The 228,298-nt window shown below is 65.5% G+C and carries 203 protein-coding genes, 4 tRNA genes, 4 pseudogenes and 3 riboswitches (1 of these 214 cut by a window edge); of the genes and pseudogenes, 104 read left to right on the top strand and 107 right to left on the bottom strand.

Annotation, left to right across the window (positions count from 1 at the left end; all coding sequences use genetic code 11):
- Window positions 1-399 (top strand): annotated as a pseudogene (locus DL238_RS16255) (hypothetical protein); the annotation flags it as partial.
- Complete coding sequence (locus tag DL238_RS16260; RefSeq protein WP_234030890.1) at window positions 396-776, top strand: family 43 glycosylhydrolase; 381 nt, start codon at window positions 396-398, stop codon at window positions 774-776. The pseudogene DL238_RS16255 and the gene DL238_RS16260, both read left to right, overlap by 4 nt.
- Before the next feature lie 17 nt (window positions 777-793).
- Here the strand turns inward: DL238_RS16260 and DL238_RS00010 are convergent, their stop codons facing one another.
- A complete protein-coding gene (locus DL238_RS00010; protein ID WP_115490393.1) occupies window positions 794-991 on the bottom strand; it encodes a hypothetical protein in 198 nt (65 codons plus the stop codon).
- Between the two features lie 65 nt (window positions 992-1,056).
- Window positions 1,057-15,063: an autotransporter-associated beta strand repeat-containing protein gene (locus tag DL238_RS00015; RefSeq protein WP_115490394.1), complete on the bottom strand. Its 14,007-nt coding sequence runs from the start codon at window positions 15,061-15,063 to the stop codon at window positions 1,057-1,059.
- Between the two features lie 256 nt (window positions 15,064-15,319).
- Between DL238_RS00015 and DL238_RS00020 the strand changes: the two genes are divergently transcribed.
- On the top strand, window positions 15,320-16,411 hold the full coding sequence (locus tag DL238_RS00020; protein WP_147290951.1) for a helix-turn-helix domain-containing protein: 1,092 nt from the start codon (window positions 15,320-15,322) through the stop codon (window positions 16,409-16,411).
- Between the two features lie 133 nt (window positions 16,412-16,544).
- Here the strand turns inward: DL238_RS00020 and DL238_RS00025 are convergent, their stop codons facing one another.
- A complete protein-coding gene (locus DL238_RS00025) occupies window positions 16,545-17,120 on the bottom strand; it encodes a class I SAM-dependent DNA methyltransferase (protein ID WP_115490396.1) in 576 nt (191 codons plus the stop codon).
- The gene (locus DL238_RS00030) at window positions 17,113-17,682 is read right to left on the bottom strand and encodes a PIG-L deacetylase family protein (protein WP_181883952.1); all 570 of its coding nucleotides are present in this window, start codon (window positions 17,680-17,682) and stop codon (window positions 17,113-17,115) included. Before DL238_RS00030 ends, DL238_RS00025 begins: the two co-directional genes overlap by 8 nt.
- On the opposite strand from DL238_RS00030, the pseudogene DL238_RS00035 reads away from it, so the two are divergent.
- Both DL238_RS00035 and DL238_RS00040 read left to right on the top strand, forming a co-directional pair.
- A pseudogene (locus DL238_RS00035) lies at window positions 17,624-18,248 on the top strand (zinc-binding dehydrogenase); the annotation flags it as partial. The gene DL238_RS00030 and the pseudogene DL238_RS00035 sit on opposite strands and share 59 nt — an antisense overlap.
- Window positions 18,245-19,042, top strand: coding sequence for an SDR family NAD(P)-dependent oxidoreductase (locus DL238_RS00040; protein ID WP_115490398.1), 798 nt, complete (start codon window positions 18,245-18,247; stop codon window positions 19,040-19,042). The pseudogene DL238_RS00035 and the gene DL238_RS00040, both read left to right, overlap by 4 nt.
- A gap of 16 nt (window positions 19,043-19,058) precedes the next feature.
- On the opposite strand, the gene DL238_RS00045 is transcribed toward DL238_RS00040, so the two are convergent.
- Window positions 19,059-19,841 carry a sulfotransferase family protein gene (locus tag DL238_RS00045; protein WP_199798022.1) on the bottom strand — a complete coding sequence of 261 codons (783 nt, stop codon included), beginning with the start codon at window positions 19,839-19,841 and terminating at the stop codon, window positions 19,059-19,061.
- Complete coding sequence (locus tag DL238_RS00050; RefSeq protein ID WP_234030893.1) at window positions 19,838-20,683, bottom strand: Crp/Fnr family transcriptional regulator; 846 nt, start codon at window positions 20,681-20,683, stop codon at window positions 19,838-19,840. Before DL238_RS00050 ends, DL238_RS00045 begins: the two co-directional genes overlap by 4 nt.
- Before the next feature lie 94 nt (window positions 20,684-20,777).
- On the opposite strand from DL238_RS00050, the gene DL238_RS00055 reads away from it, so the two are divergent.
- Window positions 20,778-21,914: a glycosyltransferase gene (locus DL238_RS00055; RefSeq protein WP_147290952.1), complete on the top strand. Its 1,137-nt coding sequence runs from the start codon at window positions 20,778-20,780 to the stop codon at window positions 21,912-21,914.
- Here the strand turns inward: DL238_RS00055 and DL238_RS00060 are convergent.
- From DL238_RS00060 to DL238_RS00075, 4 genes are all read right to left on the bottom strand, one after another.
- Complete coding sequence (locus DL238_RS00060) at window positions 21,806-22,759, bottom strand: galactosyltransferase-related protein (protein ID WP_115490401.1); 954 nt, start codon at window positions 22,757-22,759, stop codon at window positions 21,806-21,808. The genes DL238_RS00055 and DL238_RS00060 overlap by 109 nt on opposite strands.
- Window positions 22,756-23,913, bottom strand: a complete 1,158-nt coding sequence (locus DL238_RS00065) for a glycosyltransferase family protein (protein ID WP_115490402.1) — start codon at window positions 23,911-23,913, stop codon at window positions 22,756-22,758. The genes DL238_RS00060 and DL238_RS00065 overlap by 4 nt, the downstream gene beginning before the upstream one ends.
- Complete coding sequence (locus DL238_RS00070) at window positions 23,910-25,976, bottom strand: HAD-IIB family hydrolase (RefSeq protein ID WP_115490403.1); 2,067 nt, start codon at window positions 25,974-25,976, stop codon at window positions 23,910-23,912. The genes DL238_RS00065 and DL238_RS00070 overlap by 4 nt, the downstream gene beginning before the upstream one ends.
- 228 nt (window positions 25,977-26,204) lie before the next feature.
- Window positions 26,205-26,295, bottom strand: a tRNA-Ser gene (locus DL238_RS00075).
- An 83-nt stretch (window positions 26,296-26,378) separates the two neighbouring features.
- Between DL238_RS00075 and DL238_RS00080 the strand changes: the two genes are divergently transcribed.
- From DL238_RS00080 to DL238_RS00090, 3 genes are all read left to right on the top strand, one after another.
- On the top strand, window positions 26,379-26,783 hold the full coding sequence (locus tag DL238_RS00080; protein WP_115490404.1) for a metallopeptidase family protein: 405 nt from the start codon (window positions 26,379-26,381) through the stop codon (window positions 26,781-26,783).
- 103 nt (window positions 26,784-26,886) lie between these two features.
- Entirely contained in the window at window positions 26,887-27,948 is a 1,062-nt protein-coding gene (locus tag DL238_RS00085) for a peptidylprolyl isomerase (protein WP_115490405.1), read from the top strand.
- Entirely contained in the window at window positions 27,945-28,478 is a 534-nt protein-coding gene (locus DL238_RS00090; RefSeq protein WP_181883764.1) for a GNAT family N-acetyltransferase, read from the top strand. The genes DL238_RS00085 and DL238_RS00090 overlap by 4 nt, the downstream gene beginning before the upstream one ends.
- Here DL238_RS00090 and DL238_RS00095 read toward each other — a convergent pair.
- Window positions 28,475-30,568, bottom strand: coding sequence for a RelA/SpoT family protein (locus tag DL238_RS00095; protein ID WP_115490407.1), 2,094 nt, complete (start codon window positions 30,566-30,568; stop codon window positions 28,475-28,477). The two genes, DL238_RS00090 and DL238_RS00095, sit on opposite strands and share 4 nt — an antisense overlap.
- A gap of 186 nt (window positions 30,569-30,754) precedes the next feature.
- Window positions 30,755-32,674 (bottom strand): M1 family metallopeptidase, encoded by a 1,920-nt coding sequence (locus DL238_RS00100; protein WP_115490408.1) that lies wholly within the window; start codon window positions 32,672-32,674, stop codon window positions 30,755-30,757.
- A 164-nt stretch (window positions 32,675-32,838) separates the two neighbouring features.
- Between DL238_RS00100 and DL238_RS00105 the strand changes: the two genes are divergently transcribed.
- A complete protein-coding gene (locus tag DL238_RS00105; RefSeq protein ID WP_115490409.1) occupies window positions 32,839-33,723 on the top strand; it encodes a glycoside hydrolase family 16 protein in 885 nt (294 codons plus the stop codon).
- Here the strand turns inward: DL238_RS00105 and hemF are convergent, their stop codons facing one another.
- Complete coding sequence (hemF, locus tag DL238_RS00110) at window positions 33,724-34,578, bottom strand: oxygen-dependent coproporphyrinogen oxidase (RefSeq protein ID WP_181883765.1); 855 nt, start codon at window positions 34,576-34,578, stop codon at window positions 33,724-33,726. It abuts the gene before it with no gap.
- A gap of 71 nt (window positions 34,579-34,649) precedes the next feature.
- On the opposite strand from hemF, the gene pdeM reads away from it, so the two are divergent.
- The 6 genes from pdeM to DL238_RS00140 all read left to right on the top strand — a co-directional run bounded on the left by pdeM (window position 34,650) and on the right by DL238_RS00140 (window position 40,787).
- Entirely contained in the window at window positions 34,650-35,366 is a 717-nt protein-coding gene (gene pdeM, locus DL238_RS00115) for a ligase-associated DNA damage response endonuclease PdeM (protein ID WP_115490411.1), read from the top strand.
- 110 nt (window positions 35,367-35,476) lie between these two features.
- Entirely contained in the window at window positions 35,477-36,019 is a 543-nt protein-coding gene (infC, locus tag DL238_RS00120; protein WP_115490412.1) for a translation initiation factor IF-3, read from the top strand.
- A 113-nt stretch (window positions 36,020-36,132) separates the two neighbouring features.
- Window positions 36,133-36,714: a hypothetical protein gene (locus tag DL238_RS00125; RefSeq protein ID WP_234030894.1), complete on the top strand. Its 582-nt coding sequence runs from the start codon at window positions 36,133-36,135 to the stop codon at window positions 36,712-36,714.
- 61 nt (window positions 36,715-36,775) lie between these two features.
- Complete coding sequence (locus DL238_RS00130; protein WP_115490413.1) at window positions 36,776-38,185, top strand: SLC13 family permease; 1,410 nt, start codon at window positions 36,776-36,778, stop codon at window positions 38,183-38,185.
- A 159-nt stretch (window positions 38,186-38,344) separates the two neighbouring features.
- A complete protein-coding gene (locus DL238_RS00135; protein WP_115490414.1) occupies window positions 38,345-39,661 on the top strand; it encodes a cystathionine gamma-synthase family protein in 1,317 nt (438 codons plus the stop codon).
- Window positions 39,662-39,731: 70 nt separating this feature from the next.
- A complete protein-coding gene (locus DL238_RS00140; protein ID WP_115490415.1) occupies window positions 39,732-40,787 on the top strand; it encodes a serine hydrolase domain-containing protein in 1,056 nt (351 codons plus the stop codon).
- A gap of 35 nt (window positions 40,788-40,822) precedes the next feature.
- On the opposite strand, the gene DL238_RS00145 is transcribed toward DL238_RS00140, so the two are convergent.
- The 15 genes from DL238_RS00145 to hisB form a co-directional block, all read right to left on the bottom strand.
- A complete protein-coding gene (locus DL238_RS00145) occupies window positions 40,823-43,231 on the bottom strand; it encodes a TonB-dependent receptor (protein ID WP_115490416.1) in 2,409 nt (802 codons plus the stop codon).
- 102 nt (window positions 43,232-43,333) lie between these two features.
- Window positions 43,334-43,867 (bottom strand): J domain-containing protein, encoded by a 534-nt coding sequence (locus DL238_RS00150; RefSeq protein WP_115490417.1) that lies wholly within the window; start codon window positions 43,865-43,867, stop codon window positions 43,334-43,336.
- Window positions 43,868-44,019: 152 nt separating this feature from the next.
- On the bottom strand, window positions 44,020-44,529 hold the full coding sequence (pal, locus tag DL238_RS00155; protein ID WP_115490418.1) for a peptidoglycan-associated lipoprotein Pal: 510 nt from the start codon (window positions 44,527-44,529) through the stop codon (window positions 44,020-44,022).
- Window positions 44,530-44,604: 75 nt separating this feature from the next.
- Entirely contained in the window at window positions 44,605-46,032 is a 1,428-nt protein-coding gene (gene tolB / locus DL238_RS00160; RefSeq protein ID WP_115490419.1) for a Tol-Pal system beta propeller repeat protein TolB, read from the bottom strand.
- A 2-nt stretch (window positions 46,033-46,034) separates the two neighbouring features.
- On the bottom strand, window positions 46,035-46,886 hold the full coding sequence (locus tag DL238_RS00165) for an energy transducer TonB (RefSeq protein WP_115490420.1): 852 nt from the start codon (window positions 46,884-46,886) through the stop codon (window positions 46,035-46,037).
- A 13-nt stretch (window positions 46,887-46,899) separates the two neighbouring features.
- Window positions 46,900-47,343 (bottom strand): ExbD/TolR family protein, encoded by a 444-nt coding sequence (locus DL238_RS00170; RefSeq protein WP_115490421.1) that lies wholly within the window; start codon window positions 47,341-47,343, stop codon window positions 46,900-46,902.
- Window position 47,344: 1 nt separating this feature from the next.
- Window positions 47,345-48,064, bottom strand: a complete 720-nt coding sequence (gene tolQ / locus DL238_RS00175) for a protein TolQ (protein ID WP_181883766.1) — start codon at window positions 48,062-48,064, stop codon at window positions 47,345-47,347.
- Window positions 48,065-48,547, bottom strand: coding sequence for a YbgC/FadM family acyl-CoA thioesterase (locus tag DL238_RS00180; RefSeq protein ID WP_115490422.1), 483 nt, complete (start codon window positions 48,545-48,547; stop codon window positions 48,065-48,067).
- Between the two features lie 109 nt (window positions 48,548-48,656).
- Entirely contained in the window at window positions 48,657-49,031 is a 375-nt protein-coding gene (locus tag DL238_RS00185; protein ID WP_115490423.1) for a histidine triad nucleotide-binding protein, read from the bottom strand.
- Window positions 49,021-49,359 carry a phosphoribosyl-ATP diphosphatase gene (locus tag DL238_RS00190; RefSeq protein WP_115490424.1) on the bottom strand — a complete coding sequence of 113 codons (339 nt, stop codon included), beginning with the start codon at window positions 49,357-49,359 and terminating at the stop codon, window positions 49,021-49,023. The genes DL238_RS00185 and DL238_RS00190 overlap by 11 nt, the downstream gene beginning before the upstream one ends.
- A 31-nt stretch (window positions 49,360-49,390) precedes the next feature.
- Window positions 49,391-50,275, bottom strand: a complete 885-nt coding sequence (gene hisF, locus DL238_RS00195) for an imidazole glycerol phosphate synthase subunit HisF (RefSeq protein WP_115490425.1) — start codon at window positions 50,273-50,275, stop codon at window positions 49,391-49,393.
- Window positions 50,272-50,532, bottom strand: coding sequence for a hypothetical protein (locus tag DL238_RS00200; protein ID WP_115490426.1), 261 nt, complete (start codon window positions 50,530-50,532; stop codon window positions 50,272-50,274). Before DL238_RS00200 ends, hisF begins: the two co-directional genes overlap by 4 nt.
- Window positions 50,529-51,263, bottom strand: a complete 735-nt coding sequence (hisA, locus tag DL238_RS00205; RefSeq protein WP_115490427.1) for a 1-(5-phosphoribosyl)-5-[(5-phosphoribosylamino)methylideneamino]imidazole-4-carboxamide isomerase — start codon at window positions 51,261-51,263, stop codon at window positions 50,529-50,531. Before hisA ends, DL238_RS00200 begins: the two co-directional genes overlap by 4 nt.
- A gap of 122 nt (window positions 51,264-51,385) precedes the next feature.
- Entirely contained in the window at window positions 51,386-52,003 is a 618-nt protein-coding gene (gene hisH / locus DL238_RS00210; RefSeq protein ID WP_115492677.1) for an imidazole glycerol phosphate synthase subunit HisH, read from the bottom strand.
- Window positions 51,996-52,589, bottom strand: a complete 594-nt coding sequence (gene hisB / locus DL238_RS00215; protein ID WP_115490428.1) for an imidazoleglycerol-phosphate dehydratase HisB — start codon at window positions 52,587-52,589, stop codon at window positions 51,996-51,998. The genes hisH and hisB overlap by 8 nt, the downstream gene beginning before the upstream one ends.
- Before the next feature lie 86 nt (window positions 52,590-52,675).
- On the opposite strand from hisB, the gene DL238_RS00220 reads away from it, so the two are divergent.
- The 3 genes from DL238_RS00220 (at window position 52,676) to gmk (ending at window position 54,396) form a co-directional block, all read left to right on the top strand.
- Window positions 52,676-53,188, top strand: a complete 513-nt coding sequence (locus DL238_RS00220; RefSeq protein WP_115490429.1) for an SspB family protein — start codon at window positions 52,676-52,678, stop codon at window positions 53,186-53,188.
- Window positions 53,189-53,248: 60 nt separating this feature from the next.
- Entirely contained in the window at window positions 53,249-53,671 is a 423-nt protein-coding gene (locus DL238_RS00225) for a hypothetical protein (protein WP_115490430.1), read from the top strand.
- A 74-nt stretch (window positions 53,672-53,745) separates the two neighbouring features.
- On the top strand, window positions 53,746-54,396 hold the full coding sequence (gene gmk, locus DL238_RS00230; RefSeq protein ID WP_115490431.1) for a guanylate kinase: 651 nt from the start codon (window positions 53,746-53,748) through the stop codon (window positions 54,394-54,396).
- Between the two features lie 42 nt (window positions 54,397-54,438).
- Here gmk and DL238_RS15960 read toward each other — a convergent pair whose 3' ends face one another.
- The 6 genes from DL238_RS15960 to DL238_RS00255 all read right to left on the bottom strand — a co-directional run bounded on the left by DL238_RS15960 (window position 54,439) and on the right by DL238_RS00255 (window position 59,019).
- Window positions 54,439-54,606: a hypothetical protein gene (locus DL238_RS15960; protein WP_181883767.1), complete on the bottom strand. Its 168-nt coding sequence runs from the start codon at window positions 54,604-54,606 to the stop codon at window positions 54,439-54,441.
- Between the two features lie 55 nt (window positions 54,607-54,661).
- Window positions 54,662-54,910: a hypothetical protein gene (locus DL238_RS00235; protein WP_115490432.1), complete on the bottom strand. Its 249-nt coding sequence runs from the start codon at window positions 54,908-54,910 to the stop codon at window positions 54,662-54,664.
- Between the two features lie 14 nt (window positions 54,911-54,924).
- Window positions 54,925-55,197: a hypothetical protein gene (locus DL238_RS00240; protein WP_115490433.1), complete on the bottom strand. Its 273-nt coding sequence runs from the start codon at window positions 55,195-55,197 to the stop codon at window positions 54,925-54,927.
- A 417-nt stretch (window positions 55,198-55,614) separates the two neighbouring features.
- Window positions 55,615-56,418: an SDR family oxidoreductase gene (locus DL238_RS00245; RefSeq protein WP_115492678.1), complete on the bottom strand. Its 804-nt coding sequence runs from the start codon at window positions 56,416-56,418 to the stop codon at window positions 55,615-55,617.
- A 142-nt stretch (window positions 56,419-56,560) separates the two neighbouring features.
- Entirely contained in the window at window positions 56,561-57,700 is a 1,140-nt protein-coding gene (locus DL238_RS00250) for an acyl-CoA dehydrogenase family protein (RefSeq protein ID WP_115490434.1), read from the bottom strand.
- A gap of 140 nt (window positions 57,701-57,840) precedes the next feature.
- On the bottom strand, window positions 57,841-59,019 hold the full coding sequence (locus DL238_RS00255; RefSeq protein ID WP_115492679.1) for an acyl-CoA dehydrogenase family protein: 1,179 nt from the start codon (window positions 59,017-59,019) through the stop codon (window positions 57,841-57,843).
- A gap of 189 nt (window positions 59,020-59,208) precedes the next feature.
- Between DL238_RS00255 and DL238_RS00260 the strand changes: the two genes are divergently transcribed.
- The 4 genes from DL238_RS00260 to DL238_RS00275 all read left to right on the top strand — a co-directional run bounded on the left by DL238_RS00260 (window position 59,209) and on the right by DL238_RS00275 (window position 64,605).
- A complete protein-coding gene (locus DL238_RS00260) occupies window positions 59,209-60,660 on the top strand; it encodes an MFS transporter (protein ID WP_115490435.1) in 1,452 nt (483 codons plus the stop codon).
- An 80-nt stretch (window positions 60,661-60,740) separates the two neighbouring features.
- The gene (locus tag DL238_RS00265; protein WP_115490436.1) at window positions 60,741-62,057 is read left to right on the top strand and encodes an acyl-CoA dehydrogenase family protein; all 1,317 of its coding nucleotides are present in this window, start codon (window positions 60,741-60,743) and stop codon (window positions 62,055-62,057) included.
- A gap of 164 nt (window positions 62,058-62,221) precedes the next feature.
- Complete coding sequence (locus DL238_RS00270; protein ID WP_115490437.1) at window positions 62,222-63,307, top strand: Zn-dependent alcohol dehydrogenase; 1,086 nt, start codon at window positions 62,222-62,224, stop codon at window positions 63,305-63,307.
- 227 nt (window positions 63,308-63,534) lie between these two features.
- Entirely contained in the window at window positions 63,535-64,605 is a 1,071-nt protein-coding gene (locus DL238_RS00275; protein ID WP_115490438.1) for a phosphotransferase family protein, read from the top strand.
- Window positions 64,606-64,609: 4 nt separating this feature from the next.
- Here DL238_RS00275 and DL238_RS00280 read toward each other — a convergent pair whose 3' ends face one another.
- The gene (locus DL238_RS00280) at window positions 64,610-67,018 is read right to left on the bottom strand and encodes a S8 family peptidase (RefSeq protein WP_181883768.1); all 2,409 of its coding nucleotides are present in this window, start codon (window positions 67,016-67,018) and stop codon (window positions 64,610-64,612) included.
- 249 nt (window positions 67,019-67,267) lie between these two features.
- Between DL238_RS00280 and dapD the strand changes: the two genes are divergently transcribed.
- The 4 genes from dapD to DL238_RS00300 all read left to right on the top strand — a co-directional run bounded on the left by dapD (window position 67,268) and on the right by DL238_RS00300 (window position 68,978).
- Entirely contained in the window at window positions 67,268-68,089 is an 822-nt protein-coding gene (gene dapD / locus DL238_RS00285; protein ID WP_115490439.1) for a 2,3,4,5-tetrahydropyridine-2,6-dicarboxylate N-succinyltransferase, read from the top strand.
- A 72-nt stretch (window positions 68,090-68,161) separates the two neighbouring features.
- On the top strand, window positions 68,162-68,470 hold the full coding sequence (locus DL238_RS00290) for a hypothetical protein (protein WP_115490440.1): 309 nt from the start codon (window positions 68,162-68,164) through the stop codon (window positions 68,468-68,470).
- 75 nt (window positions 68,471-68,545) lie between these two features.
- Window positions 68,546-68,776 carry a hypervirulence associated TUDOR domain-containing protein gene (locus DL238_RS00295; protein WP_115490441.1) on the top strand — a complete coding sequence of 77 codons (231 nt, stop codon included), beginning with the start codon at window positions 68,546-68,548 and terminating at the stop codon, window positions 68,774-68,776.
- A 10-nt stretch (window positions 68,777-68,786) separates the two neighbouring features.
- On the top strand, window positions 68,787-68,978 hold the full coding sequence (locus tag DL238_RS00300; protein WP_115490442.1) for a DUF3008 family protein: 192 nt from the start codon (window positions 68,787-68,789) through the stop codon (window positions 68,976-68,978).
- A gap of 21 nt (window positions 68,979-68,999) precedes the next feature.
- Here DL238_RS00300 and DL238_RS00305 read toward each other — a convergent pair whose 3' ends face one another.
- Window positions 69,000-70,271 carry a dipeptidase gene (locus DL238_RS00305; RefSeq protein WP_115490443.1) on the bottom strand — a complete coding sequence of 424 codons (1,272 nt, stop codon included), beginning with the start codon at window positions 70,269-70,271 and terminating at the stop codon, window positions 69,000-69,002.
- Between the two features lie 124 nt (window positions 70,272-70,395).
- Here DL238_RS00305 and DL238_RS00310 point away from each other — a divergent pair, with 124 nt between their 5' ends.
- Window positions 70,396-70,833, top strand: coding sequence for a cupin domain-containing protein (locus DL238_RS00310; protein WP_115490444.1), 438 nt, complete (start codon window positions 70,396-70,398; stop codon window positions 70,831-70,833).
- Between the two features lie 10 nt (window positions 70,834-70,843).
- Window positions 70,844-71,245: a DoxX family protein gene (locus tag DL238_RS00315; protein ID WP_115490445.1), complete on the top strand. Its 402-nt coding sequence runs from the start codon at window positions 70,844-70,846 to the stop codon at window positions 71,243-71,245.
- On the opposite strand, the gene DL238_RS00320 is transcribed toward DL238_RS00315, so the two are convergent.
- The gene (locus DL238_RS00320; protein WP_115490446.1) at window positions 71,242-71,820 is read right to left on the bottom strand and encodes a YbhB/YbcL family Raf kinase inhibitor-like protein; all 579 of its coding nucleotides are present in this window, start codon (window positions 71,818-71,820) and stop codon (window positions 71,242-71,244) included. The genes DL238_RS00315 and DL238_RS00320 overlap by 4 nt on opposite strands.
- Before the next feature lie 200 nt (window positions 71,821-72,020).
- On the opposite strand from DL238_RS00320, the gene DL238_RS00325 reads away from it, so the two are divergent.
- Complete coding sequence (locus DL238_RS00325; protein ID WP_325048425.1) at window positions 72,021-73,439, top strand: S41 family peptidase; 1,419 nt, start codon at window positions 72,021-72,023, stop codon at window positions 73,437-73,439.
- A gap of 73 nt (window positions 73,440-73,512) precedes the next feature.
- On the opposite strand, the gene DL238_RS00330 is transcribed toward DL238_RS00325, so the two are convergent.
- Together DL238_RS00330 and DL238_RS00335 are read right to left on the bottom strand one after the other, a co-directional pair.
- The gene (locus tag DL238_RS00330; protein ID WP_115490448.1) at window positions 73,513-73,899 is read right to left on the bottom strand and encodes a response regulator; all 387 of its coding nucleotides are present in this window, start codon (window positions 73,897-73,899) and stop codon (window positions 73,513-73,515) included.
- Window positions 73,896-74,972 carry a PAS domain-containing protein gene (locus DL238_RS00335; RefSeq protein ID WP_115490449.1) on the bottom strand — a complete coding sequence of 359 codons (1,077 nt, stop codon included), beginning with the start codon at window positions 74,970-74,972 and terminating at the stop codon, window positions 73,896-73,898. The genes DL238_RS00330 and DL238_RS00335 overlap by 4 nt, the downstream gene beginning before the upstream one ends.
- Before the next feature lie 160 nt (window positions 74,973-75,132).
- Here DL238_RS00335 and DL238_RS00340 point away from each other — a divergent pair, with 160 nt between their 5' ends.
- Entirely contained in the window at window positions 75,133-75,477 is a 345-nt protein-coding gene (locus tag DL238_RS00340) for a DUF962 domain-containing protein (protein WP_115490450.1), read from the top strand.
- Window positions 75,478-75,489: 12 nt separating this feature from the next.
- On the opposite strand, the gene DL238_RS00345 is transcribed toward DL238_RS00340, so the two are convergent.
- Entirely contained in the window at window positions 75,490-75,927 is a 438-nt protein-coding gene (locus DL238_RS00345) for a COG3650 family protein (protein ID WP_115490451.1), read from the bottom strand.
- Between the two features lie 150 nt (window positions 75,928-76,077).
- Between DL238_RS00345 and DL238_RS00350 the strand changes: the two genes are divergently transcribed.
- Window positions 76,078-76,590, top strand: a complete 513-nt coding sequence (locus tag DL238_RS00350; protein ID WP_115490452.1) for a hypothetical protein — start codon at window positions 76,078-76,080, stop codon at window positions 76,588-76,590.
- A 71-nt stretch (window positions 76,591-76,661) separates the two neighbouring features.
- Here DL238_RS00350 and DL238_RS00355 read toward each other — a convergent pair whose 3' ends face one another.
- From DL238_RS00355 to DL238_RS00370, 4 genes are all read right to left on the bottom strand, one after another.
- Window positions 76,662-77,243: a fasciclin domain-containing protein gene (locus DL238_RS00355; protein WP_115490453.1), complete on the bottom strand. Its 582-nt coding sequence runs from the start codon at window positions 77,241-77,243 to the stop codon at window positions 76,662-76,664.
- A 140-nt stretch (window positions 77,244-77,383) separates the two neighbouring features.
- A complete protein-coding gene (locus tag DL238_RS00360) occupies window positions 77,384-77,836 on the bottom strand; it encodes a DUF3429 domain-containing protein (RefSeq protein WP_115490454.1) in 453 nt (150 codons plus the stop codon).
- A 6-nt stretch (window positions 77,837-77,842) separates the two neighbouring features.
- Entirely contained in the window at window positions 77,843-78,103 is a 261-nt protein-coding gene (locus DL238_RS00365; protein ID WP_115490455.1) for a hypothetical protein, read from the bottom strand.
- 84 nt (window positions 78,104-78,187) lie between these two features.
- Window positions 78,188-78,574, bottom strand: a complete 387-nt coding sequence (locus DL238_RS00370) for a DUF6491 family protein (RefSeq protein WP_115490456.1) — start codon at window positions 78,572-78,574, stop codon at window positions 78,188-78,190.
- 361 nt (window positions 78,575-78,935) lie between these two features.
- Between DL238_RS00370 and DL238_RS00375 the strand changes: the two genes are divergently transcribed.
- A complete protein-coding gene (locus tag DL238_RS00375) occupies window positions 78,936-79,385 on the top strand; it encodes a PRC-barrel domain containing protein (protein ID WP_115490457.1) in 450 nt (149 codons plus the stop codon).
- An 87-nt stretch (window positions 79,386-79,472) separates the two neighbouring features.
- Here DL238_RS00375 and DL238_RS00380 read toward each other — a convergent pair whose 3' ends face one another.
- The 3 genes from DL238_RS00380 to DL238_RS00390 form a co-directional block, all read right to left on the bottom strand.
- Window positions 79,473-79,679: a hypothetical protein gene (locus DL238_RS00380; RefSeq protein ID WP_115490458.1), complete on the bottom strand. Its 207-nt coding sequence runs from the start codon at window positions 79,677-79,679 to the stop codon at window positions 79,473-79,475.
- A 91-nt stretch (window positions 79,680-79,770) separates the two neighbouring features.
- A complete protein-coding gene (locus DL238_RS00385; RefSeq protein ID WP_115490459.1) occupies window positions 79,771-79,983 on the bottom strand; it encodes a cold-shock protein in 213 nt (70 codons plus the stop codon).
- A 416-nt stretch (window positions 79,984-80,399) separates the two neighbouring features.
- The gene (locus tag DL238_RS00390; RefSeq protein ID WP_115490460.1) at window positions 80,400-80,999 is read right to left on the bottom strand and encodes a hypothetical protein; all 600 of its coding nucleotides are present in this window, start codon (window positions 80,997-80,999) and stop codon (window positions 80,400-80,402) included.
- Window positions 81,000-81,151: 152 nt separating this feature from the next.
- Here DL238_RS00390 and DL238_RS16470 point away from each other — a divergent pair, with 152 nt between their 5' ends.
- The gene (locus tag DL238_RS16470) at window positions 81,152-81,283 is read left to right on the top strand and encodes a hypothetical protein (RefSeq protein WP_267897111.1); all 132 of its coding nucleotides are present in this window, start codon (window positions 81,152-81,154) and stop codon (window positions 81,281-81,283) included.
- A 51-nt stretch (window positions 81,284-81,334) separates the two neighbouring features.
- On the opposite strand, the gene DL238_RS00395 is transcribed toward DL238_RS16470, so the two are convergent.
- The 3 genes from DL238_RS00395 to DL238_RS00410 all read right to left on the bottom strand — a co-directional run bounded on the left by DL238_RS00395 (window position 81,335) and on the right by DL238_RS00410 (window position 82,488).
- On the bottom strand, window positions 81,335-81,625 hold the full coding sequence (locus tag DL238_RS00395) for a hypothetical protein (RefSeq protein ID WP_115490461.1): 291 nt from the start codon (window positions 81,623-81,625) through the stop codon (window positions 81,335-81,337).
- 323 nt (window positions 81,626-81,948) lie between these two features.
- Window positions 81,949-82,152, bottom strand: coding sequence for a hypothetical protein (locus DL238_RS00405; protein WP_115490463.1), 204 nt, complete (start codon window positions 82,150-82,152; stop codon window positions 81,949-81,951).
- A gap of 78 nt (window positions 82,153-82,230) precedes the next feature.
- The gene (locus DL238_RS00410; RefSeq protein WP_115490464.1) at window positions 82,231-82,488 is read right to left on the bottom strand and encodes a cold-shock protein; all 258 of its coding nucleotides are present in this window, start codon (window positions 82,486-82,488) and stop codon (window positions 82,231-82,233) included.
- A 375-nt stretch (window positions 82,489-82,863) separates the two neighbouring features.
- Between DL238_RS00410 and DL238_RS00415 the strand changes: the two genes are divergently transcribed.
- Window positions 82,864-83,313 (top strand): YaiI/YqxD family protein, encoded by a 450-nt coding sequence (locus DL238_RS00415; RefSeq protein WP_234031076.1) that lies wholly within the window; start codon window positions 82,864-82,866, stop codon window positions 83,311-83,313.
- 9 nt (window positions 83,314-83,322) lie between these two features.
- On the opposite strand, the gene DL238_RS15965 is transcribed toward DL238_RS00415, so the two are convergent.
- Entirely contained in the window at window positions 83,323-83,475 is a 153-nt protein-coding gene (locus DL238_RS15965; protein WP_181883769.1) for a hypothetical protein, read from the bottom strand.
- 175 nt (window positions 83,476-83,650) lie between these two features.
- On the opposite strand from DL238_RS15965, the gene DL238_RS00420 reads away from it, so the two are divergent.
- Complete coding sequence (locus tag DL238_RS00420; protein ID WP_181883770.1) at window positions 83,651-84,949, top strand: amidohydrolase family protein; 1,299 nt, start codon at window positions 83,651-83,653, stop codon at window positions 84,947-84,949.
- 28 nt (window positions 84,950-84,977) lie between these two features.
- Here the strand turns inward: DL238_RS00420 and DL238_RS00425 are convergent, their stop codons facing one another.
- Genes DL238_RS00425 through DL238_RS00435 form a run of 3 tightly spaced genes read right to left on the bottom strand, consistent with a single transcriptional unit; the run spans window position 84,978 to window position 86,186 of the window.
- A complete protein-coding gene (locus DL238_RS00425; protein WP_115490467.1) occupies window positions 84,978-85,331 on the bottom strand; it encodes a hypothetical protein in 354 nt (117 codons plus the stop codon).
- A complete protein-coding gene (locus tag DL238_RS00430; RefSeq protein ID WP_115490468.1) occupies window positions 85,328-85,933 on the bottom strand; it encodes a hypothetical protein in 606 nt (201 codons plus the stop codon). Before DL238_RS00430 ends, DL238_RS00425 begins: the two co-directional genes overlap by 4 nt.
- Window positions 85,934-85,979: 46 nt before the next feature.
- Complete coding sequence (locus DL238_RS00435) at window positions 85,980-86,186, bottom strand: DUF4287 domain-containing protein (protein ID WP_115490469.1); 207 nt, start codon at window positions 86,184-86,186, stop codon at window positions 85,980-85,982.
- A gap of 117 nt (window positions 86,187-86,303) precedes the next feature.
- On the opposite strand from DL238_RS00435, the pseudogene DL238_RS00440 reads away from it, so the two are divergent.
- The 3 genes and pseudogenes from DL238_RS00440 (at window position 86,304) to DL238_RS15875 (ending at window position 89,460) form a co-directional block, all read left to right on the top strand.
- A pseudogene (locus DL238_RS00440) lies at window positions 86,304-86,797 on the top strand (DUF188 domain-containing protein).
- A 117-nt stretch (window positions 86,798-86,914) separates the two neighbouring features.
- Complete coding sequence (locus DL238_RS00445) at window positions 86,915-88,633, top strand: zinc ribbon domain-containing protein (RefSeq protein ID WP_115490470.1); 1,719 nt, start codon at window positions 86,915-86,917, stop codon at window positions 88,631-88,633.
- Entirely contained in the window at window positions 88,633-89,460 is an 828-nt protein-coding gene (locus DL238_RS15875; RefSeq protein ID WP_147290953.1) for a hypothetical protein, read from the top strand. Before DL238_RS00445 ends, DL238_RS15875 begins: the two co-directional genes overlap by 1 nt.
- A 10-nt stretch (window positions 89,461-89,470) precedes the next feature.
- Here DL238_RS15875 and thiC read toward each other — a convergent pair whose 3' ends face one another.
- The gene (gene thiC / locus DL238_RS00450; protein WP_115490471.1) at window positions 89,471-91,366 is read right to left on the bottom strand and encodes a phosphomethylpyrimidine synthase ThiC; all 1,896 of its coding nucleotides are present in this window, start codon (window positions 91,364-91,366) and stop codon (window positions 89,471-89,473) included.
- A gap of 43 nt (window positions 91,367-91,409) precedes the next feature.
- A riboswitch (TPP riboswitch) is annotated at window positions 91,410-91,521 on the bottom strand.
- A gap of 26 nt (window positions 91,522-91,547) precedes the next feature.
- Window positions 91,548-92,657 (bottom strand): glycoside hydrolase family 5 protein, encoded by a 1,110-nt coding sequence (locus tag DL238_RS00455; protein WP_234030896.1) that lies wholly within the window; start codon window positions 92,655-92,657, stop codon window positions 91,548-91,550.
- A 105-nt stretch (window positions 92,658-92,762) separates the two neighbouring features.
- Here DL238_RS00455 and DL238_RS00460 point away from each other — a divergent pair, with 105 nt between their 5' ends.
- Window positions 92,763-93,473, top strand: coding sequence for a DUF6445 family protein (locus tag DL238_RS00460; protein ID WP_147290954.1), 711 nt, complete (start codon window positions 92,763-92,765; stop codon window positions 93,471-93,473).
- A 17-nt stretch (window positions 93,474-93,490) separates the two neighbouring features.
- Here DL238_RS00460 and DL238_RS00465 read toward each other — a convergent pair whose 3' ends face one another.
- On the bottom strand, window positions 93,491-93,676 hold the full coding sequence (locus DL238_RS00465) for a DUF1328 domain-containing protein (protein WP_115490473.1): 186 nt from the start codon (window positions 93,674-93,676) through the stop codon (window positions 93,491-93,493).
- 170 nt (window positions 93,677-93,846) lie between these two features.
- On the opposite strand from DL238_RS00465, the gene DL238_RS00470 reads away from it, so the two are divergent.
- A complete protein-coding gene (locus tag DL238_RS00470; protein WP_199801346.1) occupies window positions 93,847-95,478 on the top strand; it encodes an AbgT family transporter in 1,632 nt (543 codons plus the stop codon).
- A gap of 3 nt (window positions 95,479-95,481) precedes the next feature.
- On the opposite strand, the gene DL238_RS00475 is transcribed toward DL238_RS00470, so the two are convergent.
- The 3 genes from DL238_RS00475 to DL238_RS00485 form a co-directional block, all read right to left on the bottom strand.
- A complete protein-coding gene (locus DL238_RS00475) occupies window positions 95,482-95,889 on the bottom strand; it encodes a hypothetical protein (RefSeq protein ID WP_115490474.1) in 408 nt (135 codons plus the stop codon).
- 380 nt (window positions 95,890-96,269) lie between these two features.
- Window positions 96,270-98,090, bottom strand: coding sequence for a DUF885 domain-containing protein (locus tag DL238_RS00480; RefSeq protein ID WP_115490475.1), 1,821 nt, complete (start codon window positions 98,088-98,090; stop codon window positions 96,270-96,272).
- 121 nt (window positions 98,091-98,211) lie between these two features.
- Window positions 98,212-99,483: a metal-dependent hydrolase family protein gene (locus DL238_RS00485; protein WP_115490476.1), complete on the bottom strand. Its 1,272-nt coding sequence runs from the start codon at window positions 99,481-99,483 to the stop codon at window positions 98,212-98,214.
- Window positions 99,484-99,614: 131 nt separating this feature from the next.
- On the opposite strand from DL238_RS00485, the gene DL238_RS00490 reads away from it, so the two are divergent.
- The 3 genes from DL238_RS00490 (at window position 99,615) to DL238_RS00500 (ending at window position 102,610) form a co-directional block, all read left to right on the top strand.
- Window positions 99,615-101,675 (top strand): S9 family peptidase, encoded by a 2,061-nt coding sequence (locus DL238_RS00490; protein WP_115490477.1) that lies wholly within the window; start codon window positions 99,615-99,617, stop codon window positions 101,673-101,675.
- 183 nt (window positions 101,676-101,858) lie between these two features.
- Window positions 101,859-102,305 carry a hypothetical protein gene (locus DL238_RS00495; protein WP_115490478.1) on the top strand — a complete coding sequence of 149 codons (447 nt, stop codon included), beginning with the start codon at window positions 101,859-101,861 and terminating at the stop codon, window positions 102,303-102,305.
- Window positions 102,302-102,610 (top strand): transcriptional regulator, encoded by a 309-nt coding sequence (locus DL238_RS00500; RefSeq protein WP_115490479.1) that lies wholly within the window; start codon window positions 102,302-102,304, stop codon window positions 102,608-102,610. The genes DL238_RS00495 and DL238_RS00500 overlap by 4 nt, the downstream gene beginning before the upstream one ends.
- Window positions 102,611-102,637: 27 nt before the next feature.
- On the opposite strand, the gene DL238_RS00505 is transcribed toward DL238_RS00500, so the two are convergent.
- The gene (locus tag DL238_RS00505) at window positions 102,638-103,516 is read right to left on the bottom strand and encodes a MipA/OmpV family protein (RefSeq protein ID WP_115490480.1); all 879 of its coding nucleotides are present in this window, start codon (window positions 103,514-103,516) and stop codon (window positions 102,638-102,640) included.
- A 145-nt stretch (window positions 103,517-103,661) separates the two neighbouring features.
- Between DL238_RS00505 and DL238_RS00510 the strand changes: the two genes are divergently transcribed.
- From DL238_RS00510 to DL238_RS00545, 8 genes and pseudogenes are all read left to right on the top strand, one after another.
- Window positions 103,662-104,408 (top strand): DUF2059 domain-containing protein, encoded by a 747-nt coding sequence (locus DL238_RS00510; protein ID WP_181883771.1) that lies wholly within the window; start codon window positions 103,662-103,664, stop codon window positions 104,406-104,408.
- A gap of 43 nt (window positions 104,409-104,451) precedes the next feature.
- Window positions 104,452-105,678, top strand: coding sequence for a lycopene beta-cyclase CrtY (gene crtY, locus DL238_RS00515; protein ID WP_115490481.1), 1,227 nt, complete (start codon window positions 104,452-104,454; stop codon window positions 105,676-105,678).
- Complete coding sequence (locus DL238_RS00520; protein ID WP_115490482.1) at window positions 105,671-107,182, top strand: phytoene desaturase; 1,512 nt, start codon at window positions 105,671-105,673, stop codon at window positions 107,180-107,182. The genes crtY and DL238_RS00520 overlap by 8 nt, the downstream gene beginning before the upstream one ends.
- A 121-nt stretch (window positions 107,183-107,303) precedes the next feature.
- Window positions 107,304-107,513 (top strand): annotated as a pseudogene (locus DL238_RS16265) (endonuclease domain-containing protein); the annotation flags it as partial.
- Between the two features lie 156 nt (window positions 107,514-107,669).
- Window positions 107,670-108,251 carry an LOG family protein gene (locus tag DL238_RS00530; RefSeq protein ID WP_115490483.1) on the top strand — a complete coding sequence of 194 codons (582 nt, stop codon included), beginning with the start codon at window positions 107,670-107,672 and terminating at the stop codon, window positions 108,249-108,251.
- The gene (locus tag DL238_RS00535) at window positions 108,248-109,258 is read left to right on the top strand and encodes a phytoene/squalene synthase family protein (RefSeq protein ID WP_115490484.1); all 1,011 of its coding nucleotides are present in this window, start codon (window positions 108,248-108,250) and stop codon (window positions 109,256-109,258) included. The genes DL238_RS00530 and DL238_RS00535 overlap by 4 nt, the downstream gene beginning before the upstream one ends.
- A gap of 33 nt (window positions 109,259-109,291) precedes the next feature.
- Window positions 109,292-111,163: an acetyl/propionyl/methylcrotonyl-CoA carboxylase subunit alpha gene (locus DL238_RS00540; RefSeq protein ID WP_115490485.1), complete on the top strand. Its 1,872-nt coding sequence runs from the start codon at window positions 109,292-109,294 to the stop codon at window positions 111,161-111,163.
- A 91-nt stretch (window positions 111,164-111,254) separates the two neighbouring features.
- Window positions 111,255-112,883 (top strand): MFS transporter, encoded by a 1,629-nt coding sequence (locus DL238_RS00545; protein ID WP_115490486.1) that lies wholly within the window; start codon window positions 111,255-111,257, stop codon window positions 112,881-112,883.
- A 25-nt stretch (window positions 112,884-112,908) separates the two neighbouring features.
- Here the strand turns inward: DL238_RS00545 and DL238_RS00550 are convergent, their stop codons facing one another.
- A complete protein-coding gene (locus DL238_RS00550) occupies window positions 112,909-114,231 on the bottom strand; it encodes a multidrug effflux MFS transporter (RefSeq protein WP_181883772.1) in 1,323 nt (440 codons plus the stop codon).
- 66 nt (window positions 114,232-114,297) lie between these two features.
- On the opposite strand from DL238_RS00550, the gene dinB reads away from it, so the two are divergent.
- Window positions 114,298-115,452, top strand: a complete 1,155-nt coding sequence (dinB, locus tag DL238_RS00555) for a DNA polymerase IV (protein WP_115490487.1) — start codon at window positions 114,298-114,300, stop codon at window positions 115,450-115,452.
- On the opposite strand, the gene DL238_RS00560 is transcribed toward dinB, so the two are convergent.
- The 4 genes from DL238_RS00560 to DL238_RS00575 all read right to left on the bottom strand — a co-directional run bounded on the left by DL238_RS00560 (window position 115,449) and on the right by DL238_RS00575 (window position 118,182).
- Window positions 115,449-115,934, bottom strand: coding sequence for an NUDIX hydrolase (locus tag DL238_RS00560; RefSeq protein WP_234030897.1), 486 nt, complete (start codon window positions 115,932-115,934; stop codon window positions 115,449-115,451). The genes dinB and DL238_RS00560 overlap by 4 nt on opposite strands.
- Before the next feature lie 88 nt (window positions 115,935-116,022).
- Window positions 116,023-116,484 carry a Dps family protein gene (locus DL238_RS00565; RefSeq protein ID WP_115490488.1) on the bottom strand — a complete coding sequence of 154 codons (462 nt, stop codon included), beginning with the start codon at window positions 116,482-116,484 and terminating at the stop codon, window positions 116,023-116,025.
- A gap of 132 nt (window positions 116,485-116,616) precedes the next feature.
- A complete protein-coding gene (locus DL238_RS00570) occupies window positions 116,617-117,168 on the bottom strand; it encodes a TMEM165/GDT1 family protein (protein ID WP_115490489.1) in 552 nt (183 codons plus the stop codon).
- 21 nt (window positions 117,169-117,189) lie between these two features.
- Entirely contained in the window at window positions 117,190-118,182 is a 993-nt protein-coding gene (locus DL238_RS00575) for a GGDEF domain-containing protein (protein ID WP_115490490.1), read from the bottom strand.
- Between the two features lie 672 nt (window positions 118,183-118,854).
- Here DL238_RS00575 and ilvD point away from each other — a divergent pair.
- Genes ilvD through leuB form a run of 8 tightly spaced genes read left to right on the top strand, consistent with a single transcriptional unit; the run spans window position 118,855 to window position 128,211 of the window.
- A complete protein-coding gene (gene ilvD / locus DL238_RS00580) occupies window positions 118,855-120,531 on the top strand; it encodes a dihydroxy-acid dehydratase (RefSeq protein WP_115490491.1) in 1,677 nt (558 codons plus the stop codon).
- Window positions 120,532-120,556: 25 nt separating this feature from the next.
- Window positions 120,557-121,588 (top strand): ketol-acid reductoisomerase, encoded by a 1,032-nt coding sequence (gene ilvC / locus DL238_RS00585; RefSeq protein ID WP_115490492.1) that lies wholly within the window; start codon window positions 120,557-120,559, stop codon window positions 121,586-121,588.
- 30 nt (window positions 121,589-121,618) lie between these two features.
- Complete coding sequence (gene ilvG, locus DL238_RS00590) at window positions 121,619-123,334, top strand: acetolactate synthase 2 catalytic subunit (protein WP_115490493.1); 1,716 nt, start codon at window positions 121,619-121,621, stop codon at window positions 123,332-123,334.
- Window positions 123,331-123,609 (top strand): ACT domain-containing protein, encoded by a 279-nt coding sequence (locus DL238_RS00595; RefSeq protein ID WP_115490494.1) that lies wholly within the window; start codon window positions 123,331-123,333, stop codon window positions 123,607-123,609. Before ilvG ends, DL238_RS00595 begins: the two co-directional genes overlap by 4 nt.
- Window positions 123,593-125,152: a 2-isopropylmalate synthase gene (locus tag DL238_RS00600; RefSeq protein ID WP_115490495.1), complete on the top strand. Its 1,560-nt coding sequence runs from the start codon at window positions 123,593-123,595 to the stop codon at window positions 125,150-125,152. The genes DL238_RS00595 and DL238_RS00600 overlap by 17 nt, the downstream gene beginning before the upstream one ends.
- An 11-nt stretch (window positions 125,153-125,163) precedes the next feature.
- Entirely contained in the window at window positions 125,164-126,600 is a 1,437-nt protein-coding gene (gene leuC, locus DL238_RS00605; protein WP_115490496.1) for a 3-isopropylmalate dehydratase large subunit, read from the top strand.
- Entirely contained in the window at window positions 126,590-127,171 is a 582-nt protein-coding gene (gene leuD / locus DL238_RS00610; protein ID WP_115490497.1) for a 3-isopropylmalate dehydratase small subunit, read from the top strand. Before leuC ends, leuD begins: the two co-directional genes overlap by 11 nt.
- Entirely contained in the window at window positions 127,168-128,211 is a 1,044-nt protein-coding gene (gene leuB / locus DL238_RS00615) for a 3-isopropylmalate dehydrogenase (RefSeq protein ID WP_115490498.1), read from the top strand. The genes leuD and leuB overlap by 4 nt, the downstream gene beginning before the upstream one ends.
- A gap of 61 nt (window positions 128,212-128,272) precedes the next feature.
- Here leuB and DL238_RS00620 read toward each other — a convergent pair.
- Window positions 128,273-128,346, bottom strand: a tRNA-Gly gene (locus DL238_RS00620).
- 151 nt (window positions 128,347-128,497) lie between these two features.
- On the opposite strand from DL238_RS00620, the gene DL238_RS00625 reads away from it, so the two are divergent.
- The 11 genes from DL238_RS00625 to mmsB all read left to right on the top strand — a co-directional run bounded on the left by DL238_RS00625 (window position 128,498) and on the right by mmsB (window position 138,774).
- Window positions 128,498-130,003, top strand: coding sequence for a CoA-acylating methylmalonate-semialdehyde dehydrogenase (locus DL238_RS00625; protein WP_115490499.1), 1,506 nt, complete (start codon window positions 128,498-128,500; stop codon window positions 130,001-130,003).
- A gap of 29 nt (window positions 130,004-130,032) precedes the next feature.
- Entirely contained in the window at window positions 130,033-130,878 is an 846-nt protein-coding gene (gene proB / locus DL238_RS00630; RefSeq protein WP_115490500.1) for a glutamate 5-kinase, read from the top strand.
- 30 nt (window positions 130,879-130,908) lie between these two features.
- Entirely contained in the window at window positions 130,909-131,508 is a 600-nt protein-coding gene (locus DL238_RS00635) for a hypothetical protein (protein WP_115490501.1), read from the top strand.
- A gap of 4 nt (window positions 131,509-131,512) precedes the next feature.
- The gene (locus tag DL238_RS00640) at window positions 131,513-132,484 is read left to right on the top strand and encodes a polysaccharide deacetylase family protein (RefSeq protein ID WP_115490502.1); all 972 of its coding nucleotides are present in this window, start codon (window positions 131,513-131,515) and stop codon (window positions 132,482-132,484) included.
- Window positions 132,485-132,618: 134 nt separating this feature from the next.
- Window positions 132,619-133,401: a hypothetical protein gene (locus tag DL238_RS00645; RefSeq protein ID WP_147290956.1), complete on the top strand. Its 783-nt coding sequence runs from the start codon at window positions 132,619-132,621 to the stop codon at window positions 133,399-133,401.
- 150 nt (window positions 133,402-133,551) lie between these two features.
- On the top strand, window positions 133,552-134,187 hold the full coding sequence (locus tag DL238_RS00650) for a hypothetical protein (RefSeq protein WP_147290957.1): 636 nt from the start codon (window positions 133,552-133,554) through the stop codon (window positions 134,185-134,187).
- Window positions 134,188-134,268: 81 nt separating this feature from the next.
- Window positions 134,269-135,414 carry an acyl-CoA dehydrogenase family protein gene (locus DL238_RS00655; protein ID WP_115490505.1) on the top strand — a complete coding sequence of 382 codons (1,146 nt, stop codon included), beginning with the start codon at window positions 134,269-134,271 and terminating at the stop codon, window positions 135,412-135,414.
- Complete coding sequence (locus DL238_RS00660) at window positions 135,411-135,797, top strand: VOC family protein (protein ID WP_234030898.1); 387 nt, start codon at window positions 135,411-135,413, stop codon at window positions 135,795-135,797. Before DL238_RS00655 ends, DL238_RS00660 begins: the two co-directional genes overlap by 4 nt.
- The gene (locus tag DL238_RS00665) at window positions 135,794-136,840 is read left to right on the top strand and encodes an enoyl-CoA hydratase/isomerase family protein (RefSeq protein ID WP_115490507.1); all 1,047 of its coding nucleotides are present in this window, start codon (window positions 135,794-135,796) and stop codon (window positions 136,838-136,840) included. The genes DL238_RS00660 and DL238_RS00665 overlap by 4 nt, the downstream gene beginning before the upstream one ends.
- A 111-nt stretch (window positions 136,841-136,951) precedes the next feature.
- Entirely contained in the window at window positions 136,952-137,734 is a 783-nt protein-coding gene (locus tag DL238_RS00670) for an enoyl-CoA hydratase-related protein (protein ID WP_115490508.1), read from the top strand.
- A gap of 167 nt (window positions 137,735-137,901) precedes the next feature.
- Window positions 137,902-138,774, top strand: a complete 873-nt coding sequence (gene mmsB, locus DL238_RS00675) for a 3-hydroxyisobutyrate dehydrogenase (RefSeq protein WP_115490509.1) — start codon at window positions 137,902-137,904, stop codon at window positions 138,772-138,774.
- Window positions 138,775-138,925: 151 nt separating this feature from the next.
- On the opposite strand, the gene DL238_RS00680 is transcribed toward mmsB, so the two are convergent.
- From DL238_RS00680 to DL238_RS00735, 12 genes are all read right to left on the bottom strand, one after another.
- Window positions 138,926-139,651, bottom strand: coding sequence for an Nmad3 family putative nucleotide modification protein (locus DL238_RS00680; protein ID WP_115490510.1), 726 nt, complete (start codon window positions 139,649-139,651; stop codon window positions 138,926-138,928).
- 12 nt (window positions 139,652-139,663) lie between these two features.
- Window positions 139,664-141,265, bottom strand: a complete 1,602-nt coding sequence (gcvPB, locus tag DL238_RS00685) for an aminomethyl-transferring glycine dehydrogenase subunit GcvPB (protein WP_115490511.1) — start codon at window positions 141,263-141,265, stop codon at window positions 139,664-139,666.
- A complete protein-coding gene (gene gcvPA, locus DL238_RS00690) occupies window positions 141,262-142,629 on the bottom strand; it encodes an aminomethyl-transferring glycine dehydrogenase subunit GcvPA (protein ID WP_115490512.1) in 1,368 nt (455 codons plus the stop codon). The genes gcvPB and gcvPA overlap by 4 nt, the downstream gene beginning before the upstream one ends.
- Window positions 142,630-143,085 carry a hypothetical protein gene (locus tag DL238_RS00695; protein ID WP_147290958.1) on the bottom strand — a complete coding sequence of 152 codons (456 nt, stop codon included), beginning with the start codon at window positions 143,083-143,085 and terminating at the stop codon, window positions 142,630-142,632. It abuts the gene before it with no gap.
- Window positions 143,082-143,453: a glycine cleavage system protein GcvH gene (gene gcvH, locus DL238_RS00700; protein WP_115490514.1), complete on the bottom strand. Its 372-nt coding sequence runs from the start codon at window positions 143,451-143,453 to the stop codon at window positions 143,082-143,084. The genes DL238_RS00695 and gcvH overlap by 4 nt, the downstream gene beginning before the upstream one ends.
- A gap of 3 nt (window positions 143,454-143,456) precedes the next feature.
- The gene (gene gcvT / locus DL238_RS00705) at window positions 143,457-144,605 is read right to left on the bottom strand and encodes a glycine cleavage system aminomethyltransferase GcvT (RefSeq protein ID WP_115490515.1); all 1,149 of its coding nucleotides are present in this window, start codon (window positions 144,603-144,605) and stop codon (window positions 143,457-143,459) included.
- Window positions 144,606-144,658: 53 nt separating this feature from the next.
- Window positions 144,659-144,738: riboswitch (glycine riboswitch) on the bottom strand.
- Window positions 144,739-144,849, bottom strand: a riboswitch (glycine riboswitch).
- Between the two features lie 107 nt (window positions 144,850-144,956).
- Window positions 144,957-145,940 carry a phytanoyl-CoA dioxygenase family protein gene (locus DL238_RS00710; RefSeq protein WP_199798023.1) on the bottom strand — a complete coding sequence of 328 codons (984 nt, stop codon included), beginning with the start codon at window positions 145,938-145,940 and terminating at the stop codon, window positions 144,957-144,959.
- The gene (gene metH / locus DL238_RS00715) at window positions 145,940-148,636 is read right to left on the bottom strand and encodes a methionine synthase (RefSeq protein ID WP_115490516.1); all 2,697 of its coding nucleotides are present in this window, start codon (window positions 148,634-148,636) and stop codon (window positions 145,940-145,942) included. The genes DL238_RS00710 and metH overlap by 1 nt, the downstream gene beginning before the upstream one ends.
- A gap of 51 nt (window positions 148,637-148,687) precedes the next feature.
- The gene (locus tag DL238_RS00720) at window positions 148,688-149,743 is read right to left on the bottom strand and encodes a homocysteine S-methyltransferase family protein (RefSeq protein ID WP_115490517.1); all 1,056 of its coding nucleotides are present in this window, start codon (window positions 149,741-149,743) and stop codon (window positions 148,688-148,690) included.
- A complete protein-coding gene (gene metF / locus DL238_RS00725) occupies window positions 149,740-150,708 on the bottom strand; it encodes a methylenetetrahydrofolate reductase [NAD(P)H] (protein WP_115490518.1) in 969 nt (322 codons plus the stop codon). The genes DL238_RS00720 and metF overlap by 4 nt, the downstream gene beginning before the upstream one ends.
- Window positions 150,705-151,694, bottom strand: coding sequence for an ArsR/SmtB family transcription factor (locus DL238_RS00730; protein ID WP_115492687.1), 990 nt, complete (start codon window positions 151,692-151,694; stop codon window positions 150,705-150,707). The genes metF and DL238_RS00730 overlap by 4 nt, the downstream gene beginning before the upstream one ends.
- Before the next feature lie 108 nt (window positions 151,695-151,802).
- Complete coding sequence (locus DL238_RS00735) at window positions 151,803-152,411, bottom strand: flavin reductase family protein (protein ID WP_115490519.1); 609 nt, start codon at window positions 152,409-152,411, stop codon at window positions 151,803-151,805.
- Between the two features lie 97 nt (window positions 152,412-152,508).
- Here DL238_RS00735 and DL238_RS00740 point away from each other — a divergent pair, with 97 nt between their 5' ends.
- From DL238_RS00740 to fghA, 3 genes are read left to right on the top strand one after another with little or no spacing between them, the layout of a single operon-like run.
- Window positions 152,509-153,618 (top strand): S-(hydroxymethyl)glutathione dehydrogenase/class III alcohol dehydrogenase, encoded by a 1,110-nt coding sequence (locus DL238_RS00740; RefSeq protein ID WP_115490520.1) that lies wholly within the window; start codon window positions 152,509-152,511, stop codon window positions 153,616-153,618.
- Window positions 153,618-153,986, top strand: coding sequence for a cupin domain-containing protein (locus tag DL238_RS00745; RefSeq protein WP_115490521.1), 369 nt, complete (start codon window positions 153,618-153,620; stop codon window positions 153,984-153,986). The genes DL238_RS00740 and DL238_RS00745 overlap by 1 nt, the downstream gene beginning before the upstream one ends.
- Window position 153,987: 1 nt before the next feature.
- Window positions 153,988-154,827, top strand: coding sequence for an S-formylglutathione hydrolase (gene fghA / locus DL238_RS00750; RefSeq protein WP_115490522.1), 840 nt, complete (start codon window positions 153,988-153,990; stop codon window positions 154,825-154,827).
- Window positions 154,828-154,839: 12 nt separating this feature from the next.
- Here the strand turns inward: fghA and DL238_RS00755 are convergent, their stop codons facing one another.
- Both DL238_RS00755 and DL238_RS00760 read right to left on the bottom strand, forming a co-directional pair.
- Window positions 154,840-156,123, bottom strand: coding sequence for a sensor domain-containing diguanylate cyclase (locus DL238_RS00755; RefSeq protein ID WP_115490523.1), 1,284 nt, complete (start codon window positions 156,121-156,123; stop codon window positions 154,840-154,842).
- 246 nt (window positions 156,124-156,369) lie between these two features.
- Window positions 156,370-157,200, bottom strand: coding sequence for a hypothetical protein (locus DL238_RS00760; RefSeq protein WP_115490524.1), 831 nt, complete (start codon window positions 157,198-157,200; stop codon window positions 156,370-156,372).
- 95 nt (window positions 157,201-157,295) lie between these two features.
- Between DL238_RS00760 and DL238_RS00765 the strand changes: the two genes are divergently transcribed.
- Complete coding sequence (locus DL238_RS00765) at window positions 157,296-157,973, top strand: Fe2+-dependent dioxygenase (protein WP_115490525.1); 678 nt, start codon at window positions 157,296-157,298, stop codon at window positions 157,971-157,973.
- A 47-nt stretch (window positions 157,974-158,020) separates the two neighbouring features.
- Here the strand turns inward: DL238_RS00765 and DL238_RS00770 are convergent, their stop codons facing one another.
- The 5 genes from DL238_RS00770 to DL238_RS00790 all read right to left on the bottom strand — a co-directional run bounded on the left by DL238_RS00770 (window position 158,021) and on the right by DL238_RS00790 (window position 162,970).
- Complete coding sequence (locus DL238_RS00770; protein ID WP_115490526.1) at window positions 158,021-160,147, bottom strand: TonB-dependent receptor; 2,127 nt, start codon at window positions 160,145-160,147, stop codon at window positions 158,021-158,023.
- On the bottom strand, window positions 160,144-160,383 hold the full coding sequence (locus tag DL238_RS00775) for a hypothetical protein (RefSeq protein ID WP_115490527.1): 240 nt from the start codon (window positions 160,381-160,383) through the stop codon (window positions 160,144-160,146). Before DL238_RS00775 ends, DL238_RS00770 begins: the two co-directional genes overlap by 4 nt.
- Window positions 160,380-161,537 (bottom strand): PepSY-associated TM helix domain-containing protein, encoded by a 1,158-nt coding sequence (locus tag DL238_RS00780; protein WP_115490528.1) that lies wholly within the window; start codon window positions 161,535-161,537, stop codon window positions 160,380-160,382. Before DL238_RS00780 ends, DL238_RS00775 begins: the two co-directional genes overlap by 4 nt.
- Window positions 161,538-161,630: 93 nt before the next feature.
- On the bottom strand, window positions 161,631-162,704 hold the full coding sequence (locus DL238_RS00785; RefSeq protein WP_115490529.1) for a YeiH family protein: 1,074 nt from the start codon (window positions 162,702-162,704) through the stop codon (window positions 161,631-161,633).
- Complete coding sequence (locus DL238_RS00790) at window positions 162,701-162,970, bottom strand: DUF6356 family protein (protein ID WP_115490530.1); 270 nt, start codon at window positions 162,968-162,970, stop codon at window positions 162,701-162,703. Before DL238_RS00790 ends, DL238_RS00785 begins: the two co-directional genes overlap by 4 nt.
- Before the next feature lie 152 nt (window positions 162,971-163,122).
- Between DL238_RS00790 and DL238_RS00795 the strand changes: the two genes are divergently transcribed.
- Window positions 163,123-163,578, top strand: a complete 456-nt coding sequence (locus tag DL238_RS00795; protein WP_234030899.1) for an Lrp/AsnC family transcriptional regulator — start codon at window positions 163,123-163,125, stop codon at window positions 163,576-163,578.
- A gap of 263 nt (window positions 163,579-163,841) precedes the next feature.
- Window positions 163,842-165,908 (top strand): glycoside hydrolase family 97 protein, encoded by a 2,067-nt coding sequence (locus DL238_RS00800; RefSeq protein WP_115492688.1) that lies wholly within the window; start codon window positions 163,842-163,844, stop codon window positions 165,906-165,908.
- Between the two features lie 18 nt (window positions 165,909-165,926).
- Here DL238_RS00800 and DL238_RS00805 read toward each other — a convergent pair whose 3' ends face one another.
- On the bottom strand, window positions 165,927-167,618 hold the full coding sequence (locus DL238_RS00805; protein ID WP_325048427.1) for a sulfatase family protein: 1,692 nt from the start codon (window positions 167,616-167,618) through the stop codon (window positions 165,927-165,929).
- A gap of 2 nt (window positions 167,619-167,620) precedes the next feature.
- A complete protein-coding gene (gene bglX / locus DL238_RS00810; RefSeq protein WP_234030901.1) occupies window positions 167,621-169,876 on the bottom strand; it encodes a beta-glucosidase BglX in 2,256 nt (751 codons plus the stop codon).
- A gap of 281 nt (window positions 169,877-170,157) precedes the next feature.
- On the opposite strand from bglX, the gene DL238_RS00815 reads away from it, so the two are divergent.
- The gene (locus DL238_RS00815) at window positions 170,158-173,193 is read left to right on the top strand and encodes a TonB-dependent receptor (protein ID WP_115490534.1); all 3,036 of its coding nucleotides are present in this window, start codon (window positions 170,158-170,160) and stop codon (window positions 173,191-173,193) included.
- A 127-nt stretch (window positions 173,194-173,320) separates the two neighbouring features.
- Window positions 173,321-174,742 (top strand): glucoamylase family protein, encoded by a 1,422-nt coding sequence (locus DL238_RS00820; RefSeq protein WP_234030902.1) that lies wholly within the window; start codon window positions 173,321-173,323, stop codon window positions 174,740-174,742.
- On the opposite strand, the gene DL238_RS00825 is transcribed toward DL238_RS00820, so the two are convergent.
- The 5 genes from DL238_RS00825 to DL238_RS00845 form a co-directional block, all read right to left on the bottom strand.
- Window positions 174,717-175,661 (bottom strand): endonuclease/exonuclease/phosphatase family protein, encoded by a 945-nt coding sequence (locus tag DL238_RS00825; protein WP_147290960.1) that lies wholly within the window; start codon window positions 175,659-175,661, stop codon window positions 174,717-174,719. The two genes, DL238_RS00820 and DL238_RS00825, sit on opposite strands and share 26 nt — an antisense overlap.
- Complete coding sequence (locus DL238_RS00830; RefSeq protein WP_147290961.1) at window positions 175,658-176,410, bottom strand: carboxylesterase family protein; 753 nt, start codon at window positions 176,408-176,410, stop codon at window positions 175,658-175,660. Before DL238_RS00830 ends, DL238_RS00825 begins: the two co-directional genes overlap by 4 nt.
- An 82-nt stretch (window positions 176,411-176,492) precedes the next feature.
- Entirely contained in the window at window positions 176,493-177,515 is a 1,023-nt protein-coding gene (locus DL238_RS00835) for a LacI family DNA-binding transcriptional regulator (protein ID WP_115490538.1), read from the bottom strand.
- A gap of 281 nt (window positions 177,516-177,796) precedes the next feature.
- Complete coding sequence (locus tag DL238_RS00840) at window positions 177,797-178,894, bottom strand: DUF2817 domain-containing protein (RefSeq protein WP_181883773.1); 1,098 nt, start codon at window positions 178,892-178,894, stop codon at window positions 177,797-177,799.
- Between the two features lie 40 nt (window positions 178,895-178,934).
- The gene (locus tag DL238_RS00845; protein ID WP_115490540.1) at window positions 178,935-181,313 is read right to left on the bottom strand and encodes a TonB-dependent receptor; all 2,379 of its coding nucleotides are present in this window, start codon (window positions 181,311-181,313) and stop codon (window positions 178,935-178,937) included.
- 126 nt (window positions 181,314-181,439) lie between these two features.
- Here DL238_RS00845 and DL238_RS00850 point away from each other — a divergent pair, with 126 nt between their 5' ends.
- Both DL238_RS00850 and DL238_RS00855 read left to right on the top strand, forming a co-directional pair.
- The gene (locus DL238_RS00850; RefSeq protein WP_115490541.1) at window positions 181,440-182,216 is read left to right on the top strand and encodes a TetR/AcrR family transcriptional regulator; all 777 of its coding nucleotides are present in this window, start codon (window positions 181,440-181,442) and stop codon (window positions 182,214-182,216) included.
- Window positions 182,213-182,926: a cysteine hydrolase family protein gene (locus tag DL238_RS00855; protein WP_115490542.1), complete on the top strand. Its 714-nt coding sequence runs from the start codon at window positions 182,213-182,215 to the stop codon at window positions 182,924-182,926. The genes DL238_RS00850 and DL238_RS00855 overlap by 4 nt, the downstream gene beginning before the upstream one ends.
- A 420-nt stretch (window positions 182,927-183,346) precedes the next feature.
- Here the strand turns inward: DL238_RS00855 and nagE are convergent, their stop codons facing one another.
- The 3 genes from nagE to DL238_RS00870 form a co-directional block, all read right to left on the bottom strand.
- Window positions 183,347-185,047, bottom strand: coding sequence for an N-acetylglucosamine-specific PTS transporter subunit IIBC (gene nagE / locus DL238_RS00860; RefSeq protein WP_115490543.1), 1,701 nt, complete (start codon window positions 185,045-185,047; stop codon window positions 183,347-183,349).
- Window positions 185,044-187,602, bottom strand: coding sequence for a phosphoenolpyruvate--protein phosphotransferase (gene ptsP, locus DL238_RS00865; RefSeq protein ID WP_115490544.1), 2,559 nt, complete (start codon window positions 187,600-187,602; stop codon window positions 185,044-185,046). The genes nagE and ptsP overlap by 4 nt, the downstream gene beginning before the upstream one ends.
- Before the next feature lie 79 nt (window positions 187,603-187,681).
- Window positions 187,682-190,360: a TonB-dependent receptor gene (locus DL238_RS00870; RefSeq protein ID WP_199801345.1), complete on the bottom strand. Its 2,679-nt coding sequence runs from the start codon at window positions 190,358-190,360 to the stop codon at window positions 187,682-187,684.
- A 235-nt stretch (window positions 190,361-190,595) separates the two neighbouring features.
- Between DL238_RS00870 and DL238_RS00875 the strand changes: the two genes are divergently transcribed.
- From DL238_RS00875 to DL238_RS00890, 4 genes are read left to right on the top strand one after another with little or no spacing between them, the layout of a single operon-like run.
- A complete protein-coding gene (locus DL238_RS00875) occupies window positions 190,596-191,330 on the top strand; it encodes a GntR family transcriptional regulator (protein ID WP_234030903.1) in 735 nt (244 codons plus the stop codon).
- A 10-nt stretch (window positions 191,331-191,340) separates the two neighbouring features.
- Entirely contained in the window at window positions 191,341-192,369 is a 1,029-nt protein-coding gene (locus DL238_RS00880; protein ID WP_234030904.1) for an SIS domain-containing protein, read from the top strand.
- Complete coding sequence (gene nagA / locus DL238_RS00885; RefSeq protein ID WP_115490546.1) at window positions 192,366-193,511, top strand: N-acetylglucosamine-6-phosphate deacetylase; 1,146 nt, start codon at window positions 192,366-192,368, stop codon at window positions 193,509-193,511. Before DL238_RS00880 ends, nagA begins: the two co-directional genes overlap by 4 nt.
- Window positions 193,504-196,089, top strand: coding sequence for a family 20 glycosylhydrolase (locus tag DL238_RS00890; RefSeq protein WP_115490547.1), 2,586 nt, complete (start codon window positions 193,504-193,506; stop codon window positions 196,087-196,089). Before nagA ends, DL238_RS00890 begins: the two co-directional genes overlap by 8 nt.
- Before the next feature lie 274 nt (window positions 196,090-196,363).
- On the opposite strand, the gene DL238_RS00895 is transcribed toward DL238_RS00890, so the two are convergent.
- The 4 genes from DL238_RS00895 to DL238_RS00910 all read right to left on the bottom strand — a co-directional run bounded on the left by DL238_RS00895 (window position 196,364) and on the right by DL238_RS00910 (window position 202,259).
- The gene (locus DL238_RS00895) at window positions 196,364-200,263 is read right to left on the bottom strand and encodes a hypothetical protein (RefSeq protein ID WP_181883774.1); all 3,900 of its coding nucleotides are present in this window, start codon (window positions 200,261-200,263) and stop codon (window positions 196,364-196,366) included.
- 227 nt (window positions 200,264-200,490) lie between these two features.
- On the bottom strand, window positions 200,491-201,417 hold the full coding sequence (locus DL238_RS00900) for a helix-turn-helix domain-containing protein (RefSeq protein ID WP_115490549.1): 927 nt from the start codon (window positions 201,415-201,417) through the stop codon (window positions 200,491-200,493).
- A gap of 561 nt (window positions 201,418-201,978) precedes the next feature.
- Window positions 201,979-202,054, bottom strand: a tRNA-Thr gene (locus DL238_RS00905).
- 131 nt (window positions 202,055-202,185) lie between these two features.
- Window positions 202,186-202,259 (bottom strand) — tRNA-Cys (locus tag DL238_RS00910).
- Between the two features lie 148 nt (window positions 202,260-202,407).
- Here DL238_RS00910 and DL238_RS00915 point away from each other — a divergent pair.
- Window positions 202,408-203,181: an acyl-CoA thioesterase gene (locus DL238_RS00915; protein ID WP_234030905.1), complete on the top strand. Its 774-nt coding sequence runs from the start codon at window positions 202,408-202,410 to the stop codon at window positions 203,179-203,181.
- 364 nt (window positions 203,182-203,545) lie between these two features.
- Here DL238_RS00915 and DL238_RS00920 read toward each other — a convergent pair whose 3' ends face one another.
- Window positions 203,546-204,739 carry a crotonase/enoyl-CoA hydratase family protein gene (locus tag DL238_RS00920; RefSeq protein WP_115490550.1) on the bottom strand — a complete coding sequence of 398 codons (1,194 nt, stop codon included), beginning with the start codon at window positions 204,737-204,739 and terminating at the stop codon, window positions 203,546-203,548.
- Window positions 204,740-204,917: 178 nt separating this feature from the next.
- Window positions 204,918-206,129, bottom strand: coding sequence for an LL-diaminopimelate aminotransferase (locus DL238_RS00925; protein ID WP_234030906.1), 1,212 nt, complete (start codon window positions 206,127-206,129; stop codon window positions 204,918-204,920).
- 129 nt (window positions 206,130-206,258) lie between these two features.
- Here DL238_RS00925 and DL238_RS00930 point away from each other — a divergent pair, with 129 nt between their 5' ends.
- The 6 genes from DL238_RS00930 to DL238_RS00955 all read left to right on the top strand — a co-directional run bounded on the left by DL238_RS00930 (window position 206,259) and on the right by DL238_RS00955 (window position 212,683).
- On the top strand, window positions 206,259-208,151 hold the full coding sequence (locus DL238_RS00930; protein WP_115490551.1) for a PHA/PHB synthase family protein: 1,893 nt from the start codon (window positions 206,259-206,261) through the stop codon (window positions 208,149-208,151).
- Window positions 208,152-208,267: 116 nt separating this feature from the next.
- Window positions 208,268-209,140, top strand: coding sequence for a phasin family protein (phaP, locus tag DL238_RS00935; protein WP_115490552.1), 873 nt, complete (start codon window positions 208,268-208,270; stop codon window positions 209,138-209,140).
- A 254-nt stretch (window positions 209,141-209,394) separates the two neighbouring features.
- A complete protein-coding gene (gene clpS / locus DL238_RS00940; protein WP_115492693.1) occupies window positions 209,395-209,736 on the top strand; it encodes an ATP-dependent Clp protease adapter ClpS in 342 nt (113 codons plus the stop codon).
- Window positions 209,737-209,837: 101 nt separating this feature from the next.
- Window positions 209,838-211,061: an LptF/LptG family permease gene (locus DL238_RS00945; protein ID WP_115490553.1), complete on the top strand. Its 1,224-nt coding sequence runs from the start codon at window positions 209,838-209,840 to the stop codon at window positions 211,059-211,061.
- 9 nt (window positions 211,062-211,070) lie between these two features.
- Complete coding sequence (gene lptG, locus DL238_RS00950) at window positions 211,071-212,168, top strand: LPS export ABC transporter permease LptG (protein ID WP_115490554.1); 1,098 nt, start codon at window positions 211,071-211,073, stop codon at window positions 212,166-212,168.
- The gene (locus tag DL238_RS00955; protein WP_115490555.1) at window positions 212,165-212,683 is read left to right on the top strand and encodes a GNAT family N-acetyltransferase; all 519 of its coding nucleotides are present in this window, start codon (window positions 212,165-212,167) and stop codon (window positions 212,681-212,683) included. The genes lptG and DL238_RS00955 overlap by 4 nt, the downstream gene beginning before the upstream one ends.
- 16 nt (window positions 212,684-212,699) lie before the next feature.
- Here DL238_RS00955 and DL238_RS00960 read toward each other — a convergent pair whose 3' ends face one another.
- A complete protein-coding gene (locus tag DL238_RS00960; RefSeq protein WP_181883775.1) occupies window positions 212,700-213,839 on the bottom strand; it encodes a fatty acid desaturase family protein in 1,140 nt (379 codons plus the stop codon).
- A gap of 140 nt (window positions 213,840-213,979) precedes the next feature.
- On the opposite strand from DL238_RS00960, the gene DL238_RS00965 reads away from it, so the two are divergent.
- The 3 genes from DL238_RS00965 to DL238_RS00975 all read left to right on the top strand — a co-directional run bounded on the left by DL238_RS00965 (window position 213,980) and on the right by DL238_RS00975 (window position 216,797).
- Window positions 213,980-215,179 carry an N-acetyltransferase gene (locus tag DL238_RS00965; protein ID WP_115490556.1) on the top strand — a complete coding sequence of 400 codons (1,200 nt, stop codon included), beginning with the start codon at window positions 213,980-213,982 and terminating at the stop codon, window positions 215,177-215,179.
- Between the two features lie 77 nt (window positions 215,180-215,256).
- Complete coding sequence (locus tag DL238_RS00970) at window positions 215,257-215,682, top strand: response regulator transcription factor (RefSeq protein WP_115490557.1); 426 nt, start codon at window positions 215,257-215,259, stop codon at window positions 215,680-215,682.
- A 314-nt stretch (window positions 215,683-215,996) separates the two neighbouring features.
- Complete coding sequence (locus DL238_RS00975; protein ID WP_115490558.1) at window positions 215,997-216,797, top strand: response regulator; 801 nt, start codon at window positions 215,997-215,999, stop codon at window positions 216,795-216,797.
- A gap of 144 nt (window positions 216,798-216,941) precedes the next feature.
- Here the strand turns inward: DL238_RS00975 and DL238_RS00980 are convergent, their stop codons facing one another.
- The gene (locus DL238_RS00980; RefSeq protein ID WP_115490559.1) at window positions 216,942-218,561 is read right to left on the bottom strand and encodes a CHASE domain-containing protein; all 1,620 of its coding nucleotides are present in this window, start codon (window positions 218,559-218,561) and stop codon (window positions 216,942-216,944) included.
- 303 nt (window positions 218,562-218,864) lie between these two features.
- Here DL238_RS00980 and DL238_RS00985 point away from each other — a divergent pair, with 303 nt between their 5' ends.
- From DL238_RS00985 to DL238_RS00995, 3 genes are read left to right on the top strand one after another with little or no spacing between them, the layout of a single operon-like run.
- Complete coding sequence (locus DL238_RS00985; RefSeq protein ID WP_234030907.1) at window positions 218,865-219,014, top strand: NepR family anti-sigma factor; 150 nt, start codon at window positions 218,865-218,867, stop codon at window positions 219,012-219,014.
- Entirely contained in the window at window positions 219,011-219,631 is a 621-nt protein-coding gene (locus DL238_RS00990) for a sigma-70 family RNA polymerase sigma factor (RefSeq protein ID WP_115490561.1), read from the top strand. The genes DL238_RS00985 and DL238_RS00990 overlap by 4 nt, the downstream gene beginning before the upstream one ends.
- 33 nt (window positions 219,632-219,664) lie before the next feature.
- Window positions 219,665-220,939, top strand: coding sequence for an AI-2E family transporter (locus DL238_RS00995; protein WP_234030908.1), 1,275 nt, complete (start codon window positions 219,665-219,667; stop codon window positions 220,937-220,939).
- A gap of 60 nt (window positions 220,940-220,999) precedes the next feature.
- Here the strand turns inward: DL238_RS00995 and DL238_RS01000 are convergent, their stop codons facing one another.
- Complete coding sequence (locus DL238_RS01000) at window positions 221,000-221,614, bottom strand: superoxide dismutase (protein ID WP_115490562.1); 615 nt, start codon at window positions 221,612-221,614, stop codon at window positions 221,000-221,002.
- 32 nt (window positions 221,615-221,646) lie between these two features.
- Window positions 221,647-222,942 (bottom strand): dicarboxylate/amino acid:cation symporter, encoded by a 1,296-nt coding sequence (locus tag DL238_RS01005; RefSeq protein ID WP_234030909.1) that lies wholly within the window; start codon window positions 222,940-222,942, stop codon window positions 221,647-221,649.
- 93 nt (window positions 222,943-223,035) lie between these two features.
- Here DL238_RS01005 and glmM point away from each other — a divergent pair, with 93 nt between their 5' ends.
- The 3 genes from glmM to thiD all read left to right on the top strand — a co-directional run bounded on the left by glmM (window position 223,036) and on the right by thiD (window position 225,550).
- Entirely contained in the window at window positions 223,036-224,373 is a 1,338-nt protein-coding gene (gene glmM / locus DL238_RS01010; protein ID WP_115490564.1) for a phosphoglucosamine mutase, read from the top strand.
- A 15-nt stretch (window positions 224,374-224,388) separates the two neighbouring features.
- Complete coding sequence (locus tag DL238_RS01015; protein ID WP_115490565.1) at window positions 224,389-224,613, top strand: DUF1272 domain-containing protein; 225 nt, start codon at window positions 224,389-224,391, stop codon at window positions 224,611-224,613.
- Between the two features lie 112 nt (window positions 224,614-224,725).
- On the top strand, window positions 224,726-225,550 hold the full coding sequence (thiD, locus tag DL238_RS01020) for a bifunctional hydroxymethylpyrimidine kinase/phosphomethylpyrimidine kinase (protein ID WP_115490566.1): 825 nt from the start codon (window positions 224,726-224,728) through the stop codon (window positions 225,548-225,550).
- Here the strand turns inward: thiD and DL238_RS01025 are convergent.
- Window positions 225,547-226,437, bottom strand: a complete 891-nt coding sequence (locus DL238_RS01025) for an LOG family protein (RefSeq protein WP_115490567.1) — start codon at window positions 226,435-226,437, stop codon at window positions 225,547-225,549. The genes thiD and DL238_RS01025 overlap by 4 nt on opposite strands.
- A 190-nt stretch (window positions 226,438-226,627) precedes the next feature.
- On the opposite strand from DL238_RS01025, the gene DL238_RS01030 reads away from it, so the two are divergent.
- Window positions 226,628-226,960 (top strand): TIGR01244 family sulfur transferase, encoded by a 333-nt coding sequence (locus DL238_RS01030; protein ID WP_115490568.1) that lies wholly within the window; start codon window positions 226,628-226,630, stop codon window positions 226,958-226,960.
- Between the two features lie 155 nt (window positions 226,961-227,115).
- On the top strand, window positions 227,116-228,298 hold the beginning of the coding sequence (locus DL238_RS16275; protein WP_234030910.1) for a chemotaxis protein CheB. It continues 1,466 nt past the right edge of the window; only the first 1,183 of its 2,649 coding nucleotides appear in the window; its start codon is at window positions 227,116-227,118; its stop codon lies off the right edge, out of view.

Genomic DNA, 228,298 nt, shown 5'->3' on the forward strand with positions numbered 1-228,298 from the left:
ATCTTGGAATGCGAAAACTCACTTCTCGCCTTTCGTCCGGTTGATGCCGTTATGGCCATTCTAATCTCCGTATTTGCCGATCCTAGCAGCATGCCCAACAGGAGCAATCCAAAGCCTCTCTTGCCCTCCCCGATAGGGGCGTTGTTGTCGGACAATATAATCGCGCGGTTCGAAACGCCTTGGGACACGTTCAACCTCGATGCGACCAGCTTCCATCACTGCGGCGTCGATTACCTGTGCTGGGCGCAGCGCGAACCGGGGATCGAGACCAACTCCAACCTCTACCTCGCCCCGCTCGCCTCACCGACAACCTTTGCCGCCACCCCCGTCAGGCTGACCGTGCCGAAGCTCGCCTTGGGAAAACATAGGGCTTCAAGGTCAACGATGGCGCGGCGTTGATCGCGCATGGCGACAAGGTGTTTCTGGCCTATTCGGCCAGCGCGACCGACGATCGCTACGCCATGGGCCTGCTATGGGCGCAGGCCGATGCCGATCTCATGAACCCTGAAAGCTGGACCAAGTCGCAGGAGCCCGTGTTCGAGAGCGCACCGGAGCACTGCATCTTCGGCCCCGGCCACAACAGCTTCACCACCGACGAATGCGGGCGCGACGTGCTTGTCTACCATGCGCGCGACTATCAGGATATCGAAGGCGATCCGCTCCACGACCCCAACCGGCATGCGCGGGTGCAACGCTTCGCCCACGACGAGAACGGCTTTCCCGTCTTCGGCAAGCCGGCGCGCAGCGGCCCGCTGCGGCAGGACGATCTCGCCTGATCTGAGCGCTCTGGATACTATTCGTCGAAGCGCGTACCCTCCGCGCAGAGCGGGATCGACACGCCTTCGACGGTCTGCACGGTCGGTTTCAGGCCATCGTCTTCGTCGTAGAGCAGATGCTCCACCGCGACCGCACGGCGATATTCCGACCCCTCGACGCCATCGATCGTCAGCGCGCCGACCGTTGCTTTCGCCCTTACGCAACACCTGAGCAATTGAGGCAAAGACCGGGCCGCCCGTCGCCATTGCTCGGGCGGTCCCGGATCATGGCAGCACTCGGTTAGAAACGGATGCGTGCGTGCATTTCCACGGTTGCCTGTGTGGTACGATCGCCGAGGCGTGCGCCCGCGCTGGCACCGATCTCGAAGCGATCGTCCGGGCGGACATCGAAGCCCGCGCCGACTACGCCGACCGTTTCTTCGAGCGGTGCCCCGGTGATCTGGAACGCGCCCATATCGCCCGCAGCGCCAGCGAAGCGCATCTGGCTGACCGATCCCCGATCGCCCCAGTACCGCTCGATCCCGCCGGCAAGATAGGGCTCGAACGTGCCGCCCGCCACCTGAGTCACCGTGCTCAGGCGCAGCTGGGCCGTACCGTAGGTGACTTCGCGCGTCTCCTGCGCCACCTGCAGGCTCAGCGGACCCGCGCCGGTCTCATCGAAGCTGTCGCGTTCGATGCGGCTATTGGTCACTCCGACCATCGGCGCAAGGACGACATTCCCGCCCAGCGACGCGCGGTAGCCCGCGATCCCGCCAAGCGTGCGGCCCTTCAAGTCGATCTCCGCCTGCGCCATGAGCGGCAGGGCAGAGGCCACAGTCACCTGACGGGTGCTGTCGAGGTCGCTTTCCTGGTAGGAACCGAACAGGCCTGCAAAGACGGCGTCGCCCTCGTAGCCTAGGTAGCCGCCAAAATGCACGGCCGCGCCCTGCATGCTCGCCTGCAAGGACCGGACATCGTAGCGGGCGTCCGAATAGGCGCCGGCGATGCCCGCCTTGAACACTCCGTAACGCGCCTCCAGACCCCCGGCGAAGCCGCTCGAGTTGGAACGGAGGTCGCGGGTAGCCGCATCGCCACGTATCCTGGCATCGCCGCCGAAGCCCTGCATCCACATCGAGACCGACGAGATATCCCGAGCCGCCAGCGCATTGGCATCTCCCGGCTGGACAGGCGAGAGCGCGCGGGCCTGCGACGGCGCCTCGCCGTTGGTCTTCATCAGCGCCTTGCCGTAGATGCGCTGGGTCAACAGATCGCCGAAGCGCTGGCCCTCGATAAAGGCACCGGTGGTTCCATGGCCGAGGCTCTCGCCGCCCAGGCTGTCGAAAACGCGCCGCTGCTCGGCCGGAGCCAGATCGCCAAGCGGGAGGATCGCATCCGCGAAAGCATCGCCGATGTCGAGCTGACCCCGGCTGAAAGTGGTCGCCACCGCCATCTGGTTGGGTGTCCCGCCGCCGGCGAGATTGGCCCCGAAGTCGAACATCCGCCGCACTTCGAGTGCGACGCCGTTCTCGACCAGATCGTAGCGCAGGCGCCAGAACAGCTGCGGATCATCGCCCATCTGCGCGAAGCTGTCGCCGTTTGCGAAGGTGCCCGTAAGGCTGTTCCCCTGCACGATGGCGTAGCGCTGGACGGCGGGGAAGCTGGCGCTCGGAGAATCGCTGGCGACAGCGACCTCGGTGCCCGAGATGGTGATCGCGCCGCTGGCCACGAGCAGGTCGGCACCGCCACCCAACTCCGGCGAGCGGAAGTCGAACAGCGCGGTGCCGCCGGTAAGGTCGATCGTCTGCGCGGAGATCATCCCGATCGGCGCATCCTCGTATCCCGGCGAGAGCGTGCCTCCGGTCATCGTCAACGCGGATGCGAAGCTGCTGTTGCCTGACAGCGTGCCGCCCGAGATCAGCGCACCACCGCCGCTCTTACCGAAGAATTGCAGCGTACCGCCACGCACTTCGAGGTTGCCAGTCCAGCCCTGCTGGTCGCCCAGCAGCGTGAAGATCCCGCTGCCGGTCTTGGCGAGCGTGCCACCGCCGGTGAGTATACCGCCGAAGCCAGAGTCGAGCCCCGTGCCGCCCAGCGTCAGCTGTCCGGCGCCCAGATCGAGCGAACCGATGCCGTAAAGCGCAGCGATCGCCTCGGTCGCGCCGGCGAGGTCGAAGGCGGCATTCTCGGCCACCTGCACGCTCGCGCTGTCGGCAAGGCGCTCGCTCGCGCCGAGGCGCAGCGTGCCCGCATTGATGGCGACGATGTCCGCCGCCGAAGTCCCGCCGAGCACCGAGGTGCCGCGCGTCTGGAACAGCGTGCCGGTGCCCAGGTTCGCATCGACCTGCGCATCCTCCAGCTGGTATTCGGCCGCGGTGAGCGTGCCGGAGCCCGCCAGCGTGCCACCGATCAGCTGGAAGGCGCCGACCGTGTCGGAATGGCCCTTCAGGTCGAGCGTCGCGTCCTGAACGCTCACGAGGGTCGCGTCCGAAAGCACGTTGTCCGCGCCGAGCATCAGCGTGCCGCCGGTCACTCCGGTGATGCCGGTATAGGTGTTGGTGCCGATGAGCGTCATCGTGCCCGTCCCGGTCTTCACGAAGCCGCCGGTGCCGGACATGACGCCGGCAAAGGTCGTGTCGTCGCCGTTGAGCCCCGCGAACAGCACGTTCGCGCCAAGCGCGATCGTGGTGGCCGTGCTGCCGTCGAGCGCGCCGATCGCTTCATCGTCGGCGATCGCGAACGCCGCATCGCCGCGCAGGACGAGGGCCGAGGCATTGGAGATCGCCGAGCCGCCGCTGACGAGCAGCGTGCCGTCCAGCACTGCGATCGTGCCGGTGAGCCCTTCGTTGCGGCCCGCCAGCTCGAGCGTGCCTGCGCCGTTTACGATCAGGCCCGTCGTCGCGGTGACGCCTCCGATGCCGGCAACGATCCGCGCGGTGCTGCTCGCATCCGCCACGGTGATCGTGCTGGCAATGTCGCCCGCGCTGCTGGCAATGCCGGCGAACACGTTGGCGCTGGTGCCGTTCGCGCCGAGGTCGGGCGCGGCGTCACCGGCCGCATCGGCGAGAACATAGCCGTCGCTATCGAAGCGCAGTGCGCCGAAGCCGAGATAGCCCGCGCCCGCATCGACCGAGACCGTGCCGGCCGTCCCGCCGAACACGGCAGTAACGGGCGGGTTCGCAGTCCCCTGCCAGGAATTGTTGAGCGCGCCGGTGGCGCCGGTCCAGTTGGTCTTGCCCAGCGCGTTGCTCCACACGCCTGCACCGCCATCGACCATGCCGTTGCCGGAAGAGGCCGAGCCGTCCCAGTACTGCGTGCCGAGGGTGCCGACCTGCACGTTAAGGAACCGGCCGTTGCCGGTCGTATAGATGCGCGAGCCTGCCGCCGCATTGGCTAGGGCGTATTGGCCCAGCGCGATGCCGCCTTCGCCGCCCGTGTTGATCACGCGATAGGTGCCCGCACCCGCATTGCCGAGGTCGAAGGTCCCGCCGTCGATCACCGCGCTGCCTGCAAGGATCAGGTCGTTGGCGGAGCCGCCGACGACATCCGCCGTGCCGAGGTCGTAAAGGGCCGTTCCGCCGAGTCCGAAGATTCCGTCGATGGCGATGGTTGCCGCGCTGCCGGTGGTGCCGGGCGCGATCGATGCCCCGGCGAGGATCGTGACGTCGCCGCCAAAGGCTCCGGTGCCGGTAACCGCGCCGCCATTGGCGAGCAGGTCGCCGGCGATGGTGCCGTTGTTGATCAGCAAGCCGGCAGTGTGTTCGATCCGCGCGGCGAGTGTGCCCGCGACGAGGATCTCGCCGTTATTGGCGATCAGGTTCGCCGCCAGTATACGCGTATCGGCGATGGTCAGCCCCGCATTGCCGCCGGCGCCATCGGCGCCGAGCGAGGCGTTGAACAGCGTGCCCACCCCGGTCAGATCGCCGTCGGCCACGGCCAGCACCGCAGTGCCGGTATTGGCAATGTCCGAGCCATTCGAGGCAAGGTCGCCGCGCACCGCGAAGAGCCCCTCGCCTTCGTTGGAAAGCCGCCCGTTCAGCGCGCCCTGCGCGGTTATCGTGCCTTCGTTGATCACGAGCCCGGCCAGTGTGCCGGTGGAAGAAAGCGTGCCCCCCGTCTGGTTGGCGATGCCGTGGGTTGCAGAGATAGTGCCCGCGTTGACGATCGACCCTCCGCCGGAGTTCACCAGCGTGTCGACGTTCAGGATGCCGCTACCGGACAGCGAGATGGCACCCGCATTGGCGAGCATGCCCGCAATGTCGAGACGCCCGGCATCCACCAGCAGTTGCGCACCGGCGAGGTTGGAGACGTCGTTGCCGCCATTGCCGCCAAAGCTCACGACCTGCGTATTGTTGCCCGCGAGGCGAACGGTGCCTGCGTTGACGAAGGCTTCGTCGCCGCTCGCATCGGTGTCGGTATCGATGGTCGCGGCGCCTGCGAAGGTGATCGTCCCGGTGGCAAGATTCTGGATCGAACCATTGTCGATCAGCGAAGCGCCATCCGCGACATTGGTGATGCCGCCCAGTGACATCGAGTTGCCCGTGCCGATCAGCGCCGCGCCCGTGCCCAGCGAGAGGGTGGTCCCCTCTGCCGTGCCGAGCGAGGCGAAGGTCAGCCGCCCGGCGTTGCCGACAGTCAGCGTGCCGCCCTGCAAGACCAGATTGCCCGACACGGAAGCAGTGCCGCCGACCGTGATCGAACCTGCGACCTGCAGCAGGCTGCCCGCCTGACCGCCGAGGGCGAGCGTACCCTCGTTCTCGATCCCGCCGGTCACGATGCTGGTGTCGGCCAGCGTGGCACTGCCCGTGTTGGCGAGCGAAGCGAGTGTCCCGCTGCTCATGAGCGTGCCGGTATTGGCCGTTGCGCCCGCCGAGCCCGTGTTGCGGAAGATCGCGGCGTTTACCACCGAGCCCCCAAACGCACCGCTGTTGACGAGCGTACCCGCCTGCACCCCGACGGTGCCGGCGTAAGCGCTGTCGCCGGTCAGCGTCAGCGTTCCCTCGCCCAGCTTGGCAAGCGTTCCGCTGCCCGAGATCGCCCCGCCGAGCATCGCGTCGGTGGTGCCATTGTCCAGCGTGACCATACCGGCGAGGTCGATCGCATTGCCGATCGCGCGATCGCCGATGAAGCCGATCGCCGTGCCGTCGGTCGCCGCCAGCATGCCCGTGCCGAGCGCGCTGTCGCTGCCGAGCAGCAGCGCACCGCCGACCAGGCGCGTGCCGCCCGAATAGGTATTGTCGCCGGTAAGCGCGAAGGTCCCCGAGCCAATCTTGGCCAGCGCCAGCGTGCCGCCGCGCGCCTCGGCCAGCGTGCCCGAGAAGGTCGTCGAACTGTCGTCGCCGCCCGTGGTGAGCGTCTGATCGCGGAAAATGCCGGCAATCGTCAGGCCCGAGCCCGCGATCGATCCGACGGTCTCGTCCTGCGCGAGGTTGATGGTGCCCCCGGCAGCGAGGATCCGGGCGGTATCGCCGATCGTGCTCGCACCGCCCGCATCGATCTCGAGCGTGCCCGAAACCATCGTCAGATCGCCGGTGAAGCTGTTGCCTGCGTAGAAGGCCACGCTGCCGGTGCCCGTGTCGAGGACGACATCACCCGCTCCAGTCGCGATCCCGCCGCTGACGGTCGTCGCCCCCAGGCCGTAGAAGAAGAGATCGGTATCGGCCCCCTCGATTGCCCCGGCGAAGGTCAGGCCGCGACCCGCCGCGCTGGCGATCGCCGCCGCGTCGGTGAGGGTCACGGTACCGTTCAGCACACCGCCGCCGACCAGCACGCCCCCGCCGTCGACGCCGCCACCGGCGATCGCGATGTTCTCCGAGGTTGTCAGAGTGTCGATCGCCAGCGTCGCGCCCGCCTGCACGATTGTGCCGCCGCTCGTGCTGCCGAGGGCATTGCTGCTGCCCACTGTCAGCGTGCCCGCGGCAACCGTGGTCGTACCCGCATAGCTGTTGGTTCCGGTGAGGGTCAGGTTGCCGCTTCCGATCTTGACCAGCGCGCCGTCCGAAACGCCCGAGATATTGCCGCTTTGCGTCGCGTTGGCGGTTCCGGTGTCGAAAGTTACGAGTCCGCCCAGAGCGATCGCGTTGCCGATCGTGCGGCCCCCGGCAAAGCTGATGCCGGTGCCATCCTGCGCGGTCAGCGTGCCCGTGCCCAGCGCGCGGTCGTTGGCGAGGATCAGCGCGCCTGTCTGCAAGGTCGAGTTGCCCGAGAAGCTGTTGCCGCCAGAGAGGGTCAGCGTTCCTGCCCCGCTCTTGAGCAGCCCGCCGACACCCGAGATCGTGCCCGAGAAGATCGCACTATGGGCGTTCGTATCGATCTGGCCGAGGCTGGCCAGCACGATTGCCCGCGAACTGGCGATATCGTCATCGGCACGCAGCGTAGCGCCACTGCCGTCGAAGGTCAGTGCGCCCGAGTTGGCGCCCAGCGCCCCGTCGTCTGAGATCGCGAGCACGCCGCCAGCGATGGTCGTGCCGCCCGCGAAACTGTTCGCCCCGGTCAGCGTCAGAGTGCCGGTACCCCTCTTGGTCAGCGTGCCGGTGCCCGAGATCGTGCCCGACAACGTGGACGTACCACCAAGGTCGAACGTGGTCGTGCCGCCCAAACTAATGGCGTTCGATATGGTCAGGCCATCGGCCAGCACAACGCCAGTGTCGGTGCCGGTGGTTAGCGAACCGCTGCCCAGCGCTGCCGAGCTGCCGAGCGATAGTGCGCCCGAGCTCAGTAGCGTTCCGCCGCTATAGGTATTCGCCCCGGTCAGCATCAGCGTGCCGGTGCCGCTCTTGGTCAGCACGCTGGTGCCAAAGATGACGCCCGCGAGCGTGGACGTGCCATCGGCCGCAACCGTCGTGCCGCCACCCAGGGAAACCGCATTGCCGATGTCGACCGCGTCGGCCAGTACGATGGTCGTTGCGCCGCTGGTCGCAAGCCCGCCCGTACCAAGCGCATTGTCGCTAGCCAGCACCAGCGCGCCGCCATCGAGGGCGGTCCCGCCGGTGTAGCTGTTGTCGCCCGACAGGACGAGCGTGCCGAGATCGGTTTTGACGAGCTGCGTTGCTCCCGCGAGGTCTGCCGCAATGGTCGCGGTCACGGCCGCGCCGCCGGTCGTGCCATCGCCCACGCGGATGATCGATTGCAGGCCACCCACCAGCGTCAGCGTATCGCCCTCGACCACGTAACCATCGGTGACGAACTGGAGGCCCGATGCCGTGACATCGCCCAGCGACATGTCGATCGTGAGGGTGCCCCCCGCACCCTGCAAGATAGCGAAGGTGCCATCGTCGTAGCCGCCGTTGAACTCGCCGTTCGCACCGGTCCAGTTCAGGTTGCCCGTGCTGTTCTGCCAGATGCCGTTTCCGCCATCGACAACGTCGTTATCCGCTCCGGTGGCCCCATCCCAGAAGCTGAAGGTCACGCCCGTGGCGTTTATCAGATTGACCTGGTTCGCGACCGAAGTCTGTACGAAGACCCGGGTGCCCGGCGTGCTACCCAAATCCAGGCCGTTGTCGGTCAGCGTTCCGGCATAGTTGAACATGCGATAGACGCCTGCACCGAAGGTGCCGCCCGAGGAGGTCGTGACGTTCAGTATCCCGTCAAGCGTGAGATCGCCGCCCACGTTCACCAGATCGTTAAGTGCACCGCCCGCGACGCCGGCCTCCCCGAACTCGAAATTGAGGATCGAACCGGAGGTAAGGTCGAGGTTGCCGTTGATCGTCAGCGTGCCCGGGCTGGTGCCGGGGTTGAGCGAAGCGCCGTCGGCCAACGTAACATCCCCGCCGATGATGCCATTGCCGCCGAGCGTCGCGCCGTTCGCCACGCTGGTGAGGCCCCTGGCCCCGCTCTGATCGCCATTGACGAGCAGGGTACCGGCCTGAACGGTGGTTGTGCCGCGATAGGTGTTCGCGCCGTTCAGCGTCAGCGATCCCGCACCGGTCTTGGTGATCCCGCCGTTGCCGCCAACCAGGCCGCTCTGCGTCGCGCTGCCGCCGGACTGCTCGAAGCTGGTGGTGCCGCTATTGAGCGAAAGCATATTGCCGATCGTCACACCGGTGGCGTAGCCCAGCGTGGTCCCGTCGTCGGCGATGAGCCCACTTCTCCCCAGCGCCGCACTGTTCGCCAGCACCAGCGTCCCTTCGGACAGCGCGACGTTGCCGGTGAAGGTGTTCGCGCCGCTCAGCGTCAGCGTGCCGGCTCCGGTTTTCGTGACAGCGGCCGAGCCCGAAATCGCGCCGCTCACGCTTGCGGCGCCGCCGGTCTGGTCGAGTGCGATGCTGCCGCTTACATTGATCGCATTGCCGATCGTCACGCCGTTCGCAAAGCCCAGAGTGGTGCTGTCAAACGCGTTCAGGTTGCCCGTCCCCAGTGCCGCATCGTTCGCCAGCACCAGCGTCCCGCCGGCGAGCGCGGTATTGCCGTCGTAGGTGTTCGCGCCGCTCAGCGTCAGCGATCCGGCACCCGTCTTGATCAGGCCCCCGAAGCCAGAGATTGCGCCGCTTTGGGTCGCAGAGCCGCCAGCCTGGCTGAAGGTCACCGCATCGAGCACATCGATCGCGTTGGCGATCGACACGCCGTCGGCAAAGGTGATGCTCGTACCTCCCACAGCGGAAAGCGTGCTCGTGCCGAGCGCATTCGAATTGCCAAGTCCCAGCGTCCCGGCGGTAAGGGCCACAGTGCCGCTGAAGGTGTTCGCGCCCGTCAGGTTGAGCGTGCTGTTTCCGAGTTTCAGGAACCCGGAATTGCCCGAGATGACCCCGCTCAGCGTTGCGGTTCCGCTCGTGGGGGGCGTTATGGCGAAGAGGGTATTCGCGGCGATGTCGTTGGCGAGGTTCACCCCGTCGGCGAGCACGAGTGTGGAAGAGCTCGTGATGGTCAGGGCGCCGGTGCCCAACGCGCTGCTGCCCCCCACGTACAGGGCACCGCCCTGCAGGCTGGTGCCTCCGGCATAGGTGTTGTCGCCGGCCAGCCGCAAAGTGCCGTCTCCGGCCTGTGTGAGGCCGTTCGTCCCGGAAATCGTTCCGGACAATTCGACCGTGCCGACGTTGGTCTGAATCGTAAGCGCGCTGTCGTTCAGGTTGATTTGGTTGGTCAGCGAATAATTGCCGCCAAAGCTCAGCGTGCCACCCTGCGCGAGCAGCGTGCCGGTGCCCAGCGCGCTGTTATTGCCCACTAGGATCGTGCCCTGGTTCAGTGTGGTGCCACCCGAATAGGTGTTCGCCGCGCTCAGGCGGAGCGTGCCCGCGCCCAGCTTGATGATGCTCCCCGCGCCCGAAATTACGCCGCTCTGCGTGCCGGTGCCGGTGTTCACGCGCAGGGAGGTCGTCCCGTCGGCCACGATGCCGTTGGCGATCGCGATGCCGTCATTATAGGCCAGCGCCCCGCCACCGGTGCTGGTGACCACTCCGGTGCCGAGCGCGGAATTGTTGGCCAGCACCAGGGTGCCACCATTGAGCAGAGTGCCGCCCGAATAGGTGTTCGCGCCGCTCAGCATCAGCGATCCCGCACCGGTCTTGGCAATCGCGCCGCTCGCCCCGACGACGCCGCTCTGCGTCGCGCTGCCGCCGGACTGGTCGAATACTACGCTCCCGTCGATATTGACCGCGTTGGCAATCGTGACGCCATTGGCGAAGCCCAGAGTGGTTCCGTCGAAGGCGTTCAGGAATCCCGTGCCGAGCGCGGAATCATTCGCCAGTACAAGCGTGCCCGCAGCCAGCGAGGCGTTGCCGGAAAACGTATTGGCGCCGCTCAAGGTCAGGCTGCCCGCACCGGCCTTGACGAGCCCGCCGGGGCCCGAAACCACACCGCTTTGCGTCGCGCTGCCGCTCGACTGGTTCAGCCTTGCCGTAGCACGAAGTTCAACCGCGTTGGCGATGGCGACGCCGTCGGCATAGGCGATCGTCGTACCCGTCGAGGCGCTGAGCGATCCGGTACCCAGCGCGCTCGAACTGCCGAGACCCAGCGTCCCGGCAAGGAACGTTACGCCGCCTGCGAAGCTGTTGTTCCCCAACAGGTTCAACCTGCCGTTCCCGAACAGCGTGAAACCGAAATTGCCCGAGATTTTCCCGCTCAGGGTCGCACTGGCGTTCGTGCCGGGAGCGATGAAAAAAGTGGCATTGAGCTCGATGTCGTTGGCCAGGTTTACCCCGTCGGCCAGACCGAGGCTAGAATTGCCTGTCACGGTAAGCATACCGGTGCCGAGCGCACTGCTGCTTCCCGCGTTCAGCAGACCGCGCTCCAGGACCGTGCCACCTGTGTAGGTGTTGTCGCCGGTCATGGTGAGGGTAGTGCTTCCGATCTGCGTCAGCCCGTTCGCACCGGAAATGGTTCCGGAAAGAGCGACTGTTGCGAGGTCGCCCTGGATCCTCAGTCCGCTGTCGGTCAGGTCGATATTGTTGGTTAGCGAGTAATTGCCGCCGAAGGCGAGCGTGCCGCCCTGCGCGCGGATCGTGCCGGTGCCCAGCGCGCTCGCGTTGCCGACGAGGAGCGTGCCGCCGCTGAGCGTGGTGCCGCCGACATAGCTGTTCGCACCCGTCAGGCTGAGCGTGCCGTTGCCCGACTTGGTAATGCCGCCCGTGCCCGAAATCACGCCGTTCTGCGTGGCGGTGCCGAAGCCCACGCGCAGCAAGGTCGTTCCGTTGGCGACGATCCCGTTGCCGATCGAAATCCCGCCGTCGTAAGCGAGCATGCCGCCGCCGGTGCTGGTGACCGCGCCGGTGCCGAGCGCGGAATTGTTCGCGAGGACCAGCATGCCTCCATTGAGCAGCGTGCCGCCCGAAAAGCTGTTCGCTCCGCTCAGCGTCAGCGAATTGCCGTTCATCACGAAGCGCCCGCCGCCTCCGATCACGCCGGAAAGAGAGGCGTTGCCGGTGGTCGCGAAGGTGACGTCGCCGGCGATGAACAGGTTGTTGTCAATGTCGATGCGGTCGTTGACCAGCACGGTAGTGCCGTTCTCGGCATTGAGGCTGCCCGTGCCCAGCGCATTGCTGCTGAACAGGCTCAGCTGCCCGCCCGCGAGGATGGCGTTGCCGGAGAAGGTATTGTTGCCGGTCAGCGCCAGATTGCCCGCACCGTTCTTCAGGAAGAGGCCGAGCCCGGAAATGGCGCCGTTCTGCGTGGCGCTGCCGGTGGCGACGTTGAAATAGGTTGCCCCGGTAAGGAGCGTGATCGTGTTGTCGATCGTGACGCCCTCGGCATAGGCGACCGTCGCCCCACCGCCCGACGTAGCGAGCGAACCCGAACCGAGCGCATTGTTGGTGCCGAGTCCCAGCGTGCCGCCGGTAAGCGAGGTGCCCCCCGAATAGAGGTTGTTGCCCGTCAGGTTCAGCCTTCCCGGACCCGCCTTGAGCAGGCGCGCAGGCCCGGTGACGATCCCGGTCTGGGTGGCGGCGCCGCCGGTCTGAAGGAAAATGACAAGGCTGTTGGGTGCCGCCGTGTCCGACAGAGTGATTGAATTCGCTAGATTGATCCCGTTCTCGTATTGGAGGATGGTATCGGAGGAAGCGGTGATGGTGCCCGTGCCCAGCGCGTTCGAGCTACCGATCACCAGGGTTCCACGCGCCAGCGATGTGCCGCCCGAGTAGCCGTTGTCGCCGGTCAGTGTGAAGACGCCCCGGCCCGTCTTGGCGAGCGATAGGACACCCACGCCATTATCGCGCAAGGAACCGGCAAATGTTGTCGACGTATTGTCGCTACCGATCGTCAGCGTCCGCGGCGCACCGAAAGCAAGCACCGTCCCCGCCGTACCGGAGAGCGAACCGATAGTTTCGGACTGGAGTAGGTACAGCTGACCTCCGTTCATCGTCAGGCGCGCGGTATCGGAAATCGTGCTCCCGCCCCCTGCGGACAATTGAAGGATGCCGCTGTTCACCGTGACATTGCCGGTGAAGCTGCTCGGGCTGCTGAGCGCCAAAACACTGTCGGTCATGGAAACCGTGAGGTTGCCTGACCCGATGGCCAGACCGCCGACCAACTGGATCGCTGATGAGCCGGCGGCAGTGAGGTTTGTGTTCGTGCCAGAGACCCCGCCAAACATATCCAGCCTGGCCGAAGCGCCGGTGCGTATGGTGGTGTCGCCGGCCAGGGTGACGGCACCGGCGACGGTCACCGGCCCAGAACTATCGACGGTCCTGAGGGCTCCCGTCCCGTTGACGCCGGTCCCGGTGAGCGAGATGGATTCCCGAGTGAATACGCCGGTCAGCGCCAGCGTCGCGCCGCTCTGTACGGTGGTGCCCGCTCCGGTTGTGCCGAGCGCGGAACTGTTCGCAACCGTCAGCGTCCCTGCCGATACGGTGGTGGTGCCGGTATAGGTGTTGGTGCCCGAAAGGGTCAGGTTGCCGGTTCCGGTCTTTAAGAACGGAGCGTCCCCGGCAATATCGCCGGATATCGTCGCACTGCCGCCGGTCTGTTCGAAATTGCTCGATCCGCCGAGAGACGGCGACAGGTAGATATTATTACTCAGGTTGATGCCATCAGCCAGCACCAGCGTGCTGCCGGCTTGATGCACCAACCGGCTGGAACCCAGCGCAGCGTCGTTGGCCAAGGTCAGCGAACCGCCTGCGAGGCTGAACTCGCCGGAGAACGTGCTGGTCCCGGCGAGGGTCAGGTTACCGTCGCCATACTTCGTCAGCGCGTTGCTCCCGGAAATTGAGCCTGTCAGCGTGGCGCTGCCCGCCCCCTGATTTAAGGAGGCCGGGCCACCGTTCACCTCGACATTGTTGGCGATCGTTATGCCGTCGAAAAAGTCGAGCTCGGTGACGCCGTTGAGCCGGATGTTTCCTCCGCCTGCTGCGTTCGAGCTGGCGAGACCGAGCGCGCCTTGAAGGACGTTGATGAGGCCGCTTTTCGAGTTGTTGCCCGATAGGACAAGCCTACCCCGCCCGGTCTTGGTCAGCGAGCCTAGCCCGGATATCTCGCCGGCCAGCGTGGTGGTCGTCCCGGTCGCGGAGTTGATGGTCCCGGCCCCGCTCAGCACAACGTCGCGCGTGCTGATAAAGCTGGAGGTCGTCAGCAGGGTCCCGCCCGCGACGAAGGTCAGGTCGCCCGAGGCCGCGCCCAGCGCGGCATCCTGGCTGATTGCGAGCGTGCCGTTGGAAATGGTCCAAGGCGTGACCTGACTGGCGGTGCCGGTCAGCGTTACGGAGCTGGGCCCCGTCTTCTCGAAAGAGCCGAAACCCTGATAGATCGTGCCGAGCTGCGCGACGTCGAAGGTAAAACCAGCCCACGCGTCGAGCTTGAACTCGTCGTCGCCATCGCCGACCACGTTGCCGACGACGGTGCTGTTTGCCCGGTGAATGAAGGTGTTGAGGCCCGATCCGAAAGTGACCGCGTTGGCACGCGTCGTACCGTCGGCCGAAAGCCCCCCGCTGATGGTCCTGGAATTGATGATGACCAGATTTGCGCCCGATACGCCGACGCCGCCGCGACCGGTGTTCCCGCCTCCGTCGCCGCCGATAATGCTCCCGTCGTTCGAAAGAAAACCCTCCACGCCGGTGAAAACCACGCCGGCACCGCCATCGCCACTCGCGCTGACGTTCGAGCTTTCGTTCGCCCCCCCGTTGCCGCCGTCGCCGCCCTCCACGCGCCCGGTGGTGCCCACCGTCAGGGCAAGTCCGGCGATATAGGCGCCGATCCCCCCGTCGCCACCTTCTCCGGCCAGCCCGAAACTGGTTGTACCACCGTCGCCGCCGCGTCCGCCGACCAGCCTCCCGGAGACCAACAGTTCCCCGTCGGGCGAATTGATGACACTGCCATAGCCACCCGCGCCGCCGCCGCCTGCGCCGGCCCAGGCCCACGAGCCGGGGGCTACGCTGCCGCCCCTGCCGCCATCACCGCCGGCCTGAGTCGTCCCCGACGCCACCACATAGGTGGTAGGGCCATTGCCGACGCCGCCATGCGCACCGCCGCCACCGCCGCCCGCGCCTGACAATTCGACCGAATTTCCGCCGTCCGCACCGTCCGAGCCGGGCGTAGCTCCTCCAGCCCCGCCGGCGCCGGCCGGATCGCCGAGCGCGGTACCGCCATCGCCGCCATCGCCGCCGCCCGCGCCGCCGCCGCCGCCGCCCGACGCCGCCGCGTCATCCGGACCGACATCCGTACCATCGGCCCCATCCATGCCTCCCGCGCCGGTCCCGCCAGCACTGCCAGCCGGGCCGAACAGGCCATCGCCACCGCGACCGCCACTCGTATCCTGCGCGAAGGCCGGGCCGCTAATCGCCACCGCAAGCGCGGACGCGCCCGCGATCCACAGCGCCCTTCGGGCGGCGATTGCCTTGCGTCCCGCGTGCACGCCAAGGTTCTCGCGCGATGCGATGGTGCGGTTCATTTTTCGAATAACCCCTCAGAGATCCCGTTCCGAGTCATGCCCGGCAGGTCCTGACGCCGAGGGGGACGGGAACGATGCCCTCCCTGCTCGAGAATCAATGCCTAACCAGCCGATAACCCCATTGCGCTATGGCCAACATCTCTTCGGCAAGGTCCAGCGATTTGCGCGGTTTTGAGACGTTCTGCAAAGAGATTGAAACGCGAAGAAAAATGGGCATTGTCCACCGGGATCGGCATTCACCTTCGGGATCGCTTTCTTGAACGGCCAGCAAACCCATTTCCGTCACCTTCACGCTCCCTTTCAACTCGACCTGTCGGTCAGGCCGGGAATGGAGGAGGAGTTCGAACTTTGGCGGTGGGGGATAACACCCCTGTTCGATCTCGATGTGCGCCCGGGGGCAGATCCGGTCGAATTCGCGCTATCGTCCTCCGCCTACCACTTCGCCGACCTGTCGATTTCCCGCACGACGGCCACCCCGTCGCTGTTCGACCGCAATGCGTCGGTGGTTGCCCGGAGCGCGAACGACTTGCTTATGCTCATCTGGGTGATGGAAGGCGGGATGCAGCTACGAACATCGCGCGGTGAATCGGAAATCGGCCCGGGCGACATCTGCGCTATCGATCTCCAGCGGCGATGCCGGATAGAAACCGTGAACTATCGCCACACGACCGTACTGATGCCGCGTTCGCTCTTCACCGGCGTCACGGGCAATGTCGATCAATTGCACGGGACGATCTTCCGCTCGGGAGATCCCATGACCAGCCTGCTGCGCGCCCATTTCGATGGTATGATCGGCCAGGCCGGACGGTTCAGCGGGATGGAGGGCCGCGCCGCAGCTCTGGGTACCGCCTCGCTGGTGGCAAGCTATTGCGGTCTGGCGGAAGAAGGTTGGGCGGCGCTCGGCGAAGTGCGCCACGCTGCCCTGCTCCACGATATGAGAGCGATGGTAGAAGCCAAGCTGCACGACCCGGCGTTCGGTCCGGACGCGCTGTGCGCGGCATTCGGCTTATCGCGTCCAACGGTCTATCGCCTGTTCGAGCCGCTGGGAGGTGTCGCCTCGTTCATCCGTAGAAGGCGCCTGCGGCATGCCTTTGCCTTGTTGACCGACAAGCGCAACGCTGCACTTTCCATCGGCACGATTGCAAACCGATGCGGTTTTTCGAGCGATGCGGTGTTCAGTCGCGCCTTCCGCCACGCCTACGAAATGTCGCCGCGCACCTTGCGGGCGATGGGCCGGGAGACCGAGAGCCATCCGCAGTTTCGTGAGGCCACGGCATTCAGGGTCATGAAGGACTGGCTGTTGAACGGCGATATCGCGCCCGTCTTCGGCAATGCCATCCGAGGGTGATCGTCCCCCGGGCTACTGAGGTTCGGCGCGTTCTTTGATCGATCCGTGCCATTTCGGTGAGGATCGAATTAGGCCGGACAGGCTAGTTGATTCCGAAGTCGAAATAATATCCGGCGTCACCGTGAGCCCCCCGCTACGAACTTCGGAGCAGATCGATCCTGTATCGGTTCTCATCCCACTTCAGACTCCGGTTCCAGGGGGAGGCGTCCGCAAAAAGATTCGAGGCTTCAATACCGTCTACCGGAAGATCGTTGTGACCCGTCCAGTTGACCAGAAGACATTCACCTCCCTTGCGAAGCGAGCGATAGCAGAGGCATGAGGTGGTTTCGATTTCGCCAGCTGTAAGAAAATAAAGCACCTCCGAAAGAACGATCAAATCGAATGAACCTTCCGGCCATTGCGAGGGGATTTCCCCGACATAGAACACGACATTGCTGTGCGCCGCCAATCGTCGGCTCGCCCGTTCGAGAGCCGCTTCGGCGACGTCGATCGCAATCAGGCTTTCGCAGAGAGGCGCGAGTTCCTCGGTCAATGCGCCGATCGAGCATCCCACTTCGAATGCACGTTCGTATCTCGTTCGGGTCAGTGCCGCGATTGTCTGCTGACGTTTCTGTCGCTCGTACGAGCTTGTTTCGTAATCCCAGGGGTCGGGATCGTCCGCATAAAGCGCGTCGAACGTGCTCCGCCGGTCTGGCGTAGTGCTATCCATCAATGAAGATCTCCGCGTGGGAGCGGAAGTGCTCGACCATCGCCGGGGGCATCACGAAGCCCCGCGGGTCGTCGTCAATCAGATTTGTTAGCTGAGACCGGTACGCCGCGATGGCCCTCGCCTTCGCGGGCATGAACCGCTCGTCCCGGAAGGCACACAGGCTCGAGGGAACTACGCCCTCGCCGAAGCGGCCCCAGACGGCGAAGCTCCAGCAGGGGATCGTGAGGTCGCGTGCGATGGCCCGCGCGACACACGCCGCCGCTTGGTGATCGCAATGCGGATCGCCGTGCCACGTGCACCAGACCGCCGCGGGGCCGAAGCGGCGGGCGAAGTTGCGGGCGCGCTCGAGAAACTGCGGCTGTGCGGCTTCGGATGTGCTGTTTCCGTCGGTCAGCCCTGCGCGCTCAATGACGATCTCGTGCCCAGGGGCGAGGGCGTGCAGCGCTTCGCGCAGTTCTTCGCCTCGCACGGAAATCCGCCGAGCGCGCGGGTAGCGCCGCGAATGGGGGTGCGAGTTCTCACCATCGGTGGGTCTGTGCGCCATCCAATCCGCCATCATCATGGGCGCGAGCAAGGTGATCGCGATTGATCATTATCCGCACCGGCTCGAACTGGCCAAGCAGCTTGGCGCAGAGGTGATCAACTTCAAGACCACCGAGGTGCGCGAGGCCCTGATGGAAATGTCGGGCGGGATCGGTGTCGATGCGGTGATCGATGCTCGGCATGGAATCGCACGGTTTCGCGGTCGACAACATGCTCGACATGGTCAAGCAGACCGTCGGCATGGGCGCAGACCGTGCAGCGGCGCTCAAGCAGGCGATCCTCGCGGTGCGGCCCGGAGGGCGCGTCTCGATCCCCGGCGTGTATGGCGGGATGACCGACAAGTTCCCGCTGGGCGCGTTGATGGAAAAGGGGCTGCAGGTCCGCGCCGGCCAGACCCACGTACAGCGCTATACCAAACCGCTGCTCGACAAGATCGAGGATGGCACCATCGATAGCACCTTCCTCATCTCCCACCGGCTGCCGCTGGAAGACGCTGCGCGGGGCTACAAGAACTTCCGGGAAGAGCAGGACAGCTGGACAAAGGTCGTCCTTAAGCCGGGTATGGATGCGGGAGCCACGGCATGAGCAAGAACCCGGTCGATAAACTTTCGGGCCTGTGCGTCATAACCGGGGCGTCCAGCGGCATCGGGCTCGAGCTGGCGAAGCTCGCTGCGAGGGACGGATGCGATCTGCTGCTGGTGGCGGATCGCGATCTTGCCTCCGCCGCCGGTGCCGTACGCGAATGCGGCGCTGCTTCGGTCGAGTATCTCGAGACCGACCTCGCCACGGAAAGCGGCATCGACGAACTGATGAGCACGATTGGCGATCGGTCCGTGGACGTGCTTATGCCCAATGCCGGCCAAGGTCAGGGCGGCGCCTTCCTCGGCCATTCGTGGAGCGATATCAAAACCACGATCGATACCAATATCACCGGCGCGATCTCGCTGATTCACAAGATCGGGGGTCGGATGGTTCTGCGCGAGGAGGGCCGCATTCTCGTGACCGGTTCCATCGCCGGGAGTATGCCCGGTCCGTTCAACCCAGTGTACAACGCGACCAAGGCGTTCATCGACAACTTCTGCGTTGGTCTCGCCAACGAACTGAAGGTGACCCCGGTGGTGATCACATGCCTCTTGCCCGGGATCACCGACACCCGCTTCTTCGAGCGAGCGGATATGGAAAATACCCGGCTGGGCCAGTCGGAAAAGGCGGACCCGGCCAAGGTCGCGCGCGATGGTTACGAGGCGCTTCTCAAAGGCGAAACACAGGAAGTGAGCGGCTTCATGAACAAGTTGCAGGATACGTTTGCCGATATCCTGCCGGACGAGCTTGTCGCGAAGATGCACGAACGGCTGGCGAAGCCTCGGCACGATACCTAGGCTATACGCGGAACGGCTACTGGGCCAACGCCCCGATGGTCGCTTTGCGGATCGCGCGTAAAGGATGGCGCACGATCGGTTCGAAGGGCAACATTGCTCCGTCCGCTCCATAGCCCCATTGGCTCGCCCGTTCGATCTGACCCTGCCTCATGCGGGGAAGGTCATCGTAATCTGCGTTCCCATTACGTAGCGCGATAGCTGTCGGCGCGCCGGGATCGAGACCGAGGAACCCGAACAGGGCGGGCCGCAGGTCGCGTGCCACGAGATCTTCGTATCGGATCACCAACACCGAATGCAGGTAGGGCAAATCCTGAGCTACGATATCGTACGCGTCGAGCCCGTAGTCGATCAACTCGGATGCGTCATCGACCACCCATTTAGCCAACGCTGCCGCCATGACCGCGGGGTGGCGCAGAATGATGATGAACTGGCAGGTCGGGAACAACTGCTGGTATAATCGCATGCGCGTAAGGTTGACCGGCGATTTCTCCACCCGCCACGTGGAGCCCTCGCCGAACCACCGGGCCCAGTCCGCCTCGATGCGCCGCTTGGTCTCGAGCGTGTCGAACGCGCATCCCTCAACCAGATGCTGCACAGGATCGGTCGCGAAGTGACCGGGTCGCCCGTCGAGAGCGGTATGCGGTATGGCACCTTGAAGATAGCAGCCTTCGCTTTCCGGGACGGGCGCGTTCTCGATGGTCGCAATGTCGGAATGCTCGGCGAGCAATCGCGCCAGCAGGCTCGTTCCGGTCCGATGGAGCCCCGCTACGAAAATGTAACGGCCCGGATAGATGCTCACTTCGCCATTTGCCGTTCGCCCGCTTCCTTGTTCAGCGCCGAACCGACCTCGAGCCCGCCTTCGCCGTAGAGATAGGCGGGGTTGAACCGCGCCATTTCCTTGAGGCGTTCGGCGTTGAGGATCGTTATTCTTCCCCGACGGAAATCGACCACTTCGCCGTCCCGCAAATCTCGGACCGAGCGGTTCACGTGGATTTCCGACAATCCGCAGATATGGGCCAGATCGACCTGCGTGAACGGAGTGGTGAAGCCGGACAAATTGCCCAACCCAACCATTCGCAGGCGATACCAGAGCTCGGTAATGACATGCGCTATCCGGCCCACCGCGCGCAGTCGGACCATCTTGGAAAGCCACTCCCGGTGGATCGATGCATCCAGCAGGGTTCCGAACCAGAACAGCCGCGCCAGATGCGGCTCGTTCTCGAGCACAGCGCGCAGGCGCTCGTGCGGGACGATACCGAATTGCGTGTAGCCCAGCGCGAACAGGTCGTGATCGAGGCGTTTGAGCGCAAATCCGTGCAGATCGACGAAATCCCCGGGCACCTGGAAGCCGACGATGCTGCGGTCTGTTTCATCTTCGATGACGCGGGTCATGAAGCCCTTGATCAGGATGGTGGAGTATTCGCAGAAATCGCCCCGGGAGAGGATTTTCGTGTACCCATTGGTCTCACGCACGTCATCGACCAGGCTTTCGAGAAGCTCCTTCTCCATCGCGGTCATGGCATGACGCAGGCGGCTTGCCAGAAACCGCCCGGTCAACGGAAACCGCGCGAGTTCTTCGCGCATCGTACCCCTATCATCCCTCATGGCGTGTTTTACGCGCGTTCGCGCGGCGCGTTCCAACTCCCACACAGGTTAACTTTTGACCGTCTGTGGAGCCAAGTGAGAACGGGGAAGGTTCTGGTTGGGGAGATATCCCCTCTCCCGGAGTACGCCTGTGAAGATCGCCGTTGTCGGCCATATACGCCACCCCATCTCCGCCCCTTTCATGGGCGGTATGGAATCGCACTGTCATCAACTGGTCGGGGCGCTCGAACGGCGCGGGCATGCCGTTACGTTGTTCGCCGCGCCTGGCAGCGATGCGAGTCAGCTCTATCCTATTTGCGATGTCCCCTACGAAACCTGTCTTCCTTGGCGCGACTGGCATGGATCGGATCGGCTGCAGATGTTCCAGGACGATGCATTCGGCCGGGCGCAACGGGCGATCGAGCGCGGCTCATTCGACATCGTGCACAACAATTCGCTTTCGCCCCCGATGATCGAATGGGGCTTGGCCAGCGGCCATCCCATCGTCACGTCGCAGCACGTTCCACCCTTCGCGACGATGAGCGCTGCGGTGGCGCGCGCCCGCAATTCGCACTCGTCGCATTTTACCGTCACATCGGACCACCAGCTTCAGCTATGGAGCGGGCGAGCGGGTGACAATATGCACGTTGTGCCAAACGGCATTGCGCTGGATGATTGGCACGAGGCACCGGCACGGTCCGAATACCTGCTGTGGTTCGGGCGAATAACCCCGACCAAGGGACTGCGCGAGGCCGTAGCCGCCGCCAGGATCGCGGGGGTCAGTCTCAAGATCGTAGGCACCATTGAGGACCGACCCTATTTCGAGGACCATGTCGAGCCGTTCCTCGACCACCGTATAGGCTATGAAGGCCATTTGGGCGGTAGTGCCTTGGCCGCGATGGTCGCGCAGGCCCAGGCGGCAGTGGTCACGCCGATGTGGGACGAACCCTTCGGCCTTGTCGCGGCGGAGGCGATGGCGGCGGGCGTTCCGGTCATCGCCTTCGATCGTGGCGCGATGCGCGAGGTACTCGGCGGATGTGGGCAACTTGTTGCTGCGGGAGACGTCGCGGCGCTCGCACAGGCAATGGCCGAAGCCGACGACCTTGATGGAACGCCCTGCCGCGAAAGGGTGCGCACGCATTTCTCCGTGGGACGGATGATCGAACGTTACGAAGCGATTTACGCGCTCGCGATCGCTGGTGCAGAGGTCGCTTCCCGTCCGCCGTCTGCGTCCGGCGAGGCTGCTCTGGCTTCCAACCAGTCAAGCACGACGGCACTGCTCGCATAGGCGGCATGTTCTTGCTGACGGGTCAGTCTTAGGTCGTCTGCATGGGGCTCGCGCAGCTTGCGCCAGCCGTCACCGGTTCGCTCCACCAGACCCATCAGGACGAAGGCGCGAAGCCAGTGCTGCATCGTCGGCTCACCCCACTTCGCCGCGAACTGACGTGCATTGGCGAGCACGCTGTCCAGATGGTGCACCGGCGGCATGTGATGCGGGTGATACTGATGGAAGGCCTTGGCTCCGCGAACCCACCATATCGGCAGCTCTAGTGTCGCCACGGTCCGGCCGAAGTCGGTGTCTTCGCCGCCATATCCGACGAACCTCTCGTCGAAGCCCCCGGTCCGCGTGAAATCCTCTTTCTTCATCGCGAAATTGAGCGACCAGAAACAGCGATAGTCGCTGCAAAGGGCATGCGTGCCCTTGGGCGCTCCGGGGCGTTCGGAGTGGGTTACCCCGACTTGCTCGAACCTTGCCTCGTCTATTCCTCGCGTGGTGGCCCCATCGGGCAGGTAGGCCACCTCGCCCATCAGCAGTCCGCCGAGGCCTTCGGCGTGGCGCGCATAGTCCTCGACGCAGCGCGAAGCAGGGATGCAATCAACATCGAGAAACACCAGCAGGTCGCCCGTGGCTTCGGTCGCCGCCCGGTTGCGCCCTGCCGCCAGCGGTATGCCGTCCTCGCTCAGCATGATCTGCCTGACGGGAAAAGGCGCATCCGGCAGTCGGAAGGGCGCACTCTGCATGACGGCGATCACCAGCTCGTCGGGCATGCGCGTACTGGCGCACAGCCCCCGCACGAGATTGGCGAGATGTTCTTCGCGACCGAAGGCGAGCGTGCAGACCGAAATGCTCACTGCGCATTGGCTCCGGAGGCTACCCGGATGGCCGAGGGAGATCGGTCGTGCGACCAGAGCCGAGCAATCAGGCTTTCGATTTCGCCGGCCACCTTTCGGTCCGCCCCGTCGCTGACCAACCTGCGCTGGCTTTCGGGTTCGATTCCCGAAGCCGCCTGCCAGTACCCAGCCCATTCCTGCGCGCTGGAAGGCCAGATGCGCGCGTGTGCCGCTGCGCCAGCCCGATCCAGCGCTTCGGCTTTGCAGACCTGTTCCCCGAAATAGCGCCATTCCGGCACCACGATCCACGGCTTGGCTGCCGCAGCGACGAGGTGGACCGTGGTGTTCCCCGCGCTCGACACGATCCGGTCCGCTGCCGAAATCCAGTCCCCGGCATTCTCCACCCAGCCCAGATGGCTCAGGTTCACGGGCGGCGTCTCGTGCCATTCGCTTTCGATTTTGCCGAGGGTTACCCATTGCGTGTCGGGCTCGGCCCGCGCACCCAGCGTGAGAGGAGCCGAGGGCAGACCGCGACCACCTCCCCCCCCTACGACCACAACGTATTCTCTGTTATCCGCCAGCCCTAGCCGACGTCTGGCGGCTGCCTTGTCTCCTAGCCTTGCGGTATCGACGCCGAGGCCGGGTGCGTGAATCGTCTTGGCGCGCTTCCAGCCCGGCTCATTGGGCTGGTCGAGCGTGTTGTCGTATGGAGCCAGCAGCGCGGCGGCCCCGCGATAGGCGGCCACGTGACCGGGATCGTCGCGCAACCCGTGCTGCAGTACCGCCACGTGCGGAACCGATGCGATCCGCGCAAGCTGCCCCAGTTCTGCCGAGACATCCGTGATGAACAGCACCGGGCGCGCTTCGTCGAACCACCGGACGATCTGTGCGATTGCGTTGGTGATCTGCGGCCATCCGACCGGGGCGCAGTGCAGCGTTTCGGGTGTTTCCAGATCGGCCAGGCCGGGCGGCGACGGCTCTCTTTCTTCGAAAAGCGACGGGATGACGCGGCACTCGACGCCGTCGACCAGTTCGGGGAAGATGTCGTCGCGCGCGCAAAACAGCATCACCGGGCGATTCGGCGCAAGCGCGTTGGCGATCGCCGCAGCCCGTTCCGCATGGCCGCGGCCCTGGTGGTGTACGAAGTACCCGACCGGGCCCTGTTTTCTGCTCATGCCGCGCTCCTCGAAATTCGCTTTTCAGTCAGCGCGAGCAACCCTTCGAGGACGCCCGCGGAATATGGGCGGGACGCCATAAAGGCGCCCGCGTGATTGCGGCCCTGCTCGATAAGGGCAGGCTCGCTGTTGGCCACGATAATGGGATTACGGCACACGCGAACCATGTCCGCATCATTGCCGCTATCGCCCGCTACGATGAGACACTCGTCGGGCATCCCGAGGCGCCTGAGGACGTGCCGCGCGGCTTCGCCCTTGCCCGCCCTCGCCGGAAGGATGTCGAGCAGCCGGTGGTGGCTGTAGATGACCTTGGCGGGCAGCCCCTCGTGCATCAAGTCGCGTTCGATCTGCTGCGGCAAGGCGGGATCTTCACAATAATAGCTGCGCTTGAAGCGCCGCTGCTCGATGGGAGGCTGCGGCGGAACATCAACGCGCTTGCTCAACAGTCGCTCGATCCGCGACGTGCTCCATCCTCCTGATATGCTGGCATCGTACTCCGTGTCCGCGCGCAGACCGTCCTCGTCGTCCCAATAGATTTCACTGCCGACAGAGGTGATCAGCACGCGGGGCGCCGGCAGGTTCCATTCCAGCAATAGCCGTCGCGCTTCTGGTAGACTGCGCCCGGTAGCGACGCCGAAGGTAATGTCGGACCGGGTTTTCAGGTAATCGGCAAGTTCGCGAGCGGAGCGACGGCACCCGGTCAGCGTGTTGTCGATGTCGCACAGCAGGATCCTGCGCGAACGGGGCATATCCACCACGCGGGTGGGGCCCTTGCGCAGCGTGCGCAGGATCGCGATGCACTGGTTGGCGTAGCGATCCCACGTGACCTCGCCGATGTTGCGTGCAGCGTTGCGGGCGCATTCGGCGTAGAGCTCGCGATCCGACAGCAGACGATGCAGGCTTGCGCCAAGGGCCACTGGATCGCCCGGGTTGACCAGCAGGCCGTGGCCGATCTCGCCCACGATGTCGCTCGGTCCGCCACGGTCGGTCGCCACCACGGGAAGCGCATGGACGGCGGCTTCGAGAATGGTCAGCCCGAAGGGTTCGAACATTGCCGGGTTGCAGAAGATGCCGCCGGATTTTGCGACCAGCGCGTAGAGCCCGCGCACGGCCGACGCGTCATGGTGCCTGGGGTAGGCGACCGATCCGTGCAGGTCGTGCCCGTCAATGAGATCGACCAGTTCGCGCATGACCGCGACCTGTTCGCTCTCGCCGCTCTCGACTGACCTGCGCAGCCCGGGCAGGATAACGAGGTTGGCCATGTCGCGCAGTTGAGGGTGGACGGCGAAGGCCTCGACCAGCCCGGCGAGGTTCTTTTTGTGAACAGGGCGTGCGATCGCGAGGATGATCGGCCTGCCGGGATCGCGCAGGAAAGGTTCGATCAGGCTGCCTGCGGCCCGTTCGTCCGCCAGGCTTGCCCGGGTCTGATCAATGCCAGGATGGACGCGCCATATCCTTTCGGGACGGGCGCCGGGATAGGAGGTGACCTGCCGCTCACACTCGTCGCGCGACGATGCAATTACGGCGTCCGCGCCTGCGATGGCCCGGTCTTCCTCCGCCAGCCGGTCGGCAAAACCGCGTGACACGGCGCACCCGGCGTCGAGCTTGTCACGGCCGAGCGAGTGGGGGGTATAGATGACGGGGATCCCGAAAATCTCGCGCACGCGCAGGGCGACATCCGCCGCGTCGGCAAAATGGGCATGAATAGCATCGGGCAGACGTTCGCGCTGATGCAGGTCGGCGATCAGCGCCTTGGCAAACGCATCGCGATCCGCGGCCAGCGCCTCCTTGGCAAGGTAGCGCCTGTCGCCACTATCAATCCGCGTGATGGTGAGTTTCGGCGCAACGCGTTCGCTCGGTTCCGCGTGGATCGTACCGAGCCGATCGTCCTCGAAAAGCCTCGTCACGATCTCGCACTGGCCTACGTCCCGGCGCCGCGCCATGGCTTTCGCCTCACCCAGGATATAGGTGATATGGCCGCCGGTATCCTCCGTCAGTCCATAGCGGGGGGTGCCCCGCAAACAGCCGCCCAACGCGATATGCATGATGAAAAGCGATTGCATTCAGGGCCATAGCCGATGGATCCCAGATGCGTTCCCCAACCCATCTTTTGACGGGAGCGGGATGCGATATTTATCGCCGGTCGCCTTTCGGTTCAGTACTCCCTTCATAGCCTCATACGCGGCAATACACACATCATGTACCGCGATGGCCGCAGAAGTCGTAATTGCCGCGATTGCAAAGCCTTCCACGAACTAGTGGTGGAGGGATTGGGCCGGTCTGAAGGCCGGTGGCGGAGCGGGAGGGATTCGAACCCTCGATACGGGGTTACCGTATACACACTTTCCAGGCGTGCGCCTTCGACCACTCGGCCACCGCTCCGCATCGCCCGTTCGGGAAGGGAGCGCACCTAGCTTCGTTCCGGGCGCTTCGCAAGGCGGTGATGCTCCGCTAGGCATCTTTGCATGAGAGATTTCGGCATTCCTGCGACGCTTGACGAGATGGAAGCGCTCGGCCGGGCCGCCATCGCGGCCCTCCCACAGGCCTTCCGCGAACAGCTCGGCGACGTGGTGTTCCGCGTCGACGACTTTGCCGACGAGGAGACGCTGCACGACCTCGGAATCGAAAACCCCTTCGAACTGACGGGGGTCTACGAAGGCCATGCGCTGACCGAACGCAGCATCGAGATGTCGGGCACGCTGCCCACCCGCATCCGCCTGTTCCGCCGTCCGATCCTCGACGAGTGGGCCGAGCGCGGCGACGAGACGCTTGAGCACCTCGTGCGCCATGTCGTGATCCACGAGATCGGCCACCATTTCGGCCTTTCCGACGACGATATGCATGCGCTGGAGGAACTGGCGGACGGGTAAATTTCAGTTCGTCATTGCGAGGAGCACCGCGACAACGCAGTCTGGGGCTTCGATGTGATCCGCTCTGGACTGTTTCGCGACGCTCGCCATGACTGGGAAACCAATGCGTATTCTATTTGCCGCCACTGCCGCCACCCTCGCACTCGCCACCACAACCCTCGCGCAGGAGCCGGAAGCGCCCGCGCCTTCTCCCGGCGAGATCGTCAACGCCGCGCCGCAAGACGAATGGGTGGTCATCGATCCCGAAGACCTCGTGGTGATGACCCTTCCGCCGCTCGCCGACGGCAGCGAGCGCAAGGTCGTTATGCAGCTGATCGGCGAGCCTTTCAGCCAGGGCTGGGTCGAGAACATCCGCACCCTCGCGCGCAGCGAATACTGGGATGGCAGCGAGATCCTGCGGGTGCAGGACAATTACGTCGTCCAATGGGGCCGGCCCGACCCGGAGATGGGCGTCGAACCGAAGCCGGTGCCTGAGGGCCTGAACGTGATGCCGGAGAGTGAGTATGTTGCCAATCGCACTCGCGAGCAAGCGCGTGCGCTCCGTGACAGCAGTGCGCTCTTTCACGCTCGAGCGGGAGATCGGTTCAACGAATTTTGCGAAGGCGATGGCGAACTCAAGCCAGGATGGAATATTCGTAAGTGCTCTGGTTTCAACTTGTCCTTGGCCGACGTGCACGGGATGATTAGCGTCGGTTTCGAACAAGGCTGGCCGATCGGCGCGACAATCAACTGGGATCAGGTTTGGCCCGTCCATTGCTACGGCATGGTCGGCGTGGGGCGCGGGATGTCGCCTGATACCGGCGACGGATCGCAGCTCTACACCGTCATAGGCCACGCACCGCGCCACCTCGACCGCAATATCGCGGTCGTCGGGCGGATCGTGGACGGGATCGAGCACCTCTCCAGCCTTCCGCGCGGCAAGGGCGCACTGGGCTTCTACGAAGACCCCGCCAAGCGCGTCCCCATCGTCTCCGTCCGGATGGCCGCCGAACTTCCGGCAAGCGAGATGCCGCGCTTCGAATACCTCTCGACCGAGAGCGACAGCTTCGCCGCCTACGCCGATGCGCGCGCCAATCGCCGCGATCCGTTCTTCATCCAGCCCGCGGGCGGGGCGGATATCTGCAATATCCCCGTACCGGTGCGGCGGGCCGGGGAGAGACAGTGACCAGCGTGTCGCTGCGCGATGCCACCGCGCAGGATGTGCCAGCGATCGCCGCGCTGCATACCGCCAACTGGCGCGAAACCTATGCCGACATTCTCGACCCCGACTACCTCGCCGGGCCGATCGAGGCGGATCGGCAAACGGTGTGGCGCGCGCGCCTGACGGCAGGACCGCCAGACCTTGAAGTGATAGTGGCCGAAAACGCGCGCGGCATCGTCGGTTTTGCCAGCCTATTCCACGATCGCGACCCCGGCTGGGGCGGCTTCGTCGACAATCTCCACAGCGCGGCCGAGGTTCGCGGCCAGGGTGTCGGCAAGGCGCTGCTGGTCGAAGCTGCACGGCGGGTAGCCACGCGCGATCCGGCCAAAGGCCTCTACCTGTGGGTGTTCGAACGCAACGAGACTGCGGTCGGCTTCTACCGCGCGCTCGGCGCCGAGATCGCCGAGAGGATCATGTCCGACTGGGACAAGGCCCCCGACGAGGTGCGCTATCGCATGCACTGGCCGCGCGCGGGCGACCTCGCGAGCCGCTAGATCCGGTCGGCCTGCGCCACGGCATCGCTGGCCCGCAATGCGCTCAAGATCCGCGTCAGGTGCGCAAGGTCCTGCACCTCCACGTCGATCTCATAGGTGGCAAAGGGGTTTTCGACCCGGACCTGCTGCAGGCTGCGCACGTCGGCATTGTTGCGCGCCACGATATTGGTCATTTCGGCGATCGTCCCGCGCCGGTCGTAAAGTGTCACGACGAGCCGGCCGGTCGCCACACCCGAACGGTTGCCCCAGTCGAGATCGAGCCAGTCACGGTCGATCCCGCTCGCCAGGCTGAGGCACTGGATATTGTGGACCTCCACGCTCTCTCCCTTGCGCCGCAGGCCCACGATCCGGTCGCCCGGCACCGGGTGGCAGCATTCGGCGAGCGTATAGGCGTTGCCCGGCTTGAGGCCGCGGATGGAGATCGCCTCCTTGCTGCGGCGCGACCATTCCTCGTCCACCTCCAGCCCGGCGGTGCTGCCCGGCACCAGCGCTTCCATCACCTCCTGATCGGAGATCTGCGCCGCGCCGATCGCGTACATCAGATCTTCCTCTTCATCCATCTCGAGGCGCTTGAGCGCCTCGCGCAAAGCCTTCTTGCCGACCTTGGCGGGCGTGCGCGCGGCGATCTGATCGTACAGCTTGGCGCCCAGTTCGGCGACCTCCTCGCGCTCCTTGTTGCGCACCGCCCGGCGGATCGCGGCGCGCGCCTTACCGGTGACGACGAAGCCGAGCCACGATAGCTGCGGCTCTCCCTCGCTGCCCTTGATGATCTCGACCACGTCCCCGTTCGAAAGCGGAGTGCGCAGCGGCATGTGGCGCCCGTTGATCTTCGCACCGATGGTCTGCGCGCCCAGATCGGTATGGACCGCGAAGGCGAAGTCGACGGGCGTCGCCCCCTTGGGAAGCTGGAACAGTGCACCTTTGGGCGTGAAGGCGAAGATACGATCCTGATAGATCGCGAGCCGCGTGTGTTCGAGCAGTTCGTCGGGATCGTGGCTGGCATCGACGATCTCGATCAGATCGCGCAGCCAGCCGACCTGCCCATCCGGCCGGTCGTGCTGCTTGTAGGCCCAGTGCGCGGCGAGCCCGAATTCGTTGGTCCGGTGCATCTCGTGCGTGCGGATCTGCACCTCCACCCGCATCGAGTTCTCGTAGATCAGCGACGTGTGAAGGCTGCGGTAGCCATTGCTCTTCGGGGTGGAGAGGTAATCCTTGAACTTGCCGGGAATGAACTGCCACACGGTGTGCAGCACCCCCATGGCGCGATAGCAGTCCTCGATACTGTCGGTGATGACGCGAAAGGCGAAGATATCGGTCACCTGATCGAAGGGAAGATGGCGTTCGGCCATCTTCTTCCAGATCGAATAGGGGTGCTTCTCGCGCCCCGACACCTCGACGCTCAAGCCCGCCTCGGCCAGTGCCTGCTTGATCGCGAGCGCGACCGCATCCACCTGCCCGGTGTCCTGGCTGCGAATTTCGGCGAGTCGACCGGTGATGGTGGCGAATGCCTCCGGCTCCAGCTGCTCGAACGCCAGTGCCTGCATTTCGCGCATGTACTCGTACATGCCCACCCGCTCTGCCAGCGGCGCGTAGATATCCATCGTCTCGCGCGCGATCCGGCGACGCTTGTCCTCGCTCTTGATGAAATGGAGCGTGCGCATGTTGTGCAACCGGTCGCCCAGCTTGACCAGCAGCACGCGGATATCCTCGCTCATGGCGAGCAGGAACTTGCGCAGGTTTTCCGCCGCGCGTTCGTTTTCCGGCAGCTGCTCGATCTTGGACAGCTTGGTCACGCCATCGACCAGCCGTGCGATCTCGGGTCCGAAATTGGCCTCGATATCTTCGATCGTGGCAAGCGTATCCTCGACCGTGTCGTGCAGCAGTGCGGTGGCGATGGTCTGCTGATCCAGCCGCAAATCGGTCATCAGCCCGGCCACCTCGACCGGGTGGCTGAAATAGGGATCGCCGCTGGCGCGCTTTTGCGTGCCGTGCTTCTGCACGGTATAGACATAGGCGTGATTGAGCATCGCCTCGTCGGCGTCCGGGTCGTACGCCTTGACCCGCTCTACCAGTTCATATTGTCTCAGCATCGCAATCTCACGATGTGGAGCAACGGTCTTGCATTGCAACGGGAAATTGCCGTTTTGGGCAGGCCGACCAAGCTATTTGTCTTTCGATTTGCGGGCAAGCGCCCTTCCCCATCGACTGCGATACGCCACCCGCGACAAGATCGCGCATCCCGGCGACGCAGCCTGCCCTCATGCGATGTCTCCGGGCTAGTCGCTTTCTGCCAGTAGTCGGTCCACGCCGCCGCGCGTGACCGCGTGATAGCCGTCGCGCGTCTCGGCGTAGATGCGTTTCGCGATCGGCTGGCCCCAGTCGCCTTGCTCCAACAGCACTGCGAAGAGCGGGCGCACGAACTTGGCGCGGCCGATCTCGGCTAGGAACGTCTCGGCCTGCGGCACCGCCGGATCGTAGCGATTGGCCAGCGCCAGCTCGAGCCACAGGAACAGCACTTCGTTGTTGCCCGTCGCCGACAGGCCCAGCGCCTCGTTCAGCGCCGCGAGCTGCGCGGCGGTCCGTTTCTTCGGGATATTATCGAGAAAGCGCATCTGCTCGGCGGCGGTCCAGCCGTTCCAGCCGCTGGGGATCGTGCCGTTTGCCGCATAGGCCTGCACCGCCGCGTCGACCGTGGCGAAAGCCTGCGGGTCGGGCCGCGCGACATTGCCCGGCAAACCAGGTTCGAAGATCCATTCGCGCAGCATGAGCCGGTCGGCCTCGGCGGGCGAGCGGACGAGGTTCTGCTGCATGTCCTCCAGCAGCAGGCGGCTCGTCGCAGGCTCGAACGCGTGATTGTCGAACCACTGCTGCAGCCAGGCATCGAACCGCTCGCGCCCCACGATCCGTTCGACCGTACGCATGAAGAAATGCCCCTTGTCGTAGGCGATGGCGCTGCCGATCAGCTCGCCCTCGCCATCATTGTGGAGCGCGGTGCCCGGCGCATCCTCGCCCACCTCGGCCAGCGTTTCCTTGATATTGGCAAAGGAGAGCGCGGCTTCCTGTTCGGCGCGCTGCTTGCCGTAGACTTCCTCGACGATGCGATTCTCGAAATAGGAGGTCACGCCCTCGTTGAGCCAGCCGTCGCCCCACACCGCATTGGTGACGAGATTGCCCGACCAGCTGTGCGCCAACTCGTGCGCGACGAGGCCGTTGTTCGAACGGTCGCCGGCGATGAAGGTCGGCGTCAGGAAGGTCATCACCGGGTTTTCCATGCCGCCGTAAGGGAAGGCGGGCGGCAGCACGATCATGTCGTAACGGCCCCAGCGATAATCGCCGTAGAGCTCCTCGGCGGCGGCGATCAGTTCTTCGGTATCGGCGACTTCGTTATAGGCGCGGTCGAGCACGGACGGTTCGGCCCACACGCCGCTGCGCGGGCCGGTCGCGCGGAAGTCGATATCGCCCGCAGCGATCGCGATCAGGTAGGGGGGCACGGGCTTGTCCATCACGAAGCGGAAGGCGCGGCGGCCCCTCCCATTTTCATCTGGGCCAAGGTCCTCGGGTTCGCCCTGACGCACGCCGCTCATCACGACATCCAGCGGCTTCGGCGCGGTGATCCGCGCTTCCCACGTCTGGCGGATGCCGGGGCTGTCCTGCGTCGGGATCCACGTCCGGTTGAGGATCGCCTGACCCTGGCTGAAGAGGTAAGGATACTCCCCTCCGGCGGTCTGTTCGGGCGACAGCCATTGCAGTGCGGCCGCATCCTCCGGCGACTGGTAGGCGATGACGATTTCCTCGGCTCCGTCGAGCATGATCGTCAGCGGAGCTCCCTTGCCCCCCTCTTCCACCATCTCCCCGATGTCGTACTCGAGGCTGCGCCCCGCGCCGTCGGTGATCGAGCGTATGGCGAGACCGTTGGTGTCGAGCACGATCCTCTCGGCCCCGGGTTGTGCGAGAATGTCGAGCGTGGCGGTGCCGCCGACCCGCTGGGACGCGAAATCGAGATCGAGGTCGAGATCGACATGGGTCACCCGCGCGACCTGCGGCTGGGCATAGGTCAGATTATCGACGGCATCGGGCGTGGTCAGGATCGGGGAAACCATCGCATCGCTCGCCGTCACTGCGAGATCATCGGCGCCGACGGTTGTACAGGCGGAAGCCAGTACGGCCAGGGCGGCAAGGGTGGCGGCACGATACATCTGCGTCTCCGGAAACGGGTTCGGTCTGTTCAGGCCCTTCGGACACGCGCCGATGCAGGTCAACCGCCGCGCACGGGGCGCGGCGATCCTCACCGCGCGCCGGGACTGGCAAATCTCGGATCAGTGTGCGATGGGAACGTTCACATAAGAGGGAGAGAAAATCTATGATCCGCACCAAGCTGACCGCCTCGGCGCTCGCCGCCTGCATGGCCTGCCTTGCCGTATCGCCCGCGACCGCGCACGAACCGGCCGATCGCACGCTGCTCTGGGCCGACGAATTCAACGAGGACGCGCTCGACCGCGACAACTGGATCGTCGTCGGCACCGATTTCTGGGTCAACAACGAACAGCAGGCCTATGTCGATATGCCCGAGGTGCTGTCGATCGTCGACGATGCCGAGGGTGCGGATGGCGGCGCGCTGATGCTGCGTCCGGTGTACAAGCCCGGCGTCGATCCGCATCCCGAGCGGCAGGCCGATTTCCTGTCCGGCCGGATCGAGAGCCAGGGCAAGTTCGATTTCACCTATGGCCGTGCCGAAGCGCGCATCAGGATGCCCGACGCGGTCGGTGTCTGGCCCGCGTTCTGGGCGCTCGGCAACGGACAATGGCCCGAAACGGGCGAGATCGACATTATGGAATATGTCGGTGAGAAGGACTGGGTGGGCGTCGCGCTGCACGGTCCCGGCTATTCGGGCGAGACCCCGCTGGTGAACAAGTACTACTTCCCGGAAGGCGAGGACGTGACCGACTGGCACGTCTACGCGGTCGAGTGGGAAGAGGACCAGATGCTGTTCCAGATCGACGGCCGCACGATCTACCGCGTGACCCGCCCGATGGTCGAAAATTACGGCGACTGGCGTTTCGACAATCCGAAATACCTGATCCTCAATTTCGCGATGGGCGGCGCCTATCCCTTCAAGACCAACCGGATCGAAGAGCCCTACAATGGCGTGCCGCAGTCCACGGTCGACATGGTGAAGGCTGACGAAGTCGCGATGCTGGTCGACTGGGTGCGGGTCTACGCGCCGGAAGATCCTGTTGCAGAGTGATCAGTTCCATTCGGCCTGCGGCGGCAGGCTCATCAGGATCGCATCGACGTTGCCGCCGGTCTTGAGGCCGAACAATGTCCCCCGGTCGTAGACGAGGTTGAACTCGGCATAGCGCCCGCGCCATTCGAGCTGCGTGCGCTTGTCGGCCTCGGTCCACTCGGCCTCCATCCGGCGGCGGACCAGCTTCGGGAATATCTCGAGGAAGGTCCGCCCGACATCCTTCGTGAAGTCGAGATTGCGCGCGAACCCTGCCGCGTTGTCGCACTCGAGGTGGTCGTAAAAGATTCCGCCCACCCCGCGATGCACGCCGCGATGGGGGATGTAGAAATAGTCGTCCGCCCATTTGCTGAAACGCTCGTAATAGGTCGGGTTGTGCTTGGCGCAGGCGGCGCGGAAGGCGGCGTGGAAATCCTGCGTGTCATCCTCGTAGGGGATCGGTGGATTGAGGTCCGCCCCGCCGCCGAACCACGCCTTGCCGGTGACGAGGAAGCGCGTGTTCATGTGCACCGCAGGCACGTGCGGATTGGCCATGTGCGCGACCAGGCTGATGCCGGTGGCGCTGAAACTGGGATCGTCCTCAGCCCCGTTGATCGTCTTGGCGAATTCGGGCGCGAAGGTGCCGTGGACGGTAGAGACGTTGACGCCGACCTTCTCGAACACCTTGCCCTTCATCAGGCCCTGCACCCCGCCGCCGGGATTGTCGTTGCCTTCCTCCTCGCGATCCCAGGGAGTGTAGGCGAAGGCCGCGTCCGAGCCCGCCTCGCGCTCGATCGCTTCGAATTCGGCACAGATCTGGTCGCGCAGCGACTCGAACCAGGTGCGTGCTTCTTGCGTTTGGGCTGACCGGTCAGGCATTCGTTTCCCCATTAATCGCGGAGCGATGCAGCACCCTTGCCAAGCCTGCCGGGCTAGGGCAAGTGAACGCCATGGTTCCCCTTTCGTTCGGCGATACGGAGCTGCGCCTACGCAGCGACCGTTCGGTCTATTGGCCGCAGCGCAAGACGCTGTTCGTCGCCGATCTGCACCTCGAAAAGGCGAGCTTTTACGCAAGCCACGGCCAGCCGCTGCCGCCCTACGACAGCCGCGCCACGCTGGAACGCGTGGCCGAGGCGGTGGTGGAAACGCGTGCCGAACGGGTCGTCACACTGGGTGACAATTTCCACGATCCCGACGGGGCCGCGCGGCTCGAGCCGGTGGCGTGCGAGATGCTGCGCGCCCTGACCCGCCAGGTCGAATGGGTGTGGGTCACGGGCAACCACGACGGACCCGCCGATGCAGCGGGTGCAGCCGCCGAATGCGGCGGCGTGCTGGTGGAGGAACTGGAGACCGGCGGGATCGTCTGCCGGCACCAGGCCGTGCCGGGCGAGACCCGGGCCGAGCTTTCGGGCCACTGGCACCCCAAGCTCGACGTCGTGCTTCGCGGCCGCCGCATCCGCAGGCCCTGCGCAGTCGTCGCGCACCGCGAGGACGCGCCGCCGCGCATGGTCCTGCCCGCTTTCGGGACGCTGACCGGCGGAATGAACGCAGGCCACGAGGCGATTCGTAACAGCCTGGGTCCGGCCCATATGATCGAGGCCGTGTGCCCTGTGCGCGGGCAACTGGTGCGCTGGCCGCTGTGGCGGGCGCACAAGCGCGCCGCCTGAGAGGGGCTTTGCGCCCCAATTCTTTGCGCCCGACCTCACAGCCCCTTTCGCTTGCGCTCGAAAAGCCCTAAATACCAGCGCTCGACTACAACATTTCAGGAGACCTTCCCATAGCACGTCCCCCCCGTCGTTCCCTTCAGCCGCCGATCAAGAGCGGCCCGCGCTACGACAATTTTATCCAGAGCCCCACGGTCCGCGTCATCGATGAGACCGGGGAGAACATCGGTGTCCTCAACACGCGCGACGCTATCGAGCGCGCCGGCGAAGTCGGCCTGAACCTCGTCGAGGTCTCGCCCAACGCCGATCCCCCGGTGTGCAAGTTCCTGGATGTCGGCAAGCACCGCTACGAAGCGCAGAAGAAGGCGAACCTTGCGCGCAAGACGCAGAAGACGCAGGACATCAAGGAAGTCAAAATGCGTCCCAACATCGACACGCACGATTACGACGTGAAGATGCGCAACGTGAACAAGTTCATCGAAAACGGCGACAAGGTGAAGGTCACCCTGCGCTTCCGCGGGCGCGAGATGGCGCACCAGCAGATCGGCATGGACCTGCTGCGCCGCGTGCAGGAAGACGTGGAAGAAATCGCCAAGGTCGAAGCCTTCCCACGCCTCGAAGGCCGCCAGATGCTGATGGTGCTTTCACCGAAATAAACGGAAGATCGGCGCAGCTGCGGCCCCGCCGGACGATCCCACGGGGTCGTGCCCGGAGGGGGCAGCGCGCGAAGTTCAGGAACCGGACGGTGGCTTCGCACGCTCTCGGGCACATGAAAAAAGCCACGATCGTCTCGCTCGTTTCCGCCGCTTCCTTGCTTGCCGCATGCTCGGCTCCGGCCGAGGACGCGGCGCAACCGGACGGCTCCGACACCATCGCAAAGGCGGAAGCAGAGGTCGCCCCGACGGGAACAGACACGCCGCCCGCGCAGGCCGCTATTCCCGACGTGGGCGATGGTGATCCCGACCTTATGCCCGCGCCATTGGCAGGCGACGCCGAAAGGGGCGAGGAGGGCGCGCGAAACGTGCTCCTGGCCTTCATCCGTGCGATCGAGCTGAAGGAATTCGGCCAGGCGCACGAGATGATGCGCGGACAAGCACGTGACAGCGGCACGGCGGTGGATTTCGCGAGCCAGTTCACGGACTTCGGCAAGATCACTGTCTCAGCGCCCGGCGGCAGGCTCGAAGGCGCAGCCGGAACCACCTACTATACCGCGCCGGCGACGATCACCGGAGGCAATGGCCAGACGCTGTCGGGCGACATCGTGCTGAGCCGGGTGAACGACGTCCCCGGCGCCAGCGAGGACCAGCTTCGCTGGCGCGTCGCCCGCTTCGATATGGACGGCACCGACTAAACTCGCTCCGCTCCCTTGCCCCCGTCGCCCCATCGCTTATCACGGGCGGTGGAGGGGGATCATGGCAAGACTCATCGGGCTCGCGCTGGGCGCGCTGGCATTGCTTGCAGGAATATTCGCGCCGACGCCCGAGGGGTTGAGCCGCGAAGGCCTGATCGTTGCCGGGCTGGTCGTGCTGATGGCCGCCTGGTGGATCACCGAGGCGCTGCCACTGACGGCAACCGCGCTGATGCCGTTCCTCGTCCTGCCCTTTGCGGGCGTGATGGACGCGAGCGAGACCGCCAGCGCCTATTACTCGCCGATCCTGTTCCTGATCCTCGGCGGAGCCTTCATCGCGCTCGCGATCGAGCGGGTCGGGCTCCATCGGCGGCTCAGTCTCGGCATTCTGCGCCTCGCCGGGAAGGATGCAGGGCCGGGTCGCCTGCTGCTCGCCTTCATGGCGAGCGCGGCGATCCTCTCGATGATGATTTCCAACACCTCGACCGCCCTCATCATGATGCCGGTGGCGATTGCGGTGATCGCCGGCGCCGGTCTGGCCGAGGACGACACCGAAGGCCTGTCCGGCGCGCTGCCGATGGGGATCGCCTTCGCCTGCTCCATCGGCGGGCTCGGCACGCTGGTCGGATCGCCCACCAATGCAATCGCGGTCGGCCTGCTCGACCAGACGATCGGCGTGAAGATCAGCTTTGCGCAATGGGCGCTCTATGGCCTGCCGATCGTGATCATCGGCATCCCGGTAGCAGCGGCGATCATCGCGCGGGTGCAGAAGGTCGGTGTGCGCGGATTCGATAGCAGCGCCGCACGCGCGGCCATCCCGATAGAGCGCGCATGGAGCACGCCCGAAAGGCGCCTCGTGCCCCTCGTCGCCCTCACCTTCCTGCTCTGGATGGGCCAGCCGCTGCTGGATCCGCTGCTGCCCGACGGATCGCTGACCGACGGCACGATCGCCATCGCCGCCAGCCTCGCGCTGTTCCTGCTACCCGACGGAACGGGCCGCGCGCTGCTCCAGTGGGAGGAGGCGAACCGGGCCCCCTGGGGGGTCATCATGATGTTCGGCGGGGGACTGGCTCTCGCGGCGGGCATGACCGCGAGTGGCCTCGCCGAATGGCTCGGCGACGCGCTGCTGCCGCTCTCCAACGTGCCGCTGCTGCTGGTCGCCTTCGCGGTGGTGGCGATGGTCATCCTGATCACCGAGTTCGCGAGCAACGTCGCCACCGCATCGGCCATCGTGCCCGTCGTCGCGAGCCTGATCGTCGCGCTGGGTGCGCAGCCCGAACTGCTGGCCCTGCCCGTGGCGCTCGCAGCGAGCTGGGGTTTCATGCTGCCGGCGGGCACCGGCCCCAACGCCATCGCATGGTCGACCGGGCGGATCAGGATCGGCCGCATGGTCACTGCCGGGCTGATGCTCGACCTGATCGGGATTTTCCTGATCGTGGGAATCGTGTGGGCCGTCGGCGCGATCGGGGCCTGAGCATATTGATCGTGGAAACCCGCGCCGCTAGTCGCGCGTTCGACAATCGGCAGCCGGTGGAGATGCGTTCCTGCGGAGGTTAGGAACGGGCCGCCTCCGGCCATGCCTCGAACCCGAGCTCCCGCCTTCCTGGGAGCGCATTTGAGGAAGCCGTCTTTTATGACCGACGCAGTCGACGCAGTCGAAACCCCTACCCCCCGCCGCAAGCCCAAGCCCGAGGTCACCAAGATCGACGGGCGCAAGATGAAGCCCTCGACCCTGATGATGGGCCATGGCTACGACCCGGCGCTTTCCGAGGGATCGCTCAAGGCGCCCATCTTCCTGACCAGCACCTTCGCGTTCGAAAGCGCGGCTGCGGGCAAGCGGCACTTCGAAGGCATCACAGGCATGCGCGAAGGCGGGGCCGAAGGCCTCGTCTATTCGCGCTTCAACGGGCCGAACCAGGAAATCCTCGAAGACCGCCTCGCCATCTGGGACGGCGCGGAAGACGCGCTGTGCTTCTCCAGCGGGATGACCGCGATCTGCGTGATGATGATGGCCTTCTGCAATGCGGGCGACGTGATCGTCCATTCCGGGCCGCTCTATGCCGCGACCGAGGGCTTCGTAGCCAAGATCCTGTCGCGCTACGGGGTTAAGTATATCGACTTCCCGGCGGGCGCGACGCGCGAGGAATTCGACGATGTCCTCGCCAAGGCGAAGGACATGGCGAGCGAGAATGGCGGCAAGGTCGCGATGATCTACCTCGAAAGCCCGGGCAATCCGACCAACGCGCTGGTCGATATCGAGATGGTCCGCGAAGCGCGCGACGCCGCGCTCGACTGGGACTGCCCGATCGCGATCGACAACACCTTCCTCGGCCCGCTGTGGCAGCGCCCGCTGGAACATGGTGCCGATATCGTCTGCTATTCGCTGACCAAATATGTCGGCGGCCACTCCGACCTCGTCGCAGGCTCGATCGCCGGTGACGAGAAGTGGATGAACCCGGTGCGCATGATCCGCAACACGATGGGCGGGATCGCCGATCCCAACACCGCCTGGATGCTGCTGCGCAGCCTCGAAACCGTCGAACTGCGCATGCAGCGCGCGGGTGAGAATGCGGAGAAGGTGTGCGCCTTCCTCGCCAAGCACCCCAAGGTCGAGGGTCTCGGTTATCTCGGCATGCTGAAGGATGAGCGGCAGAGGGACATCTACGCGCGGCATTGCCTTGGCGCAGGGTCCACCTTCTCGCTGTTCCTCAAGGGCGGCGAAGAGGAAAGCTTCCGCTTCCTCGATGCGCTCAAGGTCGCGAAACTCGCGGTCAGCCTCGGCGGCACCGAAACGCTCGCCAGCCACCCGGCCAGCATGACGCACCTGTCTGTGGCCCATGGCCGCCGCCAGGAACTGGGCATTACCGACAGCCTGGTGCGGATCAGCATCGGGATCGAGGATGCGGACGATCTGATCGCGGACTTCGAGCAGGCGCTCGAAGCGGTCTGATCGGATTGGGCGGGCCTTGCGCCGGGCAACCGGCGTTTGCGCCCGCCCATCCCCACCCCACATAGCGAAGATGAAAGCCATCATCGCCGCCGTTTCGCTTGTCATCCTCCCGGCCTGCACGCAGCCCACTTCCACGGCCGCTGCGCCAGAAGCCGGTCCGACGGATAGGATCGAGACGAAGGGGCTCGATCCGGCTCTCCTCGAACAGACGTTGGACGCCGCCGCGGAGCTTCCGCAGCTGAACGGCATGATCGTGCTCCGTGACGGCGAACCGCTGGTCGAGGAAACCTTCAACGATGGCGCACCACTCGACCACGCGGTCAACATCAAGTCCGCGTCGAAGTCCGTGCTCTCCGCACTCGTGGGCATCGCGATCGAGCGCGGCGTGCTCGAGGGCACCGATCAACCGATCCTGACCGAACTGGCCGATCAGGCGCCCGCCAACCCCGATCCGCGCTTCAACCGGCTAACCGTGGGCAATCTCCTGTCGATGCAGGCAGGTCTGGAACGCACGTCAGGCAGCAATTACGGCGCCTGGGTCTCCAGCAACAACTGGGTGCGCGATGCGCTTTCACGTCCGTTCGTGGCCGAGCCGGGTGGACGCATGCTCTATTCTACCGGGAGCAGCCACCTGATGTCGGCCATGCTGACAGAGGCTTCGGGCCGCAGCACCTACGATCTGGCACAAGAATGGCTGGCCGAGCCGCTGGGCATCGCGATCCCTGCCTGGTCGACCGATCCCCAAGGTATCTATTTCGGCGGTAACGACATGCGAATGAGCCCGCGCGATCTTGCCCGCTTCGGCGAACTCTATCGCCTCGGCGGAGAAATCGCCGGGCAGCGCATTGTCCCTGCCAGTTGGATCGAAGAAAGCTGGACCGCGCGCACGACCTCGCCATGGAGTGGAGAGGATTACGGGTACGGCTGGTTCATCAGCGAGGCGGGTGGATACGACCTTTACTACGGCTGGGGCTATGGCGGTCAGATGGTCTACATTCTGCCCGCGCTCGAACTGACCGTGGTGATGACCTCCGACATCGATGCGGAGCGGGGCAGCGACCATATTGGCGCGCTGCGCGGCCTGCTGGAGCAGCGCATCATCCCTGCCGCCGAACGCGGGGAATAGAATGGCGGGCGACCCCACGGCCGCCCGCCATTACGTCAGCCGCCGAAGCGTGCGGTCACCTCGATACCGAACAGGCGCGGTTCGGCCGGGATGAAGGTCGGGATCCGGAAGGACCCGCCGGTATTGCCGGCGTCGAGCAGGTAGTCCTCGTCGAAGGCGTTGCGGATGAAGCCCGCGATCTCGAAACGATCCTCATCGATCGAAATGCCCGCACGCGCGTTTACCAGGGTGACCGGGCCCTGCGAGATCAGCGGATCGTTCGGCACTTCGAAGAAGATCCGGCTGCGGTGCGTCACGCTGGGCGTGGCGAACAGCCGTGCTCCGTTGCCGATCGGCGCATCCACCGTAAAGCCGGCGGCGGCCTGCCATTCGGGCTGGAGGCGGAAGCGCGCGCCGGAGAAATCCGGAGAGAACGCGCCGTCCTCGTCGATGCCGCCGTCGATATAGCCGACATTGCCGAACAGGCTCAGCCAGTCGGTCGCTTGCACTGCGATTTCGGCCTCGACGCCGAGGTTGCTCGCGCTGCCCGCACTCGCGGTGATGAACGAGCCGAGATTATCGGGGTCTTCGACCGACACCTGGAAGTTCTCGTACTTCTGGTAGTAGACGCCGAGCGAGCCGGACAAGAGGCCGCTCGCTAGCTTCACACCGCCTTCGTAGTTCCACACGGTCTCCTCGGCGATCCGGTTCGCCCCGCCCGCGTTGACCTGGACCACCGGCGAACGGCGCCCCTTGGAGATCGTGGCGAACACGTTCACGTCGGGGCTGATGCGATAGAGCGCGTTGAAGCGCGGCAACCATGCATCGAAGCTGTCTTCGCCCGTGACGACCTCGCCGCCCGTGTCGGTCTGGCCGGGGATCAGCGACACCCGCAGGCTGGGCAGCGCTGTGAAAAGCTGGTTCCTCAGCCCTTCCGGCAGCAGTCCGGGCAGGACCGGAACGGGTACGTCGGCGCGAAAGCCCGACCAGCGGTCCTCCCACAGGTACCGGACGCCTGCGGTCAGCTCCAGCGCGTCGGTCGGGATGAAGGTGACGTCCGCGAAGACCGAATAGCTGTCGTTCTGCCCTTGGTTCTCGAACACGGAGGCATAGGGAAGCGCGTCGATCGCGCCGCCGCTGATGGCCGAGGTCAGCTGGGTCGCCGGCGACGAGCCATCGGGCGCGACGCAGGGCACGCCGGGCACTGCGGGGGCGCCGAACACCGTGGTCAGGCACTGGATGAAGGCCCCTTCCTCGGTCGAGAAGGGCACGTTCTGGATGCCGTCTTCGGAAAAGACGTTCCAGCCGAAGGAGCCGCGCAGGCGATCGCTCGCGTAGGTGAAGCGCCCCTCGTGGCTGAACTGGTCGCCCTGCGAGATTTCGGCGAATTCGAGGAACGGCGCGGCCGAGCCGTCGGCGTCGAAAATCTCGTCGCTGTCGAACTTGCGATAGCCGTTGACGGTGGTGAAGCTCCAGCCGGGCGCGAAGGCCCAGTCGGCAGTCAGGTTTACGTCGTAAACTTCACGCTCCAGACCCAGCTGATCGCCGCCCAGTGCTTCGGCGGAGAACGGCGAGCCGCCCAGGTTCGCATCACCAAACGCATTCTCGGCACCACCCGGCGCACCGGCGTAGGCCGGGAACGTACCCGAGACGAAGGGCGTGCCGCCGTGGCGCTGCTGGTCGTAGGTGCCGATCAGGTCCACGGTGATGTCAGACGTCGGCGTGAAGCGCAGCGAGCCGCGCACCCCGAACTGGTTCTTGGCGTAAAGGTCTTCGCGCTGACTGCTCGCCAGATTCTCGACATAGCCGTCGCGGCGACGCCATTCGAAAGCGACGCGGCCTGCGACCACATCCGATCCGGCATTGACGAAGCCCGAAAGCAGCGTTGCGTCGAAGTTTCCGGTTCCGCCGGTCAGCGCTGCGGATGCGCCGGGCTGCGGCTTGGCCGAGACGAGGCTGATCGCGCCCACGGCAGAGGCGGTGCCGAACAGCGTCGCCTGCGGGCCCTTGATGACCTCGACCCGCTCGAGATCGTAGATCGCCTGATACGACCCGCGCGAACGCGAGATGTCGACGCCGTTGTAATAAAGCGTGACGCGCGGTCCCTGCTGGGCCGAGCCGCTGTCGGACGTGATCCCGCGAATGACGATGCCGGGGTTGTTGGCGCTCTGCTCCTGGATGTTGAGGCCGGGAACGTAGTTGGACAATTCGTCGAGGTCGGTCACGCCGAGCTCGGCGATGCGCTCCCCGGTGACCGCGCTGATGGTGATCGGCACGTCGAGCGCGCGCTGCTCGATCTTCTGTGCGGTGACGACGATCAGGTTGCCCGATTCCTCGGTGATCTCTTCCTCACCGGCGGATTCATCGACAGGCGCGACGGGCGCCTGCGCGAAGACCGCGGCGGGCAATAGCGCGGCGGTGCCGAGCAGGGCGAGACGGAAAACGGAATGGAAGGACGAACGCATATTGAGACCCCTGTGCTGCGATTGCGAAGGGGCGTTAGGACCGCTGCGTGACCGATCCGCGTCGTGCGGATTACTCTTTCGTGAAGCTGTGCGTTTGTCCGCCTAACCGTGCCATTCGCGCCGCGCTTCTGCGGCCTTGAGGACCTCGTAGGCAAGCTGAAGCTTCTGGAACTCGGCCGCTGCTTCCTTGTCGCCCGGCTTCACGTCGGGATGAACGGTCTTGGCCTTTTCGCGCCACGCCCGCTTGATGGCCGCGAAATCCGCGTCCGATTCAAGCTCGAGCGCATCGAGCGCGCGCATCTCGTCGGCAGAGCGGGTTCCGTCGCCCGACCCGCCCCAGCTATAGTGCGAGGCTTCGGCATAGCCTGCATTGTCGCGCTGTTCCGTACGGGCGCGTTCGGCCGCTTCGGCCTTCTCCAGTCCTTCGAAATAATCCCACTTCGAATTATATTCCGCCGCGTGTTTCTGGCAGAAGTACCAGCGGTCCGGATTGTTCGGCGACTTGGGCGCGGGGCAATCGCCCCGTTCGTCGCAGCCGTGGCGATCGCACAGGCGCACGGTCGCGGCCTCGCGGCTTTCCTCGTAGCCACGCCAGCGCGGGAAACCCCAGTCGTTCGATCTGCGCGGTCTTGCCATTGGTCCAGTTTAGGGCTCCAGCCCGTTCCTTCAACCTTGCGTCGCCCAAGGAACGAACAAAAAGGGGGGCGAACAAAAAAGGGGCGGGCGATCCCAGCCGGACCGCCCGCCCCCTGAATTCAGAAGGCTCGCGCCTCTAGTTCATGACCACCCTAGTTGATGACCACGGTCACCGCGCGGCGGTTCTGCGCCCAGGCCTCGGGCGTGGAGGCGGTCGCGACCGGGCGTTCCTCGCCATAGCTCACCGTGCGAACGCGGTTGGCCGCAATGCCGAGGCTGACGAGGTAGTTCTTCGCCGCATTGGCCCGGCGCTCGCCCAGCGCGAGGTTGTAGTCGCGCGTGCCGCGCTCGTCGGCATGGCCTTCGATCGTGACGCGCAGGTTCGGATACTGCGACAGGTACTGCGCCTGCGTCTGAAGTGCGGCCGCATCGGCGGTGTCAATGTTGTAGCGGTCGGTGTCGAAATAGATGACGTTCTGGCCGTTCACCGCATTCACGAAATGCTGCTGCGTGCCGACGCCGTCGGTCGGGCCGCTGGTGCCCGGATTGGTCGGCTGGCTCACGCCCGGCTCGGGCGGAAGCTCTTCCGGCGTGCCCGATTTGCAGGCCGCAAGCGACGCCGTGGCGGCAAGGACAATCGCAAACTTGAAATGCGCGTTCATTGGTCTCTCCTTACAAGATGGCCTTCTTCTTCGTCGGTGCGACCCCACGAAATCGGTGTGTTCAGTTCCAACGCCCTAGGGCAGGATCGGTCCCCAGGCCGGGTCGGATGCATCGACCGGAGTGGGCAGGCGACGCAGGTTGTCGCCGGTCAGATCGACCTGGTAGATCGCGGTGCGGCCCGTGTTGCGCTCGGTCCGGAAGAACTGCAGCACGCGGCCGTTCGGCGCCCAGGTCGGGGCCTCGTCCTGCCAGCCGTCGGTCAGCTTGCGGAAATTGCCGCCGCTGGGGCTCATCGTGGCGACATTGAAATCGCCGGGGATGTAGGTGAATGCTATCTGGTCGCCGCGCGGGCTCCATTCGGGCGTCGCCGCGCGGCCGCCGAAGAAGGTGATCCGCTTCTGGTCCGATCCGTCGGCGTTCATCATGTAGATCTGCTGTTCGCCCGAGCGGTCGCTTTCGAACACGATCCGGCTGCCGTCGGGCGAGTAGGATCCGCCCACGTCGATGCCCGGCGCAGTGGTCAGCCGCTCGCTCGCTCCGCCCTGCGCAGACACGCGATAGATATCCGTGTTCCCGTTGACCGCCATCGAATAGAGCACCCAGCGCCCGTCGGGGCTCCAGCGGGGGGCGAAGGTGGGGTTCGCACTCTCGGTCACCAGCGTCTGGCTGCCCGTACCGATGTCGTAGATGTAGATGCGCGGATTGCCGTCGACATAGCTCAGGTACATCAGCTTGCGGTAATCGGGCGAGTAACGCGGGGTCAGCGCGGTCGCACGGCCGGTCGTGATGAAGCGGTGGTTCGCGCCGTCGCTGTCCATGATGGCCAGCCGCTTGGTCCGGTTATCCTTGGGGCCCGTCTCCGCGATATAGGCGATCCGGCTGTCGAAGAACGGGCTTTCCCCGGTCAGGCGCGAATAGATGAGGTCGGCGCATTTGTGCGCCGCGCGCCGCCAGTCGGACGGCGGCACGACCCAGCCCGAGCGCACGAGTTCGTCCCGCAGGGCGACATCGTAGAGGTAGCAGCCGACGACCAGCCGCCCGTCGGCGCGCGGGCGGACATAGCCCTGCACCAGCATTTCGGCGCCGCGCATGCTCCACATGCCCCACACCGGATCGGTGATCTGCGGGTAGGATGGCTTGGGCAGCGCGTCGGGCCCGGTCGGATCGAACAGGCCGTTGTTCTCAAGATCGGCGGTCACGACGCGGGCGAGCTCCTCCCCCAGCGCCGCGGTGCCGCGTGCATTGGCGGCGGTCGCCACGTCACGCTCCGCCGCAAAGGCAGGGATGGCAAGCTGCAGGTTGTCGAGGCTTCCCTCGAACGAGACCGAGCCGGTCAGCCCGCCTGTGTCCTCGCTCGCCTCGCTTCCTTCGGTCTGTACGGTCTCGACCTCGCCGCCCGCAGGCGGCGGGCTGCTGAGATCTTCGTTCTGGGCGAATGCCACATTCGGGCTGGCCACCAGCAAGGTGGCGAGCGCGATGGAGAACAGCGTGCGAGGGGTCATGATTACAGGTTCCAGTCGAAGCTGAAGGCGGAAACGTTTTTCCACGCGTTATAATATTCGGGCGGCAAATCGAAGGGGGCCGCCAATTGGACCGCGCGAATGGCCTGCTCCGCATGGCGTTCGGCCTGCGCGCGATTGGTATCGTTGATGCCGGTCTGGCGCACAAGTCGGGGGCGGCCCGCGAGCGAACCATCCTCGTTCATCTGCCAAGCAATCACGCTGACGATCTTCTCGGCGTCCGGGCCGCTGGGCGGCGCCCAGTGCGGTTTCAATTGGCGAGAAATCGCAGCCGCGATGCTCGCGCGCGCGCTGGCCCCGACCTGCGATGCGGGGACACGCGTGTCGCTCGATCTGGTGGACTCGCCCGCACCTGCCAGGAAATCGCTGCCCACGCGGCTGCCGCCCGATCGGCGCGCCTCGCGCGTGGGTTCGGGCCGCGGTGCGGAGGATGTCGCGCGGCTGGTCGGGCGAGGTTCGGGGCGGCTGCTCGCGCGCGCGGTCGGGCGCGGCTGCGGGCGGCTGGTGGCGCGCGGTGCCGGCCGCGGCTGGGGGGCAGGCGCGCTGGTCGGCTGCGGCACCGGTGCGGGAAGCGGTGGCGGCGGCGCGTATTCGATCGGCGGCGGCGCGCTTTCGCCCAGTTCTGGCGCGACCGAGGCTTGCGATTCACGCACCGGATCAGGCGCGGCGGACGTCATCCCGACCTCCTCCGCAAAATTCACGGTGATCCGCTCCGGCTCGGGCGGCGGCGCGCGCGTCGCGCCCTGAAGCAGCAGCAGCGCCACCAGCAGCGCGTGCAGCGCTACCGCGACAATCAGCGCTACGGCATCGGGGCCAGAAAAGGATTTCGCCTGCATCCGGTCTCCGGCGCTAAAGCGACTGACTTGAACTGTTGGTGACCAGCGAGATCGAATTGCAGCCCATCCGGTTCAATTCGCCCATCACGCCCATCACGCGCCCGTAGTCGAGCGTGCGATCGGCGCGCAGGATCACTTCGCGCTCCGAGCAGGACACGCCCTCGCTCGCGGTGGCCAGCGCCGCGCCGAGCTGACCCTGCGGAACCGCATCCTCACCGACATAGATCGTGCCGTCACCGGCAATCGCCACGTCGAGCGGGTCGGTCTCCTGCGGCAGCGCATTGGCGCGGCTGTCGGGCAGGTCGACCGGCACGCCCGCCGTCATCAGCGGGGCGGTGACCATGAAGATGATCAGCAGCACCAGCATCACGTCGACCAGCGGGGTAACGTTGATCTCCGCCATCGGCGCGCGCTTGGCATTGCGCCCGCGCTTTTGGGTATGGACGCCCATCGCCATGTCAGACGCGCTCCAGCTCGCGGCCGAGATTGGCGTTGAAGCGGTCGGCGAAGCGCTGGAGGATCGCCTCGTAGCGGTTCACGCTCGCGCCGAAACGGTTGTAGGCGATAACCGCGGGGATCGCCGCGAACAGCCCGATCGCGGTTGCGAACAGCGCTTCGGAAATCCCCGGAGCGACCACGGCGAGCGAGGAATTCTGCTGCGCGCCGATCTGGAAGAAGCTGTTCATGATGCCCCACACGGTGCCGAACAGGCCCACGAAGGGCGCAACCGAGCCGAGCGTGGCAAGGAAGTTGAGGCGTCCGGCCAGCCGGTCCGCCTCTTCGGCGACATGGCTGTCCATCACCGCCGCGATGCGGGCCTGCGCGCCGCGCACGTCCTTGACCCCGCCCTTTGTCGACTTCTTCCACTCGGTGATCGCACCCCACGCGATCCGCGCCGGGGCAACATCGCGATCGCGATAGGCGTCGAGCGTTTCCTCGTAATTCTCGGACGCCCAGAAATCCTTCTCGAACTTGGCCGCACGTTTCTTCGCGCCGCCGATCTTCGTGGCGAAGGAGATGATGATCATCCAGCTCCAGATCGATGCGAGCAACAGGCCCGCCATCACCGCCTGGACGACGATATCGGCGTCGAGGAACAGCTCCACGGGTTCGAGCCGGGTCGGCGCGGCCGGCAAAGCCGCAGGCGTCGCGGCGGCTAGCAGGTCGAAGGCAATCATTCAGGCATGCTCCCCTTGGGATGTCGTATCGAGAATCTTTTTGAAGGCGTCGCGCCACGCCTCGGGCTGGCGGCGCGGGCGGCCGTCGGGCGCGATGAAGCCGACGCGCAGATACGCGGTGCAGATCGTTTCGCCATCGCGCTTCGCTTCCTGTGCCATCCGCACGCTCGCTGCCTTCAGTTCGCTGCACCGCGTATGAATGACGATATCGTCGTCGAGCCGTGCGGGGCGCAGGTAGCGCAGCTGAACATCGGCCACTGCATAGGCGCCGCCACCACTTTCGATCGCGGCGCGCTGGTCGATCCCGAGCATTCGCAGCACGTCGGACCGCGCGCGCTCGAACCAGCGAAGGTAATTGGCATGGTACACGATGCCCGAAAGATCGGTGTCCTCGTAATAGGCGCGCACCGCGTAGAGATGCGTCGTCCCGTCGAAGACGCCACCCGGCGGTGTGGGCTGCAAAGGATCGGATGCGTCGGTCATGCGGGTCGCGCCTTTACCGGAAAGCGAGTCGCGGCGGCAATCACAAACGCATCCCCTGTCGCACAGGCGGAGCGTTTCGCCGTGGCGCGCGACCGAAATGCGCGGATAATCAGGCGATCATCCGGCCCAGCTTCTGCCCGCCGAAGATATGCACGTGGAAGTGCGGCACTTCCTGCCCGCCATTCTCGCCCACATTTGCAAGCAGGCGATAGCCGGGCTCGACCAGGCCCTTGGCCCGCGCCACGATGCCGACCGCGCGGACCAGGCCCGCGATCTCCTCGTCCGATGCTTTTTCCGAGAAATCGTCCCAGCTGACATACTTGCCCTTGGGTATCACCAGCGTGTGGATTTCCGCCTGCGGGGCGATATCCTCGAACGCGAAGGCCCATTCGTCCTCGTACACCTTGGTGCACGGGATATCGCCGCGCAGGATCTTCGCGAAGATATTGTCGTCCTCGTAAGGCGCGGTCGGATCAATCGGCACGGGCGTTCTCCTTTTCATTCGGGCGACCGGCTTTCTCCTCGATCCCGGAGATGCCTTCGCGCCGCTCCAGCTCGGCGAGCACGTCGGCCAGGACGATCTCGCGATCGGCGAGCAGCGCCATCAGGTGGAACAGCACGTCCGCCGCTTCGCCGACCAGATCCTCGTCGCTGCCCGAAAGCGCGGCGACCACCGCCTCGACCGCTTCCTCGCCCAGCTTGCGGGCCATCATCGGGCGTCCCTCACGCTTCATCAGCGCAACATAGCTCGTCTCCGGGTCGCAATTGCGACGTTCGAGGATGACCTGTTCGAGGCGGGCGAGAGTGTCCATATATTGCGTCTCTTTCGGGTTATTTGCACGCTCAACCGCGCGCTGCGAAGGGTGGTTCCGGGTGGCGCGCGGGCAGGCCTGCATCGCGCAGCGCGCCCTGCGCCTGCGCGATGGTATGCTGCCCGAAGTGAAAGATGCTGGCGGCGAGCACGGCGCTCGCATGGCCATCGCGCACGCCGGCGACCATGTGATCGAGCGTACCGACCCCGCCGCTGGCGATCACTGGCACATCGACCGCATCGGCGATCATCCGGGTCAGTTCGAGGTCGTAGCCATCCTTGGTCCCGTCGCGATCCATCGAGGTGACGAGCAGTTCGCCCGCGCCCAGCTGCGCCAGCTTCGTGGCGTGCTCGAGCGCGTCGATCCCGGTCGCGCGGCGGCCGCCATGGGTATATATCTCCCACTTACCCAATCCCGCTCGTGCTGAGCTTGTCGAAGCACCGTCCTTTTCTTCGGAAGAAAAGTGCGACCCTTCGACAGGCTCAGAGTGAGCGGGTCGGGAGGGGGATACCACCCTTCTGGCATCCACGCTCGCCACAACGCACTGGCTGCCCATGCGCTGCGCGATCTCGCCCACCAGCTCAGGCCGCGCCACGGCGGCCGAATTGATCGCGACCTTGTCCGCTCCCGCCAGCAGCAGCGCACGCGCATCCTCGACGCTGCGCACGCCGCCGCCCACGGTAAGCGGCATGAAGCAGACCTCGGCCGTACGCCGGACGATATCGACCAATGTCGCGCGCCCTTCGTGACTGGCAGAAATGTCGAGGAAGCACAGCTCGTCCGCCCCGGCGAGGTCGTAGGCATGCGCCTGCTCGACCGGATCGCCCGCATCGCGTAGATCGACGAAGTTGACGCCCTTGACCACGCGGCCCTCGGCCACGTCGAGACAGGGGATGACGCGGACGCGGACGGTCATGCCGAGGCCCTCGTCGTCGTGACGGCAGGGGCGTCTGCGCTTTCTTGCGGCGCGTCGTCCCGCACCTGCCCAGCGAGCCAGAACATGCCGATCGCCATATTGATATAGAGCACGATCGCAAACCAGAAGCGGGTCGGGTCCTCGTCCGTCTTGCTCAGCCGGAACTTCCCCAGCCCGGTCCTGCCCCGCACCGCGTCGATGGTGGCGACGGCCAGCATCACGAACACGGCGAGCAAGGCGATATTGGCGATGGTCAAACCATCGCTCCCACCCGCAGCGCCTCGGCGAGGTCGAGCCGCCCGTCGTAGAGCGCGCGACCGGTAATCACGCCTTCGATCCCGTCCTTCGCGTGGGGCGCGAGCGCGCGGATATCCTCGATCCCCGCGACGCCGCCGCTGGCGATCACGGGTAGCGATTGCGCCTTGGCCAGCGCCAGCGTCGCCTCGACATTGCAGCCCTTGAGCAGGCCGTCGCGGCCGATATCGGTGAACAGCAGCGCGGCGACGCCCGCATCCTCGAACCGGCGCGCAAGGTCTTCTACGGCCAAGTCGGAGACGCTCGCCCAGCCCTCGGTCGCGACCATGCCGTCGCGCGCATCGACCGCGACCACGACCTTGCCCGGATGATCCGCCGCGAGCGCCTTGACCAGTTTGGGGTCCTTGAGCGCCGCGGTTCCGATCACGATCCGCGCCACGCCCAGCTCCAGCCACCGCTCCGCGCCTTCGCGCGTGCGGATTCCGCCGCCCAGCTGGACCTTGCCGGGGAAGCGGCGCAGGATGGCTTCGACCGCATGCGCATTGACCGGCTCGCCTGCGAAAGCTCCGTCGAGGTCGACGACATGCAGCCAGCTCGCACCGGCCATCGCGAAGCGCGCGGCCTGTTCGCCCGGATCGTCGCCGTAGACGGTCGCGCGGTCCATATCGCCCTCGGCGAGGCGGACGACCTGGCCGCCCTTGAGGTCGATGGCGGGGAAGATGATCACTGGCACTTACCTCCTAATCCCGCTCGGGCTGAGCCTGTCGAAGCCCTGCATTTTTCTTCGAGCCGATCGCGACCAAGGAAAAGAACAGCCCTTCGACAGGCTCAGGGCGAGCGGTTCTACCTTTCTTCTCACGGTCGCCACTTCAAAAACCTCTCGAGCAGCGCCAGCCCGTAGGCCTGGCTCTTTTCCGGGTGGAACTGCACGCCGAGGATATTGTCGCGCGCTACCGCCGCCGTCACCGATCCGCCATGGTCGGTGCGCGCTGCGACATGCGCTTCGTCCGCGACATCGATGGCGTAGGAATGCAGGAAATAGGCCTCGCCCGGATGGACCAGCCCGCTCGCATCGTCGGCCACGACCACATCGTTCCAGCCCATGTGCGGCACCTTCACGTGTTCGGACGGCTCCAGCGCCCGCACCTCGCCGCCGATCCAGCCGAGGCCCGGCGTCTCGCCATGCTCGAGCCCGCGGGTCGCGAGCAGTTGCATGCCGACGCAGATGCCGAGGAAGGGCACGCCATCGCGCAGCACGCGGCTCTCCAGCGCCTCGATCATGTCCGGCAGCCTCGCGAGCCCCTCGTAGCACGCCCCGAACGCGCCCACGCCGGGCAGCACGATCCGCTCCGCCTTCGCGAGCGCATCGCCATCGGCCACGAGCTGCACTTTCGCGCCGACCCGGGCCAGCGCGTTGTCGACCGAATGCAGGTTGCCCGCGCCGTAATCGATCAGCGCGACAGTCTCAGCCACCAAGGATCCCCTTGGTGCTGGGCACCGCCCCGCCCTTGCGCGGATCGATCTCGACCGCCTGGCGCATGGCGCGCGCGAAGCCCTTGTAGATCGCCTCGCAGATATGGTGGTTGTTGCTGCCATAGAGCAGCTCGATATGCAGGGTCAGGCCCGCGGTCTGCGCGACCGAACCGAACCAGTGCTCGATCAGTTCGGTGTCCCATTCGCCCAGCCGGGGCTGGCTGAAGCCTGCCCGCCAGACGCAGTAGGGCCGGCCCGAGATATCGAGCGCCACGCGCGCCAGCGTCTCGTCCATCGGCGAGAAGGCCTGGCCGTAACGCGCGATGCCGCCCTTGTCGCCCAGCGCATCGGACAGCGCCTGGCCCAGCGCGATCGCGCTGTCCTCGGTCGTGTGGTGCTGGTCGACATGCAGGTCGCCGTCGACGCGCATCTCGACATCGATCAGCGAATGCTTCGAGAACTGCTCCACCATGTGATCGAGAAAGCCGATCCCGGTATGGACGTCGTAAGTGCCCGTGCCGTCCAGATTCACCGCGACGCGGATCCGGGTTTCCTGGGTGTCTCGCTCGATCAGTCCTGTGCGCATGGGTGTGCGCGCTATCGGGCGGCGCGCCCGTGCGCAAGCATTCTGCGCTTGACCGGACGCGCGCTCCCCTTCACCTAAACCCCGATATGACTGACGACGCACCCGACAGCCTGATCCCCTACGACCAGATCGTGCAGGAGGCCCTGCGCGCCGTGGTCGGCAGCGTGCTGGGCGAGATCGAGGCGGGCGGCGGCACGCTGCCCGGCAACCACCATTTCTACATCACCTTCAAGACCGGTGTGCCCGGGGTCGAGATTCCCGACCACCTGCGCGCGCGCTTCCCGGACGAGATGACCATCGTGCTCCAGAACAAGTTCTGGGACCTTAACGTGACCGACGTCGGCTTTTCGGTGGGGCTGAGCTTCAACAAGATCTCCTCGCACCTCATGGTGCCCTTCGCCGCGATCACCGCCTTCGTCGATCCGGCGGTCGATTTCGGCCTGCAGTTCCAGGCGGCGGCCGCCGAAGAGCCTCCCACGAAGACCGATCCGGCCGAGAACGACGGTGCCGACGACGCGGAACGCGAGGGCGGCGAAACCGTTGGAACGAACGAGGACGGCTCGAATGTCGTCACGGTCGATTTCGGCCGCAAGAAATAAGCTCCGACGCAGCCGGTCCGGCCCGCCGAGCTTTCAGCCACGGGGGCACCGGAAGACACCATGAGCAAACGCCGTGACGAACTGCGCAGGAAAGACGAACTGCGCAGGAAAGTAGCCCGCGGCCAGGCGCGCGCGCGCGGCGAACCTGTCGAGGCCACTGGCCCCTCGCCCAATCCCGCCAGCAACCTGATCATGGCCAACGCGATCGTGCGCTTCGGCTCGATCCTGTTGCGCAAGGCGGTCGACAAGCGGATGCTTCGCAATCGCTACGGGAAGGAGACCGCCGATGCTGCGGTCGAGAATCAGGGCCTTGGCTCGACGCTGACCGCGTTCGTATTGTCGAAAGTGGCTGCACGGTCCTCCACCGGGGCCATCATGGTCGGCAGCGGCATGCTCGCCAAGACGCTGTACGACCGGCGACAGGCCGGGAAAGCGCGCGCCAAGGGCGATGCGCAGATCCTCGAAGACGCCGCCAAGGACTGATCCCGGCACGCGCGCGGGGGAAGTAGACCACGCGAAGGGTTGATCTGACCTGTGGCCAGGGGCCAAAGGCGTTCATGGCCGAAGCTTCCCGCACCGATCCCGATACCCTGCACCGCCGGGGGCTGATGTTCATCCTGTCCTCCCCCTCGGGCGCAGGCAAGACGACGATTTCCAACATGTTGCTGGAGGCCGATCCGGCGATCATGCTGTCGGTCTCCGCCACCACGCGCCCCATGCGCAAGGGCGAGGAGGACGGGGTGCATTACCACTTCGTCGACGATGCGGAGTTCGACCGCCTGCTGGAAGAAGACGGCTTCTACGAATGGGCCCATGTCTTCGGCCATCGCTACGGCACGCCCAAGGGCCATATCCGCAGCGCGCTGAAGGACGGGCAGGACTTCCTCTTCGACATCGACTGGCAGGGCACGCAGCAGCTCTACCAGAAGGACCAGCAGGACGTGGTACGGGTCTTCATCCTGCCGCCGAGCCTCGAGGAACTGCAGCGCAGGCTGACCGGACGCGGCACCGACAGCGCCGAGGTAATCGCGGCCCGGATGGACCGCGCCCGTGCGGAAATCAGCCACTGGGACGGCTACGACTACGTCGTCGTCAACGACGATGTCGACGCATGCTTCGCCAAGGTGCGCGAAATCCTCGAAGCAGAGCGGATGAAGCGCCAGCGCCAGACCGGCCTGATCGATTTCGTGCGCAATCTGATGCGCTAGCAACTATGTCCGTCACATCGCAAAGACCGTTCGAGCCCCCCGTTATTTCCGGTTGGTGAGCTTCCAGTAACCGAAGAACAACCAGGACATACCGGCCAGAATCCAGGCCGCCGAATCATAATGCCAGGAAAAGGCGATGTTCAGTATGAGAAACAGTCCCGATGCGATCAGCAGCAAGGACGCGATGTTCTTTTGAAGCGATGTCGTCATTTCCAATCTCCGTCGGAGGCGGGCGCTCCCCCAAAGAAGCGCCCGCCAACTGATGTCAGTCGACTTCGAAGGCTTCCGCCGCGAAAGCGAGCATCGCAGCGGTCGCGCCCGCTGCCGCCAGCACCGGCGCGGCAGGTGCGGTAACACCGAGAGCTGCCGCGCCCGCAGCCATTGTGAAGAGCCCGGTCGCAATCGTCGCTAGGTCTTCCCCGTCACCGCCGCCCGAAATTGCGAGGATTTCATCATTGCTGAGCGCGGCAATCGAGGTGCCCTGGTTCGAAGTCGTATGGTTAAGATAGGTCATGATAATATTTTCCTTCAATCGTCGGACATGAGACCGGCGACACCCGCCACGACCATGGCTGCGCCTGCGACAATACCCGCACCAGCGGCCACAGGTGCGCTCGCTCCCGCGGTGGGAGGAGCCGCCATCGCAGCACCCGCTGCTACTGCTGCTGCTCCGAGACCCACCCAGGTCATGGTATCTCTAACATCGCCGGCAAAGTCGGCACCCCCGACGAGGTCGACTTCACCGAAGCTGAGATCCTGAATGCCGCCCGCGCAAGCGAACTCGGCGTGGTTCATGTACATTTGCCTTCTCCTTCTTCTTTCCGGTGCGGGCACCCGGCATGACTTTCCCGCGTTCCGAAGCGCGGAAATGCACGTCGGACTCCCCCGGATCGGATCGACAATTGCCGCGCCCCCGTGGATTGAGTAAAAACCTCCTTTATCGGACGGGCCTTAGAAATAAGGCGAAGCGGCTAGTGCAACCGGCCTAGCCAAAAGAAGCTATCTCGCGGAGGAGGCGAAGGCTCAGGAAGTCATTTCTCGGGAAAGACAGGTGGGCAGAGCAGCGCTTCGGCAATCCGGACAGCGTCTACCGGTGGGCAGGATCGCGTTGTCCGCTCCAAACATGCCGATGCAAAAAGCCCCCTGTTTCCAGAGGGCTTTCGCAAGGTCGGCTTTCTAATCCGGCACGCTATCGAGAGCGCCCCGTAACGGCTTCGGTCACTCGCCGCCGGGATCGACGAAATTGCCCGAGACATTGGCGTTGACCACGCCGCCGTCGATCGGGATCGTGGTGCCGACCACGTAATCGCCCGCCCGGCTCAGCAGGTAGATCGCGCCTGCCGCCATATCCTCGGTCACGCCGACGCGGCGCGAAGGGATGCCGCGCTTGACGATATCCTCGCTGTCGCGCGCCGCGCGGTTCATCGCGCTCGGGAAGGCGCCAGGGCCGATGCCGTTGACGACGATATCGTCCTTGATGAGGCGCGCGGCCATGCGCCGCGTCAGGTGGATGAGGCCCGCCTTGCTCGCCTGGTAAGGGTAGGTTTCCCAAGGGTTGCTCTTCATCCCGTCGATGCTGGCGATCATCAGCACCTTGGCCGGACGCTCTTCGGTCGCCGCCGCCTTGAGCAGGCCGTGCAGCTTCTGCGTGAGGAAGAAGGGCGTCTTGAGGTTGAGGTCCATCGTGCGGTGCCAGCCGGCCTCGGTGAAATCCTCGAACGGCTCGCCCCAGGCGGCACCGGCGTTGTTGACCAGGATGTCCAGCTTGTCCTCGCGGCTCGCGATCTCGTCCGCCAGCTTCTGGATGCCGTCCATCTGCGACAAATCGCCGACGAGGCCGATGACCTTGTCGCCCAGTTCGGCGCTGGTGTCGTCGACCTGCTCCTTCTTGCGGGCCACGATGTACACGCGCGCGCAGCCTGCCTCCAGCAGGCCTTCGACGATCATCTTGCCGATACCGCGCGAACCGCCGGTAACCAGCGCGATCTTGCCTTCGAGACCGAAAAGGTCGGTGAGTTTCATCATGTCCGTATGCTCCGTTCATCCTGAGCCTGTCGAAGGGCGGACCCTGCGCAACGTTCGCGGTTCGACAGGCTCACCACGAACGGGAAATGCGTTATCCTGGCCCCCGGGCCCCTCCCGCGATCGGGAGGGACAACTCGATTCAATACCCGCTCAACTCCGCCACGCGGCCCGCGTGGTAGTACATGTCGCCGAGGAACTCCTGCAGCGCGCGGTCACGTTTCATGTAGAGGCCGATGTCGTATTCGTCGGTCATGCCGATGCCGCCGTGCATCTGCACGCCTTCCTTGACCGCGAGGCCCGCCGCCTTGGCGACCTTCGCCTTGGCGACCGAGGTCATCAGGTCCGCCTTCTCGCTGCCCGCGTCGACCAGCTGCGCGGCCTTGATGGTCACCGCGCGGGCGATCTCGACTTCGGAATAGAGGTGCGCGGCGCGGTGCTGGAGGGCCTGGAATTCGCCGATCAGCTTGCCGAACTGCTTGCGCTGCTTGAGGTAGTCGACCGTCATGTCCATCGCGCCGCGCGCGACGCCCACGCCTTCCGCCGCCGCGCCGACGCGGCCTGCGCGCAGCATGGCGTTCAGAATCTCGCGCCCGCCGTCGACCTCGCCGATCACGGCGTCGCCATCAAGCTCCACCCCGTCGAACGTGATGTGGCTCGCCATCGAGCTGTCGACCAGCCGCGCGCTGTCGTGGCTCATTCCGTTCGCGTCCTGCGGCACCGCGAACAGCGTAATGCCGTCCACATCGCTGTCGCTGCCCGAGGTCCGCGCGGCGACCACGATCATCTCGGCACTGGCGCCATAGACCACGAAGTCTTTCTTGCCGCTCAGTTTGAAGCCGTTGCCCGACTTCTCAGCCTTGCAGGCGATTGTCTCGGGCCGGTGCTTGGGGCCTTCGTCGATCGCGACGGCGTAGACGTTCTTGCCCGCGACCAGATCGGGCAGCCAGCGACCGCGCGTGTCGTCGCTGCCGTGCTTGAGCGCGGTGGCAGCAAGAACCGAGGAGCTGAGGAAAGGCGACGGGGTGAGGTTCGCGCCGATTTCCTCGAGCACGATGTTCGCCTCGACCTGGCCCATGCCGAGCCCGCCGTCCTCTTCGGGCAGCAGGATGCCGGTGAAGCCCATTTCGCCGAACTGCTCCCACAGTCCGTGGCCGAACCCGTCCTTGCAGTCGCGGTCGCGCCAATGGCGCAGCTGCTTCGCGATCGCGCCCTCTTCGCGGATGAAATCGCTGGCGCTGTCGGCCAGCATCGCCTGATCGTCGTCGTAATAAAGTGGCATCTTTTACTCCCTCTCCCCTTCAGGGGAGAGGGCCGGGGAGTGGGGACTGGCCCTTCCCGGCCCTTTAAAGTTCATGATCCAGGGAGCGTAGCCGCCCCCTCTCCCAACCCTCTCCCCTCAAGGGGAGAGGGCTTTTCCCGTTACGCCCCCGGCAGTTCGAGAATGCGCTTGGCGACCACGTTGAGCATCACCTCGCTGGTGCCGCCCTCGATCGAGTTCGCCTTGGTGCGCAGCCAGCTGCGGGCGGGCTTGCCCTGCTCGGTCTCCTCGCTCTCCCATTCGAGAGCGCGCGAACCGCCGGCCGCCATCAGCAGCTCGTGCCGGCGCTTGTTGAGCTCGGTCCCGGCATATTTGAGCATGTTGGGCTGAGCGGGATGGCCCTTGCCCACCTTGACCTCGTCAAGGAACTTCTCGCTCATCGCGGTGAAGGACAGCGCGTCGACATCGAACAGCGCCATTTCCGCGCGCAGCACGGGGTCGAGCTCGCCCTGGCGGCTGGTCACGGCGCCGAGCGAAGACGCACGGTCGCCGCCCCCGGTGGCGGAGATCATCTCGCGCTCGTGGCCCAGCAGATACTTGGCAACATCCCACCCGCGATTGATCTCGCCGACATAGGCCGGGATATCCTCGCCGTAGGACTTGGGCACCTTCACATCGTCCATGAAGGTTTCACAGAAGGGGCTGTTGCCGCTGATCAGCTTGATCGGCTTGGTGGAGACGCCGTCGCCCGCCATGTCGAACAGCATGAAGGTGATGCCCTGATACTTGTTCTCCTTGTCCGTGCGGACGAGGCAGAAGATCCAGTCGGCTTCGTCGGCGTAGGAGGTCCAGATCTTCTGGCCGTTGACGATCCAGTGATCGCCCTTGTCCTCGCCATAGGTCTGCATCGAGACGAGATCCGATCCGCTGCCCGGCTCGCTATAGCCCTGGCACCAGCGAATCTCGCCGCGCGCGATTTCGTTGAGGAAGCGCTGCTTCTGGCCCTCGGTGCCGAAGTGCAGCAGCGCCGGGCCGAGCATCCAGATACCGAACGAACTGAGCGGCGGGCGCGCGTTGATCCGCGCCATTTCCTCGCGCAGCACCTTGGCCTCGGCAGGCGAGAGGCCCGCGCCGCCATATTCCTTGGGCCATGCGGGCACGGTGTAGCCCTTGTCGCGGCATGCTTCGAACCACGCCTTCTGCGCGTCGTTCTTGAACGTGGCGTTGCGCCCGCCCCAGTAGACGTCGTTCTCGTCTTCCACGGGCTTGCGCATTTCGGGCGGGCAATTGGCTTCGAGCCATGCGCGGGTTTCTTGGCGGAAACTATCCAGGTCGGCCATCATCTCTCTCCTCGGCATGCGGCGGAGGTTTCTTGCCCTTGCCGCGTCGCGTTGCTGACGCCTTCGTAAAGCCAAGCGGCGGCCTCCGGCAAGCGCCAGTTCGCTGGCCCGCCGTGCCGTAGCGGCAAGCAGATGCGTGCTTGCGTCCGCTATTGATGCGCGTCAGGTTGCGAACAGAAACGCGTCGCCATGGGCACGCTGGGAGAGACGATGGCGAGCGCCGTTCATGATCATCGGGTGCCGATCCGCACCAAGCTGGCATTCGGCTTCGGCACGGTCGCTTTCGGCATCAAGGACAACGGATTTTCCGTCTTCCTGCTGCTGTTCTACAACCAGGTCGTGGGGCTACCGGCGGAGCAAGTGGGCGCGACGATCGGAGTTGCGCTGCTGCTCGACGCGTTCGTCGATCCGGTGGTCGGCAACCTGTCGGACCGGACTCGCAGCCGCTTCGGCCGCCGCCATCCGTGGATGTACGGGTCCGCAGTGCCGATCGCGCTCGCTTGGCTGCTGCTGTGGAACCCGCCCGAAGCGGGCCCGACCGCGACGCTCGGCTACCTGCTGGTGGTCGGCTTCCTCGTCCGCGCGACGCTGTCCGCCTACGAGGTCCCGTCGATCTCTCTGCTGCCCGAACTCACCGGCGACTATCACGAGCGCACGGTGGTGCTGCGCTATCGCCTGCTGTTCGGCTGGGGCGGCGGGCTGCTGATGCTGGCGATCGCCTATGGCCTGATCTTCGGGGACACGCCCGAATACGAGAACGGCCTGCTCAACCCGGCGGGCTATCCCACCTATGCGCTGATCGGCGCGCTGATCATGTTCGTGTCCGTCATCGCCTCCGCGCTCGGCACCCACCGGCAGCTCGCCCGCCCGGTCGAGGGGCGGGTGGAGACGGCGGAGAGCATCGGCCAGATCCTCTCCACGCTCAAGTACCGGCCCTTTACCGTGCTGATGCTGGCGGCGCTGTTCGGCAATGCCAACCAGGGCATCACCTTTGCCCTCACCAACTACCTCTACGATTTCGTCTGGGAATTCTCGAGCATCGCCTTCGTCGGCTACACCGGCATCCTGTTCGCGAGCGCGGTAGCGAGCTTCCTGGTGGTGGTGCCGATCGGGCGGCGAATGCGCAAGCAGAAGGCGGCGGCGATCTGCATCCTCGTCGCCATCGCCTTCGTGACCGTGCCCTACTGGGCGCGGCTGCTCGGCATCGCGCCCGAGAACGGCTCGCCCTGGCTGGTGCCCTTCATCTACAGCTTCACTTTCGTCGGAAACACCGCCGCGATATCGGTGGTGATGTTCACCACCTCGATGATGGCGGACGTCACCGATCATGCCGCCAATGAAAGCGGCAAGCAGACCGAGGGGCTGTTCTTCGCAGGATATTTCTTCCTCCAGAAAGCGATCTCGGGCGTCGGCATCTTCTTGTCGGGCCTGATCCTGGGACTCGTCGGCTTTCCCGAGAACGCGCAGCCGGGGACGATCGATCAGCCGATCCTCATGCGCCTGACGCTGTTCTATGCCGTCAGCTCGGTGCTGCTGGGCATCGCTGCGGCATGGGCGTTCCGCAAATTCCCGCTCGGCCCCGTTGCGGGCAGCGACCCGGCAGGCTTGCAGACGGTCGAGCGCGAGGCCGCCGCGACATGATCATCACCAATATTGCTTGCGCGGCCCACTGGTCGCTAAGCCCCACCCCGACATCATAGAATCGACAAGAGAGGCAGAAGATGGATTTCCAACCGACCGAACGGCAGAGCCACTGGCGTGACCGCGTGCGCGACTTCGTCGAGAAGGAAGTGCGCCCCGCCGTGCCGACCTACAAGGCGCAGGATGCCGAGGGCGAACGCTGGAAGGTGCTGCCGATCGTCGAGGAACTGAAGGCGAAGGCCAAGGCCAAGGGCCTGTGGAACCTCTTCATGCCCCCGCGCAACGACAGCCACCACCATGTGGACGAGAGCTTCGAGTTCGAAGGCCCCGGCCTCACCAACCTCGAATACGCGATGGTCGCCGAGGAACTGGGCCGCATCGGCTTCGCCAGCGAGACGATGAACTGCTCCGCGCCCGACACCGGCAATATGGAAGTTCTCCATCGCTACGGCACGCGCGAGCAGAAGGACGAATGGCTCGCCCCGCTGATGGGGGGCGAAATCCGTAGCGCATTCCTGATGACCGAACCGCAGGTCGCCAGCTCGGATGCCACGAACATCGAGACCTCGATCATCCGCGAAGGCGACGAATACGTCATCAACGGGCGCAAGTGGTGGAGCTCGGGTGCGGGCGATCCGCGCTGCAAGGTCGCCATCGTGATGGGCAAGAGCGACACCTCCGCCAATCGCCACCAGCAGCAGTCGATGATCCTGATGCCGCTGGATGCCGAAGGCGTGACGATCGACCGCTACCTGCCCGTCTTCGGCTACGACGACGCGCCGCACGGCCACATGGAAATCACGCTCAAGAACGTGCGCGTGCCCGCCTCGGCGATGCTGCTGGGCGAAGGGCGCGGATTCGAGATCGCGCAAGGGCGCCTCGGGCCGGGCCGCATCCACCACTGCATGCGCACCATCGGCGTGGCCGAGGAAGCGCTGGAGAAGATGTGCAAGCGCCTGCAGGCGCGCGAAGCCTTCGGCAAACCGATCTACAAGCACTCGATCTGGGAGCAGCGCGTGGCGCAGGCCCGCATCGACATCGAGATGACGCGCCTCCTGTGCCTCAAGGCGGCCGACATGATGGACAAGGTCGGCAACAAGGCCGCCAAGCAGGAAATCGCGATGATCAAGGTCGCCGCGCCGAACATGGCGCTGCGGATCATCGACGATGCGATCCAGGCGCATGGCGGCGCGGGCGTGTCCGACGATTTCGGCCTCGCGCAGGCCTACGCCCATCAACGTACTCTCAGGCTGGCCGATGGTCCGGACGAGGTCCATGCACGCTCCATCGCGCGCATGGAATTCGCTCGCCACGCGCCGAACGAGGACGAGATGGTCGCCAGCCTCAAGGGATCGAACGCGATGTCGGCAAGCGCGGGCAGCGCGGGCGCTCGATGAGCAGCGGTGACGTGGGCGCGACCAGATAATCGGGAGCACTCGACCCAACCCATCCCGCTCATGCTGAGCTTGTCGAAGCATCGTCCTTCTTCTGCGAAAACCTTGGCATAAAGAAGGACAGTCCTTCGACAGGCTCAGGGCGAGCGGTTGAAGCAGGAAGAAAAATGACCAAAGCAGCAATTCTCGAAAAGCCCGGCGAACCGATGGTGATCGGCGATATCGACATCGCCGATCCCGCCCCGCACGAGATCCTGATCGACACCAAGGCGTGCGGGTTGTGCCATTCGGACCTGCACTTCATCGACGGCAAGTATCCGCACCAGCTCCCGCTGATCCCGGGGCACGAGGCCGCCGGCGTCGTCCGCGCGGTCGGCAGCGAGGTGACCATGGTGAAGCCGGGCGACCATGTCGTCTCGTGCCTTTCCGCCTTCTGCGGCCAGTGCGAATTTTGCGTCACCGGGCGCATGGCCCTGTGCCTCGGCCAGGGCACGCGCCGCGCGAAGGATGCAGCGCCCCGCCTGTCGAAGGACGGTGCGCCGGTCCACCAGCTGCTCAACCTGTCGGCCTTCGCCGAACAGATGCTGATCCACGAACATGCCTGCGTCGCGATCGACAAGGACATGCCGTTCGACCGCGCTGCCGTGCTCGGCTGCGCGGTGACGACCGGGGCCGGCACGATCTTCAATGCGGTCAAGCTGACCCCGGGCGAAACCGTGGCGGTGATCGGCTGCGGCGGCGTGGGCCTTGCGGCGATCAACGCCGCGAAGATCGCGGGCGCGGGGATGATCATCGCCGCCGACCCGCTGCCCGAAAAGCGCGCGCTTGCCGAAACGCTGGGCGCGACGCACACGGTGGACGCGCTGGCGGAGGATGCGGCGACGCAGATCGTCAAGCTCAGCGGCGGCGGCGTGCATTACGGGATCGAGGCGGTGGGTCGTCAGGCCTCGGCGGACCTCGCAGTCGCGTCGCTTCGCCGTGGCGGCACCGCGGTGATCCTCGGCATGATGCCGCTCGACTGCAAGGTGGGTCTTGGCGCGCTCGACCTGCTGGGCGGCAAGAAGCTGATCGGCGCGATCATGGGGATGAACCACTTCCCGGTCGACCTGCCGCGCCTCGTCGATTTCTACCTGCGCGGCTTGCTCGACCTCGATACGCTGATCGCCGAGAGGATCGGGCTGGAAGATATCAATGCCGGGTTCGACAAGCTTCGCGAGGGCTACTCTGCCCGCAGCATCGTTATGTTCGACTGAGCGAGCAAAAGGCGGCGTCTGTCCTACGCGCGGGGCAAGCGTTACACCTTCGGAGCGAATGGAAGGATACGGCGGCCGCTGCGATGAATAATGGAAGGTGACACCCCGGCCCGCGCAGACTCGCTTTGCGCGGCGGGAAACCGGGGCGGAAGCGTGGCGCGGGATTTTCGAATAATGGGGGGGTGCGTGTGCCACCACCGGCAGGAGAGGTTGCAGGGAACGAGAGCATGAGCACGATCGATTACGAGAAGGAAATGGTCGGCACGGTCGACGTGCCCGAGGGCGACAGGCTCGACGAGGCGGCGCTGACCGCGTGGTTCGAAAGCAACGTCGAAGATTTCGCGGGGCCGCTCGAACTCTCGAAGTTCAAGGGTGGCCAGTCGAACCCGACCTACAAGGTGCAGACCGCGTCGCGCAATTACGTGCTGCGCCGCCAGCCTTTCGGCAAGCTGCTGCCATCGGCCCACGCGGTCGACCGCGAATACAAGGTGATGACCGCGCTCGGCCCCACGGGCTTTCCGGTGCCGCGCACCTTCGGCCTGTGCGAAGACACCGACGTGATCGGCTCCAAGTTCTTCGTCATGGAACTGATCGAGGGGCGCAACCTGTGGAATGGCGCGCTGCCCGATTCCACGAAGGATCAGCGCGGCGAGATCTACCACGCGATGATCGACACGCTGGCGGACCTGCACACAACCGACCCGAACAAGATGGGCCTTGGCGATTACGGCAAGCCGCAGGATTACTGCGCCCGCCAGATCGCCCGCTGGACCAAGCAGTACAAGCTTTCCGAAACCGAAGAGATTCCGGAGATGGAAGCGCTGATAGCGTGGCTTCCCGAAACCGTGCCCGCCCAGCACGCAAGCGGCATCGTCCACGGCGACTACCGGCTCGACAATCTGATCTTCCGCGCGGAGGAAAACAGCGTCGCAGCGGTGCTCGACTGGGAGTTGTCGACGCTCGGCGATCCGATCGCGGACTTCAGCTATTTCATGCTCAACTGGCACAACCCGTCCGACGGGCGCGCCGGGCTCGGCGGACATGACCTCGAGGCGCTCGGCATCCCGAGCGCGGAGGAAGCGACGCAGCGCTATGTCGAGCGCACCGGCTACCCCGTGCCCGACATGGACTGGTACTTCGCCTTCAACCTGTTCAAGTTCGCCGGCATCATCCAGGGCATCAAGAAGCGTGTTATCGACGGCACGGCATCCTCGGCCCACGCGAAGAAGATGAGCGAGCGCGTGCGCCCGCTGACGCAGTCCGCCTACGCCTTCGCCAAGCGCGCGGGGATGGACTGATCCGCTAGAACCCCCGGCTCCAGCGCAGGATGAAGCCCCCATCGTCGGGGGCGAGGCGCTGGTGGCCGGGCTCGCTGCGGTAGAACAGGCTGGCGGCGAGCAGGCCGTCGGAGACCCGCCCGCTCCACGCCAGCTCGCCCATCACCTCCCGCCCGTCGGGCGCGAGCGAGAGGTGGCGCAGCGCGAAACCCGCGCTCCGGGTCGCGTAATCGTAGCTGACCGGCATGTCGATCAGCAGCCCGCCCCCGGTCACGCGCAGCGGCGAGGACAGGCGCAGGCCGAGCCGGTCGTCCGGCTCCACGACACCGCGCTTGCTCGCATCGAATGCGAAGGAGAGGCTGCGCCACCGCGAACCATCGGCGATCCGCCCGCCCGCGATGGCACGGGTAAGCCCCATCCGGCCCTCGCCGCCCAGCCGCCAGCCCTCGCCCGCATCGATCGCGGCGGTGCCGTTGACGAACACGCTGTCGGCACCGCGGGCTCCGAAGCTGTCGTGCAGGTAGGCGCCGAGCACGGTGCGCTCCTCGCGCAGCCACTGTGCGCCCAGCGTGAGGTCGAGCGGCCCCAAGCTGCGATCCGCCACCGCGCCGAGCCGGATGAAGCCATAGCCCTCCCGCCGCTCGCCGATGAAGTCGCTTGCCTCGCGCAGCGCACCGGTCAGCGCCTCGCCCCGGCTCGCGGTCAGCGTGACGCCGAAAGGTCCGAGGTCGCGCCGCATGGCCACACCCTGCCGGTCGCGGTGGACGAAGCCGAGATCGTCGGCACCGCCGCGCGACACCAGGAAAGCGGGCCGGTCGCGGCCCTGCATCTGGACGGCAAGACCGTCCGGCCCCTCCGCGAAAGCGAAGCCGAGCTGCGTGTCGGGCGCGATCCGCATCGCGACCCGCGCGGCCAGCACCCGCGCCGCCTCGCCCTGCGCGCGGGTCAGCTCCAGCGGAGCGATCGCGGGGTCGCCGCCTGCCTGCCCCCGCTGCTGCAGCGTAAAGGCCAGCGCTACCTTCGGACTGCCGACGGCAACCCTGCGCAACCCGGTACGCGCGGCGCCGTGCAGCAGGGGCTCCGCGCTCGCCATTCGGGTGCGCGAGCCGAGCTCGTAGAGATAGGCGCGGTCATACTTGTCGAGCAGGATGCCGGGCAGCGATGCCCCTTGCAGCGCGTTGCCCATCGGGGCCGAGGCGATCGCGATATCGTTCGCCAGCGAAACGGCGTCCTGCGCCCCCGGCATGCGCGTGGTGCCCTGCGGCGAAAACGCCTCGATCAGGTCGAGAATGCCGCGCCCGTAGGTTGCGTCCGTCCCCCCCTCGCCCGCATCGCGTGCGGTCTGGAGCAGGATCTCAACGATGTCCTGCCCCGTCAGGTTGGGGAAGGCCTGCGCGAGCAAGGCCACCGCGCCCGCCACCTGCGGGGTCGCGAAGCTGGTGCCCGAGAACAGCGTGACGAAACGCGATCCGTTTTCTTCGGTCACTTGCAGCGTGCCGTTATCGTAGACGCAGCACAGCCGCTCGCCCCGCGCTGTAAGGTACCCCGACGCCGCATTGCCGGCGCGGTTGCTGAAACCGGAAATCTGGCCGTTGTCATCGACCGAACCGACGATGATCACCGCACCATTGCCCCGGCCAAGGATGCCGGTCGCAAAGGGATCGGGATTGTCGGGATCGATCGCCGGATCGTCGGTCTCTCCGTCGTTGCCCGCAGCGACGACGACGACGACGCCGGCGCGGGTCGCCCTGTCGATCGCAGCGAGCAGGGCCTGGCTCGGCCTCGATCCACCAAGGCTGAGGTTGACGACACGCGCATCGGCCGCGACTGCATCGTCGATGCCGCGGGCGATAGCCCGGTCGGTGAAGCTGCAGCCGGCAAGGTCCGCATCTGTTTCGTCCGGAGTGCAGCTGCCCGGCTGGTCGGCCCGCAGCACGATCAGGCTGGCGTCGTAAGCGAGGCCGACGACGCCCGTCCCGTCGAGCGCGGCGGCCGCGATCAGGGCGACGTTCGTGCCGTGATCGTCCACCGCATCGACGCCGCGATCGCTCGCGACATCGCGCGAGGCGGGCAAGATGCGGCCCGCGAATTCCGGGCTGTCGATGTCGATACCGGTGTCGATGATCGCGATCGCCGCCCCGCTCCCCGTGACGCCCTGCCGCCATGGCGTGATCGCATTGTGGAATTGCGGGCCGGTGGAGCGGCGGACTTCCCCAGTGTTGAAGCTCGGCGGTGTGGGTGTGGGTGTTGGCGCAGGGGCGGGGGCGGGGGCGGGTGCGGGTGTCGGTGTCGGCGAAGGAACCGGAGCGGGCGCAGGAACCGGTGTCCGGTCGATCGGCCCGCCCCCGCCCGATCCGCCCGAGCATGCGCTGAGCAAGGCAATGGCCCCAAGCGCCGCGCCTGTGTTCCAGAACGAGCGGTGCGGACGCTTCATCGTGACAACCCTCTGAAATTGCGGAAACCGTTGAACAATCGCCCACCGCTAAACCGCGCGGGTAAATACCCGCTGAATATCGAATCTGCCCCCATGCGAGCGAAGCATAGCCGGAAGCGGCCGAACCGCCAGCGGCCAGCCAAGTCCCTGCATCGGTGCGGCTTGTGAAGCCGCCGGAGCGCGGCTAGCACGATGCGCATCGATACATGGCGCACCGACGGTGCGCGAAAATGAATGGGAGATCCGGGAATGAGTGACGACTATCGGCAGGTAATCGAACAGGCCTGGGACAGTCGCGACACTCTCGACACCGGCGATGCTACCCTGCGCGAAGCGGTGGAGGCCGCGATCACCCAGCTGGACAAGGGCAGTGCGCGCATTGCCGAGCCCGACGGGAATGGCGGCTGGACCGTTAACCAATGGCTCAAGAAGGCCGTGCTGCTGTCCTTCCGGCTATCCGACAACAAGCTGATGGATGGCGCGGTCGGCTCGCCAGCCTTCGACAAGGTGCCCAGCAAGTTCGGCGGCTGGGGCGAAGAACGCTTTCGCGAAGCGGGCTTCCGCGTGGTGCCCGGGGCAATCGTGCGGCGTGGCAGCCATATCGGCAAGAACTGCGTGCTGATGCCCAGCTTCACCAATATCGGCGCCTATGTCGGCGACGGAACGATGCTCGACACATGGTCGAGCGTAGGCAGCTGCGCGCAGATCGGCGCAGGCTGCCACATCTCGGCAGGCGCCGGGATCGGCGGCGTGCTCGAGCCTTTGCAGGCCAACCCGACGATCATCGGCGACAACTGCTTCATCGGCGCGCGTTCCGAAATCGTCGAGGGGGTCGTCGTGGGCGAAGGCAGCGTCGTGGCGATGGGCGTCTTCATCACGCAGTCGACCAAGATCGTCGTGCGCGAAACCGGCGAAGTGTTGCGCGGGTCGATCCCGCCCTACTCGGTGGTGGTGCCCGGCACGATGCCCGCGCAGGATGGCGGGCCCTCGCTCGCCTGCGCGGTGATCGTGAAAACGGTCGATGCGCAGACGCGCGAGAAGACCGGTATCAACGAATTGCTGCGCGACTAGGCTCGGTCTGCCGGAACTGCGGCGCAGGCGAACCGTTTGGAACGAGCGGTGGACGGGAAAGGAAAACAGAACATGGCTGATAATAATCACGACGAAATTCACATCGACGAGGAAGACGTGAGCGGTGGCAGCAAGGAGGGCGTCGTTCGCTGGGTCCTCGGCGTAGGCCTCGTGCTCGCGGTCGTTGCGATGTCGCTGATCTGGATCATTCCGGCTCTCATGCAGGGCGATGCCGAGGAAGAGGCAACGGTCGCTGGCACGATGGAGGCGACCTCCGAGGATGAAGGCGACGGTACCGATGGCGTGGTTCTCGAAGAGGATCTCGGCGATGAAGGCTTCTCGGAAAGCGAAGCAGAAGGTGAAGACGGTCCCGAGCTATAAGCAGATATGGAACCTGCTGAACGCAAAGAGATTTAAGGGCTGACGAACCTTTCCCAACCAAGGAGCCCCCGTCCCGTGAGCAAGTCGAACAGCTTTCAGAGCGATCAGTATGTGCAGTGGGACTGGGGCAACGGCACGGCCAAGGGCCAGATCAAGGAACGGTTCGAACGCGAGGTGACCCGCACGCTGCAAGGCAGCGAGATCACCCGCCAGGGCAGCGAGGACAATCCCGCCTACCTCATCAAGCAGGATGATGGTGACGAGGTCCTCAAGCTCGGCTCCGAAATCGAGGCACAGGACACGTAAGGCTCAGGCTATGCCCAAGGCGAAATCCAAGAAGCAACAGCAGGCGGCAGGCGCCGCGCTCTCCGCAAAGCGTGGGGAGACGAAGAAGTCCGATCTGCAGGGCGCATCGGTCGGCATGTACGAGAGCATGTCCGAAGACGAGCTCGAGGAAATGGCATCGACCGATCGCGACGATCTGCCCGAGGAAGCCGACGACGACTAGGCCGTCGGCCAGGCCCCCAGCCTAGCGTTCTTCACCAGCCGGATATTCGTAGGGCGGCACCGCGGCCATCGCCGTGCTTGCCCCTTCCACCGCGCGCATCACCCGCATCATGTTGCCGAAGCTGATCTTTTCGAGGTCAGTCTGGCTATAGCCGCGTCGCGCCAGCTCGGTGAACAGCGCGGGATAGGTCGAGACATCCTCCAGCCCGTCGGGCGCGAAGGGGATGCCGTCATAGTCACCGCCGATGCCGATCGCATCGATCCCGGCTACGTCACGGACATGATCAATATGGTCCGCCATGTCGCCGATGTTGGCGGGAGGATAGGGGTTCGCCTCGTCCCACGCCGCAAGGCCTGCGACCACTGCATCGGGCTGCCCTTGCCATAATGCTTCCAGCCTGGCCTCCTCGGCTTCGCGATTGGCGTTCCACAGGCGCGCCTCTTCGCTCAGGAAGCCGGGCACCGCCGTGACCATCACGATCCCGCCGTTGCCCGCCAGGCGCCGCAAGACGCTGTCGGGCACGTTGCGTGCGTGTCCGTTGATCGCGCGCGCGGAGGAGTGGCTGAAGATCACCGGCGCCTGCGCTACGTCGAGCGCGTCCATCATCGTCGCCTCGGACACATGGCTGAGGTCGACGACCATGCCGATCCGGTTCATCTCGCGCACCAGATCCTTGCCGAAATCGGTCAGCCCGCCATGCTCGGGCGCATCGGTGGAGCTGTCCGCCCACGGCGTGTTCTTGCTGTGCGTCAGCGTCATGTAGCGTGCACCCAGATCGTACATCTGGCGCAGCACGGCGAGGCTCGATCCGATCGAATGTCCACCTTCCATGCCGAGCAGGCCCGCGATCCGCCCCTCGGCGACCGCCGCCGCGACATCGTCCGCCGTCAGCGCCAGCGACATTTCGCCCGGATAGCGCGCGATCAGGCGCTTGGTCACGTCGATCTGCTCAATCGTCATCTGCACCGCCTCGGGCTCGTCGAGCGAGGCGGGGACATAGACAGACCACCATTGCGCACCGACCTTGCCCGCCCTCAGCCGCGCGATGTCGGTCTGCATCTGGGCGCGCTCGTCGGTCTTGGTATGGCCGGTATGCTCGAAATCGAATGCGCCGATCTCGTTGCCGAACCGGCTGCGCAGCTGGATCGGTACGTCGTTGTGCCCATCCCACACCGGCGCCGCCTCCAGCGCGGCCTCGGCCACCTCTTCGGGCGTCTGCGCGCTGAGCGGAGCGGCGATGGTGCAGGCGAGAGCCGTGGCACCAAAGGCGATGGTGGCAAAACGACGCGGCATATTGTGATCCTTTCGGGTCCGGATTGCGGGCTGCGCAAGGCATACCGCCTCGGCACCAAAAGGGAAGCGAGGGAGACCAAAGCTGGCCCTATCGTATCGTGTCTCCCTCTTCTATCGATCCGCTATGACCGACGCACGCGCCCTTATCGACGCCCATGACCTCGCCCCCCATCCCGAAGGTGGGTGGTATCGCGAAACATTCCGTGCATCCGAGAAAGGTGGCCGTGCGACAGCGACCATGATCCACTTCCTGCTCGAAGCCGAGCAGGCATCGCACTGGCATCGCGTCGACGCCGACGAATTGTGGCTTTGGCACGCGGGCGACCCGCTCGCGCTGCGGATCGCGGCGGATGAAGACGCAGCGGTCGAGACGATGGTCCTCGGCGACCGGGAAGGCGATCTCACCTTGTGGCAGGGTGTCGTCCCGCAGGGGCAGTGGCAGGCGGCCAAGCCGCTGGCCGGGCCCAACGGCTATGCATTTGTCTCCTGTGTCGTCGCGCCGGGGTTCGAATTCGATGGTTTCGAACTCGCTCCGCCGGGCTGGGCCCCCAGGCGCGCCTGAAGCCAGAGCGATGATCCGCAGCGCAATCCGCTGGTTCCTGGTCGTTGCCTACGTCGCGGCCGGGGTGATGCATATCGCCGCGCCGGATCCTTTCCTCGGCATCATGCCTGCCTTCGTTCCCTTTCCCAAGCACGTCGTCTTCTGGACCGGAGTAGCGGAAATCGTGGGTGCGATCGGTCTTGCGCAAAGCATTTCCCAGCCGCTGCGCCGCGCCGCCGCGATCGGACTCGCGCTCTACGCCTTGTGCGTCTGGCCCGCCAATATCCAGCACCTGATCGACGATCTCGGCAATCCGGCCGGTGGCCTCGGGCTGGCCTATCACGGGCCCCGGATGGTGGCGCAGCCGATCATCATATGGGCCGCGCTCTGGGCGGGCCGGGTGATCGACTGGCCTTTTGGAAGTCGCGTCTAGCCCTCCGGCTCCAGGTCGGCGAAATCGTCGCCCTCGGATCCGCTATAAGTGGCGGTCAGAACGCTCGCCGCAATCACGTGGCCTTCCATCGCCGCGAAGAGCTCCGGCTTGCCGGCGCCCGGCATCAGCGCGATCGGCAGGTCGAGCGCAAAGAGCTGGAACACGAACCTGTGCGGCTCGCCCTTCGGATCGACCTTGGGCAGCAGCCAGTCCGAATTGCCCTGGTCGTTCTTGCCCGTGCGCGGCGGAGCCTCGCCCTCCAGAAGTTTGCCGTGCTGCGGAGCGAGCCCCCAGACGAGCCAGTGGCACGTCGGATCCTCGCCGCTCGCATCTTCGACCACCAGCACCATGTCTTCAGCCCCTTTGGGCGGCGCGGTCCATTCGAGCGGCGGGGCGACCGCGTCTTCCTCATCCGCGGTGAAGCACGGGTCCAGTTCCTCCCCCTGCCGGAAGGCGGGGCTGGAAAGCGTGAAGCCGTCGCGGCCGATTAGTTCGCGCTTCGCGTAGCGGGCAATGGCCAGCTTCGAGTTGGCGGGGCTGGAAGCGGGCAGAACGGCGGTAAGCCAGTCGGTCATGGTCTCTCGAATCTCCTTGTCTTGTCCCGGTTTCTAGGCGTTTGCGCGCTGCGATGTAAGGGTCAGTCCATCCATCCGAAGCGATCGCGCAACACCGACAGGGTTTCGCCCAAATGGGCATGGACAAAACCGACGCGCCCAGAATATGTTCAACCTCAAAGGTTTGAGGGGGAAAACCAATGTCCGTCGGTCGCATTTCTTTGAGTCTCGCCATTGCCGGAGCACTGGTCGCCTGCGGGGGAGGCGGTGGAAGCAATGGCGGCAACACGCCGCCGCCCACGCAAGGGGCCCCGACGCCGAGCCCCACGCCTACACCCACGCCCACGGCATGTTCGGTGGCCGATCGCCAGGCCTGGGTGCTCGATCAGCTGCAGCAGTTCTATCTCTTCCCCGACCTGCTCGACACGAGCGTTAACCCGTCCAACTACAGCGACGTACAATCCTATATCGACGCACTGGTAGCCCCCGCGCGCGCTACCGGCCGCGATCGGTTCTTCACCTACATCACCTCGATCGAGGAAGAGAACGAGCTCATCAATTCGGGCTCTTCGGCAGGCTTCGGCTTCCGGCTGGGTTACGATACGGTGAATGGCCGGGTCTTCGTTCTTGAATCCTTCGAAAACGCCCCAGCCTACCCGCGCGGCTTCGACCGCGGGACCGAGATTCTCTCGGTCGGAGGAACGTCGACGGCAGACTTGCTCGCCAATGGTGGCCCGGCCAACTTCAGCGCAGCACTGGGTCCGAGTGATCCGGGGGTAACCCGCAGCTTTACGATCCGGCAGCCTGACAATACGCAAAGCAGCGTCAGCGTTAGCAAGGCCGAATATGCGCTCGATCCGATCTCGGATCGTTACGGGGCGCAGGTGATCGACAACAACGGCACCCAAGTCGGCTACATCAATCTGCGCACATTCATCATCCAGAACGCCGGCGACCAGCTTCGCGATGCGATCGGCGAATTCCGCCAGCAGGGGATTACCGAGGTGATCCTCGACTTCCGCTACAACGGCGGCGGCCTTGTTTCGGTCGGCGAGCTGCTTGGCGATCTGCTTGGCGCCGACAAGGTGGGGCAGGAATTCAGTTCAACGATTTTCCGCGCATCGCTGGCCAGTAACAATACGACCGAGTTGTTCGAAACCCAGCCGGAGGCGATCGCCGCCACCAAGATCGCGCTGATCGGCACAGGCTCGACTGCGTCGGCGAGCGAACTGGTGGGCAATGCCTTCATACCCTATCTGGGCAACAATACCGCACTCGTCGGCAGCAACACCTTCGGCAAGCCTTCGGGACAGATCGCGCGCGACCGGCCGACATGCGATGATCGCCTGCGCGTGCTGGCGTTCCGCGTCGTCAACTCGAACGACCAGGGCGACTACTATAATGGTCTTGCCGAAGTCTACCAACGCACCTGCGCCGCGCCCGACGATTTCCTGTCGCAGCTCGGGTCGACCAGTGAGGACTCGACCGCGACGGCCCTGACTTTCCTGCGCGGGGGCACCTGCAACCCGATCACCGCGAGCGGAAACCAGCGCGCCCAGAGCGGGCCGAATATCCGTACGCTGCAAGCGCCCCTCGTTCGCAGGAGCGCCGCACAGCACCAGGTTCCGGGACTGTTCTAGAAATACGTGCCGCCGGGTAGCTGCCCGGCGGTGCCCTTCGACCTGGGCACCACGCGAAAGAACAACGCTTACCTCAGTTGGCTTTCGCCTGCGCCGGCGGGGTGGATGCGAGCGCGAGGGCGGTCTCCACCACACGCTGCGAACAGGCGGGCTTGGCGATCAGTTGCGCGTTCAGCGCCGCGAGCGTGCCTTCCTGGCGATTAAGATCGCCCGAATGCAGCAGGTAGGGAATGTCGCGCTTTTCCAGCTCGCGCGCGACCGGCATGCAGGTCTCCCCGTCGCGCAGCGTCACGTCGAGAACGGCACAGCTTACACCGCCCTGCGCTTCGATATGCGCCATCGCTTCCTTCACATTGGTCGCGGTGAGCGGCTGACATTCTTGGTCCTCCGCCGCGAATTCGAGGTCCATCAGAATCAGCGGCTCATCGTCCAGCAACAGGATGCGACACCCGTCGGTCATGCGCGTTCCCCCTCGATCGGCACCCTCAGGACGGCATGCAAGCCCTCGGGTTTCCAAGTGCGTTCTATCGTTCCCCGCGCCGCGGCGACCATGCGGTTCATGATGGTCGCGCCGGTGCCCGTGTCTTGAGGCGGACCATCGACTTCGGGCCCGCCCGTTTCGACCCATGTCAGCACCACGTCGCTTCCATCGCGTTGCCAGTCGAGGCTCACCTGACCATCCGCTCCTTCGGCCCATGCTCCGAAACGCGTGGCATTGGCCGCCAGTTCGTGCAGCACAAGCCCGATGAGCGACATGGCCGAAAATGGCACTTGCGCGCCATTGCCGAGAAAACGCAGCCGGTCCCCCACATCGTAGGGAACGAGAATGGCCTTCACCGCAGGGCCCAAGTCGATCAGGCCGACCGAAGCTTCGTCCAGTGTGGTTTCGTAAGCGCGGCCCAGCGCCTGGATACGGCTGTTGATCTCGGCCGCCTCGCTCTCGACGCCACGGACCCGGCCCATGACATTCACGATGCCCGAGATGACGGAGAACATGTTCTTCATCCGGTGCGACAATTCGCGCGCCATCTCGCGCGCGTGCCGCTCCTCCGCACGGGCGGCGCGGACGTCGGACACGTCCCACTGGCTGCCGAAGAAATAGATCAGGTTGCCCTTTGAATCGTAGATCGGGCCGAGATGCAGCGCATTCCAGAAGGGCGTGCCGTCCTTGCGGTAGTTAAGCAGCTCGACCACGATGACGTCTTCGTTTTCGATCGCCTCACGCACTTTCGCGACCGCCTTCGGATCGGTCTTGGTCCCCTGCAGAAACCGGCAGTTCCGACCGAGAATCTCTTCCTCGTCGTAGCCGGTGAGGCGACGGAAGGCGCGATTGGCAAAGACGATCGGCTGATCGTGCTTGTGGGGATCGCTCAGGCACACAGCCATGCGCGTTTGCGCCATGGCCTGTTCGAAGAGGACGCCGGAAGAATCGGAAAAACGGTCTTCCTGCCCGACGTCCTTCATGTCGCGTCGCGGGCGCGCCCCCGGGTCGCTTGAGGAAGCCTGGCTATACCCGTCCAGTCGATCAGCCATAAAAATCCAATTGAATCAGGTTTCAGCCCCCATCGGGGGATTAACATTAGTTCGCTGAACGGTCATGATCGGCACTCGTTCCGGAGGATCCTGGCATCGGTCGCATTTCGGGACAGCGCGCCCGGACCGCACGTCCAAGGCAATCACGAAGGAGCAACCGATGGACACCCGCGCCTATAAGACCTTCCGGGAATTCTGGCCTTTCTACCTGCGGGAGCACAGCCGCCCGGCCACCCGGCGGCTGCACTATATCGGCACCGCCCTCGTGATCGCGCTCGCGATCGTCGCCGTGGTGACCCGGACCTGGTGGCTGCTGCTGGCTTTGCCCGTCGCAGGCTATTTCTTCGCGTGGATCGCGCATTTCCGGGTCGAGCGGAATCGCCCGGCCACTTTCACCTATCCGCTCTGGAGCCTCGCCGCCGACTTCCGGATGTTTTTCATGTGGGTGTCGGGTCGTCTGGGCCCAGAGCTCGAGCGCGCCGGAGTGAAGGACCGTGCAAGCTAGGCGCCCATCGGCTCAGGGCGCATCGGGCCCCTCGAAAGGTTGCGTGTCGGTCCATGCACAGCCGAACCGCGTGTCCTCGCCGATCTTAAGCGTCACGGTGTAGGGATATGCGCGATCGCTCATGCCGTCCAAACATTCGCCGGGTGTGATCGTCATGTCGAAGGGCCGCCGGTCGAGTGTGCCCGAATAGCCGAGCCCGCCCTGCCCCGTGAAACGCCTGACCTGGATCGTCGAGCCGTCGATCTCCTCTGGCGTCTGGTAAGTAAGCCGCTCGCCGCTGACCGATCCGCCCCAGAAAGGCTCGGTTCCGGTGAAATTGACGGTCTCGGTCGCGGCGATCCCATCAAAACCTTCGGGCGAGGTGCCCGGCGCGCCATCGCCATTCTCGTTTTGGCAAGCGGCAAGCAATGTGCCGCTCAAAATGGCGGTGGCGAGCAGGGTGCGGCGCATGCGCTTTCCTTCGAAGGAGTTCGGTGCTTGGTTCTACACCACGAGTCTATCGTGGTCGACGCGCCGGCGGAAGCCGGGCCCTGTCCGGGAACGCTGGCCGCGGTTTGAGGTTGGAAAGGCAAGACAAATTCGTGGAAGGAGTTCAAGATCATGCGTGTCCTGCCGTACTTCGTAGGTGCCGCAGCCGTGGTCGCGATCGGTGGAGCCGTCGCGGGCGGAGCGATCGATACGACGCCGCGCAAGATCCACGACTCGACCACGGTTCCCGGCAACAGCATCTCCTTTGGCGAGCGGGAAAGGACCCGGCAGATCAGCGCAAATCACTATCCCCTCAGAACGCCGGACGAGACCGTAGAAGTCGCCGAGCTTCGCGAGCGTGGATTGTACAGCCAGGATCGCTACGCGAGGTCTTATTACGTCGATGATGCCGGAACCGAGGTCGAGGATTTCGACTTCGCCGCTTACGAAACCGAAGAGCGGCGCTGGGAAGCCGGGCAGCATCGTACGCATGGTCGACAGCGCATTGCGTCGCGCCAGACCGAAACTCGCCGGGATGCGACTCGCCCGCTCGATCTGCAACGTCCCGCGCAAGTGGCCGAGGCCGAGGTGCAGTACGTATCGCGCCCGGTCGTGCAGGACACCAGCGGGATGTCGGGGCGCTAAGGCGCAGACCTCCCGGCACGAAAAAGGGCTCCCGGTCGGGAGCCCTTTCTCTTTTTGCCTGGCTGGTTGCCTTATTCGGGCATCAGCACCGTATCGATGACATGGATCACGCCGTTCGAGGCGTCGATGTCGGTCTGCGTCACGGTTGCGGTATTGCCGGCCGCATCGCGCAGGACGACATTACCGCCTTCCATCATCGCGGTCAGCTCCGCACCATTGACGGTGGTGATCGTGTAGCCTTCCTCACCGGCAGCTTCGATCGCTGCGGTCAGCGCGGCGGCATCGGTCATGCCTTCGACCACGTGATAGGTCAGGATGCTGCCGAGCTGGTCGGTATCTTCGGTGGTGAGCGTTTCGAGCGTACCGTCGGGCAGCGCGTCGAACGCGGCGTTGGTCGGCGCGAACACCGTGTATTCGCCACCCGAGAGCGTCTCGCCCAAGTCGGCAGCGGTCACCGCCTCGACGAGGGTCGAGAAGTCGGGATTGCCCTGCGCCACTTCGACGATCGTGCCGCTGGCGGTATCTTCAACGGCCATCTGGTCGGCGGCCATTTCGTCGGTCATCGCGGTATCGTCTTCGACGGTGTCCGATTCCGCACATGCGCCGAGCGAAAGCGCGGCGACGGAGGCGAGGGTGATTGCAAACTTCTTCATAGCTGCGTGTCCTTGAGTATTGCTCATGGGTCCGACGCGACCGAATGGCCGCGCCGTGCACTCGACTTACGGTTGCGGCGAAACGATGTTCCGAATTTGGCGAGAACATGGCACAAAGCACGTAGTCGCCGTCGCACCGCTCACGCCAACAGCCCGATTACCAGGGTTGCGCCGCCCAGCCCGAGCGAGAGCGGGATTCGCAGCCACATCCACCAGTCGGGGGAAATCGGGGCGAGCGCACGATCGACGAACAGGCTGCCGAACAGCGCGATCCCGAGCACGACCAGCGAAGGTCCAGGCCACTCGCCTGCAAAGATCCATGGCAGGTAGGTCGCCAGCGCGATCAGACTGGGGGCGACAGCCGCAATCCACACCCAGCCACTTACGCGGTCGCCGCGGGCCAGCGACGCCGCCGCCAGCCCCCACCACATCCCGCCGAGGAAGCTGAGGATCAGCGCAGCATAGCCCCAGGCTATTCCCAGCGCGGCATAACGCCACTCGAGCGGCCCGGCGACCAGCGCCGCGAGGCAGGCGAGCTGTGGCAGCAATCCGGCGAGCCCCAGCCAGCGGGGCCATGCGGGGACGCCGATCATCGCATCTCAGCTTCGGCCGACGAGCTTGTTGAAGTCGTTGCCCGTCTCTTCGGACACGATCAGGGCGAGGTTCTTGTTCTCGAATTCCTCGAGCCAGTCGTTCCAGTCCACCGCTTTCAATCCTTCATCGACCTGGCCGATCGAGACGCGGATCAGCCCCAGTCCACCGTCATCGTCCATCGTATCGGCGACGACGCAGGGCGTGGCATTATGCTCTTTGGCCCATGCCAGGATTTCTTCGCGTTGCGTGAGTGTGGTGCTCGACATGTCGTGGGCCTTCCTCTGGATGTGGCGTCATACCCTTCTCAAGCGCAGGAGGCGCGACGCATGTTCCCCGAAGGGTGCCCGCACCTATCTCTCCACCCGGCCGATCACGCGCATGCGGCACCGGTCCGCGCGCGTGGCGGAAGGCACGATCACATCGACCAGCTCGCCCGTGCACAGGCTCGGCCCGTAACGGCTGTCGATTGCGACCCGCTGCGCGAAATCGATGTCGAGGCATGTGCCGACAGGCTCGAGGACGAAGTTTTCGTTCACTCCGGTATCGACGAAGATGCGCTCTCTCCCGCCGGGCCCGTCGGGGGCATTGGAAAAGCCCCGGACCGATCGGGTGAAGAAGCACTGCTTGCTGGTATCGAGCCCGGCGAGCGTCTCCGGCGGTTCCTCGACAGCCGGAGCGCAGGACGCAAGGGCGAGCGCGCAGCCGAGGGTCGCGAAAGCGGTGAGGGTACGGAACATTGCGGGCCTCCTGATAGGCGTGCCAGTGCGGATGAAGGCATAGCACGGCGTAACGGCAACCCGCCATATGCCCTGGGAATAGGCACCAATGGCGCGAGGTTTCGGTTTTTCGCGTCTCGCAACCCCACCACATAACACAGTTTCGAGACGCAGGGTCGAGAACGAAAAGAACTCCCGCCGACCCGCGCCGAAAGAATGGATATGAAGGATGGAACGGCGGAACATATTGTTCGGCATCATCCTCCGATGGTGCGGGGTAGGAAAGCCTAAGTTACAAAATGGTGCATTGCGATGCCGCACCGCGGAACATATGGGGTTGCGCACCATTCCGATTCTTTCCCCCGCACCAGAAGGACCCCGCATGACTTTCCGACCCGCTCTCGCCGTGCTGCTCGCCGGCAGCACCATCCTCGCCGCATGCGGCGACACCGCCGCCGAGCAGGAAGCCGAGCAGACCGAAGACGCGATCGAGGCACAGGCCGCGGCCGATGTTGCCGATGCCCCCGCCGAAGAAATCCTCGGCGTGACCGAAAAGCAGCTGCTCGACGCCGACCTCGTCGATGCCGACGGCAACGAACTGGGCGAGATCAAGCTTGTCGAGCGCAACGCAATGCGCACGGTCACCGGCCTGCTGGTCGAGCTCGAAGATTCCGACCGCTACGTGACGGTCAAGCTGAGCGACGTGACGCCGCGGCCCGACGGCGACGACTTCGAGCTCGAATCGTCGCTGAGCGCGGGCCAGCTCGCGTCGCTTCCCGATGCCGAGTTCGTGCCCAATGGCGACACGATGACCGGCGCCGGCGCGATGTAACCCGCGCAGGGTAGTCTACAGAATTTCGACAGGCCCGCCCTGGCACCAAGCCGGGGCGGGCTTTTTCTATGCCTGCGTGGCAGGCCGTCAGGCGGTCTCGCCGGCCGGCTCCGCAGCCTTGTCGCGGACGAGCTTGGCGCGTTCCTCGGCCACGCCGCGCGCGTGTTCTGCCAACCCGCGCCAGGTCTTCGCCGCGCGCAATTCGCGCTCGCGCACCCGGTCGAGCGTGGCGGCCTTCGCGGCGGCATCGGCGTCGGCTGCGCGCGCGCAATAGAATTCGTAGGATTGGGCCATGGGGAGGTCTCCGGTCGTGAGCGCGTGGTGAGGGGCGGGGGCGGAAAGAGAAAGGGCGCCGCCTCGTGGTGAAGCGGCGCCCTTCGAAAGATCAGTCGGCGGCGGAAAGGTTGATCGCGCTTTCCTTGCCGTTGCGGCCCTGCTCGACTTCGTAGTTGAGCCGCTGGTCCTTATCGAGCGACTGCATGCCCGCCGCCTGCACGGCGGTGATGTGGACGAAGCTGTCGTTCGAGCCGTCGTCGGGCTGGATGAAGCCGTAGCCCTTGTCGGCGTTGAAGAATTTTACGGTGCCGGTCTTGGCCATGGGTGTGTCCCTTTCATGGAACGAGTGGTTTCCCACGAGACAGCGTGCCCCGTGGTTCGTGCGTCAAATCGTCCGATGAAAGGAAAACGTCGTCTGGTTAACGCCGGGGCCGGAGCTGGTGGCTCGGATGGCAAGCGGCGAGTCAAATTACGAAGTCCGTCGCAAATTTCGACGTCAGCGGGTGCCATGTAGCACGGCTGCATCCAATCACCTAATCGCGTTCTTGGATCGCCCGAAACGCCCCGATCGGCCTGCATGACAGGGTGACACGTGTCACCCACCTGTCACCCTTGCCGCCGCTCTGCCAAGCCCTTGAAATCACGGCGCTTTCCGGTCACGCGGCGCCACTAGGGTGACAGATTCGCAGAATTCGCCCGTTTTTTTCCCGCCACGCCCGGATCGCCCCCGCCGCGCGCTTATGGGCGGCCCCGGCGGCGGTCAGTCTCCGCCTCATCGCGCGTGTGGCGCCGCATGACCGCCTCGGCCAGCTTGGCATCGTCGCCGTTCGCCCGCGTGCCATCCTCGTCCTGCCACACGACCGGCCCGTGCTCGACCTGGTCGAGCATCGCCTCCCACCGCTCCGACCAGAATTCCGCCGCCGCGCCATAGCGCGAGAGCCGCTGCGCCCCCAGCGAATTGCGGCGCGCCAGCAGGAAGACGGTCAGCCGCTCGTCATAGCGTCGCCGCGTGCCGACCTGCTCGCCGCCGTGAAACACCGGCTCCTCCACCCCGTGCAGCGCGCGTTCGAGCGCGGCCTGGTGAAGCGCATCGTAGCCATGCTGGAAGGCCGCCTCCCACGCGATATCGAAGGGTTCGCCCTTCAGCCGGTTGCGCAGTTTGTAGGCCGACTGGCGCGACATGCCGACGGCCTTTGCCGCCGCCGTCACCTCCTGCCTCGCCGCGAGCACGCGCAGGAACTCGGCCATCTTGGCCTTGGTCCAGCGGTCTTCGGGCGCGACGTGAATGGCGCGGGTTTCGGGGGGCGTGCGGGCGGAGGGTTTTTCGGGCGTGCTCATCGCACAGGTTAAGGCAGATTTGCGCGAAGTAGGAAAGTCGGGCGTGCGCTCCCCGCGGTCCGCCCGCCGGCCCCGATGACGAATTGATGCACGTGTTTGCCCCGAAGGGGCGTACACACCCGGTGGGGCATACCGCCCCGATTGGAACCGATATGGCCAAGGGCCAGCAGAAGAAGAGCCGCGAAGCACGCAAGCCCAAGAAGGAAAAGGTGAAGACCAACGCCTCCAACCCCAGCACCAAGCCCGGTAGCATCAAGGGGCTGGAGAATATGAAGAACGGCTAGCCGCGAAATGGCGGGGGCGCCCGGCTTTCCCGCCGGCGGCCCCCGGCCTTCCTAGCGGCTGAGGCGCCTGCGATTGGCGTGCACCGGCTTCGCATAATGCGCCAGCGCGCGCCCCGTCGCCTCCTCGGCGGACTGGTTCGCGCCGCCCGCCATGATCGCGGGCATCAGCGTCATTGCGGCGGTCATCTTCTCGATCACCATCCGCTCCGCCTCGCTCTCGGCCAGCTTGCCGCCCGTCATGATCCGCATCGATCGCAGCCAGATAACGTAGGACGCCTCCATCGAGAGCGCCCAGGTATCGAACGCGAGCCGCGTCCACGAAACGGCGGGAGATTGGGTCATGGGAGAGTTCCTCAGGGTGCGGCGGAATGCTGCACTGCAACAACGCACGGTTGCGCGGAAGGTTGCGTGGGTATCGTTGGCGACCGGTGCCTGCCCGGCCTAGTCCGCGCGGGTGCGCCTGCGCTGTCGGTCGCGTTCTGCCACCGCGAGGGAAAAGTCAGTGTAGCGATAGGATCCCACCTGGTATTCTCTGGTCTGGACGATGGTTATGCCATCGATCCTTGCGCCCTTGGGCGCGTGGGCCTGCGCGCCACCTTCATTCTCCCACTCTTTGACCTCCGTCGCGAGGGTGGCAGCGAGGGGGGCAGCGGTTTGCACAGGCTTCATGGCGTATCCTCGGCCAATGCCTCTCCGTAAATGATGGTAGACCCGTCCTGCGGCAGTGTGCGGCCCTTGCGCAGGAGCCGGGTTCGCTCGGCATAGAGCTTTATGAGATCGAACTGGTTGTCGTGTCGGTCGCTTGGTTTCGCATCGCCCGGTCGGGCGGTGGCAGCCCGGTTCGCGTCGCTCGATTCACTGCGGTCCATGACGCGCTCCTGCAAATGGATATCTTCAGATGATGAAGGGGAACGGGGGCGCGATGGCACGCGCCCCCGAAATCCGGTTCAGGCTTTCTGTTTCTCGGCCTGTTCCTTCTGGCCGCCGCCGTTGCCAGCCTTTTCATGCTGGAGCGACGTCGCATGCGCCTTGCCGCCGTCGACCTGGCGGGTTTCGTAGCCATAGCTCTGGCCCACGCGAGGTTCCTGACCATTGTCCTTCAGGTCGGACTTGTTGAACGGCAGCGCATCGCCACCCTTTTCGGGGGTGATCATGCCAGCGCCCTTGGCGGTGTCGTACGAGTGGATTTTGCCGGTATGCGACATAACAATGTTCCTTCTTCTTACACATGCAACCAGAATCGGCCGTTTATGCGTTAGCTTCAAAGTTAAAAAGAAAGAAGGGGGTGTTTTTTTGGAAACCCGATTCGGACTATCAGACTCATTGGCAGTCTTAGATATGGTGTTTCAGTACTAATTCACAACTGCCCGGAGTTTTTTATTTTCGTTTTATCAATTTATATTGGCCTCTTCGTTCAGACCAATGGCATCGCAGGGCTAACGAATTTGAAGACCGGCTAGCACGCACCATGGTGGGCCCGGCGCACAAGACGCGCTAGGGCCGGTGCGATGGACAACGCTCGCTCGCCCGAACCCGGCCATGAAACCGGCCCCGGAACCACTGCCCCCGATCCCGGCGCCATCACCATTCTGGTCGATGCCGACGCCTGCCCGGTGAAGGACGAAATCTACCGCGTGGCGCAGCGGCTGGACGCGCATGTCCGCTTGGTCAGCAACAGCCCCTTCCGCGTGCCGGTGAGCGAGCGGGTGAAGCGCGTGGTGGTGGACGACGGCTTCGACGCGGCGGACGACTGGATCGCCGAGCACGCCTCACCCCGCACGATCGTCGTCACCGGCGACATCCTGCTGGCCGAGCGCTGCCTCAAGACGGGTGCGACGGTGCTGGCGCATAACGGCAAGCCGTTCGACGCGGCGAGCATCGGCGCAGCGGTCGCCACCCGCGCGATCATGGCGGACCTGCGCGCGGGGATGGACGGGGTGGGCGGCGGCCCTCCGCCGTTCGGGAAGGCGGATCGATCGCGGTTCTTGCAGGAACTCGACCGGGTGCTGGTGAAGCTGTCGCGCGGCTGAGGCGGCGCGCTAGGCCTTCTTCGCCTTGTGCGCCGCAATCGCCTCGTCGATCTGCGCGATCCGCTGGCGCTGGGGCGTGTCTCTCGGCAAGCCCTTCAGGCGGCATTCCGCCCACAGCTTGCGACGTTCGGATTCGAGGTTTTTCAAATAGAGATCGGCCATCGGCGCGCTATGGCCGCATCGGTTCGCGCTGGCCAGTGGGGTTGGCGAGCGAGGGCATGCTTGGCGCAGCAAAAACTCTGCGCGCCGTCCAGCGGACTTTGCATCACCCGAAGTCTTTACTTTGCAACACGCCCCTGCGAGGTCCGGCTTCGTTCGAGGTGGAGGAAAAATGCCGATGAAACGGATTTCGTGGCCGAGCATCTGGGCCATCCTCGCGCTGGCACTGGCAAGCCTCCCCTCGACGGCCTCAGCGCAGGAAGCGGACTCCGCGCCGGTCACGATCCTGCGCGCCGCGCACCTTCTGGACGTGCGCGAGGGCGTGCTGCTCGACGATGTCGCCGTCGTGATCGAGGGGGGCGAGATCCGCTCGGTCACTCCTGCAGGCGAGCTGCCGCCGGGCGCGGAGGTCATCGATCTGGGCGACGTCACCCTGCTTCCCGGCCTGATCGATGCGCACACCCACCTGCTGCATCAGTACCGGCGCGAAAACGGCAATGACGACGCGAACCGCATTCTCGAAATCGTCGAGATGAGCGGGGCCGACCGCGCACTGCTCGGAGCCAGCATCGCCCGCGAAATGGTGGAGGCCGGCTTTACGACGGTTCGCGATCTCGGGAATTCGGGCACCAGCAACGACGTCGCCCTGCGCGACGCGATCGCACAAGGGTGGGTCATCGGGCCGCGCATGTACGTCTCGACCCGCGCGCTCGCCCCGATCGGAGGGCAGTTCGGCACGATCGAGGAGGTGGCCCTGCCGCTCGTCGAACGCGAATATGTCCAGATCGAGGGACCCGAAGAAGCTCGCGAGGCGGTGCGGCGGGCGATCTACGACGGCGCGGACTGGATCAAGGTGATCGTCAATTCCGGTCCGATGATCCTTGCGCCCGAAGAGATGGAAGCGATCGTCGACGAGGCGCACCGCGCAGGCGTCCGCGTCGCCGCGCACGCGACCAAGGGCGACGGACCGGCCATGATCGCGGCGCGCGCGGGTGTCGACACGATCGAGCACGGATATACGATTTCCGACGACGTGCTGAAGGTGATGAAGGACAATGGCATCACCCTCGTCCCGACCGACAGCGAGACCGCCGAGCATCATCAGGCCCGCATCCGCCGTGCGATGGCCGCAGGCGTGCCGATCGCCATCGGATCGGACCTCTACTACAAGGTGGAAGGCCAGACCCGAGGCGAGGAAGCGGCGCAAATCTACCCGCGCTATGTCACGGCGGGCATGTCCAATCTCGAGGTCGTGCGTTCGGCCACGCTGGTCCCGGGCCAGCTGCTCGATCCCAGGGGCAGGATCGGCGCGGTCGAACCCGGCGCCTGGGCGGATATCATCGCGGTGCGCGGCAATCCGCTGGAAGACATCGGCGCGCTGGAACGGGTCGAATTCGTCATGAAGGACGGCGCGGTGATCGTGAACCGCATGAGCGCAAGCTCACCCTCGGCAGCCGGAGGCACCGCGGTCGATTGATCGGCTGCGGGCTCCGGCCGGAGCCCCCTCACTCCCCACCCGCAATCCGCCGATGCTCGTCCACGCTGCGCCGCATCTCGCGCGCCTGCAGGTGCAGCGCCTTGTTGCTCAGGCGGATCTCGCGGCTCTGCTGGAAGAAGCCGAGGACCAGCCACAGGAACGCGAGCGGGCTGGAGACGCCGCCGAGGAAGTCGCCCAGCTCGTTCAGCCTGAGGTCCGCCGGGTTCTGCCCCTGCGCGACGAGGTAGATCACCAGCCCGACCCCATAGAGCGCGGTGAGCCACAGGCCGATCACCGGCAGGCGGCGGCGCTCGCGCCGGTCCTCCTTGTAGGGGTCGTCGAGAATGGCCTCGGCATCGGTGTCGGTCGGCTGGTCGCTCACGGTCGATCCTCTCCTGCGCGCTCCTCCGCGCTCGGGTCGCGCGGTGTCAGGTGTTTGCGCCAGTCGATCCGCGCGAGCAACACCAGCGCGCCCAGCATCGCCACCTGCAGCGCAATGCCCAGCGGGCTGGAGATCGCCTCGCGCACCACGTCCCCCATGCTCGTCGCGCGGATGGTCTTCGCGGTGAGGCCGTAGACCGTGTAGCTGACGATCCGCCCGGCGAAGAAGGCGGCGGTGAAGGGAAGCAGCGGCAGGCGCGCGAGCCCCGCGGCCTCGAACAGTTGTGCCGAGGGTACGGGCGACAGCGCGAACAGGCCGAGCGCGAGGATGCCGCCTCCCCGCCGCCGTTCCAGCGCCTCCCGCGCGGCGGCGAGGTTGGCCTGGGTCTCTGCCGAGAGGAAGCGCGTACCCAACGCGCGGGTCGCGTGGCCGAGCGCGAAACGCCCGCTCGCCGCGGCCAGCGCGCCGATGCCGACCAGCGCGGCGAGCGGCAGGTCGCTGTTGAACGCGTAGAGCGCGATGATCGACCAGGTCGGCGGCCCGAACGCGGGCAGCAGGTTCACGCCGAGGACGAGGGCGAAGAAGACGAGATATTCGCTCATCCGCCTGCCGCCCCGCTACTGCCCCGGCACATCGCCGCCGGCCATGTCAGTTCCCGGCCAGCGTCGCGGCGACCAGCGCGTTGGCGTGGCCGTGGCCCATGCCGTGCTCTTCCTTGAGGAAGCTCACCAGCTCCATGTGCTTCGCGGGCTGCCGCGCACGGATCAGCGCCTGCCATTCGGCGATCGGCTTGCCGTATTTCGCCTCGATCGAGGGAAAGTAGGACGCAGGGCCCCTGGGCTTGTCGGCGGGCATGACCAAAGCTCCCATGCTGGCTGATCTGACGCACCGTGAGTAGCGCGAGAATGCGCTGGGCGTCCAGTTGCCGCACGAGGCGACAGGTGGCGGGAACACCGTGCGACACGCGGCTCCCTGCCCGCCGCCCCGCACAACTGCGCCAGCGCCGCAATCCTCCTCGATGCCGACGCTTGCCCGGTGCGGGAGGACATCTGCCGCGTGGCGCAGCGCATGGGCGCGCATGTCCGCGTTGTCGGCAACAGCCCCGTCCGCGTGCCGGTGCGCGAGCGGGTCAAGCGCGTGGTGGTGGGCGACGGCTTCGATGCGGCGGATGACTGGATCGCGGAGCACGCCGGCCCGCGTAGCGCGGTGGTGACCGCCGACATCCTGCTGGCCGAGCGCTGCCTCAAGGTGGGCGCGACGGTGCTGCGCCACGACGGCCAGAGCTTCGCCGCCGCCAGCATCGGCAGCGCGATTGCGACGCGCGCGATCATGGAGGACTTGCGCGCGGGGATGTACGGGGTTGGAGGCGGGCCTCCGGCGTTCAGCGAGGCGGACCGTCGCGGTTCTTGCGGGCGCTGGACCGGGTGCTGGTGGTGATGGATCCGGCCGCTTGCCCGAGCCCCTGAAACGCCCCCTGATCGAACGGGCCGTCTTCACCTGTTTTATCCGGCCCTTGCACCGAGCGCTCAGGCCAACGAGAAAATCTTTGCCATCCCGTCAACATCGGGGGTACCAATTACCGGATGACCAGTAGGAAAAATAAGCTCAACAACGATTTGCCGCTTGATGCAAACTTTGTCGAGCAAGCCGAGTACATCCCGCAAGCTCAGTTCCGTGACCTTAGCGCGATCCATCCTGACGAGGACAGCATTGTTCGCCGACTGATGGTTGGAGGCGCTAAACTACTCGTTGGCCCACGCGGCTGCGGCAAAACGACACTATTGCTGAAAGCATATTACAAACTTCTTGATAATGATGCTCGCAATTCCCTGCCGGTATATGTTAACTTCAAGCTCTCACTCAAGATGGAGCCTCTGTATCTTGAGACTTCAAACGCTTCATACTGGTTCAAATCATGGCTCAATTTGAAGATACTGGAAGGACTCTACAGAACTATCGACGAGATAGAGGATTTAGAATTACCTTCCGATCTGCCTTCGAAGAAAACTGTTCGTCGGTCTATAGATAATCTCGAATCGGCGCAGACTGATCGGATTATTGACCCTGAGAGGTTTTCGACCGAAGCAGTTGTTACTTACCTTACCGAAGTCGTTGAGCTTAACGGCCTTACTCGCTCCGTCCTACTACTTGATGACGCCGCCCACGCCTTCTCTGCTAAACAACAAGAAGATTTTTTTGAGTTCTTCCGCCAAGTCAAAAGTAGGGAGATTTCTCCCAAGGCAGCCGTTTACCCCGGTGTAACGACATTTTCGCCTGCCTTCCATGCCGGTCATGACGCTGAAATCATAGACGTTTGGTTTCGTCCCGATAGCAAAGACTATGTCGAATACATGTCCGCTATGGCTGAGAAGCGCTTTAACGGAGCACTACCCCAGACTCTTATTGAGGTCTCTGACGCTCTGCAATTCCTCGCCTACACTTCTTTTGGCATTCCTCGCTCTTTTCTTAATATGTTGAGAACAATTTATCACGAAGAGTCGAAGCATACGGTCAAGGGTGTATTGGAACGCAGGAAAATCCTTGAAATAGCGAAGGAAAGTCGCGAGCTTTCTCATAACGTTTATGAGTCACTTACTCATAAACTCCCAGCTTATCGGGATTACGTGAGCGCCGGACAAAAAATTTACCAAGGCCTTCTTTATAGAATTAAAGATTACAACCGCGATCGCCCCTCTTCGGAACAGGCTCTCGAAGTAGGCCTAAGGCGACCATTAACTCCTGACTTGGAGAAGATAATAAGCTTTTACCAGTACGCAGGATTGTTAATGCCCGCGGGGGAGAATAGTAGAGGCGTTAAAGGAGTCTTCGATCTCTATCTGGTGCATTTTGGCGACCTAGTCACCGAGAATGCCATAATCGGCAAGAGAAGCAAATCTATCGCAAGCTTTGTGCAGGCGTTCGAAGGTCAAGGTCACCAAGCTTGGCCAAGGATCTCGGCCGATACACTACTCAGCGATTTTCTGGGTGGCGAATCATTCGGGTTGGCGCTTCCGAATTGCCAAGTTTGTGGGGCCGAGAGGATATCCGAAAGCGCTAAATTCTGCCAAAATTGTGGCTCGCGGCTCAAGAACTCCTCGATCTATGAGACACTCACTCGACAGGATATATCGGTTCTTCCGTTGAGTGACAGAATGGTCACGCGGATAAAAGAGAATTCGAACATTCGAACCGTCCAGGATATTCTTATCGATACTGACAGGACAAGTCTAAGAAGCATTCATATGATCGGCGAGATTCGCGCCGCAATGATTTCCAATTATGCGGAAGAGTACGTGGCGTAATGGAGATCCCTGATTTCGCGAACTCCTCGTCTCAGACTGAAAATTTGGGTGATATCCAAACCTACACTGCTGAGAGTTCGCGAGGCACGCCAATCGACGACTATCTTTCGGCAGTCACAGAGTTCCTTAATTTCGGTACGCCAGAAAGGCTTTTGGCCAATCCTTTTTTGGGGAGACTTCTGGCACTTGCCATTATCGCCGAAGCGGAAAATTATATTCGGTTCTGTTTAGCCCACACGCTGGAGCTATGCCCAAGGAGCCAAGCAGCTTGCGCCACTCAACAGATCAATCTTGGTGGTCTGCTTTGGCACGGAAAATCGGCATTCGGACGAAGTGCCTTTGAGCATCTGTCATTTGCTTCGAAAGATGATATTCGAAAAGCCTATAGGAACTTCGCGGATTTCCCGTTGGACGATAGTAAATTCCAGATCGTGCTGAACGAATTCGAAAAAGTCTGCCAACTTAGACATGGCATCGTCCATGGCGGGGGCTTTATGCCGGGTCGCAATGCAGTGGCGCTTGGTGTTCGGAAGACAGTAAGACCTCAGAAGATCGTGGTGGGATACGCGGAACTTCAGTCGATAGCTGCGGTCGTAGGCGCTCTAGTTTTCACTCTCAACCGGGGACTTTTTGCAGAAATGTGCAAACGATGGGCGAAAGATTGGCGTGAGTTACCAACTTGGGATGCGACCGAATCTGATCGTGCATTCGCGAAAATATGGGCAATGTTCCATTCTAAGAGAGAAAATTTAACTCGTCCTGGACGCTCATTCATTACGAGGAAGAACTGCAAACTTGAGATCGAGAGTGTTTACGGATTGTCGTGATCACCTGACGTTACCCCTCCGGCAAATACAACTTCTCACCCTTCTCCCGGTAAACCTCGCTCATCTCCTCCATGCCCTTTTCCGCTTCCTCGGCCTCTTGCGGAGAGGTCTCGCGCTTGATGTTCTCGCTTGCGAGGTAGCTGTCCGAGTTCTGCTTGGCGGCGAAGTCGCGCACTTCCTGCGTGATCTTCATCGAGCAGAATTTGGGGCCGCACATCGAGCAGAAATGCGCGGTCTTGGCGCCTTCCGCGGGGAGGGTCTGGTCGTGGTACTGCTCGGCGGTGTCGGGGTCGAGCGACAGGTTGAACTGGTCGCGCCAGCGGAATTCGAAGCGGGCCTTGCTCAGCGCGTCGTCGCGGACTTTCGCTGCCGGGTGCCCCTTGGCGAGGTCGGCGGCGTGGGCGGCGAGCTTGTAGGTCACCACGCCCACCTTCACATCGTCGCGATCGGGCAGGCCGAGGTGCTCCTTGGGCGTGACGTAGCAGAGCATCGCGGTGCCGTACCAGCCGATCTGCGCCGCGCCGATGCCGCTGGTGATGTGGTCGTACCCCGGCGCGATATCGGTGACGAGGGGCCCAAGCGTGTAGAAGGGCGCTTCGCCGCAGGCCTCTAGCTGCTTGTCCATGTTCTCCTTGATCTTGTGCATCGGCACGTGGCCGGGGCCCTCGATCATCACCTGCACGTCCTGCTCCCAGGCGCGCTTGGTGAGTTCGCCCAGCGTGTAGAGCTCGGCGAACTGGGCTTCGTCATTGGCGTCCGCGATGGAGCCGGGGCGCAGGCCGTCGCCCAGCGAATAGGCGATGTCGTACGCCTTCATGATCTCGGTGATCTCGTCGAAGCGCTCGTAGAGGAAGCTCTCCTTGTGATGCGCGAGGCACCATTTCGCCATGATCGAGCCGCCGCGGCTGACGATGCCGGTGACGCGCTTGGCGGTCATCGGCACGTAGGGGAGGCGCACGCCGGCGTGGATGGTGAAGTAGTCGACGCCCTGTTCGGCCTGTTCGATCAGCGTGTCGCGGAAGATTTCCCAGGTCAGGTCCTCGGCAATGCCGCCGACCTTTTCGAGCGCCTGGTAGATCGGCACGGTGCCGATGGGGACGGGCGAGTTGCGGATGATCCATTCGCGCGTGTCGTGGATGTTGCGGCCGGTGGAGAGGTCCATCACCGTGTCCGCGCCCCAGCGGATCGACCAGACCATCTTGTCGACCTCGTTGGCGACGTCGCTGGCGACGGCGGAGTTGCCGATATTGGCGTTGATCTTCACCAGGAAGTTGCGCCCGATCGCCATCGGCTCGCTCTCGGGGTGGTTGATGTTGTTGGGGATGATCGCGCGGCCCCGCGCCACTTCGTCGCGCACGAATTCGGGGGTGATGAAATCGGGGATCTCGGCCCCCCAGCTCTGCCCGTCGCGGTCCTGCGCGATCTGTTCGCGGCCCAGGTTCTCGCGCTCCGCCACATATTCCATCTCGGGCGTGATGATGCCCTTGCGCGCATAGTGCATCTGGCTGACGTTCGCGCCCGCCTTGGCCCGGAGGGGCCGCTTCACCACGCTGGGGAATTGCGGCACGCCGCCCGAGCGATCGGGGCCGAGCTGGCCGTTATCCTCCGGCTTCACTTCGCGCGCGTCGTATTCCTCGACATCGCCGCGGCCCATGATCCACTCGCGGCGCAGCTGCGGGAGGCCGGCGTTGATGTCGATCGCCGCATTCGGATCGGTATAGGGGCCCGAGGTATCGTAGACGCGCAGGGACGGCTCCCCGCCCTCGAGGTCGATCTCGCGCATGGCGACGCGCACGCCGGAGCCGGTGCGCGCGGCGACATGGACCTTGCGGCTGCCGCGGATGGGCCCGGTGGTGACGCCGATTTCGGTGCGCTCGATTTCAGTGCGTGCGGGGATGTCGGCCATGGGGTCTCTCTCCAAAAAATCATCGGAGAGAGGCGGTTTCCGGGTGCCGAAAGCCGTCCCTCCCTCCGCCCGTATTACCGGGATCAGGTTCGACGGGTCGCGGCCTATTCCGCTCTCAACCTGCGTTTGCGCGACAGGCTCCCCGGGGATGGAGGGACACTAGGCCGCCACCACGCCCGCGTCAAAGCCCGATCGCATCCAGCAGCACCTCGTACCAGTTGCCGCTCGCGTAATCGCGGAAGGGCATGGTGTTCTGGTAGCCCCATACGCAGCCGTCGATATCGGCGGCTGCGAAGGCGTCGGTCACCGCCTCGTAATACTCCGCTCGCTGGGCCAGCGGGACGCCTTCGTAGACACCGTATTCGCCGAGGAAGAGCGGGCGGCCCGAGCGCGCCATGTAGTCGCGTGCGCGCTGCACGTCGGCGGCAAGCTGGTTCCGGTCGGCGGCGCTGCCCCAGCTGACGCCCGTGGGCTGGACGGGCGTGATCCACGGTGCGCCCTGGTGGGTAAAACCGAATGGGTCGTAGTAGTGGAAGGTCGCGATCAGGTAGGGATCGTCGGGCACCTCGAAACTCGCAAGCGAGCCGATCCCGCTATAGGATTGCCCGCCGACCACCACGGGCCGCGTCGGGTTGGTCGCACGGATCTCGTCCAGCGCATCGGCGTAGAGATCGGGCAGGCGCGCGTTGGTGAGGTTGTCGTAGGGCTCGTTCATCAGCTCGAACCAGACCTCGGCGTCCTTGTCCCCGAACCGCTCGGCCACCTGCTTCCAGATCGCCACGAAGCGATCGTGCTCGGCGGTGGGGTTCGCCATCAATTCGTCGAAATTGTGATTGTCGAGGATCACCCGCAGGCCTTCGGCGCGCGCGGTGTCGACGATGTGTTCCGCCCGGTCGAGGAAGGCCGCGTCGATCGTGTAGGGGGGCGTGGTCTGCTGGTGGCCGGAGAAGCGCGCGGGGAAGCGCACGGTCTCGAAGCCCCCGGCGGCGATCGCTTCGAGGTCGCTGTCGCGCAAGCGCGGGCCCCAGTCGCCTTCGTTCGGGGCCTCGAGGTAATTGGCGAGGTTGATGCAGGGGCCGAGCTGCGCATCCGCCTGGCTGAGCGCGGAGGAGGACGGCGTGGGTGAGGGTGTCGGTACAGGCGTCGGCGTCGGTGTAGGAACGGGAGCGGGTGTCGCGACCGGTGCCGGGGGCGGGCCCGCATTGTCCCCGCCGCATGCCGCGAGCGACAATACCATTGCTGTTCCCAGCAGATGCCTTGCCGGCCATCGGCCAGCGGTCTTGCGCCGCATGGGCCCGCTCCTTCTCCCTTATGATGATAGCGCTATCATAATTACTTTCGGTTGGAAACGCAGCCGATTGACGCGGCGCGGCGATATCCGCAGGCTGGCGCGGTCATGCCGTCCCCCGTCCCGCTTCCAGATACCCCGCTTCCGGATGCGGAGGTCACGCTCCACCGGTTCGGGCGCGAGCGTGAGCCGGTGGTGCAGATCGACGGCTTCAGCGGCGATGTGGAGGGGCTGCTCGACGCTGGGCGATCCGCCGGTTACGCGCCGGCGGGGGCGTTCTATCCCGGCCTGCGCGCGCCTGCAGATCCGGCCTATCTCGACCGGCGCAGGGACATCGTCGCCGAGATCCTGCGCCGCGTGTTCGGCTTTCGCGAGCGGATGCGGGTGGAGGCGGCGAGCTATTCGCTGGTGACGCTGCGCGAGGACGCGCTCTCGCCGCTCCAGTGCGTGCCCCATTTCGACGATACGGGGCCGGGCGTGGTCGCGGTGATGCATTACCTGCTGGGGCCGGAGAGCGGCGGGACGGCCTTCTACCGCCACCGGCGCACCGGGTTCGAAGCGATCACGCCCGCGCGAAAGCCGCGCTACGACGCCGCTTTCGCGCATGACGAGCGCGAATTCGGCCCGCCGCCGCGCCGCTATTACTACGGCGACAGCGAGCGCTACGAATTGATCGGGGAGATCGCCGCCGCACCCGACCGGCTGATCATGTATCGCGGGCGGCTGCTCCATTCGGGCATCATTCCGCAGCCCGAGGCGCTCTCGCCCGACCCCGCCGGGGGACGCCTGACGATCAACATGTTTCTGGAAGGGAGCTGACGTGCTCCCCGATACGGTCAGTCGAGCGCGTCTTTCGCCTTCTTGCCCGCGAAGAGGCCGATCAGCAGGAAGACCACGAACAGCACCGCGCCGATGATCGCGAGCCACATGGCGATGTCGACGAAAGCGCCGGCGAGCCCGCCGAAACCGAGGATCGCGGCGATTGCGGCGACGACGAGACACATGATGGCGAGCTTGATCATGCTGGTAAGAACCGGAAACGCGAGCTTGGGTTCCCCTGCCCCGCACGCGTTCCGCGAAGGTTCAACCGCGATGCGGCCCTGACGAATTTCGCACCCCGCCCCTTGCGCATGTCGCGCCATTCGGGCCTGGTCGCCCGCTCGACCCCGCCGCCAACCCCGACGGAGCCACCATGACCGAATTCCCGCCTCCTGCCGAAGATCAGGCCGCCGAAGACATCTCGCCCGAGGCAAACGTCGCGCAAAAGCGCAACGCCTTCACCCGCTTCCTCGACGGGGTCGAATGGCTGGGCAACCTCCTGCCCCACCCGGTGACCCTGTTTGCGCTGCTGGCGCTGGGCATCGTGCTGCTGTCGGGCCTGTTCGGCGCGCTGGGCGTCGCGGTGGTCGATCCGAGGCCCGCGGGCGCGCCGGGGGTGGCCGAGGACGGGATGATCCGCGCGGTCAGCCTGATGAACGGCGATGGCTTGCGCCGCATCTTCACCGGGCTGGTCGACAATTTCACCTCTTTCGCCCCGCTGGGCGTGGTGCTGGTCGCGATGCTGGGCGTCGGCGTAGCGGAGAAATCGGGCCTGCTGAGCGCGGCGGTGCGCAGCCTCGTGCTGGGCGCGCCGCCCAAACTGGTGACGGTGACGGTCGTCTTCGCCGGGATCATCTCCAACACCGCGAGCGAGGTCGGCTATGTCGTGCTGATCCCGCTGGGCGGCGCGATCTACTACGCGCTCGGTCGCCATCCGCTGGCGGGTATGGCGGCGGCTTTCGCGGGCGTATCGGGCGGCTATTCCGCCAACCTGCTGATCGGCACGATCGACCCGCTGCTGGCCGGGATAACCGAGGAAGCGGCGCAGCTGCTCGACCCCGACTATACCGTGCTGGCGACCGCCAACTGGTATTTCATGGTCGCGAGCACCTTCCTCATCACCGCGATCGGCAGCGCGGTCTCGATCTATATCGTCGAGCCGCAGCTGGGTAAGTTCGATACGTCGAAGGCCGATCCCGACATCCTCGACGAAGGGATGATGCAGCCGCTCCAGCGCGAGGAGAAGAGGGGCCTGCGCTGGGCAGGGATCGCGATGCTGGGCGTCTTCGCGCTGATGGCGCTGACGCTGTGGCCCGAATGGGGCGTGTTCCGCAATCCGGAGACCGGCGACCGGATGGATTCGCCCTTCTTCGACGGGTTCGTGGTGTGGATCCTGATCTTCTTCGTGGTGATCGGCTATGCCTATGGCCGCGCCGCGAACACGATGAAGAGCGACCGCGACGTGATCGACGCGATGGCGGGCGCGCTATCCTCGCTGGGCCTCTACATCGTGCTGGTGTTCTTCGCCGCACAGTTCGTGGCCTTCTTCGGCTGGACCAACCTCGGCGGGATCACCGCGGTCACCGGCGCGCAGTTCCTCAAGGATACCGGCATGACCGGCCCGGCGATGTTCTTCGCCTTCATCGGCATCTGCGCCTTGATCAACCTGTCGCTGGGCAGCGCGAGCGCGCAGTGGGCGGTGACCGCGCCGATCTTCGTGCCGATGCTGATGCTGATCGGCTATTCGCCCGAAGCGATTCAGGCCGCCTACCGGATCGGCGATTCCACCACCAACATCATCACCCCGATGATGAGCTATTTCGGGCTGATCCTGGCGTGGGCGGCGCGATATCAGAAGGACCTGGGCGTGGGCACGCTGATAGCGATGATGCTGCCCTATTCGATCTGCTTCTTCGTCGCGTGGTCGATCTTCTTCTACCTGTGGACCTTCGTGCTGGGCCTGCCGGTGGGGCCGGGATCGCCGACCTACTATCCGGCGGGCTAGGCCTCAGAACGTCTCCAGCCGCGACAGCGCGACGAAGATCAGCGCCGCGCCCAGCACCGCGGAGATACCGGCCCAGACCTCGCTCGCGCCCGCCAGCGCCCAGCGGGCGAAGGTCACGAAGCGCTCCCCCGCGGCCAGCAGCGCGATGCCCTCGACCACCAGCAGCCCGCCCAGCGCGGCCACCGCGATGAACAGCCAGTCCTCGGGCCGCCAGGGCGTGATGAGGTAGATGCACGCGCCCAGCGTCAGCGTGAAGATGCCGGCGATGAAGCGCATGCCCGGCGACGTTTCGAAATCGGTCAGCATCCCGTTCCACGTTCCCGGCATGCGCAGCTCGCCCATCGCGGCGGCAAAGGAATAGATGCCGAGGAACATAACGATCCATGCGGGAATGGTATCGGCCGTGGCCATGATGCGAGTGGCTCCTGCAAATGTGTCGGGTGGGCCGCCCACAGGGCATCGCGGCGCGCTTGCGCCTGCCGATCCGCGAGCAGCCCACCCCTGCCCCTGTTCCCCGACGATCCCGATTGCGGGGGCACAAACCCCCTTGCCGCCGAACGGCACGCCCCGCCCCGGTTGTGGCCGGTGACACGGCGCCCCTCCCGTCCATGTCATCGCGCGGTTACGAGACGATGGCGGCCGATCGGTAAACGTCGATTAACAATTGTTATATGCAGGATGGCAGGTCGCCGCGCAAGCCAGGTACGGGCGGCATCCACCCTCCGCCCCGCATTGCGACAGATCGGTTGGAGCGCCCCTGATGGGGCTCACCGGAACCCGCGTAGCGGAAGTCAGCCGCCGCCATTCGCGATCCAGCGGTCGATCCTCTCCTCAAGCACGGGCAGCGGCAGGCCGCCGGTGCCCAGCACCTGCGCATGGAACTCCTTGATGTCGAAGGCATCGCCCAGCTGCGTCTCGGCCCGCTCGCGCAGTTCCTGGATCTTGAGCGCGCCGATCTTGTAGGCCAGCGCCTGAGAGGGAATCGCGATGTAGCGTTCGACTTCGGAGACGACTTCGGTGCGCGTCATGCCCGAATTTTCGAGCATGAAATCGATCGCCTGCTCGCGCGTCCACCCCTTCGAATGCAGGCCGGTGTCGACCACCAGCCGCATCGCGCGCAGCTGCTCGTCCTGCAATGTGCCGTAGCGGTTCCAGGGATCGTCGTAGAAGCCCATCTCGTAGCCGAGAGTTTCGGCATAGAGCGCCCAGCCCTCGACATAGGACGTCGTCCCGCCAAAGCGCATGAAGGCGGGCAGGTCCTCGTTTTCCTGCGCGAGGCTGATCTGGAAGTGGTGCCCCGGCGCGCCTTCGTGCAGGTAAAGGGTGACGTTGCCCGTCGTCAGGCGGCTGGGCAGGTCGTAGGCGTTGAAGAAGAAGGTGCCCGGCCGCGATCCGTCGGGCGTGCCTGACTGGTACGAACCGCCCGCGCTGAACTGCTCGATCGAAGGATCGTAGGGCTCGATCTTGAGCTCGGTCTTGGGGACGAGCGAGAAGTAGTCGCCGATCTTTTCGTCCACCTGTTCGCCGATGTCGTAATAGCTCTGCGTCAGCGCCTCGCGGCTCTCGGGCTTGAACTGCTCGTCGGTGCGCACGTAGTCGAAGAATTCGTTGAGCGTGCCCTCGAAGCCGACCTCGGCTTTCAGCGCTTCGAGCTCGCCCTTGATCCGCGCGACTTCGGACAGGCCCAGATCATGGATGTAGTCCGCCTCCAGCGGCAGCGTCGTCGTGCTTTCGATCAGCTGTTCGTAGAGCACCTCGCCGCCCTTCATCGCGCTGAGGCCGACCTCCTCGCGCGCCGCGGCGAGATATTCGTCGCGGAGAAAATCGCGCATCCGTTCGTGCGCAGCATAGATTTCCTCGGTCTTGGCGCGATAGGCCTCGGTCAGACGCGCCTTGTCGGCGTCCGAGAAATCTTCCGGATACATCTTCGTCGGGCCCATGAACTGCGAGTCCTCGACCGGGATCGCCAGCTGGGTGTCGAGCTGCGAGATCACGTTGCGGATCGTCAGCTTGGTCTCGACCACGCCGGTCTCCATCCCTTCGCGGAACGCATCGATAGAGCGGTCGGTGATGGCGATGTAATCGTCGTGGCGGCTGAGATTGTCCTCGTAATTCGCGATCGTCTTGAACGGAGCCGCGCCCGTCCCGCTCGCGAAATTGGGATAGAAGGTGTGGAAGCCGCTGAAGTGGTTCACCGGGCGCACTTCGGTCAGCGCGCGGATTTCGGGCGTGCTGCCTTTGAGCGACTGCTCCTGGTTGTAGAGGAACACGTCATAGGCGAGCTGGTCGGTCGCGGTCAGCTTCGCGCGGTCGATCTGTTCGAGCAGCGCGACGTTGAGCTGCGTGTCGCGCAGGCTCGCGTAGAACGCCGCATCGGTCAGGTAATCGCCCAGCCGGTCGGCATTCTCGTCGTCGCCCCGGAACAGGCGGCTGAGCGGATTGAGCTCGAGGCTGCGCGCGTCGGAATCGGCGAACAGCGCGAACAGCTTGTCGTGTTCGGACTGCTGCGCGCTCGTCGTCGACTGCGCTGCGCCATCCTGCGCGAATGCGACGGCGGGCGTCGTGATCAGCGCGAGCGCGGCGGCGCCGGTCAGCAGGTGGCGGATGGTCATGTCGGTGGTCTCCCCAGGAATATGATCGCGCGAAGGCCTAGCCCGGCGCCGCGCGACCGCCAATCGCCTTCTGCAAGCGCAATGCCTGCATCGACGGGCGACGTTGCATCGCCCCAGCGCGTCACTCGATCACGCGTCCGCGCACCATCACGAAACCGACGTCTTCCAGCACGCTGACGTCGTCCAGCGGATTGCCGTCGACCGCGATGATGTCTGCCGAATAGCCGGGTGCGATCCGGCCGATTTCGCTTTCCATGTCGAGCACGCGGGCGGCAACGGTGGTGGCGCTGGCGAAGGCTTCGCGGTCGCTCATGCCCTGCGCGCGCATCAGCGCGAATTCCTCGGCATTGCGGCCGTGGTCGAAGACGCCCGCATCGGTGCCGAAGGCGATCGGCACGTTCCATTCGTGGGCCTGCCGCATGAAGACCTGCGCCTGGTCGTAGACCGCGCGGATCTTCTCCTCGACCACGGGGGTGTAGATGCCCTTGCCCAGCCCTTCGCTGACGCCCTTGAACGCCATCAGCGTCGGGATCAGGATCGTGCCGTTCTCGCGCATCGCGCGCGCCGCCGCCTCGTCGACGAAGGTCGAATGCTCGATCGTGTCGATCCCTGCGCGCGCCGCCGCCTCGATCCCGCGCGCGCCGTGCGCATGCGCCATGACCTTGAGGCCGAGCGAGTGCGCGGTGTCCGCGATCGCGCTCATTTCCTCGTCGGAGAAATGCGCGCCGAGGCCGCGTCCCTGCTGGCTGAGCACGCCGCCGGTGGCGGTGATCTTGATCACGTCGGAGCCGTTCTGGCTGGCGAGGCGCACCTTGGCCGCGCACTCGGTGGCGCCGGTGCAGGTGAAGCCGCTATCGAGCAGCTCGTTGACGTCGGGACGGAAGCCGTTGACGTCGCCGTGCCCACCGATGATCGCGAGCGCAGGTCCGGCGGCGACGATCCGCGGACCGGGAATCATCCCCTCCGCCGTGCCGCGCCGCAGCGCGAAAGCCGATTGCGGCCCGCTGCCCGCCTCGCGCACGGTGGTGAAGCCCGCGAGCGCGGTCAGCCGCGCGTTCTTGGCCCCGACCACGACGCCCCATTCGTCCGCTTCGGTGGCTTCCTTCCAGAAATCGCCGCCCGGATCGCCGGTCAGGTGCACATGCAGGTCGATCAGGCCGGGCAGCACGGTCTTGCCGGTCAGGTCGATCACCTGCGCGTCGCCAGCAGCGGTGCGGTAGCCCGCCTCGATCGCGACGATGCGTCCGTCCTCGACGATAATGGTCGAGGGGCCGCTCGGCTCGCCCGCCGCATCCGCCAGCACCGAACCGGCGTGGATGAGCGTCGTCTGCGCCACCGCCGGCGCGGCCAGCAGTGCCGTGCAGCTTGCGATCATCGAGAACAGGATACGCATATTCACTTCCCCCCTTGCTGCGCGCGTTGATGCCTTCCCGGTCGCTCCCGCGCAAGCAGAACGCCCTCCGGTTGTCGACATACGCCCACCCTGTATGAAATAGCGCGACACGAACGAACGAGAGGATACCGATGACCCGAACGCTTTTCGCCACCGCCACGCTGCTCGCTGGCGTTTCGCTGACCGCCACCGCGCAGGCGCGCCCGATGACGCCCGAAGACGTTGCCAGCCTCGATAGCCTCGGCGCGATCGCGGTTTCGCCCGATGGCACGCGCGTCGCCTACACCACCGCCAGCCTGCCCGATGTGACCGAGGGGGAGGAGAACGGCTTCTATTCGCAGCAGCTCAAGATGGCATACGGGCCGGATAATGCCCGCGTCTTCCTGCCCGAGGACGTGTCGGTGTCGAGCGTCAAGTTCTCGCCCGACGGGCGCATGGTCAGCTTCCTGTGGTCGAAGGACGAGGAGGACCGCGCCGTCTGGGGCATTCCCGTCGATGGCGGCGCGCAGGTGAAGCTTGCGGGAATCGAGGATGCGGGCGTGCGCGGCTACGCCTGGGGGCCCGACGCGAGCACGCTCTACCTGCTGGCCAGCCCGGCGAGCGACGAGGATCGCGAGGCGGAGGCCGAGGACGGCTTCAACGCGATCGTTTACGAAGAGGAATCGAAGTTCAATCGGCTGTTCGCAGCGCAGGCTGGCGGCGAGGAGATCGATGCCGAGCCGCGCGAGATCACCGTGCACGGCTACGTCACCAGCTTCGCGGTGACGCCCGACAACCGCTACGGCGTGATCGAGAGCCAGCCGACCCCCGCGATCGACGACACCTATACCTCGACACGGATCGCCATCCTCGACCTTGCCGACGGCCGCGTGCTGCGCGAGGTCGCAACCCCCGGCAAGCTCGGCGATATCGAGATCTCGCCCGACGGACGCCAGCTATCGATGGTCGCAGGGATCGACGTCAACGATCCGGCGGCGACCACGCTCCATCTCGTCGACGTGGCGACCGGCGAATACCGCGCGCTCAACGCAGGCGCGGCCGAGGCGGCGGGCGACACCGAATGGATGAGCGACGGGCGCCTCGCAGTGATCGTCGACAAGGGGGCGGACACGATTTTGCGCATCTACAACGCCGACGGCAGCGTGGCGCGCGAAGTCGATCCGGGCGCGCTGATCCTCACCAGCCTCGAAAACGGCGGCAGCGAATCGCTGTTCGTATCCGCCAACAGCCCGCGCCATCCCGGCGAGCTGTTCGCCTTCGATGGCAATGGCTTCACCCGCTGGACGCAGCACAACCCATGGCTTTCCGAAATCACCTTCGGCGACCAGCGAACCTACACCTACACCGCGCGCGACGGCCAGCAGGTCGAAGGCGTGCTGGTCGAGCCGGTCGGCGGCACGCCGCGCGGTGGCGCTCCGCTGATCATGGACGTGCACGGCGGGCCGGAAGCCCATGAATCGAACGGCTGGGTGACCGGCTACAGCAATCCCGGCCAGGTCGCGGCGGGCATGGGCTATGCCGTGTTCCTGCCCAATTATCGCGGCTCGACCGGCTATGGCACCGCCTTTTCCAAGGCCCACCAGAACGACTATGCGGGCAAGGAATTCAACGACATCGTCGATGCCAAGCGCGCGCTGGTGGAGGACGGGATCGCCGATCCCGATCGCACCGGGATCACCGGCGGCAGCTATGGCGGCTACGCCAGCGCCTGGGGCGCGACCGCGCTGAGCGCGGAATACGCCGCCGCCGTGATGTTCGTGGGCATTTCCAACCAGATCAGCAAGTTCGGCACGACCGACATTCCGATGGAGATGTACAATGTCCACGCGCGCAAGTGGCCGTGGGAAGACTGGCAGGGCATGCTCGAAGTCAGCCCCATCTACCACGTCGACAAGGCTGAAACGCCGATCCTGATCATGCACGGGGCGGAAGACACGCGCGTCGCGCCGAGCCAGAGCTACGAGCTCTATCGCAACATCAAGGTGCGCAAGCCCGACACGCCGGTGCGGCTGGTCCTCTTCCCTGGCGAAGGCCACGGCAATGCCCGCGCCGCGTCGCGCTACGACTACAACCTGCGCATGATGCGCTGGTTCGAAACCTATCTGAAGACGGGCGACCGCAAGGCCGAAATGCCCGCACCACGCCCCGAGTTGAATATCGACGACGATAGCGAGGACGACAGCGAGGATTGATTTCCCGCCCAGATCGGGGAAAAATCGAACCAGAATGGGGCGCGCAAGGGATGACCTGCGCGCCCTTTTTCGTGCCCATCGTGCCCTACCGAATGCGACACTTTCCAAAATAGAAAGTTTTGACTTGCCGAATCGGAAAGTCACGCCTACCTCTTTCCATATTGGAAAGTGAAGGACCCTCCGATGGACAAGAATGAAGCACAATCGGCACTGGATGCCGTCAGGAATACCGATCGTGCGATGGCCGACCGGATGCGCTGGCCGTTCTGGCGGCACGCGATTTTCGGCGCGATGATGGCGCTGGTGCTGCTGGCCATCGCCCTGCCCAGTGCGGCGCGGATGCCCGTGCTGGCTCTCGTGGTGCTGCTGGTTTTCCTCGTCGTGCGCGATGACAAGACGCGCCACGGCATGTTCGTCAGCGGGTACCAAAAGGGCCGCACCGGCTGGGTCTTGGTACTCCAGTTCGCGTTGCTCGCCGCGTCGCTGGCGGCAACCATCATGCTGGTCGATAGTCCTCTGACGAGCCCGCTGTTCTGGGCGATCGCAGCGATACTGCTGATCGGCAGCACGGCTCTCAGCCTGCTATGGGAAAAAATCTACCGGTCGGATCTGAAGGCGGGCCGGGCATGAGCTCGCAAATCGACCTGACCCTGCACGCTCCGGCAAGGTTGCAGATTGCCGCCATGCTGGCGCGGGCCGACGAGGTGGAATTCGCGACCATCCGCGAGGTGACCCAAGTGAGCGACAGCGTTCTCTCGAAACACCTCACCGCCCTTTCCGAAGCCGGCTATGTCAAGATCGTGAAGGCACCGCGCGACGGACGCCAACGCACCTGGGCATCGCTGACCCGGACCGGACGAAGCGCCTTTGCCTCACACATGAATGCGCTGCGCGAACTTGCTGCCGCGGCCGAACAGGCAGTGGGGGCGCGGTGATCGCCGAGGGTCGGGGCCGTGTCCCGATCAGAACGTATAGCCGACCCCGCCGCCGACCAGCCACTGGTCGCGGCTGCCGCGCTGGGCGACGAAGGGCGAGTCCGCCGCATCGCCGATCACGCGCGAATATCCGCCGATGGCGAACAGCGCGAGGCCGCCATTGGTGAGATCGCCGTCGAGGTCGAACCCGCCGATCAGATTGGCCCCGACCCGGTTGAAGCCCGCGCCCGCGTCGTAGGTCGGCAGGCCGCTGGCGAGCGCCTGGCTCGGCGTGACCGAGTAGTAGTAATCGTTGAACTTGTCGTCGGCGTGCTCGGCCGACACCGCAAGGCTGACGGCGGCGCCGCGGCTGACCGGCGTGAAGTAGGTAATGCCGGGGCTGACGGTGAAGCCTTCGTGCGCGCCGGCGATGTCCCACCTTGCGTCGACGCTGAAGCTGATGCTGTCGTAGGGGTTGAGCAGACCCGAATAGCTGACGCCCGCGCTGGGGCCGACTTCGACTGCGGTGTCGAGTTCGCCCGCCGCGGCCACCACGGGATCCTCGATATCGCCGGTGCGGCTGGTGCGCAGACGCAGCGCGGGGCCGAACGAGAAGCCGACCGGACCGCTGCGGTCGGGAATGAAATTGAGCGCCGCGCCCGCGGCACGCGGTTCGATATCGACCCCGCCGAGGCTGCCCCGGATCAGCGGGAGCGGGAAGACCTCGTAATCGTCCGACCCGTCATATTCGGGCGCGAAGCCCACCCCGACGCCGATCTGGACCCAGTCGCCATCGAACACCCCGGCATCGACCGGGCCGGCCGTATCGGATCCGGAATCGGCCGCAGGCGTCTGCGCCCATGCGGGGGTCGTGGCGAACACGCCGGCGAGGATGGCGGCGGCGAAAGATGGTGCGAAACTGCGCATATGGTCTAAAATTCTCCCGGTTCCTCGCCCGAACGGGCCGAGCCGACCAACGTTCCAGCACTATGCGATGCGCCCGTCGGCGAGTTGCGCCAGAGCAACAAAGGACAGATTGCCACGTGATCGCAACCAGCTGATTGATCGGGCGATGAAAATCCTGATCGCTGCCGCCATGGCACTTCTCGTCCCCACGGCCCTTGCGGCGCGGGCGGACGGTTCGATTTCTCCCCCGGCAGCGCAGCAGGCCAGCAGCCACGCGCGGCTGGCCGAGGCAATCAATGCCCGATCGGTGCACGAGGCCGCGATCGAGGCGGTCCTGCGCGACATGCGGACCGTGATGATGCGCGACCCCAACCTCGTCCTGATGGAGCGCCGATGCGAGGGACTGGTCGATTCGATCATGGCCGTGTCGGGTCCGCTCATCATCGAATACGGCAATGTCGAGCGCAGCGTCACCCGCGCCGAAATGGCTGCCCTGTTCGAGGAAGAGCTGACCGGGGAGGAGGCGAGGCAGCTCGCCGCGTTCTACGAGAGCGAGAGCGGGCAGCGCATCCTCTCGGGCGTCAATGCGAACCTCAATTTCGAAAAGTCGATCGCGGGCAGCGTGCCGAGCGGCCCGGATATGCCGGTCAGGATCGACGAACGCGACGCCGAATCCGATACCCGGCGGATGGTCGCGGGCATGATTTCGGGCCTGAGCCAGGAAGAGCTTGAGGAAATCGAACGCGAGATCGTAGCCATCCCCGCCTTTCCGAAGTTCGAGGCCCTCGCGCCGCAAGTGACCGCGCTGCGCCTCGAGATCGCCAATCGCGACCTCATTCCGGGATTCAACGAACGGCTGGACGCGGCGATGAACACCGCGATCGCCGCGCAAATGGAGACATGCGGGCTATAGTCACCATTTGCGTGACGCCCGATTGCCCATAAGGGATTGCGCGATGACGCAATCACGTGCCGACTTTGCCATTATGGGCGGCGGCCTCGCCGGGGGACTCATCGCGCTCGCCCTGCGCCGGGCCGATCCCGCGCTCTCGGTCGTGCTCGTCGAGGCGGGTGAGCGGCTGGGCGGCAATCATCGCTGGAGCTGGTTCGAAAGCGATCTGGCGGCCGAGGGGCATGCGCTGCTCGGCCCTTTTCGCAAGATCCACTGGCCCGCCGGCTACGACGTCCATTTCCCCGAACATTCGCGGCGGCTGGACAGCACTTACGTCTCGCTCTCCTCGGTCGACTTCGATGCTGCGCTGCGGCGCGAGCTGGCGCAATCGACGATCCACACCAGCCGCGAAGTGGCGCAGGTCGATGCGCGGGGATGCACGCTCGCGAACGGAGAGCGGATCGATGCGCGCTGCGTGATCGATGCGCGTGGATACATCCCTTCCGATGCCTTCGAGGGCGGCTGGCAGGTCTTCATGGGCCGCCACCTGCGCACGCCCGAGCCGCACGGGGTCGACCGCCCGATCGTGATGGACGCCAAGGTCCGCCAGCTCGGCGCGTTCCGCTTCGTCTACACCCTGCCGCTGGCCGCCGACGAGCTGTTCGTCGAGGATACCTATTACCAGGACACGCCCGTGCTCGACCGCGCGGCGCTGTCGGGCCGGATCGATCGCTATTGCGAGCGGCTGGGCTGGCACGGCGATCCGCTGGCCTACGAAACCGGCGTGCTGCCGGTGGTGACGGGCGGGGACCTGCCCCGCTACCAGCGCGAGGTCCGCGTGCCCGGCGTCGCGCTGGCGGGCGCGCGCGCGATGATCGCGCATCCGCTGACGAGCTACACCCTGCCCTTCGCGGTCGAGACCGCGCTGCTGGTCGCGCAGAACCGCGACCTACCGGGCGAACAGATGGCCGCCCTGCTGGAGGCGCATGCGAGGCGCGTGTGGAAGCGCACGGGCTTCTACCGCATGCTCGGCAAGATGCTGTTCGGGGCGGCGAAGCCCGAGGAACGCTACCGCATATTCTCGCGCTTCTATCGCCTCGATGCGGGGCTGATCGAACGGTTCTACGCCGGGAGGTCGAGCGCTGCGGACAAGCTGCGGACCCTTACCGGCAAGCCGCCCGTTCCCATCCCGCGTGCCCTGCGCGCGCTGGCGGGCAACCAGCCCGCCCTCGCTCCCGATACTTCTTCTCCCGCCCCCTCCTCACCACAAGGACCGCACGATCATGGCTGACAGCCACTCAAAGACTTCCAGTGCATGCGTGATCGGAGCCGGCTTCGGCGGCATGGCGCTCGCCATCCGACTGCAGAGCGCGGGGATCGCGACGACCGTGATCGAGGGGCGCGACAAGCCCGGCGGACGCGCCTATTTCTGGGAGAAGGAGACCGACAAGGGCATCTTCACCTTCGACGGCGGGCCCACGGTCGTCACCGATCCCGACTGCCTGAGGGAACTCTGGGCCCTCTCGGGCCACGACATGGCGAAGGATGTCGAACTGACCCCCGTCATGCCCTTCTACCGCCTCAACTGGCCCGACGGCACCAATTTCGACTATTCGAACGACCACGACGAGCTGTTCGCGGAGATCGCCAAGCTCAACCCGAAGGACGTCGAAGGCTACCAGCGCTTCCTCGAATATTCCGCCGGGGTCTACGAGGAAGGCTACGTAAAGCTTGGCACCGTGCCCTTCCTCGACTTCAAGTCGATGTTGAAGGCCGCGCCCGCGCTGGCGAAGAAGCAGGCCTACCGCAGCGTCTATTCGATGGTGTCGAAGTTCGTCGAGAACGAGAAGCTGCGCCAGGCGCTGAGCTTCCATACGCTGCTGGTCGGCGGCAATCCGATGAAGACGAGCAGCATCTACGCGCTGATCCACAAGCTGGAGATGGACGGCGGCGTGTGGTGGACCAAGGGCGGCACCAACCAGCTGATCGCGGGGATGGTCCGCCATTTCGAGCGGCTCGGCGGCGTCATGCGCGTGGGCGATCCGGTGGTCGGCATCGATGTCGACGGCAAACGCGCCAAGAGCGTGATGACCCAGAGCGGTTTCGTGCAGACCTTCGACGCGGTCGCCAGCAACGCCGACATCATGCATTCCTACCGCGACCTGCTCGGCAAGTCGCAGCGCGGGTGGAGCATGGGGCGCAGGCTCAAGCGCAAGAGCTACAGCCCCGGGCTGTTCGTGGTCCATTTCGGGCTGGAAGGGAACTGGCCCGGCATCGCGCACCACATGATTCTGTTCGGCCCGCGCTACAAGGGCCTGCTCGACGACATCTACCAGCACGGCGTGCTGCCCGAGGATTTCTCGATCTACCTCCACCACCCGAGCAAGAGCGATCCGAGCATGGCGCCGCCGGGGCACAGCACCTTCTATGCGCTGGTCCCGGTCGCTCATCAGGGCAAGCTGCCGGTCGACTGGGACGAGGTCGGGCCATTGCTGGAAAAACGCATCCTCGACGAGGTCGGCAAACGGCTGGTGCCGAACATCCACGAGCGGATCGTGACCAAGTTCCACTACGCGCCGAGCGATTTCTCGGCCGACCTCAACGCGCACCTCGGCAGCGCCTTCAGCCTCGAGCCGGTGCTCACGCAGAGCGCGTATTTCCGGGGCCACAACCGCGACGACGTGATCAAGAACTTCTACCTCGTCGGCGCAGGCACCCATCCGGGCGCAGGGATTCCCGGCGTGGTCGGCAGCGCGAAGGCAACGGCGGGGCTGATGATCGAGGATCTCACATGATCCTCCCCGGAACGGGGAGGGGGACCAGTCCCGGACTTGATCCGGGAATGGTGGAGGGGCACGCTCCGTGATCACGGGTCCCCGCCAGACGGTCAAAATGGCACGCAAACTTCGCAGCGAGATGTCGCTGCCCGAGACCTTGCTATGGGCCGAGCTGCGGAAACGTCCCGGCGGGTTCAAGTTCCGGCGCCAGCACCCGGCCGGTGACTATGTGCTCGATTTTTATTGCACGAAGGCAAAGCTCGCGGTCGAAGTGGACGGCATGGCACATGATAGCGCAGATGCCACCCTTCGCGATGCCAACCGATCTGCCTTTCTGAAGTCGCGCGGCATTGCGACCACGCGCGTTCCGGCAAACCTGATCCTTGCGGATATCGAGCCGGTCGTTAACCCGTCTGACCGAAATTTGCAGAGAGCGTATGCGAGAACACACCGTGCCCCTCCACCGGCCTGCGGCCGGTCCCCCTCCCCGTGCCGGGGAGGAACTGTGAAAAGCCTCGCCATCTATTGCGGCTCCGCCACCCCGCCCGATCCGCGCTATATCGAGCTGGCGCGCGATGTGGGCGCGCAGCTCGCCCGCCGCGGGATCGGCGTCGTCTATGGCGGCGGGCGGCTCGGCCTGATGGGCGCGCTGGCGCAGGGTGCGCTTGCCGAAGGCGGCGAGGTGATCGGCGTGATCCCGCACGCGATGGTGGAGCGCGAGTTCGCCAACCACGACTGCACGCAGCTGATCACGGTCGACACGATGCACGAACGCAAGGCGCATTTCACCGATCTGGCCGACGGTTTCGTGACCCTGCCGGGCGGCACGGGGACGATGGACGAACTGTTCGAGGCGCTCAGTTGGGCGCAGATCGGCTACCACGAAAAGCCAGTCGGGCTGCTCAACGCCTTCGGTTTTTACGATGGTCTTGTGGAATTCGTAAACCGGATGGCCGATACGGGTTTCATTCGCGCAACACATCGCGAGATTTTGCAGGTTGCGGACGGTTTGCCGGAACTGCTCGACAAGCTGGAATCTTATATCCCCAATACACCGATCTACCGCATGAGTGCCGACCAGTTGTGACCCAGACCCGACCGCTTGTCCCCTCGCGCTTCGTGCGCCCGTCGATCCCGCGCGCCGGGGGCGGCAGGGACCGCGCCGGGCTCGTACGCGAATCCTATGCGATGATCGCGGACGGATCGCGCAGCTTCGCGCTTGCCTCCAAGTTGTTCGACAGGCCGACGCGCGAGCGTGTGTGGATGCTCTACGCCTGGTGCCGCCGGTGCGACGACCTGGCCGATGCGCAGGACCTCGGCGGCGAACTCGGCGACCAAGCGGGGATCGAGGACCGGCTGCAGGCGATCAAGGTGCTCACCCGCCGCGCGCTGGAAGGCGGGGCCACAGCCGATCCGGCATTCGATGCGCTGGGCCAGGTCGCGGGCGAGGCGGGCATCACGCTCGACATGGTGAACGAGGTCATCTCAGGCTTTGCGATGGACGCCAACGGGTTCAGCCCGACCACCGAGAAGGAGCTGATGCGCTATTGCTACCACGTCGCGGGCGCAGTCGGCGTGCTGATGGCGCGGGTGATGTTCGCGCCCAACGACAGCTTCATTTACGACCGGGCGTGCGACCTGGGCCTCTCGTTCCAGCTCGCCAATATCTCGCGCGACGTCATCGAAGATGCGCGCGCCGGGCGCTGCTACCTGCCCGAAGACTGGCTGGCCGACGCGGGGCTGAGCCGCGAGAACTACGCCGACGAGGAAAACCGGTTTGCGCTTGCAGGCGTCGTCGCGCGGCTGGTCCACCGGATGAAACAATACGAGGATGCCGCGCGGCTGGGCGCCAAGCACCTGCGCTTCCGCCAGCGCTGGGCAGTTCTGTCCGCCGCGCGCATCTACGGCGCGATCGGACAGAAAGTGCTCGAACGCGGGCAATATGCATGGAACCGCCGCGTCTACGTGCCCTTCCACGAGAAGCTGTGGCATGTCGGCGGCGCTTTCTTCGAAGCGGTGACCCGCCGCGCGCCCGAACCCGTCGAATGGCCGCCCTACAAGCGCGAGGATCTGCGCCCCGTCGCCGGGTGGTAGACCTGCGGCCCGCCAGGCGGTAGCGGGTTGGACATGATCCAGAAGCTCCTGATCGCCAATCGCGGCGAGATCGCCTGCCGCATTATCCGCACCGCGCGCGAGATGGGTATCACCACCGTTGCGGTCTATTCCGATGCCGACGCCAAGGCGCTGCACGTGCGCAGTGCCGACGAGGCGGTGCATATCGGCCCCTCGCCCGCTGCCGAAAGCTACCTGGTGGGCGAGAAGATCATCGCCGCCGCCAAGCAGACCCGCGCGCAGGCGATCCACCCGGGCTACGGCTTCCTCTCGGAAAACGCCGACTTCGCGCAGGCCGTGAAGGACGCGGGACTGATCTGGGTCGGCGCGCCGCCCTCCTCGATCCGCGCGATGGGGCTGAAGGACGCCGCCAAGAAGCTGATGCGCGAGGCGGGCGTGCCCGTGACGCCGGGCTACGACGGCGACGACCAATCGGCAGAGCGGCTGAGACAGGAGGCCGACGCGATCGGCTATCCCGTGCTGATCAAGGCCGTGGCCGGCGGCGGCGGCAAGGGGATGCGCAAGGTCGACGCGGAGGGCGATTTCCTCTCCGCGCTCGAATCCTGCCGCCGCGAGGCCAAAGCCAGCTTCGGCAATGACGACGTGATCCTCGAAAAATGGATCACCTCGCCCCGCCATATCGAAGTGCAGGTTTTCGGCGACAGCCACGGCAACCACGTCCACCTGTTCGAACGCGACTGTTCCTTGCAGCGCCGCCACCAGAAGGTGATCGAGGAAGCGCCCGCGCCGGGCATGGACGAGGCGACGCGCGAAGAAATCTGCTCCGCCGCCGTGCGCGCCGCCAAGGCTGTCGATTACGAGGGCGCGGGCACGATCGAATTCATCGCCGACGCCAGCGAAGGCCTGCGCGCCGACCGCATCTTCTTCATGGAAATGAACACCCGCCTTCAGGTCGAACACCCGGTGACCGAGGAGATCACCGGGGTCGATCTGGTCGAATGGCAGCTGCGCGTCGCCGCGGGCGAACCGATCCCGAAAAAGCAGGACGAGCTGAGCATCGCCGGCTGGGCGATCGAGGCGCGGCTCTATGCCGAGGACCCCTCGAAGGGCTTCCTGCCCTCGACCGGCCCGCTCCACCATCTCGACCTTGGCCACGAGGGCCGGATCGAGACCGGCGTCGAAGAGGGCGATGAAATCAGCCCCCATTACGACCCGATGGTCGCGAAGCTGGTCGCCTGGGGCGAGACGCGCGACGACGCGATCGACCAGCTGATCGAAATGACCGATGGGGTCGAAATCTGGTCGGTCCGCACCAACGCTGCCTTCCTCGGCAATGCGCTGGGCGAGGACGATTTCGCCGATGCGCAGCTCGATACCGGCTTCATCGAGGCGAAGGGCGATGCCCTGCTCGCCGATCCCGAACCGAATGACGCGATCCGCGCGGCTGCTGCCGACATCGCCCTGCTCGCTGCGGGCGTGACCGAGCAGCCGATGGCGGGCTTCCGCCTCAATCGCCCGCTGCGGCTGACGGTGGCGCTGGGCCAGGGCGGCGAATTCACCACGGTCGATCCGGCCGAGGCCGCGCCCTTCGAACCCCTCCCCGGCTTTGCCGACGATGCGCGCGTCGTCGTCTTCGCCGACGGTCAGGCGCACGAGTTCGACCTTGCCGCACGTGGCGGCGGGGCGCTGGCCGCCAGCGACGGCGCGATCCTCGCCCCGATGCCGGGCAAGGTCATCGCGGTCGACGTGGCGGACGGCGCCAGCGTCACCGCTGGCCAGCGGTTGATGGTGCTCGAAGCGATGAAGATGGAACACGCCCTTACCGCGCCGTTCGATGGCACCGTGACGCAGCTTGTCGCCACCGAAGGCGCCCAGGTGCAGGTCGAAGCGGTGCTGTGCGTGGTGGAGCCTGCGTCCGAAGACTGACCGCCGGGATGGTGGTAGCGCTACCTTAGCGCTTGCGCGCTCGCTCCGGCTGGGTCAAACCTCCTGCCTATAACAAGGGGAGGATAATCGTATGGCCACCGGAGCAACGCCGGACAGGATGACACGCGGGCATGCGAAGGTGATCCTCGCATCCTCGCTCGGCACGGTGTTCGAGTGGTACGATTTCTACCTCTACGGTCTGCTCGCCTCGATCATCTCGGTGCAGTTCTTCTCCAATGTGGACGAGACGACCGGGTTCATCTTCGCGCTTGCCGCCTTTGCTGCGGGCTTCGCGGTGCGGCCCTTCGGCGCGATCGTCTTCGGGCGCCTCGGCGACGTGGTCGGGCGCAAATATACCTTCCTCGTCACCATGGGCCTGATGGGGGCCTCCACCTTCGCGGTTGGGATCCTGCCATCCTTCGCCGCGATCGGCGTGGCGGCGCCGATCATCCTCGTCCTGCTGCGGCTGGTGCAGGGCCTCGCATTGGGCGGCGAATATGGCGGCGCGGCGACCTACGTGGCGGAGCATGCGCCCGAGGGGAAGCGCGGCTTCTACACCAGCTTCATCCAGACCACCGCCACGCTCGGCCTGTTTGCCGCGCTGCTGGTGGTGATCGGGCTGCGCACCTGGATGGGCGAGGAAGCCTTTGCCGACTGGGGATGGCGTGTGCCCTTCCTGATGTCGTCCATCCTGCTCGGCGTGTCGATCTGGATCAGGATGCAGCTGTCCGAAAGCCCGGTTTTCGCGGAGATGAAAAGTAGCGGCACGACATCCAAGGCGCCGCTGAGCGAAGCCTTCGGCCAGTGGAAGAACCTGCGCCTCGTGCTCGCCGCATTGCTCGGCGCGGTCGCGGGGCAAGCGGTGGTCTGGTACACCGGCCAGTTTTACGCGCTGTTCTACCTCGAGCGTATCCTGAAGGTCGATGGCGGTACCGCCAACATCCTCATCGCCATCGCGCTGGCGCTGGCCACCCCCTTCTTCCTGTTCTTCGGCTGGCTGAGCGACAAGGTGGGTCGCAAGCCGGTCATCCTGACCGGGCTGGTGCTGGCTGCGGTCAGCTATTTCCCGCTGTTCGGCCTGCTGACCGACGCCGCAAATCCCGCGCTGGCGCAGGCAAGCGAACGTGCGCCCGTGGTGGTCGCCACCGCGCCGCAGGATTGCTCGGTCCAGTTCGACCCGATCGGGCGGACCAGCTTCGACACTACGGGATGCGACATTGCCAAGTCCACGCTCGCCAGGGCAGGCATTCCCTACACCGATGCAGCGCTGGAAGGCTCGCCGGGCCGGGCCCAGGTGCGCATCGGTGACGGGCAGATCGTCGCGATCGCACCCGGCACCGGCACCGAAGAACTGACGGCCGCACTGGCTCAGGCGGGCTATCCGGAGAAAGCGGACCCGGCGGCGATCGACCGGCCGCTGGTGGTCGCGATCCTCTTCGCGCTCGTCCTGATGGTGACCATGGTCTACGGGCCGATCGCCGCGCTGCTGGTCGAACTGTTCGAGCCGCGCATCCGCTATACCGCGATGAGCCTGCCCTATCACATCGGCAATGGCTGGTTCGGTGGCTTCCTGCCGACCATCGCCTTCGCGATGGTGGCGGCAACGGGCAATATCTACGCCGGGCTATGGTATCCGGTGAGCATCGCCGCGCTCAGCGTCATATGCGGCCTGCTGTTCCTGCCCGAAACCTTCCGGCGGCGGATCGACGGGGCAAACTGAGCCCCTCCCCTGCCGCCAGCAGCGCCTAGTCGGCCAGTTGATCGTCCGCCACCGGCGGGCCGAACAGCTTGCCGCGTTCGGCGAACAGCACCAGGCCGATGCAGATCAGCGCGCCGCCGGTCAGCGCGGCCGCCAGCGGAATCGCCGTGCCGTTGTAGGCATAGCCGATCCCTGCGCCGATCAGCGCGGCGGTGGTCATCCGCATGAAGGTCTGCACGCTGGCCGCCGCGCCAGCCGTCTCGCGGAAGGGCTGCATAGCGATCGAGCCGAAATTGGCGCCGATGAAGCCCAGCAGCATCATGTTCGCCGCCATCAGCGGGACGAAGGTCCACAGCGTTTCCTCGGTCATCGTCGCGAAGAACAGCTGCATCGCAGCCACGATCAGGAACAGGAACAGGCCGGTATGGCTCACCCGGCGCGCACCGAAGCGTTCGACGATGCGCGAATTGGTCCAGCTCGCCACCGCCATCGCGCCCGCGCAGCTCGCGAAGATCAGCGGGAACCACGGCCCCGCGCCGAACGCCTCGCCCACCAGCTGCTGCGCCGAGTTGATGAAGCCGAACAGGGCCCCGAAGATCACCGCGCTGCCCAGCGTATAGCCGAGCGCCTGCGGCATGGTCAGCGTCGCGCGCATGTTGCGGGCGATCACGCGCGGGCGGATCGGCTGCTTGTCTTCGGGATGCAGCGTCTCGGGCAGGTTGCGCCATGCCCACGCGCCCATCGCCACGCCGGCGCCTGCGGTGAAGACGAAGATCCAGCGCCAGTCGCCCATCAGCATCAGCACGCCCTGGCCGAGGCTGGGCGCGACGGCGGGCACCATCAGGAAGATGACGAAGATCAGGCTCATCATCCGGGCCATCTTGTCGCCGCCCACCCTGTCACGAATGATCGCGGGCGGCAGGGCAACGATCCCCGCTGCGCCGAAGCCCTGCAGGAAGCGCAGCGTCAGCAATGATTCAAAGCTCCATGCCAGCGCACACGCGATCGAGAAGGCGATATAGAGCGCAAGGCTGGTAAACAGCACCGGGCGGCGGCCGAAACGGTCCGCCAGCGATCCGGGCACCAGCGCGCCGAGCCCGGCGGCGAGCAGGTAGGCGCCGACCACGAACTGGCGGCTGTTGCCCGTCGCATCGAGATCGGTGGCGAGATTGTCGAGCGCGGGCAGGATCGCGTCGATGCCGAGCGCATTGAGCGCCATCAGCAGCGCCATCATCCCGATCAGCTGGCGTTCGCCGATCGGCTTGCCCGACGGGGGCAGCGCGGCGGGCGAGCGCACGGCGGGGCTTGCTTCGGGGAGATCGGGCGCCCCTCCGGGTGTCTCGCCGGGCGCATATTCTGGATTTCGCATCTGCACAAAACCGCAGATGGCGTCGCCGGTTCCGGTTGGCAACCTATCTGCTATTCAGGACACGCGATGAGCGAGGATGCCTCAGGACCGGACGATGACGTGCAGGATCGCGCGGGCGAAGTGCGCCAGCGCAAGATCATCCATGTCGACATGGATGCCTTCTTCGCCAGCGTCGAACAGCGCGACAATCCGGAACTGCGGGGCAAGCCGGTGGCCGTGGGCGGGTCGAGCGGGCGCGGCGTGGTCGCCGCAGCGAGTTACGAGGCGCGCAGGTTCGGCGTGAAGTCGGCCATGCCGTCGGTCACCGCGAAACGGCTGTGCCCCGATCTCATTTTCGTGAAGAGCCGCTTCGATGCCTATCGCGAAGCGTCGGACCAGATCCGCGCGATCTTCCGCCACCACACCGACCTCGTCGAACCGCTCAGCCTCGACGAGGCCTATCTCGACGTCACCGAAAACAAGCTCGGCATCCCCTCCGCCACCCGGGTCGCACAGATGATCCGGCAGGAAATCCGTGCGAAGACGAGGCTCACCGCGAGCGCGGGCGTGTCCTACAACAAGTTCCTCGCCAAGCTCGCCAGCGACCAGAACAAGCCCGACGGGATGTGCGTGATCCGCCCCGGCGAAGGCGCGGCCTTCGTCCAGACATTGCCGATCCGCCGCTTCCACGGGGTCGGCCCGCGCGGCGAGGAGAAGATGGCGCGGCTCGGCATCGCGACCGGCGCCGATCTTGCCGCCAAGGACCAGGCGTGGCTACGCCAGCATTTCGGCAGCTTCGGCGATTATCTCTACCGCGCGGCAAGAGGGATGGACGATCGCCCGGTACGCACCAACCGCATCCGCAAGTCGGTCGGCGGCGAACGGACCTTTTCGGCGGATCGGCACGAGGCCGAGGAGCTGCGTACGACTCTGGCGGAAATCGTCGATATCGTGTGGGAACGGATCGAGCGGTCCGAGGCGCAGGGACGCACCGTGACGCTCAAGCTCAAATACAACGACTTTCAGCTCGTGACGCGCGCACGTTCCTTCGCCCGCAATATTGCCGACAAGGCGGAGTTCGCGCAGGTGGCGCGCGAAATCCTCGATGACATGCTACCGCTGCCCAAGCCGATCCGCCTGATGGGGCTGACGCTGTCCAATCTCGACCGGGCAGACCCGCAGCAGGCGGAGGAAGCGGCCCGGCGGCGCGAGCGCAAGAGCGGGCAGCTGGCGCTGTTCTAAAAGGTGGTGCGAACCTCGCCCGAGCGCAGGTGCGCGATGCGACTTTCGGCAATCGAGCCCAGCGGCTGCGGCGGGTCCCCGGCCGGTGCGAAACGGATCTCCACGATCTCCCGCCCGTCGGGCTCGGGCACCTGATCGACCGTGGCGGTATAGAGGAACGCGACATGCGGCGCGCCGGAGATCGTTTCGTCGAGCGTACCGGCAGAGCGCAGGTCGCTCAGCGTAACGCCCAGCTCCTCGCGCATTTCGCGCCGTGCCGCCGCCTCCGGCTCTTCCCCACGATCGATCCCGCCGCCCGGGAGGGTCCACACGTCGGGGCCATAGGCATGGCGCACGAACAGCATCCGGCCCTGCGGGTCGTGCAGGAACACGCACACCCCCCGCAGCTGCGGCTTCGCCAGCCGCCGCCAGCGATGCCGCAGCCGGTGGGCGATGCGCAGCCCGAACCGGGCAAGCGGGCGCGGAAGGAACTCGATCAGCATCAGGCATGCCATAGCAAAAGGCCGACCCAGCGTATCACCGGATCGGCCTTTTCTTCGGTCACGCAATATCGTGCGATCGGGCGGCCTGTCAGCCGAGCGTGGACTTGAGGAACCAGGCGCGCTCTTCGGCCATGTCGGTCCAGTCGTCCAGCAGGCCGTCGGTGGCATTGTCGCCGGCCTCTTCGGCCAGCGGCTTCATGCCCTTCAGGCGCTTGACCATCGCGACATTGTCGGCATGCAGCTCGCTCACCATCGCATCGGCATCGAGGTCGGTCTTGTCCTGATCCTTCACCTGCGTGGCGCGGGCGACCGAGCCGATCGAGGTGAGCGTCACCTCGCCCAGCTTGCGCACACGCTCGCCGATCTCGTCGATCTGGTCGCGCAGTTCGATCGCCTGTTCGTCGAACAGCAGGTGCAGGTCGCGGAAACGCGGGCCCTTCACATGCCAGTGGAAGTTCTTGGTCTTGAAATAGAGCGCAAGATGGTCGGCAAGAAGCCCGTTGAGTTCCTGCACGAGGGCGGTTTTCGAATTGTCACCGGATTGGGCCATGTTTGGTCTCCTGTTTTTATTGTTGGGTAAGCTGTCTCAACCGATCAACGTGCAAGAACCCCGCGGTTTCCCGCGAATGGTCGATCACATTGATCGACGATCCCATGTATGAGCCGTCTTACCCGGACGTCGTCAGATAATCCCGCGCACGCCCAGCCCCATGACCACGCCGGTGATCAGCACGAGCGCACCCATCACCAGCCGGAAGACGCGCAGGGGCAGCGCGTCCAGATCCTCACCCAGCGCCCAGCCGCCTGCCAGCGCGAGAGCCGCGCCCACCGCTCCGCCCGCCGCGACATGCGCAGGCAGCGCGGTCGCCGCCGCGAGCGCGAACAGCAGGAAGCGCGCGGCATCGCCCCACTGGCGCGCGAGCAGCACGACGAAGGCCGCGAAGGGCGATCGGGTCGGCTCCTTCGGACGCCGGTCGCGCGTGGGCCAGAGCAGTTCCACCGCCGCCACGACCAGCGCGATCGCGACCAGCATGCGCTGTGCCGCAACCGGCAGCAGCTGCGCGATCGCATCGCCTGCGATTGCCATCGCGACGGCAGTAATGGCTGCCGAGACAAGCGCGGCGAGCAGGATCGCGACGCCCAGCGGCTGCGCCAGCCGCGCGACCAGCAGCTGGTCGCGCGCGCCGATGGTCAGGAGCAGCGCGGCGGCGAAACCGAAGAGGAAGGATGACATGGGAGGTCTGCGCGGGCGCCTTCAGGCGGCGTCCACGATTCGCCCCTTCTCGGGCGCGACGATCACCTTGTTGCGGCCCGTCTTCTTCGCCTCGTACAGCGCATCGTCCGCCCGGCACAAGGTAGCATCGCTGGTTTCGAGACTGACCGAGACCCCGGCGGAGAAGGTGATCGCCCCCATCGGCTCGTCGGTCTCGCGCAGCTTCAGGTTGCGTTCGGCCAGCGCGTCCTTGGCCATGGCGACCTGCTGCGCGACGCGGTTGGCGTCGGGCGTTTCGGCGATGACGAGGAATTCCTCTCCGCCCCATCGCGCGACCGGCCAGGGGGCCAGCGCCTCGGTCAGCGCCTCCGCCACGAGGCGCAGCGCGCGGTCGCCGACCGCGTGGCCATAGGTGTCGTTGATCGCCTTGAAGTGGTCGATGTCGATGATCGACACGCAGTAGCGAACCTTGCGGATTTCGAGATCCTGGATCGTCGCGCGGGTGGCGCGGCGATTGGGAATGCCCGTCAGCTCGTCGATCAGCGCCTTGTTGCGCGCCTCGTCGAGATCGCGCTGGAGCCGGTCGATCCGGCTCGACGCGGTCGACAATTCGCGCTCCGCCTCGTCCGCGCGGTCGATGATCCGACGGATCGCGCCCTTCAGGTCCTCGCCCTGCGCGCCGTCGCGGATGACCTGGCTTTCCTCGGCAATGTCGCGCCCGACGCCATGGGCCTGCCGCTTGGTCTCGCGGGCGAGATCGCCCGCCGCATGCAGGAACATCTCGATCGCTTCGTCGCGCGCCGCGATCCGCTCCTCCGGATCGTCGGAGGCCGAGGCATGCTTGCCCATGATCTCGACGATCGTCTCCTGCTTCATGCGCATGCCGTTTTCGACGTAGGTGTCCGTCTCCTCGCAGATCACCTTGCTCGAGCGCGTGAGGTAGAGATAGCCGAAGCGGTAGTTCATCGGCGTCGGATCGAGCAGGTTGCCCGCGAGAAACGCGAGCACGTCGCGGCCGATAGTGTCCTTACCCATATGCCAACCAATCGCTTGCCGAATTCGCGAGGCATGAGACCCCGCTCTGCCATAGGACCCAGTCGTGAATTTTTACCCAAGGCGGCGAGCTTCGATCAAATTTCCTGCGAGATAAAGGGGGGATGGTCCGCTGCGGCGAATCGGCAGGGACTCGCAAGCGCGCGGACACGGCGGAGCGCCCGTGTTCGTCGATGAATGCCCGAGCGCCCGTCTCGCTTTCGCAAATCCTCCTGGTCGACCGCCGCGAAACCTGTCGCGACATCGGTCGAGACCGGGTGCCTTTGTCGGCTGCGTTTGTCGCGCTGACTGCCTGATTCGCTTGGGAAAATCGGGAACCACGAAGCGTATCCAGTTGCAATCGATCCAGAAAATTACCCTCGAAGCAACATTTTTGCTTGATCGTAACCTTTGGGGATATAAAACCCCGCCAACGCAGCAGCCGTGCTGCGCATCCGAGGACCGACGAATGCAGGCCAAGGCCGCCTTCCGTACTGCCGAAGCGACTGTGCTGAACGCACAGGCCTTTGTGCTGCTCCTCGTCCTTGTACTCGTACTTCTTATTCAGCGGGGGGGAGTGCCCATCGGCTAGGCCTAGCCAGACGGACCTCCCGAAGCCCCGCTCTCCGAACAGGATGGCGGGGTTTTTTATTGGGTCCGTTCCGGGAAAACGTGATGACTGATAATTCTTCCAAACGCTCCGACGCGATCACCAAGGGAGCCGCCAAGGCTCCGGCGCGGGCGATGCTGCGCGGTGCGGGGTTTACCGATGCGCAGATGGCGCAGCCCATGATCGCGGTGGTGAACACCTGGTCCACCGTGACGCCGTGCAACATGCACCTGGCCGATCTGGCCGAGCCCATCCGCGATGGCATCCGCGGCGGCGGCGGCACCCCGGTCGACTTCAACACGATCGTCGTGTCCGACGGGATCACGATGGGCGGCGAAGGCATGCGCGCCTCGCTGATCAGCCGCGAGATCATCGCCGATTCGATCGAGCTGGCGGTGAAGGGCCACTCGCTCGACGCCGCGATCATCCTGGTCGGCTGCGACAAGACGATCCCCGCCGCCGCGATGGCGCTGGCCCGGCTCGATATCCCGGGGCTGGTCTTCTACGGCGGCACGATCCTGCCCGGGCGCCTCGATGGCCGCGACCTGTCGATCCAGGACGTGTTCGAAGCGGTCGGCGCGCACGCCAAGGGCGACATGAGCGACGAGGAGCTCGACAAGGTCGAGCGTGCGGCATGCCCCGGCGCGGGCGCGTGCGGTGGGCAGTTCACCGCCAATACCATGGCGATGGCGCTGGCGATGATGGGCATTTCCCCGATGGGTTCGGGCGATCCGCCCGCAACCGATGCGGCCAAGCGTGTCGAGGCCGCGCGTTGCGGACGGCTCGTGGCGAAGCTGGCGCACGAGGGGACCTCCGCGCGCAGCTTCTTCACCCCTGCGTCGATCCGCAATGCTGCGACCGCAGTCGTCGCCAGCGGCGGCTCCACAAATGCGGTGCTGCACCTGCCCGCGATCGCGGCGGAGGCTGGTTTCGCCTTCCCGATCGAGACTTTCGACGAATTGTCGCGCAGCGTCCCCGTCATCACCGACCTGAAGCCCGGCGGGCGTTTCCTGGCGCGCGACCTGTTCGCCGCCGGCGGCGTGCCGCTGTTCGGCAAGCGGCTGGCCGACGCCGCGCTGATCGAGGACACCCCGACAGTCACCGGGCGCAGCCTGTTCGCCGAACTGGCCGAAGCGCAGGAGACAGAGGGCCAGCAGGTCGTCAAATCGCCCGCCGATCCGGTCAAGGCGACCGGCGGCCTCAGCATTCTCTACGGGGATCTCGCCCCCGAAGGCGCGGTGCTGAAAACCGCGGGCTACGGCGCGCAGTCCTTCACCGGCCCGGCGCGCGTGTTCGATGGCGAGGATGCCTGCTTCGCTGCGGTTTCCGCGGGCGAGATCAAGGCGGGCGACGTCGTCATCATCCGCTACGAAGGCCCCTCCGGCGGGCCCGGCATGCGCGAGATGCTCGCCGTCACCGCCGCCATCGCGGGCCAGGGCCTTGCCGGGCAGGTCGCGCTGATCACCGACGGGCGCTTCTCTGGCGCAAGCCACGGCTTCGTGATCGGCCACTGCGCGCCCGAAGCCGCCGCCGGCGGCCCGATCGCGCTGATCGAGGAAGGCGACACGATCCGCATCGATGCCGATAGCCGCCGGATCGACGCCGATATCGACTGGGACGCCCGCCGCGCCGCGCACACTCCCCGCGAACCCAACCGCCTGGGCGGCGTCTTCGACAAATACGCCCGTCTCGTCTCGTCCGCCGCTTACGGCGCGACGACCATTCCGCCCGTCACCCAGTAAGCACGCAAGAAGAGAGAGCCGACCAATGCCGAAAACCATCACAGTCTATTCCGATTCCGATGCCAAGCCCGAACTGGTGCGCGGCAAGCCCGTCGCCGTCATCGGCTATGGCAGCCAGGGCCGCGCGCATGCGATGAACCTGAAGGACAGCGGCTGCGAAGTCATCGTCGGCCTGCGCGACGGCTCGCCCACCGCCGCCAAGGCGCGCGCCGACGGCCTGACCGTCATGCCGATCGCCGAAGCCACGAAGGCCGCCTCGCTGATCGCGCTGCTGACGCCCGACATGAGCCACGAGGCGATCTTCGCATCCGAAATCGCACCCAATCTGGAGCCGGGCGACGCGGTGCTCGTCGCGCATGGCTTCACCGTCCTGTACGAGCGGATCCAGCCCGCCGACGGGATCGACGTCATCCTGGTCGCCCCCAAGGGACCGGGAGACCTGGTGCGCCGCGAATACGAGCGGGGCGCCGGTGTGCCCTGCCTGTTCGCGGTGCGCCAGGATGCCACCGGCGAGGCGCGCGAACGGGCGCTGGCCTATGCCAGCCTGATCGGCGGGACCACCGCAGGCGCGATCGAGACGACCTTCCGCGAGGAAACCGAGACCGACCTGTTCGGCGAACAGGCGGTCCTGTGCGGCGGCGCGACCGAGCTGGTCGCGGCCGGGTTCGAAACACTGGTGAACGCGGGCTACCAGCCCGAAATCGCCTATTACGAGTGCCTGCACGAGCTCAAGCTGATCGTCGACCTGCTCTACGAAGGCGGGTTCGAGAAGATGCACGAATTCGTGTCCGAAACCGCGATCTACGGCGACCTCGTCTCCGGCCCGCGCGTCATCAACGACGAGACGCGTGCGCGGATGAAGGACATCCTGACCGACATTCAGGACGGCACCTTCGCCAAGAACTGGATCGCCGAGAACGAAGCCGGGAAGAAGGAATACGACCGCATGCAGGCGGCGGACCTCGGCCACCAGATCGAAGCCACCGGCAAGCAGCTGCGCGCCATGATGCCGTGGCTGAACGCCGACGCGAAGAAGAAGGAGCAGAAGGCCGCGTAAGCGCGCCTGCCTGCTGCCCGAGTGAAAGCCATGAACGCCATGACACAGCCATCGCCCAATCCGGAAACGGAGCCCGATATCCAGCCCGCCATGCGTACCGGCGCGCAGCTGGTCGTCGACACACTGGCCGCGCTGGGCGTGGAATGCGTATTCGGCTACCCGGGCGGCGCGATCATGCCGGTGTACGACGCGATCGCGCACGGCAAGACGCGCCACATCCTCGTCCGGCACGAACAGGCGGCGGCTTTCGCTGCGGACTCCTACGGCCGGATCACCGGGCGGGCGGGCGTGTGCCTCGCCACCTCCGGCCCGGGTGCGACCAACCTGATCACGGGAATCGCGAATGCCTATCTGGACTCGGTCCCGATGGTCGCGATTACCGGGCAGGTGGCGCAGCCGATGATGGGCACCGACGCGTTTCAGGAGACCGACATTTTCGGCATGACGATGCCGATCGTGAAGCATTCGGTGATCGTGCGTCGTCCCGAGGATATCCCCTCCGCGCTGGCCGAAGCCTTCGCGATTGCCGAGGGCGGCCGCCCCGGCCCCGTGCTGGTCGACCTGCCCAAGGACGTGCAGCAGGCATCGTGCGAGGCGCCCGGGCGCGGCCGCAGCGAGCCCGAGGTGTTCCCCGCCCCCTGCGCCGATGCCATCGCCACGGCCGAGGAAATGATCGCGAGCGCCAAGCGCCCGCTGTTCTATCTGGGCGGCGGGATCGCGCGCGCCAATGCGAGCGAAATGGTCCGCCGGATCGTCGAGGAAAGCGGCATTCCCGCCGTCGCCACCCTGCAGGGTCTGGGCGTGCTGGCGCCCGAAAACCCCGCAATGCTGGGCATGCTGGGCATGCACGGCCACCGCGCGGCGAACATGGCGGTGCAGGAAAGCGACCTGCTGATCGTGCTGGGTGCGCGGTTCGACGACCGGGCGACCGGCAAGCTGGCCGAATTCGCACCGCACGCACGCGTCGTCCATATCGACACCGACGCCGCCGAATTCGGCAAGCTGCGCATTGCCCATGCGGCGGTTTGTGGAAGTCTGAAAGGCAGCCTCGGCGCGATCGACTTCGCCCGCGGCGATATCGACGAATGGACCGTGGCCTGCGCGAAATCGAAGGCGCAGCACGCGCCGCGCTACGATGCGCCGGGCAATGGCGTCTATGCGCCCGCGCTGCTCAAGAGCCTGTCCGAACGTGTAGGCGACAGCTTCGTCGCCGCCTGCGACGTCGGCCAGCACCAGATGTGGGTCGCCCAGCACTGCCGGTTCTCGCGCCCGCAGGCGCACCTGACCAGCGGCGGCCTCGGCGCGATGGGATATGGCCTCCCTGCAGCGATCGGCGCCAAGCTGGCCGAGCCGGAAAGCGACGTCTTCGCGATTTGTGGCGACGGGGGTTTCCAGATGAACATCCAGGAACTGGCAACCCTGCGCCGCTACCAGATCCCGGTGAAGATCGTCCTGCTCGACAACGCGATGCTGGGCCTCGTGCGCCAGTGGCAGGAGCTGTTCTTCGCGGGCAATTATTCGGAAGTCGACCTCAGCGACAATCCCGATTTCGTCGAGGTTGCCAACGCCTTCGGGATCGAGGCCTTTTCGATCGAGCGTCGCGAGGAAGTCGACGGCGCGATCGACCGCCTGATCGCGGCGCGCGGTCCGATCCTCGCCCATGTCCGGATCGATCCGGAAGAAAATGTCTGGCCGCTGGTGCCGCCGGGTGCATCAAATGCCGAAATGATGGAGAAGAAGCCATGAGCATCGAACATATCCGCATCGAATTCCGCTGCGCCGAAGGGGCGCTTCGCCGCATCCTCGGAGTGATCGAGGCGCGGGCGTTCGAAGTGCGCTCCATGCAGATGGGCAGCGACGGAGACCGCGCGGTGATCACGCTCGCGCTCGCGCCGCGCGACGAGACGCGCCGTGTGACAACGCTGCTCCGCCAGGTCGAACGACTGCAGGATGTCGAGACGACCATCCGCCTGACCAATGCCCCGCCCGTAATGGAGGTAGCCCGTGCCATCCACGCCTGAAGCAGCTCCGCGCCAGATCGCGGTTTTCGACACCAGCCTGCGCGATGGCGAGCAGGCGCCCGGATTCTCCATGAACACCGCGCAGAAGCTCAAGCTGGCGCATGCGCTGAGGAAGCTGAAGGTCGACGTGATGGAAATCGGCTTCGCCGCCGCGTCCCCCGGCGATGCGGAGGCGATCCACGCGATCTCCAGCGAAATCGGCTACCTGCCCGACGCGCCGATGCTGTGCTCGCTCGCCCGCGCGACCGAGCGCGATATCGACGCCGCCGAGCGCGCGCTGCGGCCCGCCCGCCGGAGCCGTTTGCACCTGTTCTTCGGCACCAGCGACCTGCACCTTGCGGCCAAGCACAAGATGGAAAAGCCCGAGGCGCTGCAGACGATCGAGCGCGCGTTGCGCATGGCCAAGGGCCGCTTCACCGAGATCGAATTCTCGGCAGAAGATGCGCTGCGGACCGACCCCGCCTTCCTGAAGGAAGCGCTGGAATGTGCGGCGGCGGCAGGCGCCGATGTGCTCAATGTGCCCGACACGGTGGGATATACCTCGCCCGAGGAAATCTACACGCTGTTCGCGGACCTCACCGCCAATGTCGCGCGGCCCGACCACGTGATCTTCTCGACCCATAACCACAATGATCTCGGCATGGCGGTCGCCAACAGCCTCGCCGCCGTTCGCGGCGGGGCCGGCCAGGTCGAATGCACGATCAACGGCATCGGCGAGCGCGCGGGCAACTGTGCGCTGGAAGAAGTGGTGATGGCGCTGCGGACGCGCGAGGATCACTATCGGGCGACGACCGGCGTCGAAACGCGCGAGATCTTCGCGGTCAGCCGCCTGCTGGGCGAAGTGACGGGCAACGCTCCCCCGCGCAACAAGGCGATCGTGGGCCGCAATGCCTTCGCCCACGAAGCGGGCATCCACCAGCACGGCGTGCTGGCCGATCGCCGCACCTACGAGATCATGCTGCCCGAAGATATCGGCTTGCCGTCCAACGCACTCGTGCTCGGCAAGCACAGCGGCAAGCACGCGCTGCGCGCACGGCTGGAAGCGCTGGGGCAGGAACTGGGGTCCAACCGGTTCGAGCAGCTCTATGGCGACTTCAAGCGCCTCGCCGATACCAAGCGCGAAGTGACCGACAACGACCTGTGCGACCTGCTGGCAGAGGATGGCCGCGGCCATGCGTGGGAGCTGGTACGGGTCGAGATGCGCACCGGCACCAAGGCCAAGGAGCGGCCGACCGCCAAGGTCACGCTCGATCATGAAACGCGCGGCCGCCTGACCACGATCGGCCACGGCACCGGGCCCTTCGAGGCGCTGACCGATGCCTTCTGCGTCGCCGCCGAGGTGGACGGCACGCTCGAAAGCGTCGATGCGCATCAGTTGAGCCGCGAGATGGAGATCGAAGTCGGCCTGACCGTCGACGGAGTCGGCATCGCGGGCCGCAGCCAGCACACCGACGTGGTGATCGCGGCGGCGGAAGCGTTGCTCGCGGCGTTCAACAATCATGCACGGATGGACAAGTCCGCACAGCTGGCCGACGCGGCCTGAAGAGTAGTCCGATGACCCAAGCCAACACGCAGCCCCGATCGCTGTTCGACAAGCTGTGGGACGCGCATGTCGTTACCCCGGAGAGCGAAGAGAGCCCGGCGATCCTCTTCATCGACCTGCACCTGGTGCACGAGGTTACCTCGCCGCAGGCATTTGCGGTGCTGGAAGAGCGCGGGCTGGCCGTGCGCCGCCCCGATCTGACGCAGGCGACGCTCGACCATTCGACGCCGACGCTTCCGGCGGGTCCCGATGGCCGTCTGCCCTACGCGACCGAGGCTGCGGAACGCCAGGTCCACCAGCTGGAGGCGAATTGCGCGAAGCACGGGATCGACCTGCTCGGCCTCGACGATCCGCGCCGGGGAATCGTGCATGTGATCGGGCCCGAAATGGGCCTGACCCAGCCGGGCAAGACGATCGTGTGCGGCGACAGCCACACCTCCACCCACGGTGCGTTCGGGGCCCTCGCCTTCGGCATCGGTACGACCGAGGTGGGCCATGTGCTGGCGACGCAATGCGTGCTCCAGCGCAAGCCCAAGAGCATGCGGATCACCTTCGAGGGCGCGCTGTCTCCGGGCGTCGGTGCCAAGGACATGGCGCTGGCGATGATCGCCCAGATCGGCGCCGATGGCGGCCAGGGCTACGCGGTCGAATTTGCGGGCGAAGCGGTCGAAGCGCTGTCGATGGAAGGCCGCATGACGCTGTGCAATATGGCGATCGAGGCGGGCGCGCGCGTCGGCATGGTCGCCCCCGACGAAACCACCTTCGTCTATATCGAGGGGCGCGAACGCGCACCTCGGGGCGAGGAATGGGATGCAGCGGTCGCGCGCTGGCGCGAGCTGCCGTCTGACCCCGATGCCGCCTTCGACCACGAGGAAACGGTCGACGCGGGCGCGATCCGCCCGATGATCACCTTCGGCGTGTCGCCCGATGCGGCGGCCCCCGCCGCAGCCAACGCGCCCGCTCCGCAGGACGAAGCCGCGCGCCACGCGGCGGACTACATGCGCTTCGAAGCCGACCGTCCCTTCGCCGAAATGGCGGTCGACAAGGTCTTCATCGGCAGCTGCACCAATTCGCGCATGGCGGACCTTCGCGAAGCGGCGGCAGTGATGCGCGGGAGGCGCGTGGCCGACGGCGTCACCGCGCTGATCGTCCCCGGCTCCGAAGCGATCCGGCTCCAGGCTGAGGCCGAGGGACTCGATGCGGTGTTTCGCGATGCAGGAGCCGAGTGGCGCATGCCGGGCTGTTCGATGTGCATTGCGATGAACGGCGATCAGGGCCAGCCGGGCGAACTGGTCGTCTCGACCTCCAACCGCAACTTCGTCGGCCGGCAGGGCAAGGGCGTGCGCACGGTCCTTGCAGGGCCCGCGACCGCCGCCGCCTGCGCGATCGCCGGGCACATCGCCGACCCGTCCGACTATCTCGACACGGAGGCGCGCCATGCAGCGTGATCCCTTTACCCGCCTGCACGCCCGCACGCTGGTGCTGCCGCAGACCAATATCGACACCGACCAGATCATTCCGGCGCGGTTCCTGACCACCACCACACGGGAAGGGCTGGGCGCACAGGCGTTCTACGACTGGCGCTATACCGGCGACGACCAGCCGCGGAACGATACCCCGCTTCCGGCGGCGGGCGCGGGCGACCGGCAGATCCTTGTTGCGGGCGCCAATTTCGGTTGCGGTTCCAGCCGCGAACATGCCCCGTGGGCGCTGCTCGATTACGGTTTTCGCGCGGTGATCAGCTCCGACATCGCCGATATTTTCAAGAGCAACGCGCTCAAGAACGGGCTGCTGCCGGTCGAGGTCGATGCACGCACGCACGCCGCCCTCCTCGAGAATCCGGGCGTCGGCATGGTCATCGATCTCGAAAGCTGCACGCTGGAGACCGACGACGATATCCGTGCGCAATTCACGGTCGAACCATTCGCGCGGCGCTGCCTGCTCGACGGGGTCGATCCGCTCGGCCACATTCTCGCCCACGATGCGCAGATTGCGCAGTACGAGGCTGCCGTCGCATGAGCCGGATCGTATTGCTGGCCGGCGACGGGATCGGACCCGAAGTCACCGCCGCTGCGCGCGCTGTGCTCGAGGCGGCGGCAGGGCGCCACGGCCTGACGCTCGAATTCGAAACCCACGATTTCGGCGGCTGCGCGATCGATGCGCATGGCGACCCTTTCCCCGCTGCAACGCGCGCGGCGTGCCTCCCCGCTGACGCCGTATTCCTCGGCGCGGTCGGCGGGCCGAAGTGGGATGGCGGCGGACCGCGCCCGGAAGCCGGCCTGCTCGCCTTGCGCGAAGCGCTCGGCGCATTCGCCAACCTGCGCCCGATCACGCTGTTCGAAGGGCTCGAAGCATTGTCGCCCCTCAGGCCGGAACGGGTGAGCGGCACCGACATGCTGATCGTGCGCGAACTGACCGGCGGGATCTATTTCGGCGAGAAGCAGGAGGGCGACGAAATCGCCTCCGACCTGTGCACCTACTCACGCGCCGAGGTGGAGCGGATCGCACGGATCGCGTTCGAGGCGGCGCGAGGGCGCAAGGGTCGCGTAACCTCGGTCGACAAGGCCAACGTGCTCGCCACCAGCCGGTTGTGGCGCAAGACCGTGATCGCGCTGCGCGATGCGGAGTATCCCGATGTCGAACTCGACCACGTGCTGGTCGACGCGATGGCGATGAAGCTGATCGACCGGCCATCGGCCTTCGACGTCGTGGTGACCGAGAACATGTTCGGCGATATCCTGAGCGATGAAGCCTCGGAGATCACCGGCTCGATCGGGCTCGCTCCGTCGGCCTCGCTATCCGAAAGCCACGGCGGGCTGTTCGAACCGATCCACGGGTCTGCGCCCGATATTGCCGGACAGGGCAAGGCCAATCCGGTCGGCGCGATCCTGAGCGCGGCGATGCTGCTGCGTCACGCGCTGGATGAAGCCGATGCGGCCGAGACCATCGAGCAGGCGGTTTCGGCATGCCTCGCCGATGGCATCGCCACGGGCGATATCGGCGGCACCGCCAGCTGCGAGGACGTGACGCGCGGAGTGTGCGATCGGATCGTGGGCTGAGACACCTTCGGCGATCGGTACTTGACCGATCCCGCTATCGCTTCGGCTCGATTCGGGAGACTGGAGCGGGTGAAGGGAATCGAACCCTCGTCGTCAGCTTGGGAAGCTGCTGCTCTACCATTGAGCTACACCCGCGTCGTGCTTGCGCCGCGCGCCTTTAGCCGGGCTCGAAACAAAATGCCAGCACAAGCGCTGGTCTCTTACATAACCCGCGAAGGCTTGGCATTCGGTTTCTCCCGGCGCTAAGCCCCCGCGCCGAAGAACACATAATCCGGAGAGTCCCCCCATGCGCCAGATCGACCACCACCTTGCCACCGGCGTTGCTGCCGGCGAAGCCGCCCGCACGCACAAGGTGTGGAACCCCTCGACCGGGGAGGTTCAGGCCGAGGTTGCGCTGGGCGATGCGGCACTGCTCGAACGCGCGGTCGCCAAGGCCAAAGAGGTCCAGCCCGAATGGGCGGCGACCAACCCGCAGCGCCGCGCACGGGTGATGTTCAAGTTCAAGGAACTGGTCGAGGCGAACAAGCAGGATCTGGCGGAGCTTCTTTCCAGCGAACACGGCAAGGTCGTCGAGGATGCGCATGGCGACGTGCAGCGCGGGCTGGAAGTGATCGAATATGCCTGCGGCATTCCGCAGGCCCTGAAGGGCGAGTACACGCAGGGCGCAGGGCCGGGGATCGACGTCTATTCGATGCGCCAGCCGCTCGGCATCGGGGCGGGGATCACCCCGTTCAACTTCCCGGCGATGATCCCGATGTGGATGTTCGGCATGGCGATCGCGGCGGGCAACGCCTTCATCCTCAAGCCGTCGGAGCGCGACCCGAGCGTGCCCGTGCGCCTCTCCGAACTCTTCGTGGAAGCCGGCGCGCCTGAAGGGCTGCTCCAGGTGGTCAACGGCGACAAGGAAATGGTCGACGCGATCATCGACCACGATGACATCGCCGCGATCAGCTTCGTCGGTTCGTCCGACATCGCGCAATATATCTACTCGCGCGGCACCGCAAACGGCAAGCGCGTGCAGGCCTTCGGCGGCGCGAAGAACCACGGCATCGTGATGCCCGACGCCGATCTCGACCAGGTGGTGAACGATCTGGCGGGTGCCGCCTTCGGCTCGGCGGGCGAACGCTGCATGGCGCTGCCCGTGGTGGTGCCGGTGGGCGAGGATACGGCGAACCGCCTGCGCGAGAAGCTGATCCCCGCGATCAACGCCCTGCGCGTGGGCGTTTCGAACGATCCCGATGCGCATTACGGGCCGGTGGTCACGCCCGAGCACAAGCAGCGCATCGAAGAGTGGATCGACACGGCCGAGAAGGAAGGCGCCGAAGTCGTCATCGACGGGCGCGGGTTTACGCTCCAGGGCCACGAGAAAGGCTTCTTCGTCGGCCCGACGCTGCTCGACAATGTCACCACCGACATGGAAAGCTACAAGGAAGAGATCTTCGGCCCCGTCTTGCAGATCGTGCGCGCGAAGGACTTCGAAGAGGCCGTGCGCCTGCCGAGCGAGCATCAATATGGCAACGGCGTCGCCATCTTCACCCGCAACGGCCACGCCGCCCGCGAATTCGCGCATCGCGTCAACGTGGGCATGGTCGGCATCAACGTGCCGATCCCCGTGCCCGTCAGCTACCACAGCTTCGGTGGGTGGAAGCGTTCGGGCTTCGGCGATATCGACCAGTACGGCCAAGAAGGCTTGCGCTTCTGGACCAAGAGCAAGAAGGTCACCCAGCGCTGGCCCGACGGCACCGCCGATGCGGACAACAAGGACGCCTTCATCATCCCCACTATGGGGTAGATGCGAGGGACCAGGACGGGATCACGGGCATGAGCGAGCGGCCTGCCGCACCCGATGCGGCGCAACTGATCGGCGCGGCGCGCACGATGATCATGAAGGTCGGCTCCTCGCTGCTGGTCGATCGCGAGCGGCGGCAGGTCCGCGCGGCGTGGCTCGCCGCGCTGGCGGAAGACGTCGCCGCGCTGCGCGAGACCGGCAAGCAGGTGATCGTGGTCTCCTCGGGCGCGGTCGCGCTCGGCTGGCATCATCTCGGGATAGAGCGCCCCACCACGCTCGACCGCAAGCAGGCGGTCGCGGCGATCGGCCAGAGCCTCGTGATGAACGCATGGCGCGCGGCGTTCGAGCCGCATCACGTCGCGGTCGCGCAGCTGCTGCTGACGCGTGACGACACCGGGTCGGACCGGCGGCGCGAGAATGCGCGCGCGACGCTCGCCATGCTGCTCGAAATGGGCGCGCTGCCGATCATCAACGAGAACGACAGCGTCGCCACCGAAGAGCTGCAATATGGCGACAACGACCAGCTCTCCGCCCTCGTCGCCGAACTTGCCGGGGCGGATGCCCTGCTGCTGCTGTCCGATGTCGACGGGCTCTACGATGGCGACCCGGCCCAGCCCGACGCGCGCCATATCGGCCATGTCCCGCAGGTGACCGCCGAGATCGAAGCGCTCGCCCGCCAGCCGCTCGAAGGCAGCGTCGGCACCGGCGGCATGGCGTCCAAGCTAACCGCCGCGCGGCTCGCCGGCGAGCGCGGTTGCGGCACCATCCTTGCGTCGGGCCGCCCGATGCACGCGCTCGCCCGCCTGCAGGAGGGCAAGGAACGCTCGACCGTGATCGGCGTGTCGTGCGACAATGCGGACGCCAAGGCTTCGCGCTAGGCATCCGAAGCCAGTTTGCAGAGGTTCACCATGCGCAGGAAATCGCTTCTCGCCATCGCCACGCTGATTGCAGCCCCCTTCGTCATGGCCGGCTGCACCATATCGCAGCCCGACGGTGGCGAAGCCGAGGAACCCGCCGGGGCCGAGACGCAGGCGCCCGGCACCGCCGAGGGCCCGATTCCGGTCGAACCCGATGGCGGGATCGGTGACGGCGCGCCTCCGCTCGAAGAAATGATCTCGCAGCAGGAAACCGGCGGGGAAGACACGCCCTCCGGCCTCGCGAAATCCTTCCCCACCGCGCTTCGCGGCACATGGCGTTCGGTCGAGGACGGCGAGGTGACGGCCGAGTGTTGCGACGGATATGATCCCGCCAACATGGGCAAGGTGCTGACCGTGCGTGACGGCAGCTATTCCTATTTCGAAACCGGTGGCCGCTTCGTGCGCGTCAAGTCGCGCGATGCGGGCAGCATCCGGGCGGAGTTCGACACGACCTATGCCGACACGCCAACGCGCGACGAGCTGGAGTTCCGGGTCGATCCGGTCGCGCGCACGCTGACGGTCGAGAATTTCGATACGGGCGAGGAAGGCACCACCGTCTATCGCCGGTGCCCGCGCCAGCAGAGCGAGTGAGCGCATGATCCGGGTTCTTGTCTCCGCGTTCCTCGCGCTGATGATCTGCGCCTGCGCGCATGCCGAGGACACGCCCGAAGCGCCTGCTCGTACCCCCGAAAAGCGGATCGCCCTGAGTTTCGACGACGCCCCGCGCGCGCCAGGCGCGTTCCTGACCGAAGACGAGCGCACGCGGCTCCTCATCGAGAACCTCGCCGAGGCGGGCGTCGAGCAGGCCGCGTTCTTCGTCAATCCCGGGCAGATCGACAGCGCGGCGGAAGAGCGCCGGGTGATGGCCTATGTCGCGGCCGGGCATGTCATCGCCAACCACACCGCCACCCACCCCCGCCTCTCGCAAACCGGTCTGGCCGAGTACATCGCCGATATCGACGCGGCGGAGGAATGGCTGCAAGGGCGCGAAGGCTATCGCCCGTGGTTCCGCTACCCCTATCTCGACGAAGGTCAGCGCGACACGGCCAAGCGCGATGCGGTGCGCGCGGCGCTGGCGCAGCGCGGTCTGGTCAACGGCTACGTCACCGTCGATGCGAGCGACTGGTTCTACGAAGGGGCGGCGAAGACGGCCGCATCGCAAGACAAGGACATCGACCGCGAGGCGCTGCGCGATCTCTACGTCGAGACACAGGTCGAAGCGGCGGAGTTCTACGATACGCTCGCACGCGAGGCCATCGGGCGCTCGCCCGTCCACATGCTGCTGCTGCACGAGACCGATATTGCCGCGCTGTGGATCGGGGATCTGGTCGCCGCGCTGGAGGCAAAGGGCTGGACCATCGTCAGCGCCGACAAGGCCTATGCCGATCCCTTCGCGCAATATGCCAGAACCTACGACACACCTTCGGCGCAGGGAGCGCTGACCGAGATGGTGGCGTGGGAGAAGGGCCTGCCCGCTCCGCGCTGGTATCGCGGAAACAATACCGATCTGGCGCAGCAATGGTTCGACACCCGCGTGCTCGGCGAGACACGGGACGGCGGCGACTGACACACCGATGCAAGGCGATCGGCGTCTTTCCCTGCGCCAAGACCTTGTTTTAATTCGGGAGAAATCGTGGGTCTTGCCCATGAACCGCGCCGCGCTAGTCTTTCCCCGATAACAACAGTTCGGGGGAACACAGGATGATCTGCAAACGAATATTCATTGCGATGCTGGCCGCCGCGGCGGTTTCGGCATGCGGGGAAGCGGAAGCGACGGGAGAAGGCGCGTATGCTGGTGTCGAGAAAGCCGCTCCGGCGACCGAATCAGAAACAGAAACCGCGCCCGCCGCGGTGGAGAGCCGCAAGGCTCTGACACCGATCCCCGCAGCGTTCCACGGCAGGTGGGGCATGCTCGGCGACTGCTCCAGCCCCATGGTCATCACCGCGGGCGGCATCGAAAGCCCGGGCGCGCAACCGCTTTCCTCGGTGAAGATCCTCGACGCAAACACGATCGAACTCGATCGGGAGCCGAACCCGGAATATCCCGACGCGGACCAACGCTTCGGCCTGGTGGTTTCCGGCAAAGACATGCTGACCATGCACGCGCCGCAGATGTCGTCGCTGCGGTTCGAGCGGTGCGGGACGCGAGCCCCGGCCGAAAAACAAGCGGCGAGCGCCGCCGGCGGGCTTCCGGCGAAATTTCGCGGGCGGTGGGACTCCGAGGAATATGGCAATTGCGACGCGCCCGGCCCCGATGCCATCACCGTCGAGGCCATGAAGATCAGCGATGAATCCGACAGCGGATGGCGGCTGGCGAGCCTCGAAAGGGTCGACGCGAACACTTACCGGGCCCAGGCGAACTACTATGCCGGCGACTATACGGGCGAGCGGTTCGCGATGACCGTGCGGCTCGAGGATGCGGGCGAAACACTTGTGCTCGGATTGCAGGGCGGCAGCAATGTCTACGAAATGCGCTGGGGCTGAAGTCAGCGTGCGGCGCAGGGTGCGCCGGGCGTGGCAGGTCCCGTCCCCGCACGGCAAGACTATCGCGAAATCGGGCGGATCGCGGTACAAGACGGGTGCACCACGTGTGTACCACGTGTGCAAGGCGGTCGAAGAGGGGGAAGACGGCACATGAGGAGGATGGCTGCAGGTCTTGCCACGAGCGCTCTGGCCCTCGCCGCCTGCGAAGCGGAGCGACCTGCGCCTGCGACCGAGCAGACGACCGCCGCCGTCGACGGGGAAGAGATATCGATCCGGTCCGCGCCCGTAGCCCGGCCCGAAGAAATGGCGGCGCCCATGCCGGAAGAGGACGTCGGCGATGCCGAAAGCGCGACCGAAACCGATGGTGAGGACCACGGGGCGGACCCGGCGCCCGAACCGACGCTCTTCAACCTGCCCGACGTGCCTTCGGACGATGTGGCGGCGGACCGCGCCGCGCTGACCGCGATCCCCGCGCGTTTCCTCGGCCAGTGGGATGCGGTCGATGGCCCCTGCGCGCCCGGGTCCGACATGTTCATGACCATCCGCCCCGGCACGATCACCTTTTACGAATCGCAGGGCGACGTCGCGGCCGTGCGCCGTGGCCGTCCGGGCATCGTCGTCACGCTCGACATGCAGGGCGAAGGCGAGAGCTGGACGAGCCGCTACGCAATGCGGCTGGTCCGCAACAGCGAACAGCTCGCCACTCGCGTGACCTCCGGCGACGCGAAGGGCCAGACCATCCTGCGCCGCCGCTGCCCGCCCGAAGGCAGCCCCTCCCCCTCCTGAACGGGGCGGCGTACCTGCTTTCGCCGAGCTTCTCCCATCGGCCCCTTTTATTGATCGCGCGGCGAGGCTAGATCGCCCGGCATGACCGGACAATTCCAGCTCACCGACGACCAGCTCGCGATCCAGGATATGGCGCAGCGGTTCACCGCCGACAACATCACGCCCCATGCGGGCAAGTGGGACGAGGAAAAGATCTTCCCCGTCGACACGATCAAGCAGACCGCCGAGCTCGGCTTCGGCGCAATCTATGTCAGCGAGGAAAGCGGCGGCATCGGCCTCGGCCGCCTCGAAGCGGCGCTGATCATGGAGGCGATGGCCTATGGCTGCCCCACCACCAGCGCCTTCATCTCGATCCACAACATGGCGAGCTGGATGATCGACCGTTTCGGCGGGGCGGGCGTGAAGGAGAAATACCTCCCGGATCTGGTCACGATGGACAAGATCGCCTCCTACTGCCTGACCGAACCGGGCAGCGGGTCCGACGCGGCGGCACTCAAGACGCAGGCGGTGCCGGATGGTGACCACTATGTGCTCAACGGCACCAAGCAGTTCATCTCCGGCGGCGGCGTGAACGACGTCTACGTCACCATGGTCCGCACCGGCGAGCACAAGACCAAGGGCATCACCTGCCTCGTGGTCGACAAGGATACGCCCGGCGTTTCGTTCGGCGCGCCCGAGAAGAAGCTCGGCTGGAATGCCAGCCCGACCGCGCAGGTCATCTTCGAGGATGCGCGCGTGCCGGTCGAGAACCGCGTGGGCGACGAAGGTGAAGGCTTCCGCTTCGCGATGATGGGGCTCGACGGCGGGCGGCTGAACATCGGCGCCTGCTCGCTCGGCGGGGCGCAGCGCTGCCTCGACGAGGCAGTGAAGTACACCAAGGAGCGCCAGCAGTTCGACCAGCAGATCGCGGACTTCCAGAACACGCAGTTCATGCTCGCCGACATGGCGACCGATCTGGAGGCAGCGCGCGCGCTGCTCTACCTCGCGGCCGCCAAGGTCACCGACAACGCGCCCGACAAGTCTCGCTTCTCCGCGATGGCCAAGCGGCTGGCGACCGACAACGGCAGCAAGGTCGTCAACGACGCGCTGCAGCTGTTCGGCGGCTACGGCTACCTCAAGGATTACCCGATCGAACGCTACTGGCGCGACCTGCGCGTGCACTCGATCCTCGAAGGCACCAACCAGGTGATGCGGATGATCGTGGGCCGGGATCTGCTGCGGCAGTGACCGGTCTTGCCATGACCACCTTCCTCGTCCCCGATTACGACGAGGCGATCGCTTTCTTCCGTGACGCGCTGGATTTCGCGGTCGAGGAAGACAGCGATCTGGGCGGCGGCAAGCGCTGGGTCGTCATGGCAGGGGCAAGCGGTGGCAAGTTGCTCGCGCGCGCCGCAAACGACGAACAGAGCGCGGCGATCGGCCATCAGGCAGCCGGGCGCGTCGGCTGGTTTCTCCAGTCGGACGATTTCGCGACCGACCATCGCCGCATGGCGCAATGGGGCGTCGAATTCACCGAAGCACCGCGCGAAGAGCCTTATGGCACCGTCGCGGTTTTCAACGATCCGTGGGGCAACCGCTGGGATCTGATCGAACACAAGGACGCGGCATGACCGACCAGCTTAACATCCACACCCACCAGAACGTGGGCCATATCTCATTGAACCGCCCCAAGGCGATCCATGCGCTGACCACCGAGATGTGCGTCGCGATGGCCGATGCGCTGGGCGAGTGGGCCGACCATGCTGGCATCGCGGCGGTGATGATCGACCATGCCGAAGGGCGCGGCTTCTGCGCGGGTGGCGATATCGCGATGCTGCGAAACTCGGCGCTGAACGACGAGGGCAGGACGGGCCGCGAGTTCTTCCACGCCGAGTACCAGCTCAACCACCAGCTGTTCACCTACACCAAGCCGGTGGTCGCCTTCATGGACGGGATCACTATGGGCGGCGGCGTGGGCATCAGCCAGCCTGCGGCGTTCCGCGTGGCGACCGAGAACACCAGGTTCGCCATGCCCGAGACGGGCATCGGCCTGTTTCCGGACGTCGGCGGCGGCTGGTATCTCAGCCGGTTGCCGGGCCAGACGGGCAAGTTCCTCGCGCTCACCGGCGCACGGCTCGACGGGGCCGAGTGCCACGCCATCGGCCTCGCCACGCACTATATCGCGAGCGAGAAGCTGGCGCGCGTGAAGGCCGCGATCGTCGACGATCCGGCGAACATCCAGTCTATTCTCGACGAGGCATCCGAAACCCCGCCCGAGGCACGCATCCTCGCCAATCGCGGGACGATCGACCGGCTGTTCGCGGGCCGCACGCTCGAGGAGATCCTCGCCGCGCTCGAGGCGGATGATTCCGACTGGGCCGCGAAGGAACTCAAGACGCTGCGCGCCAAGAGCCCGCAAAGCTGCAAGGTCGCGCTGCGCCAGCTGGCGGACAGCCTGACGCTGGGCAGCTTCGCCGACGAGATGCGGATGGAATACCGCATCGGCAGCCGCGTGCTCGTCAGCCACGATTTTGCGGAAGGGGTCCGCGCGGTGATCGTCGACAAGACCGGCGACCCGCAGTGGAACCCCGCCACGCCCCAAGGCGTAACCGACGAGCAGATCGGGGCGATCTTCGCCGCTCTGCCCGAGGGCGAGGAGTGGACGCCGCTATAACCCTCCCGTCATCCCCGCGCATGCGGGGACCCATCTCCGGCACACGCCACTGATGGGACAATCGGGAGATGGCTTCCCGCCTGCGCGGGAATGACGAATACGGAGAGAGACATGGCCTACGAAACCATCACCACGCAGACCGACGGTGCCGTCACCACCATCACGCTCAACCGCCCGCAGGCGCTCAATGCGCTTTCCAGCGTGGTGCTCGACGAGCTGATCGACGCCTTCGCCGCCTACGAGAACGACGACAGCCAGCTGTGCGCGATCCTGACCGGGTCGGGCGACAAGGCCTTCGCGGCGGGCGCGGACATCAAGGAAATGAGCGAGAAGGACGCGGCGGACTTCTATCTGCAGGATTTCTTCGCCAAGTGGACCAGCCATATCGTCGAGGCCGTCCGCAAGCCTTGGATCGCGGCGGTCAACGGCTTCGCGCTGGGCGGCGGGTGCGAGCTGGCGATGATGGCCGACTTCATCATTGCGAGTGACAAGGCCAAGTTCGGCCAGCCCGAGATCAAGCTGGGCGTCGCGCCGGGCATGGGCGGATCGCAGCGGCTCACCCGCGCGGTCGGCAAGGCCAAGGCGATGGAAATGTGCCTGACCGGCCGGATGATGGACGCCGAGGAAGCCGAACGCAGCGGCCTCGTCGCCCGCGTTGTGCCGCATGACACGCTGATGGACGAGGTACGCACCACCGCCGCGACCATCGCCGGAATGCCGCCGATGGCCGCGATGGTGAACAAGGAAATGGTCAACGCGGCCTACGAGACCTTCCTCGGTCAGGGCGTGCTCCACGAACGCCGCCTGTTCCAGATCCTCACCGCGACCGAGGACAAGGCCGAAGGCATGAAGGCCTTCATCGAGAAGCGCGACGGGCAGTGGAAGGGGCGGTGAACCCTTAAGCCCTCTCCCCTTGAGGGGAGAGGGTTGGGAGAGGGGCCTGCAAGTCTCGCAGACCAGATCGCCCCTCTCCAACTTCGGCTAGCGCCCCCGATCAAGTCCGGGGTCGCAAGCCTGCGTATCCTCTCCCCGCACGGGGAGAGGGCAATTGGAGAGATGCTATGAAAATCGCCTTTATCGGCCTCGGCAACATGGGCGGCGGGATGGCCGCGAACTTGGTCAAGAACGGCCATGAAGTGCGCGCGTTCGACCTTTCGGAGCACGCGCTCGCCAAGGCCAAGAGCAATGGCTGCGAGACCTTCACCGGTGCGAAGGAAGCCGTGCAGGGCGTCGACGCGGTGGTCTCGATGCTGCCCAATGGCGCGATCGTGAAGTCGGTCTATTCCGACGCCGTGATCGGCCACGCGCCCGAAGGTACGGCGCTGCTCGACTGCTCGACCATCGACGTCGCGACCGCCAAGGAAGTGACCGAAATGGCCACCGCCAAGGGCTACAAGATGGTCGACGCGCCGGTCAGCGGCGGGATCGCGGCGGCGGACGGCGGCACGCTGACCTTCATGGTCGGCGGCAGCGAAGAGGCATTCGCGGCGGCCAGGCCGATCCTCGAAAGCATGGGCAAGGCGGTGATCCACGCGGGCGACGCGGGCGCGGGCCAGACCGCCAAGATCTGCAACAACATGCTGCTCGCAATCTCGATGATCGGCGTCGCCGAAGCGATGCAGATGGCGCAGAAGCTGGGGCTCGATCCGCAGAAGTTTTACGAGATTTCCTCGCAGTCGAGCGGCTATTGCTGGTCGCTCAACGCCTACACCCCGCTGCCGGGCGTGGGCGTCGAGAGCCCTGCCGACAAGGACTACCAGGGCGGCTTCGCGACTGCGCTGATGCTCAAGGACCTGCGCCTCGCGATGGCGGCGGCGGAAGAGGTCGACGCGGGCGTCCCGCTGGGCGCCCGCGCGGCGAGCCTCTACGAGGATTTTTCGGGCGCGGGCAACGACGGCCTCGACTTCTCGGCGATCATCAAGACGTACAAGTAAGCCGCAATCCTCCCCGTTTTCGCGCCAGCGCAAACGGGGAGGTGGCGCGCAGCCGCAGGCTGCGTGACGGAGGGGCCATGGCGCTACCGGCCCCTCCACCGCCCTGCGGGCGGTCCCCCTCCCCATTTATCCTGCGAAGAAACGGGGAGGATCAGAAGTCTTCGAGAATCCGCTCCAACCATTCGCGTGGAGCCTTGCGGCGGCCTACATCCGCGACGAATTCCTGCCCCCGGCTGACCGCGATCAGGCGATTGCGCTCGGCCCAGCGCCACTGCGCATCGTGGTAGGAGAGGTCACCGCGCCGCAACCACTTCGGCCGCATCCACCGGCTGAGCGCTTCGCCCGGTGCCGTCAGCCGTAGCGCATCGGAGGCCCTGCCCGCCATTCGCCCCGGCCCGACATAGAGCGTATCGTTCGCCCCATGCAGGCCCAGCGCGTGGGGATGGCCGAGTGCCGCATACTCGGCACGCTCCGCTTCGTCGCACGCGGTCAGGTCGATCACCTGCTCGACTTCGAGGTATCCGAAGATGCGGTGATGCGGCCCGTGCTCCTCCCCCGCAAACCGCCCGAAGAACACGAACACGTCGCCCCGCCCCACGCCGTGATTGGCGAGATGCGTCTGCGCCGCGCCGACCTGCCCGAACAGGCAGCGGCCTTCGCGGGTGAACATCGGATCGTGGTGGCAAAGCGAGTCCGCGCCATACGCGTCCCTGCTCGCCCTCGCGGCATGGTCACCCAGGCCCAGGTCACCATAGGTCGTTCTTGCGATCCCCTTGCTGTCGGGGATCGGCAGCGAGACCGGTACGCCATCCACGATGGGCGACGATCCGCCGCCCGATCCGCTGTCGAACCCCTTGCGGCTGAAGACGATCTTCATGCCGCGCGGTTTCTACTGCCCGCCGATCTCGCTCGGCACGGGCTTGCCTGCAGGGGCGAGTTCGCCCTCCCATGCCAGCACCGGCTTGCGCGCCGCCTGCGTTTCGTCGAGCCGGCGACGCGGCGCGAAGTAGGGCGCGGCTTTCAGGCTCTCGTCGCCTGCCTTCGCCCGCTCGGCGACCGAGCGCAGTGCTCCGATGAACTGGTCGAGGCCCGCCTTGCTCTCGGTCTCGGTCGGCTCGATCAGCATCGCGCCGTGGACCACCAGCGGGAAGTACATCGTCATAGGGTGGAAGCCCTCGTCGATCAGCGCCTTGGCGAGGTCGAGCGTGGAGATGTCCTCGGCAAAGCCTTTGTCGCCGAACAGCGCCTCGTGCATGCACGGGCCGCTCTCGCCGTATGGCGCGAAGAGCAGATCGTCGAGCGAGCGCAGGATGTAGTTCGCGTTGAGCACCGCGTCTTCGGCGACCTGCGCCAGCCCGTCCGCCCCATGGCTGAGGATGTAGGTCAGCGCGCGGGTAAACATGCCCATCTGCCCATGGAACGCGGTCATCCGGCCGAAAGCGTCCGAGTGGCCGAACTCGTGCGCGTTCTCTTCCTCGACCAGGTGCACCGTGCCGTCTTCGCCGCGCGCGGTGAACGGCAGCGGGGCGTAGGGCGAGAGCGCTTCGGACAGGACCACCGGGCCCGAGCCCGGCCCGCCGCCACCGTGCGGGGTGGAGAAGGTCTTGTGCAGGTTGATGTGCATCGCATCGACGCCGAGGTCGCCGGGGCGGACCTTGCCGACGATCGCGTTGAAGTTCGCCCCGTCGCAATAGACGAAGCCGCCCGCCTCGTGGACCGCGTCCGAGATCGCCTTCATGTCGCGCTCGAACAACCCGCAGGTGTTGGGGTTGGTGATCATCACCGCCGCCACATCGGAGCCGAGCCGCGCCTTGAGCTTCTCCAGATCCACGCGACCTTCGGCGGTGGCGGGGATATCCTCGACCTCATAGCCGGCGAATGCTGCGGTGGCGGGGTTGGTGCCGTGCGCGCTCTCGGGCACCAGCACGACCTTGCGCGCATCGCCGCGCGCTTCGAGCGCAGCGCGTATGCACAGGATGCCGCACAGCTCGCCATGCGCGCCCGCCTTGGGGCTCATCGCGACCGAGTGCATGCCGGTCAGCGTGATCAGCCAGTTGGCCAGATCGCTGACGACTTCGAGCGCACCGCGCACCGTATCTACCGGCTGCAGCGGGTGGACGTCGGCAAAGCCGGGCATCCGCGCGACCTTCTCGTTCAGGCGCGGATTGTGCTTCATCGTGCACGAGCCGAGCGGGAAGAGGCCAAGGTCGATCGCGTAGTTCTGGCGGCTCAGCCGCGTATAGTGGCGCACCGCTTCGGGCTCGGCGAGGCCGGGCAGGTCGATCGCATCTGCGCGCTCCAGGCCGCCGAGGCGGCTCGATGTGCCGGTAGGGACCGCGGGCAGGTCGACGCCGGTGGTGCCGGCGCGGCCGATCTCGAAGATCAGCGGTTCTTCCAGCATCAGGGCGCGGTTGCCGGTGGTGGTGGGGCTGTCGGCATCGCCCATCAGCGGCGCGCTGGGCTTCCAGCCGGACTTGTTGGGCGCGTTCATGCCAGCACCTCCTTCAGGGCAGCGCAGAGGGCGTCGATATCGTCCTCGCTGGTGGTTTCGGTGAGCGTGACGAGCAGGCCGTCGGTGAGGTCCTCCGCATGCGGATAGAGCCGCCCGAGCGAGACGCCCGCGAGGATGCCCTTGTCGGCAAGCGTGCGGACCACTTCGCGCGCATCCTGCCCGAGCCGGATCGTGAATTCGTTGAAGAAACTGTCGTTCAGCACGGAAACGCCGGGCACCTCGGCCAGCCTGTCCGCCGCAAGGCAAGCGAGCCGGTGGTTCTCCGCCGCCAGCCGCCGCAGACCTTCCTCACCCAGCAGCGTCATGTGGACACTGAAGGCGAGCGCGCACAGCCCGCTATTGGTGCAGATATTGCTGGTCGCCTTCTCGCGCCGGATATGCTGCTCGCGGGTCGAGAGCGTCAGCACGAAGCCGCGCTTGCCCTCGGCATCGGTGGTCTCGCCACACAGCCGCCCCGGCATCATGCGCACATGCTTCTGTTCGCGCACCGCAAACAGGCCCAGATACGGCCCGCCGAACTGGAGCCCGACACCAATCGCCTGCCCCTCGCCGACGACGATGTCCGCGCCCATTTCGCCGGGCGACTTGATCGCACCCAGCGCCACCGGCTCGAGATTGACCGCGATCACCAGCGCGCCCTTGGCATGGGCGGCTTCGCTGATCTTCTCGAGGTCGCACAGGCGGCCGAGAATGTCTGGATACTGGACCACGACGCAGGAGGTGTCCTCGTCGATCCGCCCGATGAGCCCGTCGAGATCGGGGCTGCCCTTCATCGTCGGCAGCGCGTCGGCAATCTCGTCTTCGGTAAACTTCGCCATGGTCCGGATGACCTCGGCATAGTGCGGGTGCAGCGCGCCCGAGAGGACGACCTTCTTGCGCTTGCCGCGCGCAATCCGCCCGGCCATCGCGATCGCTTCCCAGCACGCGGTCGAGCCGTCGTACATGCTCGCATTGGCCACCGCGCAGCCATAGAGCCGCGCGACCTGGCTCTGGAACTCGAACAGCATCTGCAGCGTGCCCTGCGCGATCTCCGGCTGATACGGAGTATAGGCGGTCAGGAACTCGCCGCGCTGGATGATGTGGTCGACAGTGGCCGGGACGTGGTGCTTGTACGCCCCCGCGCCGAGGAAGAAGGGCGCATCGGCCGCCGCGAGGTTCTTCTTGGAGAGCGCGCGCATATGGCGCTCCACCGCCATCTCGCTGGCGTGCATCGGCAGGCCGTGGATCGGCCCGTCGAGCCGGGCCTCTTCGGGCACGTCGACGAACAGGTCGTCGATGCTGGAAGCACCGATTTTCGCGAGCATCTCGCCGCGGTCGGCATCGGTCAGTGGGAGGTAGCGCATCTATTCTGCCTGGTTCTGAGGATTGATTGAAGTAATATCGAAGGGGTACAAATCGGGCGCACGGTCGGTGCAGCCACCGTTCCACCCCCGGCATTCGGCGCTGACCAAGGCGATCAGCTCGACTTCTTCAAACTGGAGTGGCGCTGCCCGATTATCAAAGTCACCGAGACTCGCGATGCTCAGTCGACGATCCATCGCCCGTTCCCATGCGTCGGAGCTAACATCGCCATCGGCCGCAGTCTGCGCATCGTTGTGTGTTTCATAGATCGCGCAATCGAGGCCTTCGCATGTCCCGAGCCACCCGTGAATCCGGTAGATATGGCCATCCCAGCGATTGATGTTGTCGATCACTTTCGCGACCGACACCTCACCCTTCTCGCCCAACTTCGAGTCGGCGCAGGCAGTCAGCGCGAACGCAAACGCCAAGGCGACAGTGAGGGCGAGACGATGGCTCACAGCCCCTCGACGAAACTCTTGTAGGCGGCTTCGTCCATCAGGCCTTCGAGCTCGCTCTCGTCGGCGACGGTCAGCTTGAAGAACCAGCCGTCTTCTTCCGGAGAGGTGTTCACCAGCGCGGGGTCTTCTTCGAGCGCGGAGTTGACCTCGATCACGGTGCCGGTGATCGGCGCGTAGACGTCGCTCGCCGCCTTCACGGATTCGACAACCGCGGCGTCCTTGCTCTTTTCGAGCTCAGTGCCTTCATCGGGCAGTTCGACGAACACGATGTCGCCCAGCTGCTCCTGCGCATAGTCGGTGATGCCGACGGTAGCGGATTCGCCTTCGACTTCGATCCATTCGTGGTCTTCGGTGTAGTAACGGGACATTTCTCAGCTCCCCCGGAAGTAGCGGTGTTGGACAAAGGGCATTTGAGCGACGCGCGCAGGCAGTCGCTTGTTGCGGACCTGCACTTCGAGCGCGGTTCCGATCTCGGTATGCGCGGCATCGACATAGCCCATCGCGATGGGATGGCCGAGCGTGGGCGAGAAGCCGCCACTGGTGACGGTGCCGACCTGGCGGTCCCCCGCGAAAATCTCCGAGCCCTCGCGTGCCGGCAGGCGCCCGTCGAGCACCAGGCCGACGCGATAGCTTTGCGGACCGTCCTTCAGCGCGGCGCCGATCCGGTCGTGCCCGTGATAGCCGCCGCTCTCGCGGCGCTTCTTAGACAGGGCGAAGGTCAGGTCGGCGCTGACGGGATCGATCTCTGCGGTGAGGTCGTGGCCGTAAAGCGGCAGGCCCGCTTCGAGGCGCAGGGAGTCGCGCGCGCCCAGCCCGATCGGCTTCACGCGCTTGTCGTCCACCAGCGCGGTCGCGAGCTTTTCGACGTGCTCGGCACGCACCGAGATTTCGAACCCGTCCTCGCCGGTATAGCCCGCGCGGCTGATCCACAGGGGGATGCCGTCCCATTCGTAAAGGCCGCCGGTCATGAACACGAGCTCGGCCGCACTGGGCACCAGTTCGCCGAGCGCACCGACCGCTTCAGGGCCCTGCAAGGCCAGCAGCGCCTGCTCGTCATGATGGGTCAGCGTGATCTCGTCGGGCAGATGTTCGCGCAGGAAGGCGATATCGTCCCACTTGCACGCGCCGTTGACCACCAGCGCGATATGTTCGCCCGTGTTGGTGATCATCAGATCGTCGAGGATGCCGCCATCCTCCGCCAGCAGCAGCGAATAGCGCATCCTGCCCGGCTTGAGGCTGGAGACGAGGCCGGGGACCAGCGCTTCGAGCGCCTCGGCCGCCGCGCCGATATCGCCATCGGGACCCGAGAGGGTCAGCTGGCCCATGTGGCTCACGTCGAACAGGCCCGCAGCGCTGCGGGTCCAGTCGTGTTCGGCCACGATGCCCTCATACTGGATCGGCATTTCGTAGCCCGCGAAGGGCACCATGCGCGCGCCATGGGCGCGATGCCATGCGTCCAGCGCCAGCGCCTCCGGCGCGGCTTCGATTTCGGGTTCGTCCTGGGATTCTTGTGCGCTCATCATTTCATATCCGACAGCCGCGGACGGGCGTGCGCTGCCGCACTCCCTTGCCGCCTGCCCCCTCTGTCGGAAAACCTGAGAGCTTACCCCTTCGGTGGCGCATCCTGCGATGCGCGCTTTCCAGAGTGTCCATTCGGCGCGCGCGGTTCGCTTTGCCTGAGAGTTTCCGGGGCGGTTGCTCCTTCGGCGCCGCCAGCCGCCCGGTTTTATCCCGACGCCCAGCGATCTCTCCCGCGCGCTCCGCCGCAGGTTTGCACCTGCGAAGAACATGCGTGCCATGCGCGATTCGCGCGCGACGGTCAATCGGCCTTGAGGCGATATTGGCCATCGAAGTGCCCGCCGCGCTCGCCATCAGCGCCACCGGCTGCGGATCGGCATGTCGGGCGAATAATAGTTGAGATACTGCACCAGACGCGGCCGGTCGGAGCGGTTGGGGCTCGCCCCGTGCGGCAGGTCCTGCCGCCAGATGATCAGATCGCCCGCCTTCGCGGCCACACGCTTCTCCTCTGCCGAGAGATCCACCGCCCGCGGGTCGCCCGCGCCGATCCCGTCGAGCCACGCATGGATCCGCTTGTGGAAGCCGGGGACGCAGCGGAAGGCGCCCTGATCCTCGCTCGTATCGGTCAGATAGAGCACGGCCTGCGTGCCGAAGGGGATCGGCCAGGCGAGACTGACATCCCAGTGCAGGTCCGACCCGGCGAAGGGCCGCTCGGGCGTTTCGGGCGGATTGAAGCCGATCCGGTCGATCGTGCACCACAGGTTCTCGCTGCCCCACAGCTGCGCGAAGGCCTTGCGCACGCGCGCGCTCTTGCGGGCGGCCTCGATCGCCGGGTGGCGATAGACCGAGATCATGATCCCGTCGGTTTTCGCGGCATTCCAGCTCTGCGGATCTTCGGGCGTCGCGCCGAGCGATTCCCATACGAGCTGCCGCGCGGCAGCGACCTCTTCGGGCGAAATGACGCCGGGCACCACGACATAGCCGTGTTCGTCCCAGAAGCGCAGCGCGGCCTCGTCGAGCACGGGCGGCAGCGCGGCAACCTCCAGCAGCGCGGCATTGGCGTCGCCCTCCACCGGCAGGTCGTAGAGCCAGGCGTGGTAGCGTGCGAGAAGTGCCGGATCGGGCGGCCCCGCCGTCGCCAGGATCCACTCGCAAAACGCCTCGAAAGAGGGCGCTTCGGGTTGGTGGAGAAAGCGGTAGACCTCCTGGTTGCCCAGGCCGAGCGTGTCGAGCAGCAGCTTGCCGATCATCTCGCTCAGCGTCAGCCCGCCACCGACCAGCGATGCGTGGAATTCCTCCAGGCACGCAATCTCGGGGAGGGTGGCGGAAGCGCTCATCAGTCGAGATTGGGCCGCAGCCAGCGTTCGGCGGTCGCGATATCCACGTCGCGGCGCCGGGCGTAGTCCTCGAGCTGGTCGCGCCCGATCGTGGCGACGCCGAAATAGGCGCTTTCGGGATGGCCGAAATACAGCCCGCTGACCGCTGCGGTTGGGAACATCGCAAAGCTCTCTGTCAATTCGAGTCCCGTATTTTCCTCGGCATCGAGCATGTCGAACAGGATCGGTTTGAGCGAGTGGTCGGGACATGCAGGGTAGCCCGGCGCGGGCCGGATGCCGCGATACTTTTCCTTGATCAGCGCTTCGTTGGTGAACTGCTCTTCGGCGGCATAGCCCCACAGATCCTTGCGGACCTTTTCGTGCAGCGCTTCCGCAAAGGCTTCGGCGAAGCGGTCCGCCAGCGCCTTGAGCAGAATGTCCGAATAATCGTCCTTGGCTTCCTGGAAACGCTTCGAGGGGCCGTCGATGCCGTGGATGCCGACCGCGAAGCCGCCCATCCAGTCGCCGGCGGGATCGATGAAATCCGCAAGACACATGTTCGGCCGGTCCCGGCTCTTCTTCACCTGCTGGCGCAGCATGGGCAGGCGAACGCTTTCCTCGTTCGTGCGGTCGAGATCGGGAATCGCGCCTTCGCGGTAGGTACCGCCGTCCTTGCTCACCCGGTCCTGCACATGCTTGTAATGCACGACCAGGTCGTCCCCGTCGCGGTGGCAGGGCCAGAGGCCGGCAACGCCGCGTGCTTGCAGCCAGTTTTCCTCCACGATGCGGTCGAGCATCTTCTGCGCATCGTCCCACAGGCTGCGCGCGCTCTCCCCCACGACGTCGTCTTCCAGGATCGCGGGATAATTGCCGTGCAGTTCCCACGCGCGGAAGAAGGGCGTCCAGTCGATATAGTCGCGCAATTCGGCGATCGACCAGTCTTCGAACACGTGCAGGCCCGGCTTGGCGGGCGCGCCGGGCTTTTGCGCGAAGTCGATCGGCGCGGCATTCTCGCGCGCTTCGGCCAGCGGCAGCAGCTTGCTCGGCCCCTTGCCCGCGCGCTTTTCGCGCACGGTCTCGTAGTCGTCGGCGACCTCGTCGACATAGGCATCGCGCTGCGTGTCCGACAGCAGGCGGCTGGCGACACCGACCGCGCGGCTCGCGTCGAGCACGTGGATCACCGGGCCGTCATAGGCCTGGTCGATCTTCAAGGCGGTGTGCACCTTGCTGGTGGTGGCCCCGCCGATCAGCAGCGGCAGCGACATTTCCGCCTTCTGCATCTCTTCGGCGACGGTCACCATCTCGTCCAGCGAGGGCGTGATGAGCCCGGACAGGCCGATGATGTCGGCATTGTTTTCGTTCGCGGCTTCGAGGATGTCGCTCCACGGCACCATCACGCCGAGGTCGATCACCTCGTAGCCGTTGCACTGGAGCACGACTCCGACGATGTTCTTGCCGATATCGTGGACGTCGCCCTTCACGGTCGCCATCACGATCTTGCCCTTGCCCTTGGCGTTCTCGTCCTTTTCCTCCTCGATATAGGGGAAGAGGTGGGCCACCGCCTTCTTCATGACGCGCGCGGACTTGACCACCTGCGGCAGGAACATCTTGCCCGAACCGAACAGGTCGCCGACGACGTTCATGCCGTCCATCAGCGGGCCTTCGATCACCTCGATCGGCTTGCCGCCGCGTTCCTTCACCGCGACGCGCATTTCCTCGGTATCGTCGACGATATGCGCGTCGATGCCCTTGACCAGCGCATGCTCCACCCGCTTTTCGACCGGGTATTCGCGCCATTCGGCGGCTTCCTTCTCGGTCTTGGCGTCCTTGCCCTTGTAGCTTTCGGCCAGCGTGATGAGGTTCTCGGTCGCATCCTCACCGTTGGCGGGCGTGCGGTTGAGGATCACATCCTCGCACGCATCGCGCAATTCGGGGTCGATATCGTCGTAGATGTCGAGCTGGCCGGCATTGACGATCGCCATGTCGAGCCCGGCGGGGATCGCATGGTAGAGGAAGACCGAGTGCATCGCCCGGCGCACCGGCTCGTTGCCGCGGAAGCTGAAGGAGAGGTTCGACAGCCCGCCCGAGAAGTGCACGTGCGGGCAGCTTTTGGAGAGGTGCCGCACCGCTTCGATGAAATCGACGCCGTAGGTCGCGTGCTCCTCGATCCCCGTCGCCACCGCGAAGATGTTGGGATCGAAGATGATGTCTTCGGGCGGGAAGCCGTCTTCGGTCAGGAGTTTATAGGCGCGCTCGCAAATCTCGATCTTGCGCTCCTTGGTGTCGGCCTGGCCGTCCTCGTCGAAGGCCATCACCACCACCGCCGCACCGTAGGCCCGGCACTTGCGCGCGTTTTCGAGAAATTCGTCGACGCCTTCCTTCATCGAAATCGAATTGACGATCGGCTTGCCCGAGACGCATTTGAGCCCAGCCTCGATCACCTTCCATTTCGAGCTGTCGATCATTACCGGCACGCGCGCGATATCGGGCTCGGCCGCCATCAGCTTCAGGAACTTGACCATCGCCGCTTCGGAATCGAGCAGCCCCTCGTCCATGTTGACGTCGATCACCTGCGCGCCGTTCTCGACCTGGTCGCGCGCGACCTCGATCGCGGTCTCGTAATCCTCGTTCATGATCAGCTTCTTGAAGCGCGCCGATCCGGTCACGTTCGTGCGCTCGCCGATATTGACGAAACTGGAGGATGCGTTGGTAGTCATAAGGTCCTGATCTCCCGGCAGATAAACGTCGGGATGTCGTGGCAGCCGGTCTCAGGCCGCCATGGTGAAAGGTTCGAGCCCGGCGAGGCGCGTCTTGCGCTCGACTTCGGGAATGGTGCGCGGCTCTGCGTTCTTCGCCGCATTGGCGATGGCCGCGATATGCGCGGGCGTGGTGCCGCAGCAGCCGCCGACGATGTTGACGAGGTTTTCCTTGAACCACACGCCCACGAGCTCGGCGGTCTCGTCCGCTTCCTGGTCGTATTCGCCCAGATCGTTGGGGAGGCCCGCGTTGGGATAGGCGAGGATCAGCGTGTCGGCCTGGCGCGACAGCGCGGCGAGGTGCGGGCGCAGCTTGTCCGCCCCGAAGGAGCAGTTCACGCCGACCGCGATCGGCTGCGCATGGCGCACCGCGTGCCAGAACGCCTCGACCGTGTGGCCCGACAGGTTGCGGCCCGAATTGTCGGTGATCGTGAAGCTGAGCATGATCGGCACTTCGCGCCCCGCCGCCTGTGCCGCCTGCTGCGCCGCCATCGCCGCGACCTTGGCGTTAAGCGTGTCGAAGATCGTCTCGATCAGGATGAAGTCCACCCCGCCCTCTATCAGCGCGTCGCACTGTTCGCGATAGACGCCCAGCATCTGGTCGAAATCGACCTCGCGAAAGCCGGGGTCCTCGACATCGGGGCTGAGCGAGAGCGTCTTGTTGGTCGGCCCGATCGCTCCGGCGACGAAGCGGCGGCGGCCGTCCTTCTCCTGCGCGGCATCGGCCGCCTCGCGCGCGACCTTGGCGCCGGCAAGGTTCACCTCGCGTACCAGATGCTCGGCCTTGTAATCGGCGAGCGCGATGCTGGTGGAACTGAAGGTGTTGGTCTCGACCATGTCGGCGCCCGCTTCGAGATATTCGCGGTGGATATCGCGGATCACGTCGGGCCGGGTCAGGTTGAGCAGGTCGTTATTGCCCTTCTGGTCGGCGTCGAGGCCCAGATCGCCCGCATAGTCCGCTTCGGACAGCTTGCGGTTCTGGATGCCCGTGCCGTAGCCCCCGTCGAATACGAGCACGCGCTCGCTGGCGGCCTTGCGCAGGGCCTGTGCGGCTGATTGCTGGCTCATGCGGCTTTCTCCTTGGCGCCGGCGCCATCCTGCGGCCTCATGCCCAGCAGGTGGCAGATCGAATAGGCGAGGTCGGCGCGGTTGAGCGTGTAGAAGTGGTAGTGGCGGATCCCGCCGGCATAGAGGCGGCGGCACATCTCGGCGGCCACCGTCGCGGCGACGAGCTTGCGGGCCGAGGGGCGGTCGTCCAGCCCTTCGAACACGCCTTCCATCCAGTCGGGGAATTCGGCGCCGTTCTGGCCCGCGAACTGGCGCGCCTTGCTCACGTTGGTGATCGGCAGCACGCCCGGCACGATGGGCACGTCGATGCCCGCCTTGTCGGTCTTCTCGAGATAGTCGAAGAAGGTGTTGGGCGAGAAGAAGAACTGCGTGATCGCCCGGTCTGCGCCCGCATCGATCTTGCGCTTCAGGTAATCGATCTCGTCCTGCTGGCTCTTCGCGTCCGGATGCATCTCGGGGTAGGCGCTGACCGAGATTTCGAAGTCGGCGACTTCCTTGAGGCCATGGACCAGTTCCTCGGCGCTGTTGTACCCATCCGGGTGCGGCTTGAAGGGTCCGAGCGAGCCATCCTCCTGCGGCATGTCGCCGCGCAGCGCGACGATGTGGCGCACGCCCGCTTCCCAGTATTTCTCCGCGATCTTCTGCGTTTCCCTGCGCGAGGCATTGACGCAGGTGAGGTGCGCGGCGGCAGGCAGGCCCGCTTCGGCAATGATCCGCTCCACGGTCTTGTGGGTCCGTTCGCGCGTGGAGCCGCCCGCCCCGTAAGTGACGGAGACGAAATGCGGATCGAGCGGCTTGAGCTCCTGCACCGCGTCCCACAGCGATTTCTCCATCTTCTCGTTCTTCGGCGGGAAGAATTCGAAACTGACGTCGATATCGCCGGGCAACCCGCTGAACAGCGGGTCCTTCTTGGCGCGCGCCTGTTCCTCGCGGGGATCGAGCGCAGGGGTGGATTGGGCCGTCATCGTGCCGCCTTTCGTTTTGGAGCTTGGGCCTTCAGCGCGCCGACACGGCGCGCGACCCAGATTTTCACGACCAGCGTCTCGCCTTCGAGCGCGACGGGTGGCGCGGTTTCGAAACCGGACTGTTCGAGTGCACCGGCAAGCTGGTCGTCCTCGAAGCCGAGCCGGGTATGCTGGAACCGTTCGCGCAGTTCCTCATGATTGTGTGCGGCGAAATCGACGATCGCGATCCGCCCGCCGGTGCGCAGCACGCGCGCCGCCTCGCGCAGCGCGATCATCGGATCGGTGGCGTAATGGAGCACCTGGTGCAGCAGCACGGTGTCGAAACGGGCGGCCTCGAAGGGCAGCGACAGGAAGTCGCCCTGCACCAGCTCGATCTGCTCCGCAGGAAGGTGCTGCAGCTTGGCGCGCGCGACCCGCAGCATCTCGAGGCTCTTGTCGAGCGCGACGATCCGCGAGGCATCCTCTCCGAACAGCTCCGCCATGCGGCCGGTGCCGGTGCCGATATCGAGCATTTCGCCCAGCGGTTCGCCCGCAAGCGCCTTGCGTAGCGCGGCTTCGACCTGGTCGTCCGGACTGTGCCGCCGGCGCAGGTCATCCCATTCGCCGGCATGTTCCTCGAACCATTCGGCGGCCTTCCCCTCGCGCGCCTCGCGGATCGCGGCCAGCTGGCGACGGTCTTCCTCGCACTGCGCGGCGAACTCCTCGTCCTCGCGCTCGGCCGTCGAAAGGAACCGCGCGATGGCCGCGCTGAGCGGAGAGCCGCCTGCGTTCTCGCTCGCCGCGCGCAGGTAAATCCAGCTGCCTTCGCGTCGCCGCACCGCCAGCCCCGCATCGCACAGGATCGAGGCGTGGCGCGAGACGCGCGGCTGGCTTTGCTGGAGCACCTGCGACAGCTCGCCAACGGCAAGCTCCATCGTCCCGAGCAGCCGCATGATCCGCAGCCGGGTGTTGTCTCCGAGAGACCGCAGGATGGCTTCGGTGCGCATGGGAACGCACATATAAAGATATTTTTATATCTACAAGTCTTGCAGGGACCCGGCGGCGCTCAGGGGCGACGAAGCGTGGCGGCGCACACGCCGCGGGGGTGTTCCTGCCTAGCCGTTCTCGATCTGGCGCAGCAGGCGCAACTGCGCCGCCCCCGCCTCGCTCAGCCGCAGGCCCTCGGGCGTGCGCATGACGTAGCCTTGCGAGAGGAGCCGTGTCGTGTCGGCGTCGGAAGGCGCCTCGCCTTCGGGCATGACCCGGCCGTAGCGCCCGCCGTGATAGATCAGCGGTTCGGCGGAGGTCCGCTCGAAATCGACCACTTCGCCGAGGAAGATGGCATGGTCGCCGCCCTCATATTCGAACTTGGCATTGCAACCGAATCGCGCCGCACAGCCCTCGATCCGCGGCGCGCCCTCGGGTCCGTCGCCGCAATTCAGATCGCCGAACTTGTCCGCCCCGCGGCTGGCGAAGCGGTTGGACAGGTCCTGCTGGTCGGCGGCGAGGATGTGGACAGCCCAGGCTTTCGCGGTCCGGAAGACCGGCAGATTACGGCTGCCGAGCGACAGACTCCACAACACCATCGGCGGGTCGAGCGAGACCGAATTGAAGCTGTTGGCGGTCAGCCCGGTGGGGCGACCTTCCGTGTCGTAGGTCGTCACGATGGTGACGCCGGTCACGAATGTGCCGAGAGCATCGCGAAAGGCGGATTGATCGATCACGACCCAAGCGCCTAGGCAGGCGCGCAGATGAGCGCAAGGCACGTTTCACCGACCCTGCGCGTTGAGCCACACACGTATCGCAAGGAGAGTCCCCCTCATGAAAACCCGCGCCGCCGTCGCCTTCGAAGCCAAGCAGCCGCTCGAGATCGTCGAACTGGACCTCGAAGGCCCCAAGCCGGGCGAGGTGCTGATCGAGATCAAGGCGACCGGAATCTGCCACACCGATGCCTACACGCTCGACGGGCTCGACAGCGAAGGCCTGTTCCCCAGCGTGCTCGGCCATGAGGGCGCTGGGATCGTGCGCGAAGTCGGCGCGGGCGTGACAAGCGTGAAGGAGGGCGATCACGTGATCCCGCTCTACACGCCCGAATGCCGCCAGTGCAAAATGTGCCTCTCGGGCAAGACCAACCTGTGCAGCGCGATCCGCGAGACGCAGGGCAAAGGCCTGATGCCCGATGGCACGACGCGCTTCTCCTACAAGGGCAAGCCGATCTACCACTACATGGGCTGCTCGACCTTCTCGAACTACACCGTTTTGCCCGAAATCGCGGTCGCCAAGATCCGCGAGGACGCGCCGTTCCACACCAGCTGCTACATCGGCTGCGGCGTGACGACCGGCGTCGGCGCGGTGGTCAACACCGCCGATGTGCGTCCGGGCGACAATGTCGTCGTCTTCGGCCTCGGCGGGATCGGGCTCAACGTGATCCAGGGCGCGCGCATGGCGGGGGCCGACCGGATCGTGGGCGTCGACATCAATCCCGACAAGAAGCCCTATGCCGAACATTTCGGGATGACCGATTTCGTCAATCCGAATGAGGTCGACGACGTGGTCGCGCATCTCGTCAAGATGCTCGACGGCGGGGCGGATTATAGCTTCGACTGCACGGGCAATACCGATGTGATGCGCCAGGCGCTGGAATGCTGCCACAAGGGCTGGGGCACCAGCATCATCATCGGCGTGGCAGAGGCCGGCAAGACGATCGAGACACGCCCCTTCCAGCTCGTGACCGGCCGCAACTGGCGCGGGACCGCGTTCGGCGGCGCCAAGGGCCGCACCGACGTGCCCAAGATCGTCGACTGGTACATGGACGGCAAGATCCAGATCGACCCGATGATCACCCACGTCATGAAGCTTGAAGAAATCAACAAAGCCTTCGACCTGATGCATTCGGGCGAAAGCATCCGCTCGGTGGTGGTGTACGACTGATGGCGCAGGCGGCGCCCACGAAGGTCAACCTGGCTGAGAAATTCGAGCAGTTCGACGAGCACTGGGCGCCGCGGATCGCCGGAAGGTACAACGGCAACGAAATCCGGCTGGCCAGGGCATCGGGCGATTTCCAGTGGCACAGCCATCCCGATACCGACGAACTGTTCATCGTGATCGAGGGCACGCTCATGATGGAATTTCGCGACCGCACCGAAACTCTCGGTCCCGGCGAGATGATCGTCGTGCCGCGCGGGGTCGAGCATTTCCCGCGCGTGCCGGACGGCGAAGCCAAGCTGCTCATCATCGACCCGGCGGACACCGCCAATACCGGCGATCCGGCCACCGCATTCACTCCCACGGAGATTTAGCATGACGATAGAAACCGTCAGCGAAAACCGCAGTCATGGCGGCACGCAGGGCGTATACCGCCATAAGTCGACCACGACCGGCACCGACATGACCTTCTCGGTCTTCGTGCCCGAGCATGAGGAGGGCGCGAAGCTTCCGGTGCTGTGGTATCTCTCCGGCCTCACCTGCACGCACGCCAATGTGACCGAGAAGGGCGAATATCGCGCCGCCTGCGCCGAACAGGGCATCATCTTCGTCGCGCCCGACACCAGCCCTCGTGGCGAGGGCGTGGCGGACGACGATTCCTTCGACATGGGTCAGGGTGCAGGCTTCTACGTCGATGCGACGCAGGAACCGTGGACGCCGCATTTCATGATGCGCAGCTATGTCGAAGAAGAACTCCCTGCCCTGATCGCCCGACAATTCCCCGTCGACATGATGCGGCAGGGAATCACCGGCCACTCGATGGGCGGCCACGGCGCGCTGACGATCGGGCTGCGCAATCCCGAAACATTCCGTTCGATCAGCGCCTTTGCGCCGATCGCCAGCCCGCTGAACTGCCCGTGGGGCCAGAAGGCGCTGTCGGGATATCTCGGCGATGATCGCGCTGCGTGGCGGGAATATGATGCCTGCGCGCTAATCGAAGACGGGGCGCGCGCCGAGGCGCTGCTGGTGGATCAGGGCACGGGCGACCAGTTTCTGGAAGAACAGCTCAAGCCCGAATTGCTCGCCGACGAATGCGAGAAGGCCGGCATCCCGCTCACGCTCACCATGCGCGAGGGATACGACCATTCCTATTATTTCATCTCGAGCTTCATGGCCGATCACGTGGCGTGGCACGCGCAGCGCCTGAAAGCCTAGCGAAGGCGCCGGTCAGCTCACCACGAGCCGGGCGGCGACGGGCTCCATCACCTGCTTCTTCTTGGCGAGCGGCGGTGCGGCATGGACCTGGTTCTTGCCCGCCGCCTTTGCCTCGTACAGCGCCGCGTCGGACGCGGAGAGCAGGTCGGTCGACGATTTGGCGGTGTCGGGCAGCGAAGCAACGCCGATCGAGGCGGCCACGCTGCACCCGTGCTGGTCCGAGAGCAGTTCGATCCGCGCGCGCACCTGTTCGGCGCGCATCATCGCATCGTCGATGCCGCAATCGGGCAGGATGACCAGCAGTTCCTCGCCGCCGTAGCGACATACGACGTCCGACGGACGCAGCGCGCCGACGATCTGGGCGGCCACGTCCTTAAGCACCGCGTCGCCCTTGGCATGGCCGTGATTGTCGTTGAGCGCCTTGAAGTTGTCGAGGTCGATCATCAGCACCGACGTCGGCTGGTCCTGCCGCTGGGCGAGCGAGATGAACCGGTCGAGCGTGTCTTCCATGTAACGGCGATTATACAGACCGGTCATCGGATCGCGCAGCGATTGCGTGCGCAGCTGTTCGCGCAGCGAGATGTTGGACAGCGCGAGCGAGGTCGAATCGGCGAGCGCGCGGGCGATCCGCTGCGCCCGGTCGACATTTTCGCAATTGCCGCCACGGTCGGTCAGCACCAGCAGGCCGAAGACCTGTCCGCGCGCCATCATCGGCACTTCGATGCTCGCGACCTCACCGATATAGTGCGAGCAGCACAGCGACTGTTCGGCCGGGTTGTTGAGATGATCCTTGCCGCGCTTGAGCGCCCAGCAATTGGCGGGCGTGAGGCTTTCTGTCGGCTCATAGCTTTCGGGCATGTCCCAGCTGCCGACGAGGTCGAGCCGGTCGCGCGAATTGTTGAACACATACAGCGCGGTGCCGCATCCGGGCAGGAGCTTGCGGCTGGTCGCGCGCAGCACCTGTGCGGCATCGGCATTGCTGTCGGCCGCCTGCAGCGTGTCGGTCATCGCGAACAGCTCTTCGATCTGCTCGTGCGTGCGATTGATCCCGTCGACATGATTCTTGTAGGAGCGGACCTGGATGACCTTGAGCTTGTCGCTGACGATGCTCGCGGCGATCGCAAGGACGATCAGCAATCCGCCGAAGACCACCGCAACCGTGCGCAACTGGTCGTCCTGGGTGATAGCGGCCCCACATGCGATCAGCGCGATCACGAGCATGATGCGCAAGGCCCGCTGCAACAGCGTTACCAGCTTCAGACCGGTGCGACCCTCAAGAACCGATGTTGGAACCATAGATAAGCTCTCCTGACCCTACGGTTATGCACGAAGGGTAAAACAGAGCTTAAGCACTGGAGCGACAGCGAAAATTTTGATCCTTAAGATCTGCCGAATCGATCGCTGAGGGATTTCCCGCATCGAGGATGATCCAGATCTTCGACGGGCACGCAGACCCTGAACGAAGAAGGCGGGCGTCGATGAAACATCGCGCCCGCCTTGCGATATGCTTTCCGTTGCCGCGCACGGCGGCAGCTCGGGTGTCTAGAGGCTCAGCCGGATGCGATTATGGGCCGCTACCAGTTCGCTCTGCTCGACGTCGGAGCTCTCCGGGCGCTCCGCGCCGGGATAGGCGTCGCCCAGAAGTTCGAGCGACGCTTCGATCCGGTCCGCCAGTTCGCCATCGGCCGAGGATATCTGCGTGCGGGACCGCCCGAACATGCCCTCGGCGACCTTGTAGAAGCCGTAGCCGTCCAGATAGGGGTCGTACTGGCCCGTGTTGGTAGAGATCCGGTACATCGCATTGGCGCGGCTGATCTGGTCCGAAATGATTCCCGCCGCGATCATGGCGTCGCTCTGCTCGCCTTCCGGTGCCTTCGTCGCGGCGCTGCGCAGGCCTTCGACGATCGCCTCGTAACGCGCATCGACCTGTTCCTGGCTCTCCCCGGCCTGCACCGATTCCGCGGCCTGGGTGAACAGCGGCTCGAGATCGTCGACGCCCAGCTGTTCGAACACGGGAGCGAGATCGGCGAGAACTTCGGAAATCGGGTGGACGAACATCTGCATCGCCTCTTCGGTGCGTCCGGCGGCATAGGCGTCGCGGGCGGCAACAGCATGCGCCTCCGCCACGGCGAGCGCGCTGCCATAGGCAACGGGATCGCTCGAAGCCTCGGCGGCGGAGACGCCGCCCTCGCCGCTTTCGCCGCCCTCGCCACCTTCACCTTCGCCGCCTTCGCCGTCGCCTACCGCACTGGCCTGCGCTGGCGTGTCGGCATCGTCTCCGGCCTCGCCATTATCGGCGCAGCCTGCAAGAGTAGCTCCTGCGAGCGCGGTTGCGAGGCCCAGCCCGGTCCAGACTTTGAGATTGCTTTGCATCGGAAAAAGCTCCTGTCGATTGACTCGGCCTCTCCCTAGGCGAATGAGGCGTTTATGCAAATCATTATCAAACCGACGAACCCGTAGAGCACCCCATGATCCTCACTATCGCAGCGATCGAATCCGAAGACGATCTCGCCCGCATCGACGCGCTCGTCGCCCAGCTCGTGTGGCGCGACGGTGCGCGAACCGCGGGTGCCAGCGCGCGGGCGGTCAAGCAGAACGAGCAGGCGGACATGACCGGCAAGGCGGGCCGCGAGCTCGGCGCCATGGTCCTCTCCGCGATCGAGGAGCACCCGGTCGTGCGCGCCGCCGCCCGCCCCCGTCGCATGTCGAACATCCTGGTGAGCAAGACCCGCGACGGCGGCCATTACGGCCCCCATGTCGACAATGCGATGATGCGCAAGGGCGCCGCGAAGCTTCGCAGCGACATCTCCTTCACGCTTTTCCTTGCCCCACCCGATACGTACGAGGGCGGCGAGTTGACGATCCATTCCGCAGGATCGACCCAGTCGGTCAAGGGTGAGCGCGGGCAGCTGGTGCTCTACCCGTCCTCGAGCATCCACGAGGTGCGCCCCGTCACCTCGGGCGAGCGGATCGTGTGCGTCGGCTGGATCGAAAGCCTCCTGCCCGATCCTTCGCAGCGCGAATTGCTGTTCGATCTCGAGAACCTGCGCACCACGATGCGGCGGTCGCTGCCCGCGAACAGCGCCGAGATGCTGACGCTCGACAAGTCGATCGCCAATCTTCTGCGCATGTGGGCCAGCGTCTGAGCCTCTCGGTCGGGGCGTCGGTCGGCTGACCCGACGCCCCGAAGCGATCAGAAATCGGCCGAGATCGAGGCGCGCACCGTGCGCGGGCGACCTTGGAGAAGGGCGTTGGAGAAGGTGTCGAAGGCCGAGGCCCAATAGGCTTCGTTGCCCACATTCTCGACCGCGACGCGTAGCGTGACCGGCGTATCGCCCGCCGCGAAGACGTAGCGTGCGCCGAGGTCGAACACCGTCCAGCTGTCGATCTCCAGCGTGTTCGCCGCATCGACGAACTGCTCGCCGCTATGGACCACCCGGCCCGTCAGCGTGATGCCGGATGCGAAGGGCACGTCCCATTCGACATCGGCATTGGCGGTGAATTCGGGCACGCCCGCAACGCTTGCGCCGCCGTCGAGCTCGGCGTCGGTATAGGCCATGCCCGAGATCAGCCGCAGGCCGGGCGTCACTTCGCCGTTGAGCGTGAACTCCACCCCCTGATGGCGCTGCTCGCCGAGGTAGCCGAACTCGCCCGACGGCAGGACACCCTCGCCCGGGCGCTCGATCCGGTAGGCGGCAAGCGTTGCGAACAGGCCGCCCAGATCCAGCTTCCCGCCGACCTCGTATTGCGTCGAGCTGCGGGGGCTGAGCGTTTCGCCCGGATTGGTGACCAGCAGCGGATCGAGCGGCGCGCTCGGCCCCACCTGAAGCGCGGCGATCCGATTGGCGTAGAGCGACAGGCCGTCCACTGGCTTCACGACCAGTCCGACGACGGGAGTGACCTTGTCCTCGTCGTATTCGGTCTCCAGCGCCCCACCGAAATAGCTGAAGTCTCGCTGGCGGATCGACTGCAAGCGCAGGCCGCCGGTCAGCAACACCCGGTCGTCCCAGAACCCGAACGTGTCGGAGGCAAAGGCGCTCATCAGGCGGCGGGTGGCGATGGGATAGGGATCGTCGAGGTCGCCGCCGGCAAAGGCGGTCGGCTGCGGCGCAACCTGCACCGGCGCGTAGAGGTTGGTCGCGAAGGTCGAGAAGAAATCATAGGCCGTGCGATCCTCCTGCCACGCGATGTTGCCGCCGAAATTGATCTCCTGCGTGATCGTGCTGCCCAGCTGCACGCGCAGGCCCGCCTCGACCGCCTGGTTGCTCGCCTCGAAGGGGATGTAGGAGTGGAAGCCGCTGGTCGCATCGCCGGTCGCCGCGTCGGTGACCTGGATGCCGCCGTAGATGCCTTCCTCGTCGCCTTCGCGCGCGCCCGCTTTGGCATAGAGCGTCGCGTTCGGCGCTACATCGTATTCGAGGCTCGCGAAGCCGAACAGTTCGGTCAGATCGCTGTAGGTATAGTCCTGCGCGTAGTTCGCATCGGCATCGGGCACCGCCGGGACCGCGGCGCTGGCGATCGTCACCTTGGGCCGCAGGTTGTCGACCCGGATGTCCTGGTAGGCAAGGTCGAGCGCGGCGCGCAGGTTGCCGCCGTCATAGTCGAAGCTCGCGCCGATCACCTGCGTGCGGCGGTCTTCGCCGTCGACCGCGGTTTCGCCGTCGCGGTACGCACCGTTGATCCGCACGCCGAACTCGCCACCGCTGCCGAAGCGGCGCGCCACGTCGACGCTGCCGCCGAAGCGCGAGGCCTCCCGGTAACCGGCGGTAACACGGGTAAGGTCTTCATCGGCGCGCTTCAGCCGCAGATTGACGCTCCCGCCCAGCCCCGTGCCGCCCGGCGCCGCGCCGTTGAGAAACGCGCTCGCACCGTTGAGCACCTCGACGCTGCCGAGCAGTTCGGGCGCGACCAGCTGGCGCGGGGTGATGCCGTAGAGGCCGTTGAGGCCGATATCGTCGCTATACAACGGAAAGCCGCGGATCACGAAAAGCTCGGCCGCATTGCCGAAGGCGTAGGAGGTGCGGATCGTGGGATCGTTCTGCAGCACTTCGCCCAGCGACAGCGGCTGCTGGTTGAGGATTAGGCTCTCGTCGTAGGTCCGCACCGCGAAGGGCAGGTCCTCGGCGGGCTTGTCGCCCAGCACGCCCGCACTGCCGCCATTGATCACCGCGCTCGCGTTCTCGCGCTGCGCGGTGACGATGATCTGATTGTCTTCGGCAGGAGTGGCGCCCGTCTCGGGCATCTCGTCCTGCGCGAGCGCGGGGGTGGCGATCGCGGCGGCGATGACGAATGCAGGCAGGTGCTTGCGCGCGAATTTCATGCGGGATTCTTTCTCTTCGATGGGATGGGTTTCGATTTGGGAGAGGGTGCCGGGCGCGTGGCGCGCCGCCATGAGATCGCGATCGCCACGAGGGTCGAGCCGAGCAGGCTCCACGCCGCGATGTCGCGCGCGCCCTCTCCGGTCAGGCCGACGACGAGGCCGAGCAGGCTCGCCGCGCCGATGAGGATCGGCCAGGCGAAGATCGCAAGATTGGAATGGGGGCGGCGCGCGCTCATGCGGGCACCTTGGAAAAGCCGCCGCTGTCGATTTCGGCGATGCGCCGGTCGATCGCGCCGGGCCGCCGTTTGAACCACAGCAGCACGCCGGTCCACAGAACCCAGATCGTCGCCAGCGTCAGCAGCGCCCAGACGATCTTGAGCGGCAGGCCGGCATAGTCGCCGAAGTGCAGCGGCTTGCTCATCATCAGCGCCTGGTTGATCGCGGGCATGGTCGCGACGTCGGTGAGCTCGCCGGTGCGCGCGTCGACCAGCGCAGGCGTCAGCAGGTACTGTGTCGCGGGCCGGTCGCCCTGGAAGAAGATCGCGTAGTGATGCCCGCTGCTCCACGCGCCGCCCGGGAAGCCGATGAACTGCGGATTGCGGCCCGGCAGGCGCGCGCGCGCGGAGGCCATCGCCGCGTCGAGCGATCCATAATCCGCCGGGGCGAGAGGGCTCGCGTCCGCATAGGCGGCCGTCATCTGCGCCACCTGCGTGTTGCGCCAGTTGTCGGTCAGCGGATCGGCGAAGGCGTTGATCGCGCCGGTAAGGCCGATGACCAGCGCCCAAGCGAGAATGACGATGCCGAGCAGGTTGTGCTGGTCGAGCCGGCCGACCCGCTTCGACCGCTCAAGCCGCAGCGTGCCGAAGCGCAGCTTCCGCATGAAGGGGGCATAAAGGACCGTCCCCGAAACCAGCGCGACGACGAAGCTGAGGCCCATCACGCCGAGGAACAGCATGCCCGGCAGCCCCAGCAGCATGTCGGTATGCAGGTGCAGGATGGTCTCCATCACCCCGCCCGTGGGCGCGGGGCCGAGCGATGCTCCGGTCGCGCGGTCGAAGAACAGCAGCGTCATCTCGCTACCGGGTGCTTCGGGCGTCGGCCCGGTGGTCACGGTCAGCAGCGGGCTGTCCTGGCTGAAGGCCATGAACAGCGGCACTTCTCCCGGACGCTCTGCGAGCGCCCTCGCAAGCATTGTGTCGAGCGGCAGGCCCGCTTCGGCCGATGGCGCCCCGGCGAGGGTACGCTCGTAATCCTCGGAGAAAGCCGCATCGATCTCGTCATGGAAGATCAGCGGCAGTCCGGTCACGCACAGCATCAGCAGGAACAGCGTCGGGATCAGGCTGCTCCACTTGTGGATCAGGTACCAGAATCGGATCGCGCGGCGGGACATGCGCGTCGCCTAGGCGCGAAGCCATGTAATTGCAACGCATTCGCATTACGTCCAGACGGCGTCTTTGAGGGCGCGAATGGCCAGTAACCGCACCTAGAAGGTGTCGGGCAGCGCGAGCAGGCACGCAAGGATGCCGGTCATCAGCGCAAGGGTCGGCATCACGAGCATCAGCACCGGCCTGACGCCGATCCGGAGGAGCGCGGTGAGCGACGTCTTGCACCCCAGCGCGGCAATGGCGGTCACCAGCATGATCTTGGCCGCCCCCGAAACGCCGTCGAGCACCGCCTCCGGCACCACGCCGGAGCTTGCGATCGCCGAGAGCACCACGAAGCCGACGAGAAACCACGGCAGGATCGAAGGCATGGCCCGCCCTGCCCCCTCGCTCGCCGCGCCGACACTGCGCGCGGCCAGCCACGTCATGCCCCCGACCACCGGAATGAGGCACGCGACGCGGATGAGCTTGACGATCGTCGCCGTCTCGCCCGCAAGGTCGGACACCGTGTAGCCTGCCCCCACCACCTGCGCGACGTCGTGGATGGCGGCGCCGAAGAAGATGCCCGCCTGGTGATCGCTCATGCCGAGCGCGGTGGCGATCAGCGGATAGGCCACCATCGCGATCGTGCTGAGGACCGTGACCCCCACCACGGCGACCGCCGTGGTCGCGCGGTTGCGCTCGGTATCGGGGAGGACCGCGCTGATCGCCATCGCCGCAGACGCGCCGCAGATCGCCACCGATCCGCCGTAGATGAGGCCCGAGGCGCGATCGAGCCCCAGCGCCTTCGCCACCAGAATCCCGCATGCCAGCGTCGCGGCAACGCCCGACATCGCGAGCAGGACGGTCGCGAGGCCGAGCGGCGCGATCTGCTGCGCCGTGATGCCGGCGCCGAGCATGGCGACACCTGCGCGCAGGAGCGGCCGTGCCGCGAAGTCGATCCCGGCGGCGTAGGCCTTGCCCAGCGGAAGCTCGTGTACGGCCAACCCCAGCACGAGCGCGGTCACCATCAGCGGCACTCCGAACGCGGCGTCGCACACATAGGCGCACGCCGTGATCGTACCGGCGAGGGCGAGACCCGGCAGGTAACCTGGCAGCAGGCTCACGCTGGCCCTGAGACCGCGAGAGCCGACCAGGGAAGGGCCGAGGCCGACCGTCTCTGTCTGGCTGTTCACGCGTTCTCGAACGCGCCGCCGCGCTCCTGTCCTCCGACCTCCTGCTTCGGCGTCGGCTTGCGGACGCGGTTGGCGACCATGCGATCGTGAAGCTCGGTCACCGCTGCGCTGCCGGTGCGCACGAAGAGGAAGGGCAGCAGACCGTGCAGGAGGCACGCGACCCCGCCGAGAACCATCCGGAAGCCGAAGCCGCTGGAGGCCTGCAGGTGCTCGAGATAGGTCTCCCCGACCGTCTCGGGATGTTCGACGAAATAGCGCTTGATCAATCCGGCCTCCGATTATCTTGTCGGCCGGAGGCTATCGCCACTGCTGGAGAAAGTGCTCCCTTTCTTTCTCCTTCTACGCCCGAGATAGAGAAATTTTTTCTCTTATTGCTTTGATATTGAGCAGCGCCATGGCAGCTTCTCTTCCCATGGACATGATCGACAGGAAAATCCTCGCCCTGCTCCAGAACGATGCCAGCATCACCATCGGCGATATGGCCGAAAGCGTCGGTCTGTCGACGACGCCGCTCTGGAAGCGGATCCAGAAAATGGAAAAGGCAGGCGTGATCCGCAAGAAGGTCACGCTGATCAATCAGGAGTCGGTGGGGCTCACGCTTACCGGCTTCGTGTCGATCCGCACAAGCGATCACAGCGAAGCATGGCTGGGCCAGTTCGGCGAGGCGGTCAGCACGATTCCGGAGATCGTCGAGGTCTACCGGATGGCCGGCGAAGTGGACTACCTTCTGAAGATCGTCGCGCCCGACATGGCCGGCTACGACAAGGTCTACAAGCGGCTGATCGACAAGGTGAAGCTTTCCGACGTGAGCGCAAGCTTCTCGATGGAAGTCGTCAAGGAGACCAACGTCCTCCCGCTCGACTATTCGACGTAGAAAGGATCTGTCTTGCAGGTCCTGCCCACTTTCCCGGGCACCAGAACCGCGTCCTTCCCAATTCCCGATGCCCTCGCTTTCCGCAGGCATTTCACGCAAACCGACAATATCGGACTTTGGCCGGTCATGAGGCAAATTTCTCCGGTCTGCGCCCGCGAAAGCAAGCGATGCAGCGGACAAGCGCGGTGACGAGCCCCGTGTAACCGGTTGCACCGCATCTCGCTTTGGCGCAGGTGCTGGCACGCCATATGGGAGAGCACACGATGACCGGACCGACCCCAAGCCCCCCTCGCAGGCCTCTCTGGCCGCTCGGCGCGCTGGCCGCACTCGGCCTTGCTTCGGGCGCGGCGGCGCAGGACGAGGTCACGCATCGCCAGTGCTCCCCCGATGGCGCGCTGTGCTTCGAGCTCGGCACCGATGAAACGGTCCCCGTCTATCGTGTCCTGCGCGATGGTGAGGAAGTCATCGCCTCTTCCCAGCTCGGTTTCATGCTGCGCGGTGCAGGCAAGTGGCAGCGCGGCATAGTGCTCGGTGAAGCCTCCCGCTCCAGCCACGACGAAACATGGGAGCAGCCGTGGGGCGAAAGCCGCCTCGTCACCGATCGGCACAACGCGATGCGTGTGCCAATGACCGAACAGGGCAAGACCCGGCGGACGATCACGCTTGCTGTGCGCGTTTTCGACAATGGCATCGGCTTCCGATACGAATTCCCGGCCCAACCCCAGATCGACCCCCAGCTTGACGACGTCATTATCGACGAGGAGCTGACCGAATTCACGATCGCGGGCGATGCCGAGGCCTGGTGGATCCCGGGCGGCGAGTGGAACCGTTACGAATATCTCTACGCGCGCACGCCCGCCCGCGAGGTCGGCACCGCGCATACGCCGATCACGTTCCGCCGCGCCGACGGCCTGCATATCGCGCTGCATGAGGCCGCGCTCACCGACTATGCCGCCTACTGGTTGCAGCGCATCGATGCCCAGCGCTTCCGCACCCGGCTCGCACCCTCCTCGCAACCCTGGAAGGTGCGACGCGACGCGCCCTTTGCCACGCCCTGGCGTGTGATCCTGATCGCACCCGATGCGCCGGGCCTCTATGCGGCCGCGGATATCGTCCTGAACCTCAACGAACCGAACCGCCTGGGCGAGGTCCCCTACGCCAGACCGCAGAAATATGTCGGCATCTGGTGGGCGATGCACCTCGATCTTTGGAGCTGGAATGCGGGCCCCAAACACGGCGCGACGACGCAGCATGCGATCGACTATATCGACTTCGCCGCCGAGCATGGTTTCGACTCGGTCCTGATTGAGGGGTGGAACGAAGGCTGGTGGAGCGAGAGCGGGCGCAATTTCCAGTTCGCCACCGCCTATCCCGATTTCGACATGGATCGCGTCGCCGCCTACGCCGCCGAGCGCGGCATCGAAATCATGGGCCATCACGAGACCGCGGGCAACGCGGGGCTGTACGAACGCCAGCTCGAAGAGGCGCTCGACTATTACCAGCGTCACGGGGTGCACGCGGTCAAGACCGGCTACGTCGCCGATGCAGGCGTCGTGCTGCGCGAGGATCCGGACGGCACCGAGCAGTGGGAATATCACGACGGCCAGTTCATGGCGCGGCACCACGCCTTGGTGGCCGAGCGTGCGGCGGCGCACGAGATCGCGATCAACGCGCACGAGCCGATCAAGGATACCGGACTGCGGCGCACCTGGCCCAACCTGATGACTCGCGAAGGCGCGCGAGGGACGGAATACATGGCCTGGGGCGAGCCGCGCAATCCGCCCGATCACGAGCCGACATTACTGTTCACGCGGATGCTGTCGGGCCCCTTCGACCTGACGCCGGGCATCGTCAGCCTCGAAGGCCGAGGCGGCGAGCTCCTCCCGAACACGCTTGCGCGCCAGCTCGCGGATTACGTCGTCATCTATTCACCGCTTCAGATGGCGGCGGACTTGCCGGAAAACTACCTCGCCGCTCCCGACGCGCTGGACTTCATCGAGCAGGTGCCGGTCGACTGGGAGCGCACGAAGGTCCTGTCGGGCGAGATCGGCCAATATGCGGTCGTCGCCCGCCAGCGGCGCGGCGGGGACGACTGGTGGATCTGCGGCGTGAACGATGACGATGCGCGGACCGTCGACATCGACCTCTCGTTCCTCGATCCCGGCACCCGCTACACCATCGAAATCTGGCGCGATGGCGAAGGCGGCGGCATTAATGGCGATCGTTTCGCAATGGTCCGCGAAACGCGCGAGATACGCGGCGGCGACCGGCTGGCAATCGAGATGCTGGCGGGTGGCGGGTTCGCCATGTCGCTCCGCCCGCGTCGCTAGACGCGGGGTCCGGAGCGATCAGTGGTGCGCGTGATGTCCCGGACCTGCGGCCCGAAGCGCATCCTGGCGTCCCTTGGCTGCTGCTGCGGTATCGCCTGTCGGCGCCTCGACCGCAGGACCGTCGCTGTCGCGATATTGCGCGCGTAGAGCTTTGAGCTTGTCCTTCATGCGCGCCACCACCCCTGCCATAGCGGGATCGTCGATCCGGTTGTGCATTTCGGACGGGTCGGTCTGCAGGTCGTAGACCTCCCACTGGTCGATATCGCCGTAGAAGCGCATCAGCTTGTAGCGCCCCTGCTTCACCCCGTAATGCGCCCTCACCGAATGAAAGCCGGGGTATTCGTAATAGTGGTAGTAGATCGCATCGCGCCAGTCGGCCGGCGCGTCGCCATCGACGACCGGGCGCAGGGAGCGGCCCTGGATCGTATCGCGCGGCCCTAGCCCGGCGAAATCGAGAAAGGTCGGTGCGTAATCGACGTTCTGCACCGGCGCGGCAATGCGTGTCCCCGGCGCGATCCGCCCGGGATATTGCATCACCAGCGGCGTGCGCAGGCTTTCCTCGTACATGAAGCGCTTGTCGAACCAGCCGTGCTCGCCAAGGTAGAAGCCCTGGTCTGAGGTGTAGACGACGATCGTGTTGTCCGCCTCGCCCGAAGCTTCCAGCCAGTCGAGCACCCGGCCCACGCTGTCGTCCACTGCGGCGACCGTGCCCAGATATTCGCTCATGTAGCGCTGGTACTTCCAGATCGCCATTTCGCGCTCGCTCATATTCGCGGCGTTCATCGCGTCGTTGCTGTCCTGCAGCGCGCCGAAATAGGCGGAGCGCTGCTCGGGTGTCATCCGCTCGAAATCGTCGGTCCAAGGGTTGAAGCGCAGCTCGTCCGTCCCCTCCTCCACCGTCATCTTGAGGTCGTGGCCCTCGTACATGTCGCGGTAGATGTTCATCTCCTGCGCGGCGGCGGCAGGGCGACCATCGTAATGGTCGAAGTAGTTGGTCGGCACGGGAAATTCCTTGCCGAGGTATTTCTGCACGTGGCGGATCGCGGGCATGAAATTGCGGTGCGGTGCCTTGTGATGGATGAGGATGGCGAAGGGCTGCTCTTCCCCCGCGTTCTTCTCCAGCCAGTCGATGCTGTAATCGGTAACGATGTCGGTGGCATAGCCTTCCACGACCCCGCGCCCGCCAGGCGTGATGATGTCGGGATTGTAGTATTTGCCCTGATCGTCGAGCACCGCCCATTCGCCGATCCCGGCTCCCTCGGGCGAGTAATTGAGATGCCACTTGCCGAACAGGGCGGTGCGGTACCCCGATTGCCCCAGCTCGCGGACCCAGTTCCACGATGAATTGTCGAACTTCTGCCCGTTCTGCGTGAAGCCGTGCATGTGGCTGAACTGGCCGGTCAGCATCGTCGCGCGACTCGGCCCGCACAGCGAATTGGTGACGTAGCTGTTCTCGAACAGCGCCCCGTTGGCCGCGATGCGATCGATATTGGGGGTAGGCGCGAGCCGCCCGATCTGCGTGCCGTAGGCGGAGATCGCCGTCTGCGCGTGATCGTCCGACATGATGAAGATGATGTTCGGACGATCCCGCTGCGTCGTGGCGTCTGGTGCGCTTCGTGTCTGGGATGACGGAGGCGGGGATGGTGTCGCACACCCCGCCAGAGACATTGCGAGAGTCGCGAAAACCGCTGCGCAACGCCTCATCATCATCCTTACTCCGTCAGCCTGAAGGTCACGGGCGTGGCCGCCCCGGCGCCGGAAGACGGCGCGATCCACAGCTGGAACTCGCCCGGCTCCCAGCCATGCGACATGTCGGCGCGGGTGAAGGCGAGGTCTGCGGGCTCCAGAGTGAAGCGTACGGTCCGGCTCTCGCCCGGTTGCAGGGCGATCTTGTCGAAGCCCTTGAGCTCCTGCACCGGCCGGGTGACCGATCCGACCAGATCGCGCACGTACAGCTGCACGACCTCTTCGCCCGCGACCTCGCCGGTATTGGTGATGGTGGCACTGGCGGTGATCGATCCGTCTGCGCCCATGCTCGGCGCGCTCAGCGTGACCGGCGAGTAACCGAAGCTCGTGTAGCTCAGCCCGTATCCGAAGCGATAAAGCGGGTCGTTGGGCGTGTTGAGGTATCGCGAGACGTATTTCGCCCCCGGCTCACCCAGCTCGATCGGGCGGCCGGTGTTCTTCATGTCGTAGTGGATCGGCACCTGGCCGACCGTGCGCGGGAAGGTGACCGGCAGGCGGCCCGAGGGGTTGTAGTCGCCATAGACAACGTCGGCGACTGCGTGCCCGCCCTGCGTGCCCGGGTACCAGGCGTGGAGGATGGCGGGCACGTTGTCGTTCGCCCAGGTGATCGAATTGGGCCGACCGCTGAGCATGACGAGGACCACCGGCTTGCCGGTCGCCACCAGCTGTTCGAGCAGCGCCTGCTGGTTGCCCGGCAGGTCGAGCGAGGTGCGGCTCGCCGCTTCCCCGGTCATGTCCCACTTCTCGCCCATCGCGGCGACGATGACGTCCGATCGTTCGGCCAGCGCCAGCGCTTCGGCGAAACCGTCGGTCTTGCCTGCGTCGGCGAACTCGTAGCTCGCGCCCCTGGCGTATTCGACGCTCACGCCGTCCCGCGCATTGGCCTGCATGCCTTCGAACACCGTGACCGGGCGCGTCCCGCGGTCGCCGGCTGCGGCCCAGCTACCGATCATGTCCGGCTTGCTGTTGCCCAGCGGGCCGATCACCGCGATCCGTTTCGCCGATGCGGCGAGCGGCAGTACATCGCCCTCGTTCTTGAGCAGGACCATCGACTTGCGCGCCACGTCGCGCGCCGCCTCGAGGAATTCCGGCTTGTAGAGCGTCGCCTTCTCGCGCGCCTCGTCGGCGTAGCGATAGGGGTCTTCGAACAGGCCCAGACGGTATTTCATTTCGAGGATGCGTCGCACCGCGCGGTCGACGGCGGCCATCTCGATCGTGCCGTCCGCGACCGACTGCGCCAGATGGTCCATGAAGACGGCGCCCTGCATGTCCATGTCGACCCCGGCGTCGAGCGCCTGTTCGCCCGCCTGCGCAAGATCGGCAGCGTAGCCGTGGGGGACCATCTCGTTGATCGAGGTATAGTCGGTGACCACGAAGCCGTCGAAACCCCACTGGTCGCGCAGCACGTCGGTCAGAAGATAGCGGCTGCCGCTCGCCGGGACGCCGTCATATTCGTTGAATGCGGTCATGAAGGTGGCGACGCCTTCGTCTACCGCGGCCTTGAACGGCGGCAGATAGACGTCGCGCAGCGCCCGCTCCGAAATATCGACCGTGTGGTAATCCCGGCCCGCCTGCGCGGCGCCATAGGCGGCGAAATGCTTGGCCGTAGCGAGGATGGTGTCGGTCGCGCGCAGATCGTCGCCCTGGTAACCGCGAACCCGCGCGCGGGCGACCTGCGAACCGAGATGGACGTCTTCGCCGGCCCCTTCGGAAACCCGGCCCCAGCGCGCATCGCGGGTGATGTCGACCATCGGCGAGAACGTCCAGTGAAGGCCCTCCGCCGACGCTTCCAAAGCGGAGACGCGGGCGGCCTTCTCGACCGCCGCCATATCCCAGCTCGCCGCTTCGCCGAGCGAGATCGGGAAGATCGTGCGATGGCCGTGGATGACGTCGTATCCGAACAGCAGCGGAATGCCGAGCCGCGTTTCCTCGACCGCCAGGCGCTGCAATTCGCGTGTGTAGCCCGAGGTATAGGCATTGAAGATCGCACCGACACGGCCCGCGCGAATGTCCTGCTTATAGGTATCGCGCATCGTCGGACCGGTCGATTCCCAGTCGCTTGTCAACAGCGTCAGCTGGCCGACCTTATCCTCGATCGTCATCCGCGCCATCAGTTCGTCGATGGTGCGATCCATCGCGGGATCGGACGCGGCCCAGGTCGGCTCGGCGGGTTCGACCGGGACCACCTGGCCCCGCGCATCTGCCACGGCCTGGCTCGCCATGGGCGATGTATCCATCGCAGTGGACGCGCATCCCGCCAGCGCCGGCAATACTGCAAGGGCCACAAGCCGTTCGGCAATGAATCTCATTGTCTCTCCCATCTGTCGCCTCCTGGCGATCCTGTTGCGGCGCCCCCGTTGCAAGGATTCGCCGATCCGTCAGAGCGCTCTATACAGGCAATATGAAACCGGTTACAAGGCCGCGCATAAGTTCGATTCGACCCGGAGCATGGGCGGATACGAAGGCCCTCGGAAAGCCGAGGGCGGTATGGGGGAGATAGAGTATGACCTCGACAGTTTCGGGTTTCAGTTCGTTTGGTTCGTTCCGGTTGCGGCGGCTCGCCGCGGCCTTGGCGTTCACCACCGCCGGTGGTGCGCTTGCGGTCTCGATGGCGGCGCCGGCCCACGCGCAGGAATCCAGTGCATCGCTGCGCGGCTCGGTTACGGGCGCAACCCAGGTTACCGCGGTTGACGTGGAAACGGGTTCGCGGCGCACCGTGGAAGTGTCAGAGGATGGCCGATACAATTTCCCCCAGCTGCGCCCGGCCACCTATTACCTCGAGATCACCGGTGCCGACGGGGTCGTGCGGCGCACCGATGAATTCACGCTCCAGATCGCGCGCGACGCGGTGCTGGATTTCGACGACATCGCTCAGGAAGCGACCGTCCCGGGCCAGGCCGACGAGGCGGGTGAGACGGAGAATCTCATCATCGTCACCGGTGGCCGGATCGTCACGCAGGAAGGCGGCGAGGTCGGCGCCAATATTTCGCAGCGCGAGATTCAGACCCTTCCGCAGAACAACCGCAACTTCCTCGCCTTCGCCGACCTCGCGCCGGGCGTTTCCTTCGAAGACCCCGATGGTCAGTCGCGCATCCAGGGCGGCGGTCAGAACAGCCGCACGGTCAACGTCTATATCGATGGCGTCGGCCAGAAGGATTACGTCCTCAAGAACGGCATTACCGGGCAGGACAGTTCGCAGGGCAACCCCTTCCCCCAGCTGGCGGTCGGCGAATATCGCGTGATCAGCTCGAACTACAAGGCGGAGTTCGATCAGGTCAGCTCGGTCGCCATCACGGCGGGGACGAAGTCGGGTACGAACGAATTTCACGGCACCGCCTTCGTCGACTACACCGATACCGGCATGCGCGAAGAAACCCCGCTCGAAAAGTTCGGCGGGCGCGAGAAGGCCGAGACCAAGGATATCCAGTTCGGTGGAGCGCTCGGCGGCCCGATCATCGAGGACACGCTTTTCTTCTTCGCAACTTACGAAGGGAAGCGCCGTCGTCTGCCCGTGGTTATCGAGCCGGGCCAAGATTTCCCGGTCAGCTTCTTCCCGACCGAGCTGCAGGACCTCTTCGGTCCGACCCAGCAGGAATTCAACGAGGACCTGTATTTCGGCAAGCTCAGCTTCGAGCCGACCAGCCGCGACCGGTTCGAGGTTTCCGGCAAATATCGCAACGAGTCCGGCATTTTCCTCGGCAACGGCAGCGCGGCGGTGGAAACGGCCGCGTCGCAGGATGTCGACGAGAAGCGTGGCCTCTTCCGTTGGGAGCACAGCGGCGACAATTTCGTGAACGACTTCAAGGCGACCTACGAAAGCGCCTTCTGGTCGCCGCGTCCGCAAAACTTCACGCCCGGACAGATCTATACCTACGGCGGGGTCAGCCCCGTTACGGGCCAGAATCTCGTCCGCCCGCAGATTCTGCGGATCGGGGGCAGCGCGAACTTCCAAGACAAGGGGCAGGAAGGTTACGCCCTTCAGAACGATTTCACCTGGACCGGTCTTGAAAATCACACGATCAAGGCGGGCGTGAAGTCGAAGTGGGTCCGGCTCGACCGGGTCGAGCAGAACTTCTTCAACCCGCAGTATTCCTACAACGTGAACCTGATCCCGGGCGGCTTCAACACGACCGTTCCCTACAGGGTTCAGTTCGGTGCCGGCACCGGCCAGGGCACGCCCTCTGTCATCTCTAAGAACTGGCAGTTCGGCGTCTACATCCAGGACGACTGGGTCGTGAACGACCGTCTGACACTGAACCTGGGTATCCGCTGGGATTACGAGGAAACGCCGTCCTATCTCGATTTCATTACTCCGGCGGATGTCGTCGCCGCCGTTTCGGAGGCCAATTATCCGAATATCTATCAGCCGGGCGTCGAATACGACATCAACGACTACATCACCGACGGCACGCAGCGCGAAGCCTTTCTGGGCGCGTTTCAGCCGCGTCTCGGGTTCAGCTACGAGTTTCTGGACCGCGGAAAGCTCACGCTCTTCGGCGGCTACGGCCGTTCCTATGACCGCAACCAGTTCGATTTCATCGCGCAGGAAGTGAGCATCAACGCGTACAGCACGCGCGAGTTCAACTTCATCACAGGCGATCCGAACAACACCTGCAACCCCAGCCCGACCTGCGTGCCGTGGGATCCGATCTACCTCACCGAAGAGGGCCGGCAGCTTCTGCTCGACAATGCAGGCGTCGGCGCGGGTCGCAGCATCCGCCTGATCAACAACGACCTGAAGGTGCCCTATTCGGATCAGTTCAGCATCGGCCTGCGCAGCGACCTGACCAGCCTACTCAACGTCGAAGTCGGCTACCGGCATATCAAGAGCCGCGACGGGTTCGCCTATCTTCTCGGCAACCGGCGCGAAGACGGCAGCTTCTTCACGCCGCCCCCGGCCACCCCAGGCTCGCCGTTCGGCTTCGCGCCTCCGGGATGGGGTTCGATCATCATCGGGACCAATGGCCTGAAGACCGATGAAGATGCGGTGCACTTCAAGTTCGTGAAGCGCTATACCCAGGAATCTCCGTGGAACCTCTCGGCGACCTATACCTATACCGACGGCACCGAGAACCGGGCCTTCGGCGAGTACTTCTCGTTCGATTTCCCGACCCTGGAGGATTACACGGTCAAAACTTCGAGCGGTCTGCGCAAGCATCGGCTTGTCATTGCCGGGGCGGTCGATCTGCCTACGGGAACCACCCTGTCGGGCAAGTTCCTCATCTCTTCGCCGCGGTATCTCAACAGCTTCGTCCGGACGCCCGGCGGCACGCCGCCGGTCGAGGTCGTGACGGTCGAAACCGAAGGCAACGGCGACCGCTGGGGCTTCCGCCAGCTCGATCTGGCGATCACCCAGAACATCCCGCTCAAATTCCTGAGCGACCGAACGCGAGTCTATGTGCGTGCCGATATCATCAACGCAATGAACGACCGCAACTACAACAGCTTCAACGGGATTACGGGTGAGCGCAATCCCAACGCCTTGGGCACCGACGGCCCGCCGCGTACGCTGAAGCTCTCGGCCGGGTTCGAGTTCTGATCCTTCCCCCTCGCGCCGCCGCTTCCTGATGGACGTGGCGGCGCTTTTCTTTGTTCCAAGGGTGATCGCCATTTTCCTCCGTATCGCTCCGCTCGCCCTCCTTCTCTCCGCCTGCGCAAGCGTGCCGGTGGCTGCGCCCCGCGCTGCCGCGGACGCGCCATCCTTGGCGGAGCAGACGGCATTCTCGGAGGACCTGACGAGGCGCACTTTCCACTATTTCTGGGAAACGACGGATACGCAGCGCTGCCTCGCGCCCGACCGCTGGCCATCCAACCCGTTCTCCTCGATCGCCGCGACGGGCTTCGCGCTGACCGCCTACGGGATCGGGGCGGAGCGCGGCTACGTCTCGCGCGAAGACGCGGCTCGGCGTACGCGCGACTGCCTCGAATTCTACTGGGGCGCGCCGCAGGGCCCCGACGCGACGGGCATGTCCGGCCACAAGGGGTTCTTCTACCACTTCCTCAACAACGAGGACGGCACCAGGCGCGGCAATACCGAGCTTTCGACCGTCGACACCGCGCTGCTGCTGGGCGGCGTGCTGTTCGCGCAGAGCTATTTCGACCGCGACGACCCGACCGAGCGCGAGATCCGCGACCTTGCGGAAAAGATCTACACCCGCGTCGACTGGACCTTCGTCCAGCGCGAGAACAGCGCCATCCCCTCCGCCAATGGCGGCAGCGGCAAGGCGATCGCCATGGGCTGGTATCCCGAACGCGGCGAGAACGGCGATTTCGGGACCCACGACTGGGTTGGCTACAACGAAGGCATGCTGGTCTACATCCTCGCCGCCGGGTCGCCGACGCACCCCATCGGGAAAGAGGCCTGGGACACCGGCTGGGCCGCCAACCTGGAGAAGGACTGGGGCACCTACTACGGATACGAGCACCTCCAGTTCGAGCCTCTGTTCGGCCACCAGTACAGCCATGTCTGGATCGACTTTCGCGGTATCCAGGACGAATTCATGGCGTCCAAGGGCATCGACTATTTCGACAACAGCCGCCGCGCGACACTGAGCCAGCGCGCCTATGGCGCGGACAACCCCAATAACTGGGACGGCTATTCCGACCAGCTATGGGGCTGGACGGCGTCCGACGGACCGGGCGGCGCCGCCAACGGCCGCGAGGTCAACGGCGAGAAGCGCGAGTTTCTCGGCTATGCCGCACGCGGCGTCAGCTCGGAACGGGTGATCGACGACGGGACCATCGTGCCCACAGCGGCCGGCGGCTCGATCGCCTTCGCGCCCGAGGTGACGCTCCCCGCGCTGATGAACATGCGCGCCGCCCATGGCGATGGTCTCTACACGCAATACGGGTTCAAGGACGCTTTCAATCCCAGCTACGTGTTCGTCGACGCGGGGAGCGCAAGCGGCACGGTCGATGCGCAATCCGGATGGGTCGCGCGCGACCATCTGGGCATCGACCAGGGGCCGATCCTCGCCATGCTCGAGAATCACCGCAGCGAGCTTGTCTGGCGCACGATGCGACGGAACCCCCATGTCCGGCGCGGGCTCGAACGGCTCGGCTTTACCGGCGGCTGGCTGGAAAAGTAGGCGGCGAAGCAAGCCGGAGCGTGACCAGAACGGGGTAATGGTCGGACGGCAAGCGGCCGCCCCAGTGCTGGGTGACGACCGCGTGGCTCGTCGTGGTCCAGTCCGACGTCACGAAGATATGGTCGATCGGAGTGGCGGGGTTTCGCATGATGTCGAACCCGGTGAAGGTACCGGTCGGGCCGTAGGGCGGCGACACGCTCGCCTCGCGCGTGGCGGCCAATCCCGCTGCCTCGTGCCCGACAAGCCGCCGATAGGGCTCGCTTGCAGGGTCTGAATTGAAATCACCCATCACGATGGTCGGCAGGCCGGCGCCGGGTCCGGTCGCAACCCAGTCGGCGATCAGGCTGGCGCTCTGCGCGCGAGCCTCGCCCCCGACATGGTCGAAATGCGTGTTGAGCGCGCGGATATCCCGCCCGCTCTGCCGATCGTGCAGGATCGCCCAGGTCGCGATGCGCGGCAGCGCGGCGTCCCAGTCCTTGCTCGGCTCGCCCGGCGTGCGCGACAACCAGAACGTGCCGGATTGCTTCAGCTCGAAGCGGTCCTGACGGTATGCCAGCGGGGAGAATTCTCCGGCCTCCTTGCCGTCGTCGCGCGCAACGCCGACCATCGCAAGACCGGGCAGCGCCCGCGCCAGATCGTCCTTCTGTTCCAGCAGGACCTCCTGCATACCGAGGATATCCGGCTCCTCGTGCCCGATCAGCGCCGTGACGAGCGACTTGCGATGGCGCCAGGCATTGTCCCCGTCCGCATCGGTCGCCAGCCGGATATTGAAGGTCATTGCCCTGACTGTCAGCCCTTCGGGCGGAGCCGATGCAGACGGAGGGACCTGGCCCGAGGCGCAACCGGCCAGCGCGGCAAGCAGCGCGGCGCAGGCAAAGGGCAGGATGCGCGAGGCGGCTGTGCCGCGTGCCCGGCTCACTGTCCGGCCTTCCGGTGCTGCTTGAGAAGCCACAGATACAGCTCCGCATCCTCGTACGCGGGATCCCACGAATTATGGCCGAGATCGGCATAGATCGTGAGGCGCGACTTGCGCCCGCCGCACGCCCGGATCGCACGCGCCATCGCGAAGCTGCCCTCGGGCTCGACCACGTCGTCGCGATCGCCGTGGAAGGCCCACACCGGAATATCGGCAAGCGCGCATCCCGTCGCCGCGTCGCCGCGCCCGGCCACCGGTGCCAGCGCCGCGAAGCGACCAGGGTCCGCCGCGCCCCACCGCCAGGTCGCGTGGCCACCACGGCTCAAGCCGGTCAGATAGATCCGGTCCGGATCGATCGGCAGTGTCGCGAGCGCGTGGTCGAGGATCCGTTCCAGCTTCGCGATGTCCCAGTCCTGCTCCGCCGGCAAGAGCGGCGAAATCAGGATGAAAGGAAAGTCGGGATCGCGATCGGCGTGTTTGGGCGGTCCGTTGCGCTTGACCGCATCGACATCGTCGCCGCGCTCGCCCGATCCATGCAAAAACAGCATCAGCGGCCATTTGCGTTCGGGATCGGCACTCACGGCCCCGCGTGGCACGAACAGCTGGTAGCGGTAATTACCCTCGTCGACGGCGGGCTGCGCATGCTGCCCCGTTTCCGGCTGGGCGGCTGCTACCGCCTGTCCGCCCGCTGCCAGCGCGAGCAGCGCAGCGAGGACGAGATTGCGGGGGATGCGGGGTTCGAACAGCTTCATCTTAGCGGCCCTTCGGATGTAATCGGTTTCATCGCTGATCATGCACCATTGCGGCCCCGCACGAAACAACCGATCTTACGTTTCAGTCCTCTTTCGCCGGACCGATTTTGCAGGTTGATCCCCGAACGGCGAGCGTAGGCTCGATGACCAGACTGTCTGCCGGCTGCAGCTGCTCGCCTCCCATCGCTCGCAACAGAAGGCGGGCGGCCGACGAACCCAGGTGCATGATGTCGGAATGGACGGTCGTGAGCTGCGGCGTGACATAGCGGGCCAGCGGAATATCGTCGAAACCGGCCAGCAGGATGTCGCGCCCCGCCTCGATGCCGGCTTCACGCAGTTCCGCCATCAGGTCGACCGCCATCATGTCGTTGGCCGCAAACACCGCATCGTAGGCGTGCCCTTCGGCAAGCAGGCGCCGGGCTGCCTCGCCCCCAGCTCCTTCACGAAAATCGCCCCGCAGGATCAGCGGCTCGTCTTGTCCCAGGCGCTCGCGCAGCACGTCGCGAAAGCCCAGCTCGCGTTCGCCCGCATCGCGATTGTTCTCGGGCCCGGCGAGATGGACGATGCTGCGTGCGCCGCAATCGATCAGGTGTTCGGTAACCAGCCTGGCGCCAGCGTAGTTGTCGACCGTGACGAAGGGGATGGTCCCGGCCGCAGAACCTGCGCTCAGCAGCACCATCGGAAGATCGCGAACCAAGGCGTCGGGAATGGTCTCCGCCGAGGAATCGGGCGGCATGACCAGCAGCCCGTCGACCCGTCCGCGCATGGCGCGCACAGCCTGCCCGGTTTCGACAGCGCTGCCGTGCATATTGCCCAGCAGCAACGTCTTGCCTGCCCCGTGCACCACCAGGTCGATCCCGCGGATCATCTCGGAGAAGAATTCTCCGAAAAGGTCGGGCAGGACAACCCCGATCGTATCGGTGCGCTGGCGCGTCAGGCTCCGCGCGCCGCTATGCGGGACATAGTCGAGCTGGCTCGCCGCCGCTTCGATCCGCTCGCGTGTGGTCCGGGTGACGTTGGTCATCCCGTTCAGCGCGCGCGACGCGGTGGCAACCGAAACACCGGCGGCCTTTGCAACATCCCTGATCGTCGTCATCGCACGCATTGCCCCCGCTTCGCTGCAGATCGCAGCCTAGCGCCGCATCATGGTCGCCAGCAAGAGCGCCTGGATGATTACCATGCAGCGAGGTCGAGGATCGGGGCGCGCAACCCGGACTGCGGGTCGCTCCCCTTGGCGGGCGGGGAAAGCCAGAGCGTTCCCTTCGATGTCAGGAACTCGATCTGTCGGTATCGAACTCGACCCAGATATTCCCGGGGAGCTCGACGCGAAAATGGTCTCGAGACACGGGGCAGTCGATAAGCGGACCAATCCGCGCATCTTCAGGTTCAATGCCATGACGAAACCGCGAGAATGGCATCTTCGAAGATCGCTTCGGATCCCTCGATCACCGCGTCCCGCCATCGGGGGTCCGAAGGGATGAAGCGCTCGATGAGTTGCTCCCTGATCCAATCCTGTCGCTCGGGCGCCCCGCCGGCGCGGTGGCGGAGCCAGTTGTCCATCAACAGCGCCTCGACCATCCTGTCGATATCGTAGGTGCCCCACTCGACCGTGAGGCTGAGAGCTTTTCCGCCCTCGTGCTCCTCGATCTCGCGGCGCAGGCGATCGGCTAGGACGCCCCGATACGCGATGGACGCGCCTTCGACGACATCGTCGCAATGAATGCTGCGATCCGGCCACCAGGAAGACACCAGTCGATGGTCGGCACTGTCCCGGGCCGCATCCAGAATGAAGAACGGCTCGGCCCAGGGGCCGATCCCCGTATGCCAGTCCAGAATCAACGTCCTGCCGCGGTTCGGCTTATGCTTCTCGGCAATCTCCTTTGCCACCTGCGTCGACCATGCCTGCTCGGCACCTCCGAAGCTGAGGCCGTCGGGAAAAGCGTACTGGCCGCTCGCGACGGCACCGAGCGCCCACTCCATTCCGTGCTGGCGTGCGAGGGCGGCAAAGGCACCGGAGAAAGCGGCCAGCCCGGCCGTATCGGGCTCATTCGCGATGACTATGGGGTGCAGCGTCTCGTATGCTAGGTTTGTCGGGATAGGGGCCGACCAGTCGAGCGCGTTGCGGTTGAGGTCGATGCCATCCTCGTTCCCCCGGCTGGCATAGGCCCAGCCGAAAGGATTGAGTGGGTGTACCAGAACGACCGCGACGCCATCGGGCAGGCGCGATGCTCCGCCCTGCATCAGCCAGTTCACCATGGCTGCCGAGCCTCCCGCCGCTTCTAGGCCATGCAGACCGCAGGATGTGAGCAGGAGACGCTGCGCATCCGCCGCGCCGAAACGAACCGCATCGATCGCGAGCTCCTCCCCCACCGGACCGGCACGATCCGGCATAACGAAGCTCTCGATCGTCCCTCCCGCAGCATGGGCCGCTGCGCAGAAGCGGCTGCGCCCCTCGCGATAGGTTGAGGAGAAAGGATCGGTCACGGCGAACTCCGGTAACAGAAACGGCGGGTATCGGGCGTCGTCAGAAACGCCCTGTCACCGTTACACCGTAGGTCCGGCCCATTCGCGGGCTTTCCACGATCGTGCCGAAGAAATCACGCAAACTGTCGAGCGCGCCGCGCTCGTCGGTCAGGTTGCGCGCCCAGACTGCCAGCTCGAAATGATCGCCCGGCAGGGCAAGCGCCGCGCGCGCGTTCACCAGCGTCGTATCGTCGATATACCCGAACGGCACCTGCGCTCCCAGCGCCAGCGTGCTGGTCTTCACGTTGTCTTCGGTGGTGAAATAGCCGCCGGTATGCGTCAGGTCCGCATGGAGCGTCAGCCGCGTGCCGCGGGAATCGAGGTCACGCGCATAGGTCGCGCCTGCCGATCCGCTGAATTTGGGCGCGCTCGCCAGCCGGTTGCCAGAGATATCGCTGCCGCCCGAGCCGCCGCCGGGGAATGCGGCATAGGTCGCATCGAGCACGCCTGCCGACCCCTGCAGCGTCAGGCTGTCGGTCGCGCGCAGCGTGGCTTCGAGCTCGATACCCCGGGTTTCCACCTCGGCGGCGTTGGTGATGCGGATCGTGGTCTGCCCGCCGCCCAGATCGACGAACTGGTTGACCTGGTAGTCCTCGTAATTGGCGATGAAGCCCGCCAGGTTGAGGGCAACGCGGCGGTCGAAGAGCGAGGTCTTGAGCCCGATTTCGTAGCTGTCGACGGTCTCCTTCGCGAATTCCAGACCCTCGTTGGCCGCCAGTTCGGCGGAGCTGACGTAGTCGAGGTTGAACCCCCCGCTCTTGTAGCCCGAGGAATACTTGGCGTAGCCGGTGACATCGTCCGCGAAATCGTAGCTCAGGCTGGCAGCGGTCGCGAGGAAGCGGTCCGTATGGCTGTCATCCAGAGGCTGCGGGTTGCCGGCGGCGTCTGGGTTCGTGACGCCGATATCGAGGACCGACCCGCCGGCCCGGCCGTCGAGCAGCCACGTCACATCCTTCGTTTCGATCGAATAGCGTGCACCGAACCCCAGCTTGAGGCGCGGCGTGAACTCGTAACTGCCGTTGAGATAGACCGCGATGCTTTCCGTCGTCACCGTACCCGAATTGTAGACGCGCGAGCCCTCGGGCCCGATGCCGACGATCGAGGCGATCGTCGCCAGATCCGCCTGGGTCAGCGCATTCGGGTCGAGGCCGAGGAGCGGCGCGACCGACGGGCCGACAAGCGGGCCCACGAAGCCTTCGTAGAAATCGCTGCCCAGCACCGCGTCGCGCCGGGTCTCGGCCGTCTGCTTGTAGAGATACGCACCCAGCATCCAGGTGAGCCGGTCTTCGGACGGCGAGAGGAGCTGCAGCTCTTCGGACCATTGTTCGAAGCGATCCTCGTACTCGACGAAGACGATCGATTGCGGCGAATAGTCGGTGTCGTTCTCGTACAGCGAATAGGTATCGCGATAGCCAGTGATGCTCTTGACCGTATACCCGCTGTCGAAGCGATATTCGAGATCGGCGAGACCGCCGTACAGATTGCGGGTCTCTGCCGGGTCGAAATCGAAGGCGACGGTTTCGGGCTCGGGCGCGCTCTGATCGGGGAACAGGCCGAAAGTGTCGCTCACCGCCTTGCCGACCAGCACCCGATTGGATGCATTGAGCCCGTCGAAGGCGAAATTGGCCTCGAACTCAGGGCTCGGCGCAAAGCGGAGCTGGGCGCGGTACGCGGTGACATCGCGCGATCCCAGATCATTGCCGGTGACGGTGTTGGTGACGTAGCCGTCGCGGTCGGTCTTCGAGGCGGAGACTTTTACGGCGAGCGTCTCGCCCAGCGGCACGTTGAGGTGGCCCTTGAATTCGCGGAAGTCGTAGTTGCCAAGGTCCGCCGAGACCATGCCTTCGAGACGCTGGGTCGGCTTCCTGGTCACCAGGCTGACCGCGCCCGCCACGGTGTTCTTGCCGAACAGCATGCCCTGCGGGCCGCGCAGCACCTCTACCCGCTCCAGGTCGAGTAGCTCCTGGTTCACCGCAGGCGACTGGCCCAGATAAACCCCGTCGACATATACGCCGACGCGGCTGTCGAAGCCGATATTGCGCGAATAGGAGCCGACCCCGCGGATCGTGATGACCGCGCGCGAATCATTGTGCTGCGAAATCTCGACATTGGGGATGTAGCCGCCGATCTCCGAGAGTTCGCGGACATTGGTCTGCTCGATATTCGCACCGCTGAAGACCGATATCGCGATCGGGACCTCGGTCAGCTTCTCGGCGCGGCGGGTCGCGGTGACGATGATTTCGGTCGGCATGTCTTGCAGGTCCTGCGCGCTCGCGCCCGCGGCATCGGGCGAAGACGCGTCCTGGGCGAGTGCGATCGAAGGCGCCGCGGCGATCAGGATCGCGGCGAGGCTGCTGGTCGCCAGATGTATCGATTTCATGGTCTACCCTCCAATGTCCCGGTCGCGAGCGGCGCATTCTTCCACCGACTGCTCGACCCCCGCATTGGAAGTTAATTGACTTAACTTTCGATTGTCAATGCACTGGTTTGACGCTAGGCCCGAAGGATGGAGTCGAGCGATTCAGCGCTGGATGTCGGTGCCGCAACCGTCGGTAAGGGCGTTTCGAAGCCGGCCCGCGCACGTAAGAAGCGCGGATATCACCACGGCGACCTGCGTAATTCGATCATCGCCGCGGTGGCCGATCTGATTGCCGAGCAGCGCTCCGCCAATATCCAGCTGCGCGACGTCGCAGCGCGCGTCGGGACGTCGCAGCCCGCGATCTACAAGCATTTCGACGGCAAGCAGGCGCTGCTGGTCGAAGTCGCCGTCGCGGGGTACGAGCTTCAGACCCAGCTGCGCGACGATGCCCTCAAGCAGGCGCGGCCCTCGCCGCTCTATCGCCTGCTTGCGATCGCGCTCGCCTATGTCCGCTTTTCGCAGACATATCCCGGCTACTTCCTGCTGATGAAGAACTTCGAGACGGACGAGATGCTGTCCGCGCCGCGCTATCGCGCGCAGCTGGAAAATTCGCTCAACGTTTTCAGGAGCAACGTGACGGAGGCGATCGAAGAGGGATTGCTCGTCGACGTCGGTCTCGAACTGACGATGGCAACGTTGCAGACCGCGGCTTCGGGCCTCGCGCACCTGCTGATCGCAGGCCAGATGCCTTTCGTCGCCCCCTCGATCTCGGACCGGCCGGAGCTTCCGCTGGAGGTTCTGCGCCTCGTCTTCGCCGGTCTGCTGACGCCGAAGGGCCAGAATCTGTTCGATGAAGCGGGGACCGACCCCTTCGTCGCCCTGTCCGCAAAACCGACCGAACCCGCTACCGGAGAAGAAGAATGACACCGGACGCTTCCGTGCCGACCATGGGCGATATCCTTGCCGTTTCGTATCGCGATGCGCTTCCCGCGCCAGAGCCGACCAAGGCCGACACGGCGCTGCTGCTGGTCGACGTCCAAAACATGGCCGCGCCGGATTACCTCGCCGAGGCGGCGATCGAGGCCGGGATGGAGCGGGACGCGGTCCAGGCCGCACTCTCGGACTATCGGAGCAGGTTCGATGCGGCGCTGGCGAATTGCGTGAAAGCGCTCGACGCCGCGCGAGCTGCGGGCATTGCCCCGGTGCATATCCGCATCCAGTCGCTGGCGGCCGACGGTTGCGACACCGGGCTGCTGCATCGCCGGCTCGGATGGCGCTATCCGCCCGGATCGAAGGGCACCGCGTTCCTTCCCGCAGCCGAGCCCCGGCCCGGCGAGATCGCGCTGACCAAGACCGCGAGCGGGGGCTTTACCGGCACCGCGCTCGACTTCACCTTGCGCAGCATGGGGGTCGAACATCTGTTCATCTGCGGATTCGTCGCCGACGAATGCGTCGAGACCACGCTGCGCCAGGGGCTGGACCTGGGCTATCGCGCGAAAATCATCGAGGATGCCACCACATCCTATTTCAGGGAATCCACCGAGCATTCGCTGTCCAAATTCACCAGCTACGGCTTCACGATCACGTCGAACGATTTTTCCGCACTTATGGCGGGGCTGTCTTCGGGCGAATGACCGGTCGCTGATTTAGGACGGGCCGAAGCCGGGGCGAGCCTTGGCGTACTGGGATTTGGACGAAAGCATGAATGCCAGAGCCCTGCTCCAGGAAGCGAATGCGCGGCCAACGATCGCGAACGCTCGATCCCAGCCGAAGCCCACGCACGCGTGTCCCACAGGCGCACCCGCCCGGAAAGCCTGTCGCCTTACAGCGACGCTCGGATAGGCTCGGGGCGGTGGTGCCCCATAGACGACAAAAATGGTCACTCAGATCATCGGGAAATTTTTCTCCCACGTCCATAAGCCACCACGATGAGGTACGAAGCTACGCTTGATGTGAGTGAAGCAGCGGCAGTCGCGAACCACCTATAGCGACGCCCTCGGCCTTAAGATGCAGCACTACCCTGAAGATTCACCACTTCAGGACCGGCTGCACTGTCAGGCCTTCTCATCGACCATCAGGTGCAGAACCTTGTCTCCGACCAGTTGTCTGTGAAGGTAGCGATAGCTCCTCGGCAACAGTGCGTGGTCGAACTTCGCAGGATCGATCAGGTCGGCGACGATACGTCCGGGTGCCCGCAGCAGTTCAACGACGTTCGCCTTACCGCCCAGCGCGGCATGGAACTCCGCCTCTTCGAACGGGGGCAGCGATGCTGCAGCGGTCTCGGAAACCTCGACCGGGTCGTGCCTTTGCGAAGTCATCGCTTTCGAGATTCGCCCGGCCAGCAGTTCCGCTGTCGGTCCGATAATCACCTGCATCGTCTCGGGCGTCGGCCGGATGACGCCGTGCGCTCCGAGCTTCTTGAGAGCAGGTTCGTCGGCCATCTCGCTATCGGCGAGGACGAGGCGCAGCCTGGTGGTGCAGGCGCCCAGCTGCAGGACGTTTCCTTCCCCTCCCAGCGCGCGAAGCCAATCGCCCGCCAGCGTCGTATCGTCCACCGCAGCGTCCGGCACCGCGCTCGCCTGGACCGCCTCCCTCCCGGGGGTCGCGAGGTTCATGCGCCTGATCACGAAGCTGAACGAGAAATAATACGCGAAGAAATAGACCGCGCCGACGGGCAGCAGAAGCAGCGGGTTCGTGGCTATTCCGAAATTGAGGACATAGTCGATCAACCCGGCCGAAAAGCCGAAACCGAGTTTCACGTCGAGCAGGTCCATCACGACCATCGACAGGCCGGTCAGCACGGCGTGAACCACGAACAGCACCGGCGCGAGGAAGATGAAGGTGAATTCGATCGGCTCGGTAATACCGGTCAGGGCGGATGTCAGCGCCATCGACAGGTAGAGCCCGCTCACCGCCTTGCGCCTTTCGCGCGGGGCCGCGCGATACATGGCGAGGCACGCGGCCGGCATGCCGAACATCATCACGGGGAAGAACCCGGCCATGAAGGCGCCCGCACTCGGGTCTCCGGCGAAGAAGCGGCGCAGGTCGCCCGTTGCGCCGTTGTAGTCGCCGATCACGAACCACGCGACATTGTTGAGAATGTGATGGAGCCCGGTGACGATCAGCAGGCGATTGAGCGCGCCGTAGATGAACAGGCCGATCTCGCCTGAGCTTACGATCGCGCGGCTGGCGGCGTCGATCGCGCTTTCGACGTAGTGCCAGTATTCGCCGAAAAGGAACCCCAGCACCAGCGCCGCCCCGCCGGCAGCGATGGGCACGAAGCGGCGACCGCCGAAAAACGCGAGGAAGTCCGGCAGCTTTATCTCGGCGTAGCGGTTGAAGAGCTGCCCGCCGATAATGCCGCACAAGATGCCCAGCGGGACGCCAAGCTTGGCAATCGCCGCCGCGCGGAAATCGGCGATGGCTCGGGCTGTCGCATCAGTGTCGAGCCCTGTGAGCAGATCGGGCGGTACCTCGATCAGCGCCTGCGCGCTGTTGGTCGCGATGAGGAATGCGACAAGACCCGCCAGGCCGGCCGCGCCATGATTGTCGCGCGCGAAGCCGATCGCGACGCCGATTGCGAAGATCGAACCCAGATTTGCGAAGATCGCTTCGCCCGCCGCCGAGATGAACGCGATATCGAGCAGGTCGGGTTGGCCCAGGCGCAGGAGCAGACCGGCCACCGGCAGCACCGCGATCGGCAGCATCAGCGAACGGCCCAGCTGCTGCACGGCGGCGAAAACGCGCTCCTTCACGGTTGCACCTCTTCCAGGTCTAGCAGGCGGCCGACGGTGGTCCGCACCTCCTGCGGGCTCTCGCACGCCAAAGCCGCTTTTGCAGCGGCGCGGCACTGGTCGAGCGTCATCCCGCGCAGGTGTTGCTTGAGCTCGGGGATGCGCGCGGCGCTGGCCGATAGCTCCGTCACGCCGAGCCCGATCAGGACGACCGCAGCGAGATGGTCGCCGGCGGCTCCGCCGCATACGCCGAGCTGAACCCCGTTGGCGGAGCACGCCTCGCCGGTCATGGCAATCAGGCGCAGGACGGCGGGGTGGAGGGGATCGAGCATTGCGGCGAGCGCCGGATTGGTCCGGTCGACGGCCAGCGCATATTGCGTGAGGTCGTTCGTGCCGACCGAGAGAAAGTCGACCCTTCGTGCCAGCGCATCGGCCAGCAAGGCGCTGGCAGGCGTCTCGATCATCGCGCCGAGCCGTACCTGACCGGTATGCCCCATGTCCTCGCGAACGTGATCGACAATCGTGCGAAGCGTGTCGAACTCTTCGGCAGAGGCGATCATCGGGGCCATGATGTGCGCGGGGCGCGATCCCGCGGCGCGCAGGATGGCGCGCAGCTGGCTTTCGAGCAGGTCGGGAAAGCGCAGCGAGACGCGAATGCCGCGCAGGCCCAGCGCGGGGTTGTCCTCAGGCTCCAGCGCCAGATAGTCCGCCGGCTTGTCGGCGCCGATATCCAGCGTGCGGATGATGACGGGCCGGTCGTCAAAGGCGTCCATGATCTCGCCATAGATCTGCGCCTGCTCTTCCTCGGACGGAGGTGCCTCGCGGTGCAGGAAGAGGAATTCGGTGCGTAGCAGGCCGATCCCCTCGGCACCCAGGCGGACTGCCTCGCTCGCGTCAGCGACACTGCCGAGATTGGCGAAGACCTCGATCCGTTCCCCGCTGGCCAGCCGGGTGTCCGTCATGGTCTGGCACAGCGCCGTCTCATGAGCGGCGGTGCGGCGCTCGATAGCGTGGGCAAGTTCGCGCTGCTCCGCTTCGGACAGGGTGTAACGAAGAAGGCCCGTGCTCCCGTCGAGGTGAACGGCGCAATCGTCGGGCACCTCGCACAGCGGTTTGCCGAACGCGACCGCCATGGGAATGCCCGCCGACGCGGCGAGGATGGCGAGGTGCGATGTCGGGCCGCCGGCCATCGTGGCGATGCCTGCGATGCCCGCCGCCATCAGCGCCTCGAAATCGGACGGATAGAGGTCGTTCGCGATGACGATCGAACCTGCCGGTGCCATCACCTCGTCCGCCGCGCCTACAAGAACGCGCAGGAAGCGTTGGCGCAAATCGGCGAAGTCGTCGGCACGGTCGGCAAGGCGGCTGTCTTCGAGCGCGCGCATCTCCGCCTCCTGCTCGGTCATGACGTCCTGCCACGCCATTGCGGCACTCGCGCCGCCCTCGATCCGCGTTCTTGCCGTGTCGAGGAGGACCGGATCGTCAAGGATGGCGAGATGCGCGGCTGCGATGGTGGCACCGTGGCCCTTGCTTTCGGCATCGAGACTGGCGCGCAGCTCGGCCTGCGCATCGGCGAAACGCTGGTGCTCGACGTCGGCACCCTGCGAGGTTTCGGTGACTTCCAGCTTCGAGCGATGGAGGTAGAAGGCCTTCGCCAGCGCCTGACCCGGCGCGGCGGCGACCCCTGCGATCGTGCCTCGCGGAAGCTCGGCTCCCGTGCGTTGCGGGGCCATGCGGAGCTTGGGGCTGGCGGGCTCGGACGCAGGCTTGGTGGCCCCTTCGATAACGTCGCCCGCGCCCGATTCGATCAGCGCGACGACCGCGTCCACGGCTTGCGCAGCATCCTTGCCACCCGCACGCACGGTCAGTCGCGCGCCGTGGCTGGCGCCAAGCTTCATCACCGACGTCGTGCTACGCCCGTCGGCTGTCTTGGCGCCAAGCACGATTTCGATCGGCCCGTCCCACCGGGCAGCTTCTGCAGCGATCGCGGCGGCCGGGCGTGCGTGGAGACCGTGCGGGAGGGGCAGAGTCACACTGCGTTCTTCCGACATGGCCGCTTGCGGACCGGCACGATCCGCCGCCTCCAGGGAAGCGGCAATCTGGAAAAGTGTTTCACCGGCTTCGCACGGGCGGGGAAACGCGCCGTGCGGCTGGATATCGCGCGCTTCCGAATCGAGCACGATGATGGGGGTGGCTAGGCTCTTGCCAGCGCGGGCCACGGCGGCCAGGTCGACCTGCATCAGCGGGTCGCCGGCCGTTACCGTGTCGCCTTTCGAGACCAACATCGCGAAAGGCGAACCGCCCAGCGCGACCGTATCGATCCCGCAGTGAATGAGGATCTGCCGTCCGTCAGCCACTTCGATCGTAACGGCGTGCCGGGCGGTCGCAACTGCGGCGACCACCCCGTCGCAAGGAGACCGGATGGTTTCGTCCAGCAGCTCGATCGCCAACCCTGCTCCGAGCGCGGCGGAGGCGAAGGCCGGGTCGGGCACCTGGTCGAGCGGCACCACCCAACCGGCGGCCGGAGCGCAGATCGTCGGCCCTGTCGCTCCGGTCGAGGAGGTCGATACTGCCACTTATGTCTCCCCAGTGGTGCGCAAAAGCGCAGGCCTTCGCCCCGCCGACCATCCTATCAGCAGGGCGAAGGAACCAGCATCAATATTCGAAACGGGCACCGAAGAAGAAGTAGCGGCCGTTGTCGTAGATGGCACGCGGCCGGAATTCCTCGCCCGCGAACTGCACGATTTTTTCATTGGTCAGGTTGACCGCGTCGAAGGTGAGCGTGGCGAACTCGGTCACCCGCAGATCCAGCGAGGCGTCGAGCGAGCCGAAGCTTTTCTGGTTGAGCGAGGTGGCGCGGTCCAGCGTGATGAAGAAGTCGTCGCGCCAGTTATAGGTTACCTGGGCGCTCACGAAGCTGTCTTCGTAGTAGGCGCCCGCCTGGAGCGCATGCTTCGAATTGCCGGGCACGGGATCGCCGTTGTCCGTTTCGGCATCCGAGTAGCTGTAGTTCGCATTGATCCCGAAATTGCCATAGACCGGCATCTGCGCGATCAGTTCGACACCCTTCACTTCGGCCGAACCGCCATTGGCGCGGCGATTGATCGAGAACTGGCAATCGTAGAGATCGGGATTGGTCGATCCCGGCGTCGGGACGCAGCGCGATTGGTCGGGGGCTGCCGTTTCGACCGCGAAGCTTTCGTTGGAGACGCGGTCGGTCACGAAGTTGGACACGTCTTTGTAGTAAAGCGCCATCGCCAGCAGCCCGCGATTGGGCAGGTAGTATTCGAAAGACAGATCGAACTGGTTGGCGCGATAGGGCTCCACATCGGCGCTGCCGCCCGATCCCGTCAGCGCGCCCGGGTTCAGCGTCACGCGCGGCGCGATGTCGGTGAAGTCGGGGCGGGTCAGCGTGCGTGCGGCTGCGGCCCGCAGGATGAAGTTGTCCGTCAGGTCGAACGTCATATTCAAGCTGGGCAGAATGTCGGTGTAGCCGCGCTCCTCGGTCACCGGCAGGAAGTCGCCATAGGCGTTGGAAACCTGGCCTTCACCTTCGGCGCCCTGGATATAGCCGCTCGACGTCTGGTCGGTGTGAACGATCCTGACCCCGGCATTGCCGCGCCAGCCATCGCCGCCGAATTTGCCCATGACATATCCGCCATAGGTCTTCTCGTTGACCGAGAAGATTTCGGAATAGAGCGGAAGACGCTCTGATGCTGCGGGGAAGGCCCCGATCTGGTCGCGGATCAGGCTTGGCGTCGGCAGGAAGAAATCCGTGAGCGAGCCCGGCAGAGCGATCTTTTCGGCATAATCGGCCGGCGTCTGATCGTTGCCGAACGATGATGGTGTGCACACGCCGCCGCAGCCGCCATCGCGGAAGGGGACGAAGAAATCGCCATAGGTGGTGGCCTGGAAATCGGTCGCGCGATCGTGCTCGGTATATTTGAAGCCGGTCTTGACCGCCTGGAGGACGCCGAGATCGAGCTCCTGCTCGAAATCGAGATAGGCGAAGATTTCGCTGTCGTCGTTGCCGATCGAGTGGTTGGAGGCGAATTCGAAGGCCAGATCGTCCGGGTTCGTCGGGTCGACCGTGTCGAAGGACACGATCGGGGCACGGCCCGTCAAATCGAAGCTGAAGTCGCTGCTGCCGAGGAACTCGACGAAGGGCTGGCGCACCGTGTCGCCTTGCGCATCGGTATAGCCGGCCTGCCCGCTGACGGTCAGGCCGCCGTCGGTCGCGTAGGACCAGTTGCCCGCGATATAGCGGGTTTCGGCAAACGCTTCGCGATCGAAGATGTCGTACACCTGTCCGAAGCCGCTGGCCCCCGCGATACCCTCGATGCGGCCCGCGACCACCGTGTCGCCTTCGACCTGGGTGTCGGTCAGCGTCACGCCGCTGGTGCCGCCCAGGCCCGAACGGGCTGGCCAGCCGAGATAGTTGTAGTTGGTGTTGTTGGCGTTGAAGCGGGTCCATAGGCCGCTGATGCCGAACTCGATCTGGTCGGTGGGGCGGAACTGCAGTTCGAGGTTGCCGCCGTACCGCTCACGCTCCTGCAGGAACAGTGCGGAGCCGATCAGGGTCGGAACCTGCAATTCCTGCCCCGACGGGTCGAGCGCACTGTCGTAGCCGAGGATTTCAAAACCGTCGCGCCGGATATTGCGCTTCTGGTAGACCCCCGCGGCGAGCACGCCGAAAGTGCCCGCCGGGTTCGACCAGCTCACCACGCCGGAAACCTGCGGGTCGAGAGAATCGGCCTTCTCCGTATAGGCGCCCTCGACCGAGATTGTGGCGACGAAGGGATCGATATCGAGCGGCTTGCGCGTCAGCACGTTGATCGTGCCGCCGATGCCTCCTTCCTCGATGTCCGCGGTCGGGCTTTTGAAGACCTGCAGTTCCCCCACCACGTCGGAGGGCAGGACCAGGTAGTTGAAATTGCGCGTGGCAGCCTGCTGATCGAGCACGAACCAGTCCGCGGTGGCGACGGCGTGGCCGTTGACCAGCGTACGGGTCTGGTTGGGGGCGAGGCCGCGGAGCGAGACGCGCTCGCCCTCGCCGAATTCGCGGTTCGTCACAACGCCGGGCACGCGCTGCAGCGATTCCGCCACGTTCCGGTCGGGGAACTTGCCGATGTCCTCGGCCGAGATGGCATCGACGATCGCATCGGCATTGCGCTTGGTATTGATCGCATCTTCGAGCGACGCGCGGATGCCGGTCACGACGATCGTTTCCCCGACCGCGTCCTCCTCCTCCGTAGCATCCTGCGCGTAGGCCGCCTGGCCCGAAAGGGCGATTGCCGAGACCGTTGCACCAAGGACCCAAACTGACTTCTTCATCGAAACCTCCCTGTGATCCGCTTGCGTCGTGTTTCACCGAACGGGGCGAAAGCGATGCAATCGAGCGTCCGGATGAAGTTTATGACAAGATTGTTGCCAGAAGCAATACCAAACTATAACCAATGCTTGCAAATATGGATGTTATTGATTATTGGTATTATTGCTGGATCGCGACAGGAATGGCCGTCATTTCCGGATATCTACGCAATACAAGGGTTTTGGTCGGGTGCAAACGTTGATCGATCTCAAGGACAGGTTTGATACCAGTGAGGCAACGCCGCTCTACCAGCGGCTCAAGAAGGCGATGCGCGAAAGCATCGATTCGCACGACTGGGAGCCCGACGACCCCGTCCCGTCGGAGCGTGATATTGCCGAGCGACTCGAGATTTCGCGCGTCACCGTGCGCAAGGCCATCGACGGGCTGGTCGAAGATGGAATGCTGGTGCGCAAGCGCGGCTCGGGAACATTCGTTGCGGGCCGCGTCGAGAAGAGCTTCGCCACGCTGACCTCTTTCACGGAAGACATGGCCGCGCGGGGCCGCAAGGTCCGCAGCGACTGGCTGGTGCGCGAGAAGGGAAGCGTTACGCCGGAGGAATCGCTCAGCCTTTCGCTCAGCCCGGGAACCGCAGTCTATCGCTTCAACCGTATCCGGTTTGCCGACAATGTCGCGATGGCGCTGGAATATTCGACGATCCCGGCAGAGTGCCTCGGGCCCGACGCGATGGTCGAGGAATCGCTTTATGCGGCCCTGCGCGCCCGGCAGCAGAATCCGGTCCGTGCCCTCCAGCGGCTGAGGGCGGTCCTTTTTACCGCGGAGCAGGCTGAACTGCTCGATGTCCCCGCACTGAGCGCCGGGCTGCTGATCGAACGCATCGGCTATAACGCGGTCGGAAGCGCGGTCGAATGGACGCGGTCCTATTATCGTGGCGACGCCTATGACTTCGTCGCCGAACTCAATCTCGGGAAATGAGGGGCGGGCGGTGAATCCATCGGATACGCAAATGTATCGCGAGGCGGGCGAGGCGCCGGGATGCGTCGCACGCCAGTCGAGCGAGGCCGGGGCGCATGTGGCAGCGATCGGGGCAGCCTTGCGCGACCTGTCGCCGCGCCTTGTGGCCACGATCGCGCGCGGCAGTTCCGATCATGCCGCAACTTATGCGAAATATCTGATCGAGACCGCCACCGGCGTGCCCGTGGCATCGTTCGCGCCATCGGTCAGCTCGGTCTACGAAGCGCGCAGGACCATGCGCGGCGCGGCCTGCATCGCGATCTCGCAGTCGGGCAGGAGCCCGGACCTGGTGGCCGCAGCCCAGTCCGCAAGCCGGGGCGGAGCGCTGAGCATTGCGCTGGTCAACGACACTGCTTCGCCTTTGGCCGAAGAGGCGGACCTGGTCGCGCCGCTGTGTGCGTTTCCCGAAACTGCGGTGGCCGCAACCAAATCGTACCTCGCCTCGCTCGCGCTTATGGCCCGCTTCGTCGCCTCTTGGTCGCAGGATGCGGAGCTGGAAGCGGCGATCGACCGCCTGCCCGAAGCGATGGAGCGCGCGTGGGCGCTCGACTGGGGCGAGGCCGAGCGCACCCTGACCAAGGCGCGTAGCCTGTTCGTGATCGGCCGTGGTTCCGGGCTCGGCATTGCGCAGGAAGCGGCGCTGAAGTTCAAGGAAACGTGCCGGATCCACGCGGAGGCCTATAGCGCCGCAGAAGTTCTGCATGGTCCGGCCGCAGTGGTACGGGATGGCTTTCCCGTCCTCGCCTTCGCTCAGGATGACGCGTCGCGCAACAGCGTTGGCGAAACCTGTGCCCGGCTTGCCGCGATGGGCGCGCGTGTTTTCATAGCAGGGGCACAGGCGCCCGGCTGCACCTCGCTGCCTTCGCTGGCGCAGGATGCCCGTCTTCAACCGATATTGCTGGCACAGGCGTTCTACCGCCTAGCCAATGCTTGCGCCGTGGAACTGGGCGAAAACCCGGATGCTCCGCCGCATCTGATGAAAGTGACCGAGACCACATGAGCGCAACCCTCCTCGTCGGCGGCCAGGTGCTGCTGAACGGTGCTCTTCAATGCGGAAAGGCTCTGGTCGTCGACAATGGCCGGATCGTCGCCATTCGCGATGCGGGCGAAGCTGCGGGAGCCGCCGAAGTCGTCGATATGGACGGCGGGATCGTGCTGCCCGGCTTCATCGATGTGCAGGTCAATGGCGGCGGCGGGCACCTGTTCAATGCCGATCCGAGCGTGGAAACGATCCGCCTGATTGCTCAGACCCATGCCCGTTTCGGAACCACGACGCTGCTCCCCACGCTCATCAGCGACGAGCTGGACAAGATCGAGGCCGCAATCAAAGCCGTCGACGCCGCGATCGAGGCGGGTGTGCCCGGCATCGCGGGCCTCCATCTGGAAGGCCCGTTCCTCAGCACCGATCGCAAGGGCGTGCACGACGAAACTAAGTTCCGCGAATTCGAGGAACGGCATATCGACCTGATGGCGAGCCTGAAGCACGGGCGCACGCTGGTGACTCTGTCGCCGGAGCGGGCGGCGCCCAAGGTCATCGCCGGATTGAAAGCGCGAGGCGTGGTTGTCAGTGCGGGTCACACGAATGCCAGTTACGAGCAGATGCGCGCCGCTCTGGAGGCCGGCGTTACCGGCTTCACCCACCTGTTCAACGCGATGTCGCCGCTCAACAGCCGCGAACCCGGGGTGGTCGGTGCCGCGCTGGAAGATCGAGAGAGTTGGTGCGGTTTGATCGTGGACGGTCACCACGTCTCGCCCGTCACGATGAAGCTGGCCATGCGCTGCAAGCCGCTCGACAAGTTCATGCTCGTGACCGATGCCATGCCCTCGGTCGGGATGGAGGACGGCAGCTTCATGCTCCAGGGCCGCCGGATCCACGTGGAAGACGGAATCTGCATCACCGATGACGGCACACTCGCCGGGTCCGATCTCGACATGGCCCGGGCCTTGCGCAACGCGGTGGCGATGCTGGATGTCGACATCGGGCAGGCCAGCGCGATGGCGTCACACAACCCCGCAGCGTTCATCGGCATAGCGGATGACCGGGGCACGATCCGCGAAGGGGCGATGGCGGACCTCGTCGTGCTGGACGAGCAGATGCATGTCAGATCGACCTGGATCGGCGGGGTGAAGGTCCATGGTTAGGTTTGCCCTCGCAACGCTGGTCGCAATCGGCCTTGGTGGGTGCACCACCATCGCACCGGAGGCCGAACGATCGAGCGCCGACGCCATCGGATCGGCCTTGCAGATCATCTACCGCGTTCTGGCCAATCGCGAGGAGGGCGGCTGCACCATACCCGGCTCCTCCGAAAAGACCGCAGATGCGTGCTACGAGGCCGAGCTTTCGATTCTCAGCGATCGCCCGGTCGATCTGACGGGCAGCACAATCTTTTTCAGCCAGGTGGATCCGGTTGCGCAGGTTGGTGGCGGCGGATCGGTTCGCCTCGCGCATGTAAACGGAGACCTGCACGAGATCACCCTTTCCGGCCCCGCTGCGGCGGTCGGACCGGGGGCACCGGTCACGATCCCCTTCGTCGTGCGTGGTACGCTTTTGACGCGCGCCAAGATCATGCCGAATTACTACGTGGTCGATGCGAAGGGCCGGGCCGCGCTGATCGAGTCGACAAAAGAGGTGCCGGCCACGGCGATGGGGCGCAAAGCCCTGCCGTTCCTGGCCCCTCTACCGCCCGACCTGAAGCGCGCCCCCGAAGACGTAACCCCGATCGAAACGCCAGAGGTGACCTACCGGCAGAACGTAGGGACGCGGTTCGTGGCGGAGGCCGTCGATAGCGGGATCATCCCCACTCCACTGCGCATGGGGAGCGGTGGCAGCGATCGTGTCGATCTCTCGCGCGGCATCGCCCCGGTCCTGTCAGGCATTGCCGAAGCCGAAGTGGTGGCCGCGCTGGATCGCCTTTCGGACTTGGGACTCGCCCAATCGGAGGACGGCGTGCCCCTACTGCTAACGGTCGATCCGTCGCTGAAACTCGAGGCCGAGGGTTATGAGCTGACGACTGCGCCCGAAGCGGTGACGATCCGCGCGAGCGATCCGGCGGGCGCTTTCTACGGCTTGCAAAGCCTCTCGGCGCTGATCACACCCGGCGCAAAAAGCATTCCTGCGCTGCGTATCCAAGACGCCCCGCGTTTTGCATTCAGAGGCCAGCACCTCGACATTGCGCGCAATTTCCATGGGCCAGAGACGATCCGCGCCCTGATCGATCAGATGGCGGCATATAAGCTCAACAAGCTGCATCTCCATCTTGCCGACGACGAGGGCTGGCGGCTCGAGATCGCAGGTTTGCCCGAGCTCACCGCCGTGGGATCGCGGCGCTGCTACGATCCGGGCGAGACCCGCTGTTTGCTGCCGCAGCTTGGAAGCGGGCCCGATGAGAGCACTTCGGGGAGCGGCTTCCTGACGACAGAGGACTATGTTGACCTGTTGCGCTACGCTGCGGCGCGGCACGTCGAGATCATCCCCGCGATCGACATGCCCGGCCACGCGCGAGCTGCAGTCAAGGCGATGGAGGCACGCTATCGGCGCCTGAAGGCTAATGGGGCGAGCGAGGAAGTCGCCTCGGAATATCTGCTCAGCGATCCGGACGACCGCACGGTCTATGACAGTATCCAGCATTATTCGGACAACACGATCAATGTGTGCCGTCCTTCGGCGTACAGGTTCGTCGCCCATGTTCTCGACCATGTCGCCGAAATGCACGCCGCAGCGGGGCAGCCGCTCCAGCGGTTCCACATCGGTGCGGACGAGACGGCGGGCGCATGGGCCGACTCCCCGATATGTGCAGCATTTCTGGCGCGAGCGGACACCCCTTCCTCTCCGCAGGAGCTGGCGGGTTACTTCGTGGCGCGCGTGGCAAACATGGTCGCCGAGCGGGGAATGACACCGGGCGCCTGGAGCGACGGGCTCTCCCATGCCGACCCGGCGCGGCTGCCTAGCACTCTTCAATCGAACATCTGGGACACTCTGGCCTGGGGCGCGGCCAGGACGGCGAAGGATCACGCGGATCTCGGCTGGGACGTCGTGCTCTCGATACCCGACGCGCTGTATTTCGACATGCCCTATGCCGCGCATCCGGAGGAGGGCGGGTATTACTGGGCGATCCGCAGCGCGCCCACGCGCAAGCTCTTCTCCCTGATGCCCGAGAACCTTCCGGCTACCGCAAGCTACTGGCGCGACCGTGACGGGCAACCGATAGAGCAGCCCGTGCTCGAGCGACCGCGCCGCCGGTTTGCAGGAATTCAGGGGCAGGTCTGGTCCGAAACGATCCGCGACAGGGAAACGCTGGGATACCAGCTCTTCCCACGAATGCTCGCGCTGGCCGAAAAGGCCTGGCACCGCGCGGACTGGGAGCTGGAGGATGGCGCGGGCAAGGTGGACGATGCCGATCTGGCTGCCTCCATGCAGGCCGACTGGAACCGCTTCGCCTCGATCTTGTCGGCAAAGGAGCTGGTTAAGCTCGCGCAAGCCGGATGGTCCTATCGATTGCCACCGCCGGGCGTGATGAAGGATGGTGAGATCCTCAGATACAATGCAGCCCTGCCGGGTCTCGAGATCCAATGCGACATGGGGTCGGATGGGCAATCAGGTTGGCAGCCGGCTGCGCAGTGCGCATCTGCAAGAGGCAGAGATGTGAGGGTTCGGGTGGTTGGGCCTGCAGGGACCCGCTCCAGCCGGATCGTGACTGTCTCGCGAACAGATTATCCGTAGAAAAGACGGTGCGGATCTATGTGAGCAATAAACGCTATCGGTCGATTTCTCGAAATACCCCCCGGCTGCCGTTCCCCGATGCGAACACATGACGGCTTATAGTCACCGTGTGAGCTTCCCGAATGACCAACCGTAAGTCCTCAGCAGTCACGAGTGGAGAGCAAGAAAGGGCGCAGCAGCATCCGGATCTCGGTCACTGGCTCCGGCCCCATTCAGCCGAAAGTGGAATTTTGCAATCCGGCTGCGACTTAACGGTTGCCGCTCTTGGCTTGGGCTAGAATTCCCCAGCAATGCCAACTCTCGCCGTGGTATTCCTCCCGGCCGAGTGAGCGACGCCGGCGGCAAGCGAGAACGGGGTTTCACTATCGATCCGGTGTGCGATGCTGGCCCCGAACCCTACCTCGCCACGATAGATCGCCGCGTTCGCGGTGTAGCTTGTCCGGCCGGGTTCCGACGGCATGGGGGCTGCGGTCAGCGCCGTCACAGCGGCGATGCCGCGATTGGTCTCACGGTGCTCATATGCGGCGAGATCGAACAGGATATCGATGTTGCGCTCGTTGAAAGCGACCCGGTTGCCGATGCCGATCATATCCGCCACGGAAACCGTCGAGATGCCAAGATTGCCCGAAGCATCGGCGGTCACGAAGCTCACCGCGCCGGACTGCCGGGCGTTGCCGGCGGTCGAGCCCAAACCGGCGAACGTATAGGTGCTTGCGCTGCCGCCAAGCGCGATCTGCCCATCGCGCGCCGCCACCGCTCCCTCGCCGATCGCGACCGCGCCCGTTCCCGAGGCGCGGCTCCCGTTGCCGAGCGCGACGGCCCCGTTGCCGATGGCGCTGTTGGCGTTTCCGATAGCGATCGCGCCGGTGCCCGTGGCGGTGTTGTTCGCACCCATGGCCACTGCTCCGGTGCCGGTCGCGGCATTCGGATCGCCAATCGCGACCGCGCCGTTTCCCGACGCGATGTTGTCCGCGCCGATCGAGACCGCCTGCCCGTTCATCGCCTGCGCATTCGATCCCATCGCGACCGACCGGTTTCCGCTGGCAAGGCTCCCCGGTCCGATGGCGACCGCATCGGTGCCGGTCGCCGAGGCGGCGGCTCCGGTGCTGTTGCTTTCGAAAAAAGCGAGTTCGGCGCTGTTGGCGTCGGCGGTGGCCTGGGCGGTGCTGGCCCTCGCCAGGGCGGTGATCGCGGTATCCTGCGCGGTGGCCGCATTGGCGATTGCGGTATCGGCGGTGGCCTGTGCGGTCGCGGCGTTGGCCATCGCGCGAATGGCGTCGGTTTGCGCGGCGGCTGCCTCCGTTCGGGCCACGTCCGCCGTGGCCTGCGCAGCATCCGCCTTGACCTGCGCGGTGTTTGCTGCGGCCAATGCGGTAAGCGCACCAGAGCCTGCGGCGTCGGCCGCGGCCTGAGCGGCAACCGCTTCCGCTCTCGCGAGATCGGCCGTCGACTGGGCGCTCGCCGCGTTGAGCACCGCCTGGTCGGCTCTCGCCTGGGCGGCGGCGGCCTCGGTTCGGGCCGTGTTTGCCGTCGCCTGTGACGCGGCCGCATTGGTGAGGGCGGTGGTCGCTGCACCCCGGGCGGCCGCGGCTTCGGTGCGGGCGACATCGGCCGCGCTTTGTGCGGTCGCCGCGTCGGCCAGAGCCATGTTGGCGGTCCCTTGCGCCGCGTCGGCCGCCGACTGCGCCGTGGCGGCATTGGCAAGGGCGGTGTTCGCGGTGCCCTGCGCCGCCGCAGCAGCAGCGGTGTTCGAGGCGATCTGGCCATCCTGAACGAGGTTCTGCGCCAGCGCCTGGTTTGCGCTCCCCTGCGCGGCGGCCGCGTCGGCCAGAGCCGTGTTCGCCGTCCCTTGCGCCGCGTCCGCCGCCGACTGCGCCGTGGCGGCATTGGCAAGGGCGGTGTTCGCGGTGCCCTGCGCCGCATTGGCGGAAGACTGCGCCGCCGTAGCAGCCGCGGCGCTCGAGGCGATCTGGCCATCCTGAACGAGGTTCTGCGCCAGCGCCTGGTTTGCGCTCCCCTGCGCGGCCGCCGCGTTGGCCAAGGCCGTGTTGGCGGTCCCCTGCGCCGCGTCGGCTGCCGCCTGCGCCGTGGCGGCATTGGCGAGCGCGGTATTCGCGGTGCCCTGCGCCGCCGCCGCAGCAGCGGCGTTCGAGGCGATCTGGCCATCCTGAACGACGTTCTGCGCCAGTGCCTGGTTTGCGCTCCCCTGTGCGGCGGCCGCGTCGGCCAAAGCCGTGTTCGCCGTCCCTTGCGCCGCGTCCGCCGCCGACTGCGCCGTGGCGGCATTGGCAAGGGCGGTGTTCGCGGTGCCCTGCGCCGCAGCAGCAGCAGCGGTGTTCGAGGCGATCTGGCCATCCTGAACGAGGTTCTGCGCCAGCGCCTGGTTTGCGCTCCCCTGCGCGGCGGCCGCGTCGGCCAAAGCCGTGTTCGCCGTCCCTTGCGCCGCGTCCGCCGCCGACTGCGCCGTGGCGGCATTGGCAAGGGCGGTGTTCGCGGTGCTCTGCGCCGCATTGGCGGAAGACTGCGCCGTGCTCGCGCTGGCGGCTACGGTCTGGAGTTGGGCGAAATTCACCGCATCGTTCGCCTGCGTGCCTGCGGCGAGATTGACGATCTGCCGTTCCGCCCCGATGCTTCCGACTGAGACCGTATTGGTGCGGTTCGCCAGCGAGCCGGCGCCAAGCGCGACCGCCCCCTCCGCCGTTGCACGCGCGTCGTTGCCGATTGCGATCGCATTTACCGCAGTCGCTTCGGCTCCCAGATCGTCTGCATCGCTGCCATCGCCGCCGATGGCGATCGACTGGTCTCCGAAGGCCCTTGTGGAAGAGCCGAGTGCCGTTGCCCGCGCACCCCCGACATAGGAAAAGGCGCCCACGGCAGTTGAGTCCGCGGCCCTGGAAGCCGCGTTATGGCCCATCGCGGTCGACCTGTCCCCTCTTGCGGAACTGACGTAACCGGTGGCGGTGGATTGGACGCCGGCGGCGAGGCTCCATGAGCCGGTGGCGGTACTGCCAGCCCCGCTCGCTATCGAGTACGCGCCGAACGCGACCGAATTGGCCGCCCCCGCTTGCGCTAGCCGGCCGTAGGCGGAGGCATTGGCGCCGCTTGCCAAGGCATCATTGCCCACCGCGGTCGCACCGTCGTTGGAGGCGACTGCGCCGAGCGTGTCGGCATCATCGCCGTCTTCCCCGATCGCCACGCTGCGCGCGCCGGTGCCGCGCGCGTCCATGCCCACCGCGACCGAGCCCACGCCGGTGGCTTGCGCTCCGGCGCCCAGCGCGGTCGAGCCGGAGGCCAACGCGCCCGCACCCACTGCAGTCGCACGCAGGCTGGTCGCGGACGCGCCGCTGCCGAGCGCCGTCGCGCCCTCGGCCTCAGCAGCGGCGTCGTTGCCGACCGCGACGGCGTCGATTCCCGAAGCCAGCGCACCGTCCGGATTTGAATCGCCGCCATCGCCGCCGATCGCGATTGATCGGGCCCCGGTCGCCCATGCGGCGCGGCCCATGGCAATGGCATCGGAACCCGTCGCCCGAGCCACTTGGCCGCTGGCGATCGAATTCAAACCCGAGGCGACAGCACTCTCCCCGATCGCAAGGCTGTAGTCGCCGGTTGCCGACGCAACGCCGCCGAGCGCCGTTGAATATCGCCCCTCCGCCTGGGCGAATGCGCCGATCGCCGTGGTGCTCCACGCGCTTGCCAGCGCGCCGCTGCCCAGCGCCGATGCGCCGGCATTGCTCGCCACCGCATCGGCCCCCAGCGCTATGGCATCACTGCCGGTCGCTTGTGCCCCCAGCATATTCCCGTCGACCCCGTCCCCGCCGATCGCGATCGACCGGGCACCGAAAGCTTGTGCCGCGCGGCCCAATGCGATCGAATCGAGGCTGCTGGCTTCCGCCAAGCGGCCGATAGCCACGCTGTTGTCTCCGCTCGCGTTCGTGCTGGAACCGACGGCGGTTGCGCCTGGGCCAGTCGCGCGTGCGAAGGTGCCGCAGGCGACGCTCGTGTCGGCATCGTTGGAATTGGCGCCGCCATCATTGTCGGTGCCTGCGTCGACCACGCCGTCATTGTCCCGGTCGAGCAGGCAGTCGTCGGCCCGGGCCGGGGTGGCCACGGCGACGGCCGCGGTGCTCGCCGCCAGCAGCAGCACCGAACGAAATGCAATCCCGTGCGTGTCCATGATCCGATGTACCCAAAAAGTTTGGGCACCCCGATTTCCCGGAAAATGCGTTTCGGGCAGGCACGCAGCCCGTGCCGGTCCTGCGCCCCCCATCGCCATCCGGGGAGTCCCACGATGCCGCTCCCGTATCGGCAAATTATCGGGGAACGGCGCGTGCAACCATGATGCAACGTCCCGCAAACATGGCTTATTGTTTCAACGCGATTCCGCGAACCGGGCGAGAACGCCTATCGCCGTTCCGCCTCCCAGGAAGCATAGATCCTGGGGACGTCGTCGCGCTGGGGATCGGCCTGCGGAATGTGCAAACCTCGCCGCTCGGCAACGCTTTTGCGAAGGGTTGTCGCGCTGTAGCCGAAGCTGCGGCGAAACGAGCGGCTGAAATGCGCGGAGTCCGCGTAGCCGTGATCATGGGCCAATTCGGAAATCGATCTCTTTTCCTGCGGATCGGACAAGGCGCGATGCATTCGCGTGAGGCGCAGTCGCTGGATATATCCGGCGACGCCGGCCTCGTCATGAAACGCGCGGTACAGACGAGAGCGGGACACTCCGAGACCGGTACAGATCGAGCGAACATCGATCGCATCCGAAAGGTGGTCGGCGATATATTGCTTCGCGCGGCGAGTCATTGCTTCGTCACTGCCAGCGCCGACCAACGGTTCCGTTTCATGGACGGCGGCCGCTATCGCAGCGCGCAGAAGCTTCGCGACGTCGATCGGTTCGGGGGCGGACTGCGCGAGAGCCTTGGGAAGTTCTCTCAGCAGACCCGCGAGCAAATGGACCATTCCCATGCGCAGGACGAGGCCATGGAGTTGCGCGCAGGGCAGGGCTTCCTCGATGAATTCGCGCCGAAAGGCGACGGTAATGTTGTGCCCCTCATCCAGTTCCATGCGCAGCGGTTTGCTGCGATCGTGGATGACGCACTCGCCCGCCCGGGCGTCAAAGGGCTTGCCATCGGCATCGCCGCTTGCGGTGGTATCGACAAGCAACTGCAAGACGATATCGTCGCAACCGTCGCGGAGAAACAAGTCGGAGGGTCTCTCGACGCGCACGCGACTCAACCGTGCGTCGACGATGATGACCGGAGTGAGGAGCCACGCGCGAACCGAAGCCGAAAAGCGAAGCCCATCCGGCGAGGAAACATCGTACAGGGGCATTGCGGAAGCCCAGGCTTCGAATCTCCGCTCTGCTGGAAGAACACGCGAGTCAAACTCAAGAAAGCTTGCCGACAAGATTTTTTCTCCCGCCTTAATCGGCTATCCGAGCGCACCGACTTTTAGGCCGAAAACCATGCAGCGCAACGGCTTTGCAGATCGCGTAGTTCCATGAGAGAGCGCAAAACTGGCGCGCCTCAAGCAGAACGAACGGTAGCTTTGGGGATCTGCCCGCTCCATTTCGAATGACGGGATCGGGGCGCAAAGCCATCATCGCGTACTCAGTTTCAGTAATTCGCCAGCCCAACACGTAGGGGGTGTGACAATCACGCCGCCACGTCGAATCCGTCGGCCATGATCTGAAGGCCGAGGTCGAGACGTGGTCGCGGCCCCTTTCAACCCGGTCGATCAGGCAGCTGCAGCGGCAATCGAAGGCCATGCGCAACGCCGGCGAGTACTAGCACTGGGACCTCCGTGGCAAGACCGCCAAAGCTGATGCTGGAGCGGGGACCGCCCATAGGGCTCCCCCGTTTGGAGGGGAGTGTTCCCATCTTTGACCGGAGGTGGTGCCGCTTAGGTGACTCGAACACCTGACCCCATCATTACGAATGATGTGCTCTACCAACTGAGCTAAAGCGGCATATCGCTTGGAGCGCTGCCCCTTATCGTCGCGATCGCGCGCGGGCAAGGGGATTAGACCATGCGATCTTGCGATTGGTATCCGCAAGCCTGGGCGGTGTTGGCCGCCCTTGCCAGCCGGATCGCGGAAAATGGAGGCCCGAGCCGGAATCGAACCGGCGTGCAAGGATTTGCAGTCCTCTGCGTAACCACTCCGCCATCGGGCCCCGACTTTACGCGGGCTTGGCGCGAAGCGGGGCATCTAGCGAGTCGCGCCGCGCAGTTCAATCGGATTGTGGCGGATCTTGCAGCCCCCCCCCGCCCCGGGAGGCGACCGGGTTCACTTCCGTGAACCTTCGTATAAGAGACGCGGCCATGTCGATTGCCGCAATGCTCGAACCGATCGCCGGGAATGGCGAGACCGTGACCCTCCCCGCCGACCGATGGCTCCAGGGCCGCACGCTCTACGGCGGTGCCAGCGCATTGATCGCCTATACCGCCGCGATCCGCGCCTTCCCCGACCTGCCGCCACTGCGGTCCGCCCAGGTCGCCTTCGTCGCGCCGGTCGGGGCGCAGGTGACGCCGCGGACGCAGATGATCCGGCAGGGGCGCAACGTCGTGCAGGTGCGGGCGGAACTGCTGGTCGAGGGGCAGGTGGCGCTTGCGTCCCTGTGGCTCTTCGGCACCGCGCGCGAGGCGAATGCGGTCCACCCCGCCGATCCGGTCACCCCGGCACCCATCGCGGTCGAGGATGCGGAGATCGTGATGGCGGACAAGGGCCCGGCCTTCATCCGGAACAATTTCGAGCTGCGCCGCGCGGCACCTTCGGGCGGCGACGGCGGGCCGGCGGTGCGCCGCTGGCTTCGGCTGAAGAACGACGATCTCGATCCGACCAGCCGCCTGATCCTGATCGGCGACACGATGCCGCCTGGTTCGATGCGGGCCATGCAGCGCCCCGGCCCGATGAGTTCGATGAACTGGGCGATCAACCTGCTCGATCCCATGGCCGAGACGCGCGACGGCTGGTGGCTATGCGAATCGTCGAGTGACCATGCGGGCGACGGCTATTCGAGCGAACGCCTGCGCCTGTGGGATGCCGACGGGCGGCTTGTGACGATCGGCCAGCAGGCGGCGGCGATCTTCGGGTAGGGAGAGCCGCCTCCTCTCGGTGAGGGCCGTAGCCAGCAATTCTCCGCCAACGGTCGCGGCGCACTTCTGTGGCCATTTTCCTACTTCGCGCGTCCGGGCTAGCGTCGCGGCGGCTCTTTCGCATCGTCGTCATTTCCCGCGCACGCACGCCCGCGCGGCCAAAAACCCGCAATGTGTCACCCGGCTCGCAACATCCCCTTGAATGACATGGATTTTCTGAGGGTGACACGTGGGTGACACCTGTCACCCTGTGTAACGCACCGATTTCATACCCCCGCCGTGGGGAGGGGCCCCGGGGTGGACGTTCTTTGCCACCGGCCTGCCAACCATCCGACCTCTCCCTGAAAGGGGAGTTCAGGACTACCTAACTCGCATCGGAAAAATCGGCTGCGCGCTTGGCCATGCCCGCCATCACCGCCTCTATCTGGTTGGGCTGACGGATGATCTTCGCCTGCTCCTCGCTCTCGGCCATCAGCAGGTCTTCGCCCCGCTGGTCATGCATGCGGTTGGAGAGGCGCTTGGCGGCGCGCACGGCGTCGGGGTTACGCTGCGCGATGGTGGCGGCGATTTCCTTCGCCTTAGCGAGCGGATCGTCCGCCACGAAGGTCGCGAGGCCCAGCGCCTGCGCCTCTTCGCCGGTGAACTCGCGATTGGTGTAGACCAGCTCGCGCAGCACGTCGTCGCGCACGAGGCCGCGCCACAGGTGGTAGCCACCCATATCGGGGACGAGGCCCCATTTCATCTCCATGATCGCCATGCGCGTGGTCGGCGCGGCGACGCGGATATCGGCTCCACTGGCGATCTGCATCCCGCCGCCGAAGCACACGCCGTGCAGCGCCGCGATGACCGGCATCGGCAGCTTGCGCCACACGGTCGCGACCTGCTGGTAGGTGTTCGAATCGCCGTAGATGCGCGTCGTCAGCTTGGGCTCATCCGGGTCGGGTGTGCGCGCAAAGCTCGACGTGTCGAGCCCGGCGCAGAAGCTCGGCCCCGCGCCCGACAGGACGACGACGCGCACGTCCTTGCGGTCCATCAGCGCCTCGCCCGCCGCGATGATCGCTTCGAACATCTGCGGGTCGAGCGCGTTCATCTTGTCCGGCCGGTTGAGGCGGACGTGCATCACGCCGCTATCGTCCAGCTGCGTCTCGACGCGCTTTTCGTCTGCTTGGGTCGCCATCGTCGCGCTCTCCCGCTGTCTGGTGGCATTGAAGACAATCGGCGTGTGGTCGCGCATGATCGCCACGCTGTCCAGAGCGAAGGCCCGCGCCGCGGCCGGTTCGAAACGGTATCCCGCGCCGTCGGTGACGATCAGCGGGTCGAGGCGCACGGTGGCCAGCTTGCGCCGCAACCGCGCGATGTGGACCGCGACGCGATTGGTGCCCGGTTCGAAGGAGAGCCGCCACACGTCAGCCAGCAGGTCCTGCTGGCTGACCGTCCTCCCCGGCGTCTCCGCCAGCCGCCACAGCAGCGCGAATTCGCGCGGGTGCAATGCCAGCCAGCGCCCGTTGCAGGCGGCATCGCGATGGAACAGGTCGAGCCGCAACGGCCCGGCCTCCATCGACCTCGCAATGAGTTGCTGCGCTGCGTGCACCCGCCCCCGCCGCCTGCTGCCCCCGGCCCGAAAGGCATCATGGCACGAAGGCCAGCCTGCGGGAAAAGCAGAACAATCCGGAATGGATGCTTGGCTGGCGGGCCCGGTCGTGCCGGTCCTGTCGCGCGCGTCCGCAGCCGGGCGATCACCCGGTGGCAGTCTCGCGCTGGAGGAAACGCTTCACGTTGCGCGCCGCCTGGCGGATGCGCTGCTCGTTCTCGACCATCGCGATCCGCACGTATCCCTCGCCCTCTTCGCCGTAGCCGATCCCGGCGGCGACTGCGACGCCCGCTTCCTCCAGCAGCTGCTTGGAAAATTCGAGGCTGCCCATGTTGTGGAAGCCCGGCGGCAGCGGCGCCCAGGCGAACATGCTCGCGGGCGGAGTGGGAATGTCCCATCCGGCCCGCCCGAACGCCTCCACCATGACATCGCGCCGGTTCTGGTAGCGCAGGCGGTTTTCCTGGACGATGTCCTGCGGGCCGTTGAGCGCGGCGCAGGCCGCCGCCTGGATCGGGGTGAAGGCACCGTAATCGAGGTAGGACTTCACCCGCGTCAGTGCCGCGATCAGCTGGGGATTGCCGACCGCAAAGCCCATCCGCCATCCGGCCATCGAATAGGTCTTCGACATCGAGGTGAACTCGACCGCACACTCCTTCGCGCCCGGCACCTCGAGGATCGAGCGGGTCGGCTTGCCGTCGTAATAGAGCTCCGAATAGGCGAGGTCGGAGAGGACCCAGACCTTGTTCTCCCGCGCCCAGGCGACCAGCCGCTCGTAGAAGGCGAGGTCCACGGTCTCGGCCGTGGGGTTGCTGGGATAGTTGACCACCAGCACGCTCGGCCGCGGCGAGGTATAGGCCATCGCCTGGTCGAGCGCGTGCCAATAGGCCTCGTCGGGCGTGGTCGGGACCGATCGGATCGTCGCGCCGGCAATGATGAAGCCATAGGTGTGGATCGGATAGGACGGGCTCGGCGCCAGCACCACGTCGCCCGGTGCGACGATCGCGGTCGCCATCGAGGACAGGCCTTCCTTCGAGCCCATCGTGACCACCACTTCGCGCTCGGGATCGAGATCGACGTTGAAGCGGCGCCCGTAATAGTTCGCCTGTGCCTTGCGCAGCCCCGGGATCCCGCGCGACTGGCTGTACCCGTGCGCGGATGCCTTGCCCGCCACCTCGCACAGCTTGTCGATCACATGCTGCGGCGGAGGATGGTCGGGATTGCCCATGCCAAGGTCGATGATGTCGCGCCCCGCCCGCCGGGCCGCGTGTCGCATCGCGTTGACTTCGGCAATCACGTAAGGCGGCAGCCGCCGCATCCGGTAGAATTGGTCGTCGCTCAGTGTGGCCTCCTTCACCATGCCGTCCTCCATTCTGGAACGGCGAGGGCATCTGTGCAATTGAAGCTTGAGAGAGGGTGAGAATTTTTGCAGCGACCGCAAAGGAAGCGGCGCGGCCTCGCCTCGGATCGGCATGAAAGGACCCGTGCGATGGCGGACAAGGATTCCAGCTCACCCACGCCGCCCCGGACCGGCACCGACCCGTTCGGCGCGATGCTGGAAGCACAGGCCCGCTGGACCGAGATGATGTTCGCCCCGCTCGCCCGGACTGCGGCGGGAGGCGAGAATGCCTCTTCGCCCGCCATGGCCGACCTGCAGAAATGGACCGAGAATGCCACGCGGCTGCAGACCATGTGGATCGAGTTCTGCCAGAACCATGCGCTGGAGGCGACGAGCGAGATGATGGCGGGCGATCCGGCCAAGTGGTTCGCCATGTTCGAGACCTGGGCTGAGCAGCTGCCCTTCGCCGATCCGGCCGAACAGCAGCGCTGGTGGGCCGAAAGCGCGCAGTTGTGGCAGGCGCTGCTCTCGCCGCAGGACCAGTCGGGCGCCGAGGGCGAGCTTCCGCGCGAGGATCGCCGCTTCGCCGATCCGCGCTGGCGGGAACAGCCGATGTTCGCGCTGATCCACCAGACCTATCTGATGCTGACCGAGCGGGTGGTGTCGATGGTAGAGCGGATGGACCATGTCGATCCGGCCAAGCGCGAGCAGCTGAAGTTCGCGACGCAGGCGATGGCCGAAGCGCTTAGCCCTGCCAACTTCGCGGCGACCAATCCGATCGTGCTCGACCGGATCATGGAAACGCGCGGCGACAGTCTTGTCCGGGGCATGCAGAACCTGCTGGATGATCTCAGGAAGGGCCAGCTGACCCATTCGGACCCGCAGGCCTTCGAGGTAGGGGAGAATATCGCGACCACGCCGGGCCATGTCGTGTACGAGACGCCGCTCTACCAGCTGATCCAGTACGAGCCGACGACCGAGAAGGTGCTGGCCACGCCGCTGGTGATCTTCCCGCCCTGGATCAACCGGTTCTACATCCTCGATCTCAACGAGAAGAAGAGCTTCGTGCGATGGGCGGTTGGCCAAGGCCTCACGGTCTTCATGGTCAGCTGGAAATCGGCCGACGCGTCGATGAAGGATGTCGTGTGGGACGACTACATCGCCGCGCAGATCGACGCGATCGACCATGTGAAGAAACGGCTGGGCCAGCCGGCAGTCCATGCCATCGGCTATTGCGTGGCGGGCACGACGCTCGCCGCCACATTGTCGATCCTGGCGAAGAAGGGCGAGGCCGAGAAGGTCAGGAGCGCCACCTTCTTCACCGCGCAGGTCGATTTCGACGATGCGGGCGAACTGCTGCACTTCATCGACGACCAGCAGCTCGCCGCGATCAAGGGGATCGAGCGCGACGGGATCATCGACGGGCGCTACATGGCGGCGACCTTCAACCTGCTGCGCGGCAACGACCTGATCTGGAACTACGTCGTGCGCAACTACCTGCTGGGGGAGGATCACACCGCCTTCGACCTGCTCCACTGGAACGGCGACGTCACCAACCTGCCCGCCAGGTGGCACCGCGATTACCTGCGCGATCTCTACCGCGACAACCTGTTGGTGAAGCCGGGGAAGCTCGACGCGCTCGGCGTGCCGATCGACCTCTCACGGGTCGAGACGCCCACCTACGTCCAGGCGGGCAAGGAAGACCACATCGCCCCTGCCGGCAGCGTGTGGAAGATCACCCATCACTTCGCAGGCCCGATGCGCTTCGTGCTCGCGGGCTCGGGCCATATCGCGGGCGTGGTCAATCCGCCCGAGGCAAAGAAGTACCAGTACTGGATCAACGAGGACGACGGCATCGATACGCTCGAGGAATTCCGTGCCGGGGCGACCGAGCATCCGGGCAGCTGGTGGCCCGACTGGATCGATTGGATCCGGGCGCAGGACGACAGGGAGATCGCGGTGCGGGGCAAGCGAAAACCGGGCAGCGGGGCGAAGGACAAGGTGATCGAACCTGCCCCCGGCCGCTACGTCAAAACCCGCTGAGGCACGCACTTTCCCTAACGTAAACGGATTTTGTGCACTGCACAAAAAATACTTGATCTTCGCTCGCGCAATGCCTATTTGTGCAGTGCAGCAAGAACCAAGAGGTTTACGTTCCAATGGCTGATCAGACCACCGACAAGGGCGATGCCGCGGCTCAGAAGGCGTATGAAACCGCCGTCGCTGCGCAATCGGACAAACCGAAGTCGGACAGCAAGCCTGCTTCGACCCAGGGCGCGAACACGCCTGCGGCGAAGGAGGAAACGGCTCCTGCTGCTAAGCCTGCCAAGACCGAAGCGGTTGTCAGCAAGACGGCGACCCCGGCCAAGGCCAGCACCAAGTCCAAGCCTGCAGCCGCGAAGAAAGCGGTCGCCAAGGCTCCGGCCAAGACCGCGTCTTCCAAGAAGGTCGGCCCCGCCAAGCGCAAGGCTCCTGCAAAGACAAAGGCGGTGGAGACCAAGGCGACGAAGACCTCGACACCTGCGAAGAGCGCAGCGCGCACTTCGACCCCCAAGACCGAACAGACCCCCAAGACTAAGGACACCACCATGGCTACCACGACCGAATCCAAGACCGCGAATGTCGCCAGCGACATGGCGAACGAAATGCAGACCCGCCTTGCCGGCATGTACGAAAAGGGCACCGAGATGACCGGCGAAATGGTCACCTTCCAGCGTGCCAATGCCGAAGCGATGGCCGAAGCGAGTAAGATTCTCTTCACCGGCATGCAGGACATGACCCGCACCGCCGTGGAAGAAAGCCGCAAGGCCGCCGACCAGCTGAGCGAAGATGCGCGCCTGATGGCGGCCGCCAAGTCGCCGACCGAGCTCGTGAAGCTGCAGGGCGACATCATGCGCCGCTCGTTCGACAATGTCGTCGCGACCAGCTCGAAGAACACCGAAGCGTGGATCAAGCTGACCAACGAAGCCTTCGCTCCGCTGACCAGCCGCATGAGCGAAGCGGTCGACAAGATGAACAAGCTGGCCGCCTGATCGCAGCCCCGCATCGCCCGGACCGATCGGTACGGGCACGCGAAAATCATCGAAGGGGCCGGGCGATCGGATCGTCCGGCCCCTTTGCCGTTCCAGCCCGCCGTTCCCGAAACCGGTGCGCCGCTCTCTTGCAGATCGGCGAGGCGATACGATATTGTGGCGCTATGCGTGAATGTTCAAACTCCTCCCCGACCGCGCCCGGCGCCGCCGCGCAGGGGGCGATGGCCGTGGTGCCATCTCCGGCGATCGTCGCGATGGCCGGCGAAGGGGATGGCGATGGCAACGAAGGTCGCCCTGCCGACCCCAATGTGGGCGTCGCGACCAAGACGCGCGCCAAGCCCAAGAAGCCGAGCCAGTACAAGGTGCTGCTGCTCAACGACGATTACACGCCGATGGAATTCGTCGTCATGGTGCTCAAGCGCTTCTTCCGGATGGATCTGGACGAAGCGACGCGCGTGATGCTCCACGTCCACCAGCGCGGGGTGGGCGTCTGCGGCATCTTCCCCTACGAAGTCGCCGAAACCAAGGTGAACCAGGTGATGGATTTCGCGCGCCAGAACCAGCACCCGCTGCAATGCACGCTCGAAAAGGCCTGATCGGCGGCCCTGCCGATCGCCCCTCCCTGAATACCCATGACGCGCGGGTGCTTTGCCGCTAGGGCCTGACGCCAAGGCTCAACTTCGATCCGGGACCCCCCTTGCCCTTCAGCTCGCGCCTCGACCGTTACCTCTTCCGACTGACGATCATCCCGCTGCTTGGGGTGTTCGTGCTCGCCGCGTCGCTGCTGATCCTCGACCAGATGCTGCGCCTGTTCCGCTTCGTGTCGACCGAAGGCGGCCCCGTGGGCGTGGTCTTCCAGATGCTCGGCACACTACTGCCCGACTATGCGAGCCTCGCCATTCCGCTCGGCCTGCTGCTGGGCGTGCTGTTCGCCTTCCGCCAACTCGCGCTGTCGAGCGAACTCGACGTGATGCGTGCCGTCGGCCTTGGCTACACGCGCCTGCTGCGCGTCCCCTATGCGATCACGCTGATGCTGATCGCCGTGAACGCGGCGCTGGTGTTCTACATCCAGCCGGTGTCCAAATATTACTACGAGGAACTGCAGTTCGACCTGCGTTCGGGCGCGCTCGGCGCGTCGATCAAGGTCGGCGAATTCACCACGCTGGCGGACCGGATGGCGCTGCGGATCGAAGCGAGCGAGGATTCGGGCCGCGAATTGCACGGCATCTTCGCACGGGTCATGGCCGAAGACGGGCAGGTCCTGTCGATCAGCGCGCGCGAAGGACGGTTCCTGTCGACCAGCGACGATCCCGATACGATCATCCTTCGCCTGAGCGACGGCACCATCATCCAGAACCCGGAGGGCGAGACCCCGCGCGTACTGAGCTTCGAACTGCACGACCTGCCGATCGATCTGCCCACGATCCAGAGCTTCCGCCAGCGCGGCGAGGGCGAATCGGAATATATCCTGCCGGAGCTGCTGAAAATGGGGTGGAGCGACGGCGCGACCGAGGAACAGCGCAACGCCAGCCAGGCGAGCTTCAACTATCGCATGGTCGAACTGGCGATGATGCTGTTCATGCCACTGCTGGCGGTGGCCCTCGCCATCCCGCCCAAGCGATCGACCAGCGCGCTCGGCGTGTTCGTCGCGGTCGTGCTCGTCGTCGCCTATCACAAGGTCAACCAGTACATGCAGGATCTGGCGAGCCTCGGCCGGATCGACCCCACGCTGGGCCTTTGGGGGCCTTTCGCGGTCTTCGTCGGCCTGATCCTGTGGTGGTTCTGGCAGATCGCCTACGTCCCCGGCGGCCAGCCGATCGGGGCGCTGGAAACGGTGTTCTCCAAGCTGGTGAAGAAGATCGGCAAGATCCTGCGCCCGCGTCGCCGTGCCGACGGCTTCCGGCCCGAGCAGGCGAGCTAGCACCGCGCGATGTCCTTCGACTTCTTCCCCTCGCGGACCCTGACGCTTTACCTCGCGAAGATGTTCAGCTTGCGCATCCTCGCGGTGCTGGTGATGCTGGTGCTCGTGCTGATGATGCTCGACCTGCTGTCGACCAGCGGCGAGATCCTGGCAGTCGAGGGCAACAGCGAGGCGGATTTGTGGCGCTATGCCTCGCTCCGCGTGCCGCTGCTGATACAGCGCTTCCTGCCCTATTCGGTGCTGCTGGCGACGATCATCACGCTCGTCACGCTGAACCAGAACAGCGAGGTGATCGCGATGAAGGCCTCGGGGCTTTCCGCGCACCAGGTGCTCGCCCCGCTGATCATGACCGCACTGGTCGTGTCGATCGCGACCTTTGCCTTCAACGAGCGGGTGGTGACGCGCGCGGCGTCCGAACTCAACGTGTGGGAAGCGTCCGAATTCGGCGCGCTGTCGCAGGCGGAGGAAACGCGCGGCAGCATCTACCTCGTGGACGGGTCCGATATCCTCACCGCGCGCGGCTACGAGGCGAACGGCCCCGCCCCACGCCTGACCGACGTGACCTTCTATCGCCGCAGTCCCAGTGGCGAAATCGTCCAGCAGATCGATGCGCCGCTCGCGGTGCGCGGCAATGACGGCTGGGCGATGCAGACGCCGCAGGTCTTCACCGTCGGTACGGCGAGCACGACACTGCCCGACGAACTGATCGTCGCGCCCGGCATCACGCCCGCACAAATCGAACTCGCCTCGGTCGATCCCGCCGCGCAGCCCTTCTGGCAGCTGGACGGTTCGATCGACGCCTATCGCGCCGCCGGGCGCGACACGGGCGAGCTCGAGGCCAATTACTGGCACAAGATATCGGGGCCGTTGTCCGCGATGCTGATGCCCATCCTGGGCGCAGTCGCGGGCTTCGGCCTCGCCCGATCGGGCCAGCTCTTCGTGCGCGCGGTGACCGGCATGTTCTTGGGCTTTGCCTATTTTGTGATCGACAATGCCGCGCTCGCCATGGGCGATTTCGGCGGCTACCCGCCCTTCCTCGCCGCGTGGGCGCCGTTCTTCCTGTTCCTGCTGATCGGGGAGACCGTGCTGGTCCGCACGGAGGAATGAGCGCGTATGCGATCCGCCTCTCGCGATTCGGGGATGCCGCGGCGTTCTCGGAGGTCGAGACCGACGCAGCGCAGCTCCTCGCTGCCGAGCCGAGCCTTGCCGGAATTCCGGTACCCCCGAGCCGCAGCGCGGAGGAATATCGCAGCATGATCGCGCAGCGTCACTGTCTCACGGCGGTGGTCGGGGACGAGGTGGTCGGGTTCGCCGCGACAAGACCCCACGGGCGCGAGCTGCATCTTCACGAACTCAGCGTCGCCAGCGGCTTCCAGCGTATGGGGATCGGGGGAACCCTGCTGCGCGCGCTCAAGATCGATGCGCAGAACGCGGGCATGCGCGCAATCACCTTGCACACCTATCGCGACCTGCCGTGGAACACGCCATTCTATGCCCGGCACGGCTGGAGCCCGATCGACGATCTGTCCGCACACCCCAGGCTTGCGGCGGGCCAGGATGCGGCTGTCGCATTCGGTCTGCCGCGCGAGCGGCGCTGTGCGATGATCTGCCTTCTGGATTGAGAGTGCCGGGCGGGGCTCAGCCCGCGCTGTTGCCTTCGGACGGCTCGACATTCGTGCGCTTCAGCATCGTGCTGCGCGCGATCCGGCCCACCAGCACCAGCAGTCCGGGATGGTTCGCCCCGTCGTAGGTCGAACCCATCCCCAGCTCGCGCGCGAGGCGGCGATGGGCCTCGGGCAGGTCATGGTAGGGCATCGATGGCATCAGATGGTGCAGCGCATGGTAGCGCAGGCCGACCGGCGCCCAGACCTCCGCCACGATTCCGGGCGGGGGTACGTTGACCGAATCGAGGAACTGCGCCGTCACGGTCATCGCCTCGCCTTCGTTCTCCCACAGGTGCGCGACCAGCGTGCGCAGCTGGTTGAGCAGCGCCGTAAGCGAGAGGATCGCGAGCGCGATCAGCAGCGGCCGCCAGCCGAAGGCCAGCGGGCTGGCAAGCAGTGCGATCGCCCATACGCAGGCGCCCGCTTCCTGCCAGCGCACCCGCTTTGCAAACGCGCCTTCGGGCGCCTTGCGGCGGAACTCGGGATTGATCGAGAGCGAGGACAGCCGCTGCCAAGTGAAGCGGCGCACCGCCGGGATGACCGCGCCGAGCGGCACCAGCACCGCGAAGCGGAACAGCAGCGCCACGGGGGCAAGCAGCGCCACGAGCACGAACAGCGGCAGGCTCCACGGCTTCATCAGCGCGAGCGGCAGGTATTCGGGATCCTCGACCGTGCCGTACTGCGTGCGCTTGTGGTGGATCGTATGCACGCCTTCGTACATGAAGCTGGGCGTCAGCAGGGGGATGCCGACCAGCAGGTTCCAGCCTGTCCGGAAACCGCGCAGGGCTTTCTTGTGGATGTGGGTCAGCTCGTGGATGAACATTTCCGCGCGGTAGAACGCCAGCGCCCCGACCAGCCCTGCCAAAATCTGGATGGCGAGATTGCCCGCAAGGATCGCGGTCGCGATCGCCGCATAGCCAAGCCCTGCCGACAGCAGCATGTCGGCCCAGTAGACCGCCGGCTTCGCAGTGCCGAGGTCCTTGGTCAGGTCGCGCGCGGCGCGCAGCATCGCCTTGTCGTCCTCGACCATGAATTGGAGGCGGGTCGCACGCACGGGCGCAATCTGGCGCTCGGGCTGCGGCTGGGCTGGATCGATCGTCTGGTGCATGGTCATGTCGGGGGTTTGTCCAGAGCGGGTGTTACTGCAATTACCACGGTGAGCCAAACGCATGTTCCCCGTCAGAGTGATCGACTGGCTTGCGTCCGGCGCACGCGGGCGACACAGGGGCCAAATTGCACAGGCAGATACGGGACATGCGCGTGAAGGATACAACCACACCGGGCCAGGGCGCCTCGGCACCGGGCGGCGATATAGTGACCGAGCCCGTGACCGACAAGCGCGGGCGCGCCGCCTTCGTCGATCTGGGCCGCGCTTTCGCTGCACGCCTGCCGCATTCGGTACCGCAGATGCGCTCCGAACAGATCGAGCTGGTCGATCCGGACAAGAACCCGTTTTTCGGCCATGCCGACGCCCAATTGTTCATCGCCTACCGCGATGGAAAGCCGGTCGGGCGGATCAGCGCGCAGATCGATCACCTTGCCCTGGCCGTCCCGGTCGAACAGGGCATGGGTCCGGGCACCGGCATGTTCGGCTATTTCGATGCCGAGGATGCCCAGGTGGCCGCCTCCCTGCTCGACCGCGCCGAGGAATGGCTCAAGGCCAAGCGCATGACGCGCGTGCTCGGCCCCATTTCGATGTCGATCTGGGAAGAGCCGGGCCTGCTCGTGCGCGGACAGGATCATGCGCCGATGGTCATGATGGGGCACCATCCCGCGCACTACGCCGCGTTCATCGAGGCGCGCGGGTATGAACCTGCAAAGCGGCTCTACACCTACGAGTTGCCGGTCTCGAAGGAATTCCCGCCGGTAGTCCAGCGGATCGTCCAGTCGGGGGAGCGCAATCCGCGCATCCGCATGCGCCCGGTCGATCTCGATCACTACGAGCGCGAAATCGAGATTATCCTCGAAATCCTCAACGATGCGTGGTCGGACAACTGGGGCTTCGTTCCGCTGACCTCGCGCGAGGTGGCGCATACGGGCAAGAAACTGCGTCCGCTTATCCATACCGAACTTAACCGGATCGTCGAACTGGATGGGGAACCAGTCGCCTTCATGATGACCTTGCCCGACGTGAACGACCTGTTCGCGCGCACAGACGGCAAGCTGTTCCCCTTCGGCTGGCTCAGGACGCTGCGCTGGATCAGGAAACCGATGGGTGCAGGCATGCGGGTTCCGCTGATGGGAGTGCGCAAGAAGCTGCACAATTCCAGGCTCGCCAGCCAGCTCGCCTTCATGATGATCAACGATATCCGCAGGGTTGCCGACGAAAGATTCAACTCTCAGCGGGGCGAGATCGGCTGGATTCTCGAGGATAACCAGGGGATGGTCGCCATTGCGGACATGATCCAGGGCCGGATCAACCGCGAATACGTGATCTACGACAAGGATTTGTAGCGGAACGCCAGCGCGGGTCGTATCGTTCGATAGCTGACCGCGCCGGCCGGCGTGGGCTTTGCGAAGGATTCCCCGTTATGCCGTCCGCCGGCACACCTGCACAAAAGTCCCGCAAGATCGGCCCGGTGCTGGTGGTCGAGGACGATGCCGCGCTGGCGCTGGCGGTCGAGGACGCTCTCCTCGATGCCGGAGCGCGATCGGTATCGATCGCCTCCACCACGCAGCAGGCGATCGACACACTGCGCGACGACCGCTTCGAGACGGTGATCCTCGACGTCCATCTGGCCGATCGCGGCGACGGGTGGGCGATCGCCGAACTGGTGCGCGCGCTTGGCGCAGGAGGGCCGAAGATCATCTTCGCCACCGGATCGCCCGACGCCATTCCCGCCGATATCGCCGATCTTGGCCCGGTCCTCGCCAAGCCTTACGATTTCAACGAACTGGTCGCGCATGTCCGCGCGCGCGGTCGCATGTCGCTGTTTTCCCGCTTGCGGCGCGATTGACGCCGCTGACGGCGCGCATTTTCCTTTTCCGGAACCCGACTCCATCGCCTCAGGCATAAAAAAAGGCCTTCGATCCGCGTCGAGCGGAACGAAGGCCTTCGGGATCGTATCACCGGCCGCTTGGACGGGAGGGGGGTCTCGGCGGTGACATAGAGGAAATGCCCCGGCAAAGAGGCGGTTCCACGGTGGTGAAATTTTTTTCGGAGACGTCATATTAGCGCGATCGAAGAATGCCGGCAGGGAACTTGGCGCAGGTCTGGAACCGGCTCTGGTGCCACACGTTGCGGGGTAGGTTTCAGACGGGAAAGAGATTTATGTCGATTGGTGAAAATGTCGCGGCGAACCTTCCTTACCTTCGCCGCTATGCGCGCGCGTTGACCGGGTCGCAGCAAACCGGAGATGCCTTCGTACGGGCCACGCTGGAAGCGGCGCTGGCGGACGACGACCTGAAGGCGTCGCTGGAAGGCGGGCGGGTCCCGCTGTACCGCGCGTTCAACAAGGTCTGGTCGAGCGCCTATCTCGAAGTCTCCGATCACGGCGCCGATGCCGACCTGCCGGGCGACGTCGAGGCGGACCGCCTGCAGACCGTAACCCCGCTCAATCGCCAGGCGCTCCTGCTGACCACGCTCGAGGACTTCACGATCGAGCAGTCGGCCGAAATCATGGAAAAGTCCTCCGAAGAGGTCGAAAAGATGGTGCAGGACGCGATTGCGGAAATCGATCGCGAATCCGCTACCAGCGTGCTCATCATCGAAGACGAGCCGCTGATCTCGATGCAACTCGAAGATCTGGTCCGCGGCCTCGGCCACGATATCTGCGGCACCGCCGCCACGCGCACGCAGGCGCAGGAAGTCGTCGCGCAGAAGACGCCGGGCCTCGTGCTGGCCGATATCCAGCTCGCCGACGGGTCTTCGGGCCTCGACGCGGTCGACGATATCCTGAGCATCGGCAGCGTGCCGGTGATCTTCATCACCGCCTATCCGGAACGGCTGCTGACCGGCGACCGGCCGGAGCCGACCTACTTGGTGACCAAGCCCTTCCAGGAAGCGACCGTACGCGCAGCGATCAGTCAGGCGCTGTTCTTCAACGCCAACCGGGACAGCGCGACCGCCTGACGAGGTTGCACACCGTTCGGCAACGAACCCCGAAAGGGCGTCGCGATTGCGGCGCCCTTTCTCGTTGTGCATCGCGCGTCCAGTAAGGTTCCAGGGAAGTCGGGAGCCAGTGGCGGCTCGCCGAACGGCATGCGGAAGGTTGCGTCAGTTGGTCGGCGCGGCTTCGCTCAGCTGGTTGCGGCGCGCGCGCAGCTGGAACTCGGCGCGTTTGCGCACGGGCACCTGCAGCACGCAACGCACGCCCTCGCGCGCGAAGCTGAGATCGACCGGATGCTTGAGCTCGTGTGCGACGATCTTCTCGATCAGTTCGGTCCCGAACCCGCGCGTCCGATCCTGCGAGACCGGCGGGCCGTTCGATTCCTGCCACACGACCTCGACCAGGTCGTCGTTCAAGCGCTTCCAGTCGACGCGCAGCCTGCCGCCCTCGACCGACAGGGCGCCATATTTCGATGCATTGGTCGCAAGCTCATGAATCGCCAGGCCGAAGGACAGCGCGTCGTTGGGCGCCAGCTCCACCCCCGGCCCCTTCAGCTCGAGCATGGCATCGACCGAATTGGTATAGGGGGCGAGTTCGGCCTCCAGCACCGCCTGCAGCGGGGTCGTGCCCCATTCCGACTGGGTCAGCAGGTCGTGCGTGGCGGACAGCGCGCGGATGCGACCGTCCAGACCGCTCGCGAAATCCTCGAGCGAAGTGGCGCGGCGCCGGGTCAGCGCGACGATCGACAGCACGTTGGCGAGCGTATTTTTGACGCGGTGGTTGAGTTCGCGGGTCAGCGAATTGCGGATCGAATTCTGCTCGGCATAGAAATCGAGCGCCGACTGGTCCTCGTGCGCCTGCTGGGTCAGCAACCGGGCCACTAGCATCGAAAGGCTGGCCACCGCGATTCCGAACAGAAGCGTGATCATCGACAGCAGCGACAGGGCATCGCCGCGCGCCGATTCGACCTCCACGGTCATCGGACGGTCGGCCAGGCTGACCTCGATCCGCGTGACATTGCCGGTCATGCGCGAGGGCGTATGCGAAGCGACGAGATTGCCGGGCGAAGGTTCGCCGTCGTACAGGCGTACCCCGCGCTCCCCGATCAGCTCGCGGGTCAGCACGGAGTCGAGAAATTCCTGAGAACTGAAGGGGCTGTAGACGAAGCCGCGGATCAGCTCGCCGCCCGTCCCCGGTTCGAACACCGGCATGTACACGATGAAACCCCGGCGCTCCGCGTCCTGGCCCGACACCAGTTCTACCGGACCGCTGGCAGTCGGGCGCCCCGTCCGGATCGCTTCCTGCATGGCCGAGCGGCGGTCCGCTTCCGAATACATGTTGAATCCCCGCGCGCGCGCCATGCGATCGGCCATCGGTTCGAAAAAGGTCACCGGCACGGCGAAGTTGCTTTGCCGGTCGGGCAGCGGCTCGATCGTGAAGGCCTCGCCGGTTTCCGATGTCACCATTGCTTCGAACGCGCCGATCTGGCCGCGCGGGACGATCGGGCTCCAGCCGATTCCCATGGACCCGCGATAATCCGCGTCTAGCCGCAGTTCGGTGGCGAAGCGCCGGAAAAGGTCGGCGGGCACGCGATCGAGCGTGCTGATCAGCGCCGCCCCCGCGATGAGGTAGGAGCCGCTGGTATTGACCCTGCGATCGAGCGAGGACGCGATGACCTGCGCCGTTTCGCCGAGCACCGCCTGTTCGCGGCGACGCTCCCCCCGTTCGATCGCGAAGACGCTGAGCGCGGTGATGGCGGTGATGAGCAGGAAAATGATCACGGGCACGGCCCGGGGATAATGGATCAGCCAGCGCCGTACTCGACGTGTAGGAAGGGCCGTTTCGGACGCCACGAATGCTCCGCTTTAACTTTGTATTTCCCGCGCGTCCGGCGGTTCGGAAAGCTACCTGATACAGCAAGGGAACCACGCGCGGGCCGCAACGTTCCAAGTGTCTCGGATCGATTATGGGAAGGGTAGGCTTGGGTTTCGGCTATCGAACGCCCATGTTAGCCAGCAAGTATGGACGACAAACACAATCCGGATGCTAAGCATGCGCCTCACAGGCCTACGGGCGAAGGCAGGGACGGCATGAATCAACCGCAATGGGCGGATAGCCTGCGCAATTTGTACGACTCGGTCGTCGACGAACCGATTCCCGACAGCTTCAAGGATTTGCTCGACCAGTTCGACGAACCCAAGAAGGATGGGCCGAAGCAGGACGGGGGTGATGCAACGTGAGTTCGCATCCCGCACCCGCCGCCGATCCGGTCGAGTTCAAGCGTGAACTGACCGGTGTGGTCCCGCACCTGCGCGCCTTCGCGCGCGGGCTTTGCGGCCGCCCCGACATGGCCGACGACCTCGTGCAGGAAACGCTGATGAAGGCGTGGGCCGCGCAGGAGCGGTTCGAGCCGGGCACCAGCATGCGCGCATGGACCTTCGTGATCCTGCGCAATGCCTATCTCACCGACATGCGCCGCAACCGCTTCCGCGGCGAATATGACGAGAACGTTGCTGAGCGTATCCTGACCGCGCCTGCGGGCCAGGAGGAACCGATCCACCTGTCCGACATGCACCGTGCGCTGCTGACGCTCCCGCCCGAACGGCGCGAGGCGCTGCTGCTGGTGGGTGCGGGCGGTTTCTCTTACGAGGAAGCGGCCAATATCTGCGGCTGCGCGGTCGGCACGATCAAGAGCCGCGTGGGCCGTGCCCGCGCCGCGCTCAACGCGATGCTCGCCGATGGCGACATTCCCCAGCGCTCGATCGACGACGAAACCGCGCACCGCGCGATCCTCGAAGAGCTGGACGATGTCGCAGCGGGCAAGGGCCTTGCCGAACCGACCAATGGGCGCACCTGACACCCGCGCCGACATTGCCCCGGACCCCTTAGCGTGAGCGACACCGCGCCCGAACCTGGCGAACCCCGGCCTGGCGGGCGCCGGCCCGATGAGCCCCAGTCCGGTGAGCCTTCACCGCCCCGCGCCACCCCCGGCGCACCCTCGCGCACGAAAACCGGAAGCTCGAAGAAGCGCACCCTTCTGGCCGAGCAGGAATTGCGGCTGCTCAGCACGCTGGTGGTGCTGCTCGGGATCGGGCTGTTCCTCGCCCTGCCCTTCGTCCTCTCGATCGGGTCGGTCGTATTTCTTCCGCTGACCACGGCGATCATCCTGTCGGTGCTGCTCGCCCCGCTGGCCGACCGCATGTCCAGCTGGGGCCTGCCCAATACGCTCGCCTCGACTCTCTCGCTGCTGATATTCCTCGCGGTCGTCGTGCTCGCTTTCGGTGCGATCCTGCAACCGGCCTTCACGCTGTTCGATCGCCTGCCCGACCTGATCGACCAGATCGGCGGGCGTTACCAGGAAATGCAGGCCGAATTCGCGTGGCTCGCCAACGCCAACGACCGGCTGGCGGAACTGGTCGGCCAGTCGGGCGCGAACGAGGTCGTGCTGGCCAGCCCCTCGGTGTTCCAGCAGGTCGCGATCAGCGCGCCGGTGCTGCTGCTGGAGGTGATGCTGACCTTCCTGATGGCGTTCTTCATGATCGAGGCACGCGGCCGCGTGCGCCGCAACATCCTGTTCGGGCGCACCAGCTTCGGCACCTCGGTGAAGGCCGCGCGGGTCCTGCGCGAAGTGCAGGACCGGGTGGCGGCCTACATCCTGACCGTCGCGTGGATCAATCTGGGCGTCGGGATGGTCGTCGCGCTGGGCGCATGGGCGCTCGGCCTGCCCGCCCCGATCATGTGGGGCGGCCTCGCCACGCTGCTCAACTTCATCCCTTACGTGGGACCGCTCGCGCTCACCGCGCTGCTCACGCTGTTCGGCCTCGGCACCGCGGATACGGTGTTTCTCGGCCTGATCCCGCCGATCGCCTATGTGACGCTGCATGCGTTCGAGGCGAATGCGATCACGCCTGCGATCCTCGGCCGGCGCTTCACCATGAACCCGGTGATGATCCTGCTCGCCTTTTCCTACTTCACCTGGATCTGGGGCGCGATCGGCGCGCTGCTGTCGGTGCCGCTGCTGCTGATGCTCACCGCCTTCTTCGACCATGTCGGGCGGCCCAACCTGCTCGGCTTCATCTTCGGCGAGCCGCTGTTCCAGACACCGCTGCTGGAAGAGGGTGACGAGGCGGACGGCGTGAAGCTTCCCGAAGAGAACCCCGCATAAGAAAAGGGGCCGAGCCTCCATCGGCCCGACCCCTCTCGGTCTTCAGAACTATCGCGAAGCTCAGTTCGGATAGGTCCAGGTCTTCCCGCGGGCGAGGTTCTCGCTCGCGAAGGCCCAGTTCAGCTTCTCGGTCGTCAGCGCCTTGAGATAGGCGGGACGCGCGTTCTGGTGATCGAGGTAATAGGCGTGTTCCCACAGGTCGATCACGAGGAGCGGGTTGACCCCGTCCTGATCGGCCAGCGTGTCGCCGTCATGCGTTTCCTCGATCGAGAGCTTGCCGCCCTTCTCTGCCAGCCACACCCAGCCGCTGGCGAAATGGCCTGCGCCGCGTTCCTGCAGCTTTTCCTTGAGCGAATCGACCGACCCGAAGGCGCTTTCGATCATGCTCTTGAGCTCGTCCGACGGCGCCGATTCCTGGCCCGCCATCGAGTGCCAGTAGAAGCCGTGGTTCCAGCTCTGGGCGGAGTTGTTGAACAGACCCTGGTCGCTACCGCGTGCGGCGGCAATGATGTCTTCAAGCGGCTTGTCCGCGTGATCCGTGCCTTCGATCGCGTTGTTGGTCTTGTCGATATAGGCCTTATGGTGCTTGCCGTGGTGGTAGCTGAGCGTCTCGGCGGAAACCGCCGGGGCCAGCACGTCGTCCGGATAGGGCAGCGGGGTAACTTCGAAAGCCATAGGTTTTGTCTCCCGTTGGTTGGGTTTGTAATTCAGCTGTCGGTCATTGAACGCGCGGGATCGCCATCCGTTGCATCGAATTCGGGACTTTCCCGGTCTGTCGCGCTGGCCAGTGCAACATCCGCGGTCACATTGGCGAGCGTGCGCATGATGTCGGGGATCATCTCGACCGCCACGAGCAGCGCCAGCGGCTCCACCGGCACGCCCATCGCGAGCGCGATCGGTCCGATCGAGATGACGAAGCTGATCGATCCGGGCAGGCTGACCGATCCGATCGAGATGACGAAGGCCACCGCGAGGCCCGCCAGCAGCGCGGGCACGCCGAGTTCGATGCCGAACAGGTGCGCGACGTAGATCGCCACGGCGAGGTTCATCGCCGGGCTCGTCGCGCGGAAGATCGCCACCGAGAGCGGCAGGACGAAGTCGGCGACATTCTCCGAGATATCCAGTCGCCGCGCGCTCGCGAGCATGGCGGGCAGGCTGGCGAGCGAGCTCTGGGTCGAGATGGCAACCGCCTGCGCAGGCAGCATCGCGCGCGCGAACTTCACCGGCCCGTGGCGCACCGCGCCGACAATGAACGCAGCGACCAGCACGATCCCGCCCATCGCGCTGACGGTCACGATATAGTGGATCAGCGTCAGGAACGCCGCATCCCCGCCCGCCCGCGCCGCGACGCCCAGCCCCAGTGCGAACACGCCGACGGGCGCTACCCACAGCACCCAGCCGATCACCAGCAGCATGGCATTGGCGACCGCTTCGAAGAAGCCGCGCAGCGTCGCCGATTGCTCGGCAGGCAGCCGCGTGATCGCAACTGCGAACAGCGCGAAGAAGATCGTCAGCGGCAGCATCGCGGTATCCGCGGCGGCTTCGACGATGTTGGGCGCGACGAGCGAGAGGATGAAGTCGCCGATTCCCGGCACCGCCTGCGGCTCGACATCGGCGGCGAGCAGCGCGCGCGCGCCGTCGGGCGGCGGCACCACGCCCAGCAGCAGCGGCATCGCGATGATCGTCGCGATCCCGCCGCAGAGCAGCGCCGCGCCCACGAAGACCAGCATTCGCCGCGCGGTCGAGCCCGCGCGCGCCGCGGTCGCCAGCTGGGTGATGCCGAGCACCAGCAGCGCGGCGACCAGCGGAATGATCGTCATCTGCAAGGCGCGCAGCCACAGCGCGCCCACGGGCGCGGTGACGGGAAGGATGCTGTCCGCCACCGGTCGCCCGGCGATAAGCGAGCCGACCAGCAGCCCGCCGACCAGCCCGCCGAAGGTCAGCCAGATCGGCAGGCGCAGAGTGACGAGCCGCGCGGGCCGCTGTGTTTCAGGTTCCGCCAAGCTGGATTGCCCCCTTCCCTCCGGGTGCATGGACGTCCACAAGCGCGCCACGCAATCCGATCCGGTAGAGACCACAAGCGAGGGTGTGAAGACGTGGCACGCAAGTATTTCGGAACCGACGGCATCCGGGGCGAAACCAACAAGGGCGCGATGACCGCGGCGATGGCGATGCGCGTCGCGCAGGCGGCAGGCGCGCATTTCCGCCGGGGCGAGCATCGCCACCGCGTGGTGATCGGCAAGGACACCCGCCTGTCGGGCTATATGGTCGAGAACGCGCTGGTCGCGGGCTTCACCAGCATGGGCGTCGACGTGATCCAGACCGGCCCGCTGCCCACCCCTGCAATCGCCATGCTGACGCGCGAGATGCGCGCGGACCTGGGCGTGATGATCTCCGCCAGCCACAACCTCTACCGCGACAACGGCATAAAGCTGTTCGGCCCCGACGGCTTCAAGCTGTCGGACGAGGACGAGGACGCGATCGAAGACCTGATCGCCTGCAAACCCGAACTGGTGCCTGCGAGCGAAATCGGTCGCGCCCGCCGGATCGAGGATGCGCGGGGGCGCTATATCCACGCGGTCAAGCAGTCGGTCAGCGACCAAATCCGCTTCGACGATCTCAAAGTGGTGATCGATTGCGCGCATGGCGCGGCCTACCAGGTTGCCCCCAGCGCGATCTGGGAACTGGGCGCGGAGGTCATCACCCTCGGCGTCGAGCCCAACGGCACCAACATCAACGACGGCGTCGGCTCGACCGCGCTCGACGCGGTGAAGGCCAAGGTGGTCGCAAGCGGTGCCGATGTCGGCATCGCGCTCGATGGCGATGCGGATCGCCTGATCGTGATCGACGAGAAGGGCGAGGCGATCGACGGCGACCAGATCATGGCCGCGATCGCCACGCGGATGGCCGAAAAGCAGGCGCTGCGCGGCGGCGGCGTGGTCGCCACGGTGATGAGCAACCTGGGGCTGGAACGCTATCTGGAAGGCAAAGGGCTGACGCTCGAGCGGACCAAGGTCGGCGATCGCTACGTGCTCGCCCGCATGCGCAGCGGCGGGTTCAATGTGGGCGGCGAACAGTCGGGCCACATGATCCTGCTCGACCATTCGACCACCGGCGACGGCACACTGGCGGCGCTGCGCGTGCTGACCAGCCTCGTGCGCTCGAAGCGCCCGGCATCGGAGGAACTGCGGATGTTCGAGCCCGTGCCCCAGCTGCTCAAGAACGTGCGCTACGAAGGCTCCAGCCCGCTTGAGGCGGCGAACGTCAAGCAGGCGATCGAGGAAGCGCGCGGCGCGCTGGGCGACAAGGGGCGCATGGTGATCCGCGCCTCGGGCACCGAGCCGCTGATCCGCGTGATGGCCGAAGGCGACGATGCGGGCGAGGTGGAGCGGCTGGTCGACATGGTCTGCGACGAAGTGGGCAAGGCCGCCTGATGCGGGATAACGACGATGCTTGAAATGCGCCCCGATTGCGAACGCTGCGGCACGGACCTTCCGCCCTCGGTCCCCGGCGCCTTCATCTGCAGCTTCGAATGCACCTTCTGCGCGCCGTGTGCGGAAGCGCTGGACGACCTGTGCCCCAATTGCGGAGGCGAACTGATGGACCGGCCGACCCGGGCGGCCAAGCTACTGGAGAAATACCCCGCGAGCACCCAGCGCAAGTTCAAGGGATGATGGCTTACGCACACCGAGTCGGCCCTGCGCAGGCAGGGGCCCATGGATTGCCCGTAACGCGCGCCACCGGCCTTATCTGGATCCTCGCCTGCGCGGGGATGACGAGTTAGACATGACAAACGCAAAGCCCCCGCCCCGCATCCTCTCCATCGCCGGGTCCGATTCGGGCGGCGGCGCGGGGATCCAGGCCGACATCAAGACGATCGCGATGCTTGGCGGGTATGCGATGACCGCGATCACCGCGATCACCGCGCAGAATTCGCGCGGGGTTCAGGGCGTCACTCCGCTGACCGGCGATTTCGTGATGGAGCAGGTCGATTCCTGCCTCACCGATTTCGGCGCCGATGCGATCAAGATCGGGATGCTCCACGATGCCGGGATTATCGGCGCGGTGGCCGAGGGGCTCGCCACCCTGCCCGAGGCGCAAGGCGTGCCGATCGTGCTCGATCCGGTGATGGTCGCCACCTCGGGCGCGCGGCTGCTTCAGGAAGACGCGGTGGAAACGATGCGCACGGCGCTGTTCCCGCTCGCCACCCTCATCACCCCCAACCTTCCCGAACTGCAGATCCTTGCGGGTCGGACGCTGCCCGACACGGGCGAGATCACCGAGGCCGCGATCGCGCTGGCGAGCGCGCACGGGTGCTACGTTCTCGCCAAGGGCGGCCATACCGATGACGCGCGCGTGATCGATATCCTGTGCGGCCCCGAAGGCTTTCTGATGCAGTTCGACGACGCGCGGATCGACACTCCGCACACGCATGGCACGGGCTGCACGCTGTCCGCCGCGATCGCCACGCTGATGGGTCACGGCCAGCGGATCGACCACGCGGTACGGCTGGCGCGGCAATTCACGCGCGCCGCGATCCTGAACGCACCGGGCTTCGGCGACGGCAATGGCCCGATGGGCCATCACGCCGTGCGCAGGCTGGAGGACTAGACCTTCAGGTCGTAGAACTTGGAGATCGCCGCCCAAGCCTCGTCGGCGGTTTCGCACCAGGTGATGAGGTCGAGATCGCGGGGGCTGATGGTGCCTTCCTCGGCCAAAGCCTCGAAATCGATCACGCGGTTCCAGAAATCCTTGCCGAACAGCAGAATGGGCATGGCCTTCATCTTGCCCGTCTGGATCAGGGTGAGCAGTTCGAAGAACTCGTCGAACGTGCCGAACCCGCCAGGGAACACCGCGACCGCCTTGGCCCGCAGCAGGAAATGCATCTTGCGCAGCGCGAAGTAGTGGAACTGGAAGCTCAGGTACGGCGTGACATAGGTATTGGGTGCCTGCTCGTGCGGCAGGACGATATTGAGCCCGATGCTCTCGCCCCCGGCATCGCTCGCCCCGCGATTGCCCGCCTCCATGATCGAGGGGCCGCCGCCGGTGGTGACGATGAACTGCCGCTGGCCATTCTCGATGATCGCCTTCTCGGTCACCATCCGCGCGAGGTTGTAGGCCTCCTGGTAATATTTCGCCTTCTCGATCAGCCGTTCGACCGTCTTTTGCTCAGCCTCCGACTTCTCTTTCGCCGATTCGCGCAGCGCGTCGACCTCTTCTGGCGAGGGGATGCGCGCGGAACCGTACATCACCATCGTGGAGCCGACGCCCGCTTGGTCCAGCAGCATCTCGGGCTTGAGCAGCTCGAGCTGGAAGCGCACGGGGCGCAGTTCGGGTTGGAGAAGGAAATCCTCGTCGCGGAACGCCAGCTTGTAGGCCGGATGGCGTGTCTGCGGGGTCTGTTCGACCGAACAGGCCTCATCCACGAAACACGCTTCTTCTTCCGCTGCATAAAAGCGCCGATCGTACAGATCGCGCACACCGCCATTATTGTTCATTCCTGCTGCGATAGGCGGCGCGCATGATGTGGGCAAGGGATTGGAAAGTCCCGGCACGACTTTCCGCAGATCGCCCTGCCGCAAGGTGGATAGAAGCCGAAAAGCGTGACGTGCGATCTTCCCTGTCGCGATCCGTGCAGGCATGATCGCATCACGAACCTGAAACGGCCCGCTTCCGAGGAGACACGACATGACGACCCCGACCCCGCTGGACGACAAGGTCTTCGTCGCCGGGCAGATCGCGCCCGAGGAAATGCGCGCGCTGGCCGAACAGGGTTTCCGCTCGGTCATCGGCAACCGGCCCGACGGCGAGGAGCCCGGCCAGCCGACCTGGGCCGAACTGTCCGCGGCCGCGCGCGAGGCAGGCCTCGAAGCCAAGCTGATCCCGATCGCCAGCGCGGAAGACATGGAAGCGCGCAAGGCCGAGTTCGCAAAGGCAACCGCCGAGATGCCGGGGCCGATCCTCGCCTTCTGTCGCACCGGCACCCGGTCGGCCAGGCTCTACGAGGCTGCGCAGGAGTGACGCGACCGCCCGCTTTCGGCCCCTCCACGTAAAACTTCGGATGGACAAAGAGTGGGTTGCCTCGCCCGGGGGCGCGAACCATGCTAGGGCATGAGAGGTTTCGTTCGGGGCGAAACCCAACTCCCGACCGCCCGATCAGGATGTGGTTACGCTGAATGGCAGAAGCAGACGCAGACGTGACCGAGTTCGACCACCCGGTCGTGGCGGTGGGTGCGTCCGCGGGCGGCGTCGAGGCGCTGAAGGCCTTCGTGGCCGAGCTTCCGGCAGAGACGGCGGCCAGTTTCGTCATCCTCCAGCACCTCGCCCCCGATCACGATAGCCAGCTCGGCGATATCCTGACGCGTGCCGCCAAGTTGCCGGTGCTCGAAGCGGACGAGAACATGGAGGTGGCGAGCGGGCACATCTATGTGATCCAGCCCGGCAAATACCTGACCATCGTCGATCACGGCCTGTTCGTGGAGCCGCCTACCCAGCCGCGCGGCCTGCGCATGCCGATCGACCATTTCATGCGCTCGCTCGCCGAAACGGCGCGCGAACGCGCGGTCGGCGTGATCCTGTCGGGCACCGGGAACGACGGGACGGCGGGGCTGAAGGCGATCAAGGGCGTCGGCGGAGTCGCGCTGGCGCAAGACCCGCAGACCGCGCTCTACGACGGCATGCCGCGCTCCGCGATCGAGGCCGGCGTGGTCGACAAGGTGGGCGATCTGCCGACGCTGGGATCGAACATCGTCGAAATCGCCGACCGGCTGCGCCAGCCCCCTGCCGAAGGCGAGTTCAGCCGCAAGGATTTCCAGGGCGTGCTCGCCCTGCTCAAGGCCCGGATGGGGCACGATTTCACGCCTTACAAGGGCGGCACGATCGCGCGCAGGCTGCTCCGGCGGATGAACCTGCTGCGCTTCGACACGCTGGCGGAGTACCTGGCGCACCTGCGCGACAACGCCGACGAGATGCGGCAGCTGTTCGACGACCTGCTGATCAACGTGACCAGCTTTTTCCGTGACGCAGACATCTGGGATGCGGTGACGCGAGAGGCTCTGGCACCGCTGATCGAGCAGCAGTCGCAGGCGAAGGAACCGGTGCGCATCTGGGTTCCGGCATGCTCTTCGGGCGAGGAAGCCTTCACCATCGCCATGCTGATGGACGAACAGTGCACGAAGATGGAAAAGCCCTGCAACTGGCAGATCTTCGCGACCGATCTCGACAAGGATGCCATCGCGCAGGGGCGCGAGGGGGTCTACCGGCTGAACATCGCCGACGAGGTCGGCCCCGCGCGTCTCGAGAAATATTTCCAGCGCGAGAACGACGGCTACCGCATTCGCAAGCATCTGCGGGAGAAGG

The organism is Alteriqipengyuania lutimaris, from assembly GCF_003363135.1.
Classification (GTDB): Bacteria; Pseudomonadota; Alphaproteobacteria; order Sphingomonadales; family Sphingomonadaceae; genus Alteriqipengyuania; species Alteriqipengyuania lutimaris.

What these genes read in the sequence shown, in the direction of transcription:
- DL238_RS00015 (WP_115490394.1), bottom strand. Translation starts at nt 15,063, where the DNA reads ATGAACCGCACCATCGCATCGCGCGAGAACCTTGGCGTGCACGCGGGA.
- DL238_RS00025 (WP_115490396.1), bottom strand. Translation starts at nt 17,120, where the DNA reads ATGGATAGCACTACGCCAGACCGGCGGAGCACGTTCGACGCGCTTTAT.
- DL238_RS00030 (WP_181883952.1), bottom strand. Translation starts at nt 17,682, where the DNA reads ATGATGATGGCGGATTGGATGGCGCACAGACCCACCGATGGTGAGAAC.
- DL238_RS00040 (WP_115490398.1), top strand. Translation starts at nt 18,245, where the DNA reads ATGAGCAAGAACCCGGTCGATAAACTTTCGGGCCTGTGCGTCATAACC.
- DL238_RS00065 (WP_115490402.1), bottom strand. Translation starts at nt 23,913, where the DNA reads ATGAGCAGAAAACAGGGCCCGGTCGGGTACTTCGTACACCACCAGGGC.
- DL238_RS00070 (WP_115490403.1), bottom strand. Translation starts at nt 25,976, where the DNA reads ATGCAATCGCTTTTCATCATGCATATCGCGTTGGGCGGCTGTTTGCGG.
- DL238_RS00080 (WP_115490404.1), top strand. Translation starts at nt 26,379, where the DNA reads ATGAGAGATTTCGGCATTCCTGCGACGCTTGACGAGATGGAAGCGCTC.
- DL238_RS00085 (WP_115490405.1), top strand. Translation starts at nt 26,887, where the DNA reads ATGCGTATTCTATTTGCCGCCACTGCCGCCACCCTCGCACTCGCCACC.
- DL238_RS00095 (WP_115490407.1), bottom strand. Translation starts at nt 30,568, where the DNA reads ATGCTGAGACAATATGAACTGGTAGAGCGGGTCAAGGCGTACGACCCG.
- DL238_RS00100 (WP_115490408.1), bottom strand. Translation starts at nt 32,674, where the DNA reads ATGTATCGTGCCGCCACCCTTGCCGCCCTGGCCGTACTGGCTTCCGCC.
- DL238_RS00105 (WP_115490409.1), top strand. Translation starts at nt 32,839, where the DNA reads ATGATCCGCACCAAGCTGACCGCCTCGGCGCTCGCCGCCTGCATGGCC.
- hemF (WP_181883765.1), bottom strand. Translation starts at nt 34,578, where the DNA reads ATGCCTGACCGGTCAGCCCAAACGCAAGAAGCACGCACCTGGTTCGAG.
- pdeM (WP_115490411.1), top strand. Translation starts at nt 34,650, where the DNA reads ATGGTTCCCCTTTCGTTCGGCGATACGGAGCTGCGCCTACGCAGCGAC.
- DL238_RS00125 (WP_234030894.1), top strand. Translation starts at nt 36,133, where the DNA reads ATGAAAAAAGCCACGATCGTCTCGCTCGTTTCCGCCGCTTCCTTGCTT.
- DL238_RS00130 (WP_115490413.1), top strand. Translation starts at nt 36,776, where the DNA reads ATGGCAAGACTCATCGGGCTCGCGCTGGGCGCGCTGGCATTGCTTGCA.
- DL238_RS00135 (WP_115490414.1), top strand. Translation starts at nt 38,345, where the DNA reads ATGACCGACGCAGTCGACGCAGTCGAAACCCCTACCCCCCGCCGCAAG.
- DL238_RS00140 (WP_115490415.1), top strand. Translation starts at nt 39,732, where the DNA reads ATGAAAGCCATCATCGCCGCCGTTTCGCTTGTCATCCTCCCGGCCTGC.
- DL238_RS00145 (WP_115490416.1), bottom strand. Translation starts at nt 43,231, where the DNA reads ATGCGTTCGTCCTTCCATTCCGTTTTCCGTCTCGCCCTGCTCGGCACC.
- DL238_RS00150 (WP_115490417.1), bottom strand. Translation starts at nt 43,867, where the DNA reads ATGGCAAGACCGCGCAGATCGAACGACTGGGGTTTCCCGCGCTGGCGT.
- pal (WP_115490418.1), bottom strand. Translation starts at nt 44,529, where the DNA reads ATGAACGCGCATTTCAAGTTTGCGATTGTCCTTGCCGCCACGGCGTCG.
- tolB (WP_115490419.1), bottom strand. Translation starts at nt 46,032, where the DNA reads ATGACCCCTCGCACGCTGTTCTCCATCGCGCTCGCCACCTTGCTGGTG.
- DL238_RS00165 (WP_115490420.1), bottom strand. Translation starts at nt 46,886, where the DNA reads ATGCAGGCGAAATCCTTTTCTGGCCCCGATGCCGTAGCGCTGATTGTC.
- DL238_RS00170 (WP_115490421.1), bottom strand. Translation starts at nt 47,343, where the DNA reads ATGGCGATGGGCGTCCATACCCAAAAGCGCGGGCGCAATGCCAAGCGC.
- tolQ (WP_181883766.1), bottom strand. Translation starts at nt 48,064, where the DNA reads ATGATTGCCTTCGACCTGCTAGCCGCCGCGACGCCTGCGGCTTTGCCG.
- DL238_RS00180 (WP_115490422.1), bottom strand. Translation starts at nt 48,547, where the DNA reads ATGACCGACGCATCCGATCCTTTGCAGCCCACACCGCCGGGTGGCGTC.
- DL238_RS00190 (WP_115490424.1), bottom strand. Translation starts at nt 49,359, where the DNA reads ATGGACACTCTCGCCCGCCTCGAACAGGTCATCCTCGAACGTCGCAAT.
- hisF (WP_115490425.1), bottom strand. Translation starts at nt 50,275, where the DNA reads ATGACCGTCCGCGTCCGCGTCATCCCCTGTCTCGACGTGGCCGAGGGC.
- hisB (WP_115490428.1), bottom strand. Translation starts at nt 52,589, where the DNA reads ATGCGCACAGGACTGATCGAGCGAGACACCCAGGAAACCCGGATCCGC.
- DL238_RS00220 (WP_115490429.1), top strand. Translation starts at nt 52,676, where the DNA reads ATGACTGACGACGCACCCGACAGCCTGATCCCCTACGACCAGATCGTG.
- DL238_RS00225 (WP_115490430.1), top strand. Translation starts at nt 53,249, where the DNA reads ATGAGCAAACGCCGTGACGAACTGCGCAGGAAAGACGAACTGCGCAGG.
- gmk (WP_115490431.1), top strand. Translation starts at nt 53,746, where the DNA reads ATGGCCGAAGCTTCCCGCACCGATCCCGATACCCTGCACCGCCGGGGG.
- DL238_RS15960 (WP_181883767.1), bottom strand. Translation starts at nt 54,606, where the DNA reads ATGACGACATCGCTTCAAAAGAACATCGCGTCCTTGCTGCTGATCGCA.
- DL238_RS00235 (WP_115490432.1), bottom strand. Translation starts at nt 54,910, where the DNA reads ATGACCTATCTTAACCATACGACTTCGAACCAGGGCACCTCGATTGCC.
- DL238_RS00240 (WP_115490433.1), bottom strand. Translation starts at nt 55,197, where the DNA reads ATGTACATGAACCACGCCGAGTTCGCTTGCGCGGGCGGCATTCAGGAT.
- DL238_RS00245 (WP_115492678.1), bottom strand. Translation starts at nt 56,418, where the DNA reads ATGAAACTCACCGACCTTTTCGGTCTCGAAGGCAAGATCGCGCTGGTT.
- DL238_RS00250 (WP_115490434.1), bottom strand. Translation starts at nt 57,700, where the DNA reads ATGCCACTTTATTACGACGACGATCAGGCGATGCTGGCCGACAGCGCC.
- DL238_RS00255 (WP_115492679.1), bottom strand. Translation starts at nt 59,019, where the DNA reads ATGGCCGACCTGGATAGTTTCCGCCAAGAAACCCGCGCATGGCTCGAA.
- DL238_RS00260 (WP_115490435.1), top strand. Translation starts at nt 59,209, where the DNA reads ATGGGCACGCTGGGAGAGACGATGGCGAGCGCCGTTCATGATCATCGG.
- DL238_RS00265 (WP_115490436.1), top strand. Translation starts at nt 60,741, where the DNA reads ATGGATTTCCAACCGACCGAACGGCAGAGCCACTGGCGTGACCGCGTG.
- DL238_RS00270 (WP_115490437.1), top strand. Translation starts at nt 62,222, where the DNA reads ATGACCAAAGCAGCAATTCTCGAAAAGCCCGGCGAACCGATGGTGATC.
- DL238_RS00275 (WP_115490438.1), top strand. Translation starts at nt 63,535, where the DNA reads ATGAGCACGATCGATTACGAGAAGGAAATGGTCGGCACGGTCGACGTG.
- DL238_RS00280 (WP_181883768.1), bottom strand. Translation starts at nt 67,018, where the DNA reads ATGAAGCGTCCGCACCGCTCGTTCTGGAACACAGGCGCGGCGCTTGGG.
- dapD (WP_115490439.1), top strand. Translation starts at nt 67,268, where the DNA reads ATGAGTGACGACTATCGGCAGGTAATCGAACAGGCCTGGGACAGTCGC.
- DL238_RS00290 (WP_115490440.1), top strand. Translation starts at nt 68,162, where the DNA reads ATGGCTGATAATAATCACGACGAAATTCACATCGACGAGGAAGACGTG.
- DL238_RS00300 (WP_115490442.1), top strand. Translation starts at nt 68,787, where the DNA reads ATGCCCAAGGCGAAATCCAAGAAGCAACAGCAGGCGGCAGGCGCCGCG.
- DL238_RS00305 (WP_115490443.1), bottom strand. Translation starts at nt 70,271, where the DNA reads ATGCCGCGTCGTTTTGCCACCATCGCCTTTGGTGCCACGGCTCTCGCC.
- DL238_RS00310 (WP_115490444.1), top strand. Translation starts at nt 70,396, where the DNA reads ATGACCGACGCACGCGCCCTTATCGACGCCCATGACCTCGCCCCCCAT.
- DL238_RS00315 (WP_115490445.1), top strand. Translation starts at nt 70,844, where the DNA reads ATGATCCGCAGCGCAATCCGCTGGTTCCTGGTCGTTGCCTACGTCGCG.
- DL238_RS00320 (WP_115490446.1), bottom strand. Translation starts at nt 71,820, where the DNA reads ATGACCGACTGGCTTACCGCCGTTCTGCCCGCTTCCAGCCCCGCCAAC.
- DL238_RS00330 (WP_115490448.1), bottom strand. Translation starts at nt 73,899, where the DNA reads ATGACCGACGGGTGTCGCATCCTGTTGCTGGACGATGAGCCGCTGATT.
- DL238_RS00335 (WP_115490449.1), bottom strand. Translation starts at nt 74,972, where the DNA reads ATGGCTGATCGACTGGACGGGTATAGCCAGGCTTCCTCAAGCGACCCG.
- DL238_RS00340 (WP_115490450.1), top strand. Translation starts at nt 75,133, where the DNA reads ATGGACACCCGCGCCTATAAGACCTTCCGGGAATTCTGGCCTTTCTAC.
- DL238_RS00345 (WP_115490451.1), bottom strand. Translation starts at nt 75,927, where the DNA reads ATGCGCCGCACCCTGCTCGCCACCGCCATTTTGAGCGGCACATTGCTT.
- DL238_RS00350 (WP_115490452.1), top strand. Translation starts at nt 76,078, where the DNA reads ATGCGTGTCCTGCCGTACTTCGTAGGTGCCGCAGCCGTGGTCGCGATC.
- DL238_RS00355 (WP_115490453.1), bottom strand. Translation starts at nt 77,243, where the DNA reads ATGAAGAAGTTTGCAATCACCCTCGCCTCCGTCGCCGCGCTTTCGCTC.
- DL238_RS00360 (WP_115490454.1), bottom strand. Translation starts at nt 77,836, where the DNA reads ATGATCGGCGTCCCCGCATGGCCCCGCTGGCTGGGGCTCGCCGGATTG.
- DL238_RS00365 (WP_115490455.1), bottom strand. Translation starts at nt 78,103, where the DNA reads ATGTCGAGCACCACACTCACGCAACGCGAAGAAATCCTGGCATGGGCC.
- DL238_RS00370 (WP_115490456.1), bottom strand. Translation starts at nt 78,574, where the DNA reads ATGTTCCGTACCCTCACCGCTTTCGCGACCCTCGGCTGCGCGCTCGCC.
- DL238_RS00375 (WP_115490457.1), top strand. Translation starts at nt 78,936, where the DNA reads ATGACTTTCCGACCCGCTCTCGCCGTGCTGCTCGCCGGCAGCACCATC.
- DL238_RS00380 (WP_115490458.1), bottom strand. Translation starts at nt 79,679, where the DNA reads ATGGCCCAATCCTACGAATTCTATTGCGCGCGCGCAGCCGACGCCGAT.
- DL238_RS00385 (WP_115490459.1), bottom strand. Translation starts at nt 79,983, where the DNA reads ATGGCCAAGACCGGCACCGTAAAATTCTTCAACGCCGACAAGGGCTAC.
- DL238_RS00390 (WP_115490460.1), bottom strand. Translation starts at nt 80,999, where the DNA reads ATGAGCACGCCCGAAAAACCCTCCGCCCGCACGCCCCCCGAAACCCGC.
- DL238_RS16470 (WP_267897111.1), top strand. Translation starts at nt 81,152, where the DNA reads ATGGCCAAGGGCCAGCAGAAGAAGAGCCGCGAAGCACGCAAGCCCAAG.
- DL238_RS00395 (WP_115490461.1), bottom strand. Translation starts at nt 81,625, where the DNA reads ATGACCCAATCTCCCGCCGTTTCGTGGACGCGGCTCGCGTTCGATACC.
- DL238_RS00405 (WP_115490463.1), bottom strand. Translation starts at nt 82,152, where the DNA reads ATGGACCGCAGTGAATCGAGCGACGCGAACCGGGCTGCCACCGCCCGA.
- DL238_RS00410 (WP_115490464.1), bottom strand. Translation starts at nt 82,488, where the DNA reads ATGTCGCATACCGGCAAAATCCACTCGTACGACACCGCCAAGGGCGCT.
- DL238_RS15965 (WP_181883769.1), bottom strand. Translation starts at nt 83,475, where the DNA reads ATGGCCGATCTCTATTTGAAAAACCTCGAATCCGAACGTCGCAAGCTG.
- DL238_RS00420 (WP_181883770.1), top strand. Translation starts at nt 83,651, where the DNA reads ATGAAACGGATTTCGTGGCCGAGCATCTGGGCCATCCTCGCGCTGGCA.
- DL238_RS00430 (WP_115490468.1), bottom strand. Translation starts at nt 85,933, where the DNA reads ATGAGCGAATATCTCGTCTTCTTCGCCCTCGTCCTCGGCGTGAACCTG.
- DL238_RS00435 (WP_115490469.1), bottom strand. Translation starts at nt 86,186, where the DNA reads ATGCCCGCCGACAAGCCCAGGGGCCCTGCGTCCTACTTTCCCTCGATC.
- DL238_RS00445 (WP_115490470.1), top strand. Translation starts at nt 86,915, where the DNA reads ATGACCAGTAGGAAAAATAAGCTCAACAACGATTTGCCGCTTGATGCA.
- DL238_RS15875 (WP_147290953.1), top strand. Translation starts at nt 88,633, where the DNA reads ATGGAGATCCCTGATTTCGCGAACTCCTCGTCTCAGACTGAAAATTTG.
- thiC (WP_115490471.1), bottom strand. Translation starts at nt 91,366, where the DNA reads ATGGCCGACATCCCCGCACGCACTGAAATCGAGCGCACCGAAATCGGC.
- DL238_RS00455 (WP_234030896.1), bottom strand. Translation starts at nt 92,657, where the DNA reads ATGCGGCGCAAGACCGCTGGCCGATGGCCGGCAAGGCATCTGCTGGGA.
- DL238_RS00460 (WP_147290954.1), top strand. Translation starts at nt 92,763, where the DNA reads ATGCCGTCCCCCGTCCCGCTTCCAGATACCCCGCTTCCGGATGCGGAG.
- DL238_RS00465 (WP_115490473.1), bottom strand. Translation starts at nt 93,676, where the DNA reads ATGATCAAGCTCGCCATCATGTGTCTCGTCGTCGCCGCAATCGCCGCG.
- DL238_RS00470 (WP_199801346.1), top strand. Translation starts at nt 93,847, where the DNA reads ATGACCGAATTCCCGCCTCCTGCCGAAGATCAGGCCGCCGAAGACATC.
- DL238_RS00475 (WP_115490474.1), bottom strand. Translation starts at nt 95,889, where the DNA reads ATGGCCACGGCCGATACCATTCCCGCATGGATCGTTATGTTCCTCGGC.
- DL238_RS00480 (WP_115490475.1), bottom strand. Translation starts at nt 98,090, where the DNA reads ATGACCATCCGCCACCTGCTGACCGGCGCCGCCGCGCTCGCGCTGATC.
- DL238_RS00485 (WP_115490476.1), bottom strand. Translation starts at nt 99,483, where the DNA reads ATGCGTATCCTGTTCTCGATGATCGCAAGCTGCACGGCACTGCTGGCC.
- DL238_RS00490 (WP_115490477.1), top strand. Translation starts at nt 99,615, where the DNA reads ATGACCCGAACGCTTTTCGCCACCGCCACGCTGCTCGCTGGCGTTTCG.
- DL238_RS00495 (WP_115490478.1), top strand. Translation starts at nt 101,859, where the DNA reads ATGGACAAGAATGAAGCACAATCGGCACTGGATGCCGTCAGGAATACC.
- DL238_RS00500 (WP_115490479.1), top strand. Translation starts at nt 102,302, where the DNA reads ATGAGCTCGCAAATCGACCTGACCCTGCACGCTCCGGCAAGGTTGCAG.
- DL238_RS00505 (WP_115490480.1), bottom strand. Translation starts at nt 103,516, where the DNA reads ATGCGCAGTTTCGCACCATCTTTCGCCGCCGCCATCCTCGCCGGCGTG.
- DL238_RS00510 (WP_181883771.1), top strand. Translation starts at nt 103,662, where the DNA reads ATGAAAATCCTGATCGCTGCCGCCATGGCACTTCTCGTCCCCACGGCC.
- crtY (WP_115490481.1), top strand. Translation starts at nt 104,452, where the DNA reads ATGACGCAATCACGTGCCGACTTTGCCATTATGGGCGGCGGCCTCGCC.
- DL238_RS00520 (WP_115490482.1), top strand. Translation starts at nt 105,671, where the DNA reads ATGGCTGACAGCCACTCAAAGACTTCCAGTGCATGCGTGATCGGAGCC.
- DL238_RS00540 (WP_115490485.1), top strand. Translation starts at nt 109,292, where the DNA reads ATGATCCAGAAGCTCCTGATCGCCAATCGCGGCGAGATCGCCTGCCGC.
- DL238_RS00545 (WP_115490486.1), top strand. Translation starts at nt 111,255, where the DNA reads ATGGCCACCGGAGCAACGCCGGACAGGATGACACGCGGGCATGCGAAG.
- DL238_RS00550 (WP_181883772.1), bottom strand. Translation starts at nt 114,231, where the DNA reads ATGCGAAATCCAGAATATGCGCCCGGCGAGACACCCGGAGGGGCGCCC.
- dinB (WP_115490487.1), top strand. Translation starts at nt 114,298, where the DNA reads ATGAGCGAGGATGCCTCAGGACCGGACGATGACGTGCAGGATCGCGCG.
- DL238_RS00560 (WP_234030897.1), bottom strand. Translation starts at nt 115,934, where the DNA reads ATGCTGATCGAGTTCCTTCCGCGCCCGCTTGCCCGGTTCGGGCTGCGC.
- DL238_RS00565 (WP_115490488.1), bottom strand. Translation starts at nt 116,484, where the DNA reads ATGGCCCAATCCGGTGACAATTCGAAAACCGCCCTCGTGCAGGAACTC.
- DL238_RS00570 (WP_115490489.1), bottom strand. Translation starts at nt 117,168, where the DNA reads ATGTCATCCTTCCTCTTCGGTTTCGCCGCCGCGCTGCTCCTGACCATC.
- DL238_RS00575 (WP_115490490.1), bottom strand. Translation starts at nt 118,182, where the DNA reads ATGGGTAAGGACACTATCGGCCGCGACGTGCTCGCGTTTCTCGCGGGC.
- ilvD (WP_115490491.1), top strand. Translation starts at nt 118,855, where the DNA reads ATGACTGATAATTCTTCCAAACGCTCCGACGCGATCACCAAGGGAGCC.
- ilvC (WP_115490492.1), top strand. Translation starts at nt 120,557, where the DNA reads ATGCCGAAAACCATCACAGTCTATTCCGATTCCGATGCCAAGCCCGAA.
- ilvG (WP_115490493.1), top strand. Translation starts at nt 121,619, where the DNA reads ATGAACGCCATGACACAGCCATCGCCCAATCCGGAAACGGAGCCCGAT.
- DL238_RS00595 (WP_115490494.1), top strand. Translation starts at nt 123,331, where the DNA reads ATGAGCATCGAACATATCCGCATCGAATTCCGCTGCGCCGAAGGGGCG.
- leuC (WP_115490496.1), top strand. Translation starts at nt 125,164, where the DNA reads ATGACCCAAGCCAACACGCAGCCCCGATCGCTGTTCGACAAGCTGTGG.
- leuD (WP_115490497.1), top strand. Translation starts at nt 126,590, where the DNA reads ATGCAGCGTGATCCCTTTACCCGCCTGCACGCCCGCACGCTGGTGCTG.
- leuB (WP_115490498.1), top strand. Translation starts at nt 127,168, where the DNA reads ATGAGCCGGATCGTATTGCTGGCCGGCGACGGGATCGGACCCGAAGTC.
- DL238_RS00625 (WP_115490499.1), top strand. Translation starts at nt 128,498, where the DNA reads ATGCGCCAGATCGACCACCACCTTGCCACCGGCGTTGCTGCCGGCGAA.
- proB (WP_115490500.1), top strand. Translation starts at nt 130,033, where the DNA reads ATGAGCGAGCGGCCTGCCGCACCCGATGCGGCGCAACTGATCGGCGCG.
- DL238_RS00635 (WP_115490501.1), top strand. Translation starts at nt 130,909, where the DNA reads ATGCGCAGGAAATCGCTTCTCGCCATCGCCACGCTGATTGCAGCCCCC.
- DL238_RS00640 (WP_115490502.1), top strand. Translation starts at nt 131,513, where the DNA reads ATGATCCGGGTTCTTGTCTCCGCGTTCCTCGCGCTGATGATCTGCGCC.
- DL238_RS00645 (WP_147290956.1), top strand. Translation starts at nt 132,619, where the DNA reads ATGATCTGCAAACGAATATTCATTGCGATGCTGGCCGCCGCGGCGGTT.
- DL238_RS00650 (WP_147290957.1), top strand. Translation starts at nt 133,552, where the DNA reads ATGAGGAGGATGGCTGCAGGTCTTGCCACGAGCGCTCTGGCCCTCGCC.
- DL238_RS00655 (WP_115490505.1), top strand. Translation starts at nt 134,269, where the DNA reads ATGACCGGACAATTCCAGCTCACCGACGACCAGCTCGCGATCCAGGAT.
- DL238_RS00665 (WP_115490507.1), top strand. Translation starts at nt 135,794, where the DNA reads ATGACCGACCAGCTTAACATCCACACCCACCAGAACGTGGGCCATATC.
- DL238_RS00670 (WP_115490508.1), top strand. Translation starts at nt 136,952, where the DNA reads ATGGCCTACGAAACCATCACCACGCAGACCGACGGTGCCGTCACCACC.
- mmsB (WP_115490509.1), top strand. Translation starts at nt 137,902, where the DNA reads ATGAAAATCGCCTTTATCGGCCTCGGCAACATGGGCGGCGGGATGGCC.
- DL238_RS00680 (WP_115490510.1), bottom strand. Translation starts at nt 139,651, where the DNA reads ATGAAGATCGTCTTCAGCCGCAAGGGGTTCGACAGCGGATCGGGCGGC.
- gcvPB (WP_115490511.1), bottom strand. Translation starts at nt 141,265, where the DNA reads ATGAACGCGCCCAACAAGTCCGGCTGGAAGCCCAGCGCGCCGCTGATG.
- gcvPA (WP_115490512.1), bottom strand. Translation starts at nt 142,629, where the DNA reads ATGCGCTACCTCCCACTGACCGATGCCGACCGCGGCGAGATGCTCGCG.
- gcvH (WP_115490514.1), bottom strand. Translation starts at nt 143,453, where the DNA reads ATGTCCCGTTACTACACCGAAGACCACGAATGGATCGAAGTCGAAGGC.
- gcvT (WP_115490515.1), bottom strand. Translation starts at nt 144,605, where the DNA reads ATGAGCGCACAAGAATCCCAGGACGAACCCGAAATCGAAGCCGCGCCG.
- DL238_RS00710 (WP_199798023.1), bottom strand. Translation starts at nt 145,940, where the DNA reads ATGAGCGCTTCCGCCACCCTCCCCGAGATTGCGTGCCTGGAGGAATTC.
- metH (WP_115490516.1), bottom strand. Translation starts at nt 148,636, where the DNA reads ATGACTACCAACGCATCCTCCAGTTTCGTCAATATCGGCGAGCGCACG.
- DL238_RS00720 (WP_115490517.1), bottom strand. Translation starts at nt 149,743, where the DNA reads ATGAGCCAGCAATCAGCCGCACAGGCCCTGCGCAAGGCCGCCAGCGAG.
- metF (WP_115490518.1), bottom strand. Translation starts at nt 150,708, where the DNA reads ATGACGGCCCAATCCACCCCTGCGCTCGATCCCCGCGAGGAACAGGCG.
- DL238_RS00730 (WP_115492687.1), bottom strand. Translation starts at nt 151,694, where the DNA reads ATGCGCACCGAAGCCATCCTGCGGTCTCTCGGAGACAACACCCGGCTG.
- DL238_RS00740 (WP_115490520.1), top strand. Translation starts at nt 152,509, where the DNA reads ATGAAAACCCGCGCCGCCGTCGCCTTCGAAGCCAAGCAGCCGCTCGAG.
- DL238_RS00745 (WP_115490521.1), top strand. Translation starts at nt 153,618, where the DNA reads ATGGCGCAGGCGGCGCCCACGAAGGTCAACCTGGCTGAGAAATTCGAG.
- fghA (WP_115490522.1), top strand. Translation starts at nt 153,988, where the DNA reads ATGACGATAGAAACCGTCAGCGAAAACCGCAGTCATGGCGGCACGCAG.
- DL238_RS00755 (WP_115490523.1), bottom strand. Translation starts at nt 156,123, where the DNA reads ATGGTTCCAACATCGGTTCTTGAGGGTCGCACCGGTCTGAAGCTGGTA.
- DL238_RS00760 (WP_115490524.1), bottom strand. Translation starts at nt 157,200, where the DNA reads ATGCAAAGCAATCTCAAAGTCTGGACCGGGCTGGGCCTCGCAACCGCG.
- DL238_RS00765 (WP_115490525.1), top strand. Translation starts at nt 157,296, where the DNA reads ATGATCCTCACTATCGCAGCGATCGAATCCGAAGACGATCTCGCCCGC.
- DL238_RS00770 (WP_115490526.1), bottom strand. Translation starts at nt 160,147, where the DNA reads ATGAAATTCGCGCGCAAGCACCTGCCTGCATTCGTCATCGCCGCCGCG.
- DL238_RS00775 (WP_115490527.1), bottom strand. Translation starts at nt 160,383, where the DNA reads ATGAGCGCGCGCCGCCCCCATTCCAATCTTGCGATCTTCGCCTGGCCG.
- DL238_RS00780 (WP_115490528.1), bottom strand. Translation starts at nt 161,537, where the DNA reads ATGTCCCGCCGCGCGATCCGATTCTGGTACCTGATCCACAAGTGGAGC.
- DL238_RS00795 (WP_234030899.1), top strand. Translation starts at nt 163,123, where the DNA reads ATGATCGACAGGAAAATCCTCGCCCTGCTCCAGAACGATGCCAGCATC.
- DL238_RS00800 (WP_115492688.1), top strand. Translation starts at nt 163,842, where the DNA reads ATGACCGGACCGACCCCAAGCCCCCCTCGCAGGCCTCTCTGGCCGCTC.
- DL238_RS00805 (WP_325048427.1), bottom strand. Translation starts at nt 167,618, where the DNA reads ATGATGATGAGGCGTTGCGCAGCGGTTTTCGCGACTCTCGCAATGTCT.
- bglX (WP_234030901.1), bottom strand. Translation starts at nt 169,876, where the DNA reads ATGGCGAGCCAGGCCGTGGCAGATGCGCGGGGCCAGGTGGTCCCGGTC.
- DL238_RS00815 (WP_115490534.1), top strand. Translation starts at nt 170,158, where the DNA reads ATGACCTCGACAGTTTCGGGTTTCAGTTCGTTTGGTTCGTTCCGGTTG.
- DL238_RS00830 (WP_147290961.1), bottom strand. Translation starts at nt 176,410, where the DNA reads ATGAAGCTGTTCGAACCCCGCATCCCCCGCAATCTCGTCCTCGCTGCG.
- DL238_RS00835 (WP_115490538.1), bottom strand. Translation starts at nt 177,515, where the DNA reads ATGCGTGCGATGACGACGATCAGGGATGTTGCAAAGGCCGCCGGTGTT.
- DL238_RS00845 (WP_115490540.1), bottom strand. Translation starts at nt 181,313, where the DNA reads ATGAAATCGATACATCTGGCGACCAGCAGCCTCGCCGCGATCCTGATC.
- DL238_RS00850 (WP_115490541.1), top strand. Translation starts at nt 181,440, where the DNA reads ATGGAGTCGAGCGATTCAGCGCTGGATGTCGGTGCCGCAACCGTCGGT.
- DL238_RS00855 (WP_115490542.1), top strand. Translation starts at nt 182,213, where the DNA reads ATGACACCGGACGCTTCCGTGCCGACCATGGGCGATATCCTTGCCGTT.
- DL238_RS00870 (WP_199801345.1), bottom strand. Translation starts at nt 190,360, where the DNA reads ATGAAGAAGTCAGTTTGGGTCCTTGGTGCAACGGTCTCGGCAATCGCC.
- nagA (WP_115490546.1), top strand. Translation starts at nt 192,366, where the DNA reads ATGAGCGCAACCCTCCTCGTCGGCGGCCAGGTGCTGCTGAACGGTGCT.
- DL238_RS00890 (WP_115490547.1), top strand. Translation starts at nt 193,504, where the DNA reads ATGGTTAGGTTTGCCCTCGCAACGCTGGTCGCAATCGGCCTTGGTGGG.
- DL238_RS00895 (WP_181883774.1), bottom strand. Translation starts at nt 200,263, where the DNA reads ATGGACACGCACGGGATTGCATTTCGTTCGGTGCTGCTGCTGGCGGCG.
- DL238_RS00900 (WP_115490549.1), bottom strand. Translation starts at nt 201,417, where the DNA reads ATGCCCCTGTACGATGTTTCCTCGCCGGATGGGCTTCGCTTTTCGGCT.
- DL238_RS00915 (WP_234030905.1), top strand. Translation starts at nt 202,408, where the DNA reads ATGTCGATTGCCGCAATGCTCGAACCGATCGCCGGGAATGGCGAGACC.
- DL238_RS00920 (WP_115490550.1), bottom strand. Translation starts at nt 204,739, where the DNA reads ATGGAGGCCGGGCCGTTGCGGCTCGACCTGTTCCATCGCGATGCCGCC.
- DL238_RS00925 (WP_234030906.1), bottom strand. Translation starts at nt 206,129, where the DNA reads ATGGTGAAGGAGGCCACACTGAGCGACGACCAATTCTACCGGATGCGG.
- DL238_RS00930 (WP_115490551.1), top strand. Translation starts at nt 206,259, where the DNA reads ATGGCGGACAAGGATTCCAGCTCACCCACGCCGCCCCGGACCGGCACC.
- phaP (WP_115490552.1), top strand. Translation starts at nt 208,268, where the DNA reads ATGGCTGATCAGACCACCGACAAGGGCGATGCCGCGGCTCAGAAGGCG.
- clpS (WP_115492693.1), top strand. Translation starts at nt 209,395, where the DNA reads ATGGCCGGCGAAGGGGATGGCGATGGCAACGAAGGTCGCCCTGCCGAC.
- lptG (WP_115490554.1), top strand. Translation starts at nt 211,071, where the DNA reads ATGTCCTTCGACTTCTTCCCCTCGCGGACCCTGACGCTTTACCTCGCG.
- DL238_RS00955 (WP_115490555.1), top strand. Translation starts at nt 212,165, where the DNA reads ATGAGCGCGTATGCGATCCGCCTCTCGCGATTCGGGGATGCCGCGGCG.
- DL238_RS00960 (WP_181883775.1), bottom strand. Translation starts at nt 213,839, where the DNA reads ATGACCATGCACCAGACGATCGATCCAGCCCAGCCGCAGCCCGAGCGC.
- DL238_RS00965 (WP_115490556.1), top strand. Translation starts at nt 213,980, where the DNA reads ATGCGCGTGAAGGATACAACCACACCGGGCCAGGGCGCCTCGGCACCG.
- DL238_RS00970 (WP_115490557.1), top strand. Translation starts at nt 215,257, where the DNA reads ATGCCGTCCGCCGGCACACCTGCACAAAAGTCCCGCAAGATCGGCCCG.
- DL238_RS00975 (WP_115490558.1), top strand. Translation starts at nt 215,997, where the DNA reads ATGTCGATTGGTGAAAATGTCGCGGCGAACCTTCCTTACCTTCGCCGC.
- DL238_RS00985 (WP_234030907.1), top strand. Translation starts at nt 218,865, where the DNA reads ATGAATCAACCGCAATGGGCGGATAGCCTGCGCAATTTGTACGACTCG.
- DL238_RS01000 (WP_115490562.1), bottom strand. Translation starts at nt 221,614, where the DNA reads ATGGCTTTCGAAGTTACCCCGCTGCCCTATCCGGACGACGTGCTGGCC.
- DL238_RS01015 (WP_115490565.1), top strand. Translation starts at nt 224,389, where the DNA reads ATGCTTGAAATGCGCCCCGATTGCGAACGCTGCGGCACGGACCTTCCG.
- thiD (WP_115490566.1), top strand. Translation starts at nt 224,726, where the DNA reads ATGACAAACGCAAAGCCCCCGCCCCGCATCCTCTCCATCGCCGGGTCC.
- DL238_RS01025 (WP_115490567.1), bottom strand. Translation starts at nt 226,437, where the DNA reads ATGAACAATAATGGCGGTGTGCGCGATCTGTACGATCGGCGCTTTTAT.
- DL238_RS01030 (WP_115490568.1), top strand. Translation starts at nt 226,628, where the DNA reads ATGACGACCCCGACCCCGCTGGACGACAAGGTCTTCGTCGCCGGGCAG.